The organism is Micromonospora sp. NPDC002575 (assembly GCF_042889525.1).
In the GTDB taxonomy this organism is placed as follows: domain Bacteria; phylum Actinomycetota; class Actinomycetes; order Mycobacteriales; family Micromonosporaceae; genus Micromonospora; species Micromonospora carbonacea.
Window position 1 is genome coordinate 57672 of sequence record NZ_JBIARA010000008.1, and the last position, 219791, is coordinate 277462.

At 73.7% G+C, this 219791-nt stretch carries 180 protein-coding genes, 1 tRNA gene, 1 rRNA gene, 1 pseudogene and 1 riboswitch (1 of these 184 only partly in view); of the genes and pseudogenes, 65 read left to right on the forward strand and 118 right to left on the reverse strand.

What is annotated here, in order from left to right; all coding sequences use genetic code 11:
* From ACFYWL_RS14440 to ACFYWL_RS14450, 3 genes are all read right to left on the reverse strand, one after another.
* Nucleotides 1-58, reverse strand: partial view of an amino acid adenylation domain-containing protein gene (locus tag ACFYWL_RS14440; protein ID WP_386972126.1) — the 5' end (the start) only. It extends 3659 nt beyond the left edge of the window; 58 of the gene's 3717 nt are visible here — the first part of the coding sequence; its start codon is at nt 56-58; its stop codon lies beyond the left edge, outside the window.
* A 744-nt stretch (nt 59-802) separates the two neighbouring features.
* Nucleotides 803-1003 carry a DUF397 domain-containing protein gene (locus ACFYWL_RS14445; RefSeq protein ID WP_386972129.1) on the reverse strand — a complete coding sequence of 67 codons (201 nt, stop codon included), beginning with the start codon at nt 1001-1003 and terminating at the stop codon, nt 803-805.
* Nucleotides 994-1761, reverse strand: a complete 768-nt coding sequence (locus ACFYWL_RS14450) for a Scr1 family TA system antitoxin-like transcriptional regulator (protein ID WP_386972132.1) — start codon at nt 1759-1761, stop codon at nt 994-996. The genes ACFYWL_RS14445 and ACFYWL_RS14450 overlap by 10 nt, the downstream gene beginning before the upstream one ends.
* Nucleotides 1762-2085: 324 nt before the next feature.
* Here ACFYWL_RS14450 and ACFYWL_RS14455 point away from each other — a divergent pair, with 324 nt between their 5' ends.
* The 4 genes from ACFYWL_RS14455 to ACFYWL_RS14470 all read left to right on the forward strand — a co-directional run bounded on the left by ACFYWL_RS14455 (nt 2086) and on the right by ACFYWL_RS14470 (nt 4109).
* Nucleotides 2086-2370 (forward strand): hypothetical protein, encoded by a 285-nt coding sequence (locus ACFYWL_RS14455; protein WP_386972136.1) that lies wholly within the window; start codon nt 2086-2088, stop codon nt 2368-2370.
* The gene (locus ACFYWL_RS14460) at nt 2370-2624 is read left to right on the forward strand and encodes a flavin reductase (RefSeq protein ID WP_386972138.1); all 255 of its coding nucleotides are present in this window, start codon (nt 2370-2372) and stop codon (nt 2622-2624) included. Before ACFYWL_RS14455 ends, ACFYWL_RS14460 begins: the two co-directional genes overlap by 1 nt.
* Before the next feature lie 88 nt (nt 2625-2712).
* Nucleotides 2713-3189, forward strand: coding sequence for a macro domain-containing protein (locus ACFYWL_RS14465; RefSeq protein WP_386972141.1), 477 nt, complete (start codon nt 2713-2715; stop codon nt 3187-3189).
* Nucleotides 3190-3239: 50 nt separating this feature from the next.
* Complete coding sequence (locus tag ACFYWL_RS14470; RefSeq protein ID WP_386972144.1) at nt 3240-4109, forward strand: hypothetical protein; 870 nt, start codon at nt 3240-3242, stop codon at nt 4107-4109.
* A gap of 51 nt (nt 4110-4160) precedes the next feature.
* On the opposite strand, the gene ACFYWL_RS14475 is transcribed toward ACFYWL_RS14470, so the two are convergent.
* Nucleotides 4161-5555 carry an FAD-dependent oxidoreductase gene (locus ACFYWL_RS14475; RefSeq protein ID WP_386972147.1) on the reverse strand — a complete coding sequence of 465 codons (1395 nt, stop codon included), beginning with the start codon at nt 5553-5555 and terminating at the stop codon, nt 4161-4163.
* 33 nt (nt 5556-5588) lie between these two features.
* Nucleotides 5589-6065 carry a GNAT family N-acetyltransferase gene (locus tag ACFYWL_RS14480; RefSeq protein WP_386972150.1) on the reverse strand — a complete coding sequence of 159 codons (477 nt, stop codon included), beginning with the start codon at nt 6063-6065 and terminating at the stop codon, nt 5589-5591.
* Nucleotides 6066-6152: 87 nt separating this feature from the next.
* On the opposite strand from ACFYWL_RS14480, the gene ACFYWL_RS14485 reads away from it, so the two are divergent.
* From ACFYWL_RS14485 to ACFYWL_RS14495, 3 genes are read left to right on the forward strand one after another with little or no spacing between them, the layout of a single operon-like run.
* Nucleotides 6153-6554: an ArsR/SmtB family transcription factor gene (locus ACFYWL_RS14485; protein ID WP_386972153.1), complete on the forward strand. Its 402-nt coding sequence runs from the start codon at nt 6153-6155 to the stop codon at nt 6552-6554.
* The gene (arsB, locus tag ACFYWL_RS14490; protein WP_386972156.1) at nt 6551-7618 is read left to right on the forward strand and encodes an ACR3 family arsenite efflux transporter; all 1068 of its coding nucleotides are present in this window, start codon (nt 6551-6553) and stop codon (nt 7616-7618) included. The genes ACFYWL_RS14485 and arsB overlap by 4 nt, the downstream gene beginning before the upstream one ends.
* Before the next feature lie 24 nt (nt 7619-7642).
* On the forward strand, nt 7643-8050 hold the full coding sequence (locus tag ACFYWL_RS14495) for an arsenate reductase ArsC (RefSeq protein ID WP_386972158.1): 408 nt from the start codon (nt 7643-7645) through the stop codon (nt 8048-8050).
* Between the two features lie 8 nt (nt 8051-8058).
* Here ACFYWL_RS14495 and ACFYWL_RS14500 read toward each other — a convergent pair whose 3' ends face one another.
* Together ACFYWL_RS14500 and ACFYWL_RS14505 are read right to left on the reverse strand one after the other, a co-directional pair.
* The gene (locus ACFYWL_RS14500) at nt 8059-9408 is read right to left on the reverse strand and encodes a hypothetical protein (RefSeq protein ID WP_386972161.1); all 1350 of its coding nucleotides are present in this window, start codon (nt 9406-9408) and stop codon (nt 8059-8061) included.
* Nucleotides 9405-10223, reverse strand: a complete 819-nt coding sequence (locus ACFYWL_RS14505) for a TIM barrel protein (RefSeq protein WP_386972164.1) — start codon at nt 10221-10223, stop codon at nt 9405-9407. Before ACFYWL_RS14505 ends, ACFYWL_RS14500 begins: the two co-directional genes overlap by 4 nt.
* 349 nt (nt 10224-10572) lie before the next feature.
* Here ACFYWL_RS14505 and ACFYWL_RS14510 point away from each other — a divergent pair, with 349 nt between their 5' ends.
* Nucleotides 10573-11175 (forward strand): class I SAM-dependent methyltransferase, encoded by a 603-nt coding sequence (locus ACFYWL_RS14510; RefSeq protein WP_386972166.1) that lies wholly within the window; start codon nt 10573-10575, stop codon nt 11173-11175.
* Between the two features lie 136 nt (nt 11176-11311).
* Here the strand turns inward: ACFYWL_RS14510 and eccB are convergent, their stop codons facing one another.
* Entirely contained in the window at nt 11312-12703 is a 1392-nt protein-coding gene (gene eccB / locus ACFYWL_RS14515) for a type VII secretion protein EccB (RefSeq protein WP_386972169.1), read from the reverse strand.
* Nucleotides 12704-12940: 237 nt separating this feature from the next.
* Here eccB and ACFYWL_RS14520 point away from each other — a divergent pair, with 237 nt between their 5' ends.
* From ACFYWL_RS14520 to ACFYWL_RS14535, 4 genes are all read left to right on the forward strand, one after another.
* Nucleotides 12941-13402, forward strand: coding sequence for a helix-turn-helix domain-containing protein (locus tag ACFYWL_RS14520; protein ID WP_386972172.1), 462 nt, complete (start codon nt 12941-12943; stop codon nt 13400-13402).
* A complete protein-coding gene (locus ACFYWL_RS14525) occupies nt 13395-13763 on the forward strand; it encodes a DUF4180 domain-containing protein (RefSeq protein WP_386972175.1) in 369 nt (122 codons plus the stop codon). Before ACFYWL_RS14520 ends, ACFYWL_RS14525 begins: the two co-directional genes overlap by 8 nt.
* Before the next feature lie 133 nt (nt 13764-13896).
* Nucleotides 13897-14604, forward strand: a complete 708-nt coding sequence (locus ACFYWL_RS14530; RefSeq protein WP_386972177.1) for a spermidine synthase — start codon at nt 13897-13899, stop codon at nt 14602-14604.
* 173 nt (nt 14605-14777) lie between these two features.
* Nucleotides 14778-14957: a hypothetical protein gene (locus ACFYWL_RS14535; RefSeq protein ID WP_386972180.1), complete on the forward strand. Its 180-nt coding sequence runs from the start codon at nt 14778-14780 to the stop codon at nt 14955-14957.
* Nucleotides 14958-15011: 54 nt separating this feature from the next.
* Here the strand turns inward: ACFYWL_RS14535 and ACFYWL_RS14540 are convergent, their stop codons facing one another.
* From ACFYWL_RS14540 to ACFYWL_RS14550, 3 genes are all read right to left on the reverse strand, one after another.
* Nucleotides 15012-15674 (reverse strand): SAM-dependent methyltransferase, encoded by a 663-nt coding sequence (locus ACFYWL_RS14540; protein WP_386972183.1) that lies wholly within the window; start codon nt 15672-15674, stop codon nt 15012-15014.
* Nucleotides 15675-15874: 200 nt separating this feature from the next.
* On the reverse strand, nt 15875-17038 hold the full coding sequence (locus ACFYWL_RS14545) for a fatty acid desaturase family protein (RefSeq protein WP_386972186.1): 1164 nt from the start codon (nt 17036-17038) through the stop codon (nt 15875-15877).
* A gap of 14 nt (nt 17039-17052) precedes the next feature.
* Nucleotides 17053-18144, reverse strand: a complete 1092-nt coding sequence (locus ACFYWL_RS14550) for a ferredoxin reductase (RefSeq protein WP_386972189.1) — start codon at nt 18142-18144, stop codon at nt 17053-17055.
* 85 nt (nt 18145-18229) lie between these two features.
* Here ACFYWL_RS14550 and ACFYWL_RS14555 point away from each other — a divergent pair, with 85 nt between their 5' ends.
* On the forward strand, nt 18230-19459 hold the full coding sequence (locus ACFYWL_RS14555; RefSeq protein ID WP_386972191.1) for a PucR family transcriptional regulator: 1230 nt from the start codon (nt 18230-18232) through the stop codon (nt 19457-19459).
* A gap of 19 nt (nt 19460-19478) precedes the next feature.
* On the opposite strand, the gene ACFYWL_RS14560 is transcribed toward ACFYWL_RS14555, so the two are convergent.
* The 7 genes from ACFYWL_RS14560 to ACFYWL_RS14590 all read right to left on the reverse strand — a co-directional run bounded on the left by ACFYWL_RS14560 (nt 19479) and on the right by ACFYWL_RS14590 (nt 27019).
* A complete protein-coding gene (locus tag ACFYWL_RS14560; RefSeq protein ID WP_386972194.1) occupies nt 19479-20426 on the reverse strand; it encodes an alpha/beta fold hydrolase in 948 nt (315 codons plus the stop codon).
* A 51-nt stretch (nt 20427-20477) separates the two neighbouring features.
* Nucleotides 20478-21740 (reverse strand): MFS transporter, encoded by a 1263-nt coding sequence (locus tag ACFYWL_RS14565; protein ID WP_386972196.1) that lies wholly within the window; start codon nt 21738-21740, stop codon nt 20478-20480.
* A gap of 140 nt (nt 21741-21880) precedes the next feature.
* Nucleotides 21881-22783: an ABC transporter substrate-binding protein gene (locus ACFYWL_RS14570; RefSeq protein ID WP_386972199.1), complete on the reverse strand. Its 903-nt coding sequence runs from the start codon at nt 22781-22783 to the stop codon at nt 21881-21883.
* Between the two features lie 35 nt (nt 22784-22818).
* Nucleotides 22819-24306 (reverse strand): MFS transporter, encoded by a 1488-nt coding sequence (locus ACFYWL_RS14575; protein WP_386972202.1) that lies wholly within the window; start codon nt 24304-24306, stop codon nt 22819-22821.
* A gap of 7 nt (nt 24307-24313) precedes the next feature.
* A complete protein-coding gene (locus ACFYWL_RS14580) occupies nt 24314-25336 on the reverse strand; it encodes an ABC transporter substrate-binding protein (protein ID WP_386972205.1) in 1023 nt (340 codons plus the stop codon).
* A 109-nt stretch (nt 25337-25445) separates the two neighbouring features.
* Nucleotides 25446-26168 carry an ABC transporter ATP-binding protein gene (locus ACFYWL_RS14585; RefSeq protein ID WP_386972208.1) on the reverse strand — a complete coding sequence of 241 codons (723 nt, stop codon included), beginning with the start codon at nt 26166-26168 and terminating at the stop codon, nt 25446-25448.
* Nucleotides 26165-27019 (reverse strand): ABC transporter permease, encoded by an 855-nt coding sequence (locus tag ACFYWL_RS14590; RefSeq protein WP_386972210.1) that lies wholly within the window; start codon nt 27017-27019, stop codon nt 26165-26167. Before ACFYWL_RS14590 ends, ACFYWL_RS14585 begins: the two co-directional genes overlap by 4 nt.
* A gap of 345 nt (nt 27020-27364) precedes the next feature.
* Between ACFYWL_RS14590 and ACFYWL_RS14595 the strand changes: the two genes are divergently transcribed.
* A complete protein-coding gene (locus ACFYWL_RS14595) occupies nt 27365-28042 on the forward strand; it encodes a hypothetical protein (RefSeq protein ID WP_386972213.1) in 678 nt (225 codons plus the stop codon).
* A 77-nt stretch (nt 28043-28119) separates the two neighbouring features.
* Here ACFYWL_RS14595 and ACFYWL_RS14600 read toward each other — a convergent pair whose 3' ends face one another.
* Nucleotides 28120-28719 carry a DUF5134 domain-containing protein gene (locus ACFYWL_RS14600; protein ID WP_386972215.1) on the reverse strand — a complete coding sequence of 200 codons (600 nt, stop codon included), beginning with the start codon at nt 28717-28719 and terminating at the stop codon, nt 28120-28122.
* 143 nt (nt 28720-28862) lie between these two features.
* Here ACFYWL_RS14600 and ACFYWL_RS14605 point away from each other — a divergent pair, with 143 nt between their 5' ends.
* Entirely contained in the window at nt 28863-31187 is a 2325-nt protein-coding gene (locus ACFYWL_RS14605; protein ID WP_386972218.1) for a glycoside hydrolase family 3 N-terminal domain-containing protein, read from the forward strand.
* 14 nt (nt 31188-31201) lie between these two features.
* Here the strand turns inward: ACFYWL_RS14605 and ACFYWL_RS14610 are convergent, their stop codons facing one another.
* The 23 genes from ACFYWL_RS14610 to ACFYWL_RS14720 all read right to left on the reverse strand — a co-directional run bounded on the left by ACFYWL_RS14610 (nt 31202) and on the right by ACFYWL_RS14720 (nt 53816).
* Nucleotides 31202-32056 (reverse strand): HpcH/HpaI aldolase/citrate lyase family protein, encoded by an 855-nt coding sequence (locus tag ACFYWL_RS14610; protein WP_386972221.1) that lies wholly within the window; start codon nt 32054-32056, stop codon nt 31202-31204.
* 4 nt (nt 32057-32060) lie between these two features.
* Nucleotides 32061-33524 carry a dihydroorotase family protein gene (locus tag ACFYWL_RS14615; protein WP_386972224.1) on the reverse strand — a complete coding sequence of 488 codons (1464 nt, stop codon included), beginning with the start codon at nt 33522-33524 and terminating at the stop codon, nt 32061-32063.
* 4 nt (nt 33525-33528) lie between these two features.
* Entirely contained in the window at nt 33529-34962 is a 1434-nt protein-coding gene (locus tag ACFYWL_RS14620; RefSeq protein ID WP_386972227.1) for an MmgE/PrpD family protein, read from the reverse strand.
* Nucleotides 34955-35794: a cyclase family protein gene (locus ACFYWL_RS14625; protein WP_077939782.1), complete on the reverse strand. Its 840-nt coding sequence runs from the start codon at nt 35792-35794 to the stop codon at nt 34955-34957. Before ACFYWL_RS14625 ends, ACFYWL_RS14620 begins: the two co-directional genes overlap by 8 nt.
* A 33-nt stretch (nt 35795-35827) precedes the next feature.
* On the reverse strand, nt 35828-37042 hold the full coding sequence (locus tag ACFYWL_RS14630; protein ID WP_386972232.1) for a CaiB/BaiF CoA transferase family protein: 1215 nt from the start codon (nt 37040-37042) through the stop codon (nt 35828-35830).
* 5 nt (nt 37043-37047) lie between these two features.
* Entirely contained in the window at nt 37048-37860 is an 813-nt protein-coding gene (locus ACFYWL_RS14635; RefSeq protein ID WP_386972234.1) for an IclR family transcriptional regulator, read from the reverse strand.
* A 51-nt stretch (nt 37861-37911) separates the two neighbouring features.
* The gene (locus ACFYWL_RS14640; protein ID WP_386972237.1) at nt 37912-38892 is read right to left on the reverse strand and encodes an EamA family transporter; all 981 of its coding nucleotides are present in this window, start codon (nt 38890-38892) and stop codon (nt 37912-37914) included.
* A gap of 9 nt (nt 38893-38901) precedes the next feature.
* The gene (locus tag ACFYWL_RS14645) at nt 38902-39726 is read right to left on the reverse strand and encodes an alpha/beta fold hydrolase (RefSeq protein WP_386972240.1); all 825 of its coding nucleotides are present in this window, start codon (nt 39724-39726) and stop codon (nt 38902-38904) included.
* The gene (locus ACFYWL_RS14650) at nt 39723-41087 is read right to left on the reverse strand and encodes a M20/M25/M40 family metallo-hydrolase (RefSeq protein ID WP_386972243.1); all 1365 of its coding nucleotides are present in this window, start codon (nt 41085-41087) and stop codon (nt 39723-39725) included. The genes ACFYWL_RS14645 and ACFYWL_RS14650 overlap by 4 nt, the downstream gene beginning before the upstream one ends.
* A gap of 17 nt (nt 41088-41104) precedes the next feature.
* A complete protein-coding gene (locus ACFYWL_RS14655; RefSeq protein ID WP_386972245.1) occupies nt 41105-41845 on the reverse strand; it encodes an SDR family NAD(P)-dependent oxidoreductase in 741 nt (246 codons plus the stop codon).
* Nucleotides 41842-42693 carry an ABC transporter permease gene (locus tag ACFYWL_RS14660; protein WP_386972248.1) on the reverse strand — a complete coding sequence of 284 codons (852 nt, stop codon included), beginning with the start codon at nt 42691-42693 and terminating at the stop codon, nt 41842-41844. Before ACFYWL_RS14660 ends, ACFYWL_RS14655 begins: the two co-directional genes overlap by 4 nt.
* Before the next feature lie 12 nt (nt 42694-42705).
* Nucleotides 42706-43530: an ABC transporter ATP-binding protein gene (locus ACFYWL_RS14665; RefSeq protein WP_386972251.1), complete on the reverse strand. Its 825-nt coding sequence runs from the start codon at nt 43528-43530 to the stop codon at nt 42706-42708.
* 26 nt (nt 43531-43556) lie between these two features.
* Nucleotides 43557-44669, reverse strand: a complete 1113-nt coding sequence (locus ACFYWL_RS14670) for an ABC transporter substrate-binding protein (protein WP_386972254.1) — start codon at nt 44667-44669, stop codon at nt 43557-43559.
* 128 nt (nt 44670-44797) lie between these two features.
* Complete coding sequence (locus tag ACFYWL_RS14675; RefSeq protein WP_386972257.1) at nt 44798-45184, reverse strand: nuclear transport factor 2 family protein; 387 nt, start codon at nt 45182-45184, stop codon at nt 44798-44800.
* A complete protein-coding gene (locus ACFYWL_RS14680) occupies nt 45184-45495 on the reverse strand; it encodes a hypothetical protein (protein ID WP_386972260.1) in 312 nt (103 codons plus the stop codon). The genes ACFYWL_RS14675 and ACFYWL_RS14680 overlap by 1 nt, the downstream gene beginning before the upstream one ends.
* Nucleotides 45495-46571, reverse strand: coding sequence for a class I SAM-dependent methyltransferase (locus tag ACFYWL_RS14685; protein ID WP_386972263.1), 1077 nt, complete (start codon nt 46569-46571; stop codon nt 45495-45497). The genes ACFYWL_RS14680 and ACFYWL_RS14685 overlap by 1 nt, the downstream gene beginning before the upstream one ends.
* 94 nt (nt 46572-46665) lie before the next feature.
* A complete protein-coding gene (locus ACFYWL_RS14690) occupies nt 46666-48681 on the reverse strand; it encodes an FAD-dependent oxidoreductase (protein ID WP_386972265.1) in 2016 nt (671 codons plus the stop codon).
* A gap of 129 nt (nt 48682-48810) precedes the next feature.
* The gene (locus tag ACFYWL_RS14695; RefSeq protein ID WP_386972268.1) at nt 48811-49206 is read right to left on the reverse strand and encodes a DUF2470 domain-containing protein; all 396 of its coding nucleotides are present in this window, start codon (nt 49204-49206) and stop codon (nt 48811-48813) included.
* Complete coding sequence (locus ACFYWL_RS14700) at nt 49203-49895, reverse strand: heme oxygenase (biliverdin-producing) (RefSeq protein WP_386972271.1); 693 nt, start codon at nt 49893-49895, stop codon at nt 49203-49205. The genes ACFYWL_RS14695 and ACFYWL_RS14700 overlap by 4 nt, the downstream gene beginning before the upstream one ends.
* Complete coding sequence (locus ACFYWL_RS14705; protein ID WP_386972273.1) at nt 49896-50819, reverse strand: heme ABC transporter ATP-binding protein; 924 nt, start codon at nt 50817-50819, stop codon at nt 49896-49898. It lies immediately after the preceding gene.
* Nucleotides 50816-51913, reverse strand: coding sequence for a FecCD family ABC transporter permease (locus tag ACFYWL_RS14710; protein WP_386972276.1), 1098 nt, complete (start codon nt 51911-51913; stop codon nt 50816-50818). The genes ACFYWL_RS14705 and ACFYWL_RS14710 overlap by 4 nt, the downstream gene beginning before the upstream one ends.
* Nucleotides 51910-52983: a hemin ABC transporter substrate-binding protein gene (locus ACFYWL_RS14715; protein WP_386972278.1), complete on the reverse strand. Its 1074-nt coding sequence runs from the start codon at nt 52981-52983 to the stop codon at nt 51910-51912. The genes ACFYWL_RS14710 and ACFYWL_RS14715 overlap by 4 nt, the downstream gene beginning before the upstream one ends.
* Nucleotides 52980-53816: a hypothetical protein gene (locus tag ACFYWL_RS14720; protein ID WP_386972281.1), complete on the reverse strand. Its 837-nt coding sequence runs from the start codon at nt 53814-53816 to the stop codon at nt 52980-52982. Before ACFYWL_RS14720 ends, ACFYWL_RS14715 begins: the two co-directional genes overlap by 4 nt.
* 193 nt (nt 53817-54009) lie before the next feature.
* On the opposite strand from ACFYWL_RS14720, the gene ACFYWL_RS14725 reads away from it, so the two are divergent.
* The 6 genes from ACFYWL_RS14725 to ACFYWL_RS14750 all read left to right on the forward strand — a co-directional run bounded on the left by ACFYWL_RS14725 (nt 54010) and on the right by ACFYWL_RS14750 (nt 60172).
* A complete protein-coding gene (locus ACFYWL_RS14725; protein WP_386972283.1) occupies nt 54010-55518 on the forward strand; it encodes an HtaA domain-containing protein in 1509 nt (502 codons plus the stop codon).
* Nucleotides 55519-55585: 67 nt separating this feature from the next.
* Nucleotides 55586-56668, forward strand: coding sequence for a WxL protein peptidoglycan domain-containing protein (locus tag ACFYWL_RS14730; protein WP_386972286.1), 1083 nt, complete (start codon nt 55586-55588; stop codon nt 56666-56668).
* Entirely contained in the window at nt 56665-57606 is a 942-nt protein-coding gene (locus ACFYWL_RS14735) for a hypothetical protein (protein ID WP_386972289.1), read from the forward strand. Before ACFYWL_RS14730 ends, ACFYWL_RS14735 begins: the two co-directional genes overlap by 4 nt.
* Nucleotides 57607-57671: 65 nt before the next feature.
* On the forward strand, nt 57672-58490 hold the full coding sequence (locus ACFYWL_RS14740; protein ID WP_386972292.1) for a CoA transferase subunit A: 819 nt from the start codon (nt 57672-57674) through the stop codon (nt 58488-58490).
* Complete coding sequence (locus ACFYWL_RS14745; protein WP_386972294.1) at nt 58487-59257, forward strand: CoA-transferase subunit beta; 771 nt, start codon at nt 58487-58489, stop codon at nt 59255-59257. The genes ACFYWL_RS14740 and ACFYWL_RS14745 overlap by 4 nt, the downstream gene beginning before the upstream one ends.
* A 132-nt stretch (nt 59258-59389) precedes the next feature.
* Complete coding sequence (locus ACFYWL_RS14750) at nt 59390-60172, forward strand: IclR family transcriptional regulator (protein WP_386972297.1); 783 nt, start codon at nt 59390-59392, stop codon at nt 60170-60172.
* A 48-nt stretch (nt 60173-60220) separates the two neighbouring features.
* On the opposite strand, the gene aceB is transcribed toward ACFYWL_RS14750, so the two are convergent.
* Together aceB and aceA are read right to left on the reverse strand one after the other, a co-directional pair.
* The gene (gene aceB / locus ACFYWL_RS14755) at nt 60221-61831 is read right to left on the reverse strand and encodes a malate synthase A (protein ID WP_386972299.1); all 1611 of its coding nucleotides are present in this window, start codon (nt 61829-61831) and stop codon (nt 60221-60223) included.
* Nucleotides 61828-63099 carry an isocitrate lyase gene (gene aceA, locus ACFYWL_RS14760; protein ID WP_386972302.1) on the reverse strand — a complete coding sequence of 424 codons (1272 nt, stop codon included), beginning with the start codon at nt 63097-63099 and terminating at the stop codon, nt 61828-61830. The genes aceB and aceA overlap by 4 nt, the downstream gene beginning before the upstream one ends.
* A gap of 251 nt (nt 63100-63350) precedes the next feature.
* Here aceA and ACFYWL_RS14765 point away from each other — a divergent pair, with 251 nt between their 5' ends.
* Entirely contained in the window at nt 63351-64745 is a 1395-nt protein-coding gene (locus tag ACFYWL_RS14765) for a short-chain fatty acyl-CoA regulator family protein (protein ID WP_386972305.1), read from the forward strand.
* A gap of 136 nt (nt 64746-64881) precedes the next feature.
* Here ACFYWL_RS14765 and ACFYWL_RS14770 read toward each other — a convergent pair whose 3' ends face one another.
* The gene (locus tag ACFYWL_RS14770; protein ID WP_386972308.1) at nt 64882-66432 is read right to left on the reverse strand and encodes a glycoside hydrolase family 43 protein; all 1551 of its coding nucleotides are present in this window, start codon (nt 66430-66432) and stop codon (nt 64882-64884) included.
* 810 nt (nt 66433-67242) lie between these two features.
* On the opposite strand from ACFYWL_RS14770, the gene ACFYWL_RS14775 reads away from it, so the two are divergent.
* Nucleotides 67243-70080, forward strand: a complete 2838-nt coding sequence (locus ACFYWL_RS14775; RefSeq protein ID WP_386972311.1) for a glycoside hydrolase N-terminal domain-containing protein — start codon at nt 67243-67245, stop codon at nt 70078-70080.
* A gap of 75 nt (nt 70081-70155) precedes the next feature.
* On the opposite strand, the gene ACFYWL_RS14780 is transcribed toward ACFYWL_RS14775, so the two are convergent.
* The 8 genes from ACFYWL_RS14780 to ACFYWL_RS14815 form a co-directional block, all read right to left on the reverse strand.
* On the reverse strand, nt 70156-70536 hold the full coding sequence (locus tag ACFYWL_RS14780; RefSeq protein WP_386972314.1) for a VOC family protein: 381 nt from the start codon (nt 70534-70536) through the stop codon (nt 70156-70158).
* A 97-nt stretch (nt 70537-70633) separates the two neighbouring features.
* Entirely contained in the window at nt 70634-71251 is a 618-nt protein-coding gene (locus tag ACFYWL_RS14785) for a lactate utilization protein C (protein ID WP_386972317.1), read from the reverse strand.
* Nucleotides 71248-72678, reverse strand: coding sequence for a lactate utilization protein B (locus tag ACFYWL_RS14790; protein WP_386972319.1), 1431 nt, complete (start codon nt 72676-72678; stop codon nt 71248-71250). Before ACFYWL_RS14790 ends, ACFYWL_RS14785 begins: the two co-directional genes overlap by 4 nt.
* Nucleotides 72675-73454: a (Fe-S)-binding protein gene (locus ACFYWL_RS14795; RefSeq protein WP_386972322.1), complete on the reverse strand. Its 780-nt coding sequence runs from the start codon at nt 73452-73454 to the stop codon at nt 72675-72677. Before ACFYWL_RS14795 ends, ACFYWL_RS14790 begins: the two co-directional genes overlap by 4 nt.
* A complete protein-coding gene (locus ACFYWL_RS14800) occupies nt 73433-73600 on the reverse strand; it encodes a hypothetical protein (RefSeq protein WP_386972325.1) in 168 nt (55 codons plus the stop codon). The genes ACFYWL_RS14795 and ACFYWL_RS14800 overlap by 22 nt, the downstream gene beginning before the upstream one ends.
* A 182-nt stretch (nt 73601-73782) precedes the next feature.
* Nucleotides 73783-74106: a hypothetical protein gene (locus ACFYWL_RS14805; RefSeq protein ID WP_386972327.1), complete on the reverse strand. Its 324-nt coding sequence runs from the start codon at nt 74104-74106 to the stop codon at nt 73783-73785.
* 192 nt (nt 74107-74298) lie between these two features.
* Nucleotides 74299-75036 carry a hypothetical protein gene (locus tag ACFYWL_RS14810; protein WP_386972329.1) on the reverse strand — a complete coding sequence of 246 codons (738 nt, stop codon included), beginning with the start codon at nt 75034-75036 and terminating at the stop codon, nt 74299-74301.
* Entirely contained in the window at nt 75033-75536 is a 504-nt protein-coding gene (locus tag ACFYWL_RS14815; RefSeq protein ID WP_386972331.1) for a SigE family RNA polymerase sigma factor, read from the reverse strand. Before ACFYWL_RS14815 ends, ACFYWL_RS14810 begins: the two co-directional genes overlap by 4 nt.
* A 142-nt stretch (nt 75537-75678) precedes the next feature.
* Here ACFYWL_RS14815 and ACFYWL_RS14820 point away from each other — a divergent pair, with 142 nt between their 5' ends.
* On the forward strand, nt 75679-76533 hold the full coding sequence (locus ACFYWL_RS14820; protein WP_386972333.1) for a DUF3152 domain-containing protein: 855 nt from the start codon (nt 75679-75681) through the stop codon (nt 76531-76533).
* On the opposite strand, the gene ACFYWL_RS14825 is transcribed toward ACFYWL_RS14820, so the two are convergent.
* Entirely contained in the window at nt 76485-77525 is a 1041-nt protein-coding gene (locus ACFYWL_RS14825) for a ribonucleotide-diphosphate reductase subunit beta (RefSeq protein ID WP_386972335.1), read from the reverse strand. The genes ACFYWL_RS14820 and ACFYWL_RS14825 overlap by 49 nt on opposite strands.
* Complete coding sequence (locus ACFYWL_RS14830; protein WP_386972338.1) at nt 77522-79897, reverse strand: ribonucleoside-diphosphate reductase subunit alpha; 2376 nt, start codon at nt 79895-79897, stop codon at nt 77522-77524. Before ACFYWL_RS14830 ends, ACFYWL_RS14825 begins: the two co-directional genes overlap by 4 nt.
* 135 nt (nt 79898-80032) lie before the next feature.
* Nucleotides 80033-80244: riboswitch (cobalamin riboswitch) on the reverse strand.
* 122 nt (nt 80245-80366) lie between these two features.
* Here ACFYWL_RS14830 and ACFYWL_RS14835 point away from each other — a divergent pair.
* From ACFYWL_RS14835 to ACFYWL_RS14845, 3 genes are all read left to right on the forward strand, one after another.
* Nucleotides 80367-80522: a hypothetical protein gene (locus tag ACFYWL_RS14835; RefSeq protein ID WP_386972341.1), complete on the forward strand. Its 156-nt coding sequence runs from the start codon at nt 80367-80369 to the stop codon at nt 80520-80522.
* Between the two features lie 146 nt (nt 80523-80668).
* Nucleotides 80669-81430: an SDR family oxidoreductase gene (locus tag ACFYWL_RS14840; RefSeq protein WP_386972344.1), complete on the forward strand. Its 762-nt coding sequence runs from the start codon at nt 80669-80671 to the stop codon at nt 81428-81430.
* Between the two features lie 149 nt (nt 81431-81579).
* Nucleotides 81580-82110, forward strand: a complete 531-nt coding sequence (locus ACFYWL_RS14845; protein WP_386972347.1) for a sigma-70 family RNA polymerase sigma factor — start codon at nt 81580-81582, stop codon at nt 82108-82110.
* Nucleotides 82111-82207: 97 nt separating this feature from the next.
* Here ACFYWL_RS14845 and ACFYWL_RS14850 read toward each other — a convergent pair whose 3' ends face one another.
* Complete coding sequence (locus ACFYWL_RS14850) at nt 82208-85342, reverse strand: glycoside hydrolase family 2 TIM barrel-domain containing protein (protein WP_386972350.1); 3135 nt, start codon at nt 85340-85342, stop codon at nt 82208-82210.
* Nucleotides 85343-85727: 385 nt separating this feature from the next.
* Here ACFYWL_RS14850 and ACFYWL_RS14855 point away from each other — a divergent pair, with 385 nt between their 5' ends.
* Entirely contained in the window at nt 85728-86066 is a 339-nt protein-coding gene (locus tag ACFYWL_RS14855) for a hypothetical protein (protein WP_386972353.1), read from the forward strand.
* A 320-nt stretch (nt 86067-86386) separates the two neighbouring features.
* Entirely contained in the window at nt 86387-86758 is a 372-nt protein-coding gene (locus ACFYWL_RS14860; protein ID WP_386972355.1) for an ArsR/SmtB family transcription factor, read from the forward strand.
* A gap of 99 nt (nt 86759-86857) precedes the next feature.
* Here ACFYWL_RS14860 and ACFYWL_RS14865 read toward each other — a convergent pair whose 3' ends face one another.
* From ACFYWL_RS14865 to ACFYWL_RS14875, 3 genes are all read right to left on the reverse strand, one after another.
* Entirely contained in the window at nt 86858-87016 is a 159-nt protein-coding gene (locus ACFYWL_RS14865; protein WP_386972357.1) for a hypothetical protein, read from the reverse strand.
* Nucleotides 87017-87122: 106 nt separating this feature from the next.
* On the reverse strand, nt 87123-88502 hold the full coding sequence (locus tag ACFYWL_RS14870; protein ID WP_386972360.1) for a hypothetical protein: 1380 nt from the start codon (nt 88500-88502) through the stop codon (nt 87123-87125).
* Nucleotides 88499-89548, reverse strand: coding sequence for an NAD-dependent epimerase/dehydratase family protein (locus ACFYWL_RS14875; RefSeq protein WP_386972362.1), 1050 nt, complete (start codon nt 89546-89548; stop codon nt 88499-88501). The genes ACFYWL_RS14870 and ACFYWL_RS14875 overlap by 4 nt, the downstream gene beginning before the upstream one ends.
* A 153-nt stretch (nt 89549-89701) precedes the next feature.
* Here ACFYWL_RS14875 and ACFYWL_RS14880 point away from each other — a divergent pair, with 153 nt between their 5' ends.
* From ACFYWL_RS14880 to ACFYWL_RS14910, 7 genes are read left to right on the forward strand one after another with little or no spacing between them, the layout of a single operon-like run.
* Entirely contained in the window at nt 89702-90361 is a 660-nt protein-coding gene (locus tag ACFYWL_RS14880; protein ID WP_386972364.1) for a glycosyltransferase family 2 protein, read from the forward strand.
* Entirely contained in the window at nt 90358-91035 is a 678-nt protein-coding gene (locus ACFYWL_RS14885; RefSeq protein WP_386972366.1) for a TIGR04282 family arsenosugar biosynthesis glycosyltransferase, read from the forward strand. Before ACFYWL_RS14880 ends, ACFYWL_RS14885 begins: the two co-directional genes overlap by 4 nt.
* Nucleotides 91032-91673, forward strand: a complete 642-nt coding sequence (locus tag ACFYWL_RS14890) for a methyltransferase domain-containing protein (RefSeq protein WP_386972369.1) — start codon at nt 91032-91034, stop codon at nt 91671-91673. Before ACFYWL_RS14885 ends, ACFYWL_RS14890 begins: the two co-directional genes overlap by 4 nt.
* A complete protein-coding gene (locus ACFYWL_RS14895; protein ID WP_386972372.1) occupies nt 91670-92881 on the forward strand; it encodes a molybdopterin-dependent oxidoreductase in 1212 nt (403 codons plus the stop codon). The genes ACFYWL_RS14890 and ACFYWL_RS14895 overlap by 4 nt, the downstream gene beginning before the upstream one ends.
* Nucleotides 92878-93369, forward strand: a complete 492-nt coding sequence (locus ACFYWL_RS14900) for a hypothetical protein (RefSeq protein ID WP_386972375.1) — start codon at nt 92878-92880, stop codon at nt 93367-93369. Before ACFYWL_RS14895 ends, ACFYWL_RS14900 begins: the two co-directional genes overlap by 4 nt.
* A gap of 10 nt (nt 93370-93379) precedes the next feature.
* Complete coding sequence (locus ACFYWL_RS14905; RefSeq protein ID WP_386972378.1) at nt 93380-94090, forward strand: response regulator transcription factor; 711 nt, start codon at nt 93380-93382, stop codon at nt 94088-94090.
* Nucleotides 94091-94095: 5 nt separating this feature from the next.
* Nucleotides 94096-95103 carry a sensor histidine kinase gene (locus tag ACFYWL_RS14910; RefSeq protein WP_386972601.1) on the forward strand — a complete coding sequence of 336 codons (1008 nt, stop codon included), beginning with the start codon at nt 94096-94098 and terminating at the stop codon, nt 95101-95103.
* Between the two features lie 215 nt (nt 95104-95318).
* Here the strand turns inward: ACFYWL_RS14910 and ACFYWL_RS14915 are convergent, their stop codons facing one another.
* From ACFYWL_RS14915 to ACFYWL_RS14945, 7 genes are all read right to left on the reverse strand, one after another.
* Entirely contained in the window at nt 95319-98957 is a 3639-nt protein-coding gene (locus ACFYWL_RS14915; RefSeq protein WP_386972381.1) for a discoidin domain-containing protein, read from the reverse strand.
* A gap of 162 nt (nt 98958-99119) precedes the next feature.
* On the reverse strand, nt 99120-102017 hold the full coding sequence (locus ACFYWL_RS14920) for a discoidin domain-containing protein (protein WP_386972384.1): 2898 nt from the start codon (nt 102015-102017) through the stop codon (nt 99120-99122).
* Nucleotides 102018-102136: 119 nt separating this feature from the next.
* Nucleotides 102137-103786, reverse strand: a complete 1650-nt coding sequence (locus tag ACFYWL_RS14925; protein WP_386972387.1) for a glycoside hydrolase family 13 protein — start codon at nt 103784-103786, stop codon at nt 102137-102139.
* Nucleotides 103787-103844: 58 nt separating this feature from the next.
* A complete protein-coding gene (locus ACFYWL_RS14930) occupies nt 103845-104819 on the reverse strand; it encodes a carbohydrate ABC transporter permease (protein WP_386972390.1) in 975 nt (324 codons plus the stop codon).
* Nucleotides 104820-104830: 11 nt separating this feature from the next.
* Complete coding sequence (locus ACFYWL_RS14935; RefSeq protein ID WP_386972393.1) at nt 104831-105742, reverse strand: carbohydrate ABC transporter permease; 912 nt, start codon at nt 105740-105742, stop codon at nt 104831-104833.
* Between the two features lie 74 nt (nt 105743-105816).
* Complete coding sequence (locus ACFYWL_RS14940) at nt 105817-107172, reverse strand: ABC transporter substrate-binding protein (protein WP_386972396.1); 1356 nt, start codon at nt 107170-107172, stop codon at nt 105817-105819.
* A 469-nt stretch (nt 107173-107641) separates the two neighbouring features.
* Nucleotides 107642-108643 (reverse strand): LacI family DNA-binding transcriptional regulator, encoded by a 1002-nt coding sequence (locus tag ACFYWL_RS14945; protein WP_386972399.1) that lies wholly within the window; start codon nt 108641-108643, stop codon nt 107642-107644.
* 206 nt (nt 108644-108849) lie between these two features.
* Here ACFYWL_RS14945 and ACFYWL_RS14950 point away from each other — a divergent pair, with 206 nt between their 5' ends.
* The 3 genes from ACFYWL_RS14950 (at nt 108850) to ACFYWL_RS14960 (ending at nt 111145) form a co-directional block, all read left to right on the forward strand.
* Nucleotides 108850-109110 (forward strand): hypothetical protein, encoded by a 261-nt coding sequence (locus ACFYWL_RS14950; protein WP_386972402.1) that lies wholly within the window; start codon nt 108850-108852, stop codon nt 109108-109110.
* A 132-nt stretch (nt 109111-109242) separates the two neighbouring features.
* Nucleotides 109243-109632, forward strand: a complete 390-nt coding sequence (locus tag ACFYWL_RS14955) for a hypothetical protein (RefSeq protein WP_386972404.1) — start codon at nt 109243-109245, stop codon at nt 109630-109632.
* A 133-nt stretch (nt 109633-109765) separates the two neighbouring features.
* A complete protein-coding gene (locus ACFYWL_RS14960) occupies nt 109766-111145 on the forward strand; it encodes a family 43 glycosylhydrolase (RefSeq protein WP_386972407.1) in 1380 nt (459 codons plus the stop codon).
* An 81-nt stretch (nt 111146-111226) separates the two neighbouring features.
* Here ACFYWL_RS14960 and ACFYWL_RS14965 read toward each other — a convergent pair whose 3' ends face one another.
* The 12 genes from ACFYWL_RS14965 to ACFYWL_RS15020 form a co-directional block, all read right to left on the reverse strand.
* Nucleotides 111227-112456 (reverse strand): MFS transporter, encoded by a 1230-nt coding sequence (locus ACFYWL_RS14965; RefSeq protein ID WP_386972410.1) that lies wholly within the window; start codon nt 112454-112456, stop codon nt 111227-111229.
* Nucleotide 112457: 1 nt separating this feature from the next.
* Nucleotides 112458-113819 carry a condensation domain-containing protein gene (locus ACFYWL_RS14970; RefSeq protein ID WP_386972413.1) on the reverse strand — a complete coding sequence of 454 codons (1362 nt, stop codon included), beginning with the start codon at nt 113817-113819 and terminating at the stop codon, nt 112458-112460.
* 5 nt (nt 113820-113824) lie between these two features.
* Nucleotides 113825-116308 carry a hypothetical protein gene (locus tag ACFYWL_RS14975; protein WP_386972416.1) on the reverse strand — a complete coding sequence of 828 codons (2484 nt, stop codon included), beginning with the start codon at nt 116306-116308 and terminating at the stop codon, nt 113825-113827.
* Nucleotides 116309-116707: 399 nt separating this feature from the next.
* Complete coding sequence (locus ACFYWL_RS14980) at nt 116708-117130, reverse strand: peptidase inhibitor family I36 protein (RefSeq protein ID WP_386972419.1); 423 nt, start codon at nt 117128-117130, stop codon at nt 116708-116710.
* Nucleotides 117131-117395: 265 nt separating this feature from the next.
* Nucleotides 117396-119435, reverse strand: a complete 2040-nt coding sequence (locus tag ACFYWL_RS14985) for an amino acid adenylation domain-containing protein (RefSeq protein ID WP_386972422.1) — start codon at nt 119433-119435, stop codon at nt 117396-117398.
* The gene (locus ACFYWL_RS14990) at nt 119432-122353 is read right to left on the reverse strand and encodes a type I polyketide synthase (protein ID WP_386972425.1); all 2922 of its coding nucleotides are present in this window, start codon (nt 122351-122353) and stop codon (nt 119432-119434) included. Before ACFYWL_RS14990 ends, ACFYWL_RS14985 begins: the two co-directional genes overlap by 4 nt.
* Nucleotides 122350-125805 carry an amino acid adenylation domain-containing protein gene (locus tag ACFYWL_RS14995; protein WP_386972428.1) on the reverse strand — a complete coding sequence of 1152 codons (3456 nt, stop codon included), beginning with the start codon at nt 125803-125805 and terminating at the stop codon, nt 122350-122352. The genes ACFYWL_RS14990 and ACFYWL_RS14995 overlap by 4 nt, the downstream gene beginning before the upstream one ends.
* Complete coding sequence (locus tag ACFYWL_RS15000; protein WP_386972431.1) at nt 125805-126071, reverse strand: phosphopantetheine-binding protein; 267 nt, start codon at nt 126069-126071, stop codon at nt 125805-125807. Before ACFYWL_RS15000 ends, ACFYWL_RS14995 begins: the two co-directional genes overlap by 1 nt.
* The gene (locus ACFYWL_RS15005; protein WP_386972434.1) at nt 126071-128365 is read right to left on the reverse strand and encodes a beta-ketoacyl synthase N-terminal-like domain-containing protein; all 2295 of its coding nucleotides are present in this window, start codon (nt 128363-128365) and stop codon (nt 126071-126073) included. The genes ACFYWL_RS15000 and ACFYWL_RS15005 overlap by 1 nt, the downstream gene beginning before the upstream one ends.
* Nucleotides 128358-131585, reverse strand: a complete 3228-nt coding sequence (locus ACFYWL_RS15010) for an amino acid adenylation domain-containing protein (RefSeq protein WP_386972437.1) — start codon at nt 131583-131585, stop codon at nt 128358-128360. Before ACFYWL_RS15010 ends, ACFYWL_RS15005 begins: the two co-directional genes overlap by 8 nt.
* Nucleotides 131586-131884: 299 nt before the next feature.
* Nucleotides 131885-132724, reverse strand: coding sequence for an aminoglycoside phosphotransferase family protein (locus ACFYWL_RS15015; RefSeq protein ID WP_386972440.1), 840 nt, complete (start codon nt 132722-132724; stop codon nt 131885-131887).
* A gap of 5 nt (nt 132725-132729) precedes the next feature.
* A complete protein-coding gene (locus ACFYWL_RS15020; protein WP_386972443.1) occupies nt 132730-133575 on the reverse strand; it encodes a LuxR C-terminal-related transcriptional regulator in 846 nt (281 codons plus the stop codon).
* Nucleotides 133576-134063: 488 nt separating this feature from the next.
* On the opposite strand from ACFYWL_RS15020, the gene ACFYWL_RS15025 reads away from it, so the two are divergent.
* The 3 genes from ACFYWL_RS15025 to ACFYWL_RS15035 all read left to right on the forward strand — a co-directional run bounded on the left by ACFYWL_RS15025 (nt 134064) and on the right by ACFYWL_RS15035 (nt 136524).
* Nucleotides 134064-135275 carry an MFS transporter gene (locus ACFYWL_RS15025; protein ID WP_386972446.1) on the forward strand — a complete coding sequence of 404 codons (1212 nt, stop codon included), beginning with the start codon at nt 134064-134066 and terminating at the stop codon, nt 135273-135275.
* Between the two features lie 103 nt (nt 135276-135378).
* The gene (locus tag ACFYWL_RS15030; RefSeq protein WP_386972448.1) at nt 135379-136167 is read left to right on the forward strand and encodes a class I SAM-dependent DNA methyltransferase; all 789 of its coding nucleotides are present in this window, start codon (nt 135379-135381) and stop codon (nt 136165-136167) included.
* A gap of 192 nt (nt 136168-136359) precedes the next feature.
* Nucleotides 136360-136524 carry a hypothetical protein gene (locus ACFYWL_RS15035; protein WP_386972450.1) on the forward strand — a complete coding sequence of 55 codons (165 nt, stop codon included), beginning with the start codon at nt 136360-136362 and terminating at the stop codon, nt 136522-136524.
* Nucleotides 136525-136553: 29 nt separating this feature from the next.
* Here ACFYWL_RS15035 and ACFYWL_RS15040 read toward each other — a convergent pair whose 3' ends face one another.
* On the reverse strand, nt 136554-137540 hold the full coding sequence (locus tag ACFYWL_RS15040) for an aldo/keto reductase (protein WP_386972453.1): 987 nt from the start codon (nt 137538-137540) through the stop codon (nt 136554-136556).
* Nucleotides 137541-137669: 129 nt separating this feature from the next.
* Here ACFYWL_RS15040 and ACFYWL_RS15045 point away from each other — a divergent pair, with 129 nt between their 5' ends.
* Nucleotides 137670-138518 (forward strand): helix-turn-helix transcriptional regulator, encoded by an 849-nt coding sequence (locus ACFYWL_RS15045; RefSeq protein ID WP_386972455.1) that lies wholly within the window; start codon nt 137670-137672, stop codon nt 138516-138518.
* 32 nt (nt 138519-138550) lie between these two features.
* Here the strand turns inward: ACFYWL_RS15045 and ACFYWL_RS15050 are convergent, their stop codons facing one another.
* Genes ACFYWL_RS15050 through ACFYWL_RS15065 form a run of 4 tightly spaced genes read right to left on the reverse strand, consistent with a single transcriptional unit; the run spans nt 138551 to nt 142780 of the window.
* Nucleotides 138551-139378 carry an SDR family NAD(P)-dependent oxidoreductase gene (locus ACFYWL_RS15050; protein WP_386972458.1) on the reverse strand — a complete coding sequence of 276 codons (828 nt, stop codon included), beginning with the start codon at nt 139376-139378 and terminating at the stop codon, nt 138551-138553.
* On the reverse strand, nt 139375-140217 hold the full coding sequence (locus tag ACFYWL_RS15055; RefSeq protein WP_386972460.1) for an amidohydrolase family protein: 843 nt from the start codon (nt 140215-140217) through the stop codon (nt 139375-139377). Before ACFYWL_RS15055 ends, ACFYWL_RS15050 begins: the two co-directional genes overlap by 4 nt.
* Entirely contained in the window at nt 140214-141401 is a 1188-nt protein-coding gene (locus ACFYWL_RS15060; protein ID WP_386972463.1) for a mandelate racemase/muconate lactonizing enzyme family protein, read from the reverse strand. Before ACFYWL_RS15060 ends, ACFYWL_RS15055 begins: the two co-directional genes overlap by 4 nt.
* Nucleotides 141401-142780 (reverse strand): aspartate aminotransferase family protein, encoded by a 1380-nt coding sequence (locus ACFYWL_RS15065; protein WP_386972466.1) that lies wholly within the window; start codon nt 142778-142780, stop codon nt 141401-141403. Before ACFYWL_RS15065 ends, ACFYWL_RS15060 begins: the two co-directional genes overlap by 1 nt.
* A gap of 237 nt (nt 142781-143017) precedes the next feature.
* Between ACFYWL_RS15065 and ACFYWL_RS15070 the strand changes: the two genes are divergently transcribed.
* From ACFYWL_RS15070 to ACFYWL_RS15130, 13 genes are all read left to right on the forward strand, one after another.
* Nucleotides 143018-143833 carry an IclR family transcriptional regulator gene (locus ACFYWL_RS15070; RefSeq protein ID WP_386972468.1) on the forward strand — a complete coding sequence of 272 codons (816 nt, stop codon included), beginning with the start codon at nt 143018-143020 and terminating at the stop codon, nt 143831-143833.
* Nucleotides 143834-144110: 277 nt separating this feature from the next.
* Nucleotides 144111-146201: a hypothetical protein gene (locus ACFYWL_RS15075; protein ID WP_386972471.1), complete on the forward strand. Its 2091-nt coding sequence runs from the start codon at nt 144111-144113 to the stop codon at nt 146199-146201.
* 25 nt (nt 146202-146226) lie between these two features.
* Entirely contained in the window at nt 146227-148437 is a 2211-nt protein-coding gene (locus ACFYWL_RS15080) for a hypothetical protein (RefSeq protein WP_386972474.1), read from the forward strand.
* Nucleotides 148438-148469: 32 nt separating this feature from the next.
* Nucleotides 148470-149732: a Gfo/Idh/MocA family protein gene (locus ACFYWL_RS15085; RefSeq protein ID WP_386972476.1), complete on the forward strand. Its 1263-nt coding sequence runs from the start codon at nt 148470-148472 to the stop codon at nt 149730-149732.
* A gap of 23 nt (nt 149733-149755) precedes the next feature.
* Nucleotides 149756-150991: an ABC transporter substrate-binding protein gene (locus ACFYWL_RS15090; protein ID WP_386972479.1), complete on the forward strand. Its 1236-nt coding sequence runs from the start codon at nt 149756-149758 to the stop codon at nt 150989-150991.
* Nucleotides 150992-151082: 91 nt separating this feature from the next.
* On the forward strand, nt 151083-151985 hold the full coding sequence (locus ACFYWL_RS15095; RefSeq protein WP_386972481.1) for a carbohydrate ABC transporter permease: 903 nt from the start codon (nt 151083-151085) through the stop codon (nt 151983-151985).
* Nucleotides 151982-152875: a carbohydrate ABC transporter permease gene (locus tag ACFYWL_RS15100; RefSeq protein ID WP_386972484.1), complete on the forward strand. Its 894-nt coding sequence runs from the start codon at nt 151982-151984 to the stop codon at nt 152873-152875. The genes ACFYWL_RS15095 and ACFYWL_RS15100 overlap by 4 nt, the downstream gene beginning before the upstream one ends.
* Before the next feature lie 5 nt (nt 152876-152880).
* On the forward strand, nt 152881-153903 hold the full coding sequence (locus ACFYWL_RS15105) for an NAD-dependent epimerase/dehydratase family protein (RefSeq protein ID WP_386972487.1): 1023 nt from the start codon (nt 152881-152883) through the stop codon (nt 153901-153903).
* 2 nt (nt 153904-153905) lie between these two features.
* Nucleotides 153906-154913: a dihydrodipicolinate synthase family protein gene (locus ACFYWL_RS15110; RefSeq protein ID WP_386972490.1), complete on the forward strand. Its 1008-nt coding sequence runs from the start codon at nt 153906-153908 to the stop codon at nt 154911-154913.
* Complete coding sequence (locus ACFYWL_RS15115; protein ID WP_386972492.1) at nt 154897-155976, forward strand: hydroxyacid dehydrogenase; 1080 nt, start codon at nt 154897-154899, stop codon at nt 155974-155976. Before ACFYWL_RS15110 ends, ACFYWL_RS15115 begins: the two co-directional genes overlap by 17 nt.
* Before the next feature lie 64 nt (nt 155977-156040).
* Nucleotides 156041-156880, forward strand: coding sequence for a fumarylacetoacetate hydrolase family protein (locus tag ACFYWL_RS15120; RefSeq protein ID WP_386972494.1), 840 nt, complete (start codon nt 156041-156043; stop codon nt 156878-156880).
* A complete protein-coding gene (locus tag ACFYWL_RS15125) occupies nt 156877-157821 on the forward strand; it encodes a GNAT family N-acetyltransferase (RefSeq protein ID WP_386972497.1) in 945 nt (314 codons plus the stop codon). The genes ACFYWL_RS15120 and ACFYWL_RS15125 overlap by 4 nt, the downstream gene beginning before the upstream one ends.
* Before the next feature lie 43 nt (nt 157822-157864).
* The gene (locus ACFYWL_RS15130) at nt 157865-160639 is read left to right on the forward strand and encodes an FAD-binding and (Fe-S)-binding domain-containing protein (RefSeq protein ID WP_386972500.1); all 2775 of its coding nucleotides are present in this window, start codon (nt 157865-157867) and stop codon (nt 160637-160639) included.
* A 753-nt stretch (nt 160640-161392) separates the two neighbouring features.
* Here the strand turns inward: ACFYWL_RS15130 and ACFYWL_RS15135 are convergent.
* Both ACFYWL_RS15135 and ACFYWL_RS15140 read right to left on the reverse strand, forming a co-directional pair.
* On the reverse strand, nt 161393-163135 hold the full coding sequence (locus ACFYWL_RS15135; protein WP_386972503.1) for an exonuclease domain-containing protein: 1743 nt from the start codon (nt 163133-163135) through the stop codon (nt 161393-161395).
* 151 nt (nt 163136-163286) lie between these two features.
* Complete coding sequence (locus tag ACFYWL_RS15140) at nt 163287-164657, reverse strand: DUF4041 domain-containing protein (RefSeq protein ID WP_386972506.1); 1371 nt, start codon at nt 164655-164657, stop codon at nt 163287-163289.
* A gap of 375 nt (nt 164658-165032) precedes the next feature.
* Here ACFYWL_RS15140 and ACFYWL_RS15145 point away from each other — a divergent pair, with 375 nt between their 5' ends.
* Nucleotides 165033-165212 carry an integrase gene (locus ACFYWL_RS15145; protein WP_386972509.1) on the forward strand — a complete coding sequence of 60 codons (180 nt, stop codon included), beginning with the start codon at nt 165033-165035 and terminating at the stop codon, nt 165210-165212.
* 272 nt (nt 165213-165484) lie between these two features.
* Here ACFYWL_RS15145 and ACFYWL_RS15150 read toward each other — a convergent pair whose 3' ends face one another.
* The 3 genes from ACFYWL_RS15150 to ACFYWL_RS15160 form a co-directional block, all read right to left on the reverse strand.
* Nucleotides 165485-166222, reverse strand: coding sequence for a hypothetical protein (locus ACFYWL_RS15150; RefSeq protein ID WP_386972512.1), 738 nt, complete (start codon nt 166220-166222; stop codon nt 165485-165487).
* Between the two features lie 83 nt (nt 166223-166305).
* Nucleotides 166306-177039 carry a LamG-like jellyroll fold domain-containing protein gene (locus tag ACFYWL_RS15155; protein WP_386972515.1) on the reverse strand — a complete coding sequence of 3578 codons (10734 nt, stop codon included), beginning with the start codon at nt 177037-177039 and terminating at the stop codon, nt 166306-166308.
* Nucleotides 177040-177242: 203 nt separating this feature from the next.
* On the reverse strand, nt 177243-177755 hold the full coding sequence (locus ACFYWL_RS15160; RefSeq protein ID WP_386972518.1) for a hypothetical protein: 513 nt from the start codon (nt 177753-177755) through the stop codon (nt 177243-177245).
* Between the two features lie 332 nt (nt 177756-178087).
* On the opposite strand from ACFYWL_RS15160, the gene ACFYWL_RS15165 reads away from it, so the two are divergent.
* Together ACFYWL_RS15165 and ACFYWL_RS15170 are read left to right on the forward strand one after the other, a co-directional pair.
* On the forward strand, nt 178088-179512 hold the full coding sequence (locus ACFYWL_RS15165) for a hypothetical protein (protein ID WP_386972520.1): 1425 nt from the start codon (nt 178088-178090) through the stop codon (nt 179510-179512).
* Nucleotides 179509-181992 (forward strand): hypothetical protein, encoded by a 2484-nt coding sequence (locus tag ACFYWL_RS15170; protein ID WP_386972523.1) that lies wholly within the window; start codon nt 179509-179511, stop codon nt 181990-181992. The genes ACFYWL_RS15165 and ACFYWL_RS15170 overlap by 4 nt, the downstream gene beginning before the upstream one ends.
* Nucleotides 181993-182269: 277 nt before the next feature.
* Here ACFYWL_RS15170 and ACFYWL_RS15175 read toward each other — a convergent pair whose 3' ends face one another.
* The 5 genes from ACFYWL_RS15175 to ACFYWL_RS15195 all read right to left on the reverse strand — a co-directional run bounded on the left by ACFYWL_RS15175 (nt 182270) and on the right by ACFYWL_RS15195 (nt 186960).
* Nucleotides 182270-182728, reverse strand: coding sequence for a Pycsar system effector family protein (locus tag ACFYWL_RS15175; protein WP_386972526.1), 459 nt, complete (start codon nt 182726-182728; stop codon nt 182270-182272).
* On the reverse strand, nt 182725-183216 hold the full coding sequence (locus tag ACFYWL_RS15180; RefSeq protein ID WP_386972528.1) for a hypothetical protein: 492 nt from the start codon (nt 183214-183216) through the stop codon (nt 182725-182727). Before ACFYWL_RS15180 ends, ACFYWL_RS15175 begins: the two co-directional genes overlap by 4 nt.
* Nucleotides 183217-183392: 176 nt before the next feature.
* Nucleotides 183393-185429, reverse strand: coding sequence for a hypothetical protein (locus ACFYWL_RS15185; protein WP_386972531.1), 2037 nt, complete (start codon nt 185427-185429; stop codon nt 183393-183395).
* The gene (locus tag ACFYWL_RS15190) at nt 185426-186223 is read right to left on the reverse strand and encodes a hypothetical protein (protein ID WP_386972532.1); all 798 of its coding nucleotides are present in this window, start codon (nt 186221-186223) and stop codon (nt 185426-185428) included. The genes ACFYWL_RS15185 and ACFYWL_RS15190 overlap by 4 nt, the downstream gene beginning before the upstream one ends.
* Nucleotides 186224-186252: 29 nt before the next feature.
* Nucleotides 186253-186960 carry a Crp/Fnr family transcriptional regulator gene (locus ACFYWL_RS15195; RefSeq protein ID WP_386972535.1) on the reverse strand — a complete coding sequence of 236 codons (708 nt, stop codon included), beginning with the start codon at nt 186958-186960 and terminating at the stop codon, nt 186253-186255.
* 639 nt (nt 186961-187599) lie between these two features.
* On the opposite strand from ACFYWL_RS15195, the gene ACFYWL_RS15200 reads away from it, so the two are divergent.
* The 3 genes and pseudogenes from ACFYWL_RS15200 (at nt 187600) to ACFYWL_RS15210 (ending at nt 190273) form a co-directional block, all read left to right on the forward strand.
* Nucleotides 187600-188508 (forward strand): DUF3631 domain-containing protein, encoded by a 909-nt coding sequence (locus ACFYWL_RS15200; RefSeq protein ID WP_386972538.1) that lies wholly within the window; start codon nt 187600-187602, stop codon nt 188506-188508.
* 321 nt (nt 188509-188829) lie between these two features.
* The gene (locus ACFYWL_RS15205; protein WP_377587915.1) at nt 188830-189066 is read left to right on the forward strand and encodes a helix-turn-helix transcriptional regulator; all 237 of its coding nucleotides are present in this window, start codon (nt 188830-188832) and stop codon (nt 189064-189066) included.
* A pseudogene (locus ACFYWL_RS15210) lies at nt 189066-190273 on the forward strand (tyrosine-type recombinase/integrase). Before ACFYWL_RS15205 ends, ACFYWL_RS15210 begins: the two are co-directional and overlap by 1 nt.
* An 84-nt stretch (nt 190274-190357) precedes the next feature.
* Here the strand turns inward: ACFYWL_RS15210 and ACFYWL_RS15215 are convergent.
* The 9 genes from ACFYWL_RS15215 to ald all read right to left on the reverse strand — a co-directional run bounded on the left by ACFYWL_RS15215 (nt 190358) and on the right by ald (nt 199422).
* Nucleotides 190358-190431: transfer RNA gene (locus ACFYWL_RS15215), tRNA-Pro, on the reverse strand.
* Nucleotides 190432-191170: 739 nt separating this feature from the next.
* Nucleotides 191171-192574 carry a ribosome biogenesis GTPase Der gene (gene der, locus ACFYWL_RS15220; RefSeq protein ID WP_386972541.1) on the reverse strand — a complete coding sequence of 468 codons (1404 nt, stop codon included), beginning with the start codon at nt 192572-192574 and terminating at the stop codon, nt 191171-191173.
* Complete coding sequence (gene cmk, locus ACFYWL_RS15225) at nt 192571-193251, reverse strand: (d)CMP kinase (RefSeq protein WP_386972544.1); 681 nt, start codon at nt 193249-193251, stop codon at nt 192571-192573. Before cmk ends, der begins: the two co-directional genes overlap by 4 nt.
* 188 nt (nt 193252-193439) lie before the next feature.
* Nucleotides 193440-194210, reverse strand: a complete 771-nt coding sequence (locus tag ACFYWL_RS15230; protein ID WP_043968101.1) for a pseudouridine synthase — start codon at nt 194208-194210, stop codon at nt 193440-193442.
* A complete protein-coding gene (gene scpB, locus ACFYWL_RS15235; protein WP_386972548.1) occupies nt 194197-195003 on the reverse strand; it encodes an SMC-Scp complex subunit ScpB in 807 nt (268 codons plus the stop codon). The genes ACFYWL_RS15230 and scpB overlap by 14 nt, the downstream gene beginning before the upstream one ends.
* The gene (locus tag ACFYWL_RS15240; protein WP_386972551.1) at nt 194996-196027 is read right to left on the reverse strand and encodes a segregation and condensation protein A; all 1032 of its coding nucleotides are present in this window, start codon (nt 196025-196027) and stop codon (nt 194996-194998) included. The genes scpB and ACFYWL_RS15240 overlap by 8 nt, the downstream gene beginning before the upstream one ends.
* A gap of 121 nt (nt 196028-196148) precedes the next feature.
* Nucleotides 196149-197072: a ParA family protein gene (locus ACFYWL_RS15245; protein WP_043968099.1), complete on the reverse strand. Its 924-nt coding sequence runs from the start codon at nt 197070-197072 to the stop codon at nt 196149-196151.
* Nucleotides 197073-197281: 209 nt separating this feature from the next.
* Nucleotides 197282-198232, reverse strand: a complete 951-nt coding sequence (locus ACFYWL_RS15250) for a tyrosine recombinase (RefSeq protein ID WP_386972603.1) — start codon at nt 198230-198232, stop codon at nt 197282-197284.
* Nucleotides 198233-198306: 74 nt separating this feature from the next.
* Nucleotides 198307-199422 (reverse strand): alanine dehydrogenase, encoded by a 1116-nt coding sequence (gene ald / locus ACFYWL_RS15255; protein WP_386972554.1) that lies wholly within the window; start codon nt 199420-199422, stop codon nt 198307-198309.
* Between the two features lie 288 nt (nt 199423-199710).
* On the opposite strand from ald, the gene ACFYWL_RS15260 reads away from it, so the two are divergent.
* On the forward strand, nt 199711-199962 hold the full coding sequence (locus tag ACFYWL_RS15260; RefSeq protein WP_386972557.1) for a TM2 domain-containing protein: 252 nt from the start codon (nt 199711-199713) through the stop codon (nt 199960-199962).
* Between the two features lie 109 nt (nt 199963-200071).
* Here the strand turns inward: ACFYWL_RS15260 and ACFYWL_RS15265 are convergent, their stop codons facing one another.
* The 13 genes from ACFYWL_RS15265 to ACFYWL_RS15325 all read right to left on the reverse strand — a co-directional run bounded on the left by ACFYWL_RS15265 (nt 200072) and on the right by ACFYWL_RS15325 (nt 215781).
* The gene (locus ACFYWL_RS15265) at nt 200072-200677 is read right to left on the reverse strand and encodes an NUDIX domain-containing protein (protein ID WP_386972559.1); all 606 of its coding nucleotides are present in this window, start codon (nt 200675-200677) and stop codon (nt 200072-200074) included.
* On the reverse strand, nt 200674-202437 hold the full coding sequence (locus tag ACFYWL_RS15270) for a CTP synthase (protein WP_386972561.1): 1764 nt from the start codon (nt 202435-202437) through the stop codon (nt 200674-200676). Before ACFYWL_RS15270 ends, ACFYWL_RS15265 begins: the two co-directional genes overlap by 4 nt.
* A 180-nt stretch (nt 202438-202617) precedes the next feature.
* Nucleotides 202618-204957: a hypothetical protein gene (locus ACFYWL_RS15275; RefSeq protein ID WP_386972605.1), complete on the reverse strand. Its 2340-nt coding sequence runs from the start codon at nt 204955-204957 to the stop codon at nt 202618-202620.
* Between the two features lie 23 nt (nt 204958-204980).
* Nucleotides 204981-206147 carry a glycosyltransferase family 4 protein gene (locus tag ACFYWL_RS15280; protein WP_386972563.1) on the reverse strand — a complete coding sequence of 389 codons (1167 nt, stop codon included), beginning with the start codon at nt 206145-206147 and terminating at the stop codon, nt 204981-204983.
* A 52-nt stretch (nt 206148-206199) separates the two neighbouring features.
* Nucleotides 206200-207897, reverse strand: coding sequence for a murein biosynthesis integral membrane protein MurJ (gene murJ / locus ACFYWL_RS15285; protein ID WP_386972566.1), 1698 nt, complete (start codon nt 207895-207897; stop codon nt 206200-206202).
* Nucleotides 207898-207989: 92 nt separating this feature from the next.
* Nucleotides 207990-208856 (reverse strand): hypothetical protein, encoded by an 867-nt coding sequence (locus ACFYWL_RS15290; protein WP_386972569.1) that lies wholly within the window; start codon nt 208854-208856, stop codon nt 207990-207992.
* A 67-nt stretch (nt 208857-208923) separates the two neighbouring features.
* Entirely contained in the window at nt 208924-209862 is a 939-nt protein-coding gene (locus ACFYWL_RS15295; RefSeq protein WP_386972571.1) for a copper transporter, read from the reverse strand.
* A gap of 28 nt (nt 209863-209890) precedes the next feature.
* The gene (gene steA, locus ACFYWL_RS15300) at nt 209891-211069 is read right to left on the reverse strand and encodes a putative cytokinetic ring protein SteA (protein ID WP_386972574.1); all 1179 of its coding nucleotides are present in this window, start codon (nt 211067-211069) and stop codon (nt 209891-209893) included.
* 119 nt (nt 211070-211188) lie between these two features.
* Nucleotides 211189-212946 carry a DNA repair protein RecN gene (gene recN, locus ACFYWL_RS15305; RefSeq protein ID WP_386972576.1) on the reverse strand — a complete coding sequence of 586 codons (1758 nt, stop codon included), beginning with the start codon at nt 212944-212946 and terminating at the stop codon, nt 211189-211191.
* A gap of 152 nt (nt 212947-213098) precedes the next feature.
* Nucleotides 213099-213983: an NAD kinase gene (locus tag ACFYWL_RS15310; RefSeq protein WP_043969399.1), complete on the reverse strand. Its 885-nt coding sequence runs from the start codon at nt 213981-213983 to the stop codon at nt 213099-213101.
* 52 nt (nt 213984-214035) lie between these two features.
* Nucleotides 214036-214896 (reverse strand): TlyA family RNA methyltransferase, encoded by an 861-nt coding sequence (locus tag ACFYWL_RS15315; RefSeq protein ID WP_386972580.1) that lies wholly within the window; start codon nt 214894-214896, stop codon nt 214036-214038.
* A 20-nt stretch (nt 214897-214916) separates the two neighbouring features.
* The gene (locus ACFYWL_RS15320; protein ID WP_386972583.1) at nt 214917-215165 is read right to left on the reverse strand and encodes a hypothetical protein; all 249 of its coding nucleotides are present in this window, start codon (nt 215163-215165) and stop codon (nt 214917-214919) included.
* Between the two features lie 28 nt (nt 215166-215193).
* Nucleotides 215194-215781 carry a hypothetical protein gene (locus ACFYWL_RS15325; protein WP_386972586.1) on the reverse strand — a complete coding sequence of 196 codons (588 nt, stop codon included), beginning with the start codon at nt 215779-215781 and terminating at the stop codon, nt 215194-215196.
* Nucleotides 215782-215894: 113 nt separating this feature from the next.
* On the opposite strand from ACFYWL_RS15325, the gene ACFYWL_RS15330 reads away from it, so the two are divergent.
* Nucleotides 215895-216233: an SCP2 sterol-binding domain-containing protein gene (locus ACFYWL_RS15330; protein ID WP_386972588.1), complete on the forward strand. Its 339-nt coding sequence runs from the start codon at nt 215895-215897 to the stop codon at nt 216231-216233.
* An 80-nt stretch (nt 216234-216313) separates the two neighbouring features.
* On the opposite strand, the gene ACFYWL_RS15335 is transcribed toward ACFYWL_RS15330, so the two are convergent.
* Both ACFYWL_RS15335 and ACFYWL_RS15340 read right to left on the reverse strand, forming a co-directional pair.
* A complete protein-coding gene (locus tag ACFYWL_RS15335) occupies nt 216314-217333 on the reverse strand; it encodes an HAD-IIA family hydrolase (RefSeq protein ID WP_386972591.1) in 1020 nt (339 codons plus the stop codon).
* The gene (locus ACFYWL_RS15340) at nt 217330-218145 is read right to left on the reverse strand and encodes a Replicase polyprotein 1ab (RefSeq protein ID WP_386972594.1); all 816 of its coding nucleotides are present in this window, start codon (nt 218143-218145) and stop codon (nt 217330-217332) included. Before ACFYWL_RS15340 ends, ACFYWL_RS15335 begins: the two co-directional genes overlap by 4 nt.
* Between ACFYWL_RS15340 and ACFYWL_RS15345 the strand changes: the two genes are divergently transcribed.
* Nucleotides 218122-219612: a hypothetical protein gene (locus ACFYWL_RS15345; protein ID WP_386972597.1), complete on the forward strand. Its 1491-nt coding sequence runs from the start codon at nt 218122-218124 to the stop codon at nt 219610-219612. The genes ACFYWL_RS15340 and ACFYWL_RS15345 overlap by 24 nt on opposite strands.
* A 92-nt stretch (nt 219613-219704) precedes the next feature.
* On the opposite strand, the gene rrf is transcribed toward ACFYWL_RS15345, so the two are convergent.
* A 5S ribosomal RNA gene (gene rrf, locus ACFYWL_RS15350) occupies nt 219705-219791 on the reverse strand; the annotation flags it as partial.

The window sequence follows — 219791 nt, forward strand, 5'->3', positions numbered from 1 at the left end:
GGTCGGCGAAAGTCGCCGAACGGTCAGCGAAACGATAAATGATGTTGTATATTTCCATGTCAGTGGGCGCGGGTCGTCGCCGCGCCGACGGGCGCGCAGCATCCAAGCATCGTGATCACGATCCCCCCCAGGACTTCACAATGGATGCAGCATAGGACTCGATGCCTGGGCGGCAAGATCATCAATCAGAGTCGGACCGAACAGCCGACGGACGCGACCCGGGACGGCCGGCAAGATTCACCCGATCATCCCCCTAGCGCGCACATGAGTTTCAGCTTAGGGATGTACCAGCAAGTAATCTTGCGGCCAAAGCACCTGGTGACCGTTGATTTTCCTATGTGGGCGGTCCTTAACGGCAGCTCAGGAAGGGCGATGCCGGGCGGGCCCGGACGCCTGTCATCGTACGCCGAAACGGGGCCCGGACGGGCCCCGCCGCATTCCGCGTCGGCCAAGCCCGCCGGCCTCTGCCCGTCGGGGCACCAAGGAGACCTCGGCCCCGAACCCTGGCCACCTCCGCGACACGACACGCCGACGCGATTCCACCGCAACCGGCCACCGAACGCCCACCCGGCGCCACCAGCCCCAAGCCACGCGCGCCCAGGCCGACGGGATCAGGGCCACCCCGGACACTCGTGCGCCCCCACCACCGCCACGCTGGGAGGCACCCGAACGCGATCGAGAGACCTAGGCACGAAACGGCCCCCAGAGGGACCGAAACCTACCAAGATCTATTGATACTCCACGGGTGTCGGCCGTCGGGTCGCGTCGTGTCGGCTCGACGCACGGGTTGGGGCGGAACTGGTCAGCCGACAGGACCGATCCGCTGGGCGAGATGCACGAACCCGGCCCAGGCGTCCGGCGCGAAGGTCAGCGTGCCGCCGTCACGGTCCTTCGTGTCCCGGACGAGAACGACACCAGGCAGGTTGTCGGCGACCTCGACACACGCACCGCCGTTGTTGCCGCTCCTCGTGCTCTTGCGCCACCGAGCCTGGCTCATGTCCATGATGCCGCTGCTTTCCTGATGAGTTCGAGGGACTGCGCCCGCGGCAGGGCGTCACCACAGATGCGAGCCCACCGCCGATCCAGCGTAGCAAGGTCAGCCGCCTGTTCGAGGATCTGCGCGTGGGCCTGACCATCCACGTGGAGGAGCCGCGCGCCGCCGTCCAGCTCGGCGAGGATGAACGGCCCACCGAGCCCGGCATACATGCCTACGTTTCCAGGAACGACATGGACTTGCACGAACGGCAGGGTCGCGCAGTCCGCCAGATGCTCGCACTGGTCGCGCATCATGGACCGGTCCCCGCCAGCCGTGCGCCTGAGCACCATCTCATCGATGACCGCGACCAGCAGCATAGGCGGGTCGCGGCGCAGGACCGCCTGGCGAGCCAGACGAGCGGCGACGAGTCGGTCGACCTCACCACTGGACAACGCCTCACCCGCGAGGGTGGCTCGCGCGTACGCCTCGGTCTGAAGTAGGCCCGGGACCCAGGCCAGCTCGAACCATCGCAGCGAGAGCGCCTCGCGCTCGACGTCGGCCCACCGCCGGAACCACGTCGGCTCGCGCCGCTTGCCGACCTCCGGCCACAACTCCGAGACTTCTCGCCCGAGCAGGGCGGCAGCCTTGGCCCGGTGGCGGGACTGCGGGACATGTCCGGGATTTGCCCACCGCCCTGCCGTCTTCGGATCCACACCTACCTGAGCTGCAAGGGCTTCGGCAGTCAGACCGGCAGTAGCCATCGCCTCGATAACCGCGTGGTTCATCCGGCTTCCTTTCTGGATTGTCCCGTGCACCTCGAATCCATCGAGCTACAGGGTGTATTTGTCTCACAACCCTCAGCAAACTGGTGTCAGGTCGGCGCCGGTCGGTCGACAAACGTCTCGACCCGTGTTCGCCGAGGGGGCCGTCCCGGCCCTAACGCACCAGCCGGGCGGGCGGCCCCCTCTCCACTACTCCACTGCCGACACGCACTGAGGGAGAGCCATGCACCACCGACGAGCACGTGACCGGGCGAGCCGCCTCGCGCACGGCGGCGCCGATGCGTCGCGTACCCCGATCGAGGGCCGGCGGAAGAACGGGGGCCGCTGGTGACGCCGGCGCTCGCGCTGGAGCGGCACTGCGCGGCCGGGCCCGCCTGGCGGTGCGAGGCCGACGGCGAGCCCTTCCCCTACTCCGCGTGGCGCAGCCTGCCCCTGGACGACCACCTGCGCGGCGCGCTGCTGGCGGGCTTCACGCTCTTCCTGGGCCCGGCGATCCGCGACCTGCGGGGGCGGCCCGAGGGCCCGACGCCGCCGCAGATCGTCCGGCGGTTCCTGTGGTTCCTGCCGCTGACCGACGAGGAGGCGCGGGCGACCGCGCTGCGGTACCGCTGATGTCGGGCGGCCCGCACCTGCCGATGCGTCCCCTCTGGCGGTGTCGCCGCTGCGGGGCCCCGTGGCCGTGCGGCCCGGCGCGGCTGTCGCTGCTCGTCGAGTACCAGGGCGACCGCACTGCCCTGCTGTTCTACCTGGCGCTGCTCATGCAGGAGGCGACGGCGCACCTGACGGAGCTGAACCCGGCGCGCCCGCCGGGCGACCTGACCAACCGCTTCCTGTCCTGGGTACGCGCGCCGCGACCGCCCTCCTGATCCCCCGTCCCGGGCCGGTCAGCGCCCCCGATCCGCGCCCCCGGATAACGGAGTCGACGGCGGGCCGCGCCGGTGGGAGCATCACCCCGTGGTACCACTGCGGATCATCAGAGGCGACGCCACCAGTCCGCAGGCCAAGGGGTCGAAGATCATCGCCCACGTGTGCAACGACATCGGCGGGTGGGGCAAGGGCTTCGTCCTGGCCGTCTCCCGCCGGTGGCCGGAGCCCGAACGCGCCTACCGGCGGTGGCACCGCGAGCGCTCCAGCAACGACTTCGGCCTCGGCGCCACCCAGTTGGTCCAGGTCCGGCCCGACACCTGGGTGGCCAACATGGTCGCCCAGCGCGGCGTCCGCACCGGCAGCAACGGGCCCCCGATCCGGTACGACGCCGTCGAGCGCTGCCTCGACGCCGTCGCCGCGCACGCCACGCGGCTCTCCGCCAGCGTCCACCTGCCGCGCATCGGCTGCGGCCTGGCCGGCGGCCGGTGGGAGCGCATCGAGCCCCTCGTCGTCGCGGCCCTGTGTGCACGCGACGTCACCACCACCGTCTACGACCACGACTGATCGGTGGCCGCCGGTCCGGACATGTCCGGGCGCCCAGCCATAATGCCCCCGTGTCGCATGCCGATCTCACGTTGTCCACCTGGTGGGGCCTGTCCGACGAGGCCGCGGCCCGCACCGCCGCCGCCATCGCGCGCAGCACCGGAACCCGCCTCACCGGCGTCGGGCCGCACTCGTACGGCGGCCGGGTCGGGCGGGTCGCGTTCTTCGACCGCGACGGCGCCGGCTACGCCCTCGTGCCGGGCGGCACCGTGCGGCTCGGGCACGACCCCGACCGCTTCGTTCCCGATGCCCGGATGCGCGCCGACTTCGCCCAGGCGAGCACGGAGTGGGCCCTCACCGAGCCGCTCGACCGTTTCCTGGCCGAGGTGACCTCGCCGCCGCGCCGCGTGTCGCTGCCGGCCCGCCTCGTCGCGGTCCGCTCCGTGGAGGCCGACGCGCTGCTGCCCGCCGACGACGAGGACGATCCCGAGGACGAGGGCGAGGACCAGACGGAGGACGAGGACCAGACCGAGGACGACGAGGACGGCCACGCGTGGCTGATGGCCGGGCTCGACCGCCTCGGGCTGCGACCGCCGACTCCCGACGAATGGGAGCACGCGTGCGGGGCCGGTGCCACCAGCCTGTTCCGGTGGGGCGACGGCTATCCCGAGGGCCCGCCCTACGGCACGGTGCCGCTCATCCAGGAGCCGAACCTGTTCGGCCTGGTCATCGGCGACGACCCGTACCGCGCCGAGTTCACCGCCGATCCGGCGGTCCTGTGCGGCGGCGACGGCGGCGCGGCGCTCTGCGGCGGCTACGGCAGCTTCCTGAGCTGGATCGTCCTCGCCACCGCCTACCGGGAGCGGGAGCTGGCGGCGACCGTGCGCGACGGCGGCCTGACCGGGGAGACGCCGGTGCGTCCCGTCGCGTCGATCCCCTGAGCCGGGCCGCCGTCCGGGGCGCGGGCTGTCGCCGCGCCCCGGCGCGCCGGGTCAGCCGGCGCAGCACTCGTCCGCGCCGGAGTCCACGGTGACCAGTGGCAGCGCGGTGAGCAGCCCGCCGGGCAGGCCGGTGGCCAGTCCCCGGGCGGCCGGCTGCGGGGCGGGGCCGCAGCAGCCCTGCCCGTCGACGGCGTCGGCCGGGTCGCTGCTGCACACCCCGGTCTCGGGCAGTTCCAGCCGCACGTCGCGGGCCGCCGCCCAGTCCCCGGCGAGGGCGGCGACGACCGAGCGGACCTGCTCGTAGCCGGTGGCCATGAGGAACGTCGGCGCGCGCCCGTAGCTCTTCATGCCGACCGCGTAGTAGCCGGGCTCGGGGTGGCTCAACTCGTCGACACCGTGCGGCGCGACGGTGCCGCAGGAGTGCTCGTCGGGGTCGATGAGCGGGGCGAGGGCCCGGGTCGCGCCGAGCACCGGGTCGAGGTCGAGGCGCAACTCGGCGGCGATGCCGTGGTCGGGGCGGAAGCCGGTGGCGGCGACGATCCGGTCGGCCGTCACCGCCTGCTGCCCGCCGTCGGGGCGGCGCACGGTGACGGTGACCCGGTCGCCGTCCGGGTCGAGGGCGGATACGGAGAAGCCGGTGAGCAGCCGGATCCGGCCCGCCTCGACGTGGGTGCGCAGCCGGGTGCCGAGGGTGCCCCGGGCGGGCAGCGCGTCGGCGTCGCCGCCGCCGTAGGCGCGGGTCGGCGAGGTCGCGCGGATCGCCCAGGTCACCTGCGTGCCGGGCGCGTCGGCGGCTAACTCGGCGAGGGAGAGCAGGGTGTTGGCGGCGGAGTGGCCGGAGCCGACGACGAGGGTGTGCCGGCCGGCGAACCGGTCGCGGTCCGCGCCGAGCACGTTCGGCAGGGCATGTTCCAGGTACGCCCCGACGGCCGCCTCGCCCCGGGCCGGCAGCCCGGAGGCACCGAGCACGTTCGGGGTGCCCCAGGTGCCCGAGGCGTCGATCACCGCGCGAACCAGCAGTTCCTCGCCGTCGGCGAGCCGGACGAGGAACGGGGTCCGCTCGCGGCCGGCGGTGCGCAGCCGGTCCAGGCCGAGCCGGCTGATGGCCACCACCCGGGAGCGCAGGCGCACCTGTGGCGCGATCTGCGGGAGCTCCGCGAGGGGCCGCAGGTATGCGTCGACCAGCTCGTCGCCGGTGGGCAGCGCGTCGGGATCGGGCTCGGCCCAGCCGCTGTCGGTGAGCAGCCGGCGGGCGGCGGCGTCGACGTCGTAGCGCCAGGGCGAAAAGACGCGCACGTGCCCCCACTCGCGCACGGCCGCGCCGACGCTCTCCCCCGCCTCCAGGACGGTGCAGGGCAGGCCGCGCTCGTGCAGATGCGCGGCGGCGGCGAGGCCGACGGGGCCGGCACCGATCACCACGACGGGCAGGTCGTTCAGGACGGTCACGGGTTCCTCCAGGTAGGTCCGGGCAGCGGGCGGTCAGCCGACGACGGCGCTGCGGCGCTCCAGGAACACCACGTCGCGCCACCGGCCGTGGTGCCGGCCGACCCGCTCCCGCACGCCGACGACCCGGAAGCCGGCGCGCGTGTGCAGGGCGAGGCTGGCGGCGTTCTCGGGGAAGACGCCGGACTGGATGGTCCAGATTCCGGCGGCCTCGGTGCTGGCGATCAGCGCGTCGAGCAGCAGCCGGGCGATCCCTCTGCCCCGGGCCGCCGGGTCGACGTAGACGGAGTGCTCGACCACGCCCGCGTAGACGGGACGGGTCGAGGTGGGTGACACCGCGACCCAGCCGAGCACGGTGTCGGCGTCGTCGTTGACGGCGACGAGGCGGTGGGCTGGCAGCCGGGCCGCGTCGAACGCCGCCCAGGTGGGGGCGACGGTCTCGAAGCTGGCGTCGCCGCCGTCGAGGCCGGCCTTATAGATGGCGAGGACCCGTGCGGCGTCGGCGGCGGTCATGGCCCGGATCATCAACTCGACCCCCTGTCTCGACAACCATCGAAACAGAGGCTTGCACGGTGATTAGACGTCCGTCAACCTAGAGCGATGTCGAAACAAGCCTCGGACCTGACCGCCGCGCCCTGCTGCGCGCCCCTCACGCGGCGTCGGGTGCCGACCGGGGCGGCCGTGGCGCTCGCCCCGGCGTTCAAGGCGCTCGGCGACCCGGTGCGGCTGCAACTGCTGTCAATGATCGCCTCCGCCGAGGGCGGCGAGATCTGCGTCTGCGACCTCACCCCGGCCTTCGACCTGACCGGGCCGACGATCTCCCACCATCTCAGGGTGCTGCGCGAGGCGGGCCTGGTCGACGCCGAGCGACGCGGCACCTGGGTCTGGTACCGGGCCCGACCGGCGATGCTGGGCCAGCTCGCGGTCCTGCTCACCGTCGAGCCGGCCGCCAGCGAAGCCGAGGCCGCCCCAGCCGCCGGGACTCCCCGGGCATGCGCGTGAGCACCGCTCACGCCGACGCCGCCGGGACTACGGTGGCCGCCCGGCTGTCCCGCCTCGACCGGCTCCTGCCCGTCTGGATCGGCCTGGCCATGGCCGCCGGCCTGCTGCTCGGCCGGGCCGTGCCGGGCCTGGACAGGGCGCTCGACGCGGTGCGGCTCGGCGGCATCTCCCTGCCGATCGCACTCGGCCTGCTGGTCATGATGTATCCGGTGCTGGCCAAGGTCCGCTACGACCGCCTCGGCACGGTCACCGACGACCGCCGGCTCCTGTTCTCCTCGCTGGCGCTCAACTGGATCGTCGGCCCCGCGCTGATGTTCGCCCTCGCCTGGATCTTCCTGGCCGACCAGCCCGCGTACCGCACCGGGCTGATCATCGTCGGCCTGGCCCGCTGCATCGCCATGGTGATCATCTGGAACGACCTGGCCTGCGGCGACCGGGAGGCCGCCGCCGTGCTGGTCGCCCTGAACTCGGTCTTCCAGGTGCTCGCGTTCGGGCTGCTCGGCTGGTTCTATCTGGCCGTGCTGCCCGACTGGCTCGGGCTGCCCGGTGCCGAGCTGGCGGTCTCGGGCTGGGACATCGCCCGCAACGTGCTCATCTTCCTCGGAGTGCCGCTGCTCGCCGGCTGGCTCACCCGCCGCCTCGGCGAGCGCGCCCGGGGCCGTGAATGGTACGAGTCGCGTCTCCTGCCCCGGATCGGGCCCGCCGCCCTGTACGGGCTGCTGTTCACCATCGTCGTGCTCTTCGCGTTGCAGGGCGACGCGATCACCGGCCGGCCGCTCGACGTGGCCCGCATCGCGGTGCCGCTGCTGGTCTACTTCGCGCTCATGTGGGCCGGGGCGTACCTGCTCGGCCGGGCGGTCGGCCTCGGCTACGCCCGCACCACCACCCTCGCCTTCACCGCCGCCGGCAACAACTTCGAGCTGGCCATCGCCGTGGCCATCGGCACCTTCGGCGTCGCCTCCGGCCAGGCTCTCGCCGGGGTCGTCGGCCCGCTGATCGAGGTGCCCGTCCTCGTCGGCCTGGTCTACGTCTCGCTGTGGCTGCGCCGGCACTCCACCCACTGACCCACCACCTCGGAGGAGACCGCCGTGGCCGACAAGCCCAGCGTCCTGTTCGTCTGCGTGCACAACGCGGGCCGCTCCCAGATGGCCGCCGGCTGGCTGCGCCACCTCGCGGGCGACGCCGTCGAGGTCCGTTCCGCCGGCTCCGCCCCCGCCGAGACGGTCAACCCGGCCGCCGTCGAGGCCATGGCCGAGGTGGGCATCGACATCACCGACCAATGGCCCAGACTCCTGGAGCACGCCACCGCCGAGTCCTCCGACGTGATCGTCACCATGGGCTGCGGCGACGCCTGTCCCGTCTTCCCCGGCAAGCGCTACGAGGACTGGAAGCTCGACGACCCGGCCGGGCAGGGGGTCGAGGCCGTCCGGCCGATCCGCGACGAGATTCGCGCCCGGGTGCAGGCGCTGCTGCGCGAGCTGCTCCCTGCCCGGTGACCGGCAGGTCAGGATTCGGCGAGGACGTCGAGCAGCAGCGCGGCGGTCCAGCCGAACGCGGGCGAGCCGAGCCCCGCCCCGGTGTCGGGGTGGAAGTATTCGTGGCAGCCGGCGGTCGCGACGAGGTCGATCATCGAGTCGCGCAGCCCGGCGGCCAGGTCGAACCGGTGGTGGGCGCGCAGCCCCCGCCACAGCAGCCAGTTGAGGTTCTGCCAGCTCGGGCCCCGCCAGTAGCGCAGCGGCTCGAAGTCCGGCGCGGTGCGGTCGTGGCTGGGCAGCGGCCGGTCCATCCGCGCCGTCAGCCCGAACCGGGGCGAGCACGCCTCGGCGAGCAGCGCCGCGACCAGCCGGGCGGGCAGGCCGGGCAGCGCCAGGGGCATGAGGCCGAGCGCGGTGCGGGCCGGCACGAGCCGGCCGGTGCGCAGGTCCCGGGGGTGGAAGGCGCCGCCGACCGGGTCGTACAGCCGGTCCACCAGGGCGGCGGTGATGCGGGCCGCGCGCTCGCGGTGCGGACCCGGGTCGCCGCCGGTCTCGCGGGCGATCGCGGCGAGCGCGTGCTCGGCGAGCCCCAGCGCCGTGTTCATCAGCGGGCACTCCACCAGGAACGGGTGCCGCCCGCCCAGCCCGTCGTCGCGGTAGCCGCCGCCGCGGTAGGCGTCGACCAGCGCGACGTAACGCGCGTAGTCCAGGTCCGTGGGGCGGTGCGCGGCGTCGGCGTGCACGGTGTCGTGCCGCCGGTACGCCCGCATGACCGCCACGTCGGCGGGCACCGCGGCCAGCGGCCGGTCCCAGGCGGGGCTGTTGTCCAGCCCCGACTCCCACGGGTGCACGATGCAGGCGAGCCCGGCCCCGCCGACGTCGCGCCGCCCGGTGAGGTAGCGCTGCCAGGCGACCAGCCGGGGGTAGAGCCAGGCCAGCTCGGCCCGGCTGCGCTCCGACGGCGCGCGTCGGTGCACCAGCCACGCGGCGAGGGCGTGCACGGGCGGCTGGACGATGCCGGAGGTGGCCACGGCGGGCGCGCCGGCCGCCCGCGCGGAGTCCCAGAACTCGGGCCCCGGGAAGTAGGACCCGGCGGGCAGGGCGGGGTTGAACACGATGTGCGGCACCCGCCCGTCGGCCCACTGGGCGGCGAACAGGGCGCGCAGCTCCCGCCACGCCCGGTCGGGGCGCACGTGGGCCAGCCCGACGGCGACGAACGCCGAGTCCCAGCTCCACTGGTGCGGGTAGAGGGTGCGGGACGGGACGGTGTGGTCGTGTTCCCAGTTGCCGTCGAGGGTGTCCACCGCCAGCCGCCACAGCGCGCCCGCCTCCCGGGCGCGGGCCGGCGCGCCGCCGCCGGCGGTGGTGCCGGTGCTCACGCGGCCATCCGCCGGGGCTCGGCGTGCCGCAGCACGGTGACCGCCTGTTGCAGCGCCTGCACCGGCTCGCCGCGCAGCCGGCACCCCAGCGCCAGCCAGCCGGGGTAGCCGAGGTCGCGCAGGGTGCGCACCAGCGCCGGCCAGTCCAGGTGGCCGGCGCCGGGTTGGTGCCGGTTGGTGTCGCTGACCTGCACGTGCCCGAGGTAGGGGGCGGCGGCCCGCAGGGCGGCGTGCACGTCGTCCTCCTCGATGTTCATGTGGAACGTGTCCGCGGCCACCCGCACCGAGGGCAGGCCGACGGCGGCGCAGAGCGCCACCGCCTCGTCGAGCCGGTTGACCATGTGGTCCTCGTACCGGTTGCGCGGTTCGAGGAACAGGGTGACGCCCTCGGCGCGGGCGTGTTCGCCCAGGGCTCCGAGGGCGTCCAGGAGGACCCGCCGGTCGCCGGCCGGCGGGCGGGGCGGTTCGAACGGCGGCAGCCCGCGGGAGAGCGTCGCCCGGGCGGCGGGAGTCGTCACCCCGATGCCGCCCAGCTCGGCGACGACGGAGAGCTGGGAGCGCAGGTTGCGTACGGCGTCGGCGGAGCGCTCGGGGTCGGAGTCGCCGATGAGGTGGTCCATCTCGACGCGGACGGTCGGCATGACCACCCCGGCGGCGCGGGCCCGGCGCAGCTCCGGCAGCCGGCGGGCGAGGGCCAGCTCGCCCCGGCCGCGCAGCTCGATGCCGGCGAACCCGAGCGCGGCGGCGAGGGCGTGCTTGCGGATCAGGTCGTCGCCGGGGAGCAACTGCTCCTGGCAGGCCAGCGGAATGGTCATGGGAACCTCAACACGGCGTGCGGGACGTCGGCGTCACCGTCGTCGGGCAGCGGGTGGACCGCGTCGGCGGGGAACACCGCCGCGGCCCGGCGACCCCAGCCGGCCCGGCCGGGGTGTCGCCCGACCACGCCGGGCGCGACCACGGGGCTGGTCCGTCGGGGGCCCGACGAGTGGGAGAAACCCAGTCGACCATGAGTCACATCCCGGCAGCAACGAGACCCAGTGTAGAACAAAAAATCGGCATATGTCTTGTTATTGATCAATCAAATGCCCTTCATGCCGTTAGCGGCACCGAGCCGGAGAAGGGATCACCCCGAGCGCCACGGATCGGCTCGGCTAGCGTGGGGCGATGGCACACCAGACCCGCTGGGTGACCGACACCGGTCCCGAGCACTCGCAGTGGTACGTCGACCGGTTCCGCCGGCTGGCGGCCGAGGGCGCCGACCTGGCCGGCGAGGCCCGGCTGCTGGACGCGATGGTGCCGCCGCGCGCCCGCGTGCTCGACGCCGGCTGCGGCACCGGCCGGGTCGGCGCGGCGCTGCACGCCCGGGGCCACACGGTGGTGGGCGTCGACGCCGACCCGGTGCTGGTCGAGGCGGCCGGCGTCGACCATCCCGGCCCCCGCTGGCTGGTCGGTGACCTGGCCGAGCTGGACCTGGCGGCGGCCGGGGAGCCCGAGCCGTTCGACGCCGCCGTGCTGGCCGGCAACGTGATGGCGTTCGTCGCGCCCGGCACCGAACGGCAGGTGCTCGGCCGGGTCGCCGCGCACGTGCGCCCCGACGGCGCGGTCGTCGTCGGCTTCGGCACCGACCGGGGCTACCGGCTCACCGACTTCGACGCCGACGCGGTCGCCGCCGGCCTGCGCCTGGAGCACCGCTTCGCCACCTGGGACCTGCGGCCGTGGCGCGACGACGCGGACTTCGCGGTCACCGTGCTGCGCCGCCCCGCCTGACCGGCCTCCCCCGCGCTCGCCCGCCAAGCCGACGCCCACCGCCAAGCCGACGCTCGCCGCCGGGCCCGCGCTCACCGCCGGGGCGGGGTGAGAGGGGGACCCTGCTCTACCGTAGGCGTTAACAGGGGGCCCTTCCTTAAGCGCCGGCCGAGCGGGCCGCCGCCGGGTCGAGCGGGCTGCCGGCCGACACGAGACTCACCAAGCCGGCGGGCAGCCGGACGGGGCGCACGTCGCGGTAGCCGAGCATGCCGAGCACGGCGGGGTCGGCCAGCACGTACCGGCGGCCGAGGTCGGTGACCACGCAGAGCGCGCCGCCGGTGGCGCCCGGGGCGGCGACCGACTCCACCACCGCGCCGTGCCCGGGCTCGACCACGACGTGGTCGGCGACCGCCGTCCCGCCCGACGCCTGCGGGCTGTCCGACAGGTCGGGCAGGGTCGCGCCCAGCCGCACGTCGCCCACCCCCGCGTCGTCGCCGACCCGGACGCACAGCGCCCCCGGGTCGGCCGCGGCGAGCCGGGGCGGGGCCGGCGGCGGGGCGGTGGGCCCGGTCGGCACCAGGTCCGGCAGCTTCGGCAGGGCGGCGAACCGGCCGAGGGTCATCGCCTCCGGCTCGCCCTGGCCGGTGCGGGCCAGCAGCAGGCTGGCCTGCAACTCGGTGATGCCGGCGAGGCCGCCGGTGAGGGCGACGGCGTGCTGGCTGCCGCCGCCGGAGTTGCGGACCAGGAAGACGTCGCCGACGCTCGCGCCGGGCACCCGGGGCGAGGGTTGGCCAAGGCCGGGCAGGTCGAGCGGGGCGAGGTCGGCCCCGGCCGGGAGGCTGTTGATCAGGGCGGGCGCTGCCGGCACCGCCCGCTGCCGGGTGGCGGCGAGCGCGGCGAGCACCCGGCCGGTGTCGCGCAGCAGGTAGCGGCGGGCGTGCCAGACCAGGTGCAGCCCGCCGTCCGGGTGTTGCAGCAGGATCGCGTCGTCGCCCAGGGCCCGGCCGCCGGTGGCTGTCGTGCCGATCAGCACGGCCGACCGGACAGCGGCGGGCTCGGCCCCGGCGGCGGCGCGCTCGGCCCCCGGGGCGGCCGAGCAGACCGTCCACCCGGCGGTGGACAGCCGGGCCCGGTCGGGCAGCGAGTCGGGGGCGTCGGGGATGCCCAGCGGCAGCCCGCGCGGCACCCCCTCGATCGACCGGCGGGAGACCAGCACGGTCTTCGCCCGCTCGGCGCCGATGATCAGCAGCGCGGAGGCGTAGTTGAGCACCGGGTGCAGCTTCTGCTCGCGGTAGACGAACCGGGCGCCGGACTCCTTCTCCACGATCACCGCGCCGGCGTCGCGCCACTTGGTGCCGCCGCCGGCGAACAGCCCGTAGAGGGCGAAGCCGCCGAGGGCGATCGCGGCGACCAGGACACTGGCCAGCCCGGCACCGGCCAGCCGCCGAAACGGCGACCGCGCGGGGTCGGTCTCCCGCATGACCAGGGCGGCGACCGCCCGCTGCACGGTGAACTGGTATGAGTGAAGCTGGTCCTGCCGCGACGGCATGCGTCCCCTCCGACGGGTCGGTCGGGGCACAGGATAGACGCTGCGTCGACACCCCGGAGACCCTCCGCCACCGGGCGCGCGGCCCGTTGCGGTCGCGGTCTCCACCGCCCGGCGCAGATCCGAGGGGCCCGCAGCCGGCAGCGGTTGCCGTCGAATGACAACCCGGTGGGCGGACCCACCCCCAAGCGACGGGCCATGATTACCTATCAACACTAATCCGGGGTACGGTAGGGAGTGATGAGGGAAGAAATGTACTCGGTCGAGCAGGTGGCCGACCTCCTCGGCCTGCACGTGCGCACCGTGCGCGGTTACATCCGCTCCGGCCGGCTCCGGGCGACCCGGATCGGCAAGCAGTACCGGATCGCCCGCGCCGACCTCGACGCGCTCACCGGCCGCCCGTCGGCTCCGTCGGCCCGGGGCGCGTCGGTGGAGGTGTCGAGCATCGTGCAGGTCGACGGCGTCGACCGGGCCACGGCCGACCGGCTCGCCACGGTCGTCCTGGCCGGGGCGAACAACGGGTACGACCTCGCGCACCCGCTACGGGTGCAGACCGTCCACGACGAGGAACGGAACCGGATGAAGATCGTGATCCTGGGCGGCACCGCCGCCACGGTCGACCTGCTGCGCCTGCTCGACGCCGTGCTCGACGCCGACGGCGGCCTGCTCGGCCGGGGGGACGGGGAGGCGGAGCATGCCTGACGAGGTGCGGGAGCTGGCCGGGGTGCCGGTGCTGGTGTGCGACCCCGACGGCCCGGTGGTGGCCACCGAGCAGGACGCGCTGGACCTGATCGGCGCGGCCTTCCTCGGCGCGCAGGTGGTGGCCGTACCCGCGGACCGACTGGCCGAGGAGTTCTTCTCGCTCGGCACCCGGTTCGCCGGTGACGTCATGCAGAAGTTCGTCAACTACCGGCTGCGGCTGGCCGTCATCGGCGACATCTCGGGGCGGCTCGCGCGCAGCTCGGCGCTGCGGGCCCTGGTGCACGAGTCCAACCAGGCCGACCACGTGTGGTTCCTGCCCGACCTCGACGCGCTCGACGCCCGGCTGCGCGCCGCGTCCTGACCCGGCCCCGGCCCGCGCGGGGCCGGGCGCGGGCGCGCCGCGCCGCGTACCGGATGGCGCTTGTTGCGGCGGCCGGGCCCGCGCGGGCGGTAACATCCGCTCGGACCCGGCCGAAGTGAGGACCCGCGTGGGCGTGCGATTCGAGGAACTGGCCTGGCGGGAGACCCCGATCGGCGAGATCAGCCTGCGCCGCCGGCACGATCCCGCGCTGGACCGCGAGGTCTACGAGGTCAAGCTCGACGACGAGTTCCTGATGTCCAGCCTCTTCCCCGTCGCGGAGATCGAGCTGGCCCGGCTCGGGCTGGCCCCGCTGCGCGGCCCGGCGCTCGACGTCGTGGTCGGCGGCCTCGGCCTCGGCTACACGGCCCGCACCGCCCTGGAGGACCCCCGGGTGGCCTCGTTGCTGGTGGTGGAGGCGATCGACGACGTCATCGACTGGCACCGGCGGGGCCTGCTGCCGTTCGCGGCGGGGCTGGCCGACGACCCGCGCACCCGGTTCGTCCGGGCGGACTTCTTCGCGGCCGTGGCCGACGGGACGGGCTTCGACCCGGACTCGCCCGGCCGGCGGTTCGACGCGATCCTGCTCGACGTGGACCATTCGCCCCGGCACGTGCTGCACCCGAGCCACGCCCCGTTCTACACCGACGAGGGCCTGCGCCGTCTCGCCGGCCTGCTGCACCCGGACGGGGTGTTCGCGCTCTGGTCCAACGATCCGCCGGACCGGGACTTCCAGCGGGTGCTCACCGGGGTGTTCCCGACCTCCCTGGCCCACGTCGTCCGCTTCCCCAACCCGTTGCAGGGCCGGGAGTCGGCCAACACCGTCTACGTCGCCCGCCGGTAGCCGGCGACACCGGGACGCCGAGCCAGCCCCGACGACACCGGGTCGCCGGTCGACGGGCATGGCGGCGGCCGAACCGGGAAAGGCGTCTGGGCCGCTCATGCGGCGGACGCCCCGGTCGGCGGGGCGTCCGGGGCGTCCGACCGACGGGGCCCTCCGGTCAACGGGAGGTGGACATGCGCGCCATGCTCTGGGTCGTCGGCGTCGTCGCCGGCGCGCTCATCCTGCTGGGGCTGCTGCTCGAAGCGGTCCGCTGGCTGGTGATCATCGGCGTGATCGCGCTGATCGCGGTCATCGTGTTCGCGTTCGTCAGGGGCCGCCAGACGGCGCAGCACCGGCACTCGGCGCGACGCTGAACCCGGCCCGTCGACCGGCTCTCCGGCCCGCCGTCGCCGGAGCCGACCGTGCTCTCAGCGCCGGCGGCGGGCCCGGACGACGACGTCGTGGACGGTGGCGGCGTGGCCGCCGGGACCGGTCGGGGACCGGTGCGACTCCTGCGCGGTCACGATCTCCCACCGGGCCGGGTCGAGGCGCGCGGTGACGTCGGCGGCGGTCACGGACGCCGAGGCGGGCGGCTCGGCGTCGCCGTGCCCGTGCCCGTGGCCGTGGCCGTGGCCGGTGGTGGCCTCCCGCTCGTGGTGATGCAGGTGGCCGACGATGAGCAGGGTGCCGCCGGGGGCGACCCAGGAGGCGATGCGGTCGTAGAAGTCCAACTGCGGCATCGCGGGATGCGCGTAGTGCGTGGTGACCAGGTCGTACCGGGCGGTCGGCTGCCAGCTGGACAGGTCCGCCTCGACCCACCGCACCCGGTCGGGCACGCCGGCGGCGGTGGCGCGTTCGGCCGCGCGCGCCAGCGCCTCGACGGCGATGTCGGCCGCGGTGACCTGCCAGCCGCGGGTGGCGAGCCAGATCGCCTCGGCGCCCGCGCCGCAGCCCGCCTCCAGGGCCGTTCCGGGCGTCAGGCCGCCGGCCTCCCGCACCAGGTGCGGGTTGGGCTCGCCGACAGCCATGGCCCCGGGCCGGTCACCCTGCCAGACCTGATCCCAGTACCGCTTGTCGAACGCGTGCGTCATCGCGCTCCGCCCACCGTGCGGCGCGCCCGAGTCGCTCGTCTGAGGTGTCACTGGCCGACCTCCCGTCGAAAGCACGGCTGCCCCTCGGCACCCGGCCCGCCGAGCATGCGCAGCAGCCCGAGGATTCGGCAAAGATTTTTGCCGAACGGCAAACCGGCGGCATGGACGGCCCGGCGGCAACCAGGCCCGGAGCCACCCGGTCAGGCCGAGGAGGTCGCCAGGGCCTCCGTCCGCTCCTGCGGCTCGGCGGCCGCCGCAGCGGGAGCGGGCGCCTCGGTGGCCCGGTTGGGCAGGGAGAGCCGGATGACCTTCCACCAGGCGGAGGCGACCTGCTTGGGCAGCGCCCCGGTGGTGTACGTCAGCCCGTACTTGGCGAACAGCGCGCGCACCTGGGGGGCGACCTCCTGGTAGCGGCAGCTCGGCAGGTCGGGGAAGAGGTGGTGCTCGATCTGGAACGACAGGTTGCCGGTCATGATGTGCAACAGCCGGCTGCCGCTGATGTTGGCCGAGCCGAGCATCTGCCGCAGGTACCACTCGCCCCGCGTCTCCCCCTCGATGGAGGTCTTCTCGAAGGTCTCCACCCCCTCGGGGAAGTGCCCGCACATGATCACCGAGTGGCTCCACAGGTTGCGGATCAGGTTCGCGGTGAACGTGGCCGCGAGGGTGCTGAGGAACGAGGGCCCCGACAGCAGCGGGTGGATGACGTAGTCCTTGAGGAACTGGCGGCGGATCTTGCGGCCGACCGCGCGGGCGCGGGCCCGGAACTCGGGGGCCTTGTGCCGGCCCTTGCGCAGGTTGTGGCCCAGCTCCAGGTCGTACGCGGCGATGCCGTACTCGAAGAAGCAGGCGTTGACCAGGTTCCACAGCGGCTGGCCGAGGTGGACGGGGTGCCACGGCTGATCCTCGTCGACGCGCATGATGCCGTACCCGAGGTCGTTGTCCTTGCCGAGCACGTTGGTGTAGGTGTGGTGCAGCTGGTTGTGCGAGTGCTTCCACTGCTCGGCCGGGGAGACGTGGTCCCACTCCCAGGTCGTCGAGTGGATCTTCGGGTCGCGCATGAAGTCGTACTGGCCGTGCAGGACGTTGTGGCCGATCTCCATGTTCTCGAGGATCTTGGCCACGGCCAGGCCGAGGGTGCCGACCACCCAGGCCGGCGGGAACAGCGAGAACAGCAGCACCGCCCGGCTGCCCAGCTCCAGCCGCCGCTGGGTGGAGATCACCTTGCGGATGTAGGCGGCGTCGGCCTCGCCCCGGCTGGCGAGCACCCGGTCGCGGATGGCGTCGAGCTCCCGGCCCAGCTCCTCGATGTCGGCGGCGGTGAGGTGGGCGATCGGGTTGTGGGCCTTCTTCTGGATGGCGGTCACGTCCGGTTCTCCTGTCAGAGGTCGATGTCGCAGGTACCGGCCGCCGCCGACACGCAGGTCTGGATGAGCACGCCGTCGCCGGGGACGGCGGTGGTGATCTCCCCGGTGCGCAGGTCCCGGACCGCGCCCTGGCGCAGCGGCACCACGCAGCCGAAGCAGATGCCCATCCGGCACCCGGACGGCATGAGCACCCCCGCCTCCTCCCCCGCGTCGAGCAGGGCGGTGCCGCCGCCGGCGGCGACGGTGACCCCGGCCCGGGCGAAGGTGACGTCGCCGCCCGTGCCCGGGGAGATCACCGTGGGCCGGAACCGCTCGGTGTGCAGCCGGTCGGCCGCCCCGTGGGCGGCCCAGTGTGCCTCGACCACGTCGAGCAGGCCGACCGGGCCGCACGCCCAGGTCTGCCGGTCGAGGTGGTCGGGCACCAGGTCGGCCAGCTCGGCCACGCCGAGCACGCCGTCGGTGTCGGTGTGCCGCTCGACGAGGCGGATCGCGCCCCGGGCGGCGAGCCCGCGCAGCTCGGCGGCGAAGATCACGTCGTCGGGGGTGGGCGCGGAGTGCACCAGCACGACGTCCGCCGAGGCGGGCACGCCGGCCCGCAGCATCCCCATGACCGGGGTGATGCCGCTGCCGGCGGTGACGAAGAGGACCTTCCGCGGCGCGGTCGGGGGCGCGACGAAGTCGCCCCGGGCCTGGTCGAGCTGGACCAGGGCGCCGGGCCGGGCCCGGCGCACCAGGTGGTTGCTGACCCGGCCGTCCGGGATCGCCTTCACGGTGACGGAGATCAGGCCGTCGCGGCGGCCGGGGACGGAGGTGAGGGAGTAGGCCCGCCACTGCCGGACCCCGTCGACGTCCACGCCGAGGCGGACGTACTGCCCGGGGGTGTGCCCCCGCCAGCCGCGGCCGGGCCGGATGGTCACGGTCGCCGCGTCCCGCGTCTCGGGCCGGACGTCGAGGATCCGCCCGCGCAGGGCCGCGCCGGAGCGCAGCGGGGCGACCAGGTCGAGGTAGTCCTCCGGCAGCAGCGGCGTGGTAACCGTCTCGGCGAGCCGGAACAGCCGGTCCCGGACGGTGCGGCGGCCGGACGGGCGCGGGACGGTGGTGGTCATAGGACCAGGGTGGCGGACACGATCGCATAACATCTTGGCCAAGAAAGATGAAAGGCCCGCACGGTTTTGTTCCGGGAGAACAACGATGTCGGAAGAGTCGGGGACCGGCCGCCGGGCGGCCCACCTCGAACTGGACGCGCCGATGGCCGCCCGGTTGCTCGCGGTGCTGCCGGCGGTCGCCGAGCGCACGGTCACCGCGATCACGGCCGAGGTCCCGGCCTACTCGGGCACCCTCACCGGGCAGATGCGGGCCAAGATCGAAAACGCGGTACGCATCGCGTTGGGCACCTTCCTCCAGCTCGTCGGGCGTCCCCAGGCGGCAGCCGACCCGAGCACCCCGCTGGCCCCCGCGCTGGAGGCGGCGTACGCCCTCGGCAGCGGGGAGGCCCGCTCCGGCCGCAGCATGGACGCGCTGCTGGCGGCGTACCGGGTGGGGGCGCGGGTGGCCTGGCGGGAGGTCTCCACCACCACCGTGCGCGCCGGGCTCGCGGCGACGACGGTCGCCGAGTTCGCCGAGCTGATGTTCGCCTACATCGACGAGCTCTCCGCCGCCAGCGTGGCGGGGCACGCCGACGAGCTGGCCAGCGTGGGCCGGGCCCGGCAGCGGTACCTGGAGCGGCTCGCCCAGCAGCTGCTGGCCGGCGAGGCCGAAGACGTGCTGCGCCGCAGCGCCGCGCGGGCGGACTGGCCCCCGCCGCAGACGCTGACCGTCGTGCTGCTGCCCCGCAGCGGCCTGCGTACGGTGCTGACCGCGCTGAGCCCGCAGACGCTGGAGAGCGGGGAGGACATGCCGGGGCCGGAGCCGGCCGAGGAGCTGGCCGTGCTGCTGGTGCCCGACGTCCACGGCGGCCGGCGGCGGCAGCTGGCCCGGGTGCTGCGCGGCCACCGGGCGGTGCTGGGGCCCGCCCGGCCGTGGCACCGGGTGGCCGGGTCGTACGAGCGGGCCGCCCGCGCGCTGCTGCTCGGGCTGCCCCGCGACGACGCCGACGCGCCGCTGGACACCGAGCGACACCTGGCGCGGCTGCTGCTCAGCATGGACCCGGAGGCCCTGGCCGACCTGCGCGCGCAGGTGCTGGAGCCCCTCGCCGCGCTGCCGCCGGCCACCGCCCACCGGCTCGCCGAGACGCTGCGGGCCTGGCTGCTGCACCAGGGCCGACGCGACGACGTGGCGGCGGCCCTGTTCGTGCACCCGCAGACGGTGCGCTACCGGATGGCGCAGGTGCGGGAGCTGTACGGCGACCGGCTGCTCGACCCGCAGACCGTGCTGGACCTGACCCTCGCCCTGGCGGTGCTGCCGCCCGGCGACGGCGGCTGAACGGCCGCGGGCCGCACCGCTAGCGCACCGGGCGCGGCGGCCCGGACGCGCGGAGGATGAACGCGACCGCCTCCCGGGCGGAGGTGGCCCGCGCCGGGGGACCGACCAGGTGGTCGAGGGCCCCGCGCCAGGACTGCGTCACCAGCAGGTGACCGGCGTCCGGCACGACCTCCAGCCGGGAGTCGGGCAGCGCGTCGCGCCACCATCGGCCGTGCTCGGGGCCGGCGAGGGCGTCCCCGGCCCCGTAGAGCAGCAGGGTGGCCGCTTGCACCTGGTCGGGCGTGAAGCCCCACGGGCGCAGCGAGTAGCCGGCGATGTCGTCCGCCATGCCCCGCGCGCCCTGGGCGAATGCCTCGGCCAGCATGTCGCCGATCCGTGCCGCCGTGGCCGGGTCGGCCGACGCGGCCTCGTCGGCCTGGTTGACGCCGAGCAGCCGCGCCGCGGCCGGATCCCGGGGGTCGGCGGGAACCAGGGTGGCCAGCGCGGCGTCCAGCTCGGCGCGGACGTCGGCGACCGGCCGGCCGCGCAGCGCGGCGAGCATGTCCCGCTGCCCCGGGTCGAGCCAGGGGACCTCCTCGTCGGGGGCGGGGGTGGCCAGCACGGCCACCCGGCGCACCAGGTCGGGCCGGCGGGCCGCGAGGGCGAGCGCGACCCGCCCGCCGGCCGACCAGCCGGCGACGGCCACCCGCCCGAGGCCGCGCTGGTCGATCAGCTCGGCGAGGTCGTCGGCGGCGGACGGCACGTCGGACCAGCCGGTGGCCGCCTCGGAGCCGCCGTAGCCGGGCCGGTCGGGGGCGATGAGGGTCACCCCGGCGAGGCGCGTGGCCGCGGGGTCGGGGTCGAAGGCCCCGGAGCCCGGGGCGGGGTGGCAGAACACCACCACCCGCCGGCCGGTGTCCGCACCGGAGCGGTGCACCGCCATCCGGCGGCCGTCCCTGAGCGTGATCATCTCCCCGGTGCTGGACATGCGGCCGATTCTGACAGCGGCGGGCCGGGCTGAAGACGGTACGGCGGGAGGTCACCCGATCGGGTGACCGGCTGCGGGGCCGGCGCGGCGCACGGCGGTGCCCAGGGCGGCGACGGCGACCGCGATCCCGCCGGCCCCGGCCAGGGCGAAGGTCAACGGCGCGCCGTGGCGCTGGGCCAGCCAGGTGAACGCCGCCGCGCCGACGCCGCCGAGGGAGAAGTGGATCGTCCAGAACGCGGCGGTGACCCGGCCGAGCAGGTGCTCCGGCGTCACCTCCTGGCGCAGCGACAGCGAGCAGATGCCGCCGACGCCGAGGCAGCCGAAGTAGACCGCCAGGAGCGCGCCGACCTCGGCGGGCCGGCGGGTCAACGCGAGGGCCGCGACCGCGCCGCCGGTGGCCGCGGTCGCGCCGATCCAGCACGCACCGAACCCGAACCGCCGGCGCAGCCGCGCGACGACCAGCGACCCGGTGACCGTGCCCGCCGCCCCGGCGGTGAGCACCAGGCCGACCGTGCCGTCGGGCTGGCCGAGGCCGTGCTTGAGGTGGTAGACGACCACGTCGTCCATGCCGTAGGTGAGCAGGAGGAAGACGGTCAGCAGCACGGTCAGCGGGCGCAGCACGGGGTGACGCCACAGGAATCGCGCCCCGGCGAGGAACTCCGTCCACGGCCCGGCGCGCTCCGCCCCGTCGGCGGTCGCGGCGGAGCGGGCGGGCAGCCGTACCAGCGTCAGCAGCGCCCCGGAGACGCCGAAGCTGGCGGCGTCGACGGCGAGCGCGCCGGCCGGGCCCCACCAGCCGGACACGGTGCCGGCCAGCGCGGGCCCCGCGACCGCCGCGAGCGCGGTGCCCGCGTGCAGCCGGCCGTTCGCCCGGGTCAGTTCCGGGCCGTCGACCAGGCCGCGCACGGCGGTGACGGCGGCGACCTGGAACACCATCCCGATCGCCGCGCCCAGGGGCAGCAGCACGAACAGCGGCCAGATCGGTGGGGCCGGGGCCAGCCACCACACCAACGGGACCACCGCGAACAGCAGCATCCGCGCCGCGTCGGCGCCGACCAGCAGCGCCCGCCGGTCGAAGCGGTCCACGACGACGCCGGCGAACAGGCCGGCGACCACCGCCGCCGCGCCGGACGCGCCGGTGAGCAGGCCGGCCGTGGCGACCGAGCCGGTCGCGTCGAGCACCAGCAGCGGCACGGCGAGCTGGGAGAACGAGTCGCCGAGCACGGAGAGGACCTGCGCCGCCCAGAACGCGCGGAATCCCCGGTCGCGCCCCGGCCGCGCGGGCGTGAACGGCGTCGGCGTGGTCACGCTCACCGGCCAGAGGGTAGCCCACCGGGTAGGGCCGTGCGGGCCGCGGGAACGTGGCGAAAGCCGCGGCGCGCTCGCCCTGATCCCGGTCTCGCCCGTCGGGGCCGGCCCGGACGTCGTCGGCCGGGCCGGCCCCCGCACGCGGGTCAGACCGTGACGACGCGGTTGTCCACGATCGAGGTGAACGTCGACTCGGGCGCGATGAGGCCCCACTTCACCATCCACCGGTAGGTGCGCTCGAACTCGGCCTCCGGGTAGGGCTCGGGGTCGACGTAGCGCAGCCGGCCCAGCCGGAAGTCTTCCGGTTCCAGCTTCACCAGGTCCTCGGGGACCTCGGCGACGAAGTGGCGCAGGTACGGCCGGATGTCCTCGTTGATCTTCTTGACGGCCCGGCGGACGGCCCGGTCGACGGCGGCGAAGGTCTCCGGGTCGACGTCGGCGCTGGCGATCTCCGAGCCGACGTAGAACGCCTCGGTGACCAGCACGTAGCCGAGCTTCTCGGCGGCGGTGGTCCACGGCTCCATCAGGGCCACCGCGTCGACCTCGCCGTCGCGCAGCTTGCGGAACCGCTCGGCCGGCCCGCCGGCGTGCACCACCTTGATCTCGTCCTGCTCAAGGAAGCCCTCCAGGGACTGGATGGCCAGGTAGTGCGAGCCGTGGTGGAAGTTGACGCCGACGGTCTTGCCGGCCAGGCCCTGCGGGTGCTTGACGTCGGAGTCGGGCCGCACGAAGATCGCCTGGCTGGCCACGGAGGCGCGCTTGGCGATGATCTGCCCGCCCCGGGTGCTGTCGTGGGAGCGGCGGATCTGCCCCCACTCGCACGCCCGGTAGAGGGAGACGTCGCCGCTCTCGAACGGCTTGGAGATGCCGCCGAACGAGCTGACCAGCTCGTGCTCCTCGATCGGCTTGAGCACCGCGTCGTACGAGCCGGGGGCGACCAGCTCCAGGTCGATGCCCTCCTCGGCGAAGTAGCCGTGCTCCAGGCCGACGAGGTACGGCAGGGTGAAGATGGCGCCGCTGCGGACGCTCCTGACCTTCTTGAGTGTCACCGGGGTGGTCCCTTCTGTGTTGTCGAAGCCGTGCGTTATCTGGCGGGGGTAGCGGTCGGTGGTGCCGTCGGCGCGTCCTCGATCCCCACCACCTCCTCCCCCGGGCTCGGGCCGGGTGGCGGCCGGAACAGCCGCCACGTCGCGTACGCGCAGTACGCGGCGGTCGCCGCCACCAGCGCGTACGCGACGCGCAGGGCGGTGGTGAAGTCGTCGCCGGCCTCGGCGGCGACCCGGGCGATGTCGTCGGTCGGCTGGCCGGTCAGGGCCAGCACCGACACCACCACCGCGCCGAGGACGGCGACCCCGAGGTTGGTGCCGATCTGCCGGGAGGCGCTGGTGATGGAGCTGGCCACCCCGGCCCGGTCGCGGGGCAGGCTGTTGACGGCCGTGTTGGTGGCCGGCGGGTTGACCAGGCCCATACCCGCCCCGAGCAGGAGGTAGCCGACGAGCAGCGGGGCCAGGCCCGCGTCGGTGGTCACGGTCAGGGCGAGCAGGGTCATCGACGCCACGAACGACAGGTGCCCGACGGTGGCGGGCAGCCGGCCGCCGTGCCGGCCGACGATCCGGCCGGAGACGTTGGCCAGCACGAGCGTGCCGACGGTGGTGGGCAGGGTGAGCAGGCCGGTGGCCAGCGGGCTGAACCCGCGCGCCTGTTGCAGGTAGAACGTGTTGACGAAGGTGAACCCGCCCAGCGCCAGGTACGCCACGACCGCGGTGAGCACCGCGCCGCGTAGCGCCGGGATCGCCAGGTGGCGCGGGTCGAGCACCGGGTCCGGGCGGCGGCGGGCGGCCGGCACGTACCCGACGGCGGCGGCCACCGCCACGGCCACGGCGACCAGGACCGGCCAGCTCAGCCAGCCCCGGCTCGGGCCGTCGATCAGCGCGAACGTGAAGCCGACCAGCACCAGGGCGGCCAGGGTGTTGCCCAGCCCGTCGAGGCGTCGGGGCGGGCCGTCGACGACGCCCGGCGGCAGCAGCCGGGTGCCCAGGTAGAGCACCGCCGCGCCGGCCACGCTGACGGCGAACAGGCTGCGCCAGCCGGCGGCCTGCACCAGCACCCCGCCGACGAGGGGCCCGCAGGCGGCGGAGACCCCGGCCGTCGCGCTCCAGGTGCCCAGCGCCCGGCCGCGCCGCAGCGCGTCGGGGAACAGGTTGGCGATGAGGGCGAGGGCGGGCGGGGCCATCAGCGCGCCGCCGACGCCCTGCACGCCCCGGGCGGCGACCAGGGCGGGCGCGTGCGGGGCCACCCCGCACAGCAGCGACCCCGCGACGAACACCAGCAGCCCGAGGCGGAACATCCGCCGCCGCCCGTACCGGTCGGCGACCGCCCCGCACAGCAGGGTGAGGCTGGCCCGCACCAGCGCGTTGGCGGTCGCCACCCACTGCAACTCGACCGTGCTCAGGCGCAGGTCGCGCTGCACCGACGGCAGGGCCAGGTTGAGCGCCGCGCCGTCGAGGACGCCGAGGAACAGCGTCCCGCAGCAGACCAGCAGGGCGGCGCGGCTGCGCCAGGTGAGGGTCATCGCCGGCTCAGAGCTTCTCGTACACCGGCTTGTCGGCCCGCTTCTTCAGCACGCCGACCTCGATGGCCAGGTCGATCTGCTTCTCCAGGTTGGCGAAGACGGTGTCGTCCCACACGTCGGCGTAGACGGGGGCGAGCCGCTGCGGCAGCAGCTCGATGGCCTTCTTCTCCTCGGCGGGGACGCCGTAGTCGGCGTGGTACTTCCCGATCAGGGCCGGGTCCTGCTTGATCAGCCGCCAGGCCTCCAGGGTGAAGTCGACGTACGCCTTCGCGGTCTCCCGGTTGGCGGCCAGCCAGTCGCGGCGCACGGCGGTGCCGTTGAGGAACAGCGGGCTGCTGTCGCCGGTCCCCTTCTGCCACAGCTCGCCGACGGAGGCGAGCTGCCGGTTGCCGGCGCCGACGAGGCGGGTGGCGTTGGGCTCGATCGCGATGATCGCGTCGAGGTCGCCGCGCTCGTAGAGCGCGAGGTTGGCGATGGGCTGCCCGGTGAACAGCTTGAACTCCCGGTCGAAGCGGATGCCGTTGACGGCCGAGGCGAGCGCCGCCGCCCGGTAGGTGTCGCTGCTGGGCGGCTGCACGCCGACCTTCTTGCCCTTGAGGTCGGCGATGCTCTGGTACGGGCTGTCGGCCGGCACGATCCAGCGGCCGTGGTTCCACAGCGACGGCCCGACGATAACCACGTCGTGGCCGCTGGTGTTCACCTCGGTCGCGCCCAGCGGGCCGAACGCGTAGATGTCGAGCACGCCGGTGAGCAGTTGCTCCTGCCCCGCGCCGGGGCCGCCGCCGGCCTTGCGGTCGAGGCGGAGCCCGTGCTTGGCCTCCAGGCCGAACTGCTCGGCGACGGAGTCGCGGATCGCCCCCGCCGTGCCGGGGCTGCGGGGCTGCACCTTGGCGCTGCGGGCGCCCCCGCCGCCGGCGGCGGCCGGCTCGTCGGCGCCGCAGGCGGACAGCAGGGTGGCCGCGCCGGCGCCGCCGGCGAGGAGCCCGGCGGCGCGCAGCAGGGATCGTCGGGTGAGGGGTGTCGTGGACACGGGGGTTCCTTCCGGGTGAATCAGGTGGGCGGCCCGCTCGCGGGGCGCCGGCGGCGGGCCGGTGGCCGCGCCGTGGGGTGGGGTGCGGCCGGTTCAGGTGCGGGCCGGTTCAGGTGAGGGCGGCGACGATGCGGCGGTGCACGTCGAACAGTTCGGGGTCCTCGGGGCTGCGGGGGCGCGGGCGGTCGATGCGGTACTCCCGCACCACCTCGGCGGGGCGTCCGCCGAGGACCACCACCCGGTCGGCGAGGAAGGCCGCCTCCAGCGCGTTGTGGGTGACCAGCAGGCCGGTGCGCGGGGCGCGCAGCCAGAGCTGTTGCAGCAGCAGCCGCAGGCGGCGGGCGGTCAGCTCGTCCAGCGCGCTGAACGGCTCGTCGAGCAGCAGCACCTCCGGGCGTACGACGAAGGCCCGGGCCACGGCGACGCGCTGGCGCTGCCCGCCGGAGAGCACCGACGGGTACGACCGGGCGTACTCGGTCAGGCCGACGGCGGCGAGGATCGGGGCGACCTCGGCGGCGTCGACGCCGGCCGCGTTCGCGGCGAGCCGCACGTTGGTCTCGACGGAGGTCCAGTCCAGCAGGCGGGGCTGCTGGAACACCATGCCGAGGCGGGGCCGCCCGCCGCCGGTGGAGACGGTGCCCGCGTCGGGGCGTTCCAGGCCGGCGATCAGGTGCATCAGGGTGGTCTTGCCGGTGCCGGAGCCGCCGACCACGGCGACCAGCTCGTCGGGCGCGAGGGTGAGGGAGAAGTCGCGGAAGATCTGCTGCCGCTCGCCGGTGCGCCGGTTGGTGAACGCCTTGTCGACGCCGTCGAGGCTGATCCGGATGCTCATCGCAGCGCCACCCGCCGCCAGCGCACGGCGCGCCGCTCCAGGGTCTGCAACAGCCCGTACTCGATGGCGGCCATGACCAGGGCGAAGGCGACGGTCCAGGCGAGCACGCCGGCCACGTTGTGCTGGGAGAACTCCAGGTTGAGCTGGTAGCCGACGCCGTCGGCGAGGCCGAAGATCTCGACCAGCACGATGACCTTCCACGCCATCGCGATGCCCAGGCGCGCCCCGGTGAACAGGTCGGGGACGATGGCGGGCAGCCACACGTACCGCAGCCGGGTCAGCGCGTCGAGGCGGTAGACGTGCGCCATCTCGCCCAGCGCCGGGTCGACCGAGCGGACGCCCTGCGCGACGTTGATAGTCAGCGCGGGGGCCGCCGCGAGCGCCACGGTGAGGATCGGGTTGAGCAGGCTCACCCCGAACCAGATGACGCACAGCAGCGCCTTGACCAGGCCGGGGGTGGCCAGTCCGATGAGGACGGCGGGCTCCAGGAAGCGGCGCAGCCACTCGCTGCGGCCCATCGCGATGCCGGCGGCGACGGAGACGACGAACGCCGCCGCGAAGCCCAGCGCGACGCGGGTGAGGGTGACCCGGACGTTGTCCCACAGCGCCCCGCTGGCGGCGATGTCGACGAGGTTGCGGGCGACGTCGCCGAGGCCGGGGATCAGGGCGCTGCCGGAGGCGCGCGCCATGAGCTGCCAGCCGGCCGCGAGCAGGGCGACGAGCAGCAGCGCGGGCAGCGGCCGGGTGAGGCGTCCCACGACGTCGGTGGCGGGCGGGCGGCCCGGCGGGGCGGGCGACCGCCCGCCGCCGAGCGCGACCTCCTCGGCGGCGACAGGGTGCGTGACGGTCATCGACATCCCATCTTTCGGTACGCGGGCCGCGTCGTTCTCGACCACGGCAGTTCGTTGACCAGTGCGTACGCACCGATCTTCGATTCCCTATCCTGCCGGTAGGATTAGTAGGGTAGCAACCAGCGTCCCACGCATCGGGAAAGTCAATGTCGGGTAGCCGACAGCACGCGGTCCGTGACCGCCCGCCGATCCCGAGCCCCGGTGTCGACGGGTCGCCCGCGCCGGGACCTGCTCCCCCTCCCGCGTCCGTAGGGGGTTCCCTGAGGAGGGTCCGGGGCGGCCGGCCCGCCAGTCCCCGGGTTTTCTCCCCTGGCCGGCCGGGCGGGCCGCTGCGAGCGTGGGCCCATGGCTTCGCATTCCGTACGGCGCTGGCGTCAGCTCGCGCTGTGGCTGCACGTGACGACCTCGGTGGGCTGGATGGCGCAGGCCCTCGCCCTCTGCGTGCTGCTCACCACCAGCCTCACCACGCCCGACCGGGACGTGGCCGTCGCCGCCACGTCCATGGCGCAGGTGCTCGACGGACGGCTGCTCGCGCCGCTGGCCAACGCCTCGGCGTTCACCGGCTTCATGCTCGCCGCCGCGACCCCGTGGGGCTTCTTCCGCTACCGGTGGGTGCTGGTCAAGTTCGTGATCACCCTGGTACAGCTCCACCTCGGGATCTTCGTCCTCGGCTCGGCGCTGGCCGACTCCGCCGCGGCGGCCACCACGGGCGCACGGGGCCCCGCCGTGCCGCTGGCCGTCGGCTCGGCGCTGATGGCCGGCGCCATCGCCTTCCAGGCCTGGGTGTCCGTCGCCAAGCCGTGGTCGACGACCCGCTGGATGCCGGCGGACCGGCGGCAGGTCGCCGGGACCGCGCCGCGCTGGGTCTTCGTCGCCACCGTCGTCGGCGTGGCCGCCGACCTCGCCGTCGCCGCGCTGCTCGGCCACCCGGCGCCGCTGATCTCCCTGATCATCCTCGGCACCTGGCTGGTGCTGCGGCGACGACAGACCCGCGCCGCCCGGGCCGACGCCGGAGGCAGATAGGAGATCTTGGAAGCAACGGGCCCCTTGGGGGGCCGGAATCTTCCAAGATTCACACCGGTTCCCGCTTCGACGCCGGCCTACACCGTCGCCAGCAGCATGAGGCCCATGACGACGCCCATCGTGGCGTGGCAGAGGCCCTCGGCGCGCGCCCCGGCCGCCGCCGGCCGGCCGGCGGGCACGCGGTCGGGCCAGGCCGGGGTCAGGCGTACGCCCCGGGCCGCCCACCAGCCCGCGGCGAGCAGCAGGCACCCGCCCAGGGCCAGGCTGACCAGCGGCGGCCACCAGCCCGCCGGCGGGGCCGCGCCGTGCTGGCCGTGCGGCCCGGCGTGGCCGCCCGGCAGGCCGGTCATCCACACCATCGCCGCCGACGCGAGGGCGAAGTATCCGGTGACCGCCCGCGCGCCGGGTGCCGCCGGGCGGCGGGCGGTCAGCGCCGCGAACCAGAGGCCGGCCGGCACGAACAGGACGAGCCACACCGCCGGCGGCACCCCGAGCGCCCACACCATGGCGGTCATCGCCACGCCCATGAGCAGGTGGACGCCCTCGGCGATCCGACGCCGCACGGCCTGGCCCGACCCCGCCCGCGCGGACGCCGGGCCCAGGAACCGGAACCCGTGGTAGGACGTCACGGCCACCAGCGCCAGCGTCATCGGCCATTGCAGCGCCGGGAACACCATGGGCTCGCTCCCCTCGTCCGACCGTCCCGGGCCTGTGGGCAGGCGGTCAGGGCCGACGGTAGTCGGCGCAGGAGCCGGCGTCTGTGCGCGAAGTTGCCCTCTGCGTCCACCCGGGGACCGGCCGTGGTGTGTACGGTCGGGCGGTGACCGCGTCCCGGAGCATCGCAGACCCGATCAGCGTCGACCTGCCCCACCTCGACCCGACCCGGCCGACCGCGCAGCGGGTGGCCCACCTGCTCGGGCGGATGAGCCTGGCGGAGAAGGTCGGCCAGATGATGCAGCTCGACTCCCACGGCGACCTGGCCGACCACATCCTGGGCAAGCACGTCGGGTCCATCCTGCACACCTCCCCCGCCCGGGTGGTCGAGGCGCACGAGCTGACCGCGCGCACCCGGCTGCGCATCCCGCTGCTGGTCGGCGAGGACTGCATCCACGGGCACTCGTTCTTCCCCGGCGCGACGATTTTCCCGACCCAGCTCGGCATGGCCGCCACCTGGTCGCCGGAGCTCGTCGAGCGGGTCGCCCGCGCCACCGCCGTCGAGGTGGCCCCCACCGGCGTGCACTGGACCTTCTCCCCCGTGCTGTGCATCGCGCGGGACCTGCGCTGGGGCCGGGTCGACGAGACGTTCGGCGAGGACCCGTTCCTGATCGGCGAGCTGGCCGCCGCGATGGTGCGCGGCTACCAGGGCGACGACCTGGCCGACCCGACCGCCGTGCTGGCCACCGCCAAGCACTTCGCCGGCTACTCGGAGACCCAGGGCGGCCGGGACGCCACCGAGGCGGACCTGTCGCGGCGCAAGCTGCGCGCGTGGTTCCTGCCGCCGTTCGAGCGGGTCGCCCGGCAGGGGTGCCGCACCTTCATGCTCGGCTACCAGAGCACCGACGGCGTGCCGATCACCGTCAACGACTGGCTCCTGACCGACGTGCTGCGCGGCGAGTGGGGCTGGACGGGCACGCTCGTCACCGACTGGGACAACGTGGGCCGGATGGTCTGGGAGCAGCGGGTGCAGCCCGACCACGCGCACGCCGCCGCCGCGGCCGTGCGGGCCGGCAACAACATGATCATGACCACCCCGCAGTTCTTCCAGGGCGCCCAGGACGCGGTCGCGCGGGGCCTGCTGGTCGAATCGGACCTCGACGACGCCGTCTCCCGGATCCTGGCCCTGAAGTTCGAGCTGGGCCTGTTCGAGGATCCCCGCCGGCCGGACGCCGCCCGGCAACGCGCGGTGATCGGCAGCGCGCCGCACGCCGCCCTCAACCTGGAGGTCGCCCGCCGGTCGCTGGTGCTGCTATGCAACGACGGGATGCTCCCGCTCGCGGGCGGGTTCGCCGCCGACGCGGCCGGGCGCGCCCGGGGCGACGGCGGCCCGCCGCGTACGGTCGCGGTCGTCGGCCCGCTCGCCGACGACGCGCAGACCCAGCTCGGCGACTGGGCCGGCTCCTCCGGGCAGGCCGCCTGGATGCGCGACGGCCAGCCCCGCGACATGATCACCACGGTCCTCGACGGGCTGCGCGAGCACGTGCCCGACGGCTGGGCGGTCACGTACGCGCGCGGCGCCGACATCCTCACCATGGCCCCCGACCCCGAGGGGGCGCTGTTCCCCGACGGCCAGCCCCGCCCGCAGGTCGTCCTGCCCTGCCCGCCGGACGCGGCGCTGATCGCCGAGGCGGTCGCCGCCGCCGAGCGGGCCGACTACGTCGTCGCGGTCGTCGGCGACCGCATCGAGCTGGTCGGCGAGGGGTGCAGCACCGCCACGCTCAATTTGGTCGGCGGGCAGAACGCCCTGCTGGACGCCCTCGCCGCGACCGGCACCCCGATGGTCGTCGTGCTGCTCGCGTCCAAGCCGCTGGTGCTGCCCGACTCGGCCCTCGACGCCGCCGCCCTGCTCTGGGCAGCCAACCCGGGCATGCGGGGCGGCCGGGCGATCGCCGAGCTGCTGCTCGGCCTCGTCGAGCCCGCCGGGCGGCTGCCCATCTCGTTCGCCCGCCACGTCGGGCAGCAGCCCACCTACTACAACCAGATCCGCGGCCAGCACGGCACCCGGTACGCCGACCTGACCCAGCGCCCCGCGTTCGCCTTCGGCGACGGCCTGTCCTACACCACCGTCGAGTACGCCGACCTGCGGGTCGCCCCGGGCGACCTGGCGCCGACGGACACCGTGCGCGCCGAGGTCACCGTCCGCAACACCGGGACCCGGCCGGTCCTGGAAACCGTCCAGGCGTACGTCAGCGACGACGTCACCTCCGTGAGCTGGGCGGAGCGGGAGCTGAAGGCATTCCGGCAGGTGGCGCTGGAGCCGGGGCAGAGCGCCACGGTGCGCATCGACGTCCCCGTCGCCGACTGCGCCATCGTCGACGCCCGGGGCGTGCGGGTGGTCGAGCCCGGCGACTTCACGCTGCTCGTCGGCCCGTCGTCGCGGGCGGAGACGCTGCTGCGGGCGTCGTTCACCGTACGCGCGGCGGGCTGACCGCCCGGGGCGGCTCAGCCGGCGGGCCGCTCGGCGCGGCGCAGCACCTCCGTGGCGGCGCGGACCACCGCCCGGTCCAGCAGCCGGCCGTGGGCGTCGGTCGCCACGCCGGAGCCGTCGCGGGCGGCCCGGTCCAGCGCGTCGACCACCTCCCGGGCGGCGGCGACCTCCGCCGGGCCGGGCGTGAAGACGGCGTTGATGGTGGCGAGCTGGCCGGGGTGGATGGCGCTGCGCGCCCGGAACCCCTGGCGCAGCAGCGTCCGCGTGCCGGCCTCCAGCCGGTCCGGGTCGCGCAGCGTCGTCTCGACGGGGCCGACCGGCGCGACGATCCGCGCCCCGGCGGAGGCGACGACGACCTGGGAGCGGATCGGGGCGAGTTCGGCCCGATCCGGCCCCGGTTGCAGGCCCAGCTCCCCCGCCAGGTCCGCCTCGCCGAGCCCGAGCCGCAGCACCCTGGGCGCGGCGGCGACCTGCGGGCAGGTGAGGATCCCCCGGGCGGTCTCGATCAGGGCGACGACCGCGAAGGTGGCCTCGGCCAGCCCGAGCCGGCGTTCCGCCCCGGTCAGCGCCCGGTCGACCTCGGCCAGCAGCTCCGGTTCCGCCTTCGGCACCCATACCCCGGCCGCCGCCGCGGAGAGCACCGCGACGTCCGCGTCGACCTGGTCGCTGTTGATCCGTACCCAGGTCTCGGTGGTGGCCGGGACGGCGAGCGCGGCGGCGACCGCCCGGCGGGCCTCGGCCTTGCGGGCCGGGGTGACCGCGTCCTCCAGGTCGAGCACGAGCGCGTCGGCCCCCCGGCCGGAAGCCTTGCGCAGCAGCTCCTCCCGGTCCCCGGGGACGTAGAGGTAGCTGCGGGCGACGGGTGGCACGGCGCTACCGCCCGGCCCGGGGCACGTAGCGGCCCCGCGGGCTGCCGGTGACCTTGCCGTCGACGAGGACGTGCTCGCCCCGGACGAAGGTGTCGGTGACCCGGGCGGTCAGCTCGAAGCCCTCGAACGGCGTGTACTCCTGGGTGGACTCGGAGTCCGCGGCCCGGACCGTCCAGGTGTGGTCGGCGTCGACCAGGCAGAGGTCGGCGTCGTAGCCCTCGGCGACGGCGCCCTTGCCGGCCAGGCCGAAGCGGCGGGCCGGGTTCCACGAGGTCAGCTCCGCGACCCGGGACAGCGGCAGGCCCCGGCGGCGGCCCTCGGTGAGCAGGCCGGGCAGCAGGTACTCGGCCCCGCCGAAGCCGGACTTGGCGACGAAGACGTCGTCGCGGGGCTCGCCGAACTTGACCTCGTCCTTGCAGCAGGCGTGGTCGCTGACCACCCAGTCGACGTGGCCGTCGAGGAGGTGCCCCCAGAGCGCCTCGACGTCGGCGCGGGGGCGCAGGGGCGGGTTGACCTTGCCGCCGAGGCCGTGCGCGGTGGTGATGTCGGCCAGCAGGTGCCCGATGGTCACCTCGCGGCGGAAGTCGATGTGCGGGAACGCCTCGGCCATCCGCAGGGCCGCGTCGAGGGCCTTGGCCGAGGACAGGTGCAGCAGGTTGATGGTGGGCAGGCCCGTCTCGTGGGCCAGGTACGAGGCGATGGAGACGGCGAGCCCCTCGGAGTGCGGCGGCCGGGAGGCGTGGTACGCCTCCAGCCCGCGCAGCCGGCCCTCCTGCTCCACCTGGCGGGTGTAGGCGCTCATGATCTCGGCGGTCTCGCAGTGCAGCGACAGGGAGATCTGGTCGGCCAGCTCGGGGAAGCGTTCCCGGGCGGCCTGCACGCCGCGCATCACGAACTCGAAGTGGGCGTAGTCGTAGCGTTCGCCCTCGGGGATCATCAGGAAGGAGTTCTGGTCGGCCGAGCGGCCGTGCAGGCCGTGCCCGCCGTAGAACATGAAGATCTTGAAGGAGGTCACCCCGAACCGGTCGACCAGGTCGGGCAGCTCGTCGATGTGCTCGCGCATCATCGGGGCCAGGTGGAAGCCGTAGTCGATGTGGGAGCGGCCGGCGCTGGCGGCGAGCACGTCGGGGAAGAAGTCCTCGTACCGGCCGCCCCGGTTGAGGTAGTACTGCCCGGTGCGCATGTAGGTCAGGGCGGTGGTGACGCCGCCCTGGGCGCTGGCGCGGCTCTCCGAGGCGGTGTCCTCGGCGAGCGGGTTGTAGATGCCCCAGTGCTGGTGGGCGTCGACGACGCCGGGGAAGGCCAGCTTCCCCTGCCCGTCGTGCACTCTCGCGGCGTCGGCCGGGTCGAGGCCCGGCGCGACGCGGGCGACCGTGCCGGCGGTGACGCCGATGTCCACCGTCTCGGTGTCGGGCCGGTCGTGCCGGACCAGGCGCACGTTGCGCAGCAGCAGGTCGAAGGTGGTCATGCGCTCACTCCTGTCGGGTGTCGGGTGCCGCGGCGGCGGCGAGCAGGCCGGCCAGCCGCCGCACGTCGGGGGCGGTGTCGAGGGCGGCGATCTCCCGCTCGACGGCGTCGGCGACGTCGGCGGGCAGCCGGCCGGCGACGTTGTGCCGGAACTTCAGGGCCAGCTCGGCGGTGGTCAGCGGGCGGGCCGGGCCGCCCCGGTTGGCCAGCACCTCCTCGGTCCACTCCCGGCCGTCGCGGGTGACCACGCGCAGCACGGCCGGGAACTGGTGCGGGAAGATCGCGTCGCAGCGCTCGTCGGGGACCACGTCGACGCGGGCCATCACGGCCCGGCGGGACTCCTCGACGGCGAGGGCGTCGGTGAAGTCGTCCGGGCCGACGCCGAGCACCCCGCCGCCGTGCAGGCCGGCGGCGACCGCGTACGGGCCGCTGAACTGGGCCTCGTAGCCGGTGGTGGGGCGGCGCTTGCGGTCGATGGGCTGCCCGATGGTGCGGATGACGGGGGTGGGCACGCCGAGGGTGGCCGACTCGACGTCGGGCGGGCGTACGCCGCGCCGGCGCAGCGCCAGCGCCGCGTCGATGGCGGCGTGGGTGAAGTGGTTGGCCGGGTAGGGCTTGAAGAAGATGTCCGGCACCGCCCAGTCGACGCCCAGCCCCGCGGTGATCTCCGCCGGGTCGTACTCGCCGCGCAGGAACGCCTCGAAGAAGCCGAACCGGCCCTCCAGGACGGTGGGCGGGCCGGTGACGCCGTGCCGGGCCAGGGCCGCCGCGCTCACCGCCGAGTGCGCCGCCCAGCCGCAGTGGATCCGCTTGACCGTGCCGCCGGTGCGGTTGGCCTCGATCAGCCCGGCCGCCATGGAGGCGGCCACGCCCAGCGCGTCGAGGGTGCGCCCGGCGTCCAGCCCGAACAGCCGGGCGGCGGCGACCGCCCCGCCGAGAGTGCCGCAGATGGAGGTGGCGTGCTGGCCGTGCTCGAAGAAGACCGAGTTGCCGGCGGCGCGGTCGTAGCCGGCCATGCCGAGCCGCACGCAGACCTCCAGGCCCACCGCGACGGCGGCCACGGTCTCCCGGCCGGACGCGCCGGTGAGTTCGGCGGCGGCGAGCGCGGCCGGCACCACCGACGCGCTCGGGTGCAGCACCGACGGCAGGTGGGTGTCGTCGTAGTCCAGCGAGTGCGCCAGCACCCCGTTGCCGAACGCGGCCAGCGCGGCGGGCACCGGGTCGGCGACCCCGATCGCCCGGGCCTGCCCCCGCCCGCCCTGGTCGCGCACGTAGGCCAGGGCGGCTCGGCTGCTCGGCAGGTCGACGGCGGCCACGCAGAGCCCGACGACGTCGAGCAGCCGCTGGCGGACGCTGTCGACCACGGCGGCGGGCAGCGCGGCGGCGGGCGTGTCGGCGGCGAACGCGGCCAGGGCCTGCCCGAGGGTCGGCTCAGCCACGGCCCACCACCGCCAGCGGGCGCACCGGCGAGCCGGTGGCACCGTACAGGGGCAGCGGGGCCAGCACGAAGGTGAACTCGTGCACCGCGTCGCGGGCGAGCTCCTCCAGCGCCATCGCCTCGATCAGGTAGACGCCGTGCTCGACCAGGAGGATCCGGTGCGCCGGCAGGCTGCTGTGGCCCTGGCCGGGGCGCAGGCACTCGAAGGCGATGGTGTCGGCCCCGGCGGCGTGCACCCCGTGCGCGGCGAGCCACCGCGCGCCGTCGGCGCCCACCCCGGGCACGCCGGAGTCGTGGCCGACGTATCGGGTGCGGTCGGGGTCGTCGAAGTGCCGGCCCCAGCCGCTGCGGATCAACACCACGTCGCCGGGCTCCACGGGGGTGCCCTGCCGGTCGACGGCGGCGTCCAGGTCGGCGGGGGTGATCTCGTAGCCGGCGGGGCAGTCGGGCCGGCCGAGGGCGGCGGGCACGTCGAGCAGGACGCCCCGGCGGACCATCGGCGCGACGGTGTGCACGCCGAGTTCGGTGAACCGCCCGCCGGACTGGGCGGCGGCGGCGTCCGCGCCGCCGTGCAGCAGCCCGTCGTGGGAGACGTGGGCGAGGGCGTCGACGTGCGTGCCGACGTGGGTGCCCATCACCAGCAGGTCGTTGGCCGCCGAGCCGCCGTCGGCGCGGACCATGTCACCGTGCCGGCGCGGCATGGTCAGCCAGAACGGCGGGTGGTTCGGCGACTGGGGCATGCCGATCGAGAGCAGCCGGCCGAGGTCGTAGATCTCGACTCCGGCGCGGACGGCGTCGAGCAGCCGGTCGGCGTGGCGGGCGGTGGTCGTCACGGTTCCTCACGTTTCAGCGGTTCGGCCACGCCGTCAGGCGACGATGTGGCGGGCTCGGAGATCGGCGATCTCGGCCGGGTCGCAGCCGAGCTCGTCGATCAACAGGGATTCGGTGTCGGCCCCGAGGGCGCGCCCGGTGAAGCGGATCCGTCCGGGGGTCGCGGACATCCGCCACATCACGTTGTGCATCCGCACCGGCCCGAGGTCGGCGTCGTCGACGGTGGTGAGCATCTCCGTGGCCCGCACGTGCGGGTCCTCGGCGATGTCGCGGGCGCTGTAGACGGGGGCGACGGCCGCGCCGGCCTCGGTGAACGCGCGGCTGACCTCGTCACGGGTGCGCTGGGCGATCCACCCGCCGACGTACGCGTCGAGCTCGTCGGCGTGCCCGGCGCGGCCGACGCCGGTGCGGAACCAGGGCTCGTCGATGACCTCGGGGTGGCCGACCAGGCGCAGCACCCGTTCGGCGATGGCCTGGGCGCTGGTGGAGACGGCGACCCACGCCCCGTCGCTGGTGCGGTAGGTGTTGCGGGGCGCGTTGTTGACCGACCGGTTGCCGTTGCGCTGCTCGACGACGCCGAGCTGGTCGTAGACGGTCGGGCCGGGGCCGACCGCCGTCATGATCGGCTCCAGCAGGCTCAGGTCGACGACCTGGCCCTCGCCGGTGCGGTCGCGGTGGCGCAGCGCCATCAGCACCGCCGAGGAGGCGGCGATGCCGCAGATGCTGTCGGCCAGGCCGAACGCGGGCAGGGTGGGTGGGCCGTCGGCGACGCCGGTGAGGTGGGCGAAGCCGCTCATCGCCTCGGCGAGGGTGCCGAAGCCGGCGCGGGAGGCGTACGGGCCGGTCTGGCCGAAGCCGGTGATCCGGGCGATGACCAGACCCGGGTTGGCCGCGTGCAGCTGCGCCGGGCCGATCCCCCAGCGCTCCAGGGTGCCGGGGCGGAAGTTCTCCACCAGCACGTCGGCGCGGGCGGCCAGGCGCAGCAGCAGCGCCGCGCCCTCCGGGGCGGACAGGCTCAGCCCGATGGTGCGCTTGTTGCGGGAGATCTCCTTCCACCACAGGGGATGGCCGTCCTTGGCCTTGCCGTGCCCGCGCATGCTGTCCCCGGCGGTCGGGTGCTCGATCTTGACGACGTCGGCGCCGAAGTCGCCGAGGATCTGGCAGCACAGCGGCCCGGCGAGGATCGTGGAGGCGTCCAGCACACGCAGCCCGGCGAGCGGGCCGTCGGCGGGCGTGGTCGGTGTGGTCACGGCGATCACCCCTCTGCCCGGTCGGCCGGCGGGCGGTAGCCCAGTTCGGCGGAGATGTCGGCGGCTGCGGCGGCCACCAGCGTCCCGTGGTCGGCGCAGACCTGCCGGGTGAACCGGTCCTGCGGCCCGCACAGGGAGATGGAGCCGAAGACCTGGCCGGTGCCGTAGCGGATGGCGGCGGCGACGCTGCCCGCGCCGTTCTGCCGCTCCCCGATGCTCACCGCGTAGCCCTGGCGGCGGATATGGGCGAGCTCGTCGCGCAGCACGGCCGGGTCGGTGATGGTCGAGGGGGTGACCCGCTCCAGCGGCTGGGCCAGGTACTCGTCGAGCTCCACGGCGGGCAGCGCCGCGAGGATCGCCTTGGACGACGAGCCGGAGTGCAGCGGGTGGCTGGTGCCCAGGGACACCGACATGCGGACCTCGTGCGGGGACAGCACCTGGTCGATGTAGACCCGGATCGAGCCCTGCCGCACCGACAGGGTGGCGGTCTCGCCGGTGCGGCGGACCAGCCTGACCAGGTACCGGCGGGCGATCTCCGGGACGTCCAGCGCGCGCAGTGCGGCCAGGCCCACCGCGAGCGCCCCGACGCCGAGCCGGTAGCGCTTGGTGTCCTCGTCGAAGTCGAGGAACTCGTCGGCGGCCAGCTCCTTCAGGATCCGGTACGCGACCGCCTTCGGCAGCCCCAGCTCGCGGGCGATGGTGGACACCCCGAGGGTCTCCGGCGCCCGGGCGGCGATGATGTTGATGACGTCGAGGGCCCGGCCGAGGCCGGAGCGGACCCGCCGGTCATCGGGTGCGACGAGGGGGGTGGTGGTCATGTCTGTCCTCACTGTGGGCGGACGCGGGCGGAAGGGCAGGGCGACCGCCGGTCACGGTGGCGTCGCGGGGGTGCCCGGCGGCAATCCTCGCAACTGCCGCTGCCGTTCCACGGCGACGACGAGCGCCACCGAGGCGAGCACGACGACGCCGGCGAGCACCTGCCGGCCGGTGAGCCGCTCGTCGAGCACCGCCATGCCCAGCAGCACCGCGATCACCGGGTTCACGTAGGCGTAGGTGGCCACGAGTTGCAGGGGCGCGCGGCGCAGCAGCCAGGTGTAGACGCTGAACCCGACGACGGTGCACACCAGCATCAGGTAGGTCCAGGCGACCCAGGAGCGGCCCGTGACCTCGGCCGGGCGCAGCCGGTGCCACTCGCCGGCCGGCCACGCGGCCACCGCCACGGCCGCGCCGCCGGCGAGCATCTGCCAGCCGGTGCCGACCAGGTGGTCGGCCGGGGCGGGCAGCCGCTGGGTCAGCGTCGAGCCGGCCGCCCAGACCATGGTGGACGCCACGATGGTGGCGATCCCGGCCAGGTGCAGGCGCTGGTCCCCGGCGAGCACCAGCAGGGCCAGCCCGGCGAGTCCACCGAGGACCCCGACGACGGCCGCCGGCCGGGGCCGCTGCCCGCCGCCGAGGCGGATCGCCAGCACCCACAGCGGCATCGCGGCGACGAGCAGGGAGGCCAGGCCGGACGACACGTGCTGCTGGCCGACGGCGAGCAGCGCGCTGCCCGCACCGACCATGAGCAGGCCGCCGGCCAGCACGCCGGGCCACCGGTCGCGGGGCAGGCGCAGCCGGGCCGGGCCGTTGCGCGCCGCCACCACCGCGAGCACCAGGGCCCCGGCGGCGAGGAACCGGCCGGCGGTGGAGACCATCGGCGGCAGGCTCTCCAGGGCCACCCGGTTGCCCAGGTAGGTGGAGCCCCACAGCAGGTAGACCGCGCCCAGCCCGGCGGCGAGCGCGGCCGGCTCCACCGGTGGTGGGCCCGCCACCGCCGGGGCCGCCACCGCGGTGGGCTCAGCGCCGGACATGGGACCGGGTCACGGGGTCACCGCCGGGGCGTCGAGGTCGCACTGGGCGGCCACGGCGTCGGCGAACGCCTCGGGCTGCTCGTCGGCCACGAAGTCGGTGCCGCCGGGGATGGTGACCAGCGGGGCGTGCGGCAGGGCGGCCCGCACCACGGGCGTCATCCGGTCGACCAGGTCGTCGGCGCCGTGCAGCAGCACGGTCGGCACCGCCGCCAGGGCGGCCGTGTCCAGCCGGTGGTCAAAGACGGCCCGGTACGCGGTGGCGTAGTCCGGCCCGGTCATCAGATACTCGGCGACCTGCCGGTCCGCCTCGTCGGGGCTGAGCCGGGGGTAGAGGCCCCAGACCCGGTCCCAGATCACCCGCAGGTGCGACCCGTCGCGCTCCGGCGTGTAGCCGGGGGCGTAGGTCGCCTTCTTGCGGGCGCGTTCGGCGTCGTCGTAGAGCGGCAGCCCCTGCAGGATGAGCCGGCGGACCCGGTGCGGGGCCCGCAGGGCGGCCTCCGCGGCGATCACCGCGCCGGTGTGCTGGCCAAGCAGGCGCACCCGGTCCAGGCCGAGGGCGTCGGCGGTCTGCCAGAGCGCGGCGGCGTACTGCGGGATGGTCCACGGCTGCGGCGGGGCGTCGGACATCCCGAAGCCGGGGGTGTCCACGGCGACGACGCGCAGCCCGCGCCGGGCCAGGGGCGCGAGCGCCAGGTCGTAGGTCGCCGACGACAGCGGCGACTGGTGCGCGATCAGCAGGGTGGGGCGTCCCGGCGTGCCGGCGTGGCGGTAGTGGACCTGGCCCCAGGGCAGGTCGACGTAGCCGCGCGCGGCGCGGCCCCGCACCCGGGTCACGCGGTCACCGCCAGGGCGGCCATGACCTCGATGACGTGCCGGATGCCGTCGCGGTAGTCGTCGAGGCGGATGTTCTCGTTGGGCCCGTCCACCCCGGAGTCGGCGCGGGACACGCCGACGCCGACGATGGGCCGGGCGGCGAGAGCACCCTGGTTGCCGATCCACTGGGTGTACGGCTCGATCACGGGCTCGGCGCCGTACGCGCGGCGGGCGGCGTCGGCGACCAGGGCGACGAACGGGTCGCGGTGGTCGGTCATGTTGGGCCGGCTGGTCGCCATGACCTCGATGTCGACGTCGCCGAAGCCGGTGGCGGCGAGGTGGTCGCGGACGGCGGCGAGCACCCGCTGCGGGTCCTGGCCGGGCACCAGCCGGATCTCGACCTTCGCGGCGGCCGTGGCGGGGATGCCGAGGGTGACGTCGTCGCGCATGTCGCCGCCGGCGATGCCGGTCACGGTCAGCGTCGGCACGGTGCGGATCGCCACGGCGGCCTGCCGGTCGTCCAGCCCGCCGGTGAAGCCGCGCACGCCGGCCCGCTCGCGCAGGAAGTCGCCGTCGAACTCCACCTGGTCGAGCAGGTCGCGTTCGGCGTCGGTGAGCGGGCGCACGTCGTCGGCGAAGCCGGGCACGGTGACCGTGCCGTCGGGGCGCTGCAACTGCGCCAGGGCGGCGGCGAGCCGGGCCGTCGCGGCCGGCAGCAGCGCGGTGTTCTGGCTGGTCAGGTCCCGGGGCAGGGTGCGGACGGTGAGCCGCAGGTAGAGCACGCCCTTCTCGGCGAGCTTGAGCAGCGGCCGGTCCTGCCCGTCGCGCCAGGAGTTCTCCCACAGCGCCGCGTCGCTGGCCAGCCGGTCGGCGTACGCCGCGCAGAACGAGCCGAGGCCGGGGCTGTGCAGCCACTGCTTGCCCTCGAAGATGAACCGGCTGGTGACCGGCGGGGTCAGGCCCGCCAGCCGCCAGGCGGCCACCGCGTGGATGCGCGACATCAGCGCGCCCTTGTCGTCGGCGACGCCCCGGGCGTAGAGGCGGCCGTCGTGGATCTCGGCCGCGTACGGCGGGCTGATCCAGTCGGCGTCGTCGCCGGCCGGTTCGACCTCGACGTCGTAGTGGGTGAAGTGCAGCAGCCTGCGCCGCCCCGCGCCGGGGATCTCGGCCAGCACGTACGGGTGGGACTGCTCCCACTCGATGATCTCGGCCTGGCCGCCCCAGCGGCGCACGGAGTCGGCGATGAACCGGGCGGTGGCCGCCATCTGGTCGGGCTCCTGCCGGCGGCTGCGGATGCGGCAGAGCTGCTGGAGCTCGGCGACGAACTCGTCGAGGTGGGTGTCCACCGCGGCGAGCGCGGCGGCGGTGTCCGGGTGGGGCATGGGTTCCTCCGCGTGGCTCAGTGGATGGTGACGCCGCCGTCGACGAAGACGGTCTGGCCGGTGACCATCGCGGCGGCGTCGCTGAGCAGGTAGGCGACGGCGTTGGCGACGTCGTCGGGGTGCGCCATCCGCCCGAGCGGGATGGTGGCCAGCTTCTCGGCGAGGTACGCGGCGTCGCCGCGCACGTCGGTGGTCATGTCGGTGGGGACGATGGTCGGACCGACCGCGTTGACCCGAATGGCGTCGCGCGCCCACTCCAGGGCCAGCACCCGGGTCAGGTGCAGCACGCCGGCCTTGCTGACGCAGTAGCCGACGGTGTTCAGCACGGCGATCTGTCCGTTGGTGGAGCCGAGGTTCACCACGGCGCCCCGGGCGGCGCGCAGCGCCGGGTACGCCGCCTGGCACATCCGGAACGTGCCGGTGAGGTTGACGTCCAGGACGGTGGTGAAGTCCTCCTCGGTCATCGTGGCCGCCGGCCCCCGGCGGACCACGCCGGCGTTGTTGACCAGCAGGTCGAGCCGGCCGTGCCGGTCGAGGACCCCGGCGACCAGGCCCGCGCAGGAGCGCGCCGAGCGGATGTCGACCCGGTGGCGGCTGTGCGGCCCGCCGGGGTCGTCGACGTCGGCCAGGTCGGCGTGGGCGACGACCGCGCCCCGCTCGGCGAGGGTGGCGGCGATCCGCGCGCCGATGCCCCGGGCCGCGCCGGTGACCAGGGCGACCCGGCCGTCGAAGCGGTTGACGTCGCCGGGCCGGCTCATGCGCCGATCACCTTGGTGTCCTCGGCCCAGAAGGCCAGCCGGCGCTGCAACAGCCGGATGACGAAGTGCGCGAGCAGGCCCATCACCGACAGGACCACCAGCACGGCGAACATGCCGGCGATGTCGAAGTTGTAGTTGGTCTGCAGCAGCAGGTAGCCCAGGCCCTCCTTCGCGCCGATGAACTCGCCGACGACCGCGCCGAGGATGGCGAAGACGATGCCGATGTCCAGGCCGGCGAAGATGAACGGCAGCGCGCTGGGCAGCCGCACCATCCGGAAGATCTGGGCCCGGCTGGCGCCGAAGACGGTGAGCATCTGGATCCGGTCGGCGTCGGCGGCCCGCAGCCCCTCGATGACGTTGACCAGCATCGGGAAGAACGAGATGACGGCGGCCATGACGACCTTGCTGCTGAGCCCGAAGCCGAACCAGAGCACGAACAGCGGCGCGAGGGCGACCTTGGGCACGGTCTGGAACGCCACGATGTACGGCATCAGGGTCGCCTCGACCACCTTGATCTGGGAGATGAAGGTGCCCAGCAGCACGGCAGCGCCGACGCCGATGGCGAAGCCGAGCAGCGCCTCCTGGGTGGTGACCCAGAAGTGGCCCCAGAACCGGTCGTCGGTGAGCTGCCGGTGCAGCGCCTCGACGATCTGGGACGGGCGGGGCAGCACGTACTCGTCGACGTCCAGCAGCCGCGTGCCGTACTCCCAGGCGAGCACGACCACGACGAAGACCGTGGGGACGAGCCAGAGCTGGGGACGTTCGCGCAGGTCGACCCGGCGTCGCCGGGTGGCCGCCGGCCCGGGGGCCGGCGCGGTGGGGGTGTCCACTACCTCGGTGTCTGCCATGGCGGCACCTCCTCAGTCGATGACGCCGGCGGCGTTGAAGTGGCGGCGGATGCGTTCGACGTAGACACCCGCCCGGTCCGAGGACATGACGCCCAGGTCGCGGGGCCGGTCCAGGTCGATGCTGAGGATCTCGGCGATCCGGCCGGGGCGGGGGCTGAGCACCACCACCCGGTCGGAGAGGAAGACCGCCTCCGGGATGGAGTGGGTGACCAGCACCGCGGTCTGTCCGCTCTCCCGCCAGATGCGCAGCAGCTCGACGTTCATGTACTCGCGGGTCATCGCGTCGAGCGCGCCGAACGGCTCGTCCATGAGCAGCACGGCGGGGTCGTGCACCAGCGCCCGGCAGATGCCGGCGCGCTGCTGCATGCCGCCGCTGAGCTCGTGCGGGTACTTCCGTTCGAAGCCGGTCAGGCCCACCATGTCCAGCAGCTCCTGGGCGCGGGCCCGGTGCCGGGCGGGATCCAGCTTCTGGATCTCCGCCGGCACCATGACGTTGTCGAAGATGGTGCGCCAGGGCAGCAGCGTGGGGGCCTGGAACACCATCCCGACCTCGCGGAGGGGGCGGACCACCTCGGTGCCGGCGATCCGCACCGTGCCGGCCGTCTTCGGGCTCAACCCGGCGAGGATCTTGAGCAGGGTGGTCTTGCCGCAACCCGACGGGCCGACGACCGAGATGAACTCGCCCCGGCGTACGGTCAGGTTGATGTCGCGCAGGGCCTGGGTCGGCGCCGACCGGCGCGGCTGGTACTGCTTGTCCAGCCCGGCGACCTCGATCCAGGAGTCCTCCGACACCGGTGCCGGCTGCTGCGTCCGGCGACCCATCGCCTTGATGGCCATCGAATTCCCTTCCGCGTCCGCTGCCGCTACTTGGCGGGGTAGTTGGCGGCCTTGTCGAGCACCGCGGCCTTGTCGAAGTCGTTGGCCCCGGCGAGCAGGCCCGGCTCCCACACGTCGCCGAGCTGCACGTTTCCGGTGATCTGGCCGGCCTCCTTGGTGTACGCCTGGGTCTTGGTCCACTCCTGGTCGCTGATCGCGCCCCAGTCGCCGAACTGGTCGGGCGTGCCCGCGGCCGGGGTGGCGGTCTTCAGCCACGCGGTGAGGCTGCGGGTGTCGGCCGGCAACTGGTCGGCGGCCTGCTTGCCGGCGAGGATCTGCGGGAACACCTGGTAGCCGATGCGCATGGCGGCCTCCGGGTTCTTCGCGGAGAAGAGCATCGCCTTGTACGCCGCCCGCAGGAACCGGGTGTAGACGTCCCTGTTGTCGTCGAGCTTGCGGGCGCCGACGGCGAAGCTCAGCGACCGGATGCCGTCGAAGGCGTCCGGGTTGTCGAGGTACTTCAGCGTGATCCCGGAGTTCTCGATCACCGCGTACGCCTGGGTGTAGAGGGCCAGCATGTCGACCTTGCCGTCGTTGAGCGCGGCGGCGGCCGGCGCGCCGACGCCGACCGGCAGCAGCTCCACGTCCTTGGCCGGGTCGAGCCCGGCGGCGGCGACGAAGGCCCGGGCGTACGGCGCGGAGCCGGAGGCCAGGCTGATCACGCCGATCTTCTTGCCCTTGAGATCGGCGGCGCCGGTGAGCGTGCTGTCCGGCTTCACCGCCATCACCCACGGCCAGTTCTGCACCAGGCCGCCGATGGCCTTCACCGGCACGTTCTTCTCGACCGCGCCGAGGATGGAACCGCTGTCGGCGGCCGTCAGGTCGGCGCTGCCCGAGGCGACGGCCTGGAGGGCGGCGACGGAGCCGTCGGTGTTGATCGTCTCGACGGTGAGCTTCTCCTCGGCGAAGTAGCCGAGCTCCTTGGCGACCGCGTAGACGGCCACCTCCTCCTTGGGACCGATGACCGCGGAGGCGATGGCGAAGGTCAGCTTCGCCGGCGCGCCCTCCTCGGCCGCCGCGTCGTCGCCGGAGCCCCCACATCCGGCCAGGGCCAGCGCGGCGACCAACACCGCCGGCAGCACACCCCACTTCTGCTTCATATCGGCACCTCGTCCTCAGGGTTCTTTTAAGTAGGGAAGAGCAGCCGCGCGGGACCCACGCGGCGGGTGGGACGGTTCGGTGAGGCCGGCCGCGGGTGAGGCCGGTGGGCCGGGCGGCCCGGGGAGGGTCAGCGGGACGGGTCCCGCCGCGCCACGGCGGTGGCGAGGTCGTTGTAGACGTGCTGCTCGACGATCAGCCCGCCGCGCAGGACGAACACGTCGGCGTAGCGGATCCCGTCGAACGGTTCGCCGTCGGGCCACTGCCCGTACAGGCGGCCGAGGGAGGTCACCGAGACGCCGTCGTCGGCGGCGGTGCCGACCAGGTACCGGTCGCGGTGCTTGCGCACCCACCAGTAGGTGCCGGTCGCCGCCGACGCCAGCTCGGGCAGGGAGGCGAAGCGACGCCCGCCGGGGAAGACCATCAGCGCACCCGGGGCGAGCAGCCGACCGGCCCGGTCGAGGTCGCGGTCCTCGCAGAGTTGCAGGTAGTGGTCGACCAGCCCGGCGGCGTCCATCAGCCGCTCTTGCCGCTCAGGGCCGCTTCCCACTGGTCGCGCAGCGGGTGCTCGGCCGGGCCCTGCTCGGTGAGGATGCGCATCAGCCGGGTCAGCAGCAGGTCGCGTTCCCGGTCGAGCACGGCCTGCCCGTCGGCGTCGGCGGTGAAGCCGTCGAGGTCGCCGGGACCGAGCACGGCACGGCGGACGAGCAGTTGCTCCAGCGCCCGCAACCGCTGCCGGTCGACGTGCAGCTCGGTGGACAGCTGCAGCACCAGGTCGAGCAGCTTGCCGAAGCGGGGGTCGCCGAAGTAGTCGAACTCGGTGCTCATCACGCCTCCGGCTTCGTCGCGGCCAGCACGGCCCAGGGGAAGTGCCACTCGACCCGGTCGCCCCAACCCTCGGGGCGTACGCCGTCGCGGCGCTCGTCGAACGGGGTCCAGCTCGCGTCGACCAGGCCGGCCTCGGCGCAGACGGCGAGCAGGTCGGAGCCGAACAGCGCGTGGAAGAACGGCTCGTTGTTGCGCTCGGCGTGCTCGTAGACGGTGGCGTCGCGCAGCGGGTCGCCGGTGAGCTGGAACTCCAGGAAGCGCAGCGCGCCGCCGGGCTTGAGCAGGCGGGCCGCCTCGGCGATCGTCTCCCGGATCGCCTCGGCGGGCATCTCGTGCAGGACCATCGTGCCGGTGACGACGTCGCAGGAGGCGCCGTCGAGGCCGGTGGCCCGCCCGTCGGCCTGCCGGTAGTCGATGGCCAGCCCCTGCGCCTCGGCCTCGGCGTGCGCCAGGCGCAGCCCGGGCGCGGCCAGGTCGACGCCGATGACCTGCGCCGACGGGTAGCGGCCGACCAGCGGGCGGGTGCTCTTGCCGAACCCGCAGCCGATGTCGACGACCCGGGTGGCCGCCGGCAGGTCCGGCAACGCGGTCTCGGTGAACAGCCGGTGGAACTTGTAGCCGTCGTTGTCGCGCAGCATGACGATGCGCGCGCCGAACTCGTAGACGTAGGCGGACATGTCGTCGGAGAAGAAGCCGCCCGGCTGGATGTGGATGTCGTAGTCGGTGTACCAGGCGGGCAGGTCGATGTCGGGGTCGAGGGTGAGCGCGCCGAGCGGCTGCGCCGGCACCCCGGCGAGCTGGGCGGCCAGCTCGTCGCGGCGGCCCAGGACGGCCTCCCCGGCGGTCTTCCACAGCATCTTCTGCTGCACCCGCTCCAGGTGGCTGAACCACGGGTAGAGCGGCAGGTCGCGCAGGGTCGCGCCGGCGTCGGCGATGGTGGCCGCGGGTTCGCCGGTGGCGGCGTACTCCCGGGTGAGGGCGGGGTAGACGGTGTCCGCCCAGCGCTTGCGCAGGCCGAGGACGAAGTCCACGGCGGAGCGTTCGTCGAGGGTGAGTCGATCCTCGATGTCCAGCATGCGGATCTCCTTGCGTCGCGCCGTCCCGGTGAGGCGGGCGGCTCGGTGAGGGGATGCTCGGGTCGGTGCCGGCGGGGGTCCGCCACCGACGTGGTCAGTAGGCGAGGGCCACCGCGGCGGCGTCGGGGCTGTCGTGGCGGCCGAGGAACGCGCCGGCGTACCGGCCCTCGTAGACCGCCTCCAGCGTGGTGCGGGGTGCGTTGGCGTCACCGACGAGGTGGATCCGGGGTCCGTCGGGCGCCGCGTCCAGGTGGCGGAACAGGGTGTCGTCGGCGGCCGGCGTGCCGGCGTCGACGACGGCGGTGACGCCGTCGACGGGCACGTCGACGCCGGCCAGTGGGCCGGTGAGGGCGACCGTGTCGCCGTCCACCGCGCGGAGGGTCCGCAGTGGATGGACGACGACACCGAGTTCGGTGAAGCGCCGCAGCAGCGCCAGTCGGGAGTAGGTGGTGATCCGGGCGGCGAGGCTCGCCGTCGGGGAGACCAGGTGCACCCGGGCGCCCCGCCGGGCCAGCGCCTCGGCGACGGAGGACGCCGCCCAGGTGCCGTCGTCGTCGAGGACGACGTACGCGCAGGCGTCGGCCCCGGGCGCGTCGAGCAGGTCGACCGCCTGCCACAGGTCGAGCACGGGCGGCCCGCCGGGCAGGGGGCGGCGGGCGGGGCGGGAGCCGGTGGCCACCACGACGTCGTCGTAGCCGCCGTCGCGTACCCCGGCGGTGGTGACCCGGTGGCCGAGGAGGATCTCGACGCCGGTGGCGCGCGCCTCGGCGGCGAGGTCGCGGGTGAGCAGGCCGAGCCGTTCCCGGCCGGGCACCCGGGCCGCGACGCGGACCTGGCCGCCGAGGTCGTCGGCGGCCTCGGCGAGGGTGACCCGGTGGCCGGCGCGGCGGGCGGCGGTGGCGGCGGCCAGGCCGGCCGGTCCGCCGCCGACCACCAGGACCCGGCGGGACGGGGCGGGCCGCCGCCAGGCCGAGGCCCACGCCCGTTCGACGCCGACCTCGGGGTTGACCACGCAGGTGATCGGCAGGCTGGCCTCGACGCGGGCGATGCAGCCCTGGTTGCAGGCCAGGCAGGAGCGGGTCTCGTGCTGCCGGCCGGCGGCGGCCTTGCGGACCAGGTGCGGGTCGGCGATGTGCGGGCGGGCCAGGCCGACCAGGTCCGCCTCGCCCGCCGCGATCAGCTCGGCCGCCTCGGGCAGGCTGTCGAGCCGGCAGACGGCCAGCACCGGCAGGTCGGGGAACTCCCGGGAGAACCGGGCGGCGTGGTGGCGGAACGGCGCGTGCCCGAAGCTCATGTCGGCCATCTGGGTGGCCAGCGACCAGCTGCCGTGGTAGGCGGAGTGGCTGACGTGGACGTAGGCCAGCGGGTGGTCGGCCCGCAGCCGGGCGACGATCTCCACCATCGCGTCGGGGTCGAGCCCACCGGGGAGGAACTCGTCGGCGCTGATCCGCAGCCCGACCGGCAGGTCGGCGACGGCGGCGTGGACGGCGTCGAGCACCTCGCGGGTCAGCCGCATCCGGTTGGCCAGGCTGCCGCCGTAGTCGTCGTCGCGGCGGTTGGTGTGCGGGGAGAGGAACTGCTGGAGCAGGTGCCCGTGTCCGGCGTGGACCTCCAGCCCGTCGAAGCCGGCCCGCCGCATCCGGCGGGCGGCGGCGGCGAACGCGGCGACGACGGTGGCGAGGTCGCGGCGGCCCATGGCGTGCGGCACGTGCGCCCCGGCGGCCCAGGCCACCGGGGAGGACGACCAGGCGGCGGTGCGGGTGGCGTCGCCGTTGGCCTGCCGGCCGGCGTGCATGATCTGGGCGAAGATCCGCGCGCCGTGGGCGTGCACGGCGTCGGTGACCCGCTGGTACGCCGGGACGCTCGCGTCGGTGAAGCTGCCGAGGCTGATGCTGCGTCCGGCGCTGGTGGGGTGCACCCGGATCGCCTCGGTGATGATCAGCCCGACGCCGCCGCGGGCGCGCTCGGCGTGGTAGGCGGCGAGCCGGTCGGTGGGCTCGTTGTGCAGGCCGAAGTTGGTGGTGTGGCCCGGGACGAAGACCCGGTTGCGCAGGGTCAGCGAGGCGAGGCGGACTGGCGAGAGGAGCTTCCGCAGCTTCTCGTCGGCCATGCGCGGGCCTCCTGTCTGGACCTACCGACCCCCGACCGCAGATCGTTCGGGTGGACCGTACGCCGTTCGAACAAGAGGAACGCTAGGACTGCCGTTCACCTCCCGTCAATGACTTACCACTCAGTAACATCACTTGAGACCCGGCCTTGACCTGCTGTTTCTCTCAGCCGAACGGGGCGGCAGGCCGAGCGCGTCGCACGCCCGCTCGTGCATCCGGACCACCTCCCGCCGGATCTCGGCCCGTTCGCTGATCCGCCGGGCGAACGGGATCCGCACCGGCACCTCGATGCCGTCGACGGCGACGGCGAAGTCCATGCCGTCGGCGTCCAGCCCCGTCGCCCGCGCCCGGGTGGCGTCCGGGCAGCCGCCGAGGGCGCGGCAGATCAGCAGCGAGTCGTCGGCGTGGTCGGCGTTCATGTGCCGGCAGACCGCGCGCACGATGTCGGCGTCGAACGGCTGCGCGGCGTCCGCGCCGGACGGCTGCCCCGCGCCGTGGGGCGCGGGTCGGTGCGGCCGGCCGGTCACGCCACGGCCTCCGTCGCCGCGGCGTCGGCATCGGCGACGGCGTCGGGCACGTGCCGGGCCAGCGCGGCGAAGACCGCCGTGTTGTGCCGGTACGCCAGCAGCACCTCCTCCAGCAGGGCCGCCTCGGCCGCCGGGTCGAGCGGCAGGGCGTCCAGCCGCGCCCGGTAGGCGTCCTTGTACGCCTTCGGCCGGGTGATCCGGTCGAACGCGTAGAAGCCGGCCCCCGCCTGCGCGCTCAGCCCGTACCGCCTGGCGACGGCCCGGCCGATGTGCCGGCCGCCGGAGAGGTCGCCGAGGTAGCGGGTGTAGTGGTGGGCGATGAAGCGCTCCGGGGAGGTGACGCCGACGGCGCGGATCCGGTCGGCGTAGGCGAGCGTGGCCGGATGCGGTGCGCTCCGCCGCGCCCAGTCCGGCCCGACCAGGTGGGCCAGGTCCGCCTCCAGCGCGGGCAGCCGGGTCAACGCGTCGTCGACGAACGGCCCGGCGAGCGGGTCGTCGCGCATCGCCTCGGCGGCCGACTCCAACGCCCGGTACAGGGCGTGGTGCTGCACCACCAGGTCGACGTAGCCGGCGAGGTCCACGTCGCCGGCGACCAGCGCCGTGACGTAACGCTGGCCCTCGGCGGCGGCGTGGGCGCCCTGGCTGGCGGCCCGCAACCGGGCCGAGAACGGGATGGGTGGCGTGCTCATCTATTCCTCCGGAACGACGGTGCGGTGGGCTGGACCCCGGCGGCGGGGCACGATCAGCGGCAGGCGGGTACGCGGGTGCGGCACGACCTCGATGTCGTGCCCGTAGACCTCGCTGAGCAGGGGTGGGGTCAGGACGGCGGCCGGCGTGCCGGTGGCCCGCACCCGCCCGGCGGCGAGCAGGGTCATCCGGTCGGCGTACGCCCCGGCCAGGGCGAGGTCGTGCAGCACCACCACCACGGCGTCACCGGCGTCGGCGCGGTCGCGGGCGATGCGCATGACCAGCTCCTGGTGGCGCAGGTCGAGGGCGGCGGTCGGCTCGTCGAGCAGCAGCACCCCGGCCCGCTGCGCCAGCGCCCGGGCCAGCGCCGCGCGGGCCTGCTCGCCGCCGGAGAGGGTGGGGAACGGCCGGGCGGCGAACCGGATCACGTCGCAGCGCCGCATGCTCTCGGCGACGACCGCGTCGTCGTACGCCTGCTCGGGCCGCCCGGCCCAGGGCGCGCGCCCCATCCGGACGACGTCGACCACGGCGAACGGGAAGCTCAGCGTATGCCGCTGGGTCAGCACCGCCCGGCGCATCGCGAGCTCCACGGCCGACCACCCGCCGAGGGGACGGCCGTCGACCTCCACGGTCCCGGCGGTGGCCGGCAGGTCGCCGCTGACGGCGGCCAGCAGGGTCGACTTGCCCGCGCCGTTGGGGCCGACCAGGGCGTGCACCTCACCGGCGCGGACGGCGAGGTCGACGCCGTCGAGCACCGGCCGGCCGGCGCGTGCGACCCGCAGCCCGGCGGCCCGGATCCGGGTGCTGCCCGGCGTCGCCGGGGCCGGCGGCTGCGGCGCCGCCCGGCGGCCGAGCAGCCGCAGCCGGGCCCGCCCGCGCGGGAGACCTGCTCCGCCGGAGGGGATCGGGTGCCCGGGCCCGCTCATGCCCAGCCTCCCGCGCGGTCCCGCGTACGCCGCAGCAGCCAGAAGAACGCGGGCCCGCCCACGACCGCGGAGAGCACCCCCAGCGGCAGTTCCTGGTAGTCGACGAGGGTGCGGGCGGCGAGGTCGGCGGCGATGACCACGATCGCGCCGCCGAGCGCGCTGGCCGGCACCAGCAGCCGGTGCCCGGGGCCGGCGACCATCCTCATCAGGTGCGGCACGACCAGGCCGATGAAGCTGATGATGCCGGTGAAGGCGACCGCCGCCGCGCCGAGCAGCGCGGTCACCACGATCATCCGGACGCGCAGCCGCTCCACGTCGACGCCGAGGTGGCGGGCGGACCGCTCGCCGAGGGCGAGCAGGTCGAGCCGGCGGGCGTCGGCGAGGGTGGCGGCCAGGCCGACCGCGAGGCAGGGGGCGGCCAGCCCGACGGCCGACCAGCTCGCCTGGGCGAGGCTGCCGAGGTTCCAGAACGCGATGGCCTGCACGCCGGACTCGTCGGCGACGAACATCAGCAGCCCGATCGCGGCGCCGGCGACGGCGTTCACGGCGACGCCGGTGAGCACGAGGGTGACCACCTCGGTCCGGCCGCCGGAGCGGGCGAGCGCGTAGACCAGCCAGGTGGTGGCGAGCCCGCCGGCGAACGCGGCGGCCGGCACCGTCCAGCCGCCCAGGACGGTGACGCCGGTGACGATGGCCAGGGCCGCGCCGAGGGCCGCGCCCGCGGACACGCCGATGACGCCGGGCTCGGCCAGCGGGTTGCCGAAGACGCCCTGCATCACCGCCCCGGAGCAGCCGAGCGCCGCGCCGACCACGGCGGCGAGCGCCACCCGGGGAAAGCGGACGAGCCACAGCGCGCTCTCGCCGTGCGGGGCGGCGGGGCGGGGGCCGACGTCCAGGCCGAGCCGGTGCAGCACCGAGCCGAGCACCTCCGCCGGGGCGATCGCCACCTGCCCCCGGCCGGCGGCGAACAGGGCGACCAGCAGCAGGCCGGCGGTGAGCCCGGCGAGCAGGAGAGCCCCGCGCCGGGGCCGGCGTCCGCGGGCGTGGCCGGGCGCGGCGTCCACGGTGGCCGGTGGGGTGTCGATGGCGGTCATGACCGGTCCCGGCAGTGCAGCGCGTCGGCCAGAGCCCGCAGGACCCGGCCGGAGCGGGTGCCGAAGGTGAGCAGGACGCCGTCGTCCATGTCGACGATCCGGCGGGCCGCCCCGGCGGGGGTCTGCGCCACCCCGGGGAGCGTGAGCAGGCCGTCGACGCCGCCGACGGACGCCAGCCCGCCGCTCATCACCAGGATCACGTCGGGGGCGGCGTTGATCAGGCCCTCGCTGGTCAGCGGCCGGAACTTCGCCAGGCCGATCGCGGTGCCGGCGTCCACCCCGCCGGCCGCCTCGATCATCGTGTCGGAGCCGGCGCCCCGGCCGCCGATCAGGTAGACCCCGGCCGTGCCGCGCAGGTAGAGGAAGGCGACGCGGGGCGACGCGCCGTCGGGCACGCCGTCGCGGGCGGCGGCGATCTCACCCTGGACCCGGGCGACGAGCCGCTCGCCGGCCTCGCCGACGCCGAGCGCGGCGGCGATCGCCCGCACGTGCGCGGGCACGGCGTCGAGGGTCTGCTCGGCGGCGACGAGGACGACGGGGATGCCGGCGGCCCGCAGCTGGCGCAGCGTCTCGGGTGGACCGATGCTGTCGTCGGCGAGGATGACGGTGGGCGCGAGGGCGAGCACCGCCTCGGCGGACAGGTCGTGCCCGGCGGGGGTGACCACGGGCAGGCGCGCGGCGGCCGGGAAGGTGGTCGAGGTGTCCCGGCCGACGACGTTGCCGCCGAGCCCGAGGCTGAACACGATCTCGGCGATCGAGCCGTAAAGGTTGACCGGCAGGATCCGCGTCGCGTCGGTGACCGTGGTGGCGACGCCGTCGGCGGAGGCGACGGTGACCGGCAGGGCCGGGGTCGGCGCGGGGTCGAGCGGGGTGACGTCGGTGTCGGGCAGGGCGGCGGTGACCGGGCCGCAGGAGGTCGCCGAGGGGGTCGTCCCGCCGCCGGCCGTCGCGCCGGCGCAGCCGGCCAGGGCGCCGGCGACCAGCAGCAGGACGGCCAGCGGCGCGCGGCCCCGGCCGGGCGAGATGGCGCGGCGGGTCAGGGCGCGGCGGGTCGACGCCCGGCGGGTCACGGGGCGGCCCTCCGCCGGCGGCGGCGCAGGCCGGCGAGCAGCATCAGCCCGAGCAGGGGCAGGGCCAGCGCGGCGAGCCACCAGCCGCCGACGCCGGAGGCGGCGCTGACCCGGGTGACCTGGGCGGCGGGGTCGGCGGTGTCGCCCGGGGCGGCGACCGCATCGGCGCCGGCGGCGGTCGGTGCCGCGCTGCCGGCGGGCGCGGCGGTGCCCGGGGCGGCGGCCGAGGCGGCGGGCGGCGCGGCGGTGGTGGTACGCGCGGTGGGTCCGGCGCCGCCCGGGCCGGCGGCCCCGGTGGTGGCCGGGGCGGCGCTGGACCGGGCCGGGGTGGCCGCCGCGGCGAAGGTGATCGGCACCCGGACGTCCTGGGAGCGGTCGGCGGGGCGGGTGTGGTCGGCGCGGGTGGCCACCACGCACCGGCGGACGGTGCAGTCCACGTCGCCGATGCGGGTGCCGACGGTGAGGGTCACCCGGAAGGAGCCGCCCGCGCCGTAGGGCACGGCCAGTCCCTCCCCGTAGGACGGCGGGTTGGACGAGATCCAGTGCGAGGCGCCGGTGCTGCCGGTGGTGTCGGCCCCGCCGCCGCACGGGCTGGGCGCGGCGCCGGCGCCGTTGTCCACGCAGTAGGCGACGTAGATGCCCTTGGTGACGTCGTAGCCGGTGCCGGAGACGGTGACGCTCGCGCCCGAGCGGGCGACGCCGCCGCTGGGCGTGACGGTGAGCGCCTGACCGCCGGCCCCTCGGCCGGTGCCGGCGTGGGCCGGCACCGCACCGGCGGCGACACCGAGGGTGATCAGTGCTGCGGTCAGGACGGCGCGACGCAGTGATCGCATCAGGCTCCCCACATGACGGATCAGGTCGGCTGACACACCGACCGTGACTAAGGTTTGCCTAACCTAAGCCAGAAGTTTGCAGTTCACAAGGGGTTCTTCGGGCCAAGATCTCCAACCTGTCGCCCCTGTGCCGCAGTAGTTAGGTTTGCCTAACCTCAACCACTGTCCGTATTGGGCGCGAGAAAGGAACAGCATGGTCCGATCCAGAACCGGTGCCGGCCGATGGCGGTCGCTGCGGTGGGCGGCGGTCGCCCTCCTCGGCGCCTCGGCCGCCCTCGTCGGCGTCACCCCCGCCTCGGCGGCCGGGGCCGACATCAGCACCGGCAGCCTCACCTGGGGCTTCAAGGCGTCGTTCCGCAGCTACGTCAACACCGGCAACGGCAACCCGCCGATCGCGGCGAGCAACGGGGCCAGCATCAACGCCGACGGCACCTTCACCTTCCCGGCGAAGGGCGGCACGTACGACGCCGGCACCGACGCCATCGACGCCAGGTACGGCGGGACGGTCGTCTTCTCGTACCCGGCGCACATGTTCACCATCACCCTGGCCAACCCGACGGTCGCCGTCTCCGGCGGCACCGCCGCCCTGAAGGCGGACGTCGACCTGGCCACCACCGCCGCCGAGCCGGTCTCGGTCCGCCAGGCCACCATCGCCACCATCGCCGTCACCGACGGCAACCCCGGCGGCAGCGGCGGCACGGTGACCGCGACCGACCTGGCGGCGACGCTGACCGCCGAGGGCGCCAGCGCGTTCAACGGCTTCTACGCCGCCGGCGCGGCGCTCGACCCGCTGTCGTTCACCTTCTCCACCGGTGGCGGCGGCGAGCCGGCCGGCCCGTCGGTCGACGTCAGCCCGTCCACCGGGGTCGACCCGGCCGGGGCGACGATCACGGTCGAGGGCAGCGGCTTCGACCCGGAGGCCAACGGGGCGGCCGGCATCTACGTCTCCTTCGGCCCGAAGGTCGACGAGCACTGGACGAACGCCGGCGTCCTCCAGGTCACCAAGTGGGTGAACAAGACGAACGAGCCGACGGAGGCCCGCGACCGGCTCCAGGCCGACGGCACGTTCCGCACCACCCTGCCGATCAGCGCGGTCTACACCGACCGCACCGGCGCGCAGGTCGACTGCACGCGGGTGCAGTGCTACGTGATCACCTTCGCCGCGCGCGGCTCGGCCGACCGGAGCCAGGACACCTTCACCCCGGTCACGTTCCGCAGCGCCCCGGTCGGCGGCGGCGACGCCGACCAGCGGATCACCGCCACCGTCACCGGCGGCGCGCTGACCCTCGGCGTGGCCGGCTCCACGGTCGCGCTGCCGGCGGTCAGCAACGGGCAGGTAGCCAGCGGGGCGCTGAACACCGCCACGGTGGCCGACCTGCGCGGCACCAACGCCGGCTGGAGCCTGGTCGGGCAGGTCTCCGACTTCGCCTCGGCCGGCGGCGGCAGCATCGACGCGGACAACCTCGGCTGGGTGCCGAGCGCGTCCGTCGTCACCGACGGCCTCGCCGGCACCCCCGGCGTGGTCACCCCGGGCGCGCCCGCCGCGCCCGGCGTCGGCCTGGGCACGGCGCGCGCGCTGTGCACCTCGGCCAGCGGCGCGAGCAACGGCACCTTCGGCTGCGGCGCCCAGCTCAACCTCGGGATCCCGGCGTCCGCCCCGGCGGGCGACTACACCGCGGTCCTGACGCTCACCCTCTCCTGATCACGGCACCACCGGTGGGACGGGCTCCGCGCCCGTCCCACCGGCCCGACCACCTGCGGAGCCCGGCATGCCCCTGCCCACCGCCCTGTCCCGGGCGAGCGTCGCGCTCGCCGCCGCGCTGCTCACGGCGACGGCCCTGCCCGCGCCGGCCGACGCCGCGCCCGCCCCGTCGCCGAGCGCCGACGGCTCCGGCCAGACCGGCGCGGCACGCTGGGCCGTGCAGCCGTCCAGCGCCAAGGGACCGACCGGGCGCAACTACTTCATCTACGACCTGGCCCCGGGCAGCACCCTGACCGACCACGTCGGCATCACCAACCTCGGCGACCGCCCGCTCACCTTCGACGTGTACGGCACCGACGCCTACACCTCCGCCGACGGCGCGTTCGCGCTGCTGCCGGCCGACCAGCCCGCCACCGACGTGGGCTCGTGGATCCGGTTCGAACGGCGGGCCTGGACCGTCCCGCCCGGCAAACGGGTCGACATCCCGTTCCGCCTCGCCGTGCCGGCCGACGCCACCCCGGGCGACCACACCGGCGGGGTGATCGGCTCGGTCGCCCGCGCCCGGACCACCGCCGACGGGCAGCGGGTCCTGGTCGACCAGCGCCTCGCCGCCCGGGTCCACCTGCGGGTCACCGGCCCGGTGCGCCCCGCCGTCACCGTCGAGTCGGTCGACGTCACGTACGACAACCCGGTCGACCCGTTCGCCGGCGGCGACCTCGTGGTCCGCTACCAGGTGCGCAACACCGGCAACGTCCGGGTCGCCGGCAGCGGCACGGTGGCCGTCGCCGGGCCCTTCGGCTGGGAGCAGGCCCGCACCTCCCCCACCGACCTGCCGGAGCTGCTGCCCGGCGGCACCTTCACCGTCACCGAGCGGATCACCGGCGTACCCCCGCTGCTGCGGCTGACCGCCGAGGTCGACCTGGCGGCCACCACCACGGACACCGCGCTGCCCCCGGTGCTGCGCTTCGCCAGGGTCTGGGCCCCGCCGTGGGTTCCGCTGGCCCTGCTCGCGGTTGCGGGCGGCTGGGCCGGGCTGCGGTGGTGGCGGCGTCGCGCCCCCGGCGACGGCGAGCGGGCCACGGTGGACGACCCGCGGCCCACCGTGGACGACGGGCCGGCCACGGTGGACGCCGGGCCGGCGACGGCATGAACGCCCCGACCCGCGCCGCCGCCCTCTCCGGAGCCGTGGCCCTGGCGCTGGCGCTGACGCCCGGGGCGGCCGGAGCCGCCGGCGGCGGGCCCGGCGTCACCCCGCCCGCCGGGCCGCTGCGGGTCGGGCAGCGGGTGCTGGTCGGCCTCGACGGCTGGCCCGCCGGCACGGTCCAGGTCGAGGTGTGCGGCAACGCCGCCCGGCGCGGGGCGCTGGACTGCGCGACCGGCGACGCCGTCCACGCCCAGGTGCCGCCGTCCGGCCGCGCCCGGCTGCCGGTGCTGCTGGCCGCCCCGCCGGTGGCCTGCCCCTGCGTGCTGCGCGTCCGGACGCCGACCGGCACGGCCGCCGCCACCGCCGACCTGCCACTGGCCGGGGTGGGCGCGCCGCCCGCCGCGCCGGGCGTCCCGGCCGGGCTGACCCTGGAGGCGTTGCGCGCCGACGACCGGTCCGGGCCGCGCGGATGGTTCGGCCTGCCGGGCGAGCTGGCCGTGCAGTTCAGCCTGCGCAACCCCGGCACCGAGGACGTGACCGACCCGCCGTTCACGCTGCTGGTCGGGCCCCCGGGCCGGGCCCGGACCATCGTGGCCGCCCCGGCGATCGGCACCGTCGCCGCCGGGACCACCCGCGACTACCGGATCACGGTGCCCACGGGCGCGGCCCCGTACGGCCGGTACGAGATCGACGGCCGGATCGAGACGCCCGGCCGCCCGGTCGCGTTCACGGTGGACGCCGCGCGGCGGCCCTGGGGCCTGCCGGTTGCCGCGGCGGTCCTCACGGCGGCGCTGCTGCTCGCCCGCCCTGGCCGCCGCCGGCACGCCGGCGGCGGCCAGGGCGTTCGCCGTGACCCGGCGGGCGTCGCGGCGGGAGGAGGAGCGGCCGACGCGCACCACGTCCCCGTTGACGGCCGGAGCCGCCGGGCACTACGTTCGGAATGAGGACACCCGTCCGCATGTCGAACACCGGCACGGACGCCACGACAGCGCAGGAGGCGGGGAGGCCGATGGCGAAGATCGTCTCGCTGGCCGACGGGATCGCGGAGCTGGTGCACGACGGGGACGCGGTGGCCCTGGAGGGGTTCACCCACCTCATCCCGTTCGCCGCCGGCCACGAGATCATTCGACAGGGGCGGCGCGGCCTGACCCTGGTGCGGATGACCCCGGACGTGATCTACGACCAGCTCATCGGGGCCGGCTGCGCCAGCCGCCTCGTCTTCTCCTGGGGCGGCAACCCGGGCGTGGGCTCGCTGCACCGCTTCCGCGACGCCGTGCAGCACTCCTGGCCGGCGCCTTTGGAGCTGGAGGAGCACAGCCACGCCGGGATGGCCAACCGCTACGTCGCGGGCGCCTCCGGCCTGCCGTTCGCCGTGCTGCGCGGCTACACCGGCACCGACCTGCCCCGGCACACCGCCACCATCCGCACCGTCGACTGCCCGTTCACCGGCGAGACGCTGACCGCGCTGCCCGCGCTGCGTCCCGACGTGACCGTGGTGCACGCCCAGCGCGCCGACCGGGCCGGCAACGTGCAGATGTGGGGCATCACCGGCGTCCAGAAGGAGGCGGTGCTGGCCGCGCGCCGGTCCCTGGTCACCGTCGAGGAGCTCGTCGACGAGCTGACGCCGGTGCCGGGGCAGGTCGTCCTGCCCGGCTGGGCGATCACGGCGGTGGCCCGGGTGCCCGGCGGCGCGCACCCGTCGTACACGCAGGGTTATTCGGTGCGCGACAACGACTTCTACCGCGACTGGGACGCGATCAGCCGGGACCGCGACGCCTTCCGGGCCTGGATCGCCCGGCACGTGCTGACGACGGAGACGCCGGCATGAGCGCGGCGGACTGGTCGGCCGACGAGATGATGACGGTCGCCGCCGCCCGGCAGTTGCGCGACGGCACCGTGTGCTTCGTCGGGATCGGCCTGCCCAGCACCGCGGCGAACCTGGCCCGCGTCACCCACGCCCCCGGCCTCGTGCTGGTCTACGAGTCGGGCTGCCTCGGCGCGAAGCCCGACCGGCTGCCGCTGTCCATCGGCGACGGCATCCTCGCCGACACCGCCGACGCGGTCGTCTCCGTGCCGGAGGTGTTCAACTACTGGCTCCAGCCCGGCCGCATCGACGTCGGGTTCCTCGGGGCGGCCCAGCTCGACCGCCACGGCAACCTCAACACCACGGTCATCGGCGGCTCCTACGCCGACCCGTCGGTCCGCCTGCCCGGCGCCGGCGGCGCACCGGAGATCGCCGCGTCCTGCGGCGAGGTGGTCGTCATCGTCCGGCAGAGCCGGCGAACGTTCACCGAGCGCGTCGACTTCGTCACCTCCGTCGGCTACGGCGCGGGGCCGGACGACCGGGCCCGGCTCGGGCTGCGCGGCGGCGGGCCCCGGACGGTGATCACCGACCTCGGCGTCCTCGAACCCGACCCGGCCACCCGCGAGCTGACCCTCACCCGGCTGCACCCCGGCGTCACCGTCGCGCAGGCCCGGGCGGCCACCGGCTGGCCGCTCGCCGTCGCCGCCGGGCTGACCACCAACGAGCCCCCCACCCCCGACGAGCTCGCCGCGCTGCGCGCCCTGCGATCCACCCTGGAGGCGACGACGTGACTCGCGCGTACGCCGTCGGGGCCGTCCCGGTGCCCGACGGCGACCGCGGCGGGCGGCGCGGCTACGCTGGCCACCGACGGTGACCGGGCGCCCCAGGCCATCACCCCGGGAGACCCTGCGGCAGGAGACCGAGTGACCGAGGCGGCGCGATCCGGGGAGTTCGTCCAGTCGCTGGAGCGCGGCCTGGCCGTGATCCGCGCGTTCGACGCCGAGCACCCCAGGCTCACCCTCAGCGAGGTGGCGCGGGCCACCGGGCTGACCCGGGCCGCCGCCCGGCGCTTCCTGCTCACCCTGGTCGAGCTGGGCTACGTGCACACCGACGGGCGGCTGTTCTCGCTGCGCCCGCGCGTGCTCGACCTGGGCTACGCCTACCTGTCGAGCCTGGGCCTGCCGGAGGTCGCCCGGCCGCACCTGGAGGCGCTGGCCGCGCAGGTGCGCGAGTCGTGCTCGGTGTCGGTCCTCGACGGCGACGAGGTGGTCTACGTCGCCCGCGTCGCCACCAGGCGCATCATGACGGTGGGGATCAGCGTCGGCAGCCGCTTCCCCGCGTACGCGACGTCGATGGGTCGGGTGCTGCTCGCCGCGCAGCCCGCCGACTGGCTGGACGACTACCTCGCCACGGCGCGGCTGCGGCCGTTGACCCGGCACACCGTCACCGACCCGGCCCGGCTGCGCGCCGCCCTGGCCACGATCGCCGCGCAGGGCTACGCGATCGTGGACCAGGAGCTGGAGGAGGGGCTGCGCTCGCTGGCCGCGCCGATCCGCGCAGAGGACGGGTCGGTGGTCGCCGCGATCAACGTCTCCGCGCACGCCAGCCGCGGCTCCTTCGAGACGATCCGCACGGAGCTGCTGCCGCCCCTGCTGGCCACCGCGAAGCGCGTCGAGGAGGACCTGGCGGCCGGCCCGGGCCGGTGAACCGGCACCGGACCGGCCCGCCACCGCGACGGCGGCGGACGGTCCGCCTCAGCCCGCCGACACCGCAGGCCGGCCGCCCGGGCCGAGGTGCCGGGCGTACGCGCCGGTGGTGAAGAACGCCGGCAGGTCCTCGCCGAACGCGGTGTCCTCGACGACGCGGGCGGCCCGCTCGGCGCGCTCCCGGTCGGCCGCCCCGCGCCCCGTCACCAGGTCGGCCAACTCCTGCGCGAGGATCGTCCGGGCCAGCTCGTCGGTGACGCAGCCGCCGTCGGCCAGCGGGGTGCCGTGGCGCAGCCACTGCCACACCTGGCAGCGGGCGATCTCGGCGGTCGCCGCGTCCTCCATCAGGTTCCTCAGGGCGACCGCTCCGACGCCGCCGAGCCACGCGTCGACGTAGCGCAGCGCGACCGCGATGTTGGCGCGCACGCCGGCGGCGGTGACCTGGCCGGGGGTCTTGTCGACGGCGAGCAGGTCGGCGGCGGTGACGCCGACGTCGTCCCGGAGCCGGTCGAGCTGGTGGGGGCGCTCGCCCAGCACCGCGTCGAACTCCTCCCGGCAGGTGGCGACCAGGCCGGGGTGGGCGACCCACGAGCCGTCGAAGCCGTCGCCGGCCTCGCGCCGCTTGTCGGCCCGCACCCGGCCGAAGGCCGCCTCGTTGACCTGCGGGTCCCGGCTGGGGACGAACGCGGCCATCCCGCCGATGGCGTGCGCGCCCCGCCGGTGGCAGGTCGCCACCAGCAGCTCGGTGTACGCCCGCATGAACGGCACCGTCATGGTGACCTCGGCCCGGTCGGGCAGGACGAAGTCCGGCCACTGCCCGAAGTTCCTGATCACGCTGAAGATGTAGTCCCACCGCCCGGCGTTCAGGCCCGCCGAGTGCTCGCGCAGCTCGTAGAGGATCTCCTCCATCTCGAAGGCGGCGGTGATCGTCTCGATGAGGGTGGTGGCCCGGATGGTGCCGCGCGGCAGGCCCAGGCGCTGCTGGGCGAAGACGAAGACGTCGTTCCACAGCCGCGCCTCGTGGTGGCTCTCCAGCTTCGGCAGGTAGAAGTACGGCCCGGAGCCCGCGTCGAGCTGCCGCCGGGCGCAGTGGAACAGGTAGAGCCCGAAGTCGACCAGGCTGGCCGAGATGGGCCGCCCGTCCACCGCGATGCCCTTCTCCACGAGGTGCCAGCCGCGTGGCCGCACGACGATCGTGGCCAGCTCGTCGCCGAGGGCGTACCGCTTGCCGCGCGCGTCGGTGAAGTCGATGCGCCGGTCCAGGGCGTCGATCAGGTTGAGCTGCCCGGAGAGCACGTTGTGCCAGGTCGGCGAGGTGGCGTCCTCGAAGTCGGCGAGCCACACCCGCGCCCCGGAGTTGAGCGCGTTGACCGTCATCCTGCGGTCGGGCGGTCCGGTGATCTCGACCCGCCGGTCGACCAGGCCGGGCGCGGGCGGGGCCACCCGCCAGGTCGGGTCGGCGCGGATCGCGGCGGTCTCGGGGAGGAAGTCGGGGAACTGGCCGGTGGCGTACCGGTCCCGGCGGGCCCGGCGGGTGTCCAGCAGGGCGACCCGGCGGGCGGCGAACTCGCTGTCCAGCTCGACCAGGAACTCCAGCGCCCCGGGGGTGAGGACCTCGGCGAACCGGTCGGCCATCGGGCCGATGATCTCGTGCCTCATGCGAACTGCTCCTCCTCGGTGGAACCGCGCAGGGCGGTGGTCTCGGCGGCCGGGTTGAGCACGGTGCTGATCAGGTCGAAGTAGCCGGTGCCGACCTCGCGCTGGTGCTTGACGGCGGTGTAGCCGGCCGGCTCGGCGGCGAACTCCCGCTCCTGCAACGACACGTACGCGGGCATGCCGTCGGCGGCGTAGCCGCGGGCCAGGTCGAACATCGAGAAGTTGAGGGCGTGGAAGCCGGCCAGGGTGATGAACTGGAACTTGTAGCCCAGGTGGCCGAGCTCCCGCTGGAACTTGGCGATGGTGGCGTCGTCGAGGTGCTTGCGCCAGTTGAACGACGGCGAGCAGTTGTAGGCGAGGAGCTGGTCCGGGTGCTCCGCCTTGATCGCCTCGGCGAAGCGGCGGGCGGTCTCCAGGTCCGGGGTGGAGGTCTCCATCCAGAGCAGGTCGGCGTGCGGGGCGTAGGCCAGGCCCCTGGCGATGCACGGCTCGATGCCGTTGCGCACCCGGTAGAACCCCTCGGCGGTGCGCTCGCCGGTGACGAAGGGCCGGTCGCGCTCGTCGACGTCGGTGGTGAGCAGCGTGGCGGCCTGCGCGTCGGTGCGGGCGATGATGACCGACGGCACGCCGGCGACGTCGGCGGCGAGCCGCGCCGCCTCCAGGGTGCGGATGTGCGCCCCGGTCGGGACGAGCACCTTGCCGCCGAGGTGGCCGCACTTCTTCTCGGCGGCTAGTTGGTCCTCCCAGTGCACGCCCGCCGCGCCGGCCGCGATCATGGCGGTCATCAGCTCGTAGGCGTTGAGCGGCCCGCCGAAGCCGGCCTCGGCGTCGGCGACGATCGGGGCCAGCCAGTCGATGCCGTCCTCGTCGCCCTCGGCGGTGGTGATCTGGGCGGCGCGCAGCAGGGCGTTGTTGATCCGGCGCACCACGGCGGGCACCGAGTTGGCCGGGTAGAGGCTCTGGTCGGGGTAGGTGTGCCCGGCGAGGTTGGCGTCCGCGGCCACCTGCCAGCCGGAGAGGTAGATCGCCTTGAGCCCGGCCCGGACCATCTGCACGGCCTGGTTGCCGGTGAGCGCGCCCAGGGCGTGCAGGTAGTCCTCGCTGTGCAGCAGCCGCCACAGCCGCTGCGCCCCGTGCCGGGCCAGCGTGTGCTCCTCCTGGATCGCCCCGCGCAGGCGCACCACGTCCTCGGCGCGGTAGCCGCGGCGCACCCCCTGCCAGCGGGGGTCGGTCGCCCACTCGGTCCGCAACGTCTCCACGGCGTTCTGCATGATGTCGCCTCCTCGGCTGTCGTGACGCCGGCGCTCCGTCGTGCCGCCCGGTGGCGTGACCGCGGTGTCGGTCCGGCGTGTCGCCAACGGTCACACGGCGTGGCGGCAGGGGTCGAGGGGCGGAAGAAGCCAAGTTCTGAGAAGTTCGCGCCGCGTCTTGCGAAGTTGCGAAGGGTTATATTTGCAGCCTGCCAATGGTGCTGGGCTGCCGAAAGAGCGACGAGCTGGGCTGCCGACGAAGAGCAGAGGGGGTGAGCGCGATCAGCAAGACCTTCGCGGGCGCCCGGCTGCGCCGGATGCGCGAGGACCGCGCGCTGAGCCAGTCGCACCTGGCCCGCCTGCTCAACATCTCCCCCAGCTATCTCAACCAGATCGAGCACGACGCGCGTCCGCTGACGGTGCCGGTGCTGATGCGGATCACCGAGGTCTTCGGCGTGGACCCGACGGTGTTCGCCCCGCGCGACACGCCGCGGCTGGTCGCCGGGCTACGCGAGGCGCTCCCGGGGCGGCCGAGCGTCGCCGACCTCACCGAGCTGGCCACCCGGCTGCCCGAGGTCGCCGAGGCCGTCCTCGACCTGCACCGGCGCTACCGGCAGGCCGACGAGCAGCTCGCCGAGCTGCTCGGCGACCGGGAGACGATCGGGCGCAGCCCGCACGACCGGGTGACCGAGTTCTTCTACCGCCGGCAGAACTACGTGCCGGACCTCGACGAGGCGGCGGAGCGGCTGGCGGCGGCCATCGGGCTGCGCCGCGGCGAGGTGCGCTCCGCGTTGCAGGACCGGCTCGCCGAGCGGCACGGCGTGCAGGTGCGCCGCGACGACGCCACCCTGCTCGGCGACGAGTTGCACCGCTACCGGCCGCAGACCCGCACCCTGCACCTGTCGACGTCGCTGCGGGCCGGGCAGGAGGCGATGCGGATGGCGGCGCAGATCGCGCTGCTGGAGTTCGCCGACGTGATCGACGAGATCGTGGAGGAGGAGCGCCTCGACGACGTGCAGACGCAGATCCTCACCCGGGTCGGCCTGGCGAACTACTTCGCCGCCGCGTTGATCCTGCCCTACGAGCGGTTCCTGGCGGCGGCGGAGCAGCGCCGCTACGACATCGACCTGCTCACCCAGCACTTCGCGATGGGCTGGGAGACGGTCTGCCACCGGCTCAGCACCCTGCAACGGCCCCGCGCGCGGGGCGTGCCGTTCTCGTTCGTCCGGGTCGACCGGGCCGGCAACATGTCCAAGCGGCAGTCCGCCACCGGCTTCCCGTTCTCGCTGACCGGCGGCACCTGCCCACTGTGGAACGTCTACGAGGCGTTCAGCTCGCCCGGCCGGGTCGTCGTGCAGGTCGCCGCGATGCCCGACGGGCAGCGCTACCTGTGGATCGCCCGCACCATCACCCGGCATCACGGCGGCTACAACCAGCCGGGCAAGGTCTACGCGATCGGGCTCGGCTGCGAGGCCCGGCACGCCGAGCGGCTGGTCTACTCCGCCGGGATCGACCTGTACGCGGCCGACGCCACCACGTCGATCGGCCCCGGCTGCAAGACCTGCGAGCGGATGACCTGCCCGCAGCGCGCCGCCGCGCCGATCACGGGCCGGCTCGACCTGGACGAGAACCGCAGCACCTTCATCCCGTACCCGCTGAAGGGCTGACCTGCCCGGCGGGATGCGGGGTCGGGCTGTCGAAGGTGGAGACGCCGCGTCGTTTCGAGACCGTCGTCGAACGCGATCCCGGCGTGGTCCGGCGCGGCGCGGAAGCCGTCCAGCCGGGCCCGCGCGGAAGCCGACGTCAGTCCGCCGGCCGGTAGTCGAACCAGTCGAACGCCGCGCTGCCCTCGGTGACGTACATGCCGATGAGCCGGCCGGTGAAGCCGGCGGCGACCTCGGTGGACAGGTAGCGCCCGTCGAGCTCGGCCAGCACGCGGGGGCCGCCGGGGGTCTCCACCTCGAAGGACACCATGTCGCAGGCGGCGGCGCGGACGCCGAACGGCGCGACCCCGGCCGCCAGGTCGGCGGCGCAGGTCACGGTCGGCGGACGGAGGTCGTGGGTGCGGGTGGCGATCGTCAGGACGACCGGCCCGCCGGGCACGGTGAGCTCGGCGAAGACCTGCCGGAACGGGCCGACCCGGCCGACGACCCGCACGACGTCGGCCGAGACCTCCAGGTCGTAGTGGTGCGCCTCGTCGATGCGGATGGTGAGCCCGGCGACGCCGTCGCCCGGGTCCAGGCGCGCGCTGGCACGGCAGTCGTGGTGCCGCTGCCGGGCGGCGACGATCGTCGCGCCGGCGCGGTCCAGCGTCGTCCCCGTGGCGGTCAGGGTCAGCCAGCCGGGCCGCGCGGCCAGCGACCAGGCGGCGTCGGGCCGGGAGCGCGGCGAGACCCAGCCGGGGGCGAGGACGGCCGCGTCGAAGTCGTCGCGGTACGCGCCCGGGTCGGCCGGGGCGGCGAGCGCCGGGGCGCTGCCGGCCGGGGCGGGCGTGACCTCCCCGACGGGGTCGACGACGGGCCAGCCGTCGACCCAGCGCACGGGCACGAGGAAGGTCTCGCGGCCCAGGACGTGGTAGGGCGGCCACTGGCCCTTGGCCCGGATGCCGAGCAGCACCATCCACCAGCTGCCGTCGGGGGCCTGGACCAGGTCGGCGTGCCCGGTGGCCTGCACCGGCAGGTTGCTGCCCCGGTGGGTGAGGATCGGGTTGGTCGGTGCGGGTTCGAAGGGGCCCCGGGGGCTGCGCGACCGGGCGACCGAGACGGCGTGGCCGGTGTGCGTGCCGCCCTCGGAGAGCAGCAGGTACCACCAGCCGTCGATCCGGTAGAGGTGCGGGGCCTCCGGATACTGGCCGCCGGTGCCCGACCACAGGGGGATCGGGCCCTCCAGCACCCGGCCGGCGCCCGGGTCGATCCGGTAGGACTTCACCCCCGAGGTCGTCAGCCAGCAGTTCCCCTCGTCGTCCCAGGCCAGCGACGGGTCGACGTGCGGCAGGTCGAGATAGACCGGCTCGGACCACGGGCCGGCGGGGTCCTGCGCGGTGACGATCAGGTGCCGGCCCAGGCTGACGTTGGTGGTCACCACCCAGAACCGGCCGTCGTGGTGCCGGATGGTCGGGGCGTAGACGCCCTGGGAGGCCGGGGTGTCCGGGGGAAGTTCGAGCTGGCTGGGGCGGTCGAGGACGTTGCCGATCTGCCGCCAGTTGACCAGGTCCCGGCTGTGCAGCAGCGGCACGCCCGGGAAGTATTCGAAGCTGGAGCAGGCCAGGTAGTAGTCCTCGCCGACACGGCAGACGCTCGGGTCGGGATAGAAACCGGCGACGACCGGGTTCCGGTAGTGCGGGTCGGTGGACACCGACACCACCTCCGGTGAATGTTCGCGGTAACATTGCGGACCCTGGATGCTACGAGAATCCCCCCTCGGACTCAAGCGCCCCGAAGCCGCGCCCGGCCCCCGGTCGAGCGGGCGGACGGTGGCCGTGGCGGACCGGCGTCTCACCAGCGGGAAAACGTTCGCGAAACCTAAACGTCATATCTTGACGGCGGGCACATTCATCCACGAGAGTCCATATGGGCAATGCTGGTGCGCCGTCGGGAGCTCGGACGCCGGCACATCGACGCATGCCGGCGTCGAGCACGCGGAGCTGGCTCCTGTTAACGCTAACAGCGTCGTTCGGCGCGCTGCCCTGATCGCCGCACCGGCACGGCGACCGGTCGGCGGCTCGACGAGCTTCGCCGGGTCGGCGTCGGTTCACGCGCCAGCGGCCGGGCAGGCACGCCGTCCTCCGCGACACGACCCGACCGCGGGCAGGCCGGCCTGCCGGGAACCGCTCCCGGCCGGATCGGCCACGCCCGCCGAGCAACGACGGCATGCCGTCGACACCACCACCCCACGGCATGAAGGAGACGTCTGATGTCCACCTGTAGACGCGATTCGCATCCATCGCGGTCACGACGCTGGACGCTCTCCGGCGGGCAGACGTCACCCGGGTCCCGGACGGCCGCCACGCACCCGCCGACAGCACCCGGAACGCCCACGCCGGGACGTGGGACGGCAGCCTGGCCGCGGGCGCGGCCCCGACGTTCGGCTTCCTCACCGGCGGCACACCCGAGACGCCGTCCCTGACCTGCGTCAGCCTCTGGACCCGCACGACTTGGAGAGATCATGTCTGAAGTGACCCGAAGGAACGTGCTCAAGGCCGGGGCGGCGGGGGCCGGGGCCGCGCTGGTGCCGGCCGCGTGGAGCGCCGTCGCCCGCGCCGACTCGGCGGCGCCTGCGCAGGCGCTGGCCGCCGGTGACATGGCGCTGTGGTACGACGAGGGCGCCGGCACCGACTGGCTGCGCGCGCTGCCCATCGGCAACGGACGCCTCGGCGCGATGGTCTTCGGCAACGTCGACACCGAGCGGCTGCAACTCAACGAGGACACCGTCTGGGCCGGCGGCCCGTACGACTCCGCCAACACCCGGGGCGCGGCCAACCTGGCCGAGATCCGCCGCCGCGTCTTCGCCGACCAGTGGTCCTCGGCGCAGGACCTGATCAACCAGACGATGATGGGCACGCCGGGCGGCCAGCTCGCCTACCAGACCGTCGGCAACCTCCGGCTCGCCTTCGGCTCGGCCAGCGGCGCGTCGCAGTACAACCGCACCCTCGACCTCACCACCGCCACCGTCACCACGACGTACGTGCTGGGCGGCGTCCGCTACCAGCGTGAGGTGTTCGCCAGCGCCCCCGACCAGGTGATCGTGCTGCGGCTGACCGCCGACCGGGCCAACTCGATCACGTTCACCGCCACCTTCGACAGTCCGCAGCGGACGACCATGTCGAGCCCGGACGCCAACACGATCGCCGTCGACGGCATCTCCGGCAGCATGGAGGGCGTCAACGGGTCGGTGCGCTTCCTCGGCCTGGCCCACGCGATCGCGACCGGCGGCACGGTCAGCAGCTCCGGCGGCTCCCTGCGGGTCTCCGGGGCGACGAGCGTGACCGTGCTGATCTCGATCGGCTCCAGCTACGTCAACTACCGCACCGTCAACGGCGACTACCAGGGCATCGCCCGCACCCGGCTCAACGCCGCCAAGGGCGTGGCCATCGACCAGCTCCGCAGCCGCCACGTCGCCGACTACCAGGCGCTGTTCAACCGGGTGACGATCAACCTGGGGCGCACCGCCGCCGCCGACCAGCCCACCGACGTGCGGATCGCCCAGCACGCGAGCGCCAACGACCCGCAGTTCGCCGCGCTGCTGTTCCAGTTCGGGCGCTACCTGCTGATCTCCTCCTCGCGGCCGGGCACCCAGCCGGCCAACCTGCAGGGCATCTGGAACGACTCCCTGGCCCCGTCCTGGGACTCGAAGTACACCATCAACGCCAACCTGCCGATGAACTACTGGCCGGCCGACACGACGAACCTGTCCGAGTGCTTCCTGCCGGTCTTCGACATGATCAAGGACCTGACGGTGACCGGCGCGCGCGTCGCCCAGGCCCAGTACGGCGCCGGCGGCTGGGTCACCCACCACAACACGGACGCGTGGCGGGGCGCGTCCGTCGTCGACGGGGCCCTGTGGGGCATGTGGCAGACCGGCGGCGCGTGGCTGGCCACGCTGATCTGGGAGCACTACCTGTTCACCGGCGACCTCGGCTTCCTCCAGGCCAACTACCCGGCGCTGAAGGGCGCCGCGCAGTTCTTCCTCGACACCCTGGTCGCCCACCCGACGCTCGGCTACCTGGTCACGAACCCGTCGAACTCGCCGGAGCTGGCGCACCACTCGAACGCCAGCGTCTGCGCGGGCCCCACCATGGACAACCAGATCCTGCGCGACCTGTTCGACGCCGCGGCCAGGGCCAGCGAGACGCTGGGCGTCGACACCACCTTCCGGTCGCAGGTGCGCACCGCCAAGGACCGGCTGCCACCGAACCGGATCGGCTCGCGCGGCAACGTCCAGGAGTGGCTGGCCGACTGGGTGGAGACCGAGCGGACCCACCGGCACGTCTCCCACCTGTACGGCCTGCACCCCAGCAACCAGATCACCAAGCGCGGCACCCCGGCGCTGCACGAGGCCGCGCGCAGGACGCTGGAGCTGCGCGGCGACGACGGGACCGGCTGGTCCCTCGCCTGGAAGATCAATTTCTGGGCCCGGCTGGAGGACGCGGCCCGCGCCCACAAGCTGTTCAAGGACCTGGTGCGCACCGACCGGCTCGCGCCGAACATGTTCGACCTGCACCCGCCGTTCCAGATCGACGGCAACTTCGGGGCCACCTCCGGCATCGCCGAGATGCTGGTGCAGAGCCACGCCGGGGAGCTGCACGTGCTGCCCGCGCTGCCGACGGCGTGGCCCACCGGGCAGGTCACCGGCCTGCGCGGCCGGGGCGGCTACACCGTCGGCGTGGCCTGGACCAACAGCCAGATCGACGAGATCGCCATCCGCGCCGACCGCGACGGCACGCTGAAGCTGCGCGCCCGGCTGCTCACCGGCAGCTTCACCCTCGTCGACGTCACCGACGGCAGCACGCCCGCCGTCACCCGGCCGGAGACGGACGTCGTCGCGCTCACCGTCCGCGCCGGCCACACCTACCGGGCGGCGCGGCCCGGCGTCACGCCGTCACCGACCCTGACCCCCACTCCCACGCCGACCCCCACCACCACGCCCACCGGGTCGCCGACGCCGACGCCGACCCCGCCGCCGACCAGCTCGCCGCCGTCGTCGGGCGCGCGGGCGACGTACGCGGTGACGGGCTCCTGGTCGGGCGGCTTCCAGGGCGAGGTCACCGTCACCGCCGGCGCGACCGCGATCCGGGGTTGGACGGTCTCCTGGACGTTCCCCAACGGCCAGGTGATCAGCCAGATCTGGGGTGGCTCGCACACCCAGAGCGGGTCGAACGTGACGGTGCGCAACGTCGACTACAACGGGGCGCTGGCCGCCGGCGCCTCCACCACGTTCGGCTTCATCGCCACGACGACCGGGACCAACAACCCGCCGACGAACCTCACCTGCACCACCACCTGACCGGAGCGGGGCGCGCTCCCGCGCCGGGCGGCCTTGGGCGCTGCCCGGGCGGGGCGCGCCCCGCCCCGCCCGTCCTCAGAGCGGGTTGAGGCGGGCCCTGAGCAGGCAGAACTCGTTGCCCTCGGGGTCGGCGAGGACGTGCCAGGACTCCTCGCCCGTCTGGCCGATGTCGGCCCGGCGCGCCCCGAGCGCGAGCAGCCGTTCGAGCTCGGCGTCCTGGTCGCGGTCGGTGGCGTTGACGTCGATGTGCAGCCGGGGCTTCGCCGGCTCCGGCTCGTCGGTGGGGGCGAGGATGATCGTCGGCTGCGGGCCGCCGAACCCCTCGCGCGGCCCGATCTCGATGCTGCCGTCGCCCTCGCGGTCGAGCACCACGTAGTCCAGGACCTCGCACCAGAACCGCGCCAGCACCTCGGGGTCGCGGCAACTGAGCACGAGTTCGCTGATCCGACAGGCCATCGACGCCACCTAACAGTGAGGGAACACGCCTCGCGCTCCCGGCGGCGGGAGCACGCCGGAGACCGTAGCGGGCGGGGCGGGCGGGCGCGACGGGTTTTCAGCCCGCGCCGGGCCCGCCGGTGAGGACCACGTGCAGGTTACGGGGGCCGTGGACGCCCTCGACCCGGTCGAGTTCGATGTCGCTGGTGGCCGACGGCCCGCTGATCCAGGTCAGGGGCCGGCGCGGGTCGAGGCGGGCGAGGGCGTCCGGCACGGCGGCGACGACCTGGTCGGCCCGCAGCACGCACACGTGCACGTCGGGCAGCAGGGTGACGACCCGCCGGCCCTGGTCCGGGGCCCCGTCGAGCACGATGGTGCCGGTCTCGGCGACGGCCACGGCCGCCGCCGTGACCACGCCGTCGACCGTGGCGATCCGCGCGGCGTCGAGGCCGTCGTCGGTCACGACGTCGACGCCGGGCGGCAGCCAGTGCGGCGGCAGCCCGGGTGGCACCACGACCCGCCGGCCGCCGAGCACCTCGTCGACGACCCGGGCGACGTCGGCGTCCGCGCACCGGTGCACGGTCGCCCGGTAGTCGGTGAGCCGGTCCGCGAGCACGTCCAGGTCGGCGGCCACGGCGCCGGCGGGCCGGTAGTCCCGGGGCGCCTCGGCCGGCGCGGGCGCGGGTGCGGCCAGCGCGGCCCGCAGGCGGCCGAGGATCACGTCGCGGGCGGTCACCGGTCGGCCCACCACTGGCGGAAGGTCTGCGGCGGGGGTTCCGGCAGGTCGCGGCTGGCCGTCCAGCCCGACAGCGGCGGGGGCAGGCCGCGCCCGCGCGGGCCGGCGAGCCGCCCCAGCTTCGCGGCGCGCTGCGCAGCCGCGTACAGGGCGGGATGGTCCATCGTGTACGCGGCGGCGGCCATCGCCGCCGCCTCGCCCCTGGGGTGGGGGGCCCGGCCGCGCAGGTGCACCAGGATCGACGGGATGTCGATCATCACGGGGCAGGCGTCGTAGCAGGCGCCGCAGAGCGACGACGCGTACGGCAGGGAGGCGTTGTCCGCGACGCCGGTGAGCTGCGGGGAGAGCACCGCGCCGATGGGCCCCGGGTAGACCGACCCGTAGGCGTGCCCGCCGGTGCGCTCGTAGACGGGGCAGACGTTGAGGCAGGCCGAGCAGCGGATGCAGTGCAGCGCCTCCCGGCCGACCGGGTCGGCGAGCACGGCGCTGCGGCCGTTGTCGAGCAGCACCAGGTGGAACGCCTGCGGGCCGTCGCCCGGGGTGACGCCCGTCCACATCGAGGTGTACGGGTTCATCCGCTCCCCCGTCGACGCCCGCGGCAGCAGTTGCAGGAAGACCTCCAGGTCACGCCAGGTCGGCACGACCTTCTCGATGCCCATGACGGTGATCAGGGTCTGCGGCAGGGTGAGGCACATCCGCCCGTTGCCCTCGGACTCGACGACGGCGAGGGTGCCGGTCTCGGCGACGGCGAAGTTCGCCCCGGACACGGCGACCCGGGTGCTCAGGAACGTCTCGCGCAGGTGCCGGCGCGCGGCGGCGGCCAGGGCCGCCGGCTCGTCGGTGAGCGCCGGGTCGACGCCCGGCATCTCGCGGAGGAAGATCTCCCGGATCTCGGCGCGGTTGCGGTGGATCGCCGGCACCAGGATGTGGCTGGGCCGGTCGTCGCCGAGCTGCACGATCAGCTCGGCGAGATCGGTCTCGACCGGCTCGATCCCGGCGTCCGCCAGGGCCTCGTTGAGGCCGATCTCCTGGGTGGCCATCGACTTGACCTTCATCACCCGGTCGACGCCGGCCGCCCGGACCAGGTCGGTGACGACCCGGTTGGCCTCGACCGCGTCGGCGGCCCAGTGCACCGTCCCGCCGGCCCGGCCGACCGCCGCCTCCAGCTGCTCCAGCAGCTCGGGCAGGCGGGCCATGGTGTCGGTCTTGATCGCACGGGCGGCGGCCCGCAGCTGCGGCCAGTCGGGCACCTCGCCGATCACGGCGGCCGACCTGGCGCGGATGGTGCTGGTCGCGTGGCCCACGTTGCGGCGCAGCTGGGCGTCGGCCAGCGCCCGCCGGGCGGCGACGGGGAACGGCTCGTCGCCGCGCAGGCGTCCGACGCCGGGCGGGGCGGTGGCGGGCATGCCGAGGAAGGTCTCCGTCATCGCGCGCCCCCGGTGGCCGGCGTCGCGACCGCCCCGCCGGCCGGGTTCGCCTCGGTGCTGGCCAGGATCTCGGCCAGGTGCACGGTGCGCACGTCGGCGCGCAGCCGGGACAGCCCGCCGCCGATGTGCAGGAGGCAGGAGGCGTCGCCGGCCGTGCACACGTCGGCCCGGGTGGCCAGCACGTGGCGCATCTTGTCGGCGAGCATCGCCGTCGAGGTGTCGGCGTTCTTCACCGCGAAGGTGCCGCCGAAGCCGCAGCACTGCTCCGCCTGCGGCAGCTCCACCAGCTCCAGCCCGCGCACGGCGCGCAGCAGGCGAAGCGGCCGGTCGGCCACCCGTAGCATCCGCAGCGAGTGGCAGGTCGGATGGTACGTCACCCGGTGCGGGTAGTAGGCCCCCACGTCGGTGACCCCGGCCACGTCGACGAGGAACTCGGACAGCTCGTACGTGCGGGCGGCGACCTCCTCGGCCCGGCCGGCGAGCCGCTCGTCGCCCGCCCGGCGGGCCACCGTGGCGTGCTGGTGGCGCACCGAACCCACGCACGACCCGGAGGGCGCCACCACCACGTCGTACGGGGCGAAGACCCGCACGTGCCGGCGGACCAGCCGCAGCGCGTCGTCCGGGTAGCCGGTGTTGACGTGCATCTGCCCGCAACACGTCTGGCGCTCGGGGAAGACGACCTCGTGGCCGAGGCGCTCCAGCAGCCGCACCGTCGCCACCGCCGCCTGCGGGAACAGGGTGTCGGCCAGGCAGGTCACGAACAGCGCGACGCGCATCCTCCACCACCCATCCGCTCCTGCGCGGCCTGCCAGGCCGCCTGGTCGCCCCTCGGCTCGTACCGGACGGGGTGCCGGGTCTCGCGCTTCAGGCCCCGCAGCGCGGGCGGGTCGCCGCCGACCGCGCCGGCCGCCCGCGCCTGCACCGGGATGTTACCCAACGCGGCGGCCCCGACCGGCCCCGCGACCACCGGCAGCCCGCCGGCGTCGGCGGTGCAACGGCGCGGATCGCTGCCGGGTCCTCGCGCCGGGGCCGGCGCTGTTCCTGCCAGGTCGCGCCCGACCGGGGTCGCCGGGGGCGGTGGCCGTGCCCGCCCCCGGCGACGGCTCACAACGCCCGGAAGGAGTGGTACTCGCCGGCCGGGAAGGTGCGCAGGGTGCCCAGCCCCACCGCCGCGCCCGTGCAGTCGGCGCTGCGGAACGCGAGGACCTGCGCCACGCCGCCGGCGGCGGCCAGGGAGTCGGCGCTCGCCGGGAACGCCGTGCAGGCGCCGTCGGGCTCGGCGACGTGCAGCACCGGCGTGGCGAACGTGCCCTGGTAGAAGGTCAGGCCCGCGCCGGCCGACGCGGCGTGCGCCGGCAGCGCCATCGCGGCGGTGGCCCCCGCCACGGCGGCCAGGCCCACGGCGGTACGAACGATCCGCTTCCTCATGCTGTTGCCTCCTGTGCTCGACCAGCTGTCGGTGTTCCTCAGGTCACCATCCACCGGGACGGGTGCGGTCTCCACCGGCACGCACGGTGATTTAATCGACAAACTCGGATGCCATGGCCGTTGAATCCGGCGGCGTCGCCCACGTGTCACCCACCGATCGGCAGGATCGGGCGTCGGTCCGGGCCGGCCTCGTCACAACTGCCGCCCCGACGCGTCCCGGGCGACGATGCCGTCCAGCCGCCGGCCGGGAGGCAGCGCCTGCGGCGGGAACCAGAAGACCACCACGTCGGGGTCCTCGCTCCACCGGGCCAGCCTCGCCGCGACGGCGCGCCCGTCGACCGTGCCGGTGATCTGCGCGGCGGGCCCCACGAAGTATCCGAACGTGGGCACCGGGTCGTCGGGCAGGAGCCTGGCCGATGGTTCGTACCCGATCTGGTGGAAGCCCGGCCGCCGGTCGCCGCCCGCGATGTCGTTCGCCAGGTGGTCCGGGGTCAGCCGGCCGTCAGGGGCACGCCGGCCGGCGACGAGCCCCACCGTCACGCCCGGCGCGTCGGGCACGGCGACCGAGGTGAAGTAGAACACCCGCTCGTCGTCGCCGTACCGGATCCCGGTCCGGACGATCTCGCCGAGCGCCTGCCTGCGGGGTGGCTCCGTGGCGGCGGCGGTCGGGTCGGTCGATGGGGTCGCCGGCGCGGTCGCCGGCGCGGTCGCGGCCGGCTCGGCCCCCCAGGGCGGCGGCTCGGCCCGCCGGAGCGCGACCGTGGTCCCGACGATCGCCACCACGACGGCGAGCATGACCGCGCCGCTGCGCGCCGCCCGGCGGCGACGCAGCCGACGGCCCTTTCGCATGATCGCCTCGACGTCGAACCGGTCCCCCCGGCCCCGCTCCGTGCTGCGCATGGCCGCGCGGAGGCGGTCTGCCTCGTTCATCGGCTTCCTCCAGGGGACGTCGGCGCCTCGACAAGGGTCTGCCGCAGCTTCTCCAGGGCGCGGGAACTGGTGCTCTTGACCGTGCCCAGCGAGACCCCGAGTTCGCGGGCGACCTGCAGTTCCGGGAGGTCGAACAGGTAGCGCAGCACCACGATCGCCCGCTCCCGCGCGGTGAGCGTGCCGAGCGCCACCTGCAGGAGACGTCGGGCGGTCACCTCCTCCGCGACGTCGCCCCGCTGCCGGTGCGGCAGCTCGTCGGTGGGCTGCTCCCGGATCGGCCGCCGCCAGTTGTCGATGATGTGGTTGACCAACACCTGTCTCGTGTACGCGTAGGGGTCGTCGCGGCGCACCCGCGCCCACGAGGCGTAGGTGCGGACCAGGGCGGTCTGCGTGGCGTCCTCGGCCTGGTGATGGTCACCGGTCAGCAGGAACGCCGCGTGCGCCAGCCGCCCGGAGGCCGCCTGGACGAACTCGACGAACTCCGGGTCACCTCTGGCCATCGCCGTCCCTCATCTGCCTCACGCCCTCCTCCGACGGGTGACACCCCGGAAAGGTTGAGCCGTCGGCGGACCAACTTTCGCAGCCGGCCGCCCGTCCCCTCTGCCGCGTGCCCCGACCGGGGACACCGGCAGAAGGAGGACCATGGCTCCGAACCCGTCCGCTGCGCTCGCCCGCAGGGCTGCCGCCACGTCGTCGACCGTGACGCTGGTGGCCGTGCTGCTGGCCGGCTGCGCGCCCGCCCCCGCCGCACCGGCCCCACCGGCCCCCGTGTCCTCCGGGGGCGCGCCGGCCGCCGCCGCGCCCCCCGCGCCGCCGCCCTCCCCGCCCGTCAGCTATCCCGCCGGGGGCGGCAACCGGTGGGACTTCGCCGCCGGCGAGGCTGCCCCGGGAGCGGGGCGCGGCCGGCTGCTGCGCTACCGGGTGGCGGTCGAGCGCGACATCCGGGGCATCCCCGTGGCGGGGTTCGCCGCCGAGGTCACCCGGATCCTCTCCGACCCGCGGGGCTGGACCGCGGGCGGGACGTGGCGGCTGCGCCGGGTCGGCCCCGGTCAGCGGGCCGACTTCACCGTCCACCTGGCGACCCCCGACACCCGGGACCTGCTCTGCCAGGACGACCCGGACGGCTACACCTCCTGCCGCAACGGCGACCGGGTGGTCCTCAACGTGGCCCGCTGGGTCAAGGGGGCGCCCGGCTTCGGCACGGACCTCGCCCACTACCGTCGGTACGTGGTCAACCACGAGGTCGGCCACCGGCTCGGCATGGGCCACCAGCTGTGCCCCGGGCGGGGCCGCCCCGCGCCGGTGATGCAGCAGCAGACGCTCGGGCTGCACGGCTGCACGGCCAACGGGTGGCCGTACCCGAACGGCAGGCTCCACTCCGGGCCGCCCGGCGCCTACGCCGATCCGATCCCGCCCCGCGACCAGGGTCGGCCGGCGCAGCCGCCGCGTCAGAAGTCCTCGTCGAAGCCGACCGTCCCGGTCACCCCGATCTGGTAGGCCGACACCCGCCGCTCGAAGAAGTTCGACAGCTCCTGCACGTCCTGCAACTCCATGAACGCGAACGGGTTGCGGCTGTGGTACATGGGCTCGATGCCGAGCCTGGCCAGCCGCCGGTCGGCCACGTGCTGGAGGTACTCGCGCATGTCGGCCAGCGACAGCCCGGACACGCCCTGCTCCAGCAGGTCGGCGGCGAACTGCGCCTCGCACTCCACGGCCTCGGCCAGCATCCGCCGCACCTGCCGCGCCAGCTCCGCGTCGAACAGCTCCGGCTCCTCGGCGCGCACGGTGTCCACCACGTCAAAGGCGAACTCCATGTGCATCGACTCGTCGCGGAACACCCAGTTGGTGCCGGAGGCCAGCCCGTGCAGCAGCCCCCGGGAACGCAGGAAGTAGACGTAGGCGAAGGCGCCGTAGAAGAACAGCCCCTCGATGCAGGCGGCGAAGCAGATGAGGTTGAGCAGGAACGCCCGCCGGTCCTCGCGCGTCCGCAGCTCCCGCAGCGCGTGGATCGAGTTGATCCAGGTGAAGCAGAACTCGGCCTTGCGGGCGATCGACGGGATGTTCTCCACCGCCGCGAACGCGGCGAACCGTTCCCGCTCGTCCGGCACGTAGGTGTCCAGCAGGTTCAGGTAGAACTGGACGTGCACCGCCTCCTCGAACAGCTGCCGGGACAGGTAGAGCCGGCCCTCCGGGGAGTTGATGTGCTGGTAGAGGTTGAGCACGAGGTTGTTGGCGACGATGGTGTCGCCGGTGGCGAAGAACGCGACCAGCCGGGACACCAGGTGCTGCTCCGCCGGGGAGAGCCGGGCGAGGTCGGCGAGGTCGGAGTGCAGGTCGACCTCCTCGACGGTCCAGGTGTTCCTGATCGCGTCCTTGAACCGGTCGAAGAACCGCGGGTAGCGCATCGGCCGCAGGGTCAGGTCCATCCCGGGGTCGAGCAGCAGGGACCGCTCGCCGGCGGCGGGGTGGGGTTCGGAAACGGTGGTCACTGGCACGCCTCGCAGCTCTCGGGGTTCTCCAGGGAGCAGGCCAGCGCCTCGTCGGCGCTCACCGCGACGACCGGCCCGGTGGCCGGGGCGACCGCGACGGTGGCCTGCTGGATCCGGGTCGCGGGACGCGACCGCAGGTAGTAGGTGGTCTTGAGCCCGGACTTCCAGGCGTACAGGTACATCGAGGAGAGCTTGCCGATGGTCGGCGCGCTCAGGAACAGGTTGAGCGACTGCGACTGGTCGACGTACGGGGCGCGGGCGGCGGCCAGGTCGATCAGCGCGCGTTGCGGCAGCTCCCACGCCGTGCGGAACAGGCTCCGCACCGCCTCGGGCAGCTCGGTGAGGCCCTGCACCGAGCCCTCGTCCCGCTTGATCCGCTCGCGGACCGCCGGGGTCCACAGCCCGCGCGCCTTCAGCTCACGGACCAGGTACGTGTTGACCTGGAGGAACTCGCCGGACATGGTCTCGCGCTTGAACAGGTTGGACACCTGCGGCTCGATGCACTCGTAGCAGCCGGCGATCGAGGCGATGGTGGCGGTCGGCGCGATCGCGACCAGCAGCGAGTTGCGCAGGCCGTGCGCGGCGATCCGCCCGCGCAGCGCGGCCCACCGCGACGCCTGGGTGACCCGCGCGCCCCACAGGTCCGGGTGCAGCTCGCCCTTGGCGGCCCGGGTCTGCGGGTACGCCGGGTGCGGGCCGAAGCGCTCGGCGAGCCCGGCGGAGGTCTCCAGCGCGGTCAGGAAGATCTCCTCCTGCACCCGGGCCGACAGCTCGCGCGCCTCGGGCGAGTCGAACGGCAGGCGCAGGGTGAACAGCGCGTCCTGCCAGCCCATCAGCCCGAGCCCGACGGGCCGCCAGCGCGGGTTCGACGCCGCCGCCTGCGCCGCCGGGTAGTAGTTGATGTCGATCACCCGGTCGAGGAACACCACCGCCGTGCGGACCGTGGCGCGCAGCCGCTCCCAGTCGACGCCGCCGGCGTCGACGTGCGCGCCCAGGTTGACCGAGCCGAGGTTGCACACCGCCGTCTCGTCGTCGTCGTTGACCTCCAGGATCTCGGTGCACAGGTTCGACAGGTGGACCACGTTGCCCGGCTCGCCGGTCTGGTTGGACAGCCGGTTGCTCGCGTCCTTGAACGTCATCCACCCGTTGCCGGTCTGCGCGAGCGTGCGCATCATCCGCCCGTACAGGTCGCGGGCCCGGACGGTGCGGACGGCCTTCTTCTCCGCCGCCCGGTACGCGGAGTCGAACGCCTCGCCGTAGAGGTCGGGCAGCTCGGGGGCGTCGGACGGGTCGATCAGCGACCAGTCGCCGTCGGCCTCGACCCGGCGCATGAACTCGTCGGGGATCCAGTTGGCCAGGTTCAGGTTGTGGGTACGCCGGGACTCCTCGCCGGTGTTGTCCCGCAGCTCCAGGAACTCCTCGACGTCCGGGTGCCACGGCTCCAGGTAGACACAGGCCGCGCCCTTGCGCCGCCCGCCCTGGTTGACCGCCGCCACCCCGGCGTCGAGCGTCTTGAGGAACGGCACGATCCCGTTCGAGCGCCCGTTGGTGCCCCGGATCAGCGCGCCCCGGCCCCGCACCCGCGACCAGGAGATGCCGATGCCGCCGGAGAACTTCGACAGCTTCGCCACCTGGTGGTAACGCTCGTAGATCGAGTCGAGCTCGTCGCGCGGCGAGTCGACCAGGAAGCACGACGACATCTGGGTGTGCCGGGTGCCGGAGTTGAACAGCGTCGGCGAGCTCGGCAGGTACGCCAGGCTGGACATCAGCCGGTAGAAGTCGACCGCCTCCCCCGCCGTCTGCGACAGCCCGCAGGCCACCCGCAGCAGCCAGTACTGCGGCGTCTCCACCACCAGCCGGGTCCGCGGGTGCCGCAGCAGGTAACGGTCCGCGACCGTGCGCAGGCCGAAGTACTCGAACCGCAGGTCACCGGCCGGGTCGACGGCGTCGTCCAGCTCGCGGGCGTGCGCGGCCACGAACGCGGCCGTGTCGTCGCCGATCAGGCCGAGGCCGTGGGCGTACCGGATGGACTGGCTGAAGCTGTCGACCTCCTGCCCGCGGACCTCCTCGGCCACGTACGCGGCCAGCAGCCGGGCCGCCAGCTTCGAGTACTGCGGCTCCTCGCCGATCAGCTCCGCGGCCGTCTGGATCGACAGCTTGTCCAGCTCGGCGGTGGTCGCCCCGTCGTACAGGCCGCTGATCGTCCTCGTCGCCACCCGCAACGGATCGACCTCGTCCAGGTCGGCGACCCAGCGCTCGACCGCCTTGACGATCTTGTTGACGTCCACCGGCTCGGTGTCGCCGTCTCGCTTCCGCACCTGCATGACGTGCCGGCGTTGCTCCGGCCCCGCCAGCTCCCGCGTCCCGCTCATGTTCGTCCTCCTGACGCCCGTCCCCGAGGTCGAGGGCGCGCGGGAGGACGCCGCCGGCCACCCGCGGTGGCACACTTCGCCGCCGCTGCCGGCTGATGGCGTCGGCCGTCCCACGCGGCCTTCGACCGCCGCACGCGTCGCGTGCGGCACGCTGGCAGGTCTTCGGACTCGCGGGCGTCGTGCTCGATGCCTACTGGCCGTCGCTTCCCAGGCCCGGCCGGGCCCAGTGCTTCGTTGACGGCGGTCGTTCCCACTCACCGCTGCGGGGCAGCCCCGGACTCACACCGGGTTCCCTCTTGCCTCGACCACCGTGGACCGATGGCCGAACCAGCTACGGGTGACACCATATATGGGCACAAGGCGAAGATGGCAACACCAGATGATGGGTCGGGCGAGTCGCCGCGCAGCGTAACTCCACACTCGCGCCAGGTGAGCGGCAAAGCGAGCCGCGGGCGGCCGGGAAGGCGAAATGGACCGGCAGGGCGTGAAGGAGTTCGGCGACGCGTTCTTCGCCGGCATGCCCGACCTGCGACACCCCCTCGTCGAGCTGGTCGCGGACGGCGACCTCGTGGCGCTGCCGGACCGGCTGACCATCATGCGACAGATCGGCGCCCTGCCGTCGTAGCCGGACGCCAGCCGCCGGGGCGGCACCTAAGTCGCCCGCCCCGGCGGCGGCCGGATCGGGAAGTCGAATGACAGATGTGACTCCCCCGGCCACCGCACAGCATTGGTGCGGCAACCACTCGAACGGGCGACAGGAGCATTCACGCCATGCAGACGATCCTCATCACCGGCGCCTCCTCCGGATACGGGCGGGAGACCGCCCGGCACTTTCTCGCGCAGGGGTGGAACGTCATCGCCACCATGCGGACGCCGCGCGCGGACGTCCTGCCCGAGTCGGACCGGCTCCGCGTCCTGGAGCTCGACGTGACCAGGCCCGACACGATCACCGCCGCGTTCGCCGCGGCGGGGCCCATCGACGCCCTGGTCAACAACGCCGGCATCGGGCTGATCGGCGTCTTCGAGGGCACGCCCATGGCCCGGGTCCGGGAGATCTTCGAGACCAACACCTTCGGGGTGATGGCGACCACCCAGGCGGTGCTGCCGCAGTTCCGCGAGCGCGGGTCCGGCGTCGTGGTCAACGTGACCTCCAGCGTGGTGCTCGGCCACATGCCGCTCTCGGCCGTCTACAAGGCCAGCAAGATGGCCATCGAGGGGTTCACCGCGTCCCTCGCCCTGGAGCTCGCGGAGTTCGGCGTGCGGGCCAGGACCGTCGAGCCGGGCGCCTGCCTGACGACGAACTTCGCCGCCGGTGCCACGAACAACATCGACGTCACCACCTCGCTGGAGGGGTTGGTCCCGGCGCCCTACGAGCCCTTCGCGAAGAAGGCCCTCGGCGGCTTCGTCAACCAGGACCTGTTCACCCGGGAGAGCGATGTCGCCGAGACGGTGTGGCGGGCCGTCCACGACACCACCGGCCAGCTGCGCTTCCCCGCCGGCCCCGACGCCCTCTGGCTCGACCAGGCGAGGTGATCGACCGGACCGCGCGGTGCGGCGCGGTCCGCCGGTCCGGCCCCGCGCGTGCGGGGCCGGACCGCCGCGCCACATCGTCACCAACACGTCGGCCGGCATTCCTGACGTCATTCCCGGCAGCCGTGCCGCCCGAGTGATTGGACCGCCCTGTGACCTGCCTGGCCAACGACACCGACACCGACACCGACATCCGCATCCGTGAGCTGCTCGCCGCGCACGGCACGCCACTGACCCGGTTCGTCCACGGCCTGACCAACAGCCACCGGCAGACCGCCGAGGACGTCATCCAGGAGACCCTGCTGCGGGCGTGGCGTCACCTCGACTCGCTGCCGCCCGACAGCGACGGCCGAAGGCGACGCTGGCTGTTCACCGTCGCCCGGCGGCTCGTCATCGACGAGGCCCGACGGCGGCAGGCCCGCCCGGTCGAAGTCGCCACGCAGACGGACCAGGAGTGCGGCGCGACCGGCGACGACACCGCCGACACCGCGATCGCGAACCAGGCGCTGCGGGACGCGGTCGGCCGGCTCAGCGCCGGCCACCGCCGCGTGCTGCACGAGGTCTACTTCCGCGACCGCACGGCCCACGAGATCGCCGCCGACCTGGGCGTCCCGGTCGGCACCGTGCGCTCCCGCGTCTACTACGCGCTGCGCGCCCTCCGCGCCGCGGTGGCCGAAGGCTGACCCGGGGACGGCCGGCGCCGACCCCCGGCGGCGGGGTCACGGACGGCGGGCCGGCCCGCAGGGTGCGCGGGCCGGCCCGGATCCGGGTGGCGGCCGGCTAGGAGGTCCTCAGGCTCCACTGCTGGTTCGCGCCGCCGTTGCACGACCACAGGACGATCTTCGTGCCGTTGGCGGTGGCGGCGCCGCTGGCGTCCAGGCAGAGCCCCGACGCGACGCCCGTGATGGTGCCGTTGGCGTTGACGTTCCACTGCTGGTTGCTGCCGCCGTTGCAGTCCCAGATCACGACCGTGGTGCCGTTGCTGGTGCCCTGGCCGTAGGCGTCCAGGCACTTGTTGCCGTACACCTGGAGCTGGCGGCTCGACGTGTAGGTCCACCGCTGGTTGCTGCCGCCGCCGCAGTCGAAGAGCTGCACCTGCGTGCCGTTGGTCGTCGTCGAGTTCGGCACGTCCACGCAGCGGTTGGACTGCGCGCCGACGATGGCGCCCTGCTGGCCGTTCCCGCCGTTGGCCGGGGGCGGCGGCGCCACCACGGCCGGCGCGGCCGACACGACGGTGGCGCGGTCCAGCGCGACGGGGCCGTTGCCGACGACCCGTACCCGCACGACGTGCTGCCCCTGGGTGAGGGCCCCGCTGTTGAAGAGCGCCACGTTGCCGCGGCGGGCGGACGCCTGGAAGCTGACCGTCTGCTCCGGGCCGCCGTCGACCGACACGGCGGCCGAGCCGTGCGACGGGTCCTGCACTCCAAACAGCACCACGCGGTTGCCGGTGACGGTGAGGGTGGCCGTGTCGCCGGCCGTGCCGCTGCGGGTGTAGTCCTTGCTGAAGGTCTGGTTGTCCCCGACGGCCTGCCAGCTCCCCGCGTAGGTGAAGCTCTGCCGGTCGTTGACGTCGACCGGGAAGCCGAACGTGTACGCGCCGCTGGTCGGCACGGTCGGGTCGGTGAACGCGGTCGTGTTCACGGTGACGCTCGCCGACGTCAGGCCCGGCGCGGACGCCGTCAGCGTCACCGCGCCGGTCTGGCCCAGCGCGCTCTTGACGTACACCGCGCCGGTGCCGGCCTCCAGGGCCAACGGGCTCTCCCCCACGACCGCCCCGGGCCCGGTGACGCTGAACGACACGGGGGCGCTGTTGGTGGGCACCACCTGGTTGTTGCTGTCCAGGGCCCTGACCACGACGCGGGTCATGTCCCCGCCGTCGGCCTTGATCGCGGAGTCGTCGGCCGTCAGCGTCAGCCGGGTCGCCGCGCCGGGGGTGTGCCGGGTGTCGGTGGCCACGACCTGTCCGCCGATCCAGCAGTCCGCCCGCAGTTGCCCGCTGCTCACGGTGATCCCGGTGAACTGGAACATCGGGTGCGGCAGGCTCGTGTACGCGTTGGGGTTGACGCGCCCGCGGGACGCGCCGTTGACGAACAGCTCGACCTGCTGGCAGTTGCCGCCGACAAGGACGGTGCCGCTGGAGACGCCGGGCGTCCACTGGCTGGCGATCGACACGTACGGCCCGTACAGCGCGGGGTCGCGCTGCGAGGCGTACGCGGCGGCGGCGATCTTCGGGATCCGGAAGATGTCCGAGACGCCGTGGTAGCAGGTGTAGTCCTGGCAGGACGGCGGGGTGACGAACGTGGTGTTGTAGTCGAACGCCGCCCAGCCCAGCGCCCCGGCCATGTTGGACCTGCCGGCGGCGGTGTTCTGCACGTTCAGGTGCACCTTCATCGTGTTGACCTGCGTCTGCTCCGGGTCCCACGACTTGTGCGGGGAGGTGTGCCCGACCGCCTCGGTGACCAGCCACGGCAGCACGGTCGGGGCCTCCGCGGTGCCCGAGAAGTCGTTGTAGGTGTAGACGTCCTCCAGCAGCTCGCTGCCCTTGAAGTTGCGCACGCCGCCCGTGGGACGCGACGGGTCGAGCTGCCGGGCCAGGTTGTTGGTGCGGGTGTAGAAGTTGTGGTTGTCGCCGGACTCGTTGATCCGCACCCCCCACAGCACGATCGACGGGTGGTTGCGGTCGCGCATCACCATCTCGCGGACGTTCTCCACCGCGATGTCCTGCCAGGCGGTGTTGCCGATGTGCTGCCAGCCGGGGATCTCCTCCATGACCAGCAGGCCGATCTCGTCGGCGCGGTCGAGGAACTCCGGGTCCTGCGGGTAGTGCGAGGTCCGCACGATGTTCGCGCCGAGCTCGTACTTGATGATGTCGGCGTCCTTGGCCTGGAGGCGGTTGGGCGCGGCCCGGCCGATGTAGGGGTAGGACTCGTGCCGGTTGAGCCCGCGCAGCTTCAACGCCTGGCCGTTGATGGAGAACTTGCCGTCGCTCTTGTTGAACTGGATGGTCCGGATGCCGAGCCGGGTCTTGTGCTCGTCCACGTAGGTGGCGCCGTCGCGCACCTGCGTGTAGACGGTGTAGAGGTACGGGCGGTCCGGGTGCCAGGTGGTGGGGTTGGCGATCGTGCTGGTGTTGTAGGCGAACTCGGCGGCCGACTGCGCGCCGATGGTCTGGGTGGCCGTGCCGGTGGCCACGACGTTGTTGGTGGCGTCGACGACCTGGGTGACGACGGTGACCGACCGGGACTGTGCGCTGTCGTTGCGCACCCGGGTCCTGGCGTTGACGGTGGTGGTGTTGGGGGTGGTCAGGTACGTCCAGTCCACGTGCACCGGGTCGGTGACGATCATGTTGACGTCGCGGACGATCCCGCCCCAGACGTAGTAGTCGATCGCGCCGCCCTCCGGCGGGATGTCGTTGCGGGTCATGGAGTCGACCTTCACCGCGATCACGTTGTCGGCGCCGCCGATGTTCAGGTACGGCGTGATGTCGTACGTGAAGGAGGTGTATGCGCCCTTGTGCTGGCCGACGAAGGTGCCGTTGACGTAGACGTCGGCGACCTTCGCGACGCCCTGGAACTCGACGGCGATCCGGCGGCCGGAGTACTGGGCGGGCAGCGTGAAGTGGCGGCGGTACCACGAGGCGGGCGCCTCGAAGTCACCCTTGGGGAAGCCCTTGTGCGGATGGGTCCGGAAGTAGGGCAGCGTCACGGGGACGAAGCCGCTCTCGTCCAGCCCCACGGCCTGCCCGGCGCCGCCGGGCACGTCGCCGGAGAACAGCCAGTGGGTGTTGAAGTTGAGCACGGACCGGTTGGACCCCTGCGGAACGTAGGGGGCGGCGGACGCCGGTCCCGGCGGCCCGATCAGCACGAGCGCGGCGGCGGTGACCAGCGCCGTGAGGGCAGCGGCTAGCTTTCGCATTGTCCTCCCCATTTCTCGGGAATGCGGGTTGAAGAGCCGGGCCATCCGGGCACCAGCGCCCGGCACCGGAGTCGACATCGGTGTTCCTCACCCCCGCGTGGCCGCCAGCACCGACTGACCGGGGACGGCCAGCTTGACGACGCCCGTCCGGGTGCAGGCGGGGCTGCTGCGGCACGTGCCCTCCCCCGCCTGGCGGAGGGTGACGGGAGCATGGCCAACGTAATTCGTATGACATCTGATGTCAATATCGCTACATGGGAGTACATCGATGAATGGGGCGGCTCGTCCTGCGGTCCGGACGGGCGGGCCGTACGGTCGGTCCAGGCGCGGTCGCGCCGGCTGCCACGCCGTCCAGACGTGAACGCATGTCGATCGGAGGACCCCGATGAGCCTGATCACGACAGTCGCCGCCGGCCTGGCCGCGACCGCGCTGGGCAGCACGCTGCTCGGCACCCCGGCCGCCACGCTGGCCGTCGACGGTCACTGCAAGGCCCAGTTCGGCATCGGCCAGTGGCGCGACTTCGGCTGCACCGCGTCGGCCACCGGCGGCGCCGGCGACTACCGCTACACGTGGCAGCCGCTGACGCCGTTCACGGGCCTCTACGCCGACCAGGGCCCGGCGAGCAGCGGATACTGTTCGGCGTACGCCGACGTCATCGTGCGGGTGACGGTCGCCAGCGGCGCCGAGACCGCCAGCGCCGACATCCGGTTCCCCTGCTTCTGAGGGGCGCCCGGATCACCGGCCGAGCCGGGCCAGCCCGGCGGCGAGCAGGGCCGGGCACGGCAGCGTCCACCGCCTCGAAACCGGAGCCGACGGTCATCCCCTCCGCGCTCACGGGCAGCTTGTAGTAGCCCAGCGCCTCGCAGGAGGTCAGATGAATGAGGCCGCGGGACGTACCGGCGGCGTAGCCAGGAGGCGTCTCCACCGTCCGACCGGCCCGGCCGCCCTTCGTCGCCGGCCTGTCCGGCCGGGCATCACCCCGCAGGCTGGTGGCGACACCCGAGTTCCGGATCCACCGCCCGATCGATGGTGTCGGTGCGACGATGGGGGGCGTGGGAACTCCGAGAACCGCCCCGCCCGCCGTCTCGCCGCTCACCGGCGAGCCGATCAAGCGCGCCGACGCCGAGCGGCTCGCGGGGGTGCTGAAGGCGATCGCCGACCCGGCCCGGCTGCGGCTGCTCAGCCTGATCCAGTCCTCCCCGGAAGGCGAGGCGTCCGTCAGCGACCTCACCGCGCCGCTCGGGCTGTCCCAGCCGACCGTGAGTCACCACCTCCGGATCCTCACCGAGGCCGGCCTGCTCGAACGCGAGAAGCGCGGCGTCTGGGCGTACTACCGGCTGGTGCCGTCCGCGATCGCAGCCATCGCCGACCTGTTGACCCCGCCCCGCAAGCGGGCGACGCGGAAGGCCCGCTGAGCGGAGCACCCCGCACCCGACGCCCGCGGGGCCGCGGTGGCGGAGCCCCAGGCGGGCGGTGCCGGCACCGCGAGCGGACGCCGGCACCGCCCGACCTCGTCACCGCCTGGCTTCGCGCTTGGCCATCTGGGGCTGTTCGCCCTTTCCGACCCTACGCAGCGCCTCGCGCAGTTGATCCTCGGTCATCTTGGAATTGCCCTCGATGCCCGCATCGTGGGCCTTCTGGCGAAGGTCGTGCAATTGTTCGCGGTCAGCCATGTCCGTCCCCCCGTGCTGCGGTGGCGCGGGCGGCTCCGCGCGCCACTGTCGCCCGCCGTCTTCCCTACGGTGGCGCAGCGCAAACGGCGTGCGCCGGCACCTACGCCTACCAGCCTGTCAGCAGCAGGTGGTTGATCGTCAGGGCCACCCCCGCCTGCACGGCGAGCCACGTGCGGCGGTCGGCGGGCGGGATCAGCGCCGCCCCGGCCATGAGCCAGGCGGTGAACGGCAGCCAGATGCGTTCGACCTCGGCCTTGCTGTAGCCGGACAGGTCCGCGGCGACGATGGCCGCCGTGGCGGCGAGGGGCAGCAGCCAGGTCGCCTGCTCCGCGCCCGGCCGCCGCCGCGCGACGGCCCGCCAGCCGGCCAGCACCGCACGGCGCAGCAGCACGGCCGCCGCCGGACCCGCCGCGGCGACCACGAGCGCCAGGTTGGCCCAGACCCAGTAGCCGTACGCGCGATCGGCGGCGATGCCCTGGTAGTAGCGCTCGACGACCAGGTGGTAGCCGGTGGGCCAGCCGAAACCGGCGGCCGTGAACGCGGCCACGACCGGTGCCGCTCCGGCGAACGCCCAGCCCACGGTGCGCCGGTGCCGGCCCGCCAGCACGACGACCGCCAGGGCGACCGGGGCCATCAGGACGAGCCCGTAGGAGAGGTAGCAGCCGAGCGCCAGCAACGCGCCACCGGCGACCGCGCCCACGGCACGCCCCCGGGTGACGCCGTGCGCCAGCAGGGCGACGCCGGTGGCGGTCACCCCGGCGAACAGCCCGTCGGCCGACACCCCGGACCAGACCGCACCGGGGAACAGCACCGCGAACGGCAGCACGGCACGGGCCGCCGCGCCGCTGCCGAGCAGCCGTACGGTGTGCGGCACGGCGACGGCGACGAGCGCCGCGGCCAGGATGCACAGCACCCCGGCCCAACCGCCGCCGCCCAGCCCGACCCGGTCGAGCCAGACGAAGACGAGCAGCGCACCCGGCGGGTGGCCGGACACGTGCGTGGTCCAGGAGTCCGGCTGGAAGTCGAGAATCCGGGTGGTGAACTCCGCCAGCATGGCGGGGATGTCGGTCACGCCGGGGACCTCGTGCAGATACTCGTGGACGGTGGTGAGCCGCCCGGCGACGCCGCGCCGCCAGCCGTCGACCAGGGCGAGCGACAGCGTCCAGGCCACGGCGGTGGCGTAGGACAGCGCGAGCAGCGGCCGCCAGGGCAGCCGGGCGGCCAGCGCCGGCCCGCGCCAACAGACCAGCCCGGCCAGCAGCAGCGCCGCCGGTGTGCCGGGGCCGACGTGCGGCAGCCAGTGCGCCGACAGCGGAGCCGCGCTGGCGTACACCGGGCGGCCCAGCGCGTACAGCACGCCGCCGGTGACGCCGGCCGCCGCGAACAGGCCGAGTGCGGCGGCGGCGGCGATCAGGTCGGCCCGCGGCGGACGCCGCCCCCGCTCCGTCGGGGTAGGCGACACCGCGCTCGGCAGCCGGACGCTCATCCGCGCAGCGGCGCGTGGGCGAACTCCGCGATGCCGTCGGCGAGCCCCACGGCGGCCCGGAACCCGAGTTCGGTCTCGGCCCGGACGGGCGAGGCGACCACGTGCCGCACGTCGCCGAGCCGGAATTCGCCGGTGACCACCGGCGGGGGCCCGCCGGCGGCCCGCGCCAGCTCCGTGGCCAACTGGCCGACGGTGGCCGGGCGACCGGAGGCGACGTTGTACGCGCGCCAGCCCGTGCGCGTGCCGGTCGCCTCCAGCGCGGCGAGGTTGGCCGCCGCCACGTCGCGGACGTGCACGAAGTCGCGGCGTTGGCCGCCGTCCTCGAACACCCGCGGCGCCCGCCCGGCCTCCAGCGCGGAGCGGAAGATCGCCGCGACCCCGCTGTACGGCGTGTCGCGGGGCATCCCGGGCCCGTAGACGTTGTGATAGCGCAGCGCCACGACGGTGCCGCCGGTCTGCCGGGCCCAGGCCGCCGTGAGGTGTTCCTGGGCGACCTTCGTGGCGGCGTACACGCTGCGCGGGTCCAGCGGGGCCTCCTCGTCGACCAGCCCCGGGGCGACGGCGGCGCCGCAGCTCGGGCAGACCGGCTCGAAGTGACCGGCGGCCAGGTCGGCGACGCTTCGCGGCGCGGGGCGGACCGCACCGTGCCCGGCGCAGGCGTACGCGCCCTCGCCGTAGACGACCATGGAGCTGGCGAGCACGAGCCGGTGCACGCCCGCGCGGGCCATCGCGGCGAGCAGGACCGCCGTGCCGAGGTCGTTGCAGCCGACGTACTCGGGCAGGTCGTCCAGGTCGACGCCGAGGCCGACCATCGCCGCCTGGTGGACCACCACGTCGACGCCGGCCAGGACGCCGGCGACGGCGGGCCGGTCCCGCAGGTCGAGCCGGACGAGCGGGGCCCCCGCCACGGTGTCCGGCAGCGGCGAGCGGTGTGCGCCGGGATGACCGGCGTCCGCGACGGTCACCCGGTGGCCGGCGTCGTGCAGGGCGGTCACGACGTGGGTTCCGATGAATCCGGCGCCGCCGGTAACGAGTACGTGGGTCACGGCGCCGACGGTAGAGCCGGGACGCGGCCATCCGCCCCGGCCGCGGCCTACCGTCAGCGGTTCGTAAGAACTCCGGGCCGGGTCACCGTTCCGTAAGACTCTGTCACCGTCAGGTAAGGATTTCCGGGCGGATCAGGTCCTAGCGTCCGCGGCATGACCGATGTGGTTCTTCCCTGCCGCAACGAGGCCCCGGCCCTGCCCGACCTGCTGGCCCGGATGCCGGCCGGCTACCGGCCGATCGTGGTGGACAACGGCTCGACCGACGGCTCGGCGGAGGTGGCCCGCGCCTGCGGCGCCGAGGTGATCAGCGTCGCCGAGCCCGGCTACGGCGCCGCCGTACACGCCGGGGTCCTGGCGGCCGACCCCGGTGACGGCGTGGTGTGCGTGCTGGACGCCGACGGGTCCTTCGACCCGGCGCAGCTGCCCCGGCTGGCCGACCCGGTGCTGGCCGGCGAGGCGCACCTGGGCACCGGGCGGCGCCGCCCGGCCGCGCGGGGGGTGTGGCCCGCGCACGCCCGGGTCGCCAACGCCGTCCTGGCCCGTCGGCTGCGCCGCACGACCGGCCTCGACATCCACGACATCGGGCCGATCCGGGCTGTGCGCCGCGCCGACCTGCTGGCGCTGGGGCTGCGCGACCGCCGGTTCGGCTACCCGTTGGAGCTGCTGATCGCGGCGGGCCGGGCCGGCTGGCGGGTGGTCGAGGTCGACGTCGACTACCACCCCCGGGCGGCCGGCACCCGCTCGAAGGTGACCGGCACCGTGCTCGGCACCGTCCGCGCTGTCCGGGACATGAGCGCGGTGCTGGCCCGGTGAACGCCCCCCAGGTGCTGGTGCTGGCCAAGACGCCGGAACCCGGCCGGGTCAAGACGCGGCTCTGCCCGCCCTGCACCCCCGAGCAGGCCGCCCGGATCGCCGCGGCGGCCCTGGCCGACACCCTCGACACCGTCGCCGCGGCCACGGCCGGCGCGCGGATCCTGGTGGTCGACGGCGACCATCCGGCCCCGGCGGGCTGGGCGCGGCTCGCCCAGCGCGGCGGCCCGCTCGGCGACCGCCTCGCCAACGCGTTCGCCGACACCCGCCCGGTCGCCGACCGTCGTGGGGCGGCTGCGGCGACCCTGCTGATCGGGATGGACACCCCGCAGCTCACCGCCGCACACCTCGACGCCGCCGTGGGGCTGCTCGGCACGGCGGACGGGCCGGACGCGGTGCTCGGCCCGGCCGACGACGGCGGCTGGTGGGCGCTGGGCCTGCGCGAGCCCGGCCACGCCGAGGCCCTGCGCGCGATCCCCACCTCCACGGCGCACACCGGACAGCTCACCCTGGCCGCGTTGCGCCGCCGTGGCCTGCGGGTCCACCTGCTCCCCCGCCTGCGCGACGTGGACACCGTGGCCGACGCGCGCGCCGTGGCCGCGCTGTGCCCGCCGGGCAGCCGGTTCGCCGTCGCCGTCGACGCCGACGTGCCGTCAGCGGCGGCGGTCGGCCGGTGAACGCCGTCGCGGTCTTCGACGCCGTGTTCGACCGGGCCGCGTCGGGCGTCCCCGCCGCGTTCACGGCCCGACACTCCAGCGGCGGCGAGCTGCGGTTCGACCCGACCGTCTGGTGCCGGGACGCGACCGCCGGGGACTCGACGCTGCTCGCCCGCTGCACCGGCCCCACCCTCGACGTCGGCTGCGGACCCGGCAGGCTCACCGGCGCGCTGATCGCCGCCGGCCGGCCCGCCCTCGGCATCGACGTCAGCGCCACCGCCGTCCGCCTGGCCCGTGGCCGCGGCGCGGTCGCGCTGCAACGCGACGTCTTCGACCCGGTGCCGGGCACCGGCCGCTGGCAACATCTGCTGCTGGCCGACGGCAACATCGGCATCGGTGGTGACCCGCACCGGCTGCTGCGCCGCTGCCGCCGGCTCCTGGCGGCCGACGGCCGGCTGCACGCCGAGTTGGCGCCACCCGGCACGCCCGCCTGGTCCGGCACCGCCATGGTGCAGGCCCCCGGCGGCGTCGGCAGCCCGCTGAGCTGGGCCTGCGTGCCCCTCGACGGCCTGCCCGCGCTGGCCGGGGCCACGGCGCTGCGCATCCTCGACACCTGGACGGCGGCGGGCCGATGGTTCGCCACCCTCGGCCCCGCGTGACCGGCCGTCCGACCGTGCTGCGGCGGTTCGCCCGCTGGTGGTCGACGCCGCTGCCGGCACCGCCCGCGGCGCTGCGGCGGGGACCCATGCGCGCCGGCGCGTTCCCGTCCCGGCTGCGGTCGACGCGACTGACCAGTCAGCTCGGCGTCGCTCTCGGCGTGGCGTTCGCCGTCTGCTTCCTCACCGGGCTGCTCAGCCACCTGATCCAGGATCCGCCGGGCTGGTTCCGGTGGCCGGCCCGCCCGGTGGGGCTCTACCGGTTCACCCAGGGCCTGCACGTGGCGACCGGGCTCGCCACGGTGCCGCTGCTCGGCGCCAAGCTGTGGTCGGCCTACCCGCACCTGTTCGCCTGGCCGCCGGTCCGCTCGGTCGCCCACGCGCTCGAACGCGCCAGCGTCGGCGTCCTGGTCGCCGCCGCGCTGTTCCAGGTGATCGGCGGCGTCCTGAACGTCTCCCGCTGGTACGCGCCGATGCCGTTCTTCTTCACCGCCGGGCACTACTGGGTGGCGTGGCTGGCGGTCGGCGCGCTGCTGGTGCACGTCGGCGTGCACCTGCCGACCGTGCGCGGCGCGCTCGCCCGCCCCGCCGCCGGGCCGCCGGGCCGGCTGAGCCGGCGCGGGCTGCTCGGCGGCGTCGCCGCCGCGGCCGGGCTGATCACCCTGACCACGGTCGGGCAGACCGTCCGGCCGCTGTCCGGCCTGGCGGTGCTCGCGCCCCGCCGGCCGGACGTGGGGCCGCAGGGACTGCCGGTCAACAAGACCGCGGACAACGCCGGGGTACGCGCCCGGGCGCTCGACCCGTCCTACCGGCTGGCGGTCGTCGGCCCCGCCGGGCGGGCCGACCTGGATCTCGCCGCCCTGCACGCCTTCGCGCAGCACACCGCCGACCTGCCGATCGCCTGCGTGGAGGGGTGGAGCGCCACCGGGCGGTGGACCGGCGTGCGACTGCGGGACCTGGTGGCCCTCGCGGGCGGCGACCCGGACCGCGCGGAGGTCCTCGTCGAGTCGCTGGAGGCCGCCGGCCGGTACCGCGCGTCGACCGTCGCGCCCGCCCATGCCCGCGACCCGCTGACGCTGATCGCCCTGCGGCTCGACGGCGAGCCCCTGCACCCGGACCACGGCTACCCGGCGCGGCTGATCGCCCCGAACCGGCCCGGCGTGCTCCAGACGAAGTGGGTCGCCAGGATCACCGTGCGGGAGCCGCGATGAGGGTCCGCAGCGTGCTCGTCGCCGTCGGCGTCCTGCTGATGGGGTACGCCGTCGTGGGCGGCGGTGCCGACCCCGACCTGAAGCCGGCGGGCGTGCTGCTCTTCCTGGCCGGGGTGCTGGCCGGTCACGACCTCGTCTGGATGGTCGTGCTGCTGGCCGGTGGCGCGGCGGTCGCCCGGTTCGTCCCGCGCCGGCACCGACCCGTGGCGCGTGCCGTCGCCGTCAGCGCCGCCGCGCTCACCGTCGTGGCGGTGCCGCTCGTCCTCGGCTTCGGTCGGCCCCCGGACAACCCCTCGGTGCTGCCGCTGCCGTACGGCCGCAACCTCGCCGCCGTCCTGCTCCTCGTCGCCGGCGCGGCACTGGCGGCGTGCCTGACGGCGGACCGACGTGACCGGTCGGCGGCGCGCCGTGGGAGGGGCCGGCCGGCGGCGGACCGTAAGCAATCCGAAAGACCCGGCGGGGGCGGCCCGCCGTCGCCTGGTCGGTAGCGTGGCCGGGATGGGGCATCGGGTGCTGGTGGTCGACGACGACCCGACGGTCAGCGACGTCGTGCGGCGCTACCTGGAACAGGACGGCTGCGAGGTCAGGCTGGCCGTCGACGGCGCCGACGGCCTCGCGGCGATCGCCACCCACCGGCCCGATCTCGTGGTGCTCGATCTCATGATGCCCGGCATCGACGGCCTCGAGGTGTGCCGCCGGATCCGCAGGCAACTGCCGGACCTGCCGGTGATCATGCTCACCGCCCTCGGCGAGGAGGCCGACCGCGTCCTGGGGCTGGAGGTCGGCGCCGACGACTACGTGACCAAGCCGTTCTCGCCCCGCGAGCTCCTGCTCCGCATCCGTTCGGTGCTGCGCCGCACGAGCGGGCACACCACCGGCCCGGCCGGCCTCACCCGGCTCGTCGACGCGGAGCTGGCCGTCGACACCGACCGCCGCGTCGCCGAGCGCGACGGCGCGCCGCTGGCGCTGACCGTCCGGGAGTTCGACCTGCTGGCCTTCCTCCTGCGCCACCCCGGGCGCGCCTGGTCCCGCGCCGAGCTGCTGGACAAGGTGTGGGGCTGGCAGTTCGGCGACCAGTCGACGGTGACCGTCCACGTCCGCCGGCTGCGCGAGAAGATCGAGAACGACCCGGCCGAGCCGCGCCGCATCCGCACCATCTGGGGCGTCGGCTACCGCTACGACCCGCTCGACGAGGGAGCCCGGCGGTGAGCGACATGCTGCTCATCGGGCTCTACGCCCTCGTCGCCGGAGGCGTCGTCGGGCTGGCCGGGGCCGGGACGCTGCGGCTGCTGCGCGGCCGGTCGATCCTCGTGCACGTGCTGGTGCTGCTCACCGTCACCGTGCTCGCCGTGGTCGTCGGCGTCGCCACGGTCGCCCAGGCCATGTTCCTGTCCCCGCACGACCTGTGGGTCGTCCTCGTCACCGTGAGCGCCTCCGCGGTGATCAGCCTCGCCGTCGGCGCCGTCTTCGGCAGCCGGCTGGCCGCCTCCGCCGTCTGGGCGCAGGCGGCCCGGGACCGGGAACGGCGGCTGGAGGCCGGGCGGCGTGAACTCGTCGCCTGGGTGTCGCACGACCTGCGTACCCCGCTCGCCGGGCTGCGGGCGATGGCCGAGGCCCTGGAGGACCGCATCATCGACGACCCGGCCACCGTCGACGAATACCACCGGCGCATCCGCGTCGAGACCGACCGGATGGCCCAGCTCGTCGACGACCTGTTCGAGCTGTCCCGGATCAACGCGGGGGCGCTGCGGCTCGCGCCCACCACCGTGCCGCTGCGCGACGTCGTGTCCGACGCGATCGCCGGGGTCGCCCCGCTCGCCGCCCGCCGCCGGATCCACCTGGTCGCCGCGGACAGCGGCTGGCCCCTCGTCCGCGCCGGCGAGCGCGAACTCGCCCGCGTCGTCAGCAACCTGCTGATCAACTCCGTCCGGTACACGCCGGAAGACGGCACCGTGCACATCGCGGCCGGCCACGAACGCGACGGCGTGTGGCTCGCCGTCTCCGACACCTGCGGCGGCATTCCCGAGGAGGACCTGGACCGGGTGTTCGACGTCGCCTTCCGCGGCGAACGCGCCCGCACCCCGGGCGCGGCCGGCTCCGGTGGCGGCGGGGGGCTCGGCCTGGCGATCGTGCGCGGCCTCGTCGAGGCGCACGGCGGCCGGGTCGACGTGCGCAACACGGCCCGCGGCTGCCAGTTCGAGGTGCGTCTCCCCACGGCCTGACCCCCGGGGCGGGGCAGTACGGGTGTCGCCGTTGCGCAGGCGGTCAGGGCCACCGGTGCCTGCTGTCGGGGCGTTCCGCCTGGCGGACGCACCGGACGCGGGTCCCGCCCCGACGGTCGTCTCCGCGTACGTCCGTCCGAAAGGCGGGGGCCGGAACCCGCACGCCGGGTCGCCGCCGGAGCGCGATTGCCCTCCGGCGGCGTCCGACGGTGGGGTCAGTTCCGGTTGATCGTGAAGGTGGACGTGGTGTTCCTGATGTCCTGCGCGTTGTTGCTCAGTCGCAGGTTGGTGAAGGTGACGGAGCCGACGGCCGGCCCCTGGCCCGCTTCCGGCATCTCGTTCACCCAGATCCCGAAGCCGGACTTGGCGTCGAACGCGTCACCGCTGCGACGCGCGCCGCTGATCGAGATGTTGGTGAAGACCGTGTCGGTGACCGGGAACTGCGGCTGGCCGCCGACGTAGTTGGTCTGGAACATGATGCCGCTGTAGGTCGGGTCGACGATGTCGACGTCGCTGACCCGAATGCCCTGGAACACCTTCGACGCGGAGAAGACCCAGATCGCGGGGAAGGTCTGGGCGCCCCAGAAGTGCCCGCCGGCCCGGACGATGGAGATGTTCTCGAACCGGGTGGGCGGGTTGGCGCCGAAGCCGTTCATCGGATAGCCGAAGTCGAGCGAACTGATCGTGATGCCGGAGTAGACAAGCGTGTCGGCGATGTAGATGTTGCGGAACGTGTTGCCGTAGCCGCCGTAGACGGCCACCCCGGCGGCCCGCCAGGTCAGGGTCGAGGTCAGGTTCTCGTAGACGTTGTCCTTCATGTCGGCGCCGCCGGCGTCGATCGCCGAGAACAGCGCGAAGCTGTCGTCGCCGGTGGCCCGCGCGTCGTTGTTGCTGACCAGGTTGTTGGTGCTGCCGTTGGTCATGTTGACGCCGTCGGCGAACATGTTGCGGATCCGGGAGTTCTTGATGGTCACGTAGTCGGTGTTCGCGCCCCAGTAGAGGCACACCATGTGCTCGTTCCAGATGTTGTCGATCACGATGTTCGACACGTTGGCGAAGTCGAACACCTTGCCCGGGCCGTCGATGCGCGAGGTGTAGTTGCCGAAGTAGGCGAAGTTCGCGAACGACGAGCCGGCCGCCGAGTTCTCGGCGCGGAAGCCGATATCGGTGTTGTCCTGGCCCGACGGGGCGGTGAACCGGGTGTACCAGGGGCCGGCCCCGGTGACCTTGACCGCCTTGCCGTACACCTGGAACTTCGACGCCGTGGAGTAGGTGCCGGCGGGCAGGTAGACGCCGATCAGGTTGCCGGTGGTGTCCATCCGCACCCGGTCCAGGGCGTTCTGCACGTCGGAGTGGGTGAACCCGGCCGGCGTGGTGTACCTCGCCGGGTCCGGGTTGGCGATCGGCGCGACCTGCTCGGTGTTGATGAAGTCGATCGCGTACGTGGTGGTGTTCGCCGGGTCCTTCTGCAGGCGGATCCGGCTGCCGGCCGGGACGGTCGAGTTGAGCATGACGTTGGCTTCGTCGTAGATGTGCCGCGGGCCGCCCGCGCCCGGCGAGTTGCCCGGGCTGGCCTCGGCCCCGTAGAGCCAGGCGTAGCGGGAGGTCAGGTCGATGGCCTTGTGGAACGTGCCGTTGACGTAGATGTTCAGCGTCGAATTGATCCCGCCGCCGCCCGGGGCGTCCGGGATGGAGAAGCGGGTGACCAGCGTGTTGGTGCTGGCCCGGGTGGTCCACTCGACGTAGCTGCCGGTCGAGTTGAGGGTGACCGCGCGGCGGCCGGACGCCTCGCCGGCCAGGTCGCCGACGGTCCGGTTCGGCCCGACCACGGCAGCGCCGCCGCCGACCACGCCGTCCTCGGCCTCGTACATGTCGTACGGCATGTTCGCGCCCCGGCCGACGAACAGCGGCCGGTCGCTGGTGTTGTTGGCCTGCTTGACCGGCAGCTCGTTGCCGTCGGCGGCGAGCGCCACCCGCACGGTGTACCTGCCGTTCGCGGCGGTCCAGGTGCCCAGGTCGACCGGGGCGACCGTGGCCCCGGCGTTGATAACCCCGGAGTACGAGCCGGTCAGCGTGCGCACGGCGGTGCCGGCCTCGTTGAGCACGGTGAGCGTGATGCCGTGCGCGCCCGACGCCGAGGCGACCGATCCGGCGTTGCGCAGGGTCACCGAGAACGTGACGATGCTGCCCGCCGACGGGTTGCCCGGGGTCCAGCCGACCACCGAGGCGACCAGGTCCGAGCTGGCGACCGGGTTCACCACCAGCGCCGAGGGGTGGGTGTAGCTGTTGTTCGTCTCGTCCTGCTCGATGACGGCGTTGGCCTCGTCGACCTTGGCGCTCAGCGGGTAGCTGCCCGCCGCACGGGTGCCGATGTTGGCCGAGACGGTGGTCGACGCGCCGGCGGCCAGGGCGCCGACGGCGGCCGTGCCCACCCGGACGCCGCCCAGGTACAGGTTGACGTTGGTGGCGGCGGACGCCGCCGTGCCGGCGTTGCGCACCGTGGCCGACAGGGTGACCGCGTCGGTCTCGGTCGGGTTGGCCGGGCTGGCCGACATGCCGGTGACGGTCAGGTCCGGGTTGGCCGCCGGGACGCCGAGCACCTGGAACTCGGCCACCTGGCCGCCCGGGGCACCGGAGTTGGCGGTGAAGGTCAGCCGCACGTCGGCGGCGGTGGCGGAGACCGGGATGGTCACCGTGTTGCCCGAGCCCGGGTTGAAGGCGTAGCCGGTCGCGCCGACCAGGCCGGTGAACCCGGAGGCGCTCTGCTCGCGGCCGAGCACCTGCACGGTCTGGGTGCGGGCGCCCCACGCCGAGTCGGGGTTCAGCTTCAGCACCACGGCGCTGATGGCCGCGTTCGACCCGAGCTGCACGGTCAGGGTGCCCGGCAGGCCGTTGCTCTCCCAGTACGTCGCCGTGTCGTTGTCGTTGGCGTTGGCCGGCACGAACGTGTGCACGTACCCGGAGGCGGTGACCGGCTTGCCGACGGCGAGGTTGGCGCCGCCGGTGCCGGTGCCGGTGCGGGTCACCGAGTTGCTGTTCGCCGACTGGTTGCCGGCGGCGTCGCGGGCCCGCACGTGGTACGTGACCGTGGCGCTGGCCGGCTGGTCGTCGGTGTAGGTGAGCACGTTCCCGGCGACGCTGCCGCGCAGGGCGCCGTTGGCGTAGACGTCGTACGAGGTGACGCCGGTGTTGTCGGACGAGGCGCTCCAGGTCAGCCGGATCTGGCCGCTGGCCGGCTGGGTGTAGGCCAGGTTCGCCGGGGCGGTCGGGGCCTGGGTGTCTCCGGAGGTGCTGCCGTAGACCTCGAACTCGGAGACCTGGCCGGCCGGCCAGCCCGTGTTGGCGGTGACGTTCAGCCGGACGTACCGGCTGGCGGCGGCGGGGAACGTGATGGTCACCGTGTTGCCCGTGGCCGGGTCGAAGGTGTAGCCGGCGGACGCCTTCAGGGTGGTGAAGGTCGAGCCGTTCGTGCTGCCCTGCACGGAAAGCGTCTGGGTGCGGGTCTGCCACGCGGCGGCCGGCGGGAGCTTCAGCACCACCCGGTCCACGGTGACGGTCGAGCCGAGGTCGGCCTGGAGCCACTGCGGGAAGGCGTTGTTGGCGCTCTCCCAGTAGGTGCTGGCGTTGCCGTCGTTGGCGTTGCCCGGGCCGTAGTTCTGGCTGACGCTGCTGGCGGTCATGGTGGCGGAGATGCCGGCGAGGGCCGCCGCCGTCGCGGGGGCCGGGGCGGGCGCGGCGGTGCCGGCGCGCGGCGCGGCCACGGCGGGCCCGCCGGAGACCAGCAGGCCGGCGGCGAGCAGGCCGGCGGTCAGCAACCGGCCGGGGGTACGTCGTCTCGTGCTGTTTCCGGGCATGGCGGAGCTGCACCTTCTTTCGGGGGTGGTGGTGCCCGCCGGTGGGCGGGGGTGCCACGGCGGGGTGGGACTGCCCGGGCCGGCCGGTCGTGGGGACGCACCGACCGGCCGGGGCTGGCGCGCCGGCGGGCCCGGGTGACGCCGTCCGGCCCGGCGACGCCGTCAGGCCGAGTGGACCTCGAACTCGGAGAGCTGGCCGGCCGGCCAGGCGGTGTTGCCGGTGAAGGTCACCCGGACGTGCCGGCGGGTGGTGGCGGGGAAGGTCACGGTCACGGTGTTGCCGGTGGCCGGGTCGAACGTGTACCCGGCCGAGGGCTTGAGCGTGGTGAACGCCGAGCCGTCGGTGGAGCCGAGGACGGAGAGGGTCTGGGTGCGGGTCTGCCAGGCCGCCGCCGGGGGAAGCCTCAGCACCACCCGGGACACCGACCGGGCGACGCCCAGGTCCACGGTCAGCGACTGCGGGAAGGCGTTGTTGGCGCTCTCCCAGTAGGTGCTGGCGTCGCCGTCGACGGCGTTGCCGCCGCCGTACACGTCGGCGTGGCTGGTCTCGCTGACCGGACGTCCCTGCGCCAGGTTCCCGGTGGGCGGCGGCGTCGTGGGCGGGGCGGTGGTCGGCGGCGGGGTCGAGCCGCCGCCGTACACCTCGAACTCGGAGACCTGGCCCGCCGGCCAGCTGGTGTTGCCGGTGAAGGTCAGCCGCAGGAACCGCCGGCTGCCGGCCGGCAGGGTGATCGACACGGCGTTGCCGGTGGCCGGGTCGAACGTGTACCCGGCGGAGGCGAGGATCGTCGCGTACGCCGAGCCGTCCGTCGAGCCGGCGACCGCGAGGGTCTGGGTCCGGGTCCCCCAGCCGGCCGGGAGCCTCAGCGCGATCCGGTTGGTGCTGACCGCCGCGCCGAGGTCGACCGTCAGGGTCTGCGGGAACACGCCGTTGGCGCTCTCCCAGTAGCTGGCCGCGTTGCCGTCCACCGCGTTGCCGGCGACGTAGGTCTGCGACACGCTCGACGCGGTCACCGGCCGGCCCTGGGCCAGGTTCCCGTTGCCCGGCGGGGGCGTGGTCGGCGGCGGGGTGGTGGGCGGGGCCGTGGTGGGCGGCGGGGTGGTGGGGGTGCCGGTGGGCGGGCTGGTCGGCCCGTTGCCCCACTGCGGCGTCGGCCACGGCCCGCAGTACGGGGTGGCGGTGTACCAGCCGGAGTTGCCGGATCCCTGGGTGACCTGGAAGCCGCTGCCCACGCAGTTGTGCATCGGGTTGCTCTGCGCGATCCCGGTGGCCCGGACGCCGGTGAACGACACCTGGCTCGGCGCCTGCACCTGGAGCGCGTACGTCCCCGCGCCGTCGATGCGCACGTTGGTGAGGTTGATCCCGCTGCTCTGCCCCTCGATCCAGTGCAGCGCCGCGTAGGAGCTGTCGAGGATGTCGGTGTCGGTGATGTTGACGGTGGCCCCCTGGATCGCCTCGTTGAGGGCGGAGAACCAGATCGCGCCGACGCCGAAGTTCCAGTTGTAGTCGGAGTTCCCGTTGCGGATCAGGGTGTTACGGGCGATCGTCCAGGTGCCCCTGACCGCGGTGTCGCCCTGCACCCCGGGGTAACGGTTCGCGACGTGGATGCCGCCGCCGTTCGTCACCGAGTCGGCCGTCACGTTGTCGGTGATCTTGATGTCCCGGCCGCCGTAGCTGACCAGGTGGTTGGCCAGGATGGTGACGCCGATGGTGTTGCGGGTGAAAGAGTTGTTGACGTTCGGCACGCTCTGCGCCCACATGGCGAGCGCGTCGTCGCCGGTGTTGCGGACGAAGGTGTTGGTCACCGTCGAGTTGGTCACGCCCCAGTGGAAGTTCACCCCGTCGGCGGTCTGGTCGAGGATCCGGCTGTTGCGGATGGTGAAGTTGTCCATCGGGCCGTCCATCCAGGCCCCGACCTTGGTGTGCTGCATCCAGACGTTGTCGACCACCGAGTCGGTCATCGCCCCGCCGATGGCGTTCACCTGGTCGTCGTCGATCCGCTCCCGGACGTCACCGATGATCGCGAAGTCCCGCAGGGTGACGTTGCGGCTCGGGCCGCCGGCCTCGTGCGGCCGGATCTGTCCGGTGTAGCCGCCGCCGGGGACGTACTTGCCGTAGACGCCGGCGGCGCGCTTGCGGTCGGTGGGGTGCCGGCCGCCGAGCACCGAATACCACGGGCCGGCGCCGCGCAGGGTCACCCCGTCGACGACGACGTGGTCCCAGAGGGTGAAGGTCCCGGCCGGGATCCACACCGCGCGGCCCTGGGCCCTGCCGGCGTCGACGGCGGCCTGGAACCTCGCCGTGGAGTCGGTGGCCCCGCTCGGGTCCGCGCCGAAGTCCGTGACGACGTCGAGCACCCCGGCGGGCTTGGCGATCGGCGCGCCGACGAGCTCGAAGTCGGCCAGATCGATGGTGAACGTCGGGGACTGCGCGGTCGAGGAGACCTGCAAGCGGATCTTCGTGCCCGCCGGGTAGGTGGTCCCGAACATGGTCCGGGTCTCGTCGTAGAAGTGGTGCGGGTTGGTGTCGCCCGGATTGTTGTTGAACGGGTAGCCGCCGTAGTACCAGCCGTACCGGGAGGTCACCGGGACGGCCTTGACCAGGCTGCCGTTGGCGCGCAGGTCGATGCTGGCGTCCCGGCCGGTGCCGGCGGCGTTGTCGGGCAGGCTGTAGCGGAAGGTCACCGCGTTGGCCGGGGCGGTCAGGGTGAACTCGACGTACTCGCCGACGGCGTCGAGGGTGACCGCCTCCCGGCCGGACGCCTCGGACGGCAGCTGGCCGTAGTAGCGGGTCGGGCCGATCCGGGTGCCGTTGTGCGCCGCCCGCTCCGCCTCCTGCTCGACGAACGGCACGGTCGCGCCCCGTCCGGGGATGTCGAACGGGGACAGCCCGGCGGCGCGGGCGGGGGTGGCGGTGGAGAACGAGACGACCGTTACGGCCGCCGCCACCAGCGCGACGCCGGCGAACGCGGCCAGCACGGCACGGGCGGGTCTTCCGAGGGTGACGACGGTGGTGCCGGTGGTGTGGTGGGCCATGCGGGGAGCTCTCCGTTTCGTCATCAGGCCAGGTCCCCCTGGACTGGGCGGTTCGCGGTAGCTGCTTCTCCTTCGGGTCGGGCGTCGGGGGCGGTGGCGCCGGCCGGGCGGGACGGACCGGCCGACGCCACGGCCGGGTCGGGTCAGCCGGCCGGCGTGGGACCGGCGGCGGGATCCTCGGCGGTGCGCAGCCAGACGGCGGTGTCCGGCGGGAGCAGGTCGCCCTCCAGCGGCCCGCTGGCCAGCAGCCGCGCCTCGTGCGGGGGCAGCGGCGCCGGGGCCCCGCCCAGGTTGACCAGGCAGGCGAAGCCGGCCCCCCGGGCGAAGGCGAGCACCCCGTCGGGCGCGGCCAGCCAGCGCATCGTCCCGTCGCCGAGGCCCGGCTCCGCACGCCGGATGCCGATCGCCGCCCGGTACAACTCCAACATCGAGCACGGGTCGCCGGTCTGCGCCCGGACCGTGCGGTCCTTCCATTCGGCGGGCTGAGGCAGCCAGGGCGCCCGCACCGCGTCGTCAGGGCTGAACCCGAACGGCGGCGCGTCGGCGGACCAGGGCAGCGGCACCCGGCAGCCGTCCCGGCCGTGCCCGGAGCGGCCCCACATCGGGTCCTGACGCAGCTCGGTCGGGATGTCCTCGACCTCCCACAGGCCCAGCTCCTCGCCCTGGTAGACGTAGACCGCGCCGGGCAGGGCCAGGGTCAGCAACGCCGCCGCGCGGGCCCGTACGGTGCCCAGCTCCACGTCGGTGGGGACACCCTCGCGTTTGGCGGCGAAGCTGAACGTGGTGTCCGCACGGCCGTACCGGGTGACGTGCCGGGTCACGTCGTGGTTGGACAGCACCCAGGTGGCGGGTGCGCCGACCGGGGCGTGCGCGGCGAGGGTGTCGTCGACGCACCGGCGCAGCGCCGCCGCCTCCCAGGCGCAGCCGAGGAAGTCGAAGTTGAACGCCGAGTGCAGCTCGTCGGGGCGCAGGTAGTTGGCGAACCGCTGGCGATCCGGCAGCCACACCTCGCCGATCAGCGCCCGGTCGCCCGGGTACCCGTCGGCGATCCGCCGCCAGTCCCGGTAGACGTCGTGCACCGCGTCGAGGTCGACGAAGGGACTGGGCGCGCCGTCGACCGCCTCGGGCAGCGCCGGATCCTTCATCAACAGGGCGGCCGAGTCGATCCGGATCCCGTCCACCCCCCGGTCGAGCCAGAAGCGCAGGATGTCCTCGAACTCGGCACGCACCCTCGGGTGGTCCCAGTTGAGGTCGGGCTGCTCGGGTGTGAACAGGTGCAGGTACCAGTCGCCGGGGGTGCCGTCCGGGTTGGTGGTCCGGGTCCAGGTGCCCCCGCCGAACTGGGACACCCACTCGGTGGGCGGCCGGTCGCCGCCGGGGCCGCCGCCGGGGCGGAACCAGAACAGCTCCCGCTCGGGGGCGTCCGGGCCGCCGGCCAGCGCCGCCTGGAACCAGGGGTGCGCGGCGGAGCAGTGGTTGGGCACCACGTCGACGATGATCCGGATGCCCCGGTCGTGCGCCTCGGCGATCAACTCCTCGGCCTCGGCGAGGCTGCCGAAGACCGGGTCGATGTCCCGGTGGTCGGCGACGTCGTAGCCGGCGTCGGCCATCGGCGAGGGATACCAGGGGCTCAGCCACACGGCGTCGACGCCGAGGCCGGACAGGTGGTCCAGGTGCGCCCGGATCCCCTCGATGTCGCCGATTCCGTCGCCGTTGCCGTCGGCGAAGCTGCGCGGATAGATCTGGTAGATCACCGCACTGCGCCACCACGGGCCAGCAGCTGATGTGGACACGGGCACCTGCTTTCTCAGTCGTACCGGCTGTCTCGGTGGGGTCGGGTGCCGGGGCGGGTCAGCCCTTCACGCCACCGGCCGACAGGCCGCTGACGATGCTGCGTTGGAAGACCAGGAAGACCACCACCATCGGGATGCTGGCGATCACCAGGCCGGCCATCATCTCGGTGGGCGGCACCTGGCTGACGTTGGAGAGGCGGCTCAGCGCGACGCTGAGGGTCTGCGCGTCGGTGTCCTGGAGCACCAGCAGCGGCCAGAGGAAGTCCTTCCAGATCGCGATGATCGAGAAGATGGAGACCACGGCGAGCACCGGACGCGACAGCGGCAGCACGATGGACCAGAGCACCCGCAGCCGGCCCGCGCCGTCCAGGCTCGCCGAGTCGAGCAGGTCGTCGGGGATCTGGTCGAAGAACCGCTTCAGCACGTAGACGTTGAACGCGTTGGCCGCGCCCGGCAGCCACAGCGCCCACGGGGTGTTCAGCAGGTTGACGTGGAGGATCGGCACGTCGGTGACCGTGAGGTAGGCCGGCACCAGCAGGGCGGCGGCCGGCAGCATCAGGCTGGCCAGCATCCCGGCCAGCACCACGTTGCCGAAGCGCGGTCGCAGCTTGGACAGCGCGTACGCGGCGGTCACCGCGACGACGAGCTGGATCAGCCAACCGCCGACGGCGTAGTAGACGGTGTTGGTGAAGTACCGCAGGATCTGCATGTGGTCCCACGCCTCGGCGTAGGTCTGCGGGTGGAACGACTCCGGCACGAAGGTCGGCGGTGTCTGGGCGAACTCGGCCGGCGACTTCACCGCGCCGGTCACCATCCAGTAGAGCGGGAAGAAGAAGACCAGCGCGAACACGACGGTGACCACGCCGAGGACGACGAGGTAGACGACCCTCCCCCGGCCCCGGCTCAGCTCGGTCTCCGAGATCAGGGTACGGGTGGCCGGTGGCCCGCCGAGCCGCTGGCGGCCCCGCCGGTTCTCATCGGCCGGCGCGGCGGCCGGCGGCACCGGCGGCGCGGGCGGAGCGGTGAGTGTCATGGCGGGCCCCCTCAGTCGGCGCGGCGGGTGAGCCGGAGGTAGATGGCGGAGAAGGCGCCCAGCACCACGAAGAGCAGCACGCTCATCGCCGCCGCGAGGCCGAAGTCGTTGTTGACGGTGAAGGCGTACCGGTAGATCAGGATCATCACCGTCACCGTGTCCGGGTTGGTGGTGCCGGTGAGCTGGTACGGCTCGATGAACACCTGCATGGTGGCGATGACCTGGAGCAGCAGCAGGACCAGCATGATGAAGCGCAGCTGCGGGATGGTGACGTGCCGCAGCCGCTGCCAGACCGAGGCGCCGTCCAGCTCGGCCGCCTCGTACAGCTCGCCGGGGATGCTCTGCAACGCCGCGAGGTACATCAGGGTGGCGCCGCCGAGGTTCGCCCAGGTGGAGACCAGGACCAGGGAGATCATCGCGGTGCCGGAGGACTGGGTCCACTGCGACTCCGGCAGGTGCGCCCCGCGCAGCACGGTGTTGAACAGGCCGTTGCCCGGGTCGTAGAAGTACTTCCAGAGCAGCACCACCACGATCGGCGGCAGCATCACCGGCAGGTACACCGCGATCCGGAAGAACCCCTTGAAGTGGCGCAGCTCGTTGAGCAGGATCGCCAGGGCCAGCGGCACCAGGTAGCCCAGCACCAGCGCCAACCCGGTGAAGACCAGGGTGTTCTTCCACGCCGTCCAGAACAGCGGGTCGGCGAGGAGCGCCTCGAAGTTGTCCAGCCCCACCCAGTAGGGGTCGGTGACGAAGTTGACCTGCTGGAAGCTCAGCAGGACCCCGCGCGCCAGCGGATACCAGGAGAACAACGCGAAGCAGGCGATGCCGGCCGCCAGGAAGGCGTACGCCAGGAGGTTGTCGGAGATCGAGCGGCGGAGCCGTGCGCCGCGCGGCCCGCGCGAGCCGGCCGTGACGACCGCCATGCCATGTCCTTTCGTGCTCGGGAGGGCCCCGGCCAGCCGCTGCGTGCGGGGGCCCTCACCGGTCGTCGGCTCGGCTACCTCACGCCGGCCAGGATGGTGTTGACCTGCTTCTCCGCGTCGGCCAGCAACTGGTCGACGTTGGCGTCACGCTCGGTGAGCACCTTGAGCATCGCCACGTCCAGCACCGCGTAGACCTGCTGTGCGTTCGGCGGCTCGAACTTCACCGGGATGGAGTCCATCGCGGCGACGAAGGGCGCGTAGTTCTCCTGCGGCACGTTGGCGTACTTCTTGTCGGCGGCAGCCTGGGTCGCGGCGGCCTGCCCGGTGAAGATCTGCGGCTCGGGGAGCCCGACCGGCAGCTTGTTCTCCGTCGCCCACTTGTTCTCCGCCTCGAACCGCTCGGCGCTGGTGAACCAGAAGGTCAGCCACTTCAGGCCGGCCCTGATCTTCTCCGGGGTGGCCTTGGCGTTGAACATGTAGCCCTCGCCGCCGCCGAGGGTGCCCTTGCCGTCCGGGATCGGGCCGAGGCCGTAGTCGGCGAAGTCGCCCTTGTACTGGTTGACGATGGTGGGGATGTTGTCGGCCGGCGCGACGTACATGCCGAGTTTGCCGGCGCCCATGAGCTGGAGCAGGTCGGCCCACTCCAGGGACTGCCGGGCGCCCATGCTGTTGTCGGTCCAGCGCATCTCCTTGAGCTGGTTCAGCACCTGCCTGCCCTGGTCGCTGTTGAACGCGGCCTTCCAGGTGCCGCCGTCGTGGACGGCGACGTCGCCGCCGACGGAGTAGATCTCGGTGGTGAAGTGCCAGCCGCCGGTGTTGGACTTGCTGTACTCGCCGTAGCCGACGGTGCCGTTGCCGAGCGCGGCGATCTTCTTCGCCGCCACGCGCACGTCGGCCCACGTCTTCGGCGGGTTGTCCGGGTCCAGCCCGGCCCTGGTGAACAGGGGCCGGCTGTAGAGCAGGCCAGAGGAGTAGTTCTTGTAGGGCAGGCCGTACAGCTTGCCGTCGGCGCCGGAGAAGACCCTGCGCAGCTCCGGCTTGACCTGGTCGACGACCGGGAAGTCCTTGGCGTACGTGCTGATGTCCGCGACCTGGCGCTTGGCGATCAGGTTGGCCGGGTCGGTGAAGTAGACGTAGAAGACGTCCTCGAGCTGCCCACCGGCCAGCTTCGCGGCGAAGGTCTGCGGGTCCATCTTGCCCTCGCGGGCGTCGATGTCGATGTCGGGGTTCAGCCGCTCGAACTCTGCGACGTTGTCGAGGAAGCGCTGGTGGTTGGCCGCCTCGGTGGCGGGCGGCAGCCCGTTCACCGTGATGGTGACCTTGCCGCCGGAGGTCGACTTCTCGTCGTCCTCACCGCACCCGGCGGCCGACAGCGCCACCCCGGCGACGAGGAGCAGCCCGAGCGCGCTGCGCAGGCTCGTTCTGGTCATGGAGACACCCTTCCTGGGCGAATGTGATCCGGCTCTCAAAGCTGCCATGTTTCGTGGCGATGACGATACAAAGTCGAATCGCTTGCCGCAAGAAGTGGACAGCATCGCGGAAAAAGAGGACGGACCCTCGCCCACGGATGCGTCGGGGAGGATTCGCGGGCTCTCCACCAGGTTCGTCGCATTGATCCCGTCGAGTGTCCGGTCGCCGCGGCCCCGACCGCACAGAGCGCGCGCGGGACGCCGCGGCAGCGGTCCGGATACCGGGAGCCGACGTCAGGACGGAACGCCGGGCAGCGAGGGCCGGCCCGGCGGGACGCCGGGCAGCGAGGGGACGCCGGGCACGCCCCGGGCACGATCGGGCGGCACCGGGGTCAAGGACTACCCGGCGGCAGGGTCAGCGTCGGCCGGCGGCGGGCTCAGCGCCGGGCCGCGGAGTCGACGCCCGAGGTGGGTCGACGCCCACGGTGGGTCAACGCCCGGGCGCCGGGCCCGTCGAGCCGCGGACCACCAGCTCCGGCTCGAAGAGCAACTCGTCGCGCAGCACGCCGGCGCCTTCGATCTGGGTGACCAACAGGTCGACCGCCGCTTGGCCCATCGTCTCGATCGGCTGGCGCACCGTGGTCAGCGGCGGGTCGGTGCAGGTCATGAACGCCGAGTCGTCGAAGCCGACCACCGACACGTCGTCGGGCACCGACAGCCCGAGCCGGCGCACCGCGCGGATCGTGCCGAGCGCCACGACGTCGCTGGCGCAGATCACGCCGGTGACGCCCCGGCCCACCAGCTTGGCGGCGGCCACCCGGGCGCCTTCCATGGAGAAGCTGGACCGCTCGACACACTCGTCCGGGTCCCGCCAGCCGGCGATGCGGGCCAGCGCGGCCAGCTTGCGCCGGGAGGGCACGTGGTCCTCCGGGCCCAGCACCATGCCGATCCGCTCGTGGCCGAGCGACCGCAGATGCCCGTACGCCTGTTCCACCGCGACCGCGTCGTCGGTGGAGACCCGGGGAAAGCCCAGCTCGTCGATGCCGGCGTTCACCAGCACCACCGGGAGCCCCCGATCGGTCAACCGCCGGTAGTGGTCGTGCGAGGCGGCGGCGAGCGCGTACGAACCGCCCGCGAAGATGATGCCGGACACCTGGTGATCGAGCAGCATCTCGACGTAGTCCGACTCGGACACGCCGCCAATGGTGCGGGCGCAGAGCGCCGGGGTGTAGCCCCGCTGGGCGAGCGTCCCGGTGACCACCTCGGCCAGCGCCGGGAAGATCGGGTTCTGCAGCTCCGGCAGCACCAACCCGACCAGCCGCGCCCGCTCCCCCCGCAGCTTGGTGGGCCGCTCGTAGCCCAGCACGTCCAGCGCGGTGAGCACGGCGGTGCGGGTGGACTCGGAGACTCCGCCACGCCCGTTGAGCACCCGGCTGACCGTCGCCTCGCTGACGCCCGCCTTCCGGGCCACCTCGGTCAGTCGCTTCGCCACGCCGCAATGCTACGGCACCGCGCTGCAAAAAATAAACAAGGTGATGACGCACGCAGTCATCATCCTGACGTCATCCGTCCATTTCCGGGCAACCCTCATGCCCGGCACTCCGGCGGCTGCGGCCCACCCGAACGGCGGATCATCAAATCGGCAGCGATGGATCTACGGTAGGCAAGCAGTCACTCGCCGCTCCGGAAGGACTCCCCATGCCCCAGCCGCTCCGCCGCCGGCTCGTCCGCCTCGCGGTTGTCGCCACCGCCGCGGCAGCCGCCAGCTTCACGGTCCAGCCGACCCCGGCCCTCGCCGTGCCATTCGACTGGAACGGCTACTTCACGACGTACGAGGAGTGCGAGGCATACCGCATCCAGGCCAGCTACTGGGGCGAGGTCAGCAACAGTTGCGAATACCGCACCCTGCCCGACAGCGAATACAACGGCTGGTACTTCCGGGCCTGGCTGCCGGGTTAGGGCCACCGGGGCGACAGGACCAGACGGCGGCAGGGCGTGCCCCGACAGCCGCCCTTCCACCTGCTTGACCGCTCAACCTCGCGGCGATAGCTTTGACATTCATCGATAGATGTCTCTCGAAGCAGGTGGACCATGCTGTGGAAGTCCATCGCCGTCGCCGCGTCCGTCGCAGGCGTGCTGGCCACCGCCCCCGCCGCCTCGGCGGCACCCGCTCCGTTGTCAGCCCAGGGCTGGGGCGCCGGAAACTGCCCGCAGGGCATGCTCTGCATCTGGCCGAACTGGAACCACCCGCCGGAGGGCCCCACGGCGACTCCGTCCCTGACGACCGACAGCGAGTGGTCCGGCAACGTCCCGGCGTTCAACTTCTACAACTACACCGCCAAGAAGGCCGAGATAACGTGGTCCTACACGTATCTCGGAACGCCGCTGACCGGCACGATCTGCGTCCTCCCCGGCGGCGACGGGGACCTGTACGTGCCCATGTACGTGACGAAGGTGACCTGGCAGCCGCGCGGCTGCTGATCCCGCCGGAGGCAACCCGGGCCTGTCGACCACTCGGAGAGGGCTTTCGATGACCAGGTTGAACTCCCTGCCGAGGGTGGGACCGCGGCGGCCTGGATGGCGGCTCGGGTTGGCCACCGGCGCGGCGGCGACGATGCTGGTGGGCACCGCGGCGTTCGGCCTGCCGTCGGCCTCGGCGGCGACGGTGGACACGTCGGCGTCGTACGTGTTCGTCAACCGGCACAGCGGCAAGGCGATGGACCTCTACGACTGGTCGACGGCGGAGAACGCGCCGGTCAACCAGTGGACGCGCAACGACCTCGCAGTGCAGCAGTGGCAGTTCGTCGACGCCGGTGGCGGCTTCTACAGGGTGCGGTCGCGGCACAGCGGGAAGGTGCTGGAGTTGCCGAACGCCGCCGACGGCACCCAGTTGGTGCAGACCACCGACCGGGGCTCGGCCACGCAGCAGTTCCGGTTGCAGGACTCCGCCGGCGGGTTCGTGCGGTTCGTGAACCGGCAGTCGGGCAAGGTGATCGACCTGTGGGAGTGGTCGACGGCCGACGGAGGGCGGTTGGCCGCATACTCCGACGTGGACGGGGTCAACCAGCAGTGGCAACTGGTGCGCCTCGGCGGCGGGATGCCGACCACGTCACCGGCCTACCCGCAGCCCGGCAGGGTCGCCGGGGACGTCGGCGTCCACGATCCGACCGTGGTCAAACGGCCCGACGGCACCTACCTCGTCGCGCACACCGGGGACGACATCGCGCTGAAGACCTCGACGGACCGGATCACCTTCCGCAACGCCGGCACGGTCTTTCCCGGCGGCGCGCCCTGGACCACCACCTACACCGGCGGCTCACGCAGCCTGTGGGCGCCGGACCTGTCGTACCGCAACGGCCGCTACCACCTCTACTACTCGGCGTCGACCTTCGGCTCCAACCGCTCGGCCATCTTCCTGGCCACCAGCGCCACCGGCGCAGCCGGAAGCTGGACCAACGAGGGGCTCGTCATCGAGTCGCGGACGTCGGACGACTTCAACGCGATCGACCCGAACCTCATCGTCGACGACCAGGGCCGCTGGTGGCTGAGCTTCGGTTCGTTCTGGTCCGGGATCAAGATGATCCAGATCGACCCGGGCACCGGACGCCGGCTCGGCACGTCGATGCACAGCCTCGCCAACTACGCTCCCGGCATCGAGGCGCCCGTCATGGTCAAGCGCGGCGCCTGGTACTACCTGTACGTCTCGTTCGACCGCTGCTGTCAGGGCGCCAGCAGCACCTACCGCATCATGGTGGGGCGGTCGGCGAGCCCGACCGGGCCGTTCGTCGACCGAGCCGGACAGGCCATGCTCTCGGGTGGGGGCACCCAGATCCTCGCGTCGCACGGCAGCATCCACGGTCCCGGCCACCAGGCGGTCCTCGGTGACAGCGACGGCGATTGCCTGTTCTACCACTACTACGCCGACAACGGCGCGTCGCTGCTCGGCATCAACCGCATCGGCTACGACGCGGCCGGCTGGCCCTACGTGTACTGATCCCGCGCCAGGCCGGCCCGCCGGACCCGGCCCCGGGCCGCCGGTCGGTGGCGTCCGTTCCCGGCTCCCGCCACGGGCGGCCTACGCGGGCTGGCGGTCGGCCGGGACGCCCAGGCGCAGCAGCGGCAGGCAGGACAGGAGCAGGCCGACCGCACCCACCCACAGGGCCACCCGGGCGTCGGCGGCGGCCCCCAGCACGGTGCCCAGCAGCGCGCCCAGCGGCATCGCCCCGCCGAGCAGGAAGCGCATGGTGGCGTTCATCCGGCCGAGCAGTTCGGGCGGGCACAGCCGCTGGCGCAGACTGACCTGGGCCACATTGGAGGCCGTCGCGCCCGCCCACAGCAGCAGGTAGCCGCCGGCCGCCAGCCAGATCCGGCCGGCGTTGTCGATCAGGGGGGTGAGCAGCGCGAACGGCGCGGTGACGAGGAGGCAGAGCCAGGCCGAGCGATACTGCCCGAGCCGCTGGGCCAGGCGTCGGGCCACCACCGCGCCGAGGATCCCGCCGGCGCCACCCGCGCTGAAGTACGCGCTGGCCGTCGCCGGGGACGCGCCCAGCTCGCTGACCAGGCGCACCGGCACCATCGTCTGCACCACCAGGGCGAACATGTTGTACGCGCCGCCGGCCAGCGCCAGCACGCGCAGCACCGGGTGGCGCAGCACGTACGCCACGCCGTCCCGGATCTGCCCGGCGAGCCCGGACCGGCCAGCGGTGGCGGGCCGCGGGTCGGCCGCGCGGATCCGGGCCAGGTACGCGGCGGACCCGGCGAACCCCGCCGCGATCAGCAGGACGGCGGGTCCGGTGCCGGCCAGCTCGACGGCCAGCCCGGCCAGGGCGGGACCCGCGACCTGCGCCACCGCGAGGGTGGTGCTCAGGCGGGCGTTGCCCTCGACCAGCTCCTCGGGCCGCACCACCCGCGGGAGGTAGCTCTGGTGCGCGACGTCGAAGAACACCGTGAGCACCCCGACGCCGAGGACCACGACGTACAACTGGCCCAGCGCCACGCCGCCCGGGGCCGCCGGCACGGCCAGCGAGGCGACGAGCGCTGCCCGCCCCAGGTCGGCGCCGATGAGCAGCCGCCGCTGCCGCACCCGGTCGACGACCGCGCCGGCGGGCAGGCCGACGACCAGGAAGGCGACCGTGCCCAGCGTGCCGACCAGGCCCACCTGCCACGCGGAGGCGCGCATCGGGCCGGCCGCCACCAACGGCAGCGCCACCAGGGCCATCCGGGCGCCGAACTGGCTCGCGACCGCCCCGAGCCACAGGGACCGGAAGTCGTGCTGTCGCAGCAGCCCGGCGCGGTGGTGCGCCACGTCAGGTCGGCGCGGCCGGGGTCGAGGCGTCGGCCGCCCGCAGCCACGTCGCGCGCAGCAGGTCGGCGGCCCGGCCCGCCTCGATGTCGGGCCGCTGCGCCAGCAGCGCGAAGAACTCGACCAGAGCGGCGCCCACCGGCTCGGCGGCCGGCAGCACCTCGGGGTCGTGGTGGACGGTCAGCTCGGGCCGCTCGGCCGACCACGTGACCGCCAGGTGCAGCGCGTTGTGGGCGGGGAACCCGCGCCGGCCGGCGGGCGGGCGCACGACGCCGCGCAGCAGCCGGCCCGCCGGGCCGATCGTGGCGAGGCCGAGCGTGCAGGTGCGCTCCGCCGCCACCACGTTGAGCACGAGGCGACGCCGTTCGCGCAGGGCCTCGATGCCACCGAAGTCGGTCAGCCACCGGCCGAGCAGGGGCGGCGCGGCGGCGTTGGCGGCGGCGAGGCCGCGGACCCAGCCGGCGAGCGAGGGGGACGGGACGGTGTCCGGTGGCACGCTCACCACCGCCTCGTGCAGCGCGCCGGGGACCTCCAGGCTCTCCCGCGTCCACCGGCCGCCCCGCGCGTACAGCACCGGGACGTCCGCCTCGGTCCAGAGCCCCAGCAGGAACGACAGGGCCGCGAGGAGCAGGCCGGAGCCGGTCGCGCCGGTGAGCTCCCGGCCACGCCGGATGGCCCCCGTGGTGTCGCCACCCAGCCCCAGCGGCCAGGCGGCGGTCGCAGTGGTGTCCCGCCACGGTTTCCAGCGCCCGCCGGGGAAGGCGACGGCGGGGACCTCCCGGCTCATCGCCTCCGCCCAGAACTCCCGGGAGGCGGGCCGCCGCGGGTCCGCAGCGACCTCGGCCACGTGCGCGAAGAACGAGGGCACCGGCGGCGGCGTGCGGTCGGGATGCTCGTACGCCGCCGCCGCGCGGCGCACGAACCGGGTGTGCGTCGCGTGATCGGCGAAGCCGTGGTCCACCACGAGGGCGAGCGCGTGGTCGTCCGGCGTCAGCCGCACCAGGCAGGCGCCGGCCAGCGGGTCGTGGCCCAGGTCGATCGGTGCGTACACCGCGGCGCCGAGCGCCGCCCCGGCCGCCTCCAACCGCCGGTCCGCCGGCAGGTCGGCACAGTCCACGGTGGTCACCGGGAAGGGCTGCTCGGCTCCGCACACCAGCTCCGGGCCGGGTGCGAACCGGGCCCGCCACACGTCGTTGCCGGCGGCGGCGGCCCGCATGGCGGCGGCCAGGCGGGGCACGTCCACCTCGCCCCGGACGCGCCACAGCGTCCAGGCCCGCGGCATCGGGTTGTGCCGGGGCAGGCCGGCCTCGTCGGTGTCGCTCAGCAGCAGCAGTTCGCGCTGCGCCCCGTAGGGCGGCACCCCCACCCGGCTCAGCCCTCGAACGCGGGCAGCCGTGACCACGCCGGCTGGCCCGCGGCCCAGGCTGCCAGCACCCCCCGGTCGTCGGGCAGCCGGCCGCTCAGGTGCAGGTCACGCAGCCGGCGCAGCGGCGTCACGCCGGTCGGCCAGTGTGCGAGCGACCGGCGGTAGCACTCGGCGGCCAGGTCGGCCCGGCCCAGTTGCTCATGCGCCTGGCCGGCGTTGAACCAGGAGATGCGGCCGTACGGGAACTCCAGGTGCGCCGCCCTCAGGTACGCGTCGAGCGCGCCGCTGACGTCGCCGGCCTGGTATCGCAGCTCCCCCGCGGTGAGCCAGGTCTTCGGGTCGATCGGGTCGATCCGCTCCGCCAGCTCGTCCACCAGGGCCAGCGCGGCGTCTCGCTCGCCGAGGTACGTGTGGGTGCGCACGGCGGTCTCCACGGCGGGGAAGTAGTTGTCCGCGGCGATGACCCGGGTGTGCTCGTCGTGCCCGGTCAGCTCCCGGGCGATGCCGAGCCACCGGTCCATGTCCGCGCGCAGCAGGTCGCGGTCGCCGGTGAGGAACGGCAGGAAACCCATGGCCCGGAACCATCTGCTGGTCATGAGCGCGGCGTCGAACTCCGACACCTCGGCCAGCGCGGTGTACCGGGCCAGGTCCTCCTCGCCGAGCTTGCGCCAGCGGGCGATGGTCTCGGGCTCCCGCCGCCGGGCGGCGTTGACCGTGGCGTTGATGGTGGTGACCACCCTCGTGCGGGCGTACCGGACGTCGTCGCCGAGCTGGTCGTACAGCGTGCGGAAGTGCGGCTCCAGCTCGGCCGCGTGCCCCGTGGTGAGCATCTGCTCGGCGAAGATCCAGCTGGCCAGCGCGTACGCGCCCTCGGGGTCGCGCACCGGCACGCCGGGCCCGGGAAGGATCTGCTCGGCCTCGGCGTGGAAACCCACGGCGGACAGCAGCCGGCCCAGCAGCGCCCGGTCCAGCAGCGGCAGGTCCGACGCGTTGGCCAGCCGGTCCCGCACCTCCGGCGGGCAGCCGTCGGACGCCGCCAGCCAGGTCCGGTAGTCGGCCGAGGCGCCGCCGGAGGCATAGCCGTACACCGCGGCCGTGGCCTGCATCTCGTCGCGGAACATGGCGGCCGTCGCCCGCTGCGGGTGGATCTCCCGGAACCACGGCTCGCGACGTTCGAGCACGGCCGCGTAGGACATCAGTGGCGTGTGGATCGCGACCGGAGGAGAGTCGACCGGGTCGAGGATCTCGCTCGACCGCAGGTCGAGGAACGGCCGGTAGCGCTCGAGCGGGAGCGGACGCGCCTGGGCCGCCGGCTCCCGCACCGCGACCGCCCAACGCGCCGCGTCGGCGCAGACCGTGCCGTCCAACGCCGGGCGTCGCGCCACGAGAACCGCCAACCGGTCGCGCTCCTCACGGCGGTCCGAGGCGAGCAGGTCGGCCAACGCCCCCACGAGCTCGCCGGTGTCGGCTGTCGCGGGCGGCCCACCGGTGCCGGCTGTCGCCGCGGGCCCGCCGCCCCTGGCGGCCACGGTGGGGGCCGCCAGGTCGAGCAGTCCGGCCAGCGCCGCGGTCCGCTCCGCCAGCCCGGTCCGGGCGGCCACCCGGTAGTGAACGCGGGCGGCCTCCACGTCGCCCGCCGCCCGGGCCGCGTCCGCCGCGAGGAGCCGGGTCGCCGCGCCGGTCGGATCGAGATCGAGGGCGACGCCGGCGAACTCGCGCGCCGGCCCGACGCCGGTCGCGCCGGTCTCGTGCAGGGCGGCGCGGGCGGCGGCCCGCAGCAGCGCCAGCGCGGCGTCGCGCGCCAGGAAGTCGTCCCGGCCCGTCCCCAGGTCGCGGACGACGGCACGGACCATGTCGGCCTCGGGCACCGGCTCGCCCGGGCAGCGCAGCCGCACGGCGAGGATCCGGGCCCGGGCGATCACGCCGAGCCGGTCGCCGGACAGGCCGGCGGCCAGGGACTCCGCCGCGGCGAGCGCCGCACCGGCCGGCTGCCCGCTCGCCGCGGCGTGCCCCGCCCGGGCCAGTGCGGTGGCGAGGCGGACCGGCAGGCCCGCCGCCTCGGGCGGCACCGGGGGAAGCGGTTGCCGGCCGTCCTCGGCGAGGAGGAGCGCCCGCCAGGCGCGCACCGGGGACGACGCCTCCTCACCGAGGCGCCACAGCAGTTTCGCGGCGTCCTCCCGGCGGCCCAGCGCGCGCATCAGTCGCGCTGCCCACAGGAGGCCGGCGTGCTCCTCGGTCTCGAGCCGCTCGCGCACCTCGGGCGGCGCGACGAGGGTGTCCGTGGCGTCGAGCAGGCCGGATCGCTGCATCGCGCGGCGCAGGCCGGCGGGCGGCGCATGTGCGGGCAACCAGCCGCACGGGTCGGACCGGCCGGCGCAGAACAGCGCCGCTTCGGCGACCAGGGCCGGCGGGACCACGGGATCGGCGGTCAGGTCGATGAGCGGGCGCAGCGGCAACGCCGCCGGATCTCGCCAGGTGATGTCGGCCATCCCTCTCCTCCCGCCCCGGCCGGTTGGTCGATGCCGAGGGGCGGACACGCGGCGATGGGGCAGCCCGCGCCCGCCCGATTGGTGACCGGCGGGTCAGTTGATGACGGCGTTGATCAGCCCCACGGCGGATCCTTCGAGGTCCTCGTAACGCTCCATGCTCGACACCTCCTCCCGATCACGCGAGGAAGACGGGCGATGACAGCCCCTGTTCCCGCCATCCTCGCCCAGACAGCAGGCACAGTCAATCCATAGAGGACGATCGACATCAGGCTCTCGCCGCGCCGCGCCGCCCCGAGCATCGGCCGCCCGTCGCGACGCCCGTGCGGGCCGAGCCCGCCCGTGCGGGCCGAGCCGGAGGAACCGGGTGACACGCGGTCGCGTGCCACCCGGTTGGCGGCCTTACCGGGGCACCCAGACGCTTTCGGGCGTGAACCCTCCGAAGCTCGGCAGAGAGCTGTTGCCAGGGACTTCGAAGGCCCCTCCGACGCAGTCGTCGTTCATGAACATCGCCGCGCTCCGGCTGTTGGTGTTGATCGCGGAACGCGGACGGTCTCCCCAACCGGCGTCCACCAGGCTCACGCACGTGCCGGGCGACACCAGAGAGATCAGGGTGAGGCGCTCACCGGTGTAGTTGGCGCCCTCGAACAGGCAGAGCGTGTTGGTGAATGGGCAGGCGTCGACGGCCGGCGCGTTACGCGCGGCGGGGGCCGGACTCGCCGCGGCGGGGGCCGGGGCAGTAGCCAGAAGCGCTGCCAGGAGGCCGAACACCACCGAGGCGCGCGACAGCCGCCGAACGGTCGGTGGAACGGGCCGAATCATCATCCCAATACCTTTCTCTGCTCCGATTGGTCTCGATGCCGCGCCTTCGACTGCGGTGGCGCGGACGGATGACGAACGCGGGTCGGGCGGGTTCAACCGAGCGGAGACGCGCGGAGGCTCGCCTTCCGACGGAAGGCGGGCGTTCTTCGGGTACGCGCTGGGCCGCGCGTTTGCGGTGTCGGTAGATGGGGATTTGCACCAATTGCTCGGCTGTCATCGATGCTAGTCGATTCGTTCGCGAGGCGCAACTTTCCTTGATGATCTTCGATCAGTGCGGGGCGGCCCCCGGCGAGGCGACGTGATCGAGGTGGCCCGCACGGACGCCGGAGCGGCGGCGGACCCGGGCCGGCGGAGGGGGCAGCGCCCGCCGGTCGACCTTGCCGTTGGCGGTGGCGGGCAGCTCGGGCAGGAGGACGTAGCGTGCCGGCACCATGTGGTCGGGCAGCTCCTCGGCGAGGACGGCGCGCAACGCCGGCTCGGTCAGCCGGGCCGGCTCGGCGTCGCGCTCGGCGACCAGGTACGCCACCAGGGTCGGCGCGGCGCCCAGGTCCTCGCGGAGCAGCACGACGCTGTTGGCCACGAGCGGGTGCCGGTTGAGGGTCGACTCGATCTCCCCCAGCTCCACCCGCTGCCCACGGATCTTGACCTGGGTGTCGACCCGGCCGACGTAGTTGAGGTGGCCCTCCGGCGACCACCAGACCAGGTCCCCGGTCCGGTACACCCGCTGCGGCCGGCCGGCGACCGTCACCTCGACGAACCGCTCGGCGGTCAGGTCGGGCCGGCCGGCGTAGCCGCGCGCGAGGCAGTCCCCGCCAACCACCAGCTCCCCGACCTGGCCCAGCGGAGCGAGATCGCCCCGGTCGTCGAGCACGTACGCGACGACGTTGCTGATCGGCCGGCCGATCGGCACGGTGTCCGCCGGTTCGGGCCGGCGGCACTGCCAGGCGGTGACGTCGATGGCCGCCTCGGTGGGGCCGTACAGGTTGTGCACCCGCGCCCGGGGCAGCACGGCGGTGAGCTTGTTGACCAGCTTCGGCGGCAGCGCCTCCCCGCTGCAGATCACCCGGCGCAGGTCGGCGCAGCGGTCCAGTCCGGCCTCCTCGACGAAGAGGGCGAGCATGGAGGGCACGAAGTGGACCGTGGTCACCGACTCGCGGGCGATCACCTCGACCATCTCCTGCGGGTCGCGGTGCGCCTGCGGCTGCGCCGTCACCAGGGTGGCGCCGGCGAGGAAGGGCCAGAGCAGTTCCCACACCGAGACGTCGAAGGTGTACGGCGTCTTCTGCAACACCACGTCACCCGGGCCGATCCGATAGGTGTCCTGCATCCAGGCCAGGCGGTTGGCCAGCGACAGGTGCGTCATCTGCACGCCCTTGGGCGCGCCGGTCGACCCGGAGGTGAAGATCACGTACGAGAGGCCGTGGACCACCTCCTCCGGTGCCCGGTAGCCGCGCCAGTCGATGAGCGGGGCGGCCCGGTCGCCGCCGTCCAGCGGGCGGACGGGCACGGTCGGCGCGGCGCCCAACGCGGCCCGCCCCGCCGGGTCGGCCAGCACCAGCGCCGCCCCGGCGGTGCCGAGCATGAGGTCCAGCCGGGGACGCGGGTGCGCCGGGTCGACCGGCAGGTACACCGCGCCGGCCAGCAGCACGCCGAGCACCGCGACCACCAGTTCGGGGCTGCGTTCGGCGCAGAGCCCGACCACCGACCCCGGGCCCACCCCGTCCGCGCGCAGCCGCCCGGCCAGCGCCGCCGCCTCGTCCAGGAACTCGCGGTAGCTGAGGTGGCGGCCGTCGCCGCGCAGCGCGACGGCGTCCGGGGTGCGTTCCGCCTGCCGGCAGATCAGCTCGTGCACCGGGGTGCGCGGGGCGGGCGTCGGCGCGGGGTTGAAGCCGAGCAGGGTCCGGCGCTCCTCGGTGCCGACGAGCGTCGCCTCCCGCACCGGCCGGTCCGGGTGGGCGGTGAGCCAGGCGTGCAGGGTGCGCAGGCGCTCCGGCAGCCACCGGGCGTCGCCGTGGTGGCGCAGGAAACGCACCGGCAGCCCGCCCAGGGTGGCCGCGACGCCGCCGGTCGCGGCGGCCGGTGCGGGCAACAGCACGTCCGCCACCGCCGCGGGCAGCAGCACGTCCGCCGCCGGGGGCAGGCTGCGCGCCTGCGCGCGTACCTGGTCGAGGGTGTGCTCCGGGCCCACGCGCAGCCGCAGCTCGCCGCGCGGGCCGTGCACCGCGACCTCGGTCGCGCCGCCGAGGCGGTGGCAGAGCACGGCCGCCACCGCGGCGGCGAGGTCCGGGGCGTCGTGGTGGCCGGTCACGCGCTCACCAGCCCGGCCAGCACGCGCGGCGTGGCGTCCGCGGTGAGGGTGTCGATCGGCACCCGCACGCCGTAGCGGCGCTGTACCTGGCTGATCATGCGGATGAGGAGCAGCGAGTCGCCGCCGACCGCGAAGAAGTTCGTGTCCGGGCCGATCTCCGGGGCCCCGAGCAGGGCGGTCCAGAGCGCCACGAGCTCACCCACCAGGCCGTTCCCGCCGCCGGCCGGCGACGCCGGGACGTCCTTGCCGCCGGCCGGCGACGCCGAGACGTCCGAGCCCGGTGCCGGGTCGTCCGGGACCGGCGGTGCGACGTCGAGCCAGTGCCGGGTGGGGGCGAACGGGTAGCCGGGCAGCGCGACCCGCCGGCTGCCGGTGTCGCCGCGCAGCGCCGCCCAGTCCACGCCCACCCCGGCCGTCCACAGCGCACCGATCCCGGCCAGCACGTCACCGGCGTCCGGGCGGGCCGTCGCCCGTGGCTGGAGGGCGTACCCGGGCACCGGCCGGCCCTGCGGGGTCTGCCGGGCGGCGCCGGTCAGCGCGCTTCCCGGCCCCACCTCGACCAGGACCGGGTCGGGCAGGCCGAGCGCCGTCAGCACCGCGTCGTGGTAGCCGACCGGGCTGCGCAGCTGCGACGCCCAGTAGCCCGCCGGGCGGGACAGCCCCTTGCCGAGCAGCGCGCCGTCCACGGTGCTGATCACCGCGACGGTGCGGGGACGCCGCTCCACCCGGTCGGCCTCGATGCCGAACCGCCGGGCCGCGTCGGCCATCATCCGGCTGTGGAAGGCATGCCGGGCGGGCAGCGCCCGCCAGTGCACGCCCGCCCCGGTCAGCCGCTCCCGCAGCGCGTCGAGCTGCGCCACCGGCCCGGCCACCACGGTCAGGTCGGGGGCGTTGCGCGCGGCCACGTCGAGCTCGTCCAGGCCGGCCAGGTGGGGGGTGAGCGCGGGCGGGGAAATGAGGACGGCCAGCATGCCGCCCGCAGGCGCGTCCTGCATGAGCCGGCCCCGGGTCGCCACCAGGCGCAGCATGTCGTCGCCGGCCAGCTCGCCGGCCAGCGCGGCGGCGGCGAACTCGCCGACGGAGTGGCCGACCAGCGCGGCCGGGCGCACCCCCCAGGAGAGCAGCAGCCGGCCGAGGGCCAGCTCGTGCAGCGCCAGCACGGGCTGGGTCACGTCGGTGCGGTGCAGCACGTCGTGCGGGTCCTCGTCGACCAGCGCCTCCCGCGGGTCCAGCCCGAGGATCGGGGTGAGCAGCCGCGCCCCCTGGTCGAGGTCGGCCCGGAACGAGGGGTAGCGGTCGTAGAGGCCCCGGGACATGCCGGGGAACTCGGTGCCCTGGCCGGGGAAGAGGAGGACCACGCTGGGCTGGCGGGCCGCCGCCCGGGCCGGGGCGCGGCGCAGCCGGGCCACCGTCTCGGCGAGGTCCCGGGCGGCCACGGCGAGCCGGTGCGGGAAGTGCCGGCGGTACGACTGGAGGGTGCGGGCGACGTCTGCCAGCGGCAGGTCGGGGCGCTGCCGCAGGTGCTCGCCGAGCTGCTCGGCGGCGGCCCGGACCGCCTCCGGGGTGCGTCCGGAGAGCACCACCAGCTCGGTGCGCCCCTCGGGCGGGGCGGTCGGGTCCGGCACGGCCGGCCCGTCGCCCTCCTCCAGCACCACGTGGACGTTGGTGCCGCCGAGGCCGAACGCGCTGACCCCGGCCCGGCGCGGCGTGCCGTCGGTCTGCCAGGGCCGGGCCACGGCGTCCACCGTGAACGGGGTGGAGCCGTCGAGCAGCTCGGGCCGGGCCTGCTTCAGGCCGGCCAGCGGCGGGATCTGGCGGAAGTGCAGCGCCAGCGCGGCCTTGATGAGTCCGGCGACCCCGGCCGCCGCGTCGAGGTGGCCGACGTTGGCCTTGACCGACCCGAGCGAGCAGGGCCGCGCGCCCCGGGTGAAGACCTCGGCCAGCGCGGACAGCTCGATGGCGTCGCCGACCTCGGTGGCGGTGCCGTGCGCCTCCAGGTAGCCGACGGTGGCGGGGGCCACCCCGGCGGCGGCGTACGCGCGGGTCAGCACGTCGATCTGGCCGGCGATCCCGGGGGCGGTGTAGCCGACCTTCAGGCTGCCGTCGTTGTTCACCGCCGAGCCCTTGATCACCGCGTAGACGGTGTCGCCGTCGCGGCGGGCGTCCTCGGCGCGCTTGAGCACCACCAGGGCGACGCCGTTGCCGGGCACGGTCCCGTCCGCGGTGGCGTCGAACGGGCGACAGGCGCCGTCGGCCGACAGGATGCCCTTGGTCTCGTACAGGTAGCCGGAGTGCTGCGGCACGGCCACGCAGGCCCCGCCGGCCAGCGCGACGTCCGAGTCGCCGGCGCGCAGGCTCTGCGCGGCCAGGTGCACCGCCACGAGCGAGGTCGAGCAGGCGGTCTGCACGGTGACGGCGGGCCCGCCCAGGCCCAGCCGGTAGGCGATCTTCGCGGCCAGGTGGTCCTTCTCGTTGCCGAGCACCACCGACAGCAGCCCCTGCTCGTCGACCAGGCCGGGCCGCGCGAAGACGTGGTGCAGCGCGTAGTAGTTGAAGCCCGCGCCGGCGAAGACGCCGACCCGGCCGAAGGGCGCGTCGGTGGCGAGCCCGGCCGACTCGAGCGCGGCCCAGGCGGTCTGCATCAGCAGCCGGTGCTGCGGGTCGGTGGTCTCCGCCTCCCGGGGGGTGATGCCGAAGAAGGCGGCGTCGAACAGCTCCGGGTCGGTCAGCATCCCGCGCGCCGGCACGTACGCGGGGTCGTCCAGCCGGTCGGCGGGCACCCCGGCGGCCAGCAGCTCGCTGCGGGTCAGCGAGCTGATGGTGATCCTTCCGGCGGCCAGGTTGGACCAGTACTGCCAGACGTCGGCGGCGCCGGGGAACCGGCCCGCCATTCCTACGATCGCGATGTCGCCGTTCATGAGGGTGCGCCTGCTCCTTCGGTCTGTGCGTGCAGATGCCGGGCCAGCGTCTGGACGGTCGGAAAGCGGTAGAGGTCGGTCAGCGGGATCGTCCGGCCGGACAGCCGCTGCTGGAGCAGCCGGCGGACCACGGCCAGCCGCAGGGACTCCCCGCCGACGTCGAAGAACGCCTCGTCGAGGTCGAAGTCGTCGGTGCCCAGGGCCTCCACCCACGCCCGGGTCACCAGCTCCTCGAACTCGGCCAGCGACGCCGAGGACGACGCCGCGGCGGCGGTGGCGGGCGCGGCGGCGGGCGCAGAGATCGTGGCAGGCGCGGCGGCGACCAGGGCGGCCAGCGCACGCAGGTCGACCTTGCCGTTGCGGTCCAGCGGGAACTCGGCCACGGTGTGCCACTGCTGCGGGCGCGCGTACGGGGCCAGGTCCGGCTCCACCGCCCGGCGCACGTCGGCCACGTCGACGCCGTCCGCGTCGGGCTTCAGGGCGGCGCACAGGCGCAACCCGGTCGCCGGGTCGCCGACGGTGAAGACCACCGCGTCGCGTACGCCGGGCCGGGCGCGCAGCCGCCGCTCGATGTCGACCAGCTCGACCCGGTGGCCGGCGATCTTCACCTGGCGGTCGTTGCGGCCGAGGAACCGCAGTTGCCCGTCCGCGCCCCAGCGCACCAGGTCGCCGGTGCGGTACAGGCGCGGCCCCAGCTCCTGCGAGCGGACGAACGACGCGTCCGTGCGGGCCGGGTCGTCGAGGTAGCCGTCGGCGAGCCCGGTCCCCGCCGCCCACAGCTCGCCGACCGCCCCGGGCGGGACGAGGCGTCCGCCCGGACCCACGACGTGCAGGTCGGTGCCGCGCACCGGCCCGCCGATCGGCAGCGGGTCCGGGGTGGCCTCGGCGTGGTCGACCGAGTACGTGGTGGTGAACGTGGTGTTCTCGGTCGGGCCGTAGCCGTTGGTGAGCCGCAGCCCCGGGCAGGCGGCCAGCACCCGGCGCACGTGCGCCGGTGAGACCACGCCGCCCCCGGTGAAGAGCTGCCGCAGCCCGGCGAAGGCGTCCGGCCGGTGGTCGGCGACCAGGTGGAAGACGCCCGAGGTGAGCCAGGCGTGGCTGACGGCCTCGGCGCGCAGGAACCCGGTCAGCGCGCTGGGCGTCGGCTCCCCGGCCGGGAAGACCACCACGGTGTCCCCGTTGGCCAGCGGCACCAGCAGCTCCAGGGTGGACGCGTCGAACGCCAGCGGGGACAGCCGCAGCATCCGCATGCCCGGCCGGTCGGCGAAGAGCCCCGGGTCGTCGGCGAGGCGCAGCACCGCCCGGTGCGGGACGACCACCCCCTTCGGCACGCCGGTCGAGCCGGAGGTGAACGAGGTGTACGCGGTCCGGTCCGGCCCGGCCGGCGCCGCCTCGGGTTTGGCGTCGGAGACCGGGGCCGGGTCGTGGAGGTCGACCAGTGGACAGTCCGCCACGCCGGGCCAGCGCGGTCCGGGCGCGGCCACGCCGAGCCGGGCGCGGGGGGCGACCGCCTCGGCCAGGTACGCCCGCCACTCGTCGGTGGCGTCCCGGTCGACCGCCACGTAGTACGCGCCGAGCCGCAGCACGCCCAGCACCGCCACCGCCTCCGCCGCCGAGCGCGGCAGCTCCAGCAGCACCCCGTCGCCGGCCCGTACCCCGCGGGCGTGCAGCAGGCCCGCCTGCGCGACGGCGCGGTCGTGCAGTTCGCGGTAGGTGAGGGTGAGCCCGGCCTGCGGGTCGACCAGCGCGATCCGGTCGCCCGCGTCGCGGGCGTGGCGGGCGAGCCGGTGCCACACGTCGTCGGTGGCGTGGTGGGCGCCACCGGCGCCCAGCGTGCGCAGCCGGTCCCGCTGGGCCGGCGAGAGGGTGCCGACCTCGCCCAGGGGCGCGTCCGGGTCGGCGGCGAGCGCGGCCAGCGCCGCCCGGAACGACTCGACCAGCTCGCCGGCCTCGGCGGCGGTGAGCACCGACGTCGCGTACTCCAGGGCCAGCCGCGGGCGCGCCGACCAGGACTGGAGGTAGAGCAGGGCGTCGAAGACCGCGCCGTGGCAGTGCCCCTCGTGCAGCCGCCAGCGCCGGCCGCCCCCGGTCAGCTCGTCGGGGACCAGCTCGTGGTGGGCGGCGAAGCCGAGCTGCGCCAGCGGGTTGCGCGCCGGGTCGGTGGAGACGTCGAGCGCCGCGACGACCCGCTCGAACGGCACGTCGGCGTCGGCGGCGGCCTCGCCCACCGCCCCGGCCACGCCCCGGACGTGCTCGCGTACGGTCAGCGCGTCGCCGCTGGCGCAGCGCACCGGGACGACCCGGGTGCACAGGCCCACGATCTCCGCCATGCCCGCCTCGAAGCGGCCCGCCGCGGGGACCCCGAGGACCAGGTCGTCCAGCCCGGCGTGGCGGGACGCGGCCAGCGCCCAGCCCGCCATGACCACCGACGTCACGGTCACCCCGCACCGGCGGGCCAGGTCGGTCACCGCGCCGGCCGTCGCCGGGTCGAGGTGGAAGCGCAGGCGGGCGCCCCGCCCGTCGGCCTCGGCCAGCGGGGGCAGGTCGGTGGCGAGCGCCACGGTGCTCGGCGCGCCCGCCAGCCGGGCCCGGATCCGGGCCAGCGCGGCGTCCACCTCCCCGGCCGCCTCCCGCGCGGCCAGCCGGCTGCCGATCCAGTCCGGGGAGGGCGCGGGCCCCGCCGCCGCCGCGTCGTTGCCGGGCGGCGCGCCGCCTGCCGCGTCGGCGGCGTAGCGCTCGGTGAACTCCCGCCAGAGCAGCCCGATGCTCCAGCCGTCGCTGACCACGTGGTGCGCCAGCAGGGTCAGCAGGTCCCGGTCCCCGGCCCGGGTCAGCACGAACACGACCGGTGGCTCCTCGAAGGGGCGCAGCAGCCGCGCCGCCGCGGTGCCGTACAGGTCGTGCACGGTGCGGACCGCGTCGTCGCCGGGCAGCGCCTGGTGCAGCAGCCGCGGCTGGTACGGCGCGGGCAGCACGATCCGGGCCTGCCGGGGCTCGTGGACGAAGCGGGTGCGCAGCGCCTCGTGCCGGGTGGCCAGCTCCCCCAGCACCCGGCGGACGCGGGCCGGGTCCAGCGGCCCGTCCGCCTCCAGGGTGAACATCAGGTGGTACGGCGCGTCCCGGTCGAGCAGGTGCGCGGCGAGCATGGACCGCTGGCCGGGCAGCAGGTCCCGTTCGGCGGGCCGCCGCGCGAGCACCGGCGGGGCGGTGTCGACGTACTCGACCGCGTCGGCGAGCGCCTGCGCCAGCGGCAGCGCGGAGAGCAGCCGGCCCGACTCCACGTGCGCCCGCAACTCCCGCTGGCCGAGCGCGACCAGCGCGATGGCCTGCAACGAGGTGCCGCCCAGGCCGACGAAGGACTCGGTGGCCGCCGCCTGACGCAGGTGCTCGGGCGCGACGCCGAGCACTCCGGCGGCCAGCGGCGTCCAGGCGGTCAGGTCGGGGTGGCCCATCACACCGCCTCCGCCGCCGGCCGGTCGGCCGGCACCTGGCTCGCCACCGTACGCAGGTCGGCGAAGCGGGGGTTCTCCAGCACGTGACCGAACATCACCGCGAGGTTGAGCTCCTGGCGGACCAGGGTGCTGAGCCGCAGCGCGCTCAGCGAGTGGCCGCCGAGGTCGAAGAAGTCGTCGTCGTCGTCGACCGTGTCGACGCCGAGCACCTCCTTCCACAGCTCCTCGAACTCGGCCACCCAGGTACGGTCGTCTACGTCGCGCATCAGTGGTGCCTCTCTGTGTCCAGGTGGGTTGCGGGGGCGTCCAGGTAGTGCCGGGTGGCGGCGAAGGGGTAGGTGGGGGCGGGCACCCGCCGCCGCCCCGTGTCGTACGCGGGGTCCCAGGGGCCGGCCAGGCCGAGCTGCCACAGCGCGCCGACGGTCGCCAGCAGCCGGGCGTGCCGGTCGGTGGGCAGCGTCGACGGGTCCGGCCCGAACCGGGGGGTGACGCTCGTGCCGACCTCGATCCAGAGCAGCCGGTCCGCATCGGGTGGGAGCGGCTGCGGCGCGGCCGGGGCAAGCGCCGCCGCCCGCCAGCGGGTCGGATCGGCGCACTCGGCGTCGCTGAGCGGCTCCCCGCCGGCGGGCCGCAGCGGCAGCCCGGCGGGGCGGAGCCGGGCCGGGCCGAGGTCGCCGCGCAGCAGCGCCACCGCCTCCGGCAGGGTGAGCACCCCGGCCACCACCGCGCCGGCCAGCAGGCCGAGGCCGGTGCCGGCCAGTTCGCGGGGGGTGATCCCCCGACCGCGCAGCGACCGGGCCAGGCCGACGCAGGCGACCAGCCGGGTGACCCGCTCCCGGGCCGGCTCGTCGAGGGGCTGCCCGCGCAGCAGCGCCGCCCCCTCGTCGGCGGTGGCCCGGTAGACCGGGTCGGCGTCGTAGTTCGGCCGGTTGCCGGTCAGCTCGCCGGCCGCGGTGAGGTACAGGCCCACGCCCCGCGCCCGCGCCGTCGCGTCGACCTGCCGCGCCGCCGGGACCGGCGCGCCGGTGCCGGCGGCCGGACCGTGCAGGCCGGTGAGGAACGCCGCCCGCCAGGGCAGCTCGGTGCGGCCGGTCCGCAGCGTGTACGCGACGTCGGCCAGGTCGCCGGGGGCGGTCCGGGCCACGCAGTCCACCGCGCGGTCGACGCTCTCCTGGGCCGCGGCGGCCGTCTTCGCGGAGACGAGGACCAGCTCGGTGACGTGCCGACGGCGGCGGGGCGCGGGGTCCGAAGCGGCTTCGAGGACGACGTGGGCGTTGGTGCCGCCGATGCCGAAGGCGCTGACCCCGGCCCGCAGCACCCCGTCGATCGGGGTCCAGGGCCGCGCCGCCACCGGCAGGTCGAACACCGAGCCGGCCAGCTCGACCCGGGGGTTGGGGGTGCTCAGGTGGGCGATCGGCGGGATGGTCCGGTGTTTCAGCGCCAGCACCGCCTTGACCAGCCCGACCACACCGGCGGCGGTGTCCAGGTGCCCGACGACCGACTTGACCGCGCCGAGCGCGCAGGGGGCGCGGTCGGGCCGGTCGCTGTCGAAGACCTGCCGCAGGGCCGCCACCTCGATCGGGTCGCCCAGCGCGGTGCCGGTGCCGTGCGTCTCGATCAGCCCGACGGTGTCCGGGTCGACGCCGGCCACCTCCAGCGCCGCCGAGATCACCGCGGCCTGGCCGGTGGGGCCGGGCGCGGTGAAGCCGGCCTTGCGCAGGCCGTCGTTGTTGATCGCCGACCCACGGACGACCGCGTGCACGGTGTCACCGTCCCGGCGGGCGTCGGCGAGGCGCTTGAGCACCACCACGCCCGCCCCGTCGCCGGGCACGGTCCCGTCGGCGGCGGCGTCGAAGGCCCGGCACCGGCCGTCGGCGGAGAAGATGCCGCCGGGCTCGTACCGGTGCCCGCGCCGCGTCGGCGGGGCCACCGTCGCCGCCCCGGCCAGCGCCACGTCGGCGTCGTAGGTCAGCAGCGCCTGCACCGCCTGGTGCACCGCGACCAGCGAGGTCGAGCAGGCGGCCTGCACCGTGACCGCCGGGCCCTGCAGGTTCAGCTTGTACGCGATCCGGGTGGCCGCGAAGTCCTTGTCGCTGCCGATGATCAGCCCGAGGCCGCCGGCCGCCTCGACGGCGCGCTGGTTGGGCCAGACGTTGTCGAGCAGGTAGACGTTGAGCCCGGTGCCCACGTACACCCCGATCCGGTTGCCGTCGGCGGCGACCGGTGGCTGGCCGGCGTGCTCCAGCGCGGCCCACGCGCACTCCAGCAGGACACGCTGCTGGGGGTCCATCAGCGCGCTGTCCGACGGCGAGTAGCTGAACAGCCGGTGGTCGAAGCGGTCCGCGCTCTCCAGCACCGCCCGGGCCGGCACGAAGTCGGGACGCTCGACGAGGTCCTTCGGCACGCCCCAGCCGATCAGCTGCTCGCGGGTGAAGAAGCTGACCGCGTCGATGCCGTGCGCCACGTGGTGCCAGAACCGGTCCAGGTCCCGGTCCGCGCCGGGGACGCGCACGGCCAGGCCGACCACGGCCACCGCGGCGTCGTCGTCGGGCTCAACCACGGTCGCCTCCGGCGCCGCGCCGCCGGCCGGCGAGCAGGGCCCGCCCCTGGTGGCGCTGGGCGACCCGCACGTCGGCCAGCACCGGGGCGGCCTCGCGCAGGTGCGCCGCGCAGCCGGCGACCGTGCCGGCCCGGAACAGGTCCGTCACCGAGACCTTCAGCCCGTCGTCGGCGAGCCGCTGCTGCAACGTGATCAGCGCGAAGCTGTGCCCGCCCAGGTCGAAGAAGTTGTCGTGCAGCCCCACGTCGGGGCGGCCGAGCACCTCGCTCCAGCAGGCGCGTACCCGCTCCTCGAGGTCCGTGCCGGTGGCGCGGTCGGCGGCCGGGGCCGGCGCGGCGGCCGTCCGGGCCGCGCGGGTCTCGGCCAGCAGGCGGGCGGTGTCCACCTTGCCGTGGGCGGTGAGCGGGATCGCCTCGACGGTGAGGATCCGGGCCGGCACCATGTAGGCGGGCAGCGTCTGCCGCACGTGGCCGCGCAGCTCGCGTTCGGTGTCCGGGCCGGTCCCGCCGACCACGAAGGCGACGAGTTGGTCGTTCTCGGCCGCCACCGCGCACGAGCGCACCGCCGGATGGGTCAGGAACGCGCCCTCGACCTCGGCCAGCTCCACCCGGTAGCCGCGGAGCTGCACCTGGGTGTCGTTGCGGCCGAGGTAGATCATGTTGCCGTCGGCGCCCCACTTGACCACGTCGCCGGTCCTGTACATGACCCCCCGCCCGTACGGGTCGGGCAGGAAACGGGCGGCGGTCAGCTCGGGGTTGTCCACGTAGCCGTGCGCGACGAGCACCCCGCCGCAGTACAGCTCGCCGGGCACGTCCACCCCGGTCGGGCGCAGCTGTTCGTCGAGGACGTAGCACCGGGCCGACGGCAGCGGCACGCCGATGTTGCCCTCCCGGACCCGGGCCAGCTCGGCGGTGGGCGCGGCGAAGATCGTGCAGTGGATGGTGCCCTCGGTGATGCCGTACATGTTCACGAAGACCGTGTCCAGGTGGGGCGCGTCGCCGACCAGCTGGGTGAGCCGGGCCCAGCTCAACGCCTCGCCGCCGAGGACGACGTAGCGCAGCCGGGACCGCTCGCTGCCGAGCTGCCGCAGGTAGGGCGGGAGCAGCCGGTAGAGGGCGCCCGGGGTCTGGAACACCGCCGTGACCGCCTCCCGGTGCACCAGGGCGGCGAGCCGCTCCCGGTCGACCAGGTCCGCCTGGTCGGCGACGACCAGCCGGCCGCCGGTGGTCAGCGCCCCCCACATCTCCCACACCGAGGCGTCGAACGAGAAGGAGCTGGCCGCCAGCCACACGTCATCGGCGGTGACGTCGAGACCGGCGGGGGTGGGGGTGTTCAGGGCGTCCAGGCCGCCGTGCCCGACCAGCACGCCCTTGGGCACCCCGGTCGAGCCGGACGTGTAGATGACGTAGGCCGGGTCGTCCCCGGCGGGGTATTCCCGCGCCACCTCGGCGGCCCCGTCGAGGGTGTGCGGGTCGGCCAGCCGGATGCCCCGGTCGGCGGTGAGCGCCCGGGCGGTCCCGGCGGTGCCGGGCTCCGCCAGCATGATCCGCAGCCCGGCGCTGGCGGTGATCAGGTCGAGGCGCTGCCGGGGATACTCCGGGTCCAGCGGCACGTAGGCGGCGCCGAGCCGCCACACCCCGACGATGGCCGCGATCACCGCGGGTGAGCGGCCGAGCAGCAGCCCGACCCGGTCGCCGTGGCCGATCCCCAGGTCCGCGAGGCCGGCGGCGATCCGTGCGGCCCAGCGGTCCAGCTCGGCGTAGGTCACCGTCGCGTCGCGGTGCCGCACCGCCACCGCGTCCGGGGTACGCGCCACGTGCTCGTCGAAGCGGCGCAGCACCGACGGGTACGCGGCCGGCTCGGCGGTCAGCGGCGGGTTGACCTCCTCGGTGAGCAGCCGGTGCTCGGCCGCGTCCACCATGGACGGCTCGGCGTCCGGCTCGTCCACGATCGAGCGCAGGAAGGTCAGGTAGTGCCGCAGCAGCGTGGCGACGGTCTCCTCGGTGAACAGCTCGGTGCTGTACTCGGCGCGCAGGAACGGTGCGTCGGTGGAGACGTCGAGGGTGAGCCCCACGTCGAACTTCGTGACGTCGACCTCGACGTCCACCTCGGTCAGCTTCACCCCGTCGAACTCGGGAAAGGCGAACGGGAAGTTCTGCACGGTCAGCGAGGTCTGGAACAGCGGCGCGTGGCTGAGCTGCCGCTCTCCCACGGTGGCCCGCACGATCTCCTCGAACGGCACGTCCTGGTTGGCGAAGGCGGCCATGCTGGCGCGGCGGGCCCGGTCGACCAGCTCGGCGAAGCGGGGCCGGCCGGCCAGGTCGAGCCGGATCGGCAGGGTGTTGACCAGGCAGCCGACCAGACGCTCCTCGGCCTCGTCCATCCGGTTGGCCACCGGGACGCCGATCACCACCTCGTCCTGGCGGGCGTAGCGGGACAGCACCGCGGCGTAGGCGGCCAGGGTCACCGCGAACAGCGTCGCCCCGCGCTCCCGTGCCCACGCGGTCAGCCGGTCGACCAGCCCGGCGTCGACCGGCCGGCGCAGCACCGCGCCCCGGTTGCCGAGCACGCTCGGCCGGGGGAAGTCGGTGGGCAGCGCGAGCTGCGGGACGTCCCGCAGCTCGGTGCGCCAGAAGTCCAGCCCGGAGCCGTCCTGCTCCCAGGCGGCGCGCTGCCGCTGCGCGTACGCCAGATAGGACTCGGCCGGTTCGGCGTGGCCGGCGTCGTCCGCGCCGGTCAGCGCGGCGTGGTACGCGGCGGCGAGGTCGCGCAGCAGCAGCCCGACCGACCAGCCGTCGCAGGCGATGTGGTGGACCAGCACCGCCAGGGTGTGCTCGTCGGGCCCCCAGGAGCGCAGGTACGCGCGCAGCACCGGCCCCTCGTCGAGCGCGAACGCCCGACGTGCCTGCTCGGCGACCAGGGTCCGCAGGAACTCTTCCTGGGTGTCCCGGTCGGCCCACTCCCCGGCCTCGATCTCGATCTCCGCCCGCGGGGAGTCCGCCACCCGCTGGACGAGCGCCCCGTCCACCAGCGCGAACGTGGTACGCAGCGCCTCGTGCCGGGCGGTGACGCGCAGCAGGGCCGCGCGCAGCGCCTCGGGGCGAAGCGTGCCGTGCAGGTGCACCCCGAAGGCCACCACGTAGGCCGGGTTGCCGGGTTGCAGCTGATTGAGGAAGTAGAGCCGTTCCTGAGCGAACGAAGCGCGACCGGTACGAACCATACGGCGATCGTGTCCGCCCGGGCATCCCGCCCGACAGAGCGGGAAATCCCGCCCCGGCAGGGAAAACCTCCCGGTCGGCTGCCTGACAGCTCCGCCGGCCCGACCCGGGCCGCAACCCGGTCCGGCCCGGACGCGGATGCGCGCAGGGCAGAGCCGTAGCCGGAGGCGAAGGCAGAGCCGGAGGCGGATCGGGTGCTTTCCCGGCCGCCGCCGCGGCGGCCGGGCCACGCCGGGTCGGGGGGGGGGGGGGGGGGGGGCCCGGCGCCCCCCCCCCCCCCCCCCGGCGACCCGGCGGGCGGTCAGTACTCGCCGCGCCCGAAGGCGGCCAGCTCGGCGGAGTGCGCCGGGTTGCTGACGTACGTGGCGCCGATCGGCGCGGTGACCCGGCACCACATGTCGAGCCGGTCGACGTCGATCCCGGCGGCGGCGGCCAGCTCGTCGCGGCGGCGCACCATCTCCGCGCGGTCCAGCCCTTCGAGCACGTAGTCGACGGCGTCGAAGCAGGGGTCGCCGGCGCAGGCCATCGGGTCGATCGCCACCAACCCCCGGGCGCCGCCGCTGAGCACGTTGCCCAGGTGCAGGTCGCCGTGGAGCAGCACGGTCTCGGTGGGCGCCGCGAAGAGGTCGTCGCGCAGCCGCTTCGACCCGGCGAGGTCGGCGCCCCGCCGGGCCGCCGAGTTGAACAGCACGTCGATCCAGTCGGTGAGCTGCCGGGGCGCGGCGGCCGGGTCGCCGGCGGCGTGCAGGTCGGTGAGGAAGTCGGCGTAGTCGGCGGGGGTGGGCGGCTGCGCCATCTTCTCCACCAGCGTGCCCGGCCGGATCGACTCCAGCAGCACCGCGCCCCGGGCCGCCGCCAGCACCACCGGCACCCGCCCGCTGGAGGCGAACTGGCGCAGCATGTCGACCTCCTCCCGCACCGCGTAGCTGTCCGGTGACAGCTTCAGCACTGCCTCGCCCTGCGGGCCGGTGCAGCGGAACACCACCGAGGAGTTGCCGGACTTGAGCTGCTCGCCGAGGGCGAGCCCCCACTCGGCGACGAGATCGGTCAGCCGCTGCGGCAGGGCGCCGGCCCAGCGGTGGGCGGCCTTGCCGAAGCGCGGCTCCAGCCGGTTGGCGATGGCCTCCAGGTCCAGGGTCATGCGGTTCATCCCTCCACCGAGCGCAGGCCGGCCAGTGCCGCCGGGCCGCCCGCGCGGCGCAACGGCACCGAGCCAGGGCCGGGCAGGCGCGGGTTGCCGCCGGCTACCAGATCGAACGCCGGCCGGTACGGCCGCGGGCGGTCGAACCGGGCCTTGCGGGCCATCTCGATCGCCTCGTACCGGTCCGACACGTTGAGTTTGTTGAAGATCGTCGAGATGTGGTTGCTGATCGTCTTCGGGGACAGGTTGAGCCGGGCGGCGATCGCGGCGTTACGCATGCCCGCCGCGATCAGCTCCAGCACCTGCCGCTCGCGCTCCGTCAGCTCCGGGAACATCTGCTGGTCGCGCGGCTCCCGGTCGAGCTGGCCGATGAGCAGGTCGGCCACCCGGGGACCGAGGATCACCTCGCCGGTGGCCAGACCCCGGACCGTCCGCACGATGCCGTCGCCGGGGCAGCTCTTGAGCACGTACCCCCGGGCGCCGGCGCGCATGGTGGTGACCACGGTGGCCTCGTCCTCGACGGCGGTGAAGACCAGCACCGCGGTCGACGGCGAGGCCCGGGTGATCTCCTGGAGAGTGCCGGCCTGGAAGTCCGGCAACGCGATGTCGAGCACGAGCACGTCGGGGCGGACCGACGCGGCGCTGCGCAGCGCCTCCTGCGCCGATCCCGCCTCGGCCACCACGTCGATCTCAGTCGAGGCGGACAGCAGGGCATGCAGCCCCCTGCGCACCACCGGCTGAGCGTCGGCCAGCACCACCGTCACGACCCGGGGTCGTGCCCCGCCCGCGACCTCCTCCGGATCCCGGCTCGTCGTATGAGCCAGGTCCGTCGACGAGCCAACGCCGACCATTACCACACCTCACCCCGTCCTCAAGCAGCCCGCGACGCCTCCCGTCGGGAGACGTCGCGGGAACGGACCGCCTCATCGGCGTGAACAGCTACCTACGGCCAGTAGAACAACACATATACACGACCGGCGGGGCCACCTGTCAATCATCCGACCTATTTCTGGAGGTCAATTATGTAAACGAGGACCGATCGGGACTATTGTCAGTCGGAAACGCTTCACCGCCGATGACGGATCCGCAAGGTCACGACCTGCGCCTCCGGCCGGCCGACCGGCGAGGTCCGCCCCGATCTGCGCGTACGCCTAGCGCAGCGGCCCCGGGTTGTCCAGCGGAAAACTTCCCGACCGCCCGGGAATTCTGCCCGTGCACCGACTCCCGCAGGCCCTGTCCATCCGCCACCCCGATCAAGATTATTGATGACGACCGCGCCATTACACCAGGATGTGGGAACATGCCCTTTTCGCGATTGATTGATTATTCGTTCCGTTTGGTGCCGAGCGATCCGCTGCGCAGGAAACTGATCGCGATCCGGCTGGCCGAGTCGATCGGCAAGGGCGTCTTCCTCAGCGGCAGCGTCGTCTACTTCACGCTCCGCGTCGGGCTCGACGCCAGGCAGGTCGGCCTGGGCCTCTCCGCAGCCGGCCTCTCCGCCTTCGTGTCGTCGGTGCTCTTCGGGGTGATCGCCGACAGGGTGGGCGCGCGGCGGCTGCTGGTCGTCCTGTTCACCACCCTGGCGGTCGGCTTCGGCCTCTACTCCCTGGTGGGCAGCGCGGCGCAGTTCTACGCCCTGGTAGTCGCCGTCGGATTCATCGAGTACGGCACCGGACCGACGAACGGGGCCCTGGTCGGCAACCTCGTGCCCGCCGACGAACGGGTCAAGCTCAAGGCGTTGATGCGCTCGGTGTTCAACATCGGCTTCAGCATCGGCATCGGGGTGGCCGCCGTCGCCGCGCTCAGCCAGCGGCTGCTGGTGCTCATCCCGCTCACCACCGCCGCGCTGATGGCCGGCGCCGCGCTGCTGGTCACCCGCCTGCCCGACGCGCCGTCCCGGCCGGTGCCGGTGGGCTTCAAGCGCTTCGCCGCCGTACGCGATCCGCGCTTCCTCGCGGTCATCGGCGTCTCGACGATCCTGGCCTCGCACGTCAGCGTCATCCTGGTCACCATGCCGCTCTGGGCGCTCAACCGCACCACGCTGCCGCACTTCCTGGTGCCACTGCTGCTGATCTTCAACACCGTGTTCGTCATCCTGTTCCAGGTCCGGGCCAGCCGCGGCGCGGACACCGTGGCGGGAGCCGGCCGGCTCGCCCGGCGCTCCGGCTACTGGCTCGCCGGCGGATGCCTCGTCATCGCCCTGACCGCGCTCGACGACAACGTGGCGCTCGCCTGCGGGGCGATCGTCGCCGGCGTGCTGATCCTCTCGGTGGCCGAGGTGATGCAGGCCGCCTCCGGCTGGGGACTCGCCTTCGGACTCGCCCCCGAGCACGCCCAGGGCGAGTACCTGGGCGCGTTCGACCTGCACGTCATCACGCAGAACATCATCGGCCCGGCGGTGCTCTCCGGCCTGGTCATCACGTTCGGGTTCTGGGGTTGGCTGGGCATCGCCCTCGCCGCGCTCGCCGCGTCGGCGTTGATCGTCCCGGTCGCGCGTCGCAGCCAGGTCACCCTGGAGCCAGAGCCCGCCGCGGCGGCCAGCGGCGTCTGACCCTCCTGCTGAGCTGCGCCGGCTCTACGTCCACTTGTCGTCCACAAGGCACGCCTAGCCTTTCACCGGTGCGGCGAGAGCGATGGACGACAGGGGGCTCACGGTGACAGATCTGCGCTCGACGGGTCGCTCCGTACAGACGATCTACGATTCGATCGCGAGCACGTACGACCACGTCACCCGGCGCAACGACTACGACCGCTGGGTCGCGCTCTACCTGGAACTGATCGAGCGGCACGGCGCACCCGGACGACGCCTCCTCGACCTGGGCGCCGGCACCGGTCAGGCCGCCATTCGCTTCGCGCAGGCGGGATACCAGGTCACCGCGGTCGACGTCTCGCCGGAGATGCTCCGGCAGGCACGGGCGAAGCCGGGCGGCGAGGGAGTCCGCTTCGTCGTCGCCGACGTGCGGGAGCTGCCCGACCTCGGGGTGTTCGACGTCGCGGTGACGCTGGGCGAGCCGTTCGTCTACCTGCGCGACGAGCGGGAGCTGTCCGCCGCGCTGCGCGGGGTGTCCGCCCTGCTGACGCCGGGCGCCCTGTTCGTCTTCGACCTCGGCACCGCCGGATTCCACCGGCGGCACCCGTCGCGCGTGGTCGTGGAGGACAGCGAGAACGAGTTCACCGTCGTACGCGGAGCGTCGTCGCGCCGCGACCCGCACGGCTCGGACTACCTGATCGACCGGTTCACGACCGACGACGGGATCACCTGGCGGCGGTTCCACCAGCGGCACGAGTTCTCGTACTTCGCGCCGGACGTGGTCGGGCGGCTGCTGGGCGAGGTGGGCTTGACGCACCTGGCCACCCACGGGCTGCACCTCGGTGAGCTGGCCGAGAACGCCGATGAGGAGCTGCACCGCAAGAGTTTCGTCGTCGCGCGCAAGCCGGGCTGAGAGTCCGCCCAGCTTGCCGTGCGTGGTGCGGCACCGGGTCGCAGCCGGTGTCGCCGAGTCCCTGGAGGCGGGAGGAGGTGTCCGATGAAGATCGCCGACTGGAGCGAGTGACCCGCGGTCCCGTGGCGGGCCGCCTCCTGCGCCTGCCGCAGGGGCGGCCCGCCACGGACCGGGCACGGGCAGGGCGGCCGGGTGATCCAGGAGGGGAACGCCGGCGGACCCGGAATCGTGGTCGGGCAGTCGGTCGGGCTGCGGCCGGCGGTCGTCCTCGCGACGGCCGGTGGTCTGCTCGCGTTCCTCTGGGCGCTGCCGTCCCTGCGGTCGTCGCGCGAGCCGCGTGGGGCACCGGAAGCCTGACCACCCGTCCGAGGCTGCGTGACGAGGCGTTAGTTGCCGACGCCGAGGCTCGACATGAACGCCGCCGGGTAACGGTCGCCGCGCGCGGCGCCCTTCGGCACGGCCGCCTCGATCTCTTCGAGATCATCGGCCGACAGCGTGACGTCCAGCGCCGGCAACGCCTCGGCCAGCCGCTGCCGGGTGCGCGCGCCGACCAGCGGAACGATGGACGGGTCCTGCGCCGCCACCCACGCGATCGCCAGCTGCGCCACCGTGCACCCCTTCGCGTCGGCGACCCGGCGCAACGCCTCCACCAGGGCGAGGTTGTGCGACGCGTTCTCGGCGGAGAAGCGGGGACTGCGGTTACGCGGATCGTCCGCCCGCCCCGGCACCCAGTTTCCCGAGAGCAGGCCACGGCCCAGCACCCCGTACGCGGTCAGCCCGATGCCCAACTCCCGTAGGGTGGGCAGCACGTCGGCCTCGACCGCCCGCGACAGCAGCGAGTACTCGATCTGAAGATCGGCAACCGGGTGTACGGCGTGCGCCCGGCGGACGGTCTCCGCGTCGACCTCGGAGAGCCCCACATACCGTACGTAGCCGGCGTCGATCATCTCCTTGATCGCGCCGATCGTGTCCTCGATCGGCACCGACCGGTCGAGCCGGGCCGGCCGGTAGATGTCCACGTGGTCGACGCCGAGCCGGGTCAGCGAGTAGCTCAGGAAGTTGCGCACCGAGTCCGGGCGGGAGTCCTGACCGGCGAACCGCATGCCCGGCCCCACCTGCTGCCCGAACTTCACACTCAGCAGGTAGCTGTCCCGGTCGCGTCCCCGCAACGCCTCCGACAGCAGCAGCTCGTTGTGCCCCATGCCGTAGAAGTCGCCGGTGTCGACCAGCGTGACCCCCGCCTCCAACGCGGCCCGCACCGTGGCGATGCTCTCCCCGCGGTCGGCCGGGCCGTACGCGCCCGACATGCTCATCGCGCCCAGCCCCACCGCGGAAACCGTGGGACCCGTGTTGCCCAGCGTGCGTGTCTGCATCGAAACTCTCCCTCGTCGGTCGATCTCGGCTCCACCCTGCGCCGCTTTCCGGCCCGCCGGCAGCGGAGCGCTTGTCGTGGGAGCGCCGCTCCCTGGCTCGGCGCCCGGTCCTCCGGGCAGCATGGAGGCATGCAGCGCAAGCAGCTCGCCGACTTCCTGCGCCGCCGGCGCGAGGCCATCCGCCCCACCGAGGCCGGCATCGCCGACGGCCCCCGCCGCCGCACCGCCGGCCTGCGCCGCGAGGAGGTCGCCATGCTCGCCGGCATGTCCGTCGACTACGTCGTCCGCCTCGAACAGGGCCGCAGCAGCCAGCCGTCGACCCAGCTCCTCGCCGCCCTGGCCCGGGCCCTACGCCTGACCGACGACGAGCGAAGCCACCTGTTCCACCTGGCCGGCCACCAGCCGCCGCCCGCCGACGGCATCGCCCGCCTGGCCCGGGCCGGCCTGGTCCGCCTGCTCGACCTGGTGGGCGACACCCCCGCCATGGTCCTGTCCGACCTCGGCGAGATCCTGGCGCAGAACCGCATGTCGATCCTGCTCGCCGGCGACCACACCGGGCTGACCGGCGACCGCCGCTACGTCGCCTACCGCTACTTCACCGACCCGGCCGTCCGCGACCTCCACGGCCCCGAGGAATGGCAGCGGCACGCCCGCCAGCAGGTCGCCGACCTGCGCGCGGTGGCCGGCCGGCGGGCCGGCGACCCGGCCGTGACCGGCCTGATCGAGCGGTTGCGGGCGGCGAGCGACGACTTCCGGCGGCTGTGGGCCGAGCACGAGGTGGCGGTGCGCCGGGCCGACCGCAAGACGTTCCTGCACCCGCGCGTGGGCCGCGTCACGATGGACTGCGAAACCCTGGTCACCCCCGACCTGGGCCAGCAGCTGCTGGTGCTGACCCCGGCCGACGCCGAGGCCCGGGAGAAACTCGAGCTGCTGCGCGTGCTGGGGGTCGAGGAGTTCCCGGCCGCCGTGCCCCGCTGACCGGGCCCGCCCGGACGGCCCGGCCGTGGTGGTCAGAGGCTGCTGCGGTAGGGCGGCATGAACCGCAGCCGGGGCATCTGGTCGGCGAGCACTCCCCCGTCGACGACCACGTGGGTGCCGTTGACGTACCGGCCGGCGTCGGAGGCCAGCAACAGCAGCGCGCCGATGCAGTCGGCCGGCGTGCCGTAACCCCCGCGCAGCGGGATCCGCTCCGCCCAGGCGGCCTCGAACTCCCGCCGGTCCAGGGGAAACCCGCCGTCGATCGGGGTGGCGATCATGCCGGGGGCGATCGTGTTGGCGGTGATCCCGTGCGGCCCCAGCTCGGCGGCGAGCGACCGGGTGAGCAGCTCGACGGCGCCCTTGGAGGCGTTGTAGTGGGCCAGCCCGGCCTCGGCCATCAGCCCGTTCTTGGAGGAAACGTTGACGATCCGGCCCGCCACCCCGTCGGCGATCATGTGTTCGGCGGCGCGCTGGGCGAGGAAGAAGACGGCGTCCACGTTCACCCGCATCACCTCGCGCCAGGCGGCGACGGTGATCTCGTTGAAGTGCTCCAGCCGGGCCACGCCGGCATTGTTGACCAGGATGTGCACCGCGCCGCGGTCCCGGCGCACCCCGTCGAACCAAGCCGCGATCGCCTCGGTGTCGGCGAGGTCGAAGGAGTACGGGTGGCAGGCGCGGCCCCGCTCGGTCACCGCGGCCACGACCGGGTCGAGGTCGACGCCGGGCCGGTCCACCACCACGAGGTCGGCGCCGGCCGAGGCGAGGCCGGCGGCGAACGCGGCGCCGAGCCCGCGCGCCGCGCCGGTCACCACGGCCAGCCGGCCGGACAGGTCGAAGGAGGGCGGGACGGAGGAGGTCATGCCAACCCCAGCAGGTCGAGGGACGGGCGGTGGATCAGCCGCTCGATCTGCTCGGTGTCGAGCGGGTCGAGGCCGGGGATGCCGGGCACCCGCCCCACCGCCCGCAGCCCCTCGATCGAGGCGTCGACGGTGGTGAAGGGGTAGTCGCTGCCGAACATCAGCTTGTGCCACACGCCGTAGTCCTGCACGAGCCGCAGGCTGTGCCAGAGCTGGAAGGGGCGGTAGTGCAGCGCGGACACGTCGGCGTAGACGTGCCGGTGCTTGCGGACGACCGCGATGCACTCCCCCTCGTACGGGTGGCCGAGGTGGGCGAGCACCATGCGCAGCTCGGGGTGGCGGATGGCCACCTCGTCGAGGTGCACCGGGAGCGCGTAACGAAGCGGCGCGGCGGAGACGAACGTGGTGCCGGTGTGCACCAGCAGCGGCAGCCCGTGCCGCTCGGCGTAGGCGTACAGGTCGTCGTAGGCGGGGTCGGCGGGATCGAAGCCGGCGTACATCGGCATCAGCTTGATGCCGCGCAGGCCCAGGTCGCGGTGCCCGTGCTCCAGCTCGTCGCGCCAGCCGGGCTGGGTGGGGTCCAGGGCGAGGTACCCGACGAGCCGGTCCGGCCGGGCGGCCACGTACGCGGCCACCGCCGCGTCGTCGACCCACAGCCCGGACCGGCGGGCCTTGCCGCCGACGACGACGGTGCGGGTGTCCGCCGGGGCGGTGGCCGCGTACTGCGACCACCGCACCGTCAGGTCGACCTCGCCGCCGTGGGCCCGCGCCGCCTCGGCGGCGAACGGGTCGCCGACGTGGTCGGGGCAGTCGAACAGGTGCGAGTGCACGTCGACGATCATCGGCGGTCCCGCTTCTCCCACCCCTCGGCGAACATGTTCCAGAAGCCGTGGCTCGGCGGGTGCTCGGCGAACACCTCGTCCACCAGCTCGACGCCGAGGCCGGGCGCGGTGGGCAGGTCGATGTGGCCGTCGATGATCGGCAGGGCGCCCCGCACGGCGTCGAAGACGTACTCCTCCAGCAGCCCGTCGAAGGTCTCCAGGATCTTGAAGTTCGGCATCCCGAGGACGGCGTGCACGGAGGCGGTGGTGCACAGCGGCGAGTTGGAGTTGTGCGGGGCGACCACCATGGCGTGCTGGTCGGCGATGGCGGCGAGCTTGCGCACCTCGGTGAAGCCGCCGGCCATGGAGAGGTCGGGCTGGATGATGTCGACGGCCTCGGTGGCGAACAGCCGGGCGTACTCGTAGCGGTTGTGGAAGTGCTCGCCGCCGGAGATCGGCATGGTGGCCCGGGCGCGCAGCTCGGCGTACCGCTCGATGTGGGTCCACGGCAGCGGCTCCTCGAACCAGCCGAGGTCGAACGGCTCCAGCTCCCGGACCAGCCGGGCGGCGGTGTGCATGGCGAAGCGGGCGTGGCCCTCGACGTACAGCTCGATCTCTGGCCCGACGGCGGCGCGGACGGCGGCGACGATGTCGATCGAGCGGCGCAGCTCGGCCCGGGACAGCTCGCCGAGGCCGGCGCCGAACGGGTCGAACTTCAGCGCCGTGTAGCCCCTGGCGACGGTGGCCCGCGCCCGCTCGGCGAACGCGTCGGGCTCCCGGTCGCCGGTGTACCAGCCGTTGGCGTAGACCCGGACGCGGTCGCGGCAGGCCCCGCCGGTGAGCCGGTACGCGGGCACCCCGAGGGCCTTGCCCATGAGGTCGTAGAGGGCCTGGTCGACGCCGGAGACGACGATCCCGCCGACGTCGCCGCCGCGCAGGTAGTCGCCCTGGTACATGCGCAGCCAGATCTCCTCGACGTCGAACGGGTCGGCGCCGATCAGGTGCCGCCCGGCCATCGCCTCGGCGAGCTGGCAGGTCTCCCGGGCCCGGTACGGGTGGGTGATCTCGCCGACGCCGGTCAGCCCGGCGTCGGTGTGCACCCGCACGTAGGAGAAGTCGCGCCAGGCGGTGCCGAGGGTGAGCGTCTCCACCCGGCTGATCCGCCCGGCCGGCCCGACCGGCCGGGTCTTGTCGACGGTGAGCATCAGCGCCCCTCCCCGCCGTCGACCGCGCCACCCATGGTGGCGGTGCCGGCCAGCTCGGTCGTTCCGCCGGCGGCGAGGGTGTCGCGCACCGCCGCCCGGGTGGCCTCGACCAGGTGGTCGATGTCGGCGTCGGTGTGTGCGTAGGAGATGTGGTTGCGCTTGAGGTTCAGCGGCAGCTCGAAGATGCCGTGCTCGGGCATCCGCCGACGGTAGCCGATGAACATGCCGGCATCGTTGCGCAGCAGGTCGTCGTAGCTGCGGGGCGCCGGGCCGGGCATGAAGTAGGTCACGAACACGGAGCCGTGCCCGGTGACCACGGCGGGGACGCCGAGGTCGGCGAGGACCTCGGCGATGCCGGCGCGGGCCCGCTCGCCGAGGCGGTAGACGTGCTCGTGCACGGGCTCGGCGCGCAGCTTGCCGAGGGTGGCGAGGGCGGCGGCGACCACCGCGGGGTGGCCGTTGTAGGTGCCGGCGAAGAAGGCGGGCGCGCCCGGTCGGGTGCTGAACAGGTCCATCAGGTCGGCCCGGCCGCCCAGGGCGCCGATCGGGTAGCCGTTGGCGATGGCCTTGCCGAGGGTGGTCAGGTCGGGGGTGACGCCGCTGATCCGCTGCCAGCCGCCCAGGTCGTGCCGGAAGCCGGTGATCACCTCGTCGAAGACCAGGACGCTGCCGGCCCGGGTGCACTCGTCGCGCAGCGCCTGGAGGAACGCCTGGTCGGGCAGGAGGCAGCCGACGTTGTGCGGCACGGGCTCGACGATGACGGCGGCGATGTCGTCGCCGTGCGCGGCGAAGGCGGCCCGGACGGCGGCCACGTCGTTGAAGCGCAGCACGAGGGTGGCGTCGAGGACCTCCGGCAGGATGCCCGTGGAGATCGGGTCGGGCACGCCGACCCGGTCGGGGGCGGAGATCACGTTGAGGCTGACCGAGTCGTGCCAGCCGTGGTAGCAGCCCTGGAACTTGACCACCAGACGTCGGCCGGTGGCGGCGCGGGCGACCCGCAGGGCGTGGAAGGTGGCCTCGCTGCCGGTGCTGGTGAGCAGGGCCTTCTCGATGCTCGGGACCAGCTCGGCGAGCGTCTCGGCGAGTTGGATCTCGCCGTGGGTGACGGCCACCCCGCACAGGTCGACCCGCGTGCCGGCCTCGGCGACGGCGGCGTTGACGTCCGGGTCGTTGTGGCCGAGCAGGGGCGGCCCGAAGGCCGCGTGGTAGTCGGTGTACTGGCGTCCGTCGGCGTCCCAGAAGCGGGCGCCGGAGGCGCGGGCGATCACCAGGTCGGTGAGGCCCGGGATGCTGCGCTGCCCGCTGTTGACGCCGCCGGGGATGACCCGGCGTGCCCGCTCGGCGAGGGTGACGCCGGACGGGGCCGATCGTGAATTCACACCTTCTCCTCATCGGTGCGGCGCGGCGACCCAGCCCGGTCGCGACGCCGCGGCTTGTCCGCCGCGGGAGGAACCAATCGATTCTTCGAACAGTGTTCGGCTATACCAAACGATGTTCGGCATACTAGGCAGGCGAAATCGCGAAGGTCAACAGCAACGGGCCCGATTCCCGAACAGATTTGTTACGCTGTTCGGTCTTGGCGAACAGCTTCGGCTTTCCGGACCGAAAGAAGGACCATGACCACCACCGAAGACGGCGACAGCTCCCGCTACCTGGTGCGCAGCGTCAGCCGCGCGGCCGAGGTGCTGGAGGCGCTCGCCGCCGCCGCGCCGGGCGAGGGGCTGAGCGTCACCGACGTCGCCCGCGCCTGCGGCCTGTCCAAGAGCGCCGCGTTCGCCACCCTGCACACGCTGTGCCACCACGACCTCGCCGCGGACGACGGCGAGGGGATGAACCGCCGCTACCGGCTCGGCACGGCGCTGGCCCGCCTCGGCGTCCGCGCCCAGGAACAGCTGTCGCTGCGCGACATCGCCCGCCCGGTGCTGACCGCGCTCACCCGCGACACCGGGCTCAGCTCCCGGCTGGCCGTTCCCGAGGGGGCCCACGCGGTCGTCATCGACCAGGTCAGCAACGGCGAGCGCATCCAGATCGAGCTGCGGATGGGCACCCGCGAGCTGCCACACTGCACCGGGCTGGGCAAGGCGTTGCTGGCCGAGATGACCCCGGCGCAGGTGGCCGAGCTGATCGGCCGGGTCGGGCTGCCCCGGCGCACCGACCACACCATCACCGACCTGGACTCGCTCCTGGCCCACCTGCACGACGTCCGCAAGGCCGGGTACGCCCTCGACGACGAGGAGGACGCCGAGGGGGTGTTCTGCATCGGCAGCGCCCTGCGCGACCACAGCGGCGGGTGCTGCGGCGCGATCAGCGTGACCGGGCTGAAGCTCGGCCTGCCCAGCTGGCGCTACCAGGAGCTGGGCCGGCAGGTGCGCCAGGCGGCCGAGGCCATCTCCGTCCGGCTCGGCCACGTCCCGGCGGAGCAGACCCCTTGACAGCCGGTTCACCTGCTGTTTAACGTTCCCGCCAACGTCACGGCCCCGGCCGTGGCAGGTCGCGGCCCCCGGCCGCGGCCGTCTCGGGCGAACAGCTGACTCCCGTCGCGCCGCAGCCCCGGCGCCGGGCGTTCCGGTCAGCAGCTCCGCCGCCTGCGCGCCTCGCGCGTTTGCCCGACCTTCCCCCGCCCTGCGGCCGCCCCGTGGCGTCCGCAGGCCCCCAGCACCGCCGTCCGGCGCCCGCCGGACGGCTGGACCGCGAAGGTTGAGGCTCTCCATGGGTCTACTTGGCACGTCCACGCCCACCCCCCACGACCAGATGCTGCGCGTTGACACCGTCGCCGACCTGGCCCGGCTCGCCCCGGCCGCCCGCGCCCTGGTGCGGGTCGCCGGCTACCACCACCCCGGCGACGGCGGCGGTGGCCTGCTGCGCTGGGATCCCACCAGCACCGCCGCCGGCAACGGCGGCACCGTGCACGACCCGCACCCGGGCCGCGGCGACCGGCGCGGCCGGTGGCTGGCCGTGCACGACGGGGTCGGCGACTTCCGGCGCTTCGGCATCTTCGGCCGGGAGACCCCCGCCGACGCCGCGCTGGACGCCATGGTCGGCGACCCGGCGATCCGCCGGGTCGAGGCCCACACCGACCTGCGCCTCGTCAAGCGGCACACCTTCGGCCGCAGCGACATCGAGCTGGACTTCGGCGGACACACCGTGCACACCGACGGCATCGAGCGCAACACCCACGACAACCCGTTCGGCGCGGTGCTGTACTTCCGCGGCACGGTGACCGACACGGTGATCACCCACACCCTCACCGAGACCGTCCCCGAGCTGACCGACGTCTTCCAGGTGCCGGACTCGGCACGGTTCGCCGTCGGCCAGTGGTGGACCGCCACCAGCAACGCCCTCACCGGCGCCGACGAGCGCGAGCTGCAGAAGATGGTCCAGGTCACCCAGATCGTCGACGGCACCCACATCCGGGTGGGCTACCTCAACGGCTGGACCCTGGAGCCGGGCCGCCGGATCACCTGGCAGCGGGTGGAGCCGGTCCAGCGGGCCCACGTGCGCGACATGGTCTTCCTCGGCCACGTCGCCTTCACCGGCGAGTACCCCGGGTCGGGGCCCGACGACCGCGAGTACAGCGGCTCCCACCCCGTCGCCTACGAGTACGCCGTGCGCTGCGACGTCTCCGGCATCGACGCCACCGGCACCTGGTGGCCGGTGATCATGCGCCGCTGGTGCACCCACTTCACCACCGCGAACTGCACCCTGAAGAACCCGCCGGCCGTCATGTACGGCGGCGCCGGCTACCTCACCCAGCAGATCTACTGCCTGTACGGGCACGTGGTGGACTGCCGCAGCAGCAACGCCCGGCACCTCAACGACCTCACCGCCTCGGCGTACTGCACCGTGGAGAACTGCCACGGCGACGGCGACGACGCCGGCGGCAACCCGTTCACCACCCACGGGCAGTACGAGCACGACCTGGTCTTCACCGGCAACTCCGGCCTGATGGACATCGCCAACAGCGGTGGCCAGTGGGGCATCAGCGCCAAGCGGATCACCGTCCGCCGGCACGTCTGCTCCTGGTTCGTCGCCGGCACCAAGATCACCGACCTGACCCTGGAGGACGTGCGGGTCGTCCCCCGCTCGACGTTCGACCCTGCCGGCACGCTCCAGGTCAACGCCGACGGCGCGCAGCTACGCGGCTGCTCGGCGCGTACCCTCAGCATCGCCCAGCGCTCGGCCCGGTCGGGCCGGCCCACGATCATCGCCGACTGCGACTTCGACCAGCCCGCCGGCACGGTGATCGTGCAGACTCCGGTGAGCAACCCGGTGCACTTCGTCCGCACCACCTTCCGCGGCCTCGACGGCGCGATCCTGCGCGGCTCGGGCCCGGTGCGCTTCACCGACTGCACGCTGACCGGGGCGCCCGGCGCGGCGCCGCTGTTGATCGGCGCGGCCGAGGTGGTGGTGCGCGGCGGCACCCTGACCGACACCGGCATCGAGCTGTCCGCCGTGCGCGACCAGCGCCTCGTCGTCGACGGCGGCACGGCGGTCACCGGCACCAACGCCCGGCGGGCCCTGCTGACCCGGGCCGCCGGCACCGGGGCCGTCCGGATCGAGCTGGGCGACTACCGCAGCGCCGCGGCCGACGCGCAGACCGCGCACGTGCGCGTCGACACCGGGGTCAACCGGTACCGCGCCGTCGGCGCCCGCTTCTCCGGCGGCCGGCTGACGCTCGCCGACGCCGCCTTCGGCGTCGGCTCCACCCTGCTGCACACCGGGTGCGTCGAGGAGGGGGTCGCCCGCGAGCTGCCCGCCGAGTCCGCCCGCGTCGTCACCGGAGACAACCTCGCCCTCTGAACGCCCCCGCAGGAGGAGACACCCCATGCACGCCGACAACGCCAACCCCGGCGAGACACCCACCCACCGCCTCGCGCCGGCCTCCCGCCGCGCCGTGCTGCGCGCCTCCGGGCTCGGCGGGCTCGCCCTCGCCGGCACCGCCCTCGCCCTCTCCCCCGCCACCGCCGCCTCCGCCGCCAAGCCGGACGGCCCGCCGACCCCGCTGGCCCCCGGCCTCAACGGGGTGCTGCACGTGGGCACCGTCGCCGCGCTGCTCGCCGTCAAGCCCCAGACCCTGCGCGCCGGGCAGGTCGTGCACGTCGACGGCTACCACGCCGCCGGCGACGGCGCCGCCCGCCTGCTCCGCTGGGACGCGGCCAGCACCGCACCCGCCAACGGCGGCACCGTCCTCGCCCCCGACGGCGACCGGCCCGGGCGTTGGCTCCAGCTCCACGACGGCGTCGTCGACTTCCGGCACTTCGGCATCTTCGACGCCGGCACCCCCGCCGACGCGGCCCTCGACGCGATGGTCGCCGACCCCACCGTGCACCGCATCGAGGCCCACTCCGACCTGCACTTCGTCAAGCGGCACCGGTTCACCCGCAGCGACCTGGTGCTCGACTTCGGCGGGCACACCATGTCCACCGACGGCATCGCCGACGCCGGCCGCGACGACCCGTTCGCCGCCGTGCTGTTCTTCCGGGGAAAGGTCACCGACGAGGTACGCACCCACACCCTGACCGAGGCCGTCCTGGAGGGCTGGGACTCGTTCCAGGTCGCCGACTCCGCGGCGTTCGCCGTCGGCCAGTGGTACGCCGTCGAGGTCAACCGGCTCGCCGGCACCTGGGAGCGGGAGCTGCAGAAACTCGTCCAGGTCACCCAGATCGTCGACGGCACCCACATCCGGGTGAACTACAAGAACGGCTGGGAGCTGGCCGCGGGCCGCACCCTCACCTGGACCCGGGTCGAACCGGTCAGCCGGGTGCACGTGCGCAACCTCGTCTTCACCGGCAACGGCGCGGACCAGTACACCGGCTCCCACCCGGTCGCCTACGAGTACGCGGTGCACTGCGACGTCGCCGACATCGACGCCACCGGCACCTTCTGGCCGGTGATCATGCGCCGCTGGTGCACCTACTTCCACACCGCCCGGTGCACCCTGAAGAACCCGACCTCCGTCACCTGGGGCGGCGCCGGCTACCTCACCCAGCAGATCTACTGCCTCTACGGGCACGTCGAGGACTGCCGCACCTCCAACGCCCGGCACCTCAACGACTGGACCGCCTCCGCGTACGGGTACGTCACCAACTGCCACGGCGACGGCGACGACCAGGGCCCCTTCGTCACCCACGGCCAGTACGAGCACGACCTCGTCTACACCGGCAACTCCGGGCTGATGACGTTCGCCAACTCCGGGGCGGCCTGGGGCTCGGCGGCGAAGCGGATCACCGTCCGCAAGCACGTGTGCTCCTGGTTCGTGGCCCGGGTCAAGGTCACCGACCTGACCCTGGAGGACGTCCAGGTCATCCGCAAGGCCGGGCTGGCCGGCTCCGGGATGCTGTGGGTCAACGCCGACGGGGTGCAGCTGCGCGGCTGCTCCGCCGACGACACGCTGATCATCTCCCAGCAGTCCACCCGGTCCCAGCGGCCCAACGTCATCGAGGGCTGCTCCTTCACCCTCGCCACCGCCGGCACCGACGTGGTGCAGGCCAGCGTCACCACGCCGGTGCACCTGGTCCGCACCACCATCCGCGGGGTCGACGGGCACACGTTCAGCGGCACCGGGCGGCTGCACCTGACCGACGTGACCCTCGTCGGGGCGCCCGACGCCGCGCCGGCCACCGTGAAGTCCGCCGACCTGCGCGTGCACGGCGGCACCCTCACCGACACCGGCATCCGCCTCGCGGGCGCCGCCGACCAGCGGATCACCGTCGGCGGCGGCGCGGTGCTCAGCGGCACCAACTCGGCCCGGGCGCTGCTGTCGCGCGCCGCGGCCACCGGCGTCGTGCGGTGGGAGCTGGGCGGCTACCTCAGCACCACCGCCGACGCCGGCACGGCGCACGTCGCCGTCGACGCCGGCGCCAACCGGTACTCCGCCGTCGGCGTCCAGTTCACCGGCGGGAAGCTGCGGCTGGTCGACGGCGGCTTCGGCGAGGGCTCGTACCTGCACCACACCGGGTGCGTCGAGGAGGGCGTGTCCCGGGAGCTGCCCGCCGCCGGCCCGCGCATCCGCGACGCCGGGAACCTCACGGTCTGACCACACCACGACGAGAGAAGGCGAGGAGCCAGGTGCGACAGCAGGACCGGCCGGTGCGGGTGGCGCTGGTGGGCGCGGGCAACCGGGGCCAGACGTACGCCCGCTGGGTGGCCGCCAACCCGGCGCGGGCGCGACTCGTCGCGGTCGCCGACCCGCGGCCCCACCAGCGGGGCCTGATCACCGCCGCCCACCCCGGCGCGGCGGAGTTCGCCGACTGGCGGGACCTGCTGGCGGCGGACCCGGCGGCCGACGCGGTCGTCGTCGCCACCCAGGACCGGATGCACGTCGAGCCGGCCGTCGCATTCGCCAAGGCCGGCCGGCACCTGCTGGTGGAGAAGCCGCTCGCGCCGACCGCCGACCAGTGCCGCGAGATCGTCGACGCGGTACGCGCCACCGGCGTGCTCTTCGCCGTCTGCCACGTGCTGCGGTACACCCCCTACACCGACCTGGTGAAGCGGGTGGTGGACAGCGGGGTGCTGGGCGAGGTCGTCAGCGTCCAGCACCTCGAACCGGTCGGCTGGTGGCACTACGCCCACTCCTACGTGCGCGGCCCCTGGCGGCGGGAGGAGCTGGCCACCCCGATGTTGCTGGCCAAGTCCAGCCACGACCTGGACTGGCTCGGCTACGTCACCGGCCGGCGCATCGAGCGCGTCGCCAGCTTCGGCGGGCTGCGCCACTTCCGGCCCGACCAGGCGCCGGCCGGGGCGGCAGCCCGGTGCCTGGACTGCCCGGTCGAGCCGGGCTGCCCGTACTCCGCGCCGAAGCTGTACCTGCCGGTGCTGCGCGAGCACGGGCCGATCTGGCCGGTCAGCGTGGTCACCGACGGCACCGACGAGGCCGCGCTGGTCGAGGCGCTGCGCACCGGCCCGTACGGGCGGTGCGTGTACTCCGGCGACAACGACGTCGTCGACCACCAGGTCGTGGCGATGGAACTGACCGGCGGCGTCACCGCCACCTTCACCATGGCCGCCTTCACCGAACAGACCCACCGGAAGACCCAGCTGTTCGGCACCCACGGCGCCCTGTCCGGCGACGGCGAGCGGGTCCGGGTGCACGACTTCCGCACCGACCGGATCGAGGTCCTCGACGCCGGCACGGTCGGCGGGTCCACCGCCGCCGACGACCACGGCGGCGGCGACACCGGGCTGATGGACGCCTTCGTCCGCGCCGTGGCCACCGGCGACCGCCACCACATCCGGTCCGGGCTGGACGAGACCCTCGCCAGCCACCTCGCGGTCTTCGCCGCCGAGACGGCCCGGCACACCGGCACGGTCGTGACCGTGCCCGCGCAGTGAACCATTTCGAGAGGAACGCACAGATGAGACTTCGCAGGTTCGCACCGCTCGCGGCGGTCGCGCTGGCCGCCGGGCTGCTCACCGCCTGCGGCGGCGGCTCCGAGGCCGGCGGCGACAGGCAGAGCGTCACCATGTGGATCTACCCGGTGGTCCCCGACGAGGCCACCCACAAGGGCTTCTGGGACAAGCAGGTCGCCGCGTTCAAGGCCGACCACCCGGACGTCGACGTCAAGGTCGAGATCTTCCCGTGGGCCAAGCGGGAGGAGTCGCTGACGGCGGCGATCGCCGGCGGCAAGGGCCCGGACGTCGTCTACCTGATCCCCGACCAGCTCGGCAAGTTCCACAAGATGATCGAGCCGGTGGACGACTACCTGCCCGCCGACGCGAAGGCCGACTACCGGGAGAACGTCCGGGCCGCCGTCACCCTCGACGGCAAGATGCTCGGCGCGCCGATCCTGACCAGCAGCAACCCGCTGATGTGCAACGCGAAGGTGTTCGCCGCCGCCGGGCTCACCGAGTACCCCAAGACCTGGGCCGACCTGCTGGCCCTCGCGCCGAAGCTGAAGGCGAAGGGCTTCGACGCCACCAACTACTACGCCGACCCGAGCGCCACGCTCAACCAGTCCTTCTACCCGCTGCTCTGGCAGGCCGGGGGCGACGTGTTCACCGCCGACGGCGCGTCCGTGGCCTTCGCCGGCCCCGAGGGGGTCAGGGCGCTGACCTTCCTCAAGCAGCTCGTCGACGGCGGCTACGTCCAGAAGGACCTGATCACCAGCATCCCCGCGTTCGAGCAGACCAACGTGGCGAAGAACAAGGTCGCCTGCACCTGGCAGCACGTCCCCGCCGACGTCGAGCAGTTCTGGGGCAAGGAGAACATCAAGATCTTCCCGCCGCTGAGCGACGTCAAGAGCGTCGGCTACGGCACCGTGGGCAGCCTGTCGATCCTCAAGGGCAGCAAGGCCAAGAAGGCCGCGGGCGAGTGGATCACCTTCGTCACCGCGCCGGCGGTCGCCTCCGCGTACGACGTCGCCGGCGGCTACTTCTCCGCCAAGACCTCCGCCGGGTCGCTGTACCCGCAGGACCCGGTGAGCACCGAGATGGAGAAGACGCTGGGCGCCACCACGGTCGGCCCGCTCCACGAGAAGAGCCGCGAGGTGATGGGCGTGCTCGCCCCCGAGATCCAGGCCGCCCTGATCGGCAAGAAGACCCCCGAGCAGGCGCTCGCCGACGCGGCGAAGGCCGCCGACGCGCTGCTCTGAGCCCCGCCGGCCCGCCGCGGTGCGGCGGCGGGCCGGGCACCACCACACCGGCCCGACCGGCCGGTGTCGAACCTGCGAAGAGGATGGCGAGATGGCCGTACCTGCTCAGCTGCCCGCCCGGAGCGCCCGGCGGGTGATCGCCCGGCGCGAGGCACGATGGGGTCTGCTCTTCGTCCTCCCCGCGTTCCTGCTGTTCCTGGCGTTCCGCTTCGGCCCGGCGATCGCCGGCCTGGTGCTCGGCTTCATGGACTACACGATCGGCGGCGACGCCGAGTGGACCGGGCTCGACAACGCCCGGCGGCTGGCCGACGACCCGGTCTTCTGGCAGGCGCTGCGGGTCACCGCCGGCTACACCGTGCTGTACGTGCCGCTGACCGTCGCCGCGTCGGTCGGGCTGGCGCTGCTGGTCCGGCGCGGCTTCCGCGGCGTCGGCCTGTTCCGGTCGGTGTTCTTCCTGCCGGTGGTCACCAGCCTGGTGCTGGTCGCCACCATCTTCTCCTGGGTGTTCTCCTCCGACGGCCCGTGGTCGCGGATCCTCGGCTGGGTCGGCCTGCCCGACGGCTCCTGGCTGGCCTCCAGCACGCTGGTGCTGCCGGCGCTCGCCCTGGTCGGCGTCTGGTCGCACTTCGGGTACGGCATGCTGATCGTGCTGGCCCGCCTCCAGGACCTGCCCCGCGAGCAGGAGGAGGCCGCGCTCACCGACGGCGCCGGCCCGTGGCAGCGGTTCCGCTGGATCGTGCTGCCCCAGCTCAAGCCGGTGCTGTTCTTCCTGCTGGTGATCGAGACGACCGCCTCGTTCCAGGTCTTCGACCTGGTGTACGCGATGACCGGCGGCGGCCCCGCCCGCGCCAGCTACACCCTCGTCATGGCCCTGTACGACCAGGGCTTCAAGTACTTCGACCTCGGCTACGCCAGCGCGATCGGGGTGGCCCTGTTCGTGATGACGCTGGTCGTCGCGCTGATCCAGCGGCTGACCCTCGGGAGGGACAAGTGACCGCCACGACCACCGCCCCCACGCCGACCCCGGCGCCCCCGCCGCGCCGCCGGCGGCGCTCGTACCGGGCGCTGCAACCCGGGCCGGGCGGCGTCGTGCTGCGCTACGTGCTGCTCGCCGTGGCCAGCGTGGTCACGCTGTTCCCGTTCTACGCGATGGTGGTGCTGAGCCTCAAGCCCGCCGCCGCCGTCGAGTTCCCCGGCAGCCTGCTGCCCTGGCCGATCGAGTTCGACGCGTACGCGACGGTGCTCGACTCGCGGGACATCCTGCGCTGGCTGCTGAACACCACCATCTACTCGGTGGTCAGCGTCGTCGCGGTGCTGCTGCTGGCCGCCATGGCCGGGTACGCGTTCGCGAAGAAGCGCTTCCCCGGCCGGGAGACCATGTTCTGGTCGTTCCTGGCGATGGTGATGGTGCCGTACCACGTCACCCTCATCCCCACCTTCATCCTCATCGCGAAGGTCGGCGGGGTCGACACGTACTGGGGGCTGATCCTGCCCACCCTGGCGAACGCGCAGGCGGTGTTCCTGATGCGGCAGTTCATCCAGGGCCTGCCCGACGAGCTGTTCGAGGCGGCGAAGATCGACGGCGCGTCCGAGTGGCGGATGTTCGTGCGGATCGTGCTGCCGCTGTGCAAGCCGATCCTGGCCACCCTCGGCGTGTTCGTCTTCCTGTGGCACTGGAACGACCTGCTCTGGCCGCTGATCATCGGGCAGAGCGGGGACATGCGCACCCTCACCGTCGGCATCGCCTCCCTGCAGAAGGAGCAGGTGCCGCTCAACGTCATGCTCGCCGGCTCGGTCGTCGCGTTCGTGCCGATCTTCGCCGCCTACCTCGTGGGCCAGCGGTACTTCACCGAGGGCGTCACGATGTCCGGAATCAAGGGATGAGTGCCATGTTCACGAGTGAGTCCGAGTTGGAGGAGCGGCTCGCCCGGCCCTCGGCGGCGCTCGTCGCCGACCTGGCCGGCGGCGCCGGCGACCTGGTGGTCCTCGGCGCCGGGGGCAAGATGGGCCCGTCGCTGTGCCGGCTGGCCCGCCGGGGGCTCGACGCCGCCGGCCGCGCCGGCGACCGGGTGTACGCCGTGTCGCGCTGGTCGGACCGGACGGCCGCCGACGCGCTGGCCGCCGACGGGGTGGAGCCGGTCGCGTTCGACCTGCTCGGCGACGGCGACCTGGCCGGGCTGCCCGACGCCGCCGACGTGGTGTTCATGGTGGGCGCGAAGTTCGGCACCGCCAGCGCCCCCTACCTGGCCTGGGTGGTCAACGCGGTGCTGCCCGCGGCGGTGGCCAGGCGCTACCCGGCGGCCCGGATCGCCGCCTTCTCCACCGGCAACGTCTACCCGATGGTGCCCGTGGGCACCGGCGGCTGCGTGGAGACCGACCCGACCGGGCCGCTCGGCGACTACGCGATGAGCTGCCTCGGCCGCGAGCAGGTGTTCGCGCACGCCGCCGCCACCCGGGGCACCCCGGTCGCGGTGCTGCGGCTCAACTACGCGGTCGACCTGCGCTACGGCGTGCTCGCCGACATCGGCCACGCGGTGCTCGCCGGGGAGCCGGTCGACGTCACCACCGGCCACGTCAACGTGGTCTGGCAGGGCTACGCCAACGAGGTGGCGCTGCGCTCGCTCGGGCACGCCCGCGCCGACGTGTTCACCCTGAACCTGACCGGCCCGGAGACCGCCCCGGTGCGCCGGATCGCCGCCCGGATGGGCGAGCGCCTCGGCCGGCCGGTCAGCTACGCCGGCGACGAGGCATCCACCGCGCTGCTCAACGACGCCACCCGCTGCCACGCGCTGTTCGGCTACCCGGACGTCGCGCTGGGCACCCTGATCGACTGGCAGGCCGACTGGCTGGCCGCCGGCCTGCCCACCTCGGGCAAGCCCACCAAGTTCGCCGTCCGCGACGGGAGGTTCTGACCGTGTCCCTGGACCTGCTGCGCGCGGGGACCGTCATCCCCGCGCACCCGCTCGCGCTGACCGCCGGCCGCCGCCTCGACGAGCGGCGGCAGCGCGCGCTGACCCGCTACTACCTGGCCGCCGGGGCCGGCGGCCTCGCCGTCGGCGTGCACACCACCCAGTTCACGATCCGCCAGGCCGGCCTGCTGCGGCCGGTGCTCGCCCTGGCCGCCGAGACCGTCGACGCCGAGGCCGGGCGGCCGGTGGTGAAGGTCGCCGGGGCGTGCGGCGACACGGCCCAGGCCGTCGCCGAGGCCGAACTCGCCGCCGGCCTGGGCTACCACGCCGTGCTGCTGTCCCCCGTCGTGCCGGACGCCGACGAGGCGTACCTGCTCCGGCGGGCCCGGGCCGTCGGCGAGGTGCTGCCCGTCATCGGCTTCTACCTCCAGCCGGCCATCGGCGGGCCGCGCCTGTCCACGGCGTTCTGGCGGGCGTTCGCCGACCTGCCGTCGGTGGTCGCGGTGAAGCTGGCCCCGTTCGACCGGTACCGCACCCTGGAGGCGGTGCGCGGGATCGCCGCCGCCGACCGGGGCGCGGAGGTGGCGCTGTACACCGGCAACGACGACCACATCGTCGGCGACCTGCTCGGCGAGTTCGCCGGCCGCCGGTTCGTCGGCGGGCTGCTCGGCCAGTGGGCGGTGTGGACCCGCGCCGCCGTCGGGCTGTTCGCGCAGGCCCGGGCGGCCCGGGACGGCGACTCGGCGGCGCTGGCGGAGCTGACCGGCCGCAGCGCGGCGGTCACCGACGCGAACGCGGCCGTGTTCGACGCCGCCAACGCCTTCCATGGCTGCATCGCCGGCGTGCACGAGGTGCTGCGCCGGCAGGGGCTGCTCGACGGGGTGTGGTGCCTCGACCCGGCCGAGGGGCTGTCGCCCGGCCAGGCGGAGGAGCTGACCCGGGTGAGCGCCGCCTACCCGTGGCTGACCGACGACGACTTCGTCGCGGAGCACCGCGATGGCTGGCTCCGGTGAGCAGCGGGCAGGGGCCGGGCCGGCGGGCGGCCCGCCGGTGACCCCGCCCACCGGCGCGCGCCGCCCCGTCACCGTGGTCAGCGTGCCCGCCGCGCTGCGGGCCCAGTTCTTCCCCGACCGGGTCGGCGACCGGCTGGCCGCGACCACCGACGCCACCCTCGTCGACGACCACGCGGCGCTCACCGGCGTCGACCTGGCGTCGGTGCTGGCCCGGGCCGAGGTGCTGGTCACCTCCTGGGGTGTGCCACGGCTCGACGCGGCCCTGCTCGACCGGGCCCCGGCGCTGCGGCTCGTCGCGCACACCGGCGCCTCCGTCAAGCCGTTCGTGACCGCCGAGCTGTTCGCCCGCGGCGTCACGGTCACCCAGGCCGGGCAGGGCATGGCCCGGTCGGTGGCCGAGGTCGCCCTCGCGTTCACCCTGGCCCTGCTGCACCGGACGCCCCGCTTCGACCACGCCCTGCACGCGGGCGTCGAATGGCACCGGGCGGAGCAGGCGCCGCCCCGGCACGAGATCCTCGGCTGCCCGGTCGGCATCGTCGGCGCGTCCCGCACCGGGCGGGCATACCTGGAACTGGTCCGTGCCCTCGGCGCGGAGGTCAGCGTCTGCGACCCGACCCTGACCCCGGCGGACGCCGCCGGGCTCGGCGTCCGGCTGGCCGGCCTGGACGACCTGCTCGCCGGCAGCCGCATCGTCGCGCTGCACGCGCCGACCCTGCCGGAGACCCGGCACCTGCTCGGCGCCCGCGAGCTGGCGCTGCTGCCCGACGGCGCCGGGCTGGTCAACACCGCCCGGTCCTGGCTGGTCGACGAGGCGGCGCTCGTCGCGGAGCTGACCCGCGGCCGGATCGACGCCGCGCTGGACGTCTTCGACGAGGAGCCTCTGCCCACCGGCCATCCCCTGCGGGCGCTGCCCAACGTGCTGCTCACCCCGCACCAGGCCGCCGGCACCGTGCAGGGCCGCCGGCGGCAGGGTGAGATCGTGGTCGACGAGATCGTCCGGTACGCCAACGGGCGGCCCCTCGCCCACGCCGTCACGCCCGAGATGCTCGCCCGGACCGGCTGACCGGCGCAGCCACCCCCGTCGGGGCCCGTCGAGGGGCCCACCCCACCATCTCTGAGAGGACACCATGAAGTTCATGCGGATCGGCCCGGTCGGCGCCGAACGGCCGGTGCTGTTCGACGGCACCGGCCACTTCGACCTGAGCGGGGTCACCGCCGACATCGACGCCGCGTTCCTCGCCTCGGACCCCGTGGCGCGGGTGCGGGCGGCTGGCCCGCTGCCGCGCCTCGACGTGACCGGGCAGCGGGTCGGCGCGCCGATCGCCCGGCCCGGCGCGGTGCTCTGCATCGGGCAGAACTACGCCGCCCACGCCGCCGAGTCCGGCGTCGCCCCGCCCGAGCGGCCGATCCTGTTCCACAAGCCGCCGAACACCGTCGTCGGCCCACACGACCGGGTGCTGATACCGCGCGGCTCGACCCGGACCGACTGGGAGGTCGAGCTGGCCGTGGTGATCGGCAAGCCGGCCCGCTACCTCGACTCCCCCGCCGAGGCCCTCGACCACGTGGCCGGCTACGCCGTCGCCAACGACGTGTCCGAGCGGGACTACCAGTTCGCCGACCCCGGCGGCCAGTGGGCCAAGGGCAAGTCGTGCGAGACCTTCAACCCGCTCGGCCCCTGGCTGGTCACGCCGGACGAGGTGGGCGACCCGCAGGCGCTGCGGCTGCGCTCGTGGGTCAACGGCGAACCCCGGCAGGACTCCCGCACCGCCGACATGATCTTCGACGTGGCGTACCTGATCTGGCATCTCTCCCAGTTCACCGTGCTCGAACCCGGCGACCTGCTCAACACCGGCACCCCGCAGGGAGTGGCGCTGTCCGGCCGGTTCCCCTACCTCGCGGCCGGCGACGTGATGGAGATGGAGATCGACGGGCTCGGCCGGCAGCGCACCCCGCTCGCCCCGGCGTGACCGGCCCGGTCGAGTACCGTCCGGCCACCGCGGCGGACGTGCCGTCGCTGCACGCCACCTGGGCGGAGGCGTTCGACGACGCGCACGTCGTCCGGCTGTGGGCCGGCGACCCCGGCCGCCTGCCGCGTACCTTCGTGGCGGCGCAGGCCGGGACGGTCGTCGCCGCCGTCTACTACCTGCCCCGCCGGATCCGTGCCGCCGCCGGCGCTGTCGACCTGGTCGGCGGCGTCGCCAACGTGGCCACCCGGGTCCGGGCGCGCGGACGCGGGCACGTCCGCCGCCTGCTCGACCTGGCCGTCACGGCGATGGCCGCGGACGGCTGCGCCTGGTCGCTGCTGTTCACCGGCACACCCGGCGTGTACGCGTCCAGCGGCTACCGGCCGTTCGCCCTGCGCTACCCGACCGGGCGGCCGGCCGCAGCCACGGCCACGGCCGCACCGGCGGGCTGGACCGTGCGGGCGGAACCCGAGGTGGACTGGGCGGAGCTGGCCCCGGTGCACGCGGCGTTCAACGCCGACCGGCCGCTCAGCACCGTGCGGGACGCCGACGACTGGCGGCTGCGGGTGCCGGTCTGGTATTCCCCGCCCACCGAACTGCTGGTGGCCCGCCACCGGGGCCGGGTGGCGGGCTACCTGGCCGCGCACTGGGCCCCCGGGCGCGTCCGGGTGGTCGAGACCGCCGCCCTGCCCGACGGGCCGGACGCCCTGCCCGCCCTGTTCCGCGCCGTCGCCCGCGCCGCCGCCACGCGCGACGTACGGCACTGCGTGGCCCGGCTGCCCGCCGACCCGGCGATCGAGGCCGCGCTGCCGTGCCTGCTGGCCGACCCGGTGGCGCAGGCCGACACCACCGGGATGGTCCGGCCGATCCACGCGACACCCGAGCACGTCGCCGCGATCACGGCGGCGCCCGGGGCGTTCCACTGGCCGGCCGACTACCTGTAGGCCCCGCGGCCCGAAGATCCCCGTCGACCTTTGGAAGCAGAAGATGACCAGCACCCCACTGCCGGCCGCCCTCGAACAGGCGGTGCCCGGAGCGGTACGCAGCCGTGCCAGCGACCGGCTCGGCATGGCACACGACGCCTCGCACTACCTGCTCGCCCCGCAGGCGGTGGTGGTCCCCCGCGACCGCGGCCAGGTCGCGGCGCTCATGCGGGCGGCCGGCGACCTCGGTCTCGGGGTGACCTTCCGCTCCGGCGGCACCAGCCTGAGCGGGCAGGCCGGCACGGATCAACTGCTCGCCGACGTGCGCCGGCACTTCCGCGGCATCGAGGTCCTCGACGACGGCGCCCGCGTCCGGGTCCAGCCGGGCGCCGTGCTGCGGCAGGTCAACGCCCGCCTCGCCGCCCACGGCCGCAGGCTCGGCCCGGACCCGGCCAGCGAGTCGGCGTGCACCGTCGGCGGGATCGTCGCCAACAACTCCAGCGGCATGACCTGCGGCACCCACGCCAACGCCTACCGCACCCTGGAGTCGATGACCCTCGTCCTGCCCAGCGGCACCGTCGTCGACACCGGCGCCACGGACGCCGACGAGCGCCTGCACGCGCTGGAGCCGCAGCTCGCCGGGGGCCTCCAGCGGCTGCGCGACCGGGTGCGCGGCAACCCGGACTCGGTGCGGCGCATCACCGGGCAGTACGCCATGAAGAACACCATGGGGTACGGCCTCAACAGCTTCCTCGACCACACCCGGCCCGTCGACATCCTCGCCCACCTGCTGATCGGCAGCGAGGGCACGCTCGGTTTCGTCGCCGAGGCCGTGTTCCGCACCGTCCCCGTCCACCCGGCCGCGACCACCGGGCTGGTCGTCTTTCCCGACCTGCATGCCGCGATGCGGGCCGTGCCGCAGCTCGTCGCCGCCGCCCCGGCCGCCGTCGAGCTGCTCGACGCGGAGTCGCTGCGCGTCGCACAGACCGACCCGAAGGCCGGCGAGGTGCTGCGCTCGCTGGCCGTACGCCGGCATGCCGCGCTTCTCGTGGAATGGCAGGAACCGGATCCGGCGGCCCTGGACGAGCGGGAACGGCAGGCCCAGCGGCTGTTCGACGCCCTCGACCTGGCGCTCCCGGCCCGGCTGGGCCGGGATGCGGCCGGGCGCGCCGCGCTGTGGCACATCCGCAAGGGCCTGTACGCGACGGTGGCCGGCAACCGGCCCACCGGCACCGTCGCCCTGCTCGAGGACGTCGCCGTGCCGGTGCCCGTCCTCGCCGGCCTCTGCGACGACCTCGACACCCTGTTCACCCGGTACGCCTACGAGCGCAGCGTCGTCTTCGGCCACGCCAAGGACGGCAACCTGCACTTCATGCTCAACGAACGGTTCGGCGTCGGCGACCGGACCCGCCGCTACGCCGACTTCACCGAAGACCTCGTCGACGCCGTGCTCTCCCGCGGCGGCACCCTCAAGGCCGAACACGGCACCGGGCGGGTGATGGCCCCGTTCGTGCGCCGCCAGTTCGGTGACGAGCTGTTCGCGGTGATGCGCGAGGTCAAACAGCTCTGCGACCCGGCCGGCACCCTCAATCCCGGCGTGCTGCTCACCGACGACCCCGAAGCTCACCTGCGCCACCTGAAACCGGTCGTCACCGTCGAGCCCGAGGTGGACCGGTGCGTCGAGTGCGGCTACTGCGAACCCGTCTGCCCCAGCCGCGACCTGACCACCACCCCCCGGCAGCGCATCGTGCTGCGCCGCGAGATCGCCGCCGCCCACGCCGCCGGCGACACCGCGCTGGCCCGCGAACTCGAGAACGACTACGCGTACGACGCCGTCGACACCTGCGCCGTCGACGGCATGTGCGCCACCGCCTGCCCGGTGCTGATCAACACCGGCGACCTGACCAGACGCCTGCGCGCCGAGGCCAACGGCAGGACCGTGCGGAAGATCTGGAGCAGCGCCGCCCGGCACTGGGACGCCACCACCCGGGCCATGAACCTGGCCCTCGACACCGCGGCGGCACTGCCGCCCGCGCTCCCGGAGCGGGTGACCCGCGCCGCCCGTACCCTCGCAGCGCCCGACACCGTGCCCGCCTGGAGCCGTGACCTGCCCCGCGGAGGCGTCCGCCGGCGGGCGAAGCCCGACCCGGACGCCGACGCCGTCTACCTGCCGTCCTGCCTGAACACCGTGTTCGCGCCCGCCGCCGGAGGCCCCGGTGTGCTGGCCGCCGTGACCCGCCTCGCCGACCGGGCCGGCATCCGGCTGCACGTCCCCGACGGCGTCGGCGACCTCTGCTGCGGCACCCCCTGGTCCTCGAAGGGCCACACCGAGGGGTACGAGGTGATGCGCGACCGGGTCCGGGCCGCCCTCGCCGGCAACCGGCTGCCGGTCGTGGTCGACGCCGCCTCCTGCACCGAAGGTCTGCGCCGCCTCGCCGGAGACGCCCCCGTCGTCGACGCGGTCGTCTTCGCCGCCGATCGCCTGCTCCCCCGCCTGCCGGTGACCCGCAGACTGCCGTCGCTGGCACTGCACCCGACCTGCTCGTCGGTGCGTCTCGGCCTCGACACCGCCATCAGCCGCATCGCCGCCGCGATCGCCGACCGCGTCGACATCCCCGCCGACTGGCAGTGCTGCGGCTTCGCCGGCGACCGCGGCCTGCTCCACCCCGAACTCACCGCCTCCGCCACGCGCGCCGAGGCGGCAGCCGTGACCGCCGGCGACCACACCGCCCACGCCTCGGTCAACCGCACGTGCGAGATCGGCCTGACCCGCGCCACCGGCCACCCCTACCGGCACCTGCTGGAGCTGCTCGACGCCGCCACGACCCCCGGCACCTGAGACGGATCACGGCTGTCACGGCCTCGGACCATCCGGGGGTACGGGGTGAAGCTGACGCAACGGGACGCCCCGAGCCCTTACCAGGTCGGTCCGGGCGTGCAGGCAGTTCCTGTCGAGCGGGCCGCCCCCGGTCTCCCGAAGAAGCGGTCCGCATCTCGGGAAAGCGGTCCAGGTCGACGCCGAGCGCCCCGACCAACGCGAGCAGCACGGCCGCGCCGATCCGCGTTGACCGACTGGCTCGACCACCGGCGTCGCCGCTGGCCCAACAGCACCTGTTGATCAGCAACAAGAGCGCCATGCGGCTCGGACCAGTCAGCCACCCCTGGCCCAACCGCCGTCCTGCCCGGACTGCCGGCGCCCCCGAACGGCTGCGTACGACCGTCACCTCGACGAAGCCCACGTCAGCGGCGCCGGCCCGCTGCACCCGGCCGAGGTCCTCGGCGTCCGCGAGACCACCGCGATCCGTCACGCAGCCGCGGCGCGACAACTGCTGAGCACGCCAACCGAGCAGGCCGACGATCCGACGTCCCACACCGGCCGGCACGCGCAGCGAACCATCATCTGACCCGGCCGTCTCGCACAGCAAAGCGACCCCACACAAGCCCCCATGCTGTCGCTCACGAACCTGGAGGAGGCAGCGACGACAACTGCCACCTATGGGCCAAACAGTCCAGGCCGCCGGGCCCTCAGCCAGGTTCACCGCGAGCCCCGGATCCGCGATAGCGTGAATGCGGGCACGGACGGTGCTGTCGGCTACGCGTGGGCCGTGGCCTGGCGTTGTCTGAGTCGTTCGAGGAGCCGAGCCAGGGTGGCCCCGGGAGCGTGTCTCTGTCGGGCGTATCGTTCGAGCACGGCGACTTCGGCGGCGGGGTCGCCCAGGCTGGCGAAGATGATGGCGGCCCGCTCGTAGTACCAGGGAGCCACCCCGTGCCCGTTGATGCGTGCGTCGTTCTCCACCGCGTCGATGCACCGGACGGTCAGGAGCAGCGCCGCGTGGAGGTCGGTCTTCTGCATGGTCATGATCTGGTCTGTGAGGGTGTGCGGCTGTTGGCCGTCGACCAGTCCGTCCGTCGTGGGCGCGCACCACAGCGGTAGGCCGGTGCTGTCCGACCAGGTGCGGCCGTCTCCGGCGCTGGCCCTCTCGGTCCAGTTCTTGCCGTCCCAGAAGCGGTAGGTCCACCGCCCGGACGGGTCCAGGTACCAGCCGGCGACGGCCTGCGGTCTGCGTGGGATGGGCACGGGCACCGCGGCGGCCGGTGTCGGCTCGGCGCGGGACCCGTTCTGTTCCACGCCCACCGCGGCGGCTCCAGGCTGGTGGGGCGCCGGGGAAGGCGTGGGGGTGGTCCCCAGCATGTCGTCGAGGGCCAGGTCGGAGCGGATCGGTATGGCGAGTTCGCGTGCTCGCGCGACCTTCGCGTCGTCCTGGTCCGCAGCGGTGACGACGGCGGCGACGACGTTGCGGGTCAGGTTCGATGCCAAGACGAAACCGGCCTGGGCGAGACGGTCACGGGCATCAATGGACACGGACGGGCTGCACCAGACACGTTGCCCCTTCTGCTTGACCGCCCTGGCACGGCTCGTGGTTTCCCCCTCGGGCGCGGTGAGGTCCGCAAAGTAGTCCGGTTCCCCGAGGAGTCGGGCGGCCGTGACGAGTTGCCGGTACTCGGTGCCGGTCAGGATGTCATCGGCGAGCGCTGCGTCCCGCAGTCCGTCGAGGTAGCGGTGGTGCAGGTCCCGCACCTGCTGGGCGCCCATGCCGGACTGCCCGGCCAGTCGGGCCAGTGCCTTGGCCTCGACGCCGGTCAGCTTGCCGTCGCTGAGGGCGTCCCCCACGGCGGCGAGGTACGCCTCGGCGGACGCCGGGTCGGCGTCGCTGGTGGAGCAGGGCAACTTCCCGAGCAGCGACTGGATCCACCCGTCCGTGCCCCTGCGCAGGCCGGTTACCCGGGTGCGGGGCCGGGTGTGGCGGGGGTACCGAGGCAGCGGTACCGGAGCGGACGGGAACCGGAGGGCAGGTGCCTCCGCCAGGAGCCGGGTCAGGAGTTGGGCGGTCGCCCGGGTGTCACCGAGAGCGGTGTGGGCGTCGTGCAGCTCGATGCCGTACGCGGCGCAGCAGGAGACGAGCTGGAAGTTCGGCGCGGCCAGGACCTGTCGGGCCAACCGCAGGGTGCACACCGCCGGCAGGGGCGCGGTGTCGATGCCGGCGCGGGCGAACTCCTGGGCGATGAAGCCCTCCTCGAAGCGGGCGTTGTGCGCCACCGCCACGGCACCGTCGAGCCTGGACAGGATCTCACCCGCCACGTCGGTGAAGGTCGGCGCTCCGGACAGCATGTCGGCCGTGATGTGGTGGACGAACGTCGGCCCGGGGTCGCGGCCGGCGTCGACGAGGGTGGCCCACTCGTCGACCACCCGACCTCCCTCGACGCGGACCAGGGCGATCTCCACGATCCGGTCGGACCTCGACGACAGCCCGGTGGTCTCCACATCCACCACCACGAACGGCACCTCACCCAGGTCGACACCTCCGCTTCCGCCCGCGGACCCGAAGGCGAACAATCCGACCGACGACATACGTACCTCTCCAACTCGACGATTCCGCTGGCCCGACCGGCTCGCACCGGCCCCGGCTGTCCACGACTCCGGCACGTCAACCGATCGCGCCCGCCTTCTCCTGCGCCTGGGTGAGGCTCTGCCGGTACTCCAGGGCCTCCGGGACCTCCTCGTACTGCAGCAGGCTGCCGGTCAACGCCAGCAGGTGCCCCTTGGCCTCCTCAGGGGTGGCGTAGAAGAACTCACGGCGGTGGTTGACCAGGTTGACCCGCCGGTCGGCCAGCCGTGCGTGCATCTGCGCCTCGATGCCGACAGCGTCCTCTGAGAAGAACAGGGCGTGGACGTCGAAGTTGAAGGGCACCGAGGCGTCGCTGAGTTCCCGCACCCGGTCCAGCGGGTCCAGCCGGCGGGTCATGCCGACCTTGACCATCTTCTCGCCGAAAGCGCCGAGGTTGGAGATCACGTACACATATCCGGCCCGCACGTTCGCGGCCCGGTGGTCGACGTCCTGGATCGCGGTGTCGATTTGGACCAACCGGTCCAGCATCTGGGCGACGCCGTCGGCATCGCCCTTGGCCTGCAGAGCGGCCAGGGCGTTGGCGTAGTGCTGGCGTTCCTTGTCGAGCCGGGCGCGTTCGCGTTCGATCTCCTGCTGCGCGCGTCGCTCCTCGCGCAGCCGGGCCTTCTCCTCCCGCTCCCGCTCCTTCTCCTCGGCCAGCTTCTCCTGGTAGTCGGCGGTGAGCTCCAACTCCTTGATCCGCAGCCGGTGGTAGTCCTCGGCGATCCGGATCTGCATCGTCTTGCCAAGCTTGGCGATCGTGGCCGCCACCTTCCCCAGCCGGTCGACGGCCGAGTCGAGCTTGTACGGCTTCAACCCGCGGACCAGGTTGTCCGCCTCGGCGTTGTAGGCGCGGAGCATCAGCTTGGAGAAGTCCCGGACCATCGCCCGGCCCTCCGTGACCGAGCCGTTGACCGTCCATCCGGTAGCGGCCTTGACCGCGCCCCCGTCCTTCCTGGCCATGGCCTTAATCTGGTCCTGGATCCGGCTCAGCTGGCTCTGGTAGGCAACCGCGTCCGACAGAGGGTGCCGGTACTGGTAGACGCCAGCCTCCTGCAGCAGCGCGGTCTCCTCGGTGACCACGATCTGCTGCCGAAGCCCACGAAGGCGTCGATCGAGCTCGGCCTTCTGCGCTTTGCCCTTCGCCGTCAGGTCGGCGAGCTCACGACTGAGTCTGTCCCGCTGCTGTTCCAGCTCCATCACGGACAGCATGCCGAGGCGCGACATCTCCGCCCGCAGTCCCGCCAGCTCGGCGTGCGCCTGCTCCAGCTCGCTGCGCAGCCGCGAACCCTCCGCGGCCAGTTCACGCGCTTTGCCCCGGGCACCGAACAAGGGAATGTCCGGATCACTGACGCCGCGCTGCTGCGGGACGACGGCAGGAGCACCGGCAGTCTGCGTGGTAGCCGTCATGGGCGCCACCGGAATCGGAGCCGAAGCCGGAGTGTCCGGAAGCCACAACTGCCAGCCCGGCGGAGGAGGGCCCCAGGTGGGATCCGGCGTCCAACCCGACGGTGGCACCCACCCAGCGGGAGGCGTCGGCCAGTTCGGCGGTGCGTTGAAGCGGTATCCCATTGCTCTCCCCAGGCATCACAACGGCCCGACGAAACTAGCGCCGCAGCCCACAGGCCGGACATCGACGACTCAGACCGGCAGTTCAGCCCGTCCAGACGGCCACGAATACCCAAACGAGGAGTTCAGTCCGGTTCCCGACAGAAACGGGCATTGCTGCGAAATGGACAGGCCAGCAGAAGACGCCTGGGCCACCCGCACGCCTTCCGCAAGACCATGGCCATCCTCATTAAGGAAGAGATCATCACCAAGAGCGCCGCAGCCCAGCTCGGGCACTCCAGCAGGGAGGCCACCCCCACCTGCTACATCGCCAAGCCCGCCCAAGCACCGGACGTCTCCGAAGTCCTCAATCGCCTCGGCGCCCTGGTGAGCGAACGTCGTGGGGGCGGAAGCTGACTCCAGGGTCATGACGGCCGAGGAAGTCGCTCGGGCGTCGGCCCACCTGAGCCAGACCCCGTTTCTGAGGCCCTGACACAGGGCCGACAGGAAAGCGCGCGGCATCCATGAGGGCAGCGAGTCGCTCGCCGCGCCTGACCAAGATCCAACTGCTCGATGCAGGGAATCGTGAAAACCGATCCTCGTGCTGCTTCGTGCAGCGCGCCGGAACCACCCGCCGGAAGCCGACACCGGTATTCGCGTCGCCATTCGCCTTACAAACTACTGGCGAGCTAATTAGCCCGGCCACAATGACATCGGACCCCCTCGTCGAGCTCGGCATCGAAGCGGTGTCGCAGGTCGTGACCCAACGCCGCCAGATCCCGGATTTGCTGAACGGTCAGCCGTCGACCTTCCCACATCAGCTCAGCAAGACCGTCAGCGTAGACGGGCGCAGGAATATCCTCGGCTATATCGATGTCACATAATGCGGCAAGGTCACCGATAGGTATGCCGAGAAAGCGGGCAAAACTGCTGACGAGCTGCGGGTCGAGTTCCTTGCCGCCGAGGGCAATCTGGTTTACGGTAGTCCGCGATAAATACGGACCACCCGAGTAAAGCAGCAACTGAGCAGCGGACACGCCCTTAATGTTCCGGTAGTACAACAGCCGGCCGATTATCGCGCTTGCCTTGTCTTCCGCAAACGGACGAAGCGGCGGGGGCAATAATCCCACCAATGGCTGCTGAGGCATGGCCCGGGCCGCGGCGAGCAGAATCCGCCGGGCCGGCGGGACAGCCACATAGTCCCAGGCAACACGACCTGGGTCTGCCTTCGGATCCGTGGGGGCAAGATCGACAGGAAGGTCCTTTCCAGCCAGCACAAACAAGTCGGCTGCGTGCCAGCCCAGCGCCGCTGCAAGACGTCGAAGCGCCTTTGGCGCTTCGACGTCGCCACCTACATCGTCTGCTACAGCTCGGGCGTCCCAGCCACGCCGGTCTGTCAGCCGCCGCAGGATAGCTTCGAACTTCATACGACCTCCTCACCCTAGGCCCAGCCAGTCATCTACTACCCAACAGCAGGGATGAGTCGCAAGGCACACGATAGAGGCAAAGGCTACCGCCGCTGCCCCATCCTCCAGTCGGTCCACACCGCATTTGGCGCCATAGGGTAACCGTTGGCCATTAACGCCTCGGAGGAAACGGCCTCAACTGACATGTAACCCGCAGCATCGTTTGGCCAATAGTGGCCAGATCCATTGTTGTGACCAACGATTCTACCACCGTTCACCTCAAAGTTCCCCGCCATGAAAACAGGCTGCCTTTCCGCAAGACTGGAATGCCCGGCACCCCAATCACCATAGGTCTCGAGCTGCTCGTGCGGCATGGACCGGACAGATCCGTCACGCATAACCACAAAAGCATGATCGCCGTCAGTTAGACTTGCTCCATTCGATTGCCATGAACCCCTCGGAATCTCTGCCTGTATTGAATCGTCTGCGCCGTTCTCCCCCACTCGGAATACCTTCCGAGGCAGGATCGGACCACTCTTGCCGCAGTTGTGGACGAGGACCGGCGCGTCACCGGCGAGCACATAGTACGTGTGGATGTCGGCGACGGTGAGGTCGTGCATCGGCTGGTTGCCGGTGTGGTTGCGTACTGCAGTGACGGTGACCTGGCGGCCGGGTCCGCCGCCGCCCATGCCGGCGCCGGTGCCGTCGCCTTCCAGGCGCTTGTCGTCGTGGACCAGCAGCCGGTGCCCGGGCGTGAGTTTGCCGGCGTCGACCCAGCGCCGTTCGGTCGCGTCCCAGAACGGGTGGTGCTCGGTGGTCTTCAGGACCGTCCGTTTGCCCGAGGACTTGTCGCGTACGGTGACATCGGTCAGGTTCCGGTCCTGGTTGAGGTGCAGCTGGGTGACGCGTTTCGCCTCGGTCCGGCCGCTGTGCGGATCGGTTGCCGCCACCTTGTCGCCGATGTTGAGCGCGGAGATGGGGCGGCTGCTGCCGTCGGCGAGCAGGACCCGGGTCGACGGGCCGAAGCTGTGGCAGTTCTCCTGCCGACGGCCCGAACCCGCCTGCGGCGAGCCGCCACCCGAGGACCGGTCGGCCGCGCGCGCCGACGAACCACCGCCACCGCTCCCGCCCCGACCTCCGCCGCTCTTGGTCGCTGCGGCGCGGGCCGAGGAGCCGCCACCGGCCTTCACCCCGCTGCCGCCAGGCATCCGGCTGCCCAGGCTCGGCAGCCGGCTGGCCGCCCCGCCGAGCGCCCGGGTCCCGAGCGCTCCCCCGAGTCGCCCGAGACCAGCGGACGCGGCACCGTCGAGACCGCCCTCGATCATGGTGCCGGCGAGGCCGCTCCAGGAGAACTCCTGGTCACCGCGGGAGACGTCGACCATGTAGCCGGTTCCTGAGGCGAGGGCCCCCGCGGCTGCGCCGGCGAGGATGAGGCATCCGACGCCGGTGGCGCAGAGGGCGCCGACGGCGACGGTGGCGATCAGGCCGGCGGCGGCGGTGGCGGCGAACCGCCAGGGGTCCTTCTTGATGGCCTTTACGGTGGCTTTGGCGCTGTCGATGGTTTTCTTGACGGTTTTCTTGGCTGTTTCCTTGACGCACTTGCCGACGCCCTTGGACAGGCAGCTGCGGGTGGCGTGGTAGGCATCCTTGAGGGCTTGGGTCTTCTTCTTCGCCCAGCGGACGGTGGTCTTCTTGACCGTGTGCCAGGCCTTGGTGGCTTTGCTCGTGACCTTCTTGGCGCTGGACTTGACGTCTTTCCAGGCGCGGCCGGAGGAGACGTACTTGAAGGTGGAGGCGGTGTAGCTGGCGGCGGCGCGGAACGTGGAGACGGGGTTGGTGACGACCCTCGCGGCGCTGGAGATGCCCCGCTTGAAGCTGGACCAGCCGAAGTGTCCGGTGGGGTCGATGGTGGTGAGGGGGTTGCCGTCGCCGTACTGGAAGCGGTTGGCGGTGATGGAGTCGGGGACGGGGCTGACGTCGGCGCTGTCGCGGGTGTCGAACTGGCCGGTGGTGGTGTTGTACCAGCGGGCGTGCATGTTGACGCGGCCGGTGAGGGATTCGGTCCATTCCGACTGGTAGCCGAGGTTGCCGACCATGCCGCTGGTGGCGGTCACCTTGCCGAGGGGGTCGTAGGTGGCGGAGCCGGCGATGGTGGTGCCGGTGGCGGTGAACTGGGCGACGACGTCGGTGTGCTGGTCGGTCCAGGTGTAGCGGGATCCGGCACCGGTGCCGCTGCCCGTGCCGAGGAGTTCGCCGGAGGGGCCGCGGGTGTAGGTGGCGGTGCCGTCGCTGGCGAGGTCGTTGCCGAGCCCGGTGTAGGTGAAGCCGGGTTTGAGCGCCCGGCCGAGCGCGTCGTAGGTGTAGGTGGTGCTGGCGCCGCCGGTGCCCTGCTGGATGATGACCTGGCCGAAGGCGTCGGTCTCGGTGGCGTACGCGACGGAGCCGTTGGCGGTGCTGCGGAGGGTGCCGCGGGCGGTATAGGTGTAGGTGGTGCCGTCGTTCTGGGTGCTGAGTTGGTTGCGGGCGTCGTAGGTGAAGGTCCTCGACCCGTTCTGGGTGCGGTTGCCGGAGTCGTCGTAGGCGTACGTCGTGTTGGTGGTGCCGTTGTTCCACGAGGTGAGCCGGTCGGCGAGGTCGTAGGTGTAGGTGTTGCTCGCGGATCCGGCGAGTCCGGTGGTGGTCTTCGAGGTTTCGTTGCCGTTGTTGTCGTAGCCGTAGGTGATGGAGCCGAGGGTGACGGTGCCGGCGGAGTTCTTGAGGGTGTCGGTCTTGAGTCGGTGCAGCGGGTCGTAGGCGAGGGTGCGGACGTTGTTGTTGGTGCCGTAGGTGATCGTCGCCGGTTGGGAGGTCTTGTTGTAGGTGACGGCGACGTTGATGCCGGTGGTGGGGTTGGCGGTGGTCTTGAGCCGGCCGGCGACGTCGTAGGTGTAGTTGGTGGTGCCGGCGGCGTCCGTGCGGGCGGCCATTCTGCCGTCGCGGTTGTAGGAGAAGGAGTTGCTGCCGGTGGGGCCGGTGATGGTCAGCGGGAGGCCCCGGTCGTCGTACCCGATGGTGTTCGTGCCGGAGGGGACGGACAGCGAGGTCAGGCGGCCGGCGTCGTCGTAGTCGAAGACGCGGTCGGTGGTGGTGGCCTCGGCGCCGCTGCCCGCGACCCGGGTGAGCTGGCCGAGGTCGTCGTAGGTGTTGGTGACGGTGACGCCGCCGGGTGAGTCCTGGCGGGCGGGGCGGCCGAGGGCGTCGTAGGCGACGGTGAAGGTGCGGTCGGCGACGTTGGGGTAGGCCGGGGTGGCCGGTTCGATCCGCGACTCGGGCAGGCCCCACGAGTTGTAGGTGGTCCAGAAGGCGTTGCCGCGGCCGTCGGTGAGCCGGGTCTGGTTGCCGGCGAGGTCGTAGCCGAAGGAGGTGCCGATGGCGGTCGTGGTGGTGACCGGTTGGGTTTCGCTGGTGAGGTTGCCTCGTGCGTCGTAGCCGAAGTTGGTGGTGGTGCCGCGGGCGTCCTTGACCCAGATCAGGTTGCCGTTGTCGTCGTAGCCCATCTTCTCGGTGGTCTGGACGACGTTGCTGGCGTCGAGGTTCTGCACCATCGTGGGGCGGCCGACGCCGTCGTAGGCGACGGTGCTCCTGGTCAGGTCCGGCAGGATGGTGCGGACCGGGCGGCCGAGACCGTCGTAGTCGGTGGTGGTCACGTTGTTGGCGCCGTCGGTGACGGTGAGGGGTTCGCCGACCCAGTTGTAGGTGGTGGAGGTGGCAACGCCTTCGGGGGTGGTGACCTTGCGCAGCCAGGGGCCAGCGGCGGGGGTGTTGACGTACGCGCCGGTGCCGTAGTCGTAGGTGGTGGTGTTGGTGAGCGGGGTGGGCTGGCGGACGACCTGACTGCGGGTGAGCACCCGGCCGAGGTAGTCGTACGTGGCGGTGGTCTTGGCGCCGGTGGGGTCGACGGTCTCGATGAGGTCGCCGACCTTGTCGTACGCGGCGGTGGTGACCTTGCCGGCCGGGTTGGTGACCTGCACGGTGTTGCCGAGCGCGTCGTACTCGAAGGTGGTGGTCTTGCCGCGCGCGTCGGTGATGGACTCGACCTGGCCGAGTCCGTCGTAGACGGTGGTGGTCTCGGCGGCGGGGATCTGGCTGCCGCCGGGCGGCGTGTAGGCGGGCCGGATCGTCTTGATGGGTCGGCCGACGGCGTCGTAGCGGGTGGTGAGGACATTGGTCAGCGGGTCCTGGGTCTCGGTCGGCTCGCCGAAGGTGTTGTAGCCGGTGCGGGACACCGGCACCGCCGGCACGGGCGCGCCGCCGCCGAACGTCTCCGTGGACACCGGCGGGGCGACGACCTTGGCCAGGTTGCCGGGGGCGTCGTACTCGTAGGTGGTGACGTTGCCCATCGGGTCGGTCACGGCAGTGATCAGACCGCGCTTGTCGACGGTGTAGCTGGTGGTCAGCTTCTTCGGGGTCACGGTCGTGGTGGCCTTGCGGCCGTTGCCGCCGCCGTAGAGGGTGCCGACCTCGTCGGCGCTGAGTTCCTCCTGGAAGATCTGCACGTTGTCGATGGCACCGTTGACCAGTTGCGCCTCGTTGGGGCCGATGAGGATGCCGCCGACGGACAGCGGGGTGACTGCGTTCCAGGGGGTGGGCTGGGTGGTGCTGCCCGACAGCGAGCCGTTGACGAACAGGCTCATCTCCTTGGTGCCGGCGTCGAACACGGCGACCAGGTGGGCCCAGGTGTTCACGGCCGGCGCGGCGCTGGAGCGCGCGGCGCTCCAGGTCGTGGAGGTGGTGTCCGTCCGGGCGGCGGCGAACTCCCACCGGTTGTAGGACTTGCTGTACTTGAGGACGAAGGCCCCGTTGTTGTTGCCGCCCTCGCCGACGACCGTCTGGTCCTGGTTGAGGTCGCTGAGCTTGACCCAGGCGGACACCGAGTACGACTGGGTGGTGTTCAGCGCCGGCTGCGTGGTTTGCAGGACGTTCGTGCGGGTGAACAGCGCGGCGCCGTCGGAGCGGCCGACGGTGCCGTTGTACGAGTAGAGGGTGCGCTGCGACGGCGAGGAGTCGTACGCCTCGTAGCCCGCCGCCTCCCCCATCTGCCACCAGCCGGTGGGGAGGGCGGCGCTCTTGACGCTGACGCTCTCGGAGGTCACCCGGCCCATCGGGTCGAAGGTGTTCTCCACGGTCTGCAGGGGCGTCTGGAGTTGCCCGGCGAGGCTCTGGGTGCTGGTGACGTGGTCGTCGGCGTCGTAGGAGTACTTGGTGACGCGTTCGAGGTCGAAGGGCTGCTCGGTGGAGGAGACGAGTCGCCCGGCGGCGTCGTAGCTGTAGGTGGTCCAGTTGGCGCCGTTGTCGGCGCGCTGGGTGATGACGTTGCCGATGGCGTCGTAGCTGTTCTGTTCGCGGACGAACCGCTTGACGCCGTCGGTGCGGGTGACCTTCGTGACGTTGTCGTTGTGGTCGTACTCGTACTCCGTCACCCAGTTCATGGCGTCGGTGTCGGAGGCGAGGTTGCCGTTGGCGTAGTAGGCCTTCGACGACACGCGGGTGTTGGTGCCGTCGGCGCCGGTGATCGTGGTGGTGAGCTGTTGTCCGGCCGCGTCGTAGGTTTCCGTCTTGGCGCGCAGGACGTCGCCGGTCGGGCAAGGGCTCGTCGGGGGTGGGCTGGTGGCGCACGCCACGGTCTTGGTGGTGTTGCCGTAGTCGTCGTACTCGAAGAGGGTGACCGCTCCGACGGCGTCGACGGTCTTGACCAGTTGGCCGTGCAGGTTGTAGTCGCTGGTGGAGTCGCGGGGCGCGTCCCCGCCGGTGGTGTCCTCGACCTTGCGGTAGGTGACGTTGCCGTCGGCGTCGTAGGTGGTCGTGGTCCTGGCGGTGTGGGTCGCGCCGGTCACCTGGTTGAGCACCGGCGGGTCGAGTTGCTCGACGACCTGCCCGGCCGCATCGTAGGTGTAGGTGGTGGTCAGGTCGCCGACGGGCGCTTCGGCCTTGACGGCCTTGGTGCGGGTGCGGCCGATTCCGTCGTAGGTGAACTCGGTGACCAGCCCGGCGGGGTCGGTGATGCGGACGGCGTCGCCGGCGGAGTTGTACTGCGTCTGCTGCGTGGCGCCCTTGGCCGACACGGTGGTCAGCGGGAGGCCGGGTGGGACGGTGCCGCCCCCGACCGCGGGTGTCGTCGCGGTGGAGTACGTCATCGTCGTGGTCCGCCCGGACGTGTAGCCGGCAACGGGTGGGGAGGTGACGCTGACCCGGTTGCCGGCGATGTCGTAGCCCAGCTTGGTGAGGTGGGTGTTGTCGGTGGCGCCCTGCGAACGGGCGTCGCGCACCTCGATGAGCTGGTCGTTGCGCGGGTCCGGGGTGAGGTTCACGGTGGTGGAGTCGGGCCAGTACTTGTAGTACGTGCTGTCGCACGTCGTCTGGTCGCGGCAGACGGTGGAGCGGACGGTGTTGCCCCGCACGTCGCGGCCGGAGGCCGTCTTCATGCCGAGCGGGTCGAACTCCACGGATTCGAAGCCGCCGACGTCGTAGCCGTAGGAGGTGGTCCGGCCGAGCGCGTCGGTGGCGGCGATGAGCCGATTGCCGTTGACAATGTCGTAGACGTCGGTGGACGTCTTGTTCGCCGGGTCAGTGGTGGTGACGGTGGCGACGGGGGTCAGGGTCGCCGTGGGGCCGGTCTGTGCGGCGCTCTTCGCGGCCCGGTAGTGGGCGTCGACCTCCACCGGCGGGAGTTCCCGGTCGTAGTAGGCGAACTCGGCGATGTTGCCCTTGAAGTAGCTGACGTCCCCCGACGAGCTGGGCCAACCCTTGGTCGTGCCGGCGCCGACGTAGGAGACGGTGGCGTTGGTGGCGACCATGGCGCCGAGGAAGCCGACGATCTTGTTGTCGAGGTAGAGGGTCTGCCGGGTCGTCGACGCGGACAGCACCACGTGGTGCCACTTACCGTCGTTGACCTTCGTGGTGGAGGTGATGGGCGCGTTCCAGGTGCCGTTGTAGAACTCGCCGCGCAGCAGGCCGTCGGCACCGACATACAGCGCGGGCGTCCAGTTCGTGGTGGCGGGGGCGTTGTTCAGCTCGTTGCGCTGGTAGGAGTAGAGGACCCCGCTGGCGGCGTGGTTCGCCGGCGTCTTGAACCACATCTCGACGGTGGTGTCGTCGACCACCGGGAAGTCGATGCCGGGGATCGTCTGGTTCGCGGGGTTGTACGGCTTCACGTAGGACGAGGTGCCGTTGAAGATTCCGCCGTAGGTGTCGGAGAACGGGCTGGTGTCCGACTGGTTGGTGTCGAAGGTGACCGCGTTGTAGCGGGCCTCGTGGCTGTGCACGACGTTGACGGCGTCGGCCGGCGCCTCGACGTCCCCCAGCCGCCAGTAGTCCGTGGGCTGCGAGCCCAGCACCGACGACACGTACACCAGGCTGGACCCAGACGCGGACGGCGCGCCGACCTTCCACACGCCGCCGTTCTCGTCGGTGATCTGGGCGACCCGACCGGTGACGCTGTGGTAGACGACCTGGGCCTGGACCCGCCCGGAGGCGCTGGTCACCAGGGACAGCTGCGGGGTGCCGGCGCGACCCGACTCGTACGCCGCGGCGACGTCCGTGCCCGTCAGGCCCCGGTTGTGGTAGGCGACGTCGGCGATCGACCCGGTGAAGAAGGTGGCCGTCGGCGTGCTGTGCGGCTGGTTGGGCCAGGCACCGCCGAGGAACCCGGCGCCCAGGTAGGCGTTGCCGGCGTCGAGGCTGTGCAGGTTGATCGCGCCGGTCAGACTGCCGATCTGGGTGCCGTCGAGGAACAGTTGCTGACTGCCGCCGTTGCCGGCGAGGACCACGTGATGCCACTGTCCGTCGGTGACCGGGCCGGGCGAGGACATCGCGCCCGCCGGGTTCGCGGTGCCCAGCTCGCCGTGGAGCCTGCCGTCGGAGCCGACGTAAAGGGCGGGAACGTATGCCGCGGCTGTGGTGGCGGCGGGCGTCACCTGGTCCTTCTGGTAGCTGACCAGCACCCCGTTGGGCGTGCTGGTCTTGAACCACAGGCCGATCGACTGGTACGCGCTCTCGGCGACGGCCTTCGCGGGCAGGGCGACGCGCGAGGTGGTGCCGTTGAACGTCGCGGACGTCGACGTCGAGTCCGGCAACGCCGCCGCGCCGCCCAGGGTGACGTCGGTGTAGGTGCCGGTGTCGGCGCCGTCCTTGGAGATCACCGCGCTGAGGGCGGCGGTGGCGTTCGGGGCGTCGTTGAGTCGCCAGAACGCGTACGGGTCGCTATTGAGGACGGCGTTGACGTGCTGGGACACCGACGTGTAGCCGTAGGTGTCGCACTGGGTGCCGGCGTCGGGTTCGCAGACCGACGTGAGCAGGTCGCCGGCGTAGCCGTAGGTCCAGGTCTGGACGGTTCCCGGGTCGGCCGGCACGACCGGGTCGGTGCTGACGGTGGCGACGTGCGCGACCGTGGCGGTCGGCGGCGTCGACCAGGTGAACGACAGGCTCCGGTTGGACGCCGCCGACGTCATCGTCTCCAGCCGGCCGCCGGTGCCGTACTGGAAGGTCAACGCGCGGCCGGAGGCGTCGGCGATCTTCGTGATCCGGTGCACGCCGGTCCCCGTGGCCTGGGTGAACTCGTAGGACGTGGCGTCCTTGTCCGTCAGGGAGTATCCGCCGGTGATCGGCTTGAACACCGAGTGGCGGCCCAGCGGCGCGACCCAGGTGCCGCTGTTGTTGCGGCCGAACGCCACCTCCTGCCCATCGGGGTAGCGCACCGTCACGGTCTGCAGGGTGTTCGAGGCGTCGCGGTTCTCGGAAGTGCGCATGTCGAGGATCGACGACCAGCCTCGGCCGAAGGCGTTGTCGGTCCTGGTGTCGAGGCTGTTGTAGTCGCGGTTGACGGCCAGCGCCGGCCCGACGGTGGTGACCTGCGCGTCGGTGTCGGAGGTCGTGTAGTTGCCGACGTTACCGTCGTAGCCCTTGCCGCCGTTCTGGGCGAGCGCGGAGGTGACCGGGGGTTGTGGCACCTGGGGGGTGAACGCGTACATCGGTGTGGTGGCGCCGGTGGAGGAGTAGTCGCTGACCTGGACCGCGTACAGGTAGGTCTTCTTCCACTCCAGCACCCCGGCGGGGACCTTCCACACGCCGCCGGCCACCCAGCCGGAGCTGGTGATCTGCGTCGCCTGGTCGTTGTAGACGAGGAAGTTGAACCGCAGGCCCTTCGCCGGCCAGTTGTCCGGGTCGTGGCCCTGGGCGATCAGTTCCGGGGTGAGGGTGTCGACGGTGCCGTTGTTCGCCGGGTACCGCAGGTCGACCTGCGGGGCGACGTTGTCGGTGTAGGTGACGTCGATGAAGGGGCCGCAGTCGATCAGCCCGTAGACGCTGTTGTTGCAGTCCAGGTCGGCGTTGGCCGACGTGAACCGCTTCCACGCCACGGTGTCGGTCTCCGAGGCGGTCAGGGCGAGCCCGTAGTTGCTCGCACCGGTCACCCACTCGTTGACCTCGGCAGCGTTCAACGGCACGGACACCCAGGTGCCGACGGTGCGGACCGCGTTGACGTTGCCGCACGCGGCGGCGCTGCTCGGCGACGCGTTGCCGATCGAGCTCGTGTAGGAGGGGAAGCTGCTGTAGGTGACCGATGCCGCCGACCAGTTCTGCGTCACCCGGTGCACGTCGAAGCGGCGGGCGGCGCACTCCCCGCCGAGGCCCTGGTAGCTCATGAACACGTTTAGGTCGGCCGCGCTGAGCCGCTTGCCCGCGTAGGTGGTGCCGAAGGTGGGGAAGGGCAGCAGCGCCTTGGCGCTGCCGGTGCCGAACGACCCGACCGCGACGTTGTCCGCGGTGAACCGCGCGGTGGTGCTGTCCGACTGCACGTACGTGTCGTCGGTGTTCGTGGCGATGGTGCCGGTGGTCGGGTCCAGCTCCACCGGGAACGTCCGTGCCGGGTCCCGCAGCCAGGCGCCGTCGATCGACACCTTCAGCGCCTGCCCGTCGCCGTGCTTGACGATGGCGTAGCGGATGTCGTGGGAGGTCGCCTTCGCCCCGGTCCGGTCCACCGCCGAGTCCTGCATCCACCCGACCGGCATGACGGCCACCGCCGTGCCGTCCCCGTCGAGGAAGCGCACCTCGCCGTTGTCGTCGACGCGCGCCGTCAGGCCGGTCAGGCGCAGCGGGTACAGGTACTCGGTCGCCACGTCCGCCGAGTGGAAGACGAGGCTCTCCTTGACCGCGTTGCCGCTGACGCGGAGCGTCAGGTCGACGTTGGGAAAGACGCCCGGGTAGGTGGCGACACCGCGCTCGACCGACGCCGTGCTGGGCGCGGCTCCGGCCAGGTCGTAGCCGAGGCTCTGCCCACCCGGGAGGCCCATCCGCACCAGCGGGGTCGCCGGATCGGTGCTTCCGGCGAGGGACACGTCGATCGGGACGGCCCTGGCCCGCAGGCGCCCGCCGGTGGAGGTGAGGCTGTTGTCGATCCGCTGCCAGCGTCCCTGCCGGTCCTTGAAGTTCACCGGGCGCTGCCGCACCCGGCGGGTGTAGGAGCCGTCCGGGTTCTGGAAGACATCGGAGGTGCTGGTGGACGCCTCCGGGACGTGCCTGCTGGCCGCGGGGTCGAACCCGTCGGCGGATCGGGTGGTGCGCTTGCCCGTGGCGGGCTTGCGCGACGTGTGCAGCGCCAGCTCGCCCGGGGCGGGCCGCACGGAGCTGTGGTCCTGCACGGTCGGCGAGTCGACGTAGTGCCCCCGCTGGGGTGACCGGCCCATCTGCTGTTTCGGAACCGCCGGGTCGGCCCACGAGAACCTGAGCGCCAGCAGGTCAGACAGCCAGGACAGCGGGAACCCGGTGTTGCCCTGGTGATGCAGCGGCGCCTTTGGGGCGGCCACCGTCATCAGCATCGTCAGGACGAGGACGATGGCCAGGCGACCGGTGGCCCGACGTCGACGCCGGCGGCCGGGGCGGCCAGGTACCGCTAGCTGCGCATGCTGCCACCGACCGCCCATGGCAGCCCTCCCCCGTTGATCAGATCACACCGAGAGCAAAGCTTCGTGGACGCTGCGTAATAACGCAAGCATGGAAGTATGTAAGATTATCTGGTAGACGTCGCGGCCCAGACCTCGCCGACCGCCGCCTCGACCCCCGCGCGGACGCCGTCAACCGAGGCAGCCGACACGACCCGGGCGCCCTCCACCTCGGACCCCACCGTCACGTAGCGGGGCTTCGGAAACCGGCTCCTCCCCTGCTCCACCGCCGCCACCGGCGCCTCGCCCACCGCCACCACGACCCCACACCCCTCCAGCGCCAGGGTGTTGAAGTACGCCAGCGCGTTCGCCGACGTCTGCGGCCCCTCGACGGCGAGGTACTGCACCTTGATCGAATGGGCGGTCGAGGCGGACTGCATGCCAGCCCAGGCCGCCTTCGCCTGCTCGCCCGCGAGACCCTTGTCGTCGGTCAGCAGACACGCGGTGAAAGCCTCGTACCGCCGCTCGCGCGGCTCCGGAACCGGTCGATCCCGCGCGACGAACACCCAGATTCCGACGGCGGTCAACCCCACCACGGCAAGCAACGAGGCCAGAACAACCGGCCGACGCAACCAACTCATCCGACCTCATCACCGTCAGCGACACGGAAGCAACAGCTTGAATCCGGGTGAGCGTAGTCGACTCCTGAGGTGCGCTCCTGCCCCTCGGCGGTGGGAGAACACCGATGTGCTGCGGACCACGTCAGCATGTGGGTCATCGCGGTGCAGTTAGGCCTGTCTGCTTTCCGTCACTTCGCGGGCCGTTCCTGGCCGGTCTGCTTCCGTAGCGCAGTGGACTTCGCCCCTTCGAAAATCGCAGGAACGCGCCGGTGACCGCGATGCTCGGTCCAGCCTGGACGGTAAAGCCGGACACGCCTGATGACACTGGTCGTCAGCCCCTCGCCGTCGAGACTGTGATCGGGGCACACGCTGCGGCGCTGCTCCCCGGCGTCATCACCACCACTCCCCACGCCCGATACCTGGCTCTGCACGCCCGCCTCGCGGTCGAGGCCCAGCGCCGTGGTTGGACCAGCAAGGCTGACCTGGGACGGTTCCACGCGCTGGTGCGTCGCGCCGAGGTCGTGCTGGGCGCGGTGTCCGTGGCGCACGGCGACGCGGACGACGGCCACTGGCTCCGGGCAGGGTCCTTCGGCGTGCACGGGGTGAACACAATCAGGCCGGAGCTGCACCGGCAGCAGAGCATCGACGTCGGGCGGACGGCCGACGTGTACAGCCGGGTCCGGGGCGGCTACCTGCAGACGTACTCGGGGATCGAAGCGGTGCTCGGCCTCACCGACGGGGCACGGATTCCCGCGCCCGGGCCGGCTGCCGACGTCGAGCGCCTCGCGGCCCTCGACGAGGCCTTGAACGTTGCGGAACGGGACAAGCCGCTGTCCGTGGCGGACCTCGACGCACTTCGTCACCTGTGCGTATGCGCCGTCGGTGACGCCCCTGACGGCGCTTGTGTACGCGGCGCCTACTTCGCCGGACCGGGTGGCTCCGGGGCCGTCGGCGCCCATCGCCGTAGCGCCACCCTGCTGGTGAAGGCGCTCACCGAGGAGCACGTGGACGGCGAATCGGTCGACATGGCCATGGACCGCTGGTGCTGTTTCCGACGGGGATTGTCGGATCTCGTGGGCGAAGACGTGCACGCTCATGCCCTCGTCTGGCGTGGCGCGCTGCTGCGCAACTGGTCGGTCTGGGCGTGGCGGCTGATCTGGGCACGGCTGGTGTCGCCGCTGTCGAGCACCGGCACCCTCGAGCACGCGGTCGCCGAGTTCGTCCGCACCCTTCCGAACGCAACCGTCCGGGAGGTGCTCATCGACGGCCTCCCTTCGGTAGTCGACGACACCGGCACCCCGCTACCAGTCGAGCACGACCTGTACGACGAGGTGCCGGACGACGGTGACTGGACGGTGCTCGGCATGCTACAACTGCTCGCCGTCGGCGCCAGGCGCCTGGAGCACCTCGACCCGACCGCTCGGCGCGCCTTCGCCGACGAGGCATCCGACGACCTGGGGCCTGGCTACGTCGCCTCCTGGCTGACCCGCAACGCCGACCGCCGGCTGGCAGAGGCCGTCGCCGGCCTCGCGAAGGAGCTGTTCCACCGGGCCGAGTCGGTCAGCCGGCAGAAGATGCAGTGGACCCGGTACGGCCTGCGCCTGCCCACGCGGCTGCGCCGCGTCGGCGACCAGTGGCGGCTGGAAGGCCGGGAGGGGCGGGGCGCCGTGTCCCTGCGGCTGCCCACCTTCACCAACGTGATGCAGCAACTGGGGGTGCTCGGGTACGACGGCGACACCTGGCGTCCCGGCCGGTATGCCGCTGAGGTGACGTCATGACGGCGTGGGAGGACCTGCGGGGAGCCGCGCCACCTGCTCTGCTGCGCAGCCGTCCCGTGGCCGACGCCGAAGAGGTCCTTGTTCTCACCTACACCTGTGACCTGTCCTTCTTCGAGGATGTGTGCCTGCGGGAAGCGCAGGCCGTCCGAGCCCGAACGACCATCCTGTACGACGCCGACCGGCTCACCCGGGGACCCCGCCGGACCGACTACATCGCCCTGCCGGTGGTCTGCCGGGCAGGCGGGGCGTTCCACCCGAAGCTAGTGGTGATCGCCTCCGAGGCGGATGCGGTGGTGGCCATCGGCTCCGGCAACGCCACCCCGTCGGGATGGCACCACAACGCCGAGGTCTGGACGGTGCTACGCGGCACCGGCCCGACGGTGCCACAGACGTTCCATGATCTCGCTGCCTGGCTGCGCCGACTGCCCACTGCGGTCTGGATGGAGGACCTCGGTCGGGAACGCCTCGACCGAGTCGCGGATATCCTCACCTGCCGACCGGCGGAGCATGCGCCCGGCCAACCCGTGCTGGTGACGACGGCGGCCCGTCCGATCATCGAGCAACTCCCGGTGCCGAAGGCCCCCGTCACGTCGCTGGCGGTCGCCGCCCCGTTCTTCGACCCGCGGGCGGAGGCGCTGCGCCGCCTGGTCGACCGCTTCGGACCCGCCACACTGAACCTCATGCTCACCCGGGACGTCCAGTGCGACCCGGACACCCTCGCCAAGGTGGTCAAAGGTGTGCCGACGGGGTTGGTCACTACCCCGAAGAGCAGCCGCTACCACCACGCGAAGATCGTGGAATGGAGGACGCCCGACCAGTCGTGCGCGCTCACCGGCAGCGCCAACTGCAGCATGGCCGCCCTGATCAAGACCATGGCCACAGGTGGGAACTGCGAGCTCGGGCTGCTCACCGGCACACCAGAGGCGTTGATCTCCGCCGTGCCCGTGCACGAGCTCGATCTGGAACGACCGACCGGCCTGAATGTGCGGGAACCCGACGAACGGGTCCCCTCCGGGATCGGCCTCCGCGTGCTCGGAGTCCGGCTGAGCGCAGAACGGGTGGAGGCCACCGCCCTCGCCGACGGCCGCCAGGCCCCGGCATGGCTCGTCGTGGACGGACTACGGCTCGACCACGAACGCAGCGACGGCCACCTGCACCTATACGCCGGCATCCCGTCTCCCGACTGGTCCATCGCGTTCGGCGCGACCGCCACCGTGCACGTGGCGACGGACACTGGTGCCGAGATCCGCGACGTCGTGGTGACCGATGTCACTACAGCGCTGTCGCGTATCGATAGACCATCCCCACTGGAACAGGTATCGCTACCTGCCGTCATCGTCGACCAGGCGCACCTGACCGCGCTCTTCGAGGCACTCGCGCATCTCGCCACCGTCCGCCCGGAACGGCTCGCGGCCCCGTCTGGAATCAGTCGGCGGCGTTACGTGGAGGGCCGCATCAACGCGGCCGTCGGGCCAGCCCTCCTACGGTTTGCCCTAGGGCTGGACCGGAGCCGACCGTCACCGACAGGCGACGACATCTTCGATGGCTCGGACGACGAGGACGGCGGATCGAGGCGAGCCCCGCGGGGCCAGGCCACGGCGGTGAGAGATGCCGCACCGTCCCAGCGACCGGAGACCGTCGCGACGGTCTTGGACACGCTAACCGCAGGTCAGCGCGCCCGCCTACGGCGTGAGATCGGGGAACTGGTCGACATCTCGCAGGAGTGGCCGCTGCCGGCGAAGCTAGCCGTCAGCAGACTGGTGTTGACCCTGGTCGCCGGCGGACTCTGGGCGGATCCGGCTGACTGGTCCGACCTGCTCTACTGGCTGATGCTGCAACTCTGGATGACCGACCAGGAGGAGAGTCTGCACGACGAGCACGCGGCCCTCGCCACGATCGGGCTCGTAGCCCTGCGCACCGGTTTCGACCGCCAGGCCGAGCCGGACAGCGAGCTCGTCGAGCGATTCGAGGACCTGAGGCAGGCGTACGCGGAATGGACCGCCTGGCTCGCGGCGGCGCCGGAGGATGCGGTCCGGAGATATGCGACCGGTCTGAGCGGGCACACCCTCGGGGTGCTGTTCGGGCAAACCGACTTCGTGTCCGAAATCGGCTGGATCCTGAAGCGGTCGGCGTTGCAGGACGCGGTGGACCGGCTCGGCGGCGCCCGGCTCGACAACGCTTCCGTTGTCCGTGTCACGGCCGGCCGCACCACGAGGCTTGCAGTCCTTTCCGCTTTGGACGCCCTGCGCGACTTCCCGGACACCCAGGTAGCCTCCGACGCGGAGCCAGCAGTGCACGGTTGGTGGAACGGACGCCGTCTACTACTGACGACCCGGACCGGTGTGGCCTGGCGGGGCGAGATGTGGTTGCACCTGATGACCGGTATCGCCGCCTACTCTCGCGGCACCCAGCTACCCCGACCCGACCGGCGCTGGACGACATCGGGGCCAGACGACGCCTTTACCTCGGCCGGGCTCTGACCGACGGAGGCGGAGAGACTCGAGGTGGTGAGACACCCGTCCCGCCGAGCGGGCGGTGAGACGCGAGCCTCGTCACGCGCGCCTCCTGCCGGACGTGCTCAAGCACCCGAGTCCGGTTCCCACCGAACCGATCGGGCTTCCTCGCACAGCAATGGTCCTCAGCCGACCTATACGCCAAGACATGTCCCGATCGGCCACTTTCGGCGATCGGCCTTCACGGGAGAAGCTGGTCGTGGTCACGACGGCTAAGGCCGTCATGACCACGACCAGGAGCAGCTTAGGTGATGACGACGGCCGCGAGGGCCACGACACCGACCACCAGGGCACGGATGGACCAGATGATTCGGGTGAGCTTACGGTACGCCACCATGTTCGCCGCCCAGATCTGTCCGACGACTGCCCGCTCGAACGCGTCCTCGTCGGCCGCCGCCTCCACCCAGGCATCGATGAAGGCTTCCCGGTCGTCGCCGTATCGACGGGCGACGTGGTCGTAGTAGTGCAACGACCACCGGGTCGTCATCTGCCTGCGCGGGGCCAGCGCGTAGAGCGCCAGCAACGCGCTGAGCACGATGCAGACGCCGGCAACAAACACTACGGCTCTACCCCAAGGGTCGTGAGCCGATGGCATTTGCCCGGCCAGGACCCCGGAGGCAGCCAGCACGGCGGCTGCCTTCACATCGGCGAAGCGGATCATCTCGTTCGCCTGCTGGAGGGAGGATCGTTCCGCTTCCCTCATGACTCTTCCAGCCGTTTCACCAGATCGGGACGGTCGTATGAGGAGAAGACCTCCCCCAACTGCCCGAGCAGATATCGGCGTTCGCCGTCGCCGAGCCCTCCGAGAAAGTCACCGATCAGCTTGGCGATCACCAGGAACCGCGACTCGGCGACATCACCGAACTTCTGGGCGATCCCCTCGAAGTCGATCTTCAGCATTTCGTTGAGTTGATCTGAATGGTGGTGGAGCCAGTAGCTGCGGGCGACGTCGGGGCGGGAGTAGATGCTCTCCCGAAGGTAACGGATTTGCTCCAACTCGGCTCGCTGCTTCAAGCGCTCAAGGGCGCTCTGCCGGGCGATCTCCCGGATCGCTTCTGCTGCAGCACGGGCTTGCGGGCTGACCGCCAACTGGACGTGGACGCCTTCGGCGATCCGGCTGTTTATCTCGGTCTCGGCGTTGCCGGCCCGCGTGACGCAGTACTGGGAGGCCAGCTTGTCGGCCTGTTCCATAATCTTCTGTCGTGCTGTCCAGGACGCAGCCTGGTTGCCCCGCCACCAGAACTGGAAGGTCGCGTCGAAGGTTATGTGTGGATGGCAGCTAGACAGCTCAGCGAAGAAAGTGACCAGCTCCGCCGAATCCTGAGGTCTCGCCCTGAGGGTCGGCAGGAGGCCACGCCATTTTCCACTCACCGGGCAACCAGCAGCGGGTTGGCTCGGTGGAATCGCTCGATGAGCCGGTCACGCACATCCCGGGCAGCCGGTGCCTCAGCGTCGCGGACGAGCGGCTGCCAGGCGTACAGCAGGTCGGACATGCGGGCGAAACGACTGCTGGCACCGTGGCCCATGCCGCCGGCTCGGATCGTCAAGTCGGTGATCAAGTTTTCGTACACGGGGTCCTCGATCGCTGTGTCCAACCAGCGGAACAACGCATCGCGGATTTCGCCTTGCGGACCAACGCCGGTGAACAGGAGCGTGAAGGCATGCACCAGGCTGGTCTGTAGTTCCGCGTCTCTGGCCAGTTCAGCGAGGAGGATCCCGGCCTGCTCGGGGGGTTCGGAGATCGCGGCCAGGGCGCGCAGGCCCGCGCCGCGCCGCTGGTCGTGTCCGGCCGCCCAGTCGACGACCCGACGCAGCGTCGCCTGCCGGTGCCGTGGCTTGGTCCAGAGCGACCGCATGGCCTGCACGACCGCGTCGGTGACGGTGTCGATCCCTCGCCCGGCCAGATTGTTCAGCCGGGTCAGCACCGCCTGTGGATACGCGTCTGCCAGCGCCCCACCGCAAACTGCGGCGACCGCGCAGAGCAGCGTCGAGCTGCCCGACTGCACGGCCCATTGATTGAGCCGACTGCGCATCGCCGCCCCGGCCTCGGGGCTCATCGCCACCGTCGTCATCAGGTCGACAACCAGCGGACGCAGGGTCTGATATCCCCACCACCGCTCGGCCAGCGTACGCACCTCGGGAGCGTCGGCCCCGGGAAGCGCCAGGGTCACCGCGAGCATGGCCGAAGCCACCTGTCCGGCGACGCGGACGTTCGGGGAACCGCCGCGGCGCATCGGCAGGTCGGAGGCCCAGCTCCAGAGGCGTGTACGGAATGCCTTGGACTGGTCGCCATGCACGTAGCGCAGGATCGCGACGTCGTAGGACGGCAGGGTCAAGAAGATTCGATGTTCGTCGTCGATCCGGGCGTTGACGTCCTTCGCCATCTGGCGGATCCCCGGGGCACCGATACCACCACGCACGTTCGCCGGCTCCGCCAGTTTCTCCGCGAGCTTCTCCATGGCGTGCAGGACGTTGCTGGCCTGCCCCCCTTGTAGGAATGCCAGAGCGATGAGGAAGAGCCTGGTCCGCGGGTCGCGATTCCTGTCGAACCAGGCGACCAGATCTTCGTCCCAGTTCTGGTAGGCCTTGACCGCGTTACGGGCGATCTCGGCCAACGGCTCCTGCGGATCACCCGCAGCGGCCCTTATCCGGTGGGACAGCCTCGCGATCTGCGCAGGGGTCGCGCCCTCGATCATCGCCGGCAGCGGCGGCGTCTTGAGTAGCGTGTCCACGTCCAGCCGGTCGCTCTGATCGGCCAGGAGCTGGCTCAGCAATTCCACGGGTGCAGGAGCGGTCACCGTGAGGACGGTGAAGCCTGGCACGTCCTCGGGCCGTTCGAGGCTCCCGCGATCGACCAGGACGACAAGGTATGAGTCCCGCTTCTCCACGGCCTCCCGATAGGCGATGAGCAACTCCCACAACCGCCCAGTGCGGCCTCCGGGCGGCACCGTGAGCAGGTAGGCGGATCGACCATACGATGACCACGGCACCTCGCCGACGGGCAGGAGTCGCCGCTCATCGTCGTCGATCGGGATCTCCCGTCGAGGTGCGGGAACAGCGCCGAGCAGCCCGACTGCAGCGGTCCGTCGGCCGGTGCCCGGCTCGGCCACCAGAAGGACGTGGCGCCGCTCCCGCAGAATCCCGGCAGCCGATTCCCTGGACAGCCCGCCGGGACCGTAGAAGCGCCGCACGAAGGTCGCGATCGTATCTTGTACGAAGGCGTCGGAGAGTTCCCGGGCGGCCTGATAGCGTCCGAGCCAGTTGTGGACGTTCTGCACCATGTCGCGGCCAACGTGCGAGGCGACCTGACCGCTGTTCTCCTCGATGTAAGGCCCGTCGTCGATGTCCTCGGCGTAGGAATCGTCGATGTCCGAGACCACGGGATCGATCGAATCGGCGGTCATCGGGCAACGCCCCGGTGCTGCGTCATGCTCTCGACCGTGGTGGCCACCTGACCGTCGTTCCGCTTCACCCGCGGCCCGGAAATCCGCGGCTCTGACTTCCGCGGACGTTCGGCCTTCTCAGGCTTTGGCGCAGGCACCGGCGCGTCCGGCAGCACACCGAGCAGGTTCCCGGAGACCTCCGGGATGTGAAGCCATGCCTGTTTGCTGAACGCCTTACCGTCAACCGTCGCGGTGACCGGAAGACAGCGGTCGGGATGCAATCCGGCGTACCCGGCGACGATGACATCCTCGAACACCCGGTCGGAGAAGATGCAGGCTACGAACGTCACGCGCGGGCTGGCCGCAGCGAGAACGGCCTTCACCGGCGCGGAATCGAGCAAGCGATGGGTCTCGTTTCGGGAGGCCCCATTGCCGGTCCAGTGGGGATTCTCCGGATCGGCCGGCAGCGGACCTACATGCAGGCTGACCCGCAGCTGAAGGTACGCCCGGGCCTGACGGTTGCGTTCGGCGAGGCGTTCCTGGAGCAGGCGCGGGAACGGGTCCACCAGGTAGGGCAGGACGTTCGTCGGGAGTCCGACGGCGAAGCCGTCCCCGGTCGGGCCGAGGAACGCCGGCTGGTCCCATTCGGCCCGCAGTCCGGCACCAACCAGGGCGTCGCCCACAAGGTCGAGCAGGTTCTTGCTGATCGCCTCCTGGACGCTGCTCGGTTCGGCGGTGAAGCCCTTGGCATCCACCGCCAGAATCGCCCGATACGGCGGCAGATCGATCGAACGTGCGAACGGATTGTGCTCCATGAAGAGACCTTTCTTGACGAAGGACCCCCTCAGAGTCGGCCGAGATCGCGCCCCGCTCTGCCCAGTGCTGGGCGGACGCCCTGTGGCCAAACGCTCAACGCCGACGGGTCGACGACGGTGACCACCCGCCGTCCAGTGGCGACGATCCCGGCGTCACGCAGGGCGGTTAACTCAGCGACGACCGCGTTACGCGAGACACCGACCAGCTCGGCGAGTTCCACCTGAGACAGTCGGATTCCGGGCCGCCCATCGGAGTGCCTGCTCTCGCGGTCAAGGTGGATCAGCGCCCGCACAAGCCGCTCCCGCACCGGCAGCACGGCCAGCGCCACGCGCTGCGCGTCCGAGGTACGCAACCGGCTCACCGTGTAGGCAGCGAAACCTGCGGCGAATGCGGGTCGGGTCAGGAAACGCCGAAACTGCGGACCGGTCAGCAGCCGGGTAATTGTGGTGGTGAGGGCCGTGACCGTGGCAGAGCGGGGTTCCAGGTCAACGGCGGCAAGATCACCAACAACATCACCAGCAGACCGCAGCGTCAACAGCGCACGGCTGCCATCGCTCTCCGAGCGCACCACCTTGACGCAGCCGGCCAGGACCACATGCACGTGCTGGGTTGCGTCTCCCTGGCGCAGCAGCACGGCGCGGGGTTCGAAGCGTACGGGGATTCCGGTGTCCTGTACCCGGTGCCACTCGTCCTCCGGAAGATGAGCGACGAGTCCGGATTCACCGCGGTCACGCATGCACAGAATGTATCGCCTAAGGCCGCAACGAGTAGTGGGGACGGTGCCGTTGCCAGGCTTGGCCCGGCGCCGTGCCCCGAAGCCGGCCGAGTGCCCGATGTCGTAGGCGGCCGCGACGCAGCCCTGTCGTTGGTTCGTTGACGTCGCCCAAGGGCCATCCATGGGCCGCGACTTGGCGCGGAGCGACCGGAGTGGGGCTGAGCGGGATTGGCGGTGGAGACTCGGCTACCTCCCAGTGCAGCGGCAGCCCTCAGCTACGGCCCGTCCGCCGACGGGAGCAGTCACCAGATGGTACAAGCATCGCGACCACGTGACGCGACACCCCGACATGCCTCAGCACCGTCCGGGACCCGACGGCGCGGCGATCCTCGACCAGGTACGCGCCTGCCTCACCAAGTACGTGATCCTCCCCAGCCCTGAAGCGGTCGACGCCGTCGCGCTGTGGATCGCCGCGACCCACGCCCAAGCCGCCTGGGCACACGCGCCCCGACTCGTCATTCGGGCACCGGAGAAGCGGTGCGGGAAGTCGCGTCTTCTCGACGTGGTCGAGGGCACCTGCCACGACCCGCTCATCACCGTCAACGCCAGCCCCGCCGCCGTCTACCGGGCCATCGGCACCGGCCAACCCCCACCCTGCTCGTGGACGAAGCCGACACCCTGTTCGGCGGGAAGAGCGCCGACACCAACGAGGACCTACGCGGGCTACTCAACGCCGGTCACCAGCGCAACCGGCCCGCGATCCGGTGGGACAACAACACCCAAAGCCTGGATAAGATCCCCACCTTCGCCATGGCCGCCCTCGCCGGCATCGGCGCGATGCCCGACACCATCGAAGACCGCGCCGTCGTCATCCGTATGCGCCGCCGCGCCCCCGGCGAGCAGGTCGCCCCCTACCGGCACCGCCGCGACGGCCCCGCCCTGCGCGCCGTCGCGCAACGCCTGGCCGGATGGCTTCGAGCCAACCTCACCCTGCTCGAAGCCGCGGAACCGCCCATGCCGGTAGAGGACCGGGCCGCCGACACCTGGGAACCCCTCGTGGCCGTCGCCGACCTCGCCGGGGGCACCTGGCCGACACGCGCCCGCCAGGCCCTCACCGTCCTGACCGCCGAAGCCGACGACGCCGGCAACGTCTCCCAACGCGTCCGGCTCCTCGCCGACATCCGCACCGCGTTCGCCACCCTCGGCAACCCGCCCGCCGCACCCACCGCCGACCTACTCGCCGCCCTCAACGGCGACCCCGAAGCACCCTGGGCCGAGAGCGGCCCCAACGGACTGACCGGCAAAAGGCTCGGCGACCTGCTCCGCGAGCTCGGCGTCAAGTCGGAGACGATCCGCTTCCCCGTCGGGCAGGCCAAGGGCTACAACCGGACCGCGTTCGCCGACGCGCGCCAGCGCTACTGCCCCGCACCCGAGAACCCTTCCACGGGGGTATCGGTACCACCCGTACCAACCTCGATTCCGCAGGTCATCCCCGGTACGGGTCACGTGCCTGTTACGGATCGATCCGTACCACGACGCACCCTCACCACCGCCCCCGGTACGCGTTAACCCGTACCGCGATTCAACCCGTACCAACCCTGACCAGGGAAAACGACCCTGGTACGCGTGGTACGCGTACCCCGGCCACCCGGAACAGCCCCAACCGGCCGCCAAGGGAACGCCGCTCCCTCAGAACGGCCCACTGAGAAGCCCTGAGCCGCACCGGGCCCCACCCGCCCACCGGGCGACACCGGATCGCGGCCCCACGACGCTCCCAGCGGGTCGTTCTGCGCCCATCTGCGCTAATACCTCCCGCTTCCCCTCCGCAACACCAGCCGCCGACCGAAAGGCACCACCGTGCGACTCGTGACGCAGAACGCCTCACCAGAGATGCCCGCCGCGCCAGAGGTAGACGACACCATCCGACTCTCGTCCAAGCCGTTCATGTCCACCGAGGAGCTTGCCGAGCTGCTCGACGTCGACCCGTCGACCATCCGGCGGTGGCGCACCGTGCCACCCTTGCAGGGCCCGCCGTTCATCCAGATCTCCGACCGCGTCGTGAAGTACGTGACGGCCGACGTCGAGCGGTGGCTTTCCGCTCGCCGGGTCTACCCGAAGGCGGCTTGATGGCACCCCCACAGCAACCACCGATCGGCGTGCAACTCGCCACCGATGTGGAGTTCCGCGCCGGCCGTGACCGGCCCTACCGGGCGCGCGTCCGGTGGATCGACCCGTCGACCAAGCGCCGGTTGTCCAAGTCCACGTCGGTAGCCACGCCCGAAGAGGCCAAAGCGTGGATCGATGAAATGGTCAGCACAGCACGGGGTGGCGTCGACCCGCTCGCCGCAACAAAGCGACTGGCCGAGTACGGCGAAAGCGTGATGACGCTGGCACTCCGAGGATTGGAACGCAAGACCCTCGACCCGTACCTCGCCGGATGGCGAAAGCGGGTCGTGCCCGCTCTCGGACACATCCCGGTCCGAATGATCACCAACGGCGCGGTAGACCGGGCCGTGCACGGATGGATTGCCGACGAGTGCAGTCGATCCACGGTCAAGAACAGCCTCGCCGTGCTGGTCCGGGTCATGCAACAGGCCGTACGCGACGGAATCATCTCGCGAAATCCCGCCCAGGTCACCGGATGGCAGCGCGAGTACCAACGGGCAGAAGACGAGTTGGACGACCCGCGCACGCTGGCGCTGCCTCACTGGGAAGCGCTGACAGGGCTTGCCGCCGCGCTGGTCGAGCGATCCGCGAACGGCTTTCCCGGTTGGGGTGACGTCACGATCTTCGCCGCCTGCACGGCAGCGCGGATCGGCGAGGTGTCCGGCGTCCGGGCCGAGGACATCAACCGGGAAACGTGGATGTGGACGGTACGCCGACAGACCACACCAGGACCCGGTGGCCTGATCGACAAGGGCACCAAGGGAAAGCGCGCGCCCGCGTGGTCCCGCTGATCGAAGAGGTGCGGCCGATCGTGGCCCGCCGCCTGGACTCGGTCGCCGAGCCGCATTCTCGGCTGTTCACCGGGCCGCGAGGTGGACGGATCAGCACTGCCGTACTGCGCGACGCGACGCACTGGGATGAGGTGGTCACGAAGCTGGGCTACGAACACCTACGCCGGCACGACCTGCGCCACACCGGCCTGACCTGGATGGCCGACGCCGGGGTGCCGGTGCACGTGCTCCGCAAGATTGCCGGCCACGGGTCGCTGACCACGACGCAGCGGTACTTGCACCCCGACCGGCAGTCGATCACCGACGCGGGAACGGCGCTCAGCGCGCACTTGAAGGCACGCAGGTCCCCAAATGGTCCCCAGCTACGCGCCGTCTAGATCAGCAATCCCCTACCGGGACGAGATGAATTAGAACCCGTTGACCAGGGCATATGCCTTGGTCAACGGGTTCCTTAGCAAGTGTCGGGACGGCCGGATTCGAACCGACGACCCCTTGACCCCCAGTCAAGTGCGCTACCAAGCTGCGCCACGTCCCGATGCTCCCGCGAGGCACCTGCTTCCTGCGACAGCCGGTACAGCTTAACGCACGATCTTCCGCGCGCACGCATCGGCCCCGTCCCGATCGTCGGCCCACATCCGCTATGGCCTCCTAGGAGGATAGGGGGGATCTGTCTGGGAGGGCGGTGGACGAGCTGGGCTTCGTGAGCATCCACGGACGCGGCCAGATTGACCGGGCAGGCATCCAGCCTGGGCATGGGTCCGCGCCCGCCGCTGCGCCCCCGCCTTGCCTGCCGCCAGCGCCCTACCACCGCCGCCCGCCGCGCCTCTGCCGCCTGCCGCCGGCGCGGCCTCCTGAAGGTGGACAGTTGCTGTTCGTCAGCGACAACAACTGTCCAAGATCACAGCGGTAGAGGCTCGCCGGTCACCGGCGCGGGGCGGGGCGGGGTGTTGGGCCGGGCGCGGCATGCCCCGACGCCGTGGAGAACAGGACCGCGAGCCCGGTTCCGGGCGGAGACGGGCAGACCGGGAACCCGACCCCCGAACAGACACAGGCAGGACCGCGAACCCGACCCCCGAACAGACACAGGCAGCCCGGATGAAGGCGTAGGGGCACGCCAAGTCGGGCGAGGACGTGGCGGCGGCAAGCCCGGCCCCGCCAGGCGGGACCGGGCGGCAAGCGGGTCAGGGCCCGAGGCCAGGAAGACAGGCCCGAGGCCAGGAAGACAGGCCCGAGGCCAGGAAGACAGGGCCCGAGGGGCAGGAGGCGGCGGGGCGTCAGCCGTGCGCCTTGCCCCGGCCGCCCGGGCCGAGCTTCTTGCGCGGGCGTACCGAAATCTCCACCGGGCTGCCCTCGAAGCCGAACTCCTCGCGGAGCTTGCGCTCGACGAAGCGCTGGTAGCCGGCGTCCAGCGGCGCGGTGGTGAAGAGCACGAACCGCGGCGGGGCGACCCCCGCCTGGGTGGCGAAGAGGATCTTCGGCGCCCGGCCGCCGCGCACCGGGTGCGGGGTGGCCTGCACCAGGGCCGTCAGCCAGGAGTTGAGCTGCGCCGTGGGCACCCGGGTCTCCCAGCTCGCCAGGGCCTTGCGCAGGGACGGGGCGAGCTTGTCGACCGCCCGGCCGGTCTTGGCCGACAGGTTGATCCGCAGCGCCCAGGGGATGCGGCGCAGCTCGCGCTCGATCTCCTTGTCCAGGTAGTACCGGCGGTCGGCGTCGACCAGGTCCCACTTGTTGAAGGCGATGACCAGAGCGCGGCCCGCCTCGGTGACCATGGACAGGATCCGCTGGTCCTGCTCGCTGATCGGCTCGCTGGAGTCGAGCAGCACCACGGCCACCTCGGCGGCCTCGATCGCCGAGGCCGTGCGCAGGCTGGCGTAGTACTCGGTGCCGCTGGCCTTGCCGACCCGCTTGCGCAGCCCGGCGGTGTCGACCAGCTGCCAGGTCTCCCCGCCGATCTCGACGAGGCTGTCCACCGGGTCGACGGTGGTGCCGGCGACCGAGTCGACGACCGCCCGTTCCTCGCCGGAGAACCGGTTGAGCAGGCTGGACTTGCCGACGTTGGGCCGGCCGACGAGGGCCACCCGGCGCGGGCCGCGCGGGCGGTTCTCCACGATCGCCGGGGCCTCGGGCAGGGCCTGGAGGATCCTGTCGAGCAGGTCGCCGGAGCCCCGGCCGTGCAGCGCCGATACCGGGTGCGGCTCACCGAGGCCGAGCGACCACAGCGACGTCGACTCCATCTCGATGGTGGTGTTGTCGGCCTTGTTGGCCACCAGGATGACCGGCTTCGCGCTGCGCCGCAGCATCTTGACGGCGGCCTCGTCCACGTCGGTGGAGCCGACCATGGCGTCGACCACGAACAGCACCACGTCGGCGGTGGCGACGGCGATCTCGGCCTGCGCGGCGATCGCCGCGGCCCGGTCCTTCGCGTCCGGCTCCCAGCCGCCCGTGTCGACGACCGTGAAGGCCCGGCCGGACCACTGCGCGTCGTAGGGGACCCGGTCCCGGGTCACGCCGGGGATGTCCTCGACGACCGCCTGCCGCCGACCAATGATGCGGTTGACCAGGGTGGACTTGCCGACGTTGGGACGGCCGACGACGGCCACCACCGGCACCGGCCCGGTCGGCTCCTCGGTGTCGGCGTCCGGCTCGCGCAGCTCCACCCAGCCCTCGTCTGTGGTCACGCCACGCCCCGATCGGTCAGCAGCGCGCGCAGCCGGTCGACGACCTCGTCGATGCCCAGCTCCGTGGTGTCCAGCACCACCGCGTCGGCGGCCTGCTGCAACGGGTCGGCCTTGCGGGTCGAGTCGAGCCGGTCGCGGCGGGCCAGGTCGGCGGCGGTGGCGGCCACGTCGGTGGCGTCCTCCGCGCTGCGCCGCTGGGCGCGCGCGGCCTCGGAGGCGGTCAGATAGACCTTCAGGTCCGCGTCGGGGGCGACGACCGAACCGATGTCCCGGCCCTCGACGACGATCCGGCCGGCCTTCGCGATCATCTCCCGCTGCCGGGCCACCAGCAGGGCCCGCACCGACGGTACGGCGGCCACGGCGGAAACCGCGCCGGTGACCTCGGGGCCCCGGATCTCGGCGTCGACGGTCACGCCGTCGGCGGTCACGGCGTACCCCTGGGGGTCGGTGCCGATGCGCAGGTCGACCTCGGCGGCGACCTTGCCCACCGACTCGGCGTCGGTCAGGTCGACCCCGGAGCGCAGCACGGCCCAGGTGATCGCCCGGTACATCGCCCCGGTGTCCAGGTAGCGGGCCCCGAGGCCCGCGGCGAGCCGCCGGGAGACGGTGGACTTACCCGAACCGGACGGCCCGTCCACAGCGACCACGCAGCGCCCGGCCCGTACGTTTTCCTCCACCGTGATCCTCCTCAGCCCGTGCCTCGCGGGGCCCGGCGGCCCGTCGCGAGCGGTGTGTCGTCGTCGTCAATCATGCCCGCGGCCCGTCGAGGGGCCACGCGCGACGCCGTCGGTGGCGACCCACGCCACCGTGCGTCCCGTCCGGGACGTCACGGAAGCCTACCTGTTGGGGTACCCCGTCCTACGGGTCAGTCACCCACCGCCTTGAACAGGGCGGCGACCTCGGCGTTGGTGAGCCGCCGGGTGCGGCCGGCGCGCAGGTCGCCGAGGCGGATGGGCCCGATCGAGGTACGCACGAGGCGCGACACCGGGTGCCCGACCTCGGCGAGCAGGCGTCGGACGATGTGTTTGCGCCCCTCGTGCAGGGTCAGCTCCACCTGGGCGGTCTTGCCCAGGGTGTCCACCACCTTGAAGGAGTCGACGGTGACGGGGCCGTCCTCCAGCTCGACGCCGGCGGCCAGCCGCTTGCCGAGGTTGCGCGGGATCGGCCCGGCCACCTCGCACAGGTACGTCTTCGGCACCCCGTACGACGGGTGGGTGAGCCGGTGGGCGAGGTTGCCGTCGTTGGTGAGCAGCAGCAGGCCCTCGCTGTCGGCGTCGAGCCGCCCGACGTGGTAGACCCGCTGCTCCACCCGGTGGCCGACGAAGTCGGACAGGGCGGTGCGGCCCTTCTCGTCCGCCATGGTGGAGACGACGCCGCGCGGCTTGTTCAGGGCCAGGTAGACCAGCCGGGTGTCGGCCTGGAGGCGTTCGCCGTCGACGAAGATGACGTCGCGGGTCGGGTCGGCCCGGTCGCCGAGCTGGGCCACCTTCCCGTTCACCGTGACCCGGCGGCGGAAGATCAGGTCTTCGCAGGCGCGGCGGGATCCCACGCCGGCGGCGGCCAGCACCTTCTGGAGGCGTTCGGCCCCCTCGAAGACGGGCGCGTCGGTCTTGGGGGCACGGTCATCGCGTCGCATCGGCAAGCTCTTCTACGTCGTCGGGGAGGAACGGGGCGAGCGGGGGCAACTCGTCGACCGAGTTCAGCCCCAGCTTCTCCAGGAACATCGTGGTGGTGCGGTAGAGGAAGGCGCCGCTGTCCGGTTCGGCGCCGCACTCCTCGACCAGCCCGCGGGAGACCAGCGTACGGAGCACCCCGTCGCAGTTGACACCCCGGATGGCCGAGATGCGTGACCGGGTCACCGGCTGCCGGTACGCGACCACGGCGAGGGTTTCCAGCGCCGCCTGGGTCAGCCGGATCGACTGCCCGTCCAGCACGAACCGCTCGACGTACGTGGCGTATTCCGGGCGGGTGTAGAGCCGCCAGCCTCCTGCGGCCCGGCGCAGCTCGAAGCCGTGCCCGGCGGCGGTGTAGCCGGCGGCGATGTCGTCGAGCAGCGGGCCGATGCGCTCCGGGGGCTGTTCGAGGACCTGGGCCAGGGTCAGCTCGCTGACGGGCTCGTCCACGACCAGCAGGATGGCCTCCAGCGCCCCGCGCAGCTCCGCGTCGTCGAGTTCGGGTGCCGTCGGGGGCGCGGGAGCGCTCCGCCGCCGCGGGGCCCGCTGCTTCCGCTCCCCTGCCAAGGAGATCGTGGAAGAATCCGGCCCCTCCGCGGGCCGTTCGCTTCCAAGATCTTCCCGGGCGGCCGGCGGCGGGGCGTCCGGCGGCGGGGCGGGGGGGTCCGGTGGGGCGGGGGGACGGGGGCGGTTCCAGGGCGGGACCCAGGCGGCGGCCTGGTCGGCCAGGGAGTCCGGGCGCTCCTCGTCACTCATCACGCTGCTCCTCGCCGTCCAGTCTCCCGCCGTCTTCGCCACTATCACCCGCGCTCCCGCCGGTGCCGTCCGGCTCGGGCGGGGCGCCTGCGTACTCGTCGACGTGCAGCTCGGCGCCGCCGTCGGCGGGGCCGGTCCAGCGAACGGTCAACTCCTCCAGGGCCTGCTCCTGCACGAAGGACACGTGGCCCTCCCGGTACAGCTCCAGCAGCGCCAGGAACCGGGCCACCACCTCCAGGGTGGCCTCGCAGTCTGCGCAGAGCAGGGAGAACGTGGCGACGCCGGCCCGACGCAGCCGCTCGGCGATGATCGCGGCGTGCTCCCGGACGCTGACCCGGACCAGGTGCACGTGCGCGATGGACACCTCGGGCACCGGCTTCGGCGTCATCGCCCTGACCGCCAGCTTGAGCAGCCGCTCGGGGCCGATGCCGAGCACCAGGTCGGGCAGCGCCTCGGCGTAGCGGGCCTCCAGGGTGACCGCTCGGGGGTAGCGCCGGCCTCCGACCGCCTCCAGCTCGGCGATGTGCGCCGCCGCCTCCTTGAACGCCTTGTATTGCAGCAGCCGGGCGAAGAGCAGGTCCCGCGCCTCCAGCAGCGCCAGGTCCTCCTCGTCCTCGACCTCGGCGGCGGGCAGCAGGCGGGCCGCCTTCAGGTCCAGCAGGGTGGCGGCGACCAGCAGGAACTCGCTGGTCTCGTCCAGGTCCCACTGGTCGCCCATGGCCCGCAGGTAGGCGATGAACTCGTCGGTGACCCGGTGCAGGGCGACCTCGGTGACGTCCAGCTTGTGCTTGCTGATGAGCTGGAGCAGCAGGTCGAAGGGGCCGGTGAAGTTGTCCAGCCGGACGGTGAACCCGGCGGTCTCCCCGCCCGCGCCGGCACCGGCCACACCGCCCTCGCCGGCCACACCGCCCGCGCCGTCGCCGGCCGCGCCGGCACCGGTCACGCCGCCCTCGCCGGCCACACCGCCCGCGCCGGTCGCCGGGGTCGGCGGCGCGGTGGGCGGGTCCAGGGGCGGCGCGGTCACCGGACGACCGTAGTCCACGCCCCGGGCGGCGCGACGACAAGGCCACCCCGGCGGCGCGCGACCGCCGATCGCTGGTGCGCCCCCGGGCGGGGACGGGCGCGCCGACGACGGGTCACCCGGCCTACCGCTCCGCCTGCGCGGCGATCACCTCGCGGGCGAGCTGCCGGTAGTTGCGGGCGCCCGACGAGGCCGGGTCGAGGGTGGTGATGGGCGCGCCGGCCACGGTGGACTCGGGGAACTTGACGGTCTTGGTGATCACCGTCTGGTAGACCTTGTCGCCGAACGCCTCGACCACCCGCTGGAGCACCTGCCGGCAGTGGGTGGTGCGGCTGTCGTACATGGTGGCGAGAATGCCCTCCAGCTCCAGGTCGAAGTTGAGCCGCTCGCGCACCTTGTCGATCGTGTCCAGCAGCAGGGCCACGCCCCGCAGGCTGAAGAACTCGCACTCCAGGGGGATGAGCACGCCGTGCGCGACGGTCAGCGCGTTGATCGCCAGCAGGCCGAGGGAGGGCTGGCAGTCGATGAGGATGTAGTCGTATTCCTTGCGGATCGACCTGAGCACCCGGGCCAGCGCCATCTCGCGGGCGACCTCGTTGACGAGCTGTATCTCGGCGGCGGAGAGGTCGATGTTGGCCGGCAGCAGGTGCAGCCCGGCCACGTCCGTCTTGATCAGGACGTCCTCGGCGGTGACGTCGTCCTGCATGAGCAGGTTGTAGACCGACAGGTCGAGGTTGTGCGGGTTGACGCCGAGGCCCACGGAGAGGGCGCCCTGCGGGTCGAAGTCGACAAGCAGCACCTTGCGGCCGTATTCCGCGAGCGCGGCGCCCAGGTTGATCGTGGTGGTGGTCTTGCCGACGCCGCCCTTCTGGTTGGCCATGGCGATGATCCGGGCCGGCCCGTGCCGGTCGGTGGGCATCGGCTCGGGGATCGGCTTGCGCATCGTGTAGGCCGCCGGGTCCGCCGGCCCGAGGTCCGCGCCGAGCGTGGCCTGCTGCTCGCGGAGCTCCGTCGTCCAGGTCTCGGCACGGTCACCGTTGCCAGCCATGTCCTCGTTGCCCCCTCCCGACGACCACCTGGCGTCGGAGCCGTCCGACGTCCCTCGCGGCGCCGCTGCGCACCCCGGTCCTGTCGCCCCGCAAGGTCCGCGCCATGCCGACTGTACGCCACCGGTCAGCAGGGCGTTCGGCACCGGTACGGCGTGTCGGCCCCGACCGGCCGGTCCCGGCGGGCGGGCCGGCTCGGCGCGTCCCGCGGTCAGCCGCGGGCGCGCGGGTGGGCGGTGGCGTACACCTCGCGCAGCCGCTCCACGGTGACCAGCGTGTAGACCTGGGTGGTGGTCACCGAGGCGTGGCCGAGCAGTTCCTGCACGACCCGCACGTCGGCCCCGCCGTCGAGCAGGTGGGTGGCGTACGAGTGGCGCAGGGTGTGCGGGGAGACCGCGTTCGCCCCGTCCACCGGCAGCCCGGCGCGCTCGGCGGCCCGCCGCAGGATCGTCCAGGCCCCCTGCCGGGTCAGCGCGCCCCCGCGCGCGTTGACGAAGACCGCCGGGGTGCCCCGGCCGGCGGCCACCAGGGCGGGTCGGCCGCGCACCAGCCAGGCGCGCAGCGCCTCGACGGCGTACCCGCCGACCGGCACGAGGCGGCTCCGGCCGCCCTTGCCGCGCAGCAGCACCGCCGCCTCGCCGCTGTCGAGGCCGTCGAGGTCGTCGATGGCCGCGCCGACGGCCTCGGAGATCCGCGCGCCGGTGCCGTACAGGAACTCCAGCAGCGCCCGGTCGCGCAGGGCGAGGGGCGCGCCGTCGCCGGTGGCGGTCACCGGGCCGGCGGTCTCCAGCAGCCGCACCACCGCGTCGACGGCGAGCGCGCGGGGCAGCCGGCGCGGCGGGGCGGGCGGGCGGACGTCGCGGCTCGGGTCGACGCCGGCCAGCCCCTCGCGCAGGGCGAAACGGTGCAGCCCGCGCACCGCCGACGCGGCCCGGGCGGCGGAGGAGACCGCCAGCGGCGGGTGGCCGGCGTCGCCGGCGCGCAGCCGGGCCAGGTGCGCCTCGACGACGCCCGCGCCGACGGCGGCGAGGTCGGCGATCCCGGCGGCGGCGAGGGTGGCCAGGTAGCGGTCCAGGTCCCGGCGGTACGAGGCGAGGGTGTTCGCGGACAGGCCACGCTCGACGGTGAGGTGGTCGAGGTAACCGCGCAGGGCGCGGCGCAGGGCCGGCGAGGGTTCCGCGCCGGCCCCGTCCGGTGCCCCGGCCCCGTCCGGTGTCCCGGTGTGCGGCTGCCCGCTCAGGCCAGCACCTCGGCCAGCGGCCGGGTCGGCATGCCGTGCGCCTCGGCGACCGGCCCGTAGACGACCTGCCCGTCGTGGGTGTTCAGGCCCAGCGCCAGGGCCGGGTCGCGGCGCAGCGCCTCGCGCCAGCCGTGGTTGGCCAGCTCCAGGGCGTACGGCAGGGTCACGTTGGTGAGCGCGTAGGTGCTGGTGTGCGGCACCGCGCCGGGCATGTTCGCCACGCAGTAGAAGATCGAGTTGTGCACCTGGTAGGTCGGCTCGGCGTGCGTGGTGGGCCGGGAGTCCTCGAAGCAGCCGCCCTGGTCGATGGAGATGTCGACGAGCACGCTGCCCGGCTTCATCCGGGAGACCAGCTCGTTGGAGATCAGCGTGGGCGCCTTCGCCCCGGGGACGAGGACCGCGCCGATGACCAGGTCCGCGTCGAGCACGGCCCGCTCGATCTCGTACGCGTTGGAGGCGACGGTCTGCAGGTGGCCGCGGTAGATGGCGTCGGCCTGGCGCAGCCGGGCCACGTTCTTGTCCAGCAGCAGCACTTCGGCCTGCAGGCCGAGCGCGATCGCGGCGGCGTTCATGCCGGACACGCCCGCGCCGATGACCACGGTCTTCGCCGCGTACACGCCGGAGACGCCGCCCATCAGGATGCCGCGCCCGCCGCCCTGCCGCTGCAGGTGGTACGCGCCGACCTGCGGGGCGAGCCGGCCGGCCACCTCGGACATCGGGGCGAGCAGCGGCAGCGACCGGTCGGGCAGCTCCACGGTCTCGTACGCGATGCCGGTGACCCCCCGGTCGACCAGCGCGTCGGTGCACGCCCTGGACGCGGCCAGGTGCAGGTAGGTGAAGAGCACCTGCCCGGCGCGCATGCGGTGGTATTCCTCGGCGACCGGCTCCTTGACCTTGAGCACCAGCTCGGCGGTGTCCCACACCTCGTCGGCGGTGGCCAGGATCTTCGCGCCGGCGGCGGCGAACTCCTCGTCGGTGATGCTCGACCCGACGCCGGCGCCGGACTCGACGAAGACCTGGTGGCCGCTGCGGGTGAACTCGTTGACGCCCGCCGGCGTGATGGCCACGCGGTATTCGTGGTTCTTGACCTCGCGAGGGATTCCGACCTTCACGATGCAGACACCTCTCTCCGGGGCCGTCCCGCCCCGACCGCCCGGCGCGCGGAGGCCCCGTTGCCGCCGCGGTCCACCGTCCCGCCGGCGGCAGTCTAGGCGGGCCGCCCGTTTCGCGGCGCCGACACTGTGCCATCCCGTTCCCGGGGGTGCTGACGATGTGTCAGGCGTCGATGGGGCCGGCGGTGGAGAGCGGATCAGCCGTTCCGCCAGTGTTCGCCTCCCATCGTCCCACCGGTGGGGTGCCGCTGCGGACAGGACGTGAGTCGATCACTATGGTTTCGCCCCATGACCACTCCTCACCAGCAGTACCCGCAGGGCGTCTCCGACAAGAGCAAGGTCGTCGCGGGTGTACTCGGCATCCTCCTCGGCGGCTTCGGCGTCGGGCGGTTCTACATGGGCGACACCAAGATCGGCGTGCTCCAGCTCGTGGTGACCCTGGTCACCTGCGGCTTCGGTGCCCTCTGGGGCACCATCGACGGCATCCTGATCCTGGTCAACGGCGGCGTCGACGGGCAGGGTCGCCCGCTGCGCGACTGATCTCCGCCTCGTCGCGAAGGGGCCGTGCGGTTCGCCGCACGGCCCCTTCGACGTCACTGTCCGCCGCCACCGGCGCGCGGGTCGCCGCCGGGCCGCGAGCCGACCCGGCTCAGCGGGGCAGCGGCGCGTCAGGGCGGCGCAGCGCCGACCAGCCGACGTCCCGGGCGCGGGCGGCGGCGAGCACTCCCGCCACGGCGGAGGCGTTGGTGATCTCCCCGGCCAGCACCATCCGCACGGCCTCGTCGAGGTCGACCCGGACGACCTGGAGGTCGGCCTCCTCCTCGCTGCGGTCGTGGCGCTGCCCGGCGGGCACGTCGGCGAGGTCACGGGCCAGGAAGACCCGGACGACCTCGTCGGAGAAGCCGGGCGAGCTGTGCAGGTCGACCAGCACGTCGATGGTGCCGGCGGTGAGGTCGGCCTCCTCGGCCAGTTCCCTGGCCGCCGCGGCGGCCAGGTCCTCGCCGGAGACGTCCATCAGCCCGGCGGGCAGCTCCCACAGGTGCCGGCCGACCGGGTGCCGGTACTGCCGGATGAGCACCACCTGACCGGCGTCGTCGAGGGCCACGACGGCGACCGCGCCGACGTGCCGGACGTAGTCGCGGGCGGCGCTGCCCCCGCCGGGCATGGTGACCTCGTCGGTGACCACGGAGAAGATCCGCCCGGCGTAGCGTTCCCGCCGGCCGGTCACCTCGTAGCGGTGCTCGACGGCGCTCACGACGCCGACGCCGTCTCGCGCCCGGCGGTCGCGCCGCCGTTGTGGCCGGCCCGGCCCGCCGCCTCCGCCGCCACGCCGACGGCGTCCAGGTCGACCGGGAGCTGGTCGGCCTCGGAGTAGGCGACGGCGGCCTTCACGAACGCCGCGAACAGCGGGTGCGGCCGGGTCGGGCGGCTCTTCAGCTCGGGGTGCGCCTGGGTGGCCACGAAGAACGGGTGCAGGTCGCGGTCCAGCTCGACGAACTCGACGAGCCGGCCGTCCGGGGAGGTGCCGGAGATGTGCAGCCCCGCCTTGGTGAGCTGGTCGCGGTAGGCGTTGTTCACCTCGTAGCGGTGCCGGTGCCGCTCGCTGACCTCGGTGACGCCGTACGCCTCGGCGACGATCGACCCCTCGGCCAGCTTCGCCGGGTACGCGCCCAGCCGCATGGTGCCGCCCAGGTCGCCCCGGCCGGCGACGATGTCCTCCTGGTCTGCCATGGTGGCGATGACCGGGTGCGTGGCCTCCTCGTCGAACTCCAGGGAGTTGGCCCCGTGCAGGCCCGCCAGGTGCCGGGCCACCTCGATGGTCATGCACTGCAGGCCGAGGCAGAGGCCGAGCAGCGGCACGCCGTTCTCCCGGGCGTACCGGGCGGTGCCGATCTTGCCCTCGATGCCGCGCACGCCGAAGCCGCCGGGGATGACGATGCCGTCCACGCCGGCCAGGGCCGCCGCCGCGCCGGCCGGGGTGACGCAGTCGTCGCTGGGCACCCAGCGCAGCTGCACCCGGGCCCGGTGGCCGAACCCGGCGGCCCGGATCGCCTCGCTGACCGACAGGTACGCGTCGGGCAGGTCGACGTACTTGCCGACCACCGCGACGGTGACGGTGTGCCGGGGCTGGTGGACCCGGTCGAGCAGGTCGTCCCAGCTGGCCCAGTCCACGTCCCGGAAGGACAGGCCGAGCCGGCGCACCACGTACGCGTCGAGACCCTCGCGGTGCAGCACCTTCGGGATGTCGTAGATGCTCGGCGCGTCCGGGGCGGCGACGACCGCCTCGGTGTCGACGTCGCAGTAGAGCGACAGCTTGACCTTGACCTTCTCCGGGATCTCCCGGTCGCAGCGCAGCACCAGCGCGTCGGGCTGGATGCCGATGCTGCGCAGCTGCGCCACCGAGTGCTGGGTGGGCTTGGTCTTCAGCTCGCCCGACGGGGCCAGGTAGGGCACCAGGGAGACGTGCAGGTAGAAGCAGTTGTCCCGGCCCAGGTCGTGGCGGACCTGGCGGATCGCCTCCAGGAACGGCAACGACTCGATGTCGCCGACGGTGCCGCCGACCTCGGTGATCACCACGTCCGGGATCTGGCCCTCGGCGTCCGGGTCGGCCATGCCGAGGATGCGGGCCTTGATCTCGTTGGTGATGTGCGGGATCACCTGGACGGTGTCGCCCAGGTATTCGCCGCGCCGCTCCTTGGCGATCACGTCCGAGTAGATCTGGCCGGTGGTGACGTTCGCCTTGCCGGACAGGTCCCGGTCGAGGAACCGCTCGTAGTGCCCGACGTCGAGGTCGGTCTCGGCGCCGTCCTCGGTGATGAAGACCTCGCCGTGCTGGAACGGGTTCATCGTCCCCGGGTCGACGTTGAGGTACGGGTCCAGCTTCTGCATCACCACGCGCAGCCCGCGGGCCGAGAGGAGGTTGCCGAGGCTGGAGGCGGTGAGGCCCTTACCCAACGAGGAGGCGACGCCCCCGGTGACGAAAATGTGCCTGGTCGTCCGTGCTGAAGGGGCCAAGGCCTGCTCCCGTGTCGTCCGTCGCGGTCGTGCAGACCGTCGTGCCGATCAGTGCCGAGCAGCCGGCCGTGCCGGCTGCGAGCCAAGTGATCACGCGATCCACGGGACTCCACGGTAACACCTCCCCGGGCCGGGTCCGCAGGCCGCACCCGAGGTCGGCCCGGCCGGCGGCGCGCCGGGTCAGGCCGTCGCGACCTCCGTCGATGCGCGGGCGGCCCGCCCGGTTGCCCCCTCCGGCGCGTCCCCGCCGCCGCCCGCGCCCGGGTCGGCGGGCGACGCGGGGTGCGGGTCGGCGGGCGGCGGAGCGGTGCCGTCGCCGGCCCGGATCCCGTCGCCGGCACCGGTCCCGCCGACCGCCCCGGGGCGGTCCGGGCCGCCCGGCGGGGCGACGCCGAGCCGGCCGTTGGCGGGGCCGCCGTCGCCCGGCTGGGTCCGGTCGGTGGAGTGGTCGAGCACGCGCAGCGCCGCGAGCGCCGCCATCGGCACCACCAGCGCGCCGGCGGCGCCGGCCACGTCGAGCGCAGAGCCGCCGAGCAGCCCGCCAAGGCCGGCGGCCACCCCCGTGCCCGCCATCGCGGCCCGCATCGCCGGGTAGATGCCGAACAGCCGCATCAGCCCGCCCCACGGCTGGAGCAGCGCGAACCAGACCAGCAGGGCGCCGGCCAGGGCCAGCACCGTGAGCGGGCTGTTGACCAGGGTCTCGAAGTTGGCCGTGCTGGACCGGTGGACGGTCAGCCCGCCGGTGCCGTCGCCGAGGGCGGCCAGGAAGCGGCCGAGGCTGCCCCGCTCGGTCGCCGGCCGGCGCAGGTCGACCACCGCGAAGCCGATCATCACCGCCAGCCCCGCCATGCCCGCCCAGACCAGCCGGCTGACCGTCAGCCAGCCGCCGGTGCTGATCGCGGCGGCCACGCACACCCCGGCCGTCAGCGCGATCGCGCCGATGGAGTCCGCGCCGAGGTAGGGGCTGCCGACCACCACCACGGCGGCCCCGCCGACGGCGACGACCACCATCGGCCGCCACCGGCGGTGGACCCGCTGGGCCAGCCAGCCGGCGCACAGCAGCGACCCGGCGACGAACACGCCGAGCCCGACCGTGCCCAGGCCGGAGAACCGGCCGCCCTCCAGGGCCGAGTAGCCGGCCACCCCGTTGAGCTGCAACCGGGCCCCGGTGAGCACGTCGGCGGCGACCACCAGGGTGGCCAGGCCGGCGACCGCGCCCAGCGGCCCGAGCGTCGCGTCGTGCCCGGGGGCGAACCGCACGGCGGCGGTCGCACCGACCAGCAGCAGCACGGTGGTCGCCGCGAACCACCAGCCGGCGTGGTCGCCGCGCCACCACGGCACCACGTCGGCGAGCAGCGCCGCCGGCACCGCGAGGGCAACGGCGATCAGCAGCAGCTCGACCGCGGCCACCACCCGCCGGGGCACCGGCGCCGGGCCGACGGGCCCGGCGTGCCGGCGGGCGCGGCGCAGCAGCGGCAGCACCGCCACGGCCAGCAGCACCTGCGCGCCGGCGAGCAGCGCGAAGAACCAGCCGGCGACCCGCCGCTGGGCGGCGGCCTCCCGGTCGGCGTCGGCCGGCGCGGCGATCGCGGTGGGCAGGTCCGCCGGGCGTCCGCCGGCGGAGAGGGCGGGTCGGCCGAGGAACAGCCGTTCCGGCATCGGCCGGCCCAGCGCGGCGAGCGCGGTCGGCGCCAGGTCGACCAGTTGCAGGTAGCCCTCCCGGCCGGTGGTCGGCGAGGTGAGCCAGCCCCGTTCCCAGCCCGGCCCGTCGGCGACGGCGACGTGCAGCCGCGACGGCAGGTCGGTGTCGGAGATCCCGGCGACCAGCACCAGGGAGCGCGGGGGCCGGCCGGCGAGGACCCGGGCCAGGTCGGCGTCGGCCCGGCGGGCCTGCTCGGCCCGGGCCGCCCGGTCGTCGCCGGTGACGGTGCCGAGGTCGACGACGCTCAGCACGCAGGAGCCGAGCAGCGGGGCCGGGTCGTCGGGCAGCGCCGCAGCGTACCGGTCGACCCGGCCGAACGGGCGGGCGGCGGCCACCGCCGCGCCGGGACCGACGGCGACGGAGCAGCGCACCGACTCCGCCAGCGCGCCGGGCACCGCGCCCCAGGGCAGGCGCTGCTGGTTGTGCTGCACGACGCTCTCCTGGTCGGGCAGGTTCGCGCCGATGCCGTCGGGCTGCTCGACCGTCACACCGGCCGGCGGGCACACGCCGCCGCCCCGGCTGCCGTTCCAGGCGGCGAAGTTGCCGGCGCCCAGGGTCAGCCAACCGTCGACGGGGCAGGTGGGCCGGTGGGCGGAGCGCACCGACAGGGAGCCGATCGAGCCCTGCTGGGCCATCCGCCACAGCGTCGGGGTGGTCTGCGGGTCGACGTCGTCCCAGCGCAGGCCGGCCACCCCGACGAGCACCACGAAGTCGGCGGTGCGCCGGGGCGCCTCGGTGGCCGGCCGGGCGGCGAGGGCGGTCACCCCCAGCACCACGACCAGCAGGGTCAGCAGGACCGGCGGCAGCCTGCGCAGCAGCACCGGTCTCAGGGCGCGCAGCATCACCGGCGTCCCGTCGACGGGGCGTCCGCGCCGGGGGCGGCCGGGCCGCTGGTGTCGCCGGCCAGCTCCGCGTAGAGCGCGGCCAACTGGGCGACGGTGTCCGCCTCGGTGGGCCACGTCGCTGCCCGCGCGGCGCCCCGCCGGCCCAGCTCGGCCCGCCGGTCGTCGTCGTCGAGCAGCGCGCGCACGGCCGCGTCGACCGCGTCGACATCACCCGGGGGCACCAGCACCGCGGCGTCGCCGACCAGCTCCGGCAGGCCGCCGACGTCTGTCGCCACCAGCGGTACGCCGGCCCGCAGCGCCTCCTGCGCGAACAGCTGGCGGGCCTCCCAGTCGCTGGTCACCACGGCCAGGTCCGCCCCGACGAGCAGGTCGGCAACGTCGGTGCGGTGCCCGAGCAGGGTGACCGGGGCCCGGGCGGCGGAGATCCGGGCGGCGAGGGGCAGGTACGCCGGGCCGCTGCCGGCGATCACCACGACCGGCGGCGGGGTCCGGCCGCGCCACCGGGCGGCGGCGTCGACCAGCACGTCGTACCGCTTCTGAGGGTGCAACCGGCCGACGGAGAGGATCAGCGGCTGGCCGGCGGCGACCGCGAACTCGGCGCGGACGGCGGCCCGGCGGCGACGCGGCGCGGGCAGCGCCGGCGCGGCGACCGGGGCGAGCCGGGCGTCGGCGGCGCCGAGGGCGGCGGCACGCTCGACCAGGTCGGCGCTGGCGCCGAGGGCGACCCGGGCCCCCCGGGCCACGACCCGTTCGGCGAGCCGGGACAGCCCGCCGCGCAACCCCCGGGCGAGCACCGCGTTGTGCCAGGTGACCACGAGCGGGGCCGCCGGCCGGGCCAGGACGGCGACGAGCCCGGCGCGCAGCCCGTGCGCGTGCACGACGGCGACCGGCTCGGCGGCCAGCGCGCGGCGCAGCGCGGCGACGGCCCGGGCGTCGGCGGGAGTCGGGCTGGCCGGGATCTCGACCGGCTGGAAGCGGGCCCCCGCGCCGGTGAAGTCGAACTGCTCCTCGGTGGCGGCGGGCCCGCAGACCAGCACCGTCGCGCCCGCCGCGGCGAGGCCCCGGGCGACGGAGCGGACGTGTTGGCCGACGCCGCCGGTGCTGGAGGCGAGCAGCAGCGCCACGGTGCCGCGCCCTCCGACGGCCGGTGTCGCGCCCGTCACCGCGACCACCCCCGGTCCACCGCCACCCCCGGTCGGCCGCCCGTCGTCCCGCTCACCCGGACACCGTCTCCTTCCCGTCGCCCCGTTCCGGACCGACCACGTCCCGCCGCCGTGGCCCGCCGGAGCGCCCGCCGCGCCGGAGCGCACCGGGCAACCGGCGGCCCACGGCGGCGAGCAGCGGCCACACGTCCCGCCGGTCGGCCAGGTACGCCACGGCGAGGAACACCACCCCGACCACGGTTGCAGACAGCATGCCCTGCACGAGGGCCGCGAGTGTCGTCGGGGTGCCGGCCCCGGCCCCGGCCAGGGCATGCGCGGTGGCCGCACCGGCGAGCGCGGCGAGCGCCCCGCCGAGCAGCCCCGCCGCCCCCGCGCGGGCCGCCCCGGCCAGCGCGGCGGAACCGGCCGCGCGGCGCGCCGCGACCACCAGCAGGACGCCGAGCAGCAGCATGCCGGCGGAGTTGGCCAGGGTCACCGCGAGCACCCGGTCGGCGCGAGGCAGCAGCGCGGCGAGGGGGACGACGGCCAGCGGCACGGCCAGCCAGCCGGCGGTGATGGCCACGGTGGCCGGCCGCGGCTCGCCCCGGGCGTAGAGGGCGCGGGAGAGCACCGCGAACAGCCCGTAGCCGAGCAGGCCGGGGGCGAAGCCGGCGATCGCGGCGGCCACCGGGGCCGGGTCGGCCGGGCGGAAGAACGCGGCCACCGGTGCGGCGGTGCCGGCGAGGGCCGCCGCGCCGAGGCAGCTGAACAGCAGCACCCCCCGCGTGGTCGTGGCGAGGGTGTCCCGGTACGCCCGTTCGTCGCCGGTCGCCGACGCCGCCGCCAGGGTCGGGTACGCGGCGACCGCGAGCGGCACCGCCAGCACCGCCCACGGCAGCAGGTACATCGTCTGGGCCAGGTTGAACGCCTGGACGGACCCGGTCGGGCCCCCGGAGGCGCTCTTGACGACCACGGCGAGGGCGATCTGCTGGGCGGCCACGGTGACCGCCCCGGCCGCCGCCAGCCCGCCGACCCGGGCGCGGGCGTCGGCGTCGAACGCGTACCCCGGGCGCAGCCGCAGGCCGAGCCGGCGCAGCGGGATCAGCAGCGACAGCGACAGCACGACCACGCCGAGGGTGGTGCCGCCGCTCAGGACCAGCTCCCCGCCCCGGCTCACCCCGGCGACCGTGGCCCCCCGCCCCTCGACGACGCCGAAGACCAGGTAGACCACGATCACGGTGAGGCTGGACAGCAGCGGGGCGATGACGGGCCAGGCGAAGCGGCGGTGTGCCTGGAGCACCCCGGTGAGCACGATGCCGACGCCGTAGAGCGGCAGCTGGGGGGCGAAGACCCGCAGCATGCGCGCCCCGGCGGCCAGCTCGGCCGGGCTGCGGCCGGAGCTGAGCGCCTCGACGATCGGCCCGGCCAGCAGCGCGACCAGCGCCGCGAGGGGCACCAGCAGGGTCAGCGTCCAGGTCAGCAGGGCGCCGGTGGTCGCGCCGACGGCCCGCCGGTCGCCCGCCGCGACCGCACCGGCCAGCAGCGGCACGACCAGGCTGGCCAGCGCCCCGCCGGCCACGATCTCGAAGATGATGTTCGGCGCGATGTTGGCGACCACGTACATGTCGCCGAGGTCGCTGAAGTCCAGCGTCCAGGTGAACACCAGCGTCCGGCCGAAGCCGGCGAGCCGGCTGACCACGGTGAGCACCGCGATGAGGGCGGCCGCCCCGGCCACCCGGCCGGCGCCGGCGAGGGGTGCCGGGGTCTTCACGTCAGCAGGTGGCCTTCCCGTCGGTCGTGGTGGCCCGCGCGTCGGCCGGTCGCCGCGTCGGCAGCGCCGGGCTCAAGGGGGCCGGGCGCACGTCAGTCGGTGCGCCGGCCCAGGGCGTCCAGCTCGCGCAGGCCCGGGGTGGCCTGGATGACCTGGGTGAAGCTGACCTTCTCGCTGGCGGCGGTGAGCCCGGCGAGCACGGCGAGCAGGCCGGCCCGGCCCAGCGGCCCGGTGCGGGCCGCGAGGGCCACCCCGAGCACCGCCCCGATCGCGTTGGCCCCGCCGTCGCCGACCATCACCTGCTCGTCGAGGTCGTCGGGGAGCAGGCCGGCGGCAGCGCCCACCGCCCCGGCGGCGATCCCGCCGTGCGGGCCCCCGGTCAGCGGCGCGCCGAGCAGCAACGCGGACTTCAGCGCCCGCCCGGGCCGCAGGTCCAGCAGGTTGAGCAGGTTGGCGGTGCCGGCGATGACCCCGGCGCCGAGGAGCACGTCGGCGGTGCGGCCCACCGCGCCGTGCCGCTGGCGGCGGGGGTGGGCGGCGACGGACCGGTCGGCGGCGAGCAGCGCCGACGCGGCCAGCCCCGCCGCGCCCACCCCGACGATCTTGACCAGCCCGGCGGTGACCCGGCCCTCGCGCAACGCGGCGAGGTGCCCGGCGAAGCCCTTGGCGGCCTTCTGCTCGGGCCGGGCCCCCACCACGTCGTCGTAGACCCCGACCGCTCCCCCGCCCACGCCGGCCACGAGCGCGGCGGCCCCGGCGGGGGCGCTGGACGCGCCGAACGCCCCGGCCGCGGCGGCGCCCGCGGCGAGCGCCGGCCCGGCGGCGAGGGTGACGGCGCGGCCCCGGAAGTTGGTGCGCTCCAGCGCCGGGGCGGCCGGCGAGGTGCGCACCTCGCGCAGCGCGTACCGGGCGGCGGCGGCGCCGGCACCGGCGATCAGCAGGCGGCCCAGCAGGCTCACGCGGTCACCCCGTTCGGTACGCCGCACGCGCGGCGGGAAGGATCGGACACCCGGGCACGTCGTTCGCTCACTGGGGCAGTCTAGGCAGCAGCGCGGACGCGTTGTCGCCCACGCCGTACTGGCCGGCCTTCTTCTCCACGAGCTGCTGCACCAGGGCGAGGGTGGTGACCAGCTGCCCCTGGGTGGTGTTGGCGTCGTCGACGGTGGAGATGGTCTGCGACAGCACCGGGTCGCCCCGGACGACCGCGACGACGTTGCCGCCGGCCGAGCCGTTGCCGGCCACCACGATCGCCCCCGTCCGGTCGAACTGCTCGGCGACCTTGACCACCGACTCGTCCTTCTTCGCGGAGTCCTTGTCCACGTACGGCTGGCCGCTGACCAGCACCACCGCCTCGGCGGGCCCGGTCACCTTCTCGTCGGTGGTCAGGTAACCGGCGTTGCTGTACGACGCCAGCACCGACCGGCGGTCTGCCTCGGTCACCGGGGTCGCGCCGGCGGCGCGGTCGAGCAGCACGCTGGCCAGCAGGGCGCTGGACGTCTCCACCCCATGCCCGTTGCCGGGCAGCCCCGAGGCGGGGGCGCTCGGCCGGGCGGCGGTCACGGCCAGCTCCATCAGGTTGTTGTTGTTGTCCGGGTTGATGAACTTGTCCTGCAGGTCGACCCGGCCGGTGAGCTGGGCGCCGCCGATTTGGAGCATCTTGAGCACGCCCTCGGTGTGCTCGCGCCCGCTGGGCAGCGTGAGCAGCAGCACGCGGCGACCGGTGAGCTTGCCCGGCAGGACGACCTGGGCGATCTCCGCGGCGAACTGCTCCTCCAGCTCGATCTCCTTCTGCATGTTGTTGACCGCCTGGCGCATCTGCTGGTTGTCCTTGCTCAGCCCGTTGACCCGCTCCTTGAGCGAGTCGGCGACCGGGCCGTTGAGGGCGGCCGTGCCGACGACCAGGCCGATGGCGAGCGCCAGGAAGACCGCGGTCAGGGACACCACGTGGTAGCGGAAGTTGATCACGCTTGCAGCCTCTTGATCGGTCGGGGAGCTAGAAGAGCTGGCCGAGCTGGAACACGAAATTGTTCCACCATTCGCTGACCACGCCCAGGTACGCCTTGCCGACGGTGGAGACCGCCACGGCCGAGGCCATCGCCGCCACCGCCGACAGGACCAGCAGCAGCAGCGAGGAGCCGGAGATGCTCTGCCGGTAGAGCCGGCTCACGCCCTTGGCGTCCACCAGCTTCCCGCCGACCTTGAGCCGGGTGAGGAACGTCGAAGCCATCCCGCCCCGGCCCTTGTCCAGGAACTCGACCAGGGTGGCGTGCGTGCCGACCGCCACCAGCAGCGAGGCCCCCTTCTCGTCGGCCAGCAGCATCGCCAGATCCTCGCTGGTGGCCGCCGCCGGGAAGGTGATCGCCTCGACGCCCAGCCCGGTGACCCGGGGCAGGCCCGGGGCCCGCCCGTCGGGGTAGGCGTGCACGATCACCTCGGCGCCGCAGCGCAGCACGTCGTCGGTCACCGAGTCCATGTCCCCGATGATCATGTCGGGGGTGTAGCCGGCCTCGACCAGCGCGTCCGCCCCGCCGTCCACGCCGATCAGCACCGGCTTGAACTCCCGGATGTACGGCCGCAGCACGTCCAGGTCGGCCTTGTAGTCGTAGCCGCGGACCACGATCAGGCAGTGCCGACCCTGGATCTGGGTCTGGATCTCCGGCACGCCGACGCCGTCGAGGAGCAGGTCACGCTCCTGCTTGAGGTAGTCCATCGTGTTGGCGGCGAACGCCTCCAACTGCACCGACAGCCCCTCGCGGGCGTCGGCCATCGCCTTCGCCACCGACTCGGCGTCCTGCAACGCGCCGTGCGCGACCGGCTCGCCGCCGACGAAAACCGTGTTGCCCTCGATCCGGACGGTGTCGCCCTCCCGGACCCGCTCGAAGATCCCCTCGCCCAGGTCGTCCAGGAGCGGGATGCCGGCGGTCACCAGCACCTCCGGGCCGAGGTTCGGGTACCGGCCGGAGACCGACGGCTTCGCGTTGAGGACGGCGGCGACACCGACCGCCACCAGCGAATCGGCCGCCACCCGGTCCAGGTCGACGTGGTCGATGACCGCGATGTCGCCCGGACGCAGCCGGCCGACCAGGCGCTTCGTCCGGCGGTCGAGGCGCGCGGTGCCGAGGAGTGTGTCCGGCTCGGTGTTACGGGTCCGGCGCAACGTGGGTAGACGCATCGTGACCATCCTGGCATGTGAGGCAGGCTTTTCTGTCGCGACATGCCTGAGCAGGGCCGCCTACCCAGGGAAACACACCGGAGCGCGCCACGGTGTGCGCGCGCTCACAATACCCGCCGTCACGGCCGCCTTTCGCGCGCCGCCACGGCCAACAGCTCCTCGGCGTGAGCGATACCCAGATCCGAATCCGGCAAACCCGCCAGCATCCGGGCCAGCTCCCGGGCCCGCTCGGTGTCCTCCACCACCCTCACCCCGCTGGTGGTCACCGCGCCACCCGTGTCCTTCGCCACCACCAGGTGCCGGTCGGCGAACGCCGCCACCTGCGGCAGGTGGGTGACCACCAGCACCTGGTGGCTGCGCGCCAGCCGGGCCAGCCGCCGGCCGATCTCCACCGCCGCCTGACCGCCCACGCCCGCGTCGACCTCGTCGAAGACCAGGGTCGGCGGGCCACCCGAGCCCGCGAACACCACCTCGATGGCGAGCATCACCCGGGACAGCTCGCCGCCGGACGCGCCCCGCTGCAACGGCAACGACGGGGCACCCGGATGCGCCAGCAGCCGCAGCTCCACCTCGTCGCCGCCGTCCGGGCCGACGCCCACCTCCACGCCGTTGACCGCCAGGCTCGGCTCCGACCTGCCCGCCGGCCGGGGCAGCACCGCCACCTCGATGCGGGCGTGCGGCATCGCCAACCCGGCCAGCTCGACCGTCACCTGCTCGGCGAACCGGGACGCCGCCTCCTGTCGGGACACCGACACCCGCCCGGCCAGCTCGGCCACCTCACCGGCCAGCCGGGCGGCCTCCCGGTCCAGCTCGTCCAACGCCTCGTCGGAAGTGTCCAGATCGGACAGCCGCTCCCGGGCCCGCTCCGCCCAGGCGACCACCCCGTCGACGTCGTCGGCGTACTTGCGGGTCAACGCCCGCAGCGCCGCCCGCCGCTCGTAGACGACCTGCAACCGGGCCGGATCCGCGTCCAGCGCCGCCAGATACGCCGACAGCTCCGCCGACACGTCCGCGACCAGCGTCGCCGCCTCCTCCAACCGGGCCGCCAGGTCACCCAGGGCCGGATCGGTGCCCGCCTGCGCCTCCAGGGTGCGCCGGGCCAGCCCCAGCAGCGCCGTGGCGTCCGGCGTCTCGTCGGTCGGCTCGGTGCCGCCCGCGACGCAGTGGTGCGCCGTCTGCGCCGCCGTGCGCAGCCCCTCCGCGTGCTCCAGGCGCTGCGCCTCGGCCCGCAACTCGTCGTCCTCGCCCGGCTGCGGATCCACCCGGCTGATCTCGTCGAGCCCCAGCCGGAGCAGGTCGGCCTCCTGATGGCGGGCCCGGGCGTTGCGCCGCCGGTCGGCCAGGTCGTCGACCACCGCCCGCCACCGGGCGTACGCCTCCCGCAGCGCGTCGAGCAGCTTCTCGTGCTCCGGGCCGGCGAACCGGTCCAGCGCCGCCCGCTGCTCGGCCGGCCGCAGCAGGCGCAACTGGTCGGATTGCCCGTGCACCGCCACCACCTGCTCGCCGACCTCGCCCAGCATCGCCACCGGCATGCCGCGCCCGCCCAGGTGCGCCCGCGAGCGACCCTCCACGGTGACCGTGCGGCTCAGCAACAGCGAACCGTCGTCGTCGGGCTCCCCACCGGCGTCGGTGACCCGGGCGTGCACGGCGGCGGCCACCCGGCCGCCGAGCCGCAGCCGCCCCTCGACCACCGCCCGACCCGGCTGGGCCCGCACCCGGCCCGCGTCGGCCCGGCCGCCGAAGAGCAGGCCGAGGCCGGTCACCACCATCGTCTTGCCCGCACCGGTCTCCCCGGTGATGACGTTCATCCCGCCGGCCAACGGCAGCGTGGTGTCCTCGATGACGCCCAGTCCGGTGATGCGCAGCTCTTCCAGCACAGCACCCGACAGTAGACGCGGGCCCCGACAGTTGACCAGCCGGCACGGCCGGGACGCGGCGACCGCCCGCCGACGGCCGGCCCGTCACTCCCGCGGGAACGCCCGCCGAGCAGCGGTCGACCAGCGCCGCCGGGCCGCCCCGGAGACGTCGCTCACCTGCGGTTGCCCCGCCAGCCGTGCACCGGCAACCCGAACTTCGCCACCAACCGGTCGGTGAACGACCGGGCCCGCAACCGCACCACCCGCACCGGCAGCGCGCCGCGCCGCACCGTCACCTGCGCCCCCGGCGGCAGGTCGTAGACGCGCCGGCCGTCGCAACACAGCACGGCGAGGGTGGTGAACGGGTCCACCGTGATCGAGAACGTCGACGTCGGCGCGGTCACCAACGGCCGGCTGAACAGCGCGTGCGCGCTGATCGGGACCAGCAGCAACGCCTCCACCTCCGGCCAGACCACCGGCCCGCCGCCGGAGAACGCGTACGCCGTCGAGCCCGTCGGGGTCGCGCAGACCACACCGTCGCAGCCGTACCGGGACAGCGGGCGGCCGTCCACGTCGACCAGCAACTCCAGCATCTGGGCCCGCTCGCCCTTCTCGACGCTGATCTCGTTGAGCGCCCAGGACTCGATCGTCGGGCCGCCGTCGAACTGGGCCGTCACGTCGAGGGTGAGCCGCTCGTCCACCGTGTAGTTGCGGTCCACCACGTCGCGCACCGCCACGTCCAGGTCGTCGATCTCCGCCTCGGCGAGGAAGCCGACCTTGCCCAGGTTGATGCCGAGCAGCGGCACCTTCGCCGGCCGGGCCAGCTCCGCGGCGCGCAGGAACGTGCCGTCCCCGCCCAGGGCGAAGACGATCTCGGCCCCCTCGGCGGCCTCCGGCCCCGTCACCGGCACCACGCCCGGCAGGTCCAGGTCGTCGGCCTCCTCGGCCACCACCCGCACCTCGAACCCCGCGGCGATCAGGTCCGCCGCGACCGCCCGGGCGTGCTCCGTGCTGCGACGCCGGCCGGTGTGCGTCACCAGCAGCGCGGTACGACTCAACGGATCCACCTTCCGTTCGCGACTGCGGGGCTCGCAAGCTCACTCCTCGCGCTCACCCTGCCACCTCCTCCGGGGCCCCGTCCGGCACCTCACCGGAAGGGGTCGCGCCCTGCGGGCCGGCCGCCACGACGGCCCGCACCAGCTCCGGGTCGGCCGCCGGCGCGCCCCGGCGTAACCATACGAAGAACTCGACGTTGCCGCTGGGCCCCGGCAGCGGGCTGGCGGTCACGCCGGCGAGCCCCAGCCCGAGCTGGGCCGCCGCCGCCGACACGTCCAGGACCGCCTCGGCGCGCAGCGCCGGATCGCGCACGACGCCGCCCGCGCCGACACGCTCCCTGCCGACCTCGAACTGGGGCTTCACCATCAGCGCCAGGTCGCCGTCGGCCCGGGTGCAGGCGGCCAGCGCCGGCAGCACCAGCCGCAGCGAGATGAACGACAGGTCCGCCACCGTCAGGTCGACCTGTCCGCCGATCGCCTCCGGGGTCAGCGTGCGGACGTTGGTCCGCTCGAACACCCGTACCCGGTCGTCGGTGCGCAGCGCCCACGCGAGCTGCCCGTAGCCGACATCCACGGCGACGACCTCGGCCGCGTCGGCGCGCAGCAGCACGTCGGTGAAGCCGCCCGTCGACGCGCCGGCGTCGAGGCAGCGCCGGCCCGCCACCCGCAGCCCACCCGGGGTGAACGCGGCCAGCGCGCCGGCCAGCTTGTGGCCGCCCCGGGAGACGTACTCCGAGGTGGGATCGGCGCCGGTGACCAGCAGCGGATCCGCGGGGTCGACCAGCGCGGCGGCCTTACGGGCCGGCACCCCGCGAAGCTGGACCCGGCCGGCCTCGACCAGCGCGGCGGCCTGCTCGCGGGAACGGGCCAGACCGCGGCGGACGAGTTCGGCGTCGAGCCGGTTGCGACGTGCCATGGGGGTGGATCTCCGGTCGGTCAGGACTGGTCGATGGTGGCGAGGGTCTCCCGCAGCGTCTGGTACGCCGCCTCGTACTGCGGGATCTGGTCGGCCGGGGAGAGCGACGCGGCATTCGCCATCGCCTGCACGACGGCGTCCACGGCCGGGTGCCGGGCGTCGCCGTCGTCGACGTCGGTCACCGGACGAGGCGGAGGGCCCGGCCGGGGCCCGGGCGGCGGCGCGGGCCGGCCGCCGGGCGGTGGGCCCGGCCGGAACGGCCCGCTCACCGCCGGCCCCGACCCGGCACGGGTACGCTCACGCCGCACCGCCCGGCTGCCGCTTGCGGGCCAGTGCCTTCTTCGCCGGGCGGGCCGGCTCCGCCACGGCCTCCTCCGACCCGGCGGGGATGACCGTGGCGGGTGGCTTCCGGGCGACGGCCTTCTTCGCGACCGTCTTCTTCGCCACGGCCTTCTTCGCGACGGGAGCAGGCGACCCGGCCGGCTCCGACCCGGTTGGCTCCGTCCCGGTTGGCTCCGTCCCGGTTGGCTCCGACCCGGCCGGCTGCGGGGCGGGCGACGGCGGGGCGGGTTCGGCGAGGCCGGCCCGGGCCTCCCGCAGCTGACGCTCCAGCTCGTGCACCCGGCGGGTCAGCTCGGCCACCTCGTCGGCGGTCGCCAGCCCGACCGCGCCGAGCGCGCGGTCCACCTCGAAGCGCACCAGCTTCGTCAGCGCCTCCCGGTTCGCCGCGCCGGTCGAGACCAGCTCCTCCGCGAGGGCCTGGAGTTGGGTTGCCGTCGCCTCGCCGGAGCCGACGACCCGACGCACCACGTCCTGTGCCTTCTTCCGGGGCGCCTCCGTCAGGCCCATGGCCAGTCCGAGGTAGGCGCGCCACGCGTCCTGCATGCCTGAGTCCTTCCACGGGGTGGGGGGTTGCGGGTCTCACGCTACCGGGCGCCGTGGGACGCCCATTGCGGTACGGTGCCGGGAAACGGACGTGGCGTGCGTGAGGAGACAAAGTGGCCAGCGTGGACGAGTGCCGGCAGGCGTTGCAGGATCTGGCCGCCCGGCTGGACCGCAACGCCGACGCCGTGCGGGAGCGGGTCGACCTGGAGCGCACCCTGGCCTGCCGGGTGACCGACCTGGGCACCGCCTTCCACGGCCGGCTCGCCGACGGACGGCTGCTCGACCTGGCCGACGGGGACGACCCGAAGGCGAAGATCGGCCTGAGCACCAGCAGCGACGACCTGCTCGCCCTCGTGCGCGGCGAGCTCGACGTGACCAAGGCGATCGCGTCCCGCCGGGTGTCGATCAAGGCGAACCCGTTCGACCTGATGAAACTCCGCAAGCTGCTCTGACGGGCCCCGAGACGGGCGCAGCCCGCGCCACCGGGCCCCGGAGGGGGCCGGCGACGCGGGCTGCGCCCACGCTCGGTGCGTCAGCCGGCCAGGCCGAGGGCGGCCAGGGCCGCCTCGGCATCCGGCGAGCCCGCGCGGACCTGCGGACCCGCGCCGTCCGCCCACGCGGCGGCGCAGAGCGCGGCCAGGGCGTCCAGCGGCCGGCCGGCACCGGTCAGCTCCGGGCCGTCGTCGGTCGCGCGCACCGACCAGCCGCCCGTCGCGGCGGCACCCGGCACCCGGACCACCGCCGCCGGGTCGAACAGCCCGGCGAGGTCGACCGAGACGTACGTCGGCCGGCGCGCCGCCGGGGCGGCCAGCAGTTCCGGTACGTCGCTGACGCCGGTCAGCACGAGCAGGCTGTCCAGCCCGGCACGCCGGGCTCCCTCGATGTCGGTGTCGAGCCGGTCGCCCACCACGAGGGTGCGCCCCTGCCCCGCACGGCGGGCGGCGGTGGCGAACAGCGCCGGCTCGGGCTTGCCCACGACCACGTCGGGGTCACGGTCGAGCGCGGTACGCAGCACGGCCACCAGCGACCCGTTGCCCGGTAGCGGTCCCCGCCCGCTGGGCAGGGTCCGGTCGGTGTTCGTGGCGATCCAAAGGGCCCCGGCCCGCACGGCCAGGGACGCCTCGGCCAGGTCCGCCCAGCCGACCTGCGGGCCGTACCCCTGCACGACGGCGACGGGGGACTCGTCGACGCGGGACACCGGGCGCAGCCCGACGGCGCTGATCTCGGCGCGTAGCGCCTCCGCCCCCACCACGAGGACCGGCGAGCCGGCGGGCAGCCGCTCCGCCAACAGCTCGGCGGATGCCCCCGCGGAGGTGAGCACCTCCTCCGCGCCGGCAGGCACACCCATCCCGGTGAGCAGGTCGGCGACCTCGCCGGCCCGCCGCGACGCGTTGTTGGTGGCGTACGCGACCGCCCGCCCCTCGGCGTGCAGCCGGCCCACCGCCTCGACCGCGCCGGGGATCGGCCGGTCGATCAGGTAGATGACCCCGTCCAGGTCGAAGACGACCAGCGAGTATCCGTCGACCAGCCGGTCCCCGGTGCCCGCCGTCACCGCAGGTCCGCGCCCGGCTCGGGCGAGCCTGCGGGCTCGGTGCCCCGCTCGGTCTTCGCCGGCTCCGACCCGGTCCGGTCCGCAGCCGCCGGGGCGACATCATCGTCCTCGTCGTCGCCGTCGGCGTCGTCATCGTCGGCGTCTTCGGCCTCGTCGCCGTCCTCGTCGTCGTCGGCGGCGGCGTCGACACCCTCCTCGGCCGGCTCGTCGTCCTCGTCGTCGCCCTCGATCAGCACCCCGTCGAGTTCGAGCAGCCGCTCGGCGGCGTCGGTCTCGCCCTCGGCGTCGACGTCGGCCGCCCGGGAGAACCACTCCCGGGCCTCCTCGCGGCGACCCACGGCGAGCAGCGCGTCGGCATACGCGTACCGGAGCCGGGCGGCCCACGGCTCGGCCGCGTCGTTGGTCAGCTCGCGGACCTGGAGCATGGCCACGGCCGCGTCCTTCTGGCCGAGGTCACCCCGGGCCCCGGCGGCGACGATCAGCAGCTCGACCGCGACGGCCTGGTCGAGCTTCTCCCGGTCGGCCCCCCGGAACAGGTCGATCGCCCGCTCCGGACGCCCGAGCGCCCGCTCGCAGTCGGCGAGCACGGCCAGGTGGCTCTGCAGGCCCGTCATCCGGTGGTACGTGCGCAGCTCGGCGATCGCCGTCTGCCACTCCCCCGCGTGGTACGCGGCCAACCCGACCGCCTCACGCACCGCCGAGATGCGCGACGCGAGCCGACGGGCGGCGAGCGCGTGTGCCAGCGCCTCCGCCGGGTCCTCGTCGATCAGCTGGCCGGTCGCGACCAGGTGCCGGGCGACGGTGTCCGCCACCGGCTTGGCCAGCGACAGCAGCTCCGCGCGGACGGCCTGGTCCAGGTCGGACGCGACGATCTCGTCGGGCAGCGCCGGGGCGACGGCCCCCTGCTGCTCGGTCCGGTCACGCCGATCGTCCCGGCGGTCGCGCGACGCGTCCCCGCCGCCGTAGCCGCCGTCCCGACGCCGGTCCCCAGATCCCTGCCGGTCGTCCCGGCGCGGGCGGTCGCCGTACCCGCCGGTCCGGTCGCCGCCGCGGAAGCCACCCTCACGCGGCGGACCCGAACGGAAGCCGCCCTCACGCGGGCCGGAACGGAAACCGCCCTCGCGACGATCCCCGCCGAAGCCGCCCTCACGACGGTCGCCACTGCGGAAGGTGCCCTCGCGGTCGCCGCCACGGAAGCCGCGCTCGCGGGTCTCGCCGTCGCGGCGGAAGCCACCCTCGCGCGGTCCGCCCTCGCGGCGGTCGCCCCCACGGAAGCCACCCTCGCGGGGCGGGCCGGAACGGAAACCACCCTCACGCGGGCCACTTTCACGACGGTCACCACCGCGGAAGCCACCCTCGCGGTCACCACCGCGGAACCCACCCTGCCGAGAATCCCCGTCACGGCGGAAACCGCCCTCACGACGGTCACCACCGAAGCCGCCGTCGCGGCGGTCGCCGCCGCGGAAGCCGCCCTGCCGGGAATCTCCGTCACGACGGAAGCCACCCTCACGCGGGCCGGAACGGAAGCCACCCTCGCGACGATCACCGCCGAAGCCACCCTCGCGACGGTCGCCCCCACGGAAACCGCCCTCGCGGGGCGGCCCGGAACGGAAACCACCCTCACGGCGGTCCCCACCACGGAAGCCACCCTCGCGGTCACCACCGCGGAACCCACCCTGCCGAGAATCCCCGTCACGACGGAAACCGCCCTCACGACGGTCACCACCGAAGCCACCCTCACGGCGGTCGCCCTCACGGGAACCGCCTTCACGGGGCGGCCCGGAACGAAAGCCCTCAGAACGATCGCTTCCACGGAAGCCGCCCTCGCGAGACGGCCCGGAACGGAAACCACCCTCACGACGGTCACCGCCGAAGCCACCCTCGCGACGGTCGCCGCCACGGAAGCCGCCCTGCCGGGAATCCCCGTCACGACGGAAGCCACCCTCGCGACGGTCACCGCCGAAACCGCCTTCACGACGGTCGCCGCCACGGAAGCCACCCTCACGCGGGCCACTCTCACGACGGTCACCACCGCGGAAGTCCCGGCCCTCACCCCGCGGGGGGCCCTGGTAACCACCGTCCCGGCCGCCGCCGGCCGACCGCGAGTCGTCGCGGGTGCGGAAACCACCCTCACGGCGGTCGCCGTAGCCGCCGCGCTGGTCGCGCGAGCGGTCGTCCCGATCCCGGTACGGCGGGCGGTCATCCCGTCGGGGCGCCCCACCGCGTCGGTCGGAACGGTCTTCGTAACGTCGAGGACGGTCGCCGTCCTGCGGTCCTGAACTCACAGGTACATCCTTCCTGATTGCGCCGCACTCGACGCTACGCAGTTGAGGGCCGACCCATATTGGGGCGGCCCTCGACTGGAAAGAATGTCCGGCGGTGTCCTACTCTCCCACACCCTCCCGAGTGCAGTACCATCGGCGCTGGAGGGCTTAGCTTCCGGGTTCGGAATGTAACC

Coding starts and splice junctions, on each gene's coding strand:
- ACFYWL_RS14445 (WP_386972129.1), bottom strand. CDS start 1,003: ATGGACATGAGCCAGGCTCGGTGGCGCAAGAGCACGAGGAGCGGCAAC.
- ACFYWL_RS14450 (WP_386972132.1), bottom strand. CDS start 1,761: ATGAACCACGCGGTTATCGAGGCGATGGCTACTGCCGGTCTGACTGCC.
- ACFYWL_RS14460 (WP_386972138.1), top strand. CDS start 2,370: ATGTCGGGCGGCCCGCACCTGCCGATGCGTCCCCTCTGGCGGTGTCGC.
- ACFYWL_RS14480 (WP_386972150.1), bottom strand. CDS start 6,065: ATGACCGCCGCCGACGCCGCACGGGTCCTCGCCATCTATAAGGCCGGC.
- ACFYWL_RS14485 (WP_386972153.1), top strand. CDS start 6,153: ATGTCGAAACAAGCCTCGGACCTGACCGCCGCGCCCTGCTGCGCGCCC.
- ACFYWL_RS14505 (WP_386972164.1), bottom strand. CDS start 10,223: ATGACCATTCCGCTGGCCTGCCAGGAGCAGTTGCTCCCCGGCGACGAC.
- ACFYWL_RS14510 (WP_386972166.1), top strand. CDS start 10,573: ATGGCACACCAGACCCGCTGGGTGACCGACACCGGTCCCGAGCACTCG.
- eccB (WP_386972169.1), bottom strand. CDS start 12,703: ATGCCGTCGCGGCAGGACCAGCTTCACTCATACCAGTTCACCGTGCAG.
- ACFYWL_RS14520 (WP_386972172.1), top strand. CDS start 12,941: ATGAGGGAAGAAATGTACTCGGTCGAGCAGGTGGCCGACCTCCTCGGC.
- ACFYWL_RS14525 (WP_386972175.1), top strand. CDS start 13,395: ATGCCTGACGAGGTGCGGGAGCTGGCCGGGGTGCCGGTGCTGGTGTGC.
- ACFYWL_RS14535 (WP_386972180.1), top strand. CDS start 14,778: ATGCGCGCCATGCTCTGGGTCGTCGGCGTCGTCGCCGGCGCGCTCATC.
- ACFYWL_RS14540 (WP_386972183.1), bottom strand. CDS start 15,674: ATGACGCACGCGTTCGACAAGCGGTACTGGGATCAGGTCTGGCAGGGT.
- ACFYWL_RS14550 (WP_386972189.1), bottom strand. CDS start 18,144: ATGACCACCACCGTCCCGCGCCCGTCCGGCCGCCGCACCGTCCGGGAC.
- ACFYWL_RS14555 (WP_386972191.1), top strand. CDS start 18,230: ATGTCGGAAGAGTCGGGGACCGGCCGCCGGGCGGCCCACCTCGAACTG.
- ACFYWL_RS14560 (WP_386972194.1), bottom strand. CDS start 20,426: ATGTCCAGCACCGGGGAGATGATCACGCTCAGGGACGGCCGCCGGATG.
- ACFYWL_RS14575 (WP_386972202.1), bottom strand. CDS start 24,306: ATGACCCTCACCTGGCGCAGCCGCGCCGCCCTGCTGGTCTGCTGCGGG.
- ACFYWL_RS14585 (WP_386972208.1), bottom strand. CDS start 26,168: ATGAGCATCCGGATCAGCCTCGACGGCGTCGACAAGGCGTTCACCAAC.
- ACFYWL_RS14590 (WP_386972210.1), bottom strand. CDS start 27,019: ATGACCGTCACGCACCCTGTCGCCGCCGAGGAGGTCGCGCTCGGCGGC.
- ACFYWL_RS14595 (WP_386972213.1), top strand. CDS start 27,365: ATGGCTTCGCATTCCGTACGGCGCTGGCGTCAGCTCGCGCTGTGGCTG.
- ACFYWL_RS14600 (WP_386972215.1), bottom strand. CDS start 28,719: ATGGTGTTCCCGGCGCTGCAATGGCCGATGACGCTGGCGCTGGTGGCC.
- ACFYWL_RS14615 (WP_386972224.1), bottom strand. CDS start 33,524: ATGACCACCTTCGACCTGCTGCTGCGCAACGTGCGCCTGGTCCGGCAC.
- ACFYWL_RS14635 (WP_386972234.1), bottom strand. CDS start 37,860: ATGACCACCACCCCCCTCGTCGCACCCGATGACCGGCGGGTCCGCTCC.
- ACFYWL_RS14640 (WP_386972237.1), bottom strand. CDS start 38,892: ATGTCCGGCGCTGAGCCCACCGCGGTGGCGGCCCCGGCGGTGGCGGGC.
- ACFYWL_RS14650 (WP_386972243.1), bottom strand. CDS start 41,087: ATGCCCCACCCGGACACCGCCGCCGCGCTCGCCGCGGTGGACACCCAC.
- ACFYWL_RS14655 (WP_386972245.1), bottom strand. CDS start 41,845: ATGAGCCGGCCCGGCGACGTCAACCGCTTCGACGGCCGGGTCGCCCTG.
- ACFYWL_RS14660 (WP_386972248.1), bottom strand. CDS start 42,693: ATGGCAGACACCGAGGTAGTGGACACCCCCACCGCGCCGGCCCCCGGG.
- ACFYWL_RS14665 (WP_386972251.1), bottom strand. CDS start 43,530: ATGGCCATCAAGGCGATGGGTCGCCGGACGCAGCAGCCGGCACCGGTG.
- ACFYWL_RS14670 (WP_386972254.1), bottom strand. CDS start 44,669: ATGAAGCAGAAGTGGGGTGTGCTGCCGGCGGTGTTGGTCGCCGCGCTG.
- ACFYWL_RS14675 (WP_386972257.1), bottom strand. CDS start 45,184: ATGGACGCCGCCGGGCTGGTCGACCACTACCTGCAACTCTGCGAGGAC.
- ACFYWL_RS14680 (WP_386972260.1), bottom strand. CDS start 45,495: ATGAGCACCGAGTTCGACTACTTCGGCGACCCCCGCTTCGGCAAGCTG.
- ACFYWL_RS14685 (WP_386972263.1), bottom strand. CDS start 46,571: ATGCTGGACATCGAGGATCGACTCACCCTCGACGAACGCTCCGCCGTG.
- ACFYWL_RS14690 (WP_386972265.1), bottom strand. CDS start 48,681: ATGGCCGACGAGAAGCTGCGGAAGCTCCTCTCGCCAGTCCGCCTCGCC.
- ACFYWL_RS14700 (WP_386972271.1), bottom strand. CDS start 49,895: ATGAGCACGCCACCCATCCCGTTCTCGGCCCGGTTGCGGGCCGCCAGC.
- ACFYWL_RS14705 (WP_386972273.1), bottom strand. CDS start 50,819: ATGAGCGGGCCCGGGCACCCGATCCCCTCCGGCGGAGCAGGTCTCCCG.
- ACFYWL_RS14710 (WP_386972276.1), bottom strand. CDS start 51,913: ATGACCGCCATCGACACCCCACCGGCCACCGTGGACGCCGCGCCCGGC.
- ACFYWL_RS14720 (WP_386972281.1), bottom strand. CDS start 53,816: ATGCGATCACTGCGTCGCGCCGTCCTGACCGCAGCACTGATCACCCTC.
- ACFYWL_RS14725 (WP_386972283.1), top strand. CDS start 54,010: ATGGTCCGATCCAGAACCGGTGCCGGCCGATGGCGGTCGCTGCGGTGG.
- ACFYWL_RS14730 (WP_386972286.1), top strand. CDS start 55,586: ATGCCCCTGCCCACCGCCCTGTCCCGGGCGAGCGTCGCGCTCGCCGCC.
- ACFYWL_RS14735 (WP_386972289.1), top strand. CDS start 56,665: ATGAACGCCCCGACCCGCGCCGCCGCCCTCTCCGGAGCCGTGGCCCTG.
- ACFYWL_RS14740 (WP_386972292.1), top strand. CDS start 57,672: ATGGCGAAGATCGTCTCGCTGGCCGACGGGATCGCGGAGCTGGTGCAC.
- ACFYWL_RS14745 (WP_386972294.1), top strand. CDS start 58,487: ATGAGCGCGGCGGACTGGTCGGCCGACGAGATGATGACGGTCGCCGCC.
- aceB (WP_386972299.1), bottom strand. CDS start 61,831: ATGAGGCACGAGATCATCGGCCCGATGGCCGACCGGTTCGCCGAGGTC.
- aceA (WP_386972302.1), bottom strand. CDS start 63,099: ATGCAGAACGCCGTGGAGACGTTGCGGACCGAGTGGGCGACCGACCCC.
- ACFYWL_RS14775 (WP_386972311.1), top strand. CDS start 67,243: ATGTCTGAAGTGACCCGAAGGAACGTGCTCAAGGCCGGGGCGGCGGGG.
- ACFYWL_RS14780 (WP_386972314.1), bottom strand. CDS start 70,536: ATGGCCTGTCGGATCAGCGAACTCGTGCTCAGTTGCCGCGACCCCGAG.
- ACFYWL_RS14790 (WP_386972319.1), bottom strand. CDS start 72,678: ATGACGGAGACCTTCCTCGGCATGCCCGCCACCGCCCCGCCCGGCGTC.
- ACFYWL_RS14795 (WP_386972322.1), bottom strand. CDS start 73,454: ATGCGCGTCGCGCTGTTCGTGACCTGCCTGGCCGACACCCTGTTCCCG.
- ACFYWL_RS14805 (WP_386972327.1), bottom strand. CDS start 74,106: ATGAGGAAGCGGATCGTTCGTACCGCCGTGGGCCTGGCCGCCGTGGCG.
- ACFYWL_RS14810 (WP_386972329.1), bottom strand. CDS start 75,036: ATGAACGAGGCAGACCGCCTCCGCGCGGCCATGCGCAGCACGGAGCGG.
- ACFYWL_RS14815 (WP_386972331.1), bottom strand. CDS start 75,536: ATGGCCAGAGGTGACCCGGAGTTCGTCGAGTTCGTCCAGGCGGCCTCC.
- ACFYWL_RS14820 (WP_386972333.1), top strand. CDS start 75,679: ATGGCTCCGAACCCGTCCGCTGCGCTCGCCCGCAGGGCTGCCGCCACG.
- ACFYWL_RS14830 (WP_386972338.1), bottom strand. CDS start 79,897: ATGAGCGGGACGCGGGAGCTGGCGGGGCCGGAGCAACGCCGGCACGTC.
- ACFYWL_RS14835 (WP_386972341.1), top strand. CDS start 80,367: ATGGACCGGCAGGGCGTGAAGGAGTTCGGCGACGCGTTCTTCGCCGGC.
- ACFYWL_RS14840 (WP_386972344.1), top strand. CDS start 80,669: ATGCAGACGATCCTCATCACCGGCGCCTCCTCCGGATACGGGCGGGAG.
- ACFYWL_RS14850 (WP_386972350.1), bottom strand. CDS start 85,342: ATGCGAAAGCTAGCCGCTGCCCTCACGGCGCTGGTCACCGCCGCCGCG.
- ACFYWL_RS14855 (WP_386972353.1), top strand. CDS start 85,728: ATGAGCCTGATCACGACAGTCGCCGCCGGCCTGGCCGCGACCGCGCTG.
- ACFYWL_RS14860 (WP_386972355.1), top strand. CDS start 86,387: ATGGGGGGCGTGGGAACTCCGAGAACCGCCCCGCCCGCCGTCTCGCCG.
- ACFYWL_RS14865 (WP_386972357.1), bottom strand. CDS start 87,016: ATGGCTGACCGCGAACAATTGCACGACCTTCGCCAGAAGGCCCACGAT.
- ACFYWL_RS14870 (WP_386972360.1), bottom strand. CDS start 88,502: ATGAGCGTCCGGCTGCCGAGCGCGGTGTCGCCTACCCCGACGGAGCGG.
- ACFYWL_RS14880 (WP_386972364.1), top strand. CDS start 89,702: ATGACCGATGTGGTTCTTCCCTGCCGCAACGAGGCCCCGGCCCTGCCC.
- ACFYWL_RS14900 (WP_386972375.1), top strand. CDS start 92,878: ATGAGGGTCCGCAGCGTGCTCGTCGCCGTCGGCGTCCTGCTGATGGGG.
- ACFYWL_RS14905 (WP_386972378.1), top strand. CDS start 93,380: ATGGGGCATCGGGTGCTGGTGGTCGACGACGACCCGACGGTCAGCGAC.
- ACFYWL_RS14910 (WP_386972601.1), top strand. CDS start 94,096: ATGCTGCTCATCGGGCTCTACGCCCTCGTCGCCGGAGGCGTCGTCGGG.
- ACFYWL_RS14915 (WP_386972381.1), bottom strand. CDS start 98,957: ATGCCCGGAAACAGCACGAGACGACGTACCCCCGGCCGGTTGCTGACC.
- ACFYWL_RS14920 (WP_386972384.1), bottom strand. CDS start 102,017: ATGACGAAACGGAGAGCTCCCCGCATGGCCCACCACACCACCGGCACC.
- ACFYWL_RS14930 (WP_386972390.1), bottom strand. CDS start 104,819: ATGACACTCACCGCTCCGCCCGCGCCGCCGGTGCCGCCGGCCGCCGCG.
- ACFYWL_RS14935 (WP_386972393.1), bottom strand. CDS start 105,742: ATGGCGGTCGTCACGGCCGGCTCGCGCGGGCCGCGCGGCGCACGGCTC.
- ACFYWL_RS14940 (WP_386972396.1), bottom strand. CDS start 107,172: ATGACCAGAACGAGCCTGCGCAGCGCGCTCGGGCTGCTCCTCGTCGCC.
- ACFYWL_RS14950 (WP_386972402.1), top strand. CDS start 108,850: ATGCCCCAGCCGCTCCGCCGCCGGCTCGTCCGCCTCGCGGTTGTCGCC.
- ACFYWL_RS14955 (WP_386972404.1), top strand. CDS start 109,243: ATGCTGTGGAAGTCCATCGCCGTCGCCGCGTCCGTCGCAGGCGTGCTG.
- ACFYWL_RS14960 (WP_386972407.1), top strand. CDS start 109,766: ATGCTGGTGGGCACCGCGGCGTTCGGCCTGCCGTCGGCCTCGGCGGCG.
- ACFYWL_RS14975 (WP_386972416.1), bottom strand. CDS start 116,308: ATGGCCGACATCACCTGGCGAGATCCGGCGGCGTTGCCGCTGCGCCCG.
- ACFYWL_RS14980 (WP_386972419.1), bottom strand. CDS start 117,130: ATGATGATTCGGCCCGTTCCACCGACCGTTCGGCGGCTGTCGCGCGCC.
- ACFYWL_RS14990 (WP_386972425.1), bottom strand. CDS start 122,353: ATGAACGGCGACATCGCGATCGTAGGAATGGCGGGCCGGTTCCCCGGC.
- ACFYWL_RS14995 (WP_386972428.1), bottom strand. CDS start 125,805: ATGGGCCACCCCGACCTGACCGCCTGGACGCCGCTGGCCGCCGGAGTG.
- ACFYWL_RS15000 (WP_386972431.1), bottom strand. CDS start 126,071: ATGCGCGACGTAGACGACCGTACCTGGGTGGCCGAGTTCGAGGAGCTG.
- ACFYWL_RS15010 (WP_386972437.1), bottom strand. CDS start 131,585: ATGGTTCGTACCGGTCGCGCTTCGTTCGCTCAGGAACGGCTCTACTTC.
- ACFYWL_RS15015 (WP_386972440.1), bottom strand. CDS start 132,724: ATGACCCTGGACCTGGAGGCCATCGCCAACCGGCTGGAGCCGCGCTTC.
- ACFYWL_RS15020 (WP_386972443.1), bottom strand. CDS start 133,575: ATGGTCGGCGTTGGCTCGTCGACGGACCTGGCTCATACGACGAGCCGG.
- ACFYWL_RS15040 (WP_386972453.1), bottom strand. CDS start 137,540: ATGCAGACACGCACGCTGGGCAACACGGGTCCCACGGTTTCCGCGGTG.
- ACFYWL_RS15045 (WP_386972455.1), top strand. CDS start 137,670: ATGCAGCGCAAGCAGCTCGCCGACTTCCTGCGCCGCCGGCGCGAGGCC.
- ACFYWL_RS15050 (WP_386972458.1), bottom strand. CDS start 139,378: ATGACCTCCTCCGTCCCGCCCTCCTTCGACCTGTCCGGCCGGCTGGCC.
- ACFYWL_RS15055 (WP_386972460.1), bottom strand. CDS start 140,217: ATGATCGTCGACGTGCACTCGCACCTGTTCGACTGCCCCGACCACGTC.
- ACFYWL_RS15060 (WP_386972463.1), bottom strand. CDS start 141,401: ATGCTCACCGTCGACAAGACCCGGCCGGTCGGGCCGGCCGGGCGGATC.
- ACFYWL_RS15070 (WP_386972468.1), top strand. CDS start 143,018: ATGACCACCACCGAAGACGGCGACAGCTCCCGCTACCTGGTGCGCAGC.
- ACFYWL_RS15075 (WP_386972471.1), top strand. CDS start 144,111: ATGGGTCTACTTGGCACGTCCACGCCCACCCCCCACGACCAGATGCTG.
- ACFYWL_RS15080 (WP_386972474.1), top strand. CDS start 146,227: ATGCACGCCGACAACGCCAACCCCGGCGAGACACCCACCCACCGCCTC.
- ACFYWL_RS15090 (WP_386972479.1), top strand. CDS start 149,756: ATGAGACTTCGCAGGTTCGCACCGCTCGCGGCGGTCGCGCTGGCCGCC.
- ACFYWL_RS15095 (WP_386972481.1), top strand. CDS start 151,083: ATGGCCGTACCTGCTCAGCTGCCCGCCCGGAGCGCCCGGCGGGTGATC.
- ACFYWL_RS15105 (WP_386972487.1), top strand. CDS start 152,881: ATGTTCACGAGTGAGTCCGAGTTGGAGGAGCGGCTCGCCCGGCCCTCG.
- ACFYWL_RS15115 (WP_386972492.1), top strand. CDS start 154,897: ATGGCTGGCTCCGGTGAGCAGCGGGCAGGGGCCGGGCCGGCGGGCGGC.
- ACFYWL_RS15120 (WP_386972494.1), top strand. CDS start 156,041: ATGAAGTTCATGCGGATCGGCCCGGTCGGCGCCGAACGGCCGGTGCTG.
- ACFYWL_RS15130 (WP_386972500.1), top strand. CDS start 157,865: ATGACCAGCACCCCACTGCCGGCCGCCCTCGAACAGGCGGTGCCCGGA.
- ACFYWL_RS15140 (WP_386972506.1), bottom strand. CDS start 164,657: ATGACGGCTACCACGCAGACTGCCGGTGCTCCTGCCGTCGTCCCGCAG.
- ACFYWL_RS15145 (WP_386972509.1), top strand. CDS start 165,033: ATGGCCATCCTCATTAAGGAAGAGATCATCACCAAGAGCGCCGCAGCC.
- ACFYWL_RS15150 (WP_386972512.1), bottom strand. CDS start 166,222: ATGAAGTTCGAAGCTATCCTGCGGCGGCTGACAGACCGGCGTGGCTGG.
- ACFYWL_RS15160 (WP_386972518.1), bottom strand. CDS start 177,755: ATGAGTTGGTTGCGTCGGCCGGTTGTTCTGGCCTCGTTGCTTGCCGTG.
- ACFYWL_RS15170 (WP_386972523.1), top strand. CDS start 179,509: ATGACGGCGTGGGAGGACCTGCGGGGAGCCGCGCCACCTGCTCTGCTG.
- ACFYWL_RS15175 (WP_386972526.1), bottom strand. CDS start 182,728: ATGAGGGAAGCGGAACGATCCTCCCTCCAGCAGGCGAACGAGATGATC.
- ACFYWL_RS15180 (WP_386972528.1), bottom strand. CDS start 183,216: ATGGAACAGGCCGACAAGCTGGCCTCCCAGTACTGCGTCACGCGGGCC.
- ACFYWL_RS15185 (WP_386972531.1), bottom strand. CDS start 185,429: ATGACCGCCGATTCGATCGATCCCGTGGTCTCGGACATCGACGATTCC.
- ACFYWL_RS15190 (WP_386972532.1), bottom strand. CDS start 186,223: ATGGAGCACAATCCGTTCGCACGTTCGATCGATCTGCCGCCGTATCGG.
- ACFYWL_RS15195 (WP_386972535.1), bottom strand. CDS start 186,960: ATGCGTGACCGCGGTGAATCCGGACTCGTCGCTCATCTTCCGGAGGAC.
- ACFYWL_RS15205 (WP_377587915.1), top strand. CDS start 188,830: ATGCCCGCCGCGCCAGAGGTAGACGACACCATCCGACTCTCGTCCAAG.
- ACFYWL_RS15230 (WP_043968101.1), bottom strand. CDS start 194,210: ATGCGACGCGATGACCGTGCCCCCAAGACCGACGCGCCCGTCTTCGAG.
- scpB (WP_386972548.1), bottom strand. CDS start 195,003: ATGAGTGACGAGGAGCGCCCGGACTCCCTGGCCGACCAGGCCGCCGCC.
- ACFYWL_RS15245 (WP_043968099.1), bottom strand. CDS start 197,072: ATGGCTGGCAACGGTGACCGTGCCGAGACCTGGACGACGGAGCTCCGC.
- ACFYWL_RS15260 (WP_386972557.1), top strand. CDS start 199,711: ATGACCACTCCTCACCAGCAGTACCCGCAGGGCGTCTCCGACAAGAGC.
- steA (WP_386972574.1), bottom strand. CDS start 211,069: ATGCGTCTACCCACGTTGCGCCGGACCCGTAACACCGAGCCGGACACA.
- ACFYWL_RS15315 (WP_386972580.1), bottom strand. CDS start 214,896: ATGGCACGTCGCAACCGGCTCGACGCCGAACTCGTCCGCCGCGGTCTG.
- ACFYWL_RS15325 (WP_386972586.1), bottom strand. CDS start 215,781: ATGCAGGACGCGTGGCGCGCCTACCTCGGACTGGCCATGGGCCTGACG.